Below are 224,524 nucleotides of genomic sequence, written 5' to 3' on the forward strand. Positions count from 1 at the left end.
TGCGGCTGGCCGACTCGTCCATCGACATGCTGTCGCTGTCGGGCCACAAGCTGCACGCGCCCAAGGGCGTGGGGGCCTTGTACGTCAAGCGCGGCACCCGCTTCCGCCCCATGCTGCGCGGCGGGCACCAGGAACGGTCGCGCCGGGCCGGCACGGAAAACGCACCGGGCATCGTCGGGCTGGGCAAGGCCGCCGAACTGGCGCTCCAGCACATGGCGGATGAGAACACCCGCGTGCGGGCGCTGCGCGACAAGCTGGAGCGGGCCATCCTGGCGGCGGTGCCCAACTGCTTCGTCACCGGCAACCCCGACCTGCGGCTGCCCAACACCGCCAACATCGCGTTCGAGTACATCGAGGGCGAGGCCATCCTGCTGCTGCTGAACGAAAACGGCATCGCCGCGTCGTCGGGATCGGCCTGCACGTCGGGCTCGCTGGAGCCCAGCCACGTGATGCGGGCCATGGGCGTGCCCTACACCGCCGCCCACGGTGCCACCCGCTTCTCCCTGTCCCGCGACACCACGGAAGAGGAGATCGACCACGTGATCGCCGTGGTGCCGGGCATCATCGAGCGGCTGCGCGCCCTCTCGCCCTATTGGTCCAAGAGCGGGGCCGACGCCAAGGGCTTCGCACCGGTCTATTCCTGACCGGTGCGGCCCGCCCCCCGTCCGTAACGCCGACCTGTCGATTCCAGGGGAAAAGGTGACGACCATGCTGATCGAACGGCCCTTTGCCACCATCAACGACACCACGTTGCGCGACGGGGAGCAGACGGCGGGCGTGGCCTTCACCCTGGACGAGAAGATCGCCATCGCCCGCGCACTGGACGCCGCCGGGGTGCCCGAACTGGAAATCGGCATCCCGGCCATGGGCGAGGACGAGCGCGAGGGCATCCGCGCCGTGGCCTCGCTGGGCCTGCGGGCCAAGATGATGGTGTGGTGCCGCATGCACGACACCGACCTGCAGGCGGCACAGGCGTGCGGCGTGGGCTTCCTCAACCTGTCCATGCCGGTGTCCGACATCCAGATCGGGCGCAAGCTGCGCCGCACCCGCGACTGGGCGCTGGGCGAGATCGAGCGCAAGATCAAGCAGGCCTGCGATCTGGGGTACGAGGTCAGCCTGGGCGGCGAGGACTCCTCCCGCGCCGACATGGATTTCATCCTGGCCGCGGTGACGGTGGCGCAAGGAGCGGGGGCACGGCGGTTCCGCTTCGCCGACACGCTGGGGGTGCTGGACCCGTTCCAGACCCGTGCCTGCATCGAGCGCATCCGCCGGGAAACCGACATCGAAATCGAAATGCACGCCCACGACGATCTGGGTCTGGCGACCGCCAATTCCCTGGCCGCCATCCAGGGCGGGGCCACCCACGTCAACACCACCGTCAACGGCCTGGGCGAACGCGCCGGCAACGCGCCGATGGAAGAGGTGGTGATGGCGATGAAGGTGCTGTACGGCCGCCCGACCGGCGTGGACACCCGCGCGCTGTCGGCCATCTCCCATCTGGTGGAGGCGGCGTCCAACCGCCCGGTGGCGGTGAACAAATCCATCGTCGGCGATGCGGTCTTCACCCACGAGGCCGGCATCCACGTGGACGGGCTGCTGCGCGACCGCCAGACCTATCAGGGCTTCGACCCGGCGGAGGTGGGGCGCGAACACCGCATCGTGCTGGGCAAGCATTCCGGCACCTCGGCGGTCAAGATGGCCTATGCCCAGATCGGCATGAGCGTGGACGACGCCGCGGCCCAGGCCATCCTGCCGCGGGTCCGCGCGCTCGCCACCCGCGCCAAGCGCCCGCCGACCCCGCAGGAGCTGATGAGCTTCCACGCCGACGCCGTTCTCGCCCCTTCCGAATAAGTCCGGTCCCCACGGGAGAACCGCCATGGCCGCCGCTTCCGACGCCGCCCCCGGTCTGATCCGGCTGATCAAGGAAGACGTGCTGTGCGTCTTCGACCGCGACCCCGCCGCCCGCACGGTGTGGGAGGTGATGACCTGCTACCCCGGCATCCACGCCCTGATCGCCCACCGCCTGTCCCACACGCTGTGGAAACGCGGCTACCGCTGGCCGGCGCGGTTCCTGTCGTACCTGTCCCGCGCGGTGACCAACATCGACATCCACCCCGGTGCCCGCATCGGGCGGCGTTTCTTCATCGACCACGGGGCCGGCGTGGTGATCGGCGAGACGGCGGAGGTGGGCAACGACGTGACGCTGTACCACGGCGTCACCCTGGGCGGCACCTCGTGGAACAAGGGCAAGCGCCACCCCACCCTGCGCGACGGGGTGCTGGTGGGATCGGGGGCCAAGATCCTCGGCCCCATCACCGTGGGCGTCAACGCGCGGGTCGGCGCCAATTCGGTGGTGACCAAGGAGGTGCCGGACGGCATGACCGTGGTCGGCATCCCCGGCCGTCTGGTGCGCCCGGCGGGCCAGGGCCGCGACCGCCAGGACGGCATCGACCTGGATCACCACCTGATGCCCGACCCGGTGGGCAAGGCGATTTCGTGCCTGATCGACCACATCAACCGCATCGAGGCGCGGCTGGAAGCCCACGCCTCGGCGGAAGAGGCGGAACGGCTGGGGCATCTGTCCGGGGTGGTGTGCGATTCCTGCGGCAACGTCTGCGACCAGGACAGTTGCGCCGCCCCCGATCTGGACCCCCGCACGCCCCTGGAACGGGCCGTGGAGGCGGCGGTCAGCACCGCCACCCTGAAGCGGCCCCATTAAGTCTCAACCACGAATCATCGAGCAACCGGGCCGGCGGACCACCGCACCCCCTCCCCGACCACCGGCCCACGAGAGGAGCGCCCATCGCATGAGCTTCAAGGACGATCTGGAAGACCTGGAAACGGCGGAAGATTTCCTGACCTTCCTCGGCGTTCCGTTCGACCGCCGGGTGGTCAACGTGAACCGCCTGCACATCCTCCAGCGCTTCCACAATTATCTGGCCGAGGACACCGCCATCGAGGATCTGGACGACGAGGGGATGGCGACCCGCTACCGGCTGCACCTGCAGCGGGCGTATCAGGATTTCGTCACCTCCTCCGCCATCACGGAAAAGGTGTTCAAGGTCCATCAGGAGCAGGCCCAGCGCATGAGCGACCGTTTCGTGCCGCTCGATTCCCTCATCGCGCCGCTGAAGTAACGGCAGCCGACGCCACGGCCACCCGCACCAGCGCCACCGTCACCAGCCCCATGGCGGCGATCACCGCCGCCATGGGCACCGCCGTGCCGTTGTCCAGCGCGCCGACCGCCGCACCGGTTCCGGCCCCCAGCACGAACTGCAGAACCCCCATCAGGGCCGCCGCCCCGCCGGCGTTGCTGTGCGCCCGCGCCATGGCGGAAGCGGCACCGTTGGCCATGATGCAGCCGATGCTGGCGATGCACACGAACAGCGGGGCCAGCAGCCCGGCCAGCCCGCCGGCCCCGGTCACCGCCGCCGCCAGCAGCACCGCCCCGCCCGCGGCATAGGCCAGCACCGCCACCCGCAGGATGCGCGTCTCGCAGAAGCGGCGCAGCAGCCGCACGTTCACCTGCGACAGGATCACCATGCCCAGCGCGTTGCCGCCGAAGATCAGGCCATAGAGCTGCGGCGACACCCCGTGCTGCTCGATCAGCACCATGGGCGAATTGGTGATGTAGGCGAACAGCCCGGCCATCACGCACCCGCCCGACAGGGTGAAGGCGACGAAGGCCCGGTCGCGCAGCAGCGCCCCCCAGGCCCGCAGCATTCCCCCGACCCCGGCACCGGAGCGCCGCTCCGCCGGCAGGCTTTCCTCCAGCCCCAGCCACACCGCCAGCGCCGCCGTCAGCCCGATCACGGTCAACACCCAGAACATGGCCCGCCAGCCGGCCACCACCAGCAACTGCCCGCCCAGGATCGGCGCCAGGATCGGCGCCAGCCCCACCACCAGCATCAGCGACGAGAACACCCGCGCCGCGTCCCGCCCGTCGAACAGGTCGCGGATCATCGCCCGCCCGATCACCATGCCGGCACTGCCCCCCATCGCCTGCAGCAGCCGCACCGCGATCAACTGCTCCACCGAAGTCACCAGCGCCGCCAGGGCCGAGGCGACGGCGTACAGCAGCACCCCGGCGATCAGCGGCCCCCGCCGGCCATAGCGGTCCGACAGCGGCCCATAGATCAACTGCCCCACCGCCAGCCCGGCCAGGAACACCGCCAGACTGGCCTGCACCGCGCCGGGGGTGGCGTGGAGATCCTCCACGATCCGGGGAAAGGCCGGCAGGTACATGTCGATGGACAGCGGTGCGAAGGCCGACAGGGCCCCCAGCACCAGCGTCAGCCGGCGGAACCGGGCCGGGGACATGCTGTCCACGGAAACGGGGTGGGTCATGGGAAGCGTCCTCAGAAAAAAACAACGGCAGCAGTGGCGTGGGCCGCTGCTGCCGCGGTTGCCGGGCTGCCCCCGGCACCTGGACCGCCGGGGATCAGGCGAAGCGGGTGGCCTCGCCGAAGCTCAGGCGCGGCAGGCGGGGGAACAGGGCGTCGGGCTTGCCATAGCCGATGTTGATCAGCAGGTTGGCCGCCCACGGGCTGTCGGGGAAGAAGGCGGCGGCCGCCTTTTCCTTATCAAAGCCGGACATCGGCCCGCAATCCAGACCCACCGCGCGCAAAGCGATGATCAGGTATGCCGCCTGCAACGAGCTGTTGCGGAACGCCGTTTCCTCCAGCAGGGCGGCGTTGCTGCGGAACATCTCCGGCGCCGCGGCGAAATGGGGGAACAGCACCGGCAGCGTGTCGGGGAACGCGCGGTCGAAGGCGACGATGGCCGTCACCGGGGCCGCCATGGTCTTGTCCACGTTGCCGGGCGACAGCGTGGGCTTCAGCCGTTCCTTGCCCTCCGCACTGGTCACGAAGACCACGCGCATGGGCTGGGTGTTCATGCTGGTGGGGCCCATCTTGGCGATGTCATAGGCCTGCTCCAGCAGCGCCGGATCGACCGGGCGGTCCTGCCACGCGGAAAAGGTACGGGCATCGCGGAACAGAACGTCGAGGGCGGAAGAGGAAACGGACGGATGGGCGTCGGCCATGGTTCGGCACCGTTGCAGGAAAAAATGTGGTGCCACTATCCGCCCGCCCGCGGCATTGATCAAATTGATAGACTGTATGGCATCCATCCATCAGATGAATGAACGCCGGCTTGAAGATTATCCCCAGCCGCCGTACACCAGGACATTCAGCAAACCGACCGAGCCGGTATGAGACCCCGTTTCCCCTTCACGTCCGCCCGCATGGCCTGGGCGGGGCTTGGGCTTCGTACGCGTCTGACCGCGTTCCTGCTGCTGACCCTGCTGCCGCTGGTGGGGCTGGTCGCCGCCATGGTGGTGCAGGAGCGCGGCCAGAAGATCGAACTGGCGCGCCACGACACCTTTCTCTTCGCCGAACGGGGGGCGGTGCAGCAGGGCGAGATCTTGCAGCAGGCGCGCAGCGCGCTCCGGATGCTGGCCCTGATGCCCGAGGTGCGGCGCACGGTCCCCGGCCGGTGCCCGCAGATCCTGGCCCAGGCCGCCGGCCTCTACCCGTGGAGCGCCGGTTTCTCGGTGGCGGCTCCCGACGGGCGCCAGCTCTGCACCAGTTCCGGGATGCCCGCCCCGTCCATCGCCGACCGCGGCTATTTCCGGCGGGCGGTAGAAACGCGCCAGCTTGCCACCAGCGGCTTCATGCTCGGGCGTGTCAGCGGCAAGCCGCGCATGGCCGTGGCCCTGCCCGCCCTGGACGAGACCGGCGCGGTGGAAGCGGTGCTGATCACCGGCGTCGATCTGCAATGGCTGTCCGCCCTGTCCGCCGAGGTGGCGGAGGCGTCGGGCGGGGTGGTCACCGTGTTCGATGCCCACGGCACGGTGCTGGCCCGCGAACCCGATCCCACCGGCCTCACCGGACGGTCCATGACCAGCCACCCCCTGGTGCAGGAAATCATGGGACGGGGTGCCGGCGTGGCCGAAGGGACGGGGCTGGACGGGATACCGCGGATCACCGGCTTCGCCCCCCTGGGCGACAGCGGCGCCCGGATCACCGTGGGCGTGTCCCGCGACCGGACCGTCGCCGCGGTGGACCGCAAGCTGCTGCTGGGGTCGGGGGTGATGGTGGTTCTGGTGTTTCTGACCGTCATCGGCCTGTGGCTGCTGATGGACCGGCTGGTGCTGCGCCAGTTGCGTGGGCTGCTGGCGTCGGCGGAACGGCTGTCGGCGGGTGGATTCGACCCCAGCCATCCCTGTGCCCCCCATCACGCCGGGGAAATCGGCGAGGTCAGCCGCGCTGTCCACGCCATGGGGCGGACGCTGCAATCCATCGCGCTGAAAGACCCGCTGACCGGTCTGGGCAACCGCCGCTTTCTCGACGGCCATCTGGCCCGGCTGGGGGGTGCCGGCCCGCCGCCGGACGGGGCGGGCGTGGCGGTGCTCTATCTGGATCTCGACGGGTTCAAGCCCATCAACGACCGCCACGGCCACCCGGTGGGCGACGCGGTGCTGACGGAGGTGGGGACGCGGCTGCTGCGGTCCATCCGCGACGGCGACGTCGCCGCCCGGCTGGGCGGGGACGAGTTCGTGGTCCTGGCCCGCATCCTCCCGGAACCGGCGAGGGGCGCCGACGCCGGGTCGGGCAGCGCCATGGCGCTGGCCGCCCGGATCATCCATGACCTGTCGGTGCCGCTGACGGCGGGTGGGCTGGACCTGCACATCGGGTGCAGCGCCGGGGTTGCGCTGTGGCCCCGGCACCACCCCGACCCGGCCCAGGTGCTGCACGCCGCCGATCAGGCGCTCTATGCCGCCAAGAAGGCCGGGCGCGGTCAGGCCGTGCTGTGGCGGGAGGGAATGCCCGCATGAACCTCAACGCCATCGACCTCAACCTGCTGAAGGCGTTCGACGCGCTGATGGTGGAGCGGGGCGTGACCCGCGCGGCCCAGCGCATCGGCCTGTCGCAGCCGGCCATGAGCCACGCCCTGTCCCGCCTGCGCGACGTGTTCAAGGACGAGTTGTTCGTGCGCACGCCCGCGGGGCTGGAGCCGACCAACCGCGCCCGCGATCTGGCCGCCCTGCTGGAACCGGCGCTGGAGGGGGTGCGGGCCGCCCTCACCCTCGCCAGCGGCTTCGACCCCGCCACCAGCCACCGCACCTTCACCGCCGCCATGGCGGAATACGCCGAAATCGCGCTGGTGGAGCGGCTGACGGAACGCTTCGAACGGTTGGCACCGGCGGCGGCGCTGCGGCTGGTTCCCGCCACGTCCTCCGATTACGAGGGACAATTGGACCGCGGCTCGGCGGATGTGGCGCTGCTGCACCTGCGCGACTCACCGGTGCGGTTCGAGCGGCGGCCGGCGTTCTGCGACCCCATGGTGGTGATGGCCCGGCCCGGCAACCCATGGCTGGAGCAGCCGCTGACGCCGGCCCTCTACGCCGCCCTGCCCCATGTGCTGGTGTCGCCGCGGGGCACGGTGACCGGCGGCATGGACGAGGCGCTGGCCCAGCATGGCCTGAGCCGCCGCATCAGCCTGTTCGTCGGCACCTACATGGCCTTGCCGCTGGCCCTGGCGCGGTCGGATCTGGTGGCGACGGTCCCGGCCCACACCGCCCGGCGAATCGCCGCCATGGCCGGTTTGGACATCCACCCCCTGCCCTTTGCCCGCCGGTCGGAGGTGTCCATGGTCTGGCACCGCCGCTGCCGCAGCGACCCGGCGCAGGAATGGTTCCGGGAACTGATTCTGGAATTGGCCCCGGAGTCGTAACCCCCGGCATGACCCACAAACACCGACGGCAGGCGCGCGGGGGAGAACCCGCGGCCTGCCGTCGGTGTGCGGACCGCCCGTGACGGGCGTCCGGGATCAGATGCAGTGGTACTTCAGCGGGGCGAAGCCGTTGAAGCACACCGCCGAGTAGGTGGTGGTGTAGGCGCCCGTCGCATGGATGCGCACGCGGTCGCCGGCCTTCAGGTCCATGGGCAGGGCGTATTCGGCGCGCTCGTACAGCACGTCGGCGCTGTCGCAGGTGGGACCGGCCAGCACCACCTGTTCGCACTCCTCGGTGCGGTCGCCCAGCACCTCGATGGGGTACTGGATGGCCTCGTCCATGGTTTCGGCCAGACCGCCGAACTTGCCGATATCCAGATAGACCCAGCGCTTCACATCGCCCGCCGACTTGCGCGACACCAGCACCACTTCGCTTTCGATGACGCCGGCGCTGCCGACCATGCCGCGGCCCGGCTCGACGATGGTTTCCGGCAGGTGGTTGCCGAAGTGGCGGCGCAGGCTGTCGAAGATCGCCTGGCCATAGGCCGCCGATTCCGGCACGTCGCTGCGGTAACGGGTGGGGAAGCCGCCGCCCATGTTGATCATGCCCAGGTCGATGCCCAGGATCTCCAGCTCACGGAAGAGCTGCGCCACCTCGAAAATGGCCTTGTCCCACTGGGTCAGATCCTTCTGCTGCGAGCCGACGTGGAACGACACGCCCCACGGGGTCACGCCCAGCTCGCGCGCCTTGATCAGCAGGTCGCGGGCCATGGGCAGGTCGCAGCCGAACTTGCGCGACAGCGGCCACTCGGCACCCTCGCCGGAGGTCAGGATGCGGCAGAACACACGCGCACCGGGGGCGGCGCGGGCGATCTTCTCCAGCTCTTCGATGCTGTCGTAGGCGAACAGGCGCACACCCTTTTCATAGGCGGTGCGGATGTCCGCTTCCTTCTTGATGGTGTTGCCGTAGGAAATGCGGTCGGGCGTGCAGCCGGCGGCCAGCACCATGTCGATTTCCGGCACGCTGGCGGTGTCGAACGCCGACCCCAGACGGGTCAGCAGCGCCAGGATTTCCGGGGCCGGGTTCGCCTTGACCGCGTAGAAGATGCGGGCGTCGGGCAGCGCCTCGTTCAGCGCGCGGTAATTCTCTTCCACCACGTCCAGGTCGAGGACAAGGCACGGGGTCTGCGGGCGCTGTTCGTCGAAAAAGCGCGCAATCTTCTCGTTCATCTTCGTCTCCCGGACACAAGATGCTGGACGTAATTCGGGTGATGTGCAGACAAAAACGGAGCGGCCGAACGCGCCACGACGATCCGATAGGAACGGATCAGGCGTTCAGGCCGCCCATACTGGACTGCCGGGGACTGTTCAGACAGACGACAAGTCGAAGACGGGTGGGCTTCGGCCCACCGACAACAACATGAACCATCGTAACCTCCAAGTCGCCGCCTTGCTTAAGGGACGGTCGGGGATCACGCGTTACGTCGTTGCATAACCACATCTCGAAAAGACGAGGGGCGGGCCAGCGGCACGTGCGCTTGCGAGTTCGCGTTACATAGATCCAAAGGCCGGCGATGAAAAGAGGAAAATGCTCCACGCCCGAAAAAAATCCGCCCACCCGGCCACCCCTGTCACGAAACCTAAAAAGGACTGTCAAATCATGGACTTGACAAGCGACAGCACCACCGTGGGCACCGGCATCCGGCTTGTGGCCGCCGCGGCGTGCGGCATGGCGCTGGGACTCGACCGGGAGATGCGCCGAAAGGCGGCGGGCCTGCGCACGCTGACCCTGGTGTCGGTCAGTGCCGCGGCGACCACGCTGGTGGCGCTGTCGCTTTACCGCGGGGCACTGGAGGCCGGGCACAGCAGCGACATGGACCCCACCCGCGTGATCCAGGGGCTGGCCCAGGCCATCGGCTTCATCAGCGCCGGCGTGATGGTCCGCGCCGGGCTGTCGGTGCGCGGGGCCACCACCGCGGCGATGATCTGGATGGCCGGCGCGCTGGGAATCGCGTGCGGGGCCGGGCTGTTCGCCATCGCCGGCATCACGCTGGGGCTGACGCTGCTGGTCACGGTGGGGCTGACGCGGGTCGAGCGGCGGTTCTTTCCCCCCGACTCCGAGGGGGAAGAAGGTCAGGAGCGCACGAACAGGCGGTGAGCGGCGAACGCCACCAGCGACGCCAGGGCGATGGCCCCCATCATGGGCACGGCGGTGGCGTTGTTCAGATGCCCGACCACCATCCCCGCCAGCGCCGCCGCCCCCATCTGGATGAAGCCCAGCAGGGACGACACCAGCCCGGCCATGGTGGGATACGGCCCCACCGCCCCGGCCATGGCGTTGGGCAGGGTCAGGCCGGCGCCGATGTTGTAGACCGCCATGGGCAAAACAACGGCCAGCACCGACGGCGGCCAGCCCACGGCCAGCATCACCCCCGCCGCCCCGCCGGCCAGCGAAATCAGCGTGCCCAGCCGGATCATGCGCGCCACCCCCAGCCGCGCCGACACCCGCCCGGCGGCGAAGCTGCCCAGCATGTACCCCAGCGCCACCCCGCCGAAGCTGAGGCCGTAGAGGGCCGGCGACAGCCCCACCCCCCCGATCAGCACGAAGGACGAGGCGGAGAGAAAGGCGAAGATCCCGCCATAGGCCCCGGCCACCACCGCGGCATAGGCCAGGAACCGCCGGTCCCCCAGCACGCGGGCGTAATTGCCCATCAGCCGCCCCGGCCGCAGCGCATCCGCATCGCGGTGCCGGTTGGTTTCAGCCAGCAGCAGGGCCACGGCGACCAGCGCCCCCGCCCCCAGCCCCACCAGCGCCAGGAACGTGCTGCGCCACCCCACGTGCGCGGTCAGGAACCCGCCGATCATCGGCCCCACCGCCGGCCCCAGCGCCATGGCCATGGCAAGATAGGCCAGCACCGTCGCGGCCCGGTCGCGGCCATAGACGTCGCGCACCACCGCCCGTGCCACCACCGGCCCGCAGCTCGCCCCCAGCGCCTGCACGAACCGGGCGGCGACGAGCTGGTCCACCGTCTGGGCCAGCGCACACGCCGCGCTGGCCACCAGATACAGCACCACCCCGCCCATCAGCACCGGGCGCCGCCCGAAACGGTCGGACAGCGGGCCGTAGAGAAGCTGCCCCCCGGCAAAGCCGATCAAAAACACCGAGAGCGTCAATTGCACCGTGGCGATGTCGGTTCCGAACACCGTCACCAGCATGGGCAGGGAGGGCAGATAGAGATCGGTGGACAGCGGCCCGAAACCGACGAGCACCGTCAGCAGAACACGGATGACCAGGGAATCGGAACGGGGCATGGCCGGGCGGGAAAAACCGTACAGGGAGACTGACCATATCAGCCGAAATCATTTTGTCACCCCTGCCGCGGCGCAACCCACATCTGCCCCGCCGCCCGAGAAGGACACTTATAAGGACACACCCCCGAACCGCCGCCGGTAATCCGCCGGGGACGTGCCCAGCCGGGCGCGGAAATGGTGGCGCAGCGTGTCCGCCGACCCGAAGCCGCAGGCGGTGGTGACGTCCTCCACGCTCAGATCCGTGGTTTCCAACAGCTCGCGCGCGCGGGCCAGCCGTTCGGCGGTCAACCAGTCGCCCGGCGCCTGCCCCGTCGTCTCGCGGAAGCGGCGCAGGAAGGTGCGGCGGCTCATGCCGGCGGCCTCGGCCATGGAATCGACGCTCCACACCCGGTCCAGCCCGGCGCGCATCCGGTCCAGCAGCGGCCCCAGCCGCGCCCCTTCCCGTTCGGGAGGAACCGGACGTTCCACATATTGGGCCTGCCCGCCCTCGCGGTGGGCGGGGACCACCAGACGGCGGGCCACGCGGTTGGCGGCGGCGGCACCGTGGTCGGTGCGCACGATGTGCAGGCACAGGTCGATCCCCGCCGCGCTGCCGGCGGAGGTCAGCACGTCCCCCTCGTCCACATACAGAACGTCGGGGGCGAAGCGGATGGCGGGGTGAGCCTCGGCCAGACGCGCGGCGTAGCGCCAGTGGGTGGTGGCCCGCCGCCCGTCCAGCAGGCCGGTGGCCGCCAGCACGAACACCCCCGAACAGATGGACACCAGCCGCGCGCCGGCCCCGTGCGCCCGCCGCAAGGCACCCACCAGACCGGCGGGCACCGGGGTATCCGCCCCGCGCCAGCCGGGCACGATGACGGTGCCGGCCCCGTCCAGCACCTCCAGCCCGCCGTCGGCCACCAGCCGCACGCCGCCGGTGGCGCGCAGGGGGCCGGAGTCGCAGGCGGCCACGGCGAAGGAATACCAGCCCGCCCCCATCTCGGGCCGCGGCAGGCCGAACACCTCCACCGCGATGCCGAATTCGAAGGTGCACAGGCCGTCATAGGCCAGAACGGCCACACGGGGGTTGGGGGGCGGGATTGGCATGATCTTCACGGTAATCGGCACCGGCGCCAATGGTCAAGGCACGCCCCCGTCGCCACACTTCCCGCCGTTCCCCACCCTCCCTGCCGGACACCGACACCATGACCAACGCCGTGACCGAGATCCCCGCCGCCCCGCCTGCCGAAGCGCTGGCCCATTTCGAACGCCGTCTGTCGCTGGAAACCGACTGCGCCGACGTCAAGGCCGCCCTGGACGGTGCCGGGCCGGGCGGCGGCACCGGCTTCGTGCTGGTGGACGTGCGCGGACGGGCGGCCTTTGCCCGGTCCCACGTGCCGGGGGCCATCGGCATTCCCCACCGCGACCTGACCGAACGGCGGCTGGCGGCGTGGCCCATGGACACGCTGTTCGTGGTCTATTGCGCCGGCCCCCATTGCAACGGCGCCGACCGCGCCGCGGTGCGGCTGGCGCGGCTGGGCCGCCCGGTGAAGCTGATGATCGGCGGCATGGCCGGCTGGGCGGACGAGGGGTTCCCCTTCGCCGCCAACAGCTAGGCCACCGCCGACACGTCCTTGCCGTCGGGGCGGGCGCCGCCGGCCAGCGCGGTGTAGAGGCGCAGATACCGCTCCACCATGCCCTCCACCGACCCGCGACGGCGGGCGGCGGTGCGGCAATCCTCGGAATCCAGCGCCTCGCAGGCGGCGATGGCCTCGGCCATGGCGGGCACGCCGTCCACCAGAAAGCCGGTGGTGCCGTGCTGGATCACCTCGTCCAGGCCGCTGCCGGCGAAGGCCACGGCGGGGGTGCCGCAGGCCATGGCTTCCAGCACCGGGCGGGGATCGGCAGCACCGTCCCGTCCGCCGGCCAGCAGGCAGCGCGCCGACCCCAGCAGCCAGCGCAGGCGGGAAAAGCCCACCGGCCCCAGATAGCGGCGCACCCCGTCCAGCCGCGGGCGGATCTCGCCTTCGAAATAGCCGCGGTCCATCTCCGGCCCGGCGATGAGAAGCTGGATATCCGCCGCCGCCGCCGCGTCGAGGGCGCGGTGGAAGCCGCTGGCCGGCTCCACCGCGCCGGTGGCGACGGCAAAGCGTTTCTTGGGAACCCTGATCGCCAGCCGGTCCAGCGCCATGCCGGGCATGATGATCCCCGCCTTCAGCGCCCCGGCGGGCAGGGCGGCCAGCGGCCCCCGCGACGGGGCGGCGAACACGGTGCCGGGCCGCTCCACCCCCAGCGCTCCGGGGGGATAGGCGTCGGCGGGGGCGTACAGGGTCACCAGCGCCGGCACCTCGGGCGGGGGCAGGGTGTCGGCAAAGCCGGTGCCGTGCAGGTGGACCACATCCACCGGCACCCGCCGGACCATCTCGTCCACCAACGCCTTCTGGCGGCCCAGCACATGGCGGCGGGCGGCACCGGACAGGCCGGGGCGGGTGCGCGGCAGCGGCACCAGCGTGCCCGCCACCGCCGACCCGTCGCAGGCCAGCACCAGCGACCGGTGCCCGGCGCGCACCAGGGCGGCATCGAGCGCCAGCACCGTCTGCCCCGCGCCGCCGTCGAGGCCGGCGGCATCGCCGCCGGGCGTCAGGGGGGCGAAGGGATCCGCCACGGTCAGAACGGTCAGTGGCATGGCCGCCGCCCTCCTGTTCCCGTACCAGCGGCGCGCCGTTTGCCGTCGGATCTCATGCGGACGTCCCCTCCTTCCAAACCCGGTCTGCAAAACCTCTGTCTGCAAACGATGGTGCCGCCGCCCGTGTTCCGGGGGTGGGGAAAAGGGAAAATGGGTCATCCAGCGGCGTCACTCTCCCCCGCCCGTTGGTGGGGTCCGGCGCACAAGGTGGTGAGCGCCTGCGCCGTGTTGATCAGCGCGATGTGGGAAAAGGCTTGCGGGAAATTGCCCACCTGGCGCCTGGCGACGGGATCGTATTCCTCGGCCAGCAGGCCCACGTCGTTGCGCAGGGCCAGCAGGCGGCGGAACAGCCGCACCGAATCGCCCTGCCGTCCCTGAAGCAGGTAGTTGTCGGCCAGCCAGAAGGAACAGGCGAGGAACGCCCCCTCCCCCGCCGGCAAGCCGTCGTCGGTGCGTTCGCTGTCGTACCGCAGCACCAGCCCGTCGGCCAGGAGATGCCGTTCCACGGCATCCACCGTGCCGCGCACCCGCGGGTCGCCGGGGGGCAGGAACCCCACCAGCGGCACCAGCAGCAGGGCGGCATCCAGCCGGCGGGAGCCGTAGGACTGCACGAAGCTGCCCAGATCGGGGTTGAAGCCGTGCTCGCACACCTGGGCGTGGATGCGGTGGCGCAGGGCCCGCCAGCGGTCGAGCGGCCCGTCCAGGCCGAAATGCTCGATCCCCTTGACCGCCCGGTCCAGCGCCACCCACGCCATCACCTTGGAATAGGTGAAGTGCTCCGGGCCGCCGCGGGTCTCCCAGATGCCTTCGTCGGGCTCCTCCCAAACGGATTCCAGATGGTCCATCAGCACGCGCTGGAGGTGCCAGCCGGCCTCGCTGTCGTCCAGGCCGCTCTCCCGGGCCTGGTGCAGGGCGTCCATCACCTCGCCGAACACGTCCCATTGGCTCTGGTGGGCGGCGGCGTTGCCGATGCGCACGGGGCGTGATCCCTCGTAGCCGGGCAGCCAGTCCGCCTCCCATTCGATCAGGCGGCGTTCGCCGGCCAGCCCGTACATGATCTGCATCTGCTGCGGATTGCCGGCCACCGCCCGCAGCAGCCAGTTGCGCCACGACCGCGCCTCGTCGGTGTAGCCGGCGTTCATCAGCGCCAGCAGGGTGAAGGTGGCATCGCGCAGCCAGCAGAAGCGGTAATCCCAGTTGCGCACCCCGCCCAGCCGTTCGGGCAGCGACGTGGTGGGGGCGGCGGCGATCCCGCCGGTGGGGCGGTAGGTCAGCGCCTTCAGCGTCACCAGCGATCCCGTCACCGCGTCGGTCCAGGGGCCGCGGTTGGTGCAGCGGCCCGACCAGCCGCGCCAGAAATCCTCGGTGTCGGTCAGGGCCGCTTCGGCGTCGATCGCCTTGGGCGGGCGCTGGTGGGACGGGGCGTAGGTCAGGACGAAGGCCGCCCGCTCCCCCGCCGCGACGGTCAGTTCCCCCACCGCCGCCCCATCGGCGATGCTGTGGCGCACGGGGGCGTGGAGCACCAGCATGTCCGGCCCGGCCACCGCGCAGGCGTCGCCCTCCGCCGTGTGCGACAGCCAGGGATCGACGCGGCCATAGCCGAACCGCGGACGCAGCGTGCTGCGCACCGTCACCCGCCCGTGGCGCCCCACCACCAGCCGCACGATGTCCGACGCCGCCCCGCGCAGCGGCATGAAATCCACCAGCGTGACGCCGCCCCCGGCGGTGTCGAGGTCGGTTTCGAGAATCAGCGTGCCGGGGCGGTAGCGGCGCGATACCCGCACCACCGGATCGGCGGGGGCCACCTGCCAATGCCCGTGCTCCGGCCCGCCCAGCAGGGCGGCGAAGCAGGCATCGGAATCGAACCGCGGCCAGCACAGCCAGTCGATGGAGCCGTTCCGCCCCACCAGGGCCGCGGTTTCGCAATCGCCCAGCAGGGCGTAATCTTCCAGGCGCAGGGGCATCGGCGGGTCCGGGGGCAGTCAACGGGACGGATTCGTTCCATCAACTCCCCCAACCGGACGAAGGTTCCCCCTTTTGCGCCGCAAGCCCCCGGTTATTCCGCCGCGTGGCGGTGGATGTGGGACTCGGCGTGGGGCCGGGCGCCGGCGGCGTTCAGATATTCCATACCCATGCGGTCCAGCAGGGCCAGAACCTGTTCCGACTGACGTTTCAGGTCGCCGGCCAGCCGTTCGGCGGCGGCACGGTCACCGGATTCCAGCGCCAGCAGCACCTCGCGCCCCTTTTCGTGGACCAGACGGTGCGGCTCGGCCATGCGGCGGTAGGAGTCGAGACGCATGGTCTGCGGGTCGTTCACGTGATCGTACCAGCGGCCCAGACGGCACGAATGATGGGTGGACAGGTCGGCGGGCAGCATCTGGCGCTGGCCGCCCAGGGTTTCCATGATCTTGGTGACGAAGGCGACGTGATCGCTCTTCGCCAGATCGACGATGCGGCGCATGTCGTCGGTGCTGATGCGGTCGGCGTCGGCGGTGGTCATCACTTCGGCGTCGAAGCGGATGTGCAGCCCCTCGCCCGTGTTGGCCACGATGGTGCCACAGGCGGGGCGGCGGCCCGGCATGTCGATTTCAACGGGCGAGCCGGAATGGGCGTGCAGTTCGGTTTCCACGAAACAGCCGCATTCGGACAGGTCGCGCATCAGCCCCTTGGCCGTCTGGCCACCGCTGCGCACCTGGGTTTCCGACAGGGTGGGACGGCGGCGGGCCTTGCGGCGGTTGGCCATGTCGGACGAATTGCGGATGGCGCGGGCCAGCAGGGTGGGAAGCTGCACCAGCGCCTCGCGCATGCGGTCGGCGCTGCCGCCCACCGTCATCGCCACGCGGGTGGCGGAGCGGGTGTTGTTCATCACCTGCTCCATCATGCCGTTCACCTGCATGGTGTGGGCGGCGACCTCCTGCACGCTGCGGGCGATTTCCTGGGTGGCGGCGGCCTGTTCCTCGATGGCGGTGGAGATGGAGGCGTTGATCTCCTCCATATGGTGGACGGTGCCGGCCACCTCTTCGATGCCGGTGATGGCGGTTTCGGCCACCTGCTGGATGGCGGCGACCTTGGCGGCGATCTCGTCGGCGGAATTGGCCGACTGGTTGGCCAGATGCTTCACCTCGTTGGCGACGACGGCGAAGCCCTTGCCGGCTTCGCCGGCACGGGCGGCTTCGATGGTGGCGTTCAGCGCCAGCAGGTTGGTCTGGCTGGCGATGCTGCGGATGATGTCCAGAATGCTGCCGATTTCCTGGGCGGCGGTGCTGAGCTGGACCATCACCCCCTTGGCGCTGTCGCTGTTGGATACGGCGGTGCGGGCGGTCTCGGCCGCTTCGCCCACCTGACGGGCGATTTCACGGATGGCGGCGTTCAGCTCCTCCGCCGCCGAGGCGACGGTTTCCGCCGATCCCAGCGAGGTGGTTGCCGATTCGCCGGCCTGGATCACCGCATCCTCCACCGATTTGCACACGGTGTTCAGGTCGCCGACCGAGCGGTTCAGGTCGTCGGTGAAGCCCAGCACCGACCCCACCATGTCCGACGACTGGTGGTCGATGTTGTCCACCATGACGTCCACGCCGTGGACCCGCTCTTCCAGCATCTTGTCCCAATAGACCGACAGGGCCGCTTCCATGTCGAACATGATGGCGGAGCTGAGGGCCCGCTGCTGGCGGGCGATGTCGGCCAGGGCGCGGGCCGAGGTGAACATGCCCCCCTTGCTCTCGGCGATCGCGGTGATGAATTCGCCAAGGACGAAGCTGTAGGCCCCCATGTACCAGTTGGGCGACAGGCCGATGCGGTGGTGGGCCAGCCCGATGCTGCGCACCGAGGCCCAATATTCCTCGTCGAACCGTCCTTCGACCAGACGGCGCCAGTGGGCGGCCTGCGCCCGCTTGGCCGCCTCGATCCGCGAGGGATCGGAGAACAGCGCAGCCAGCGCCGGTTGTTGCAGGGTCCGGGCATAAAAGCGGTCCAGGATGCCGGGCATGATCCGGTCGATCAGGGGACGAAGCGGCTGCAGATCCTGCACCGTCCGGTCATCGAGACCGAAATAAACAGCGCGCGAGGAACGATCTTGCGCAGCCCGTAGATTTTCATTCGTGTGCGTCATCATCTTCATAGTCCCGCCGCTGACCCGGATACCCTTGCCCAACATTTTCCGTCATATGTCGATTTTTATATGCCACGCGATCTCATATGAAAAGCGTGTAAGCCTCGTTACATTCTCTTCATATGCGACCTCTTGTCGCCGGCCCCACACCTCGAAAAGAGTGGGCTGCACGCGGGAACCCGAGCCGCTGCCGTGGGTTATTCTCCGTGCCCCCGTCCGCCAGCCCCACCCGCGGGGGTGCCAGCGGATAAGGAGTGCCGTGGATGATCGGCCGGGACCAGCTTGTCGATGCCTTGAACGGCCTGATCCACATTGTGGAGGACAGCCACGAGGGCTACCGCCAGGCCGCGGAAAACGCCGCGGAGGATGGCATGAAGGGCCTGTTCAACGACGTGGCCGCCCAGCGCGGTGCCATCGTGCGGGAGCTGCAGCGGCTGGTGGCGGAACAGGGCGGCGCCCCCGGCATGGGCGGAACGGTGACCGGCAGCACCCTGCGCTTCTTCCTGGACCTGAAACAGGCGGTTCTGGGCCACGACCGCACGGCACTTCTGGATGGGATCGAGCGGGGGGAGACGGAATGTCTGCGCCTGTACGACCAGACCCTGGATCTGGACATCCCGCCCGAGGTGCACAGCACCCTGGCCCGCCACCGCGACCGGATCGGGCTGGATTTCGGCCGCATGAACGGCCTGCGCCTGACGGTGGAAAAGGCGGAAGAAGCGGATCAATAGGGGGCGAAGTGTCCTTTTCCCTCTGCTGCATTGCGGGAACGTCCGTTGTGCCCGATGCCCCGCGGGATTAGGTGACAGGGAAACGGCCACCATCCAAAGGGTTGATAATCATGACGGAACGCCTGATCAACGACGGCGCCTTCGCCCTGTTCCAGATTGAGAACCGCGTGTGCGTCAGCGAGTTGAAGAAGCGCGGTGACAGTGCCGACGCGGCCATCGCCGCCGCGTTCGAAGCCGACAAGAACCGCTATGTCCACAAATTCGCCGACCTGCTGAACAGCCTGAAGGCGTCGGGGCTGTCGGTGGTGCGCAACGGGTAACGTCCGTCGGGCTTAACGTCCGTCGGTTTTTTCCGTGTGCTTCGCGCTTCAAACAGCAAATCGCTTGAAGCGTGAAGCGCACTCTAGGCTCTGTGGACAAAGGTTGGTATCCAAATACGAATAGCGGCGAGCTTGACGAAGGCGATGAAGGAAGAGCGGGTCTTGTCATAACGGGTTGCGACCCGCCTCATCTGTTTGAGTTTGTTGAACATTCTTTCGATTTTGTTGCGAGCCTTGTAGGCCTCCTTGTCAAAAGCGGGCATTGTCTTGCGGGTTGGGTTCGGCTTGATGATCGGACGGATAGCCCGGATCAGCAAATGCTCACGGTTGGCATCGCTATCATAACCGGCATCGGCGAGCAGGGCCTTGGGAGAGGGGATCTCCAGCGGGATTTCCATCAAAGGGATCAATTGCTTGCTGTCGGATGCCTCGCCCCCGGTCACGATGAAGGCCAGGGGCCGCCCGGTCCGATCGCACCGTGCGTGGATCTTGCTCGTAAAGCCGCCGCGCGAACGACCAAATCCCGCCGCGCAGGTCCCCCTTTTGCGCCCGCGGCTTGGCTGTGACCCCGAACCGTCGTGCTATCGACCATCTGATCCTTCCAGTCGTCGGTAATGCCCAACTCGACCAGCGTTTCGAGGATCTCGTCGAAGACCCCTTGGACACACCAGCGCCGGAACCGCCGAAAGATCGAATTCCAGTTTCCATAGCGCTCCGGCAAGTCCCGCCAGGGAATACCAGTACGCAAAACATAGTTTATCCCGTTGAAAAAACGGCGATTGTCATGGGCTGGCCGGCAGCCTCGCCCGCGCTCCGAAGGCAAAAGCGGGCCAATCACCGCCCATTCGCCATCCGATATCTCCCCGCGCTCCATCAAGACCTCCCATCCAAATGAAGTCTTGAATCAGATTCTCCCTCCGTTGGGAAGCCCCTTTGTCCACAGAGCCTAAAGCAGCGGCTGCGCGCTGCGCCGTTCCTCCAGCACCGCCAGCAGCGCGCGCTGCCCGGCGGGATCCATGGTGCGCCATGCCTTGATTTCCGCCAGCGTGCGCAGACAGCCCATACAGGTCAGGCTGTCCTCGTCCAGTGTGCACTGACGGCGGCAGGGCGAGGGCACCCGGTCTTGGGGCTCGGGAACGGTGGCGGTATCGGCAGGCATGGGCGGCACGCACAGAGTGAGGACGGGGGGCAGCTATAGCATGGCCCCCGCCACACCGTCAGCGGCAAAACCAACCATTCCGGTGGGCCTTACTCCACGGCGTTGGGCGGGTCGGGATCATCGTCCCACCCGCCTTCCGGGGCGGGGAAACGCTCCAGCCATTGGCGCACCAGCACCACGTGGTGGGATTCCTCCGCCGCGAAGTCGCGGGCCAGCCGGGCGACCTCTTCCACCGCGGTCTGTTCGGCCACGGCAGCGTAATAGGCGTGCCCGGCCTCCTCGCACGCCAGCGCCATGCGCAGCGCGTGGTGGGGCGTCATCAGGTAATGGGCACCGTCGAAGGCCGCGGCCTCGGGCGACTCGGACGTACCGGTCCATTGGAATTCCCACGGCGCCACCTTGGGCAGCGGGCCGTGGGCGGCGGCGATCGCCGTCACCTCGTCGCGGTGCAGGCGGGAATAGCGGGCCATGTCGCGGAACAGCGCCGCCACCTGCCAGTTGTTGTGCGCCTCCATGCTGTCGGCCAGTTCGTCGTAGCGCAGGGCGGCCTCGCTCTCCAGCTCCACCGCGTGGGCCAGGAACAGCGGCAGGCTGGACGCCCCGCCGGTCACCGTCGGGGAAGAGGGGGCGGCGGTCATACGGCAAACTCCGCTTCGATGGCGTCCAGGGTGGCCGCGGATGCGGCGGGGGCGGTGTCGGGGGCGAAGGGGCGGCGGTTGCCGGCCAGGAAGACGCCCAGCCCGAAGCCGTCGTCCTCCAGCGCGTTGCGCATGGCGATGGCGGCGTCCTGGGCCGGTTCGCGGCCATAGGGGTGAACCGTGCTCTTCCACCCCCGCTGTTCCGGGCGGAAGGTGACGCAGGGGCTGAGCACCTGGATCACCGAGAAGCCCGGATGGCGGATGCCCTCCACGATCAGCCGCGCCACCCCGTTGGGGTCGCCGGCAAAGCCGCGCGCCACGAAATTCGCCCCGCAGGAAATGGCCAGCGGCACCGGCTGCACCGGCGACACGCCAGGGCCGTGGGGGGTCAGCTTGCTGTTGCACCAGTCGGGTTCGGTGGTGGGCGACGCCTGCCCCTTGGTCATGCCATAGACCTCGTTGTCCATGATGACATAGGTCAGGTTGACGTTGCGGCGGCAGGCGTGGAGGAAATGGTTGCCGCCGATGGAAAACCCGTCGCCGTCACCGCCGAACACCACCACGGTCAGGTCGGGCCGCGCCAGCTTCAGCCCCGAGGCCGCCGCCAGCGCCCGCCCGTGCACCCCGTGGAAACCATACACGCTGGTGTAGGCCGGGATGCGCGACGAACAGCCGATGCCCGACACCACCGCCGTCTGGTGGCGGGGCAGTTCCAGCAGGGCAAAGGCGCGGGTGGTGGCGGCCAGCACCGAATAATCGCCGCAGCCGGGGCACCAGATGGGCTTGACCGCCGATTTGTAATCCTGCGGCGTCGGAGCCGGAGCCGCGTCCAACGCGGGCTGATCCACAGACTGATCCATGCTCACAGGCTCCCCACCGCAATGAGAGACTCGGACAACAGGGGCTTCAGGGCCGCTTCCACCTCGTGCGCACGGATGGGCAGCGGGCCGGGGCGGCTCATCACCGCCACCCCGCGGGGCAGGTCGTAATGGGCGCGCAGGTATTTGTGGAACTGGGCGCCGTGGGTCTGCTCCACCACCAGAACCCGGTCCACCCCGGCGAGGGCCGCGGCCATGGCCGCCGGCTGCACCGGGGACAGCAGCCGCACCGCCACCAGCCGCACCGCATGGCCGGCGGCGCGCAGGCGGGCCGCCGCCTCCCGCGCCGGACCGGCGGACGAACCCCACGTCAGGATGGCCACCGGCCCTTCCCCCTCCACATCGGCCCAGGCCGGGCCGTAGTCATGGAGCGTCAGCTTGCGCTGGCGCTTGTCCAGCTGGCGGTGATGGTCGGCGGCCTGGGACGACGGCAGGCCCCGTTCGCTGTGCTCCAGCCCATCCGCGGTGTGCTCGCCGCCGATCATGCCGGGGATGGCGGCGGGGGAAACGCCGTCGTCGGTGACGGCGTAGCGGCGGTAGTCGCCGGCCTGGGTGTCGGCCAGCCGCCGTTCGGCCCGGTGGGGGGCGTCGGCGGGCCGGGCGATGACGGCGCGCGACTGACCCATGGCCTGGTCCGACAGCACGATGGCCGGGGTTTGCAGCGCCTCGGCCAGATGGACGGCCCATTGGGTGGTGAACAGACAGTCGCCGATGGAATTGGGCGCCAGCACCAGATGGGGCGCATCGCCGTGCAGGCCATAGACGGCGATGTTCAGGTCCGACTGTTCCGATTTGGTGGGGATGCCGGTGGACGGGCCGCCGCGCATCACGTCCACCACCACCACCGGGGTTTCCGACGCCACCGCCAGCCCCAGCGCCTCGGTCATCAGCGACAGGCCCGGCCCGGCGGTGGCGGTGATGGACGGCACCCCGCCGAACGAGGCGCCCAGGCACATGTTGATGGAGGCCAGCTCATCCTCGGCCTGCACCAGCAGCCCGCCGGTGCGCGCCAGATTGGGGGCCAGCCATTCCAGAATTTCCGTGGCCGGCGTGATGGGATAGGCAGCGCAGAACCGCACCCCGGCCTTCAGCGCGCCGAACCCCGCCGCCTCGTTGCCCGAAATGTTCCAGCGCGCGCCGCCGTCCGGTTCCGGCGGCGGCAGGGTCAGGCCGAGGCCCCAGCCCTCCACCGCCGTGGCCCCGGCGTCGATGGCGGCGGCGGATGCGGTGACGGCGGCATCCCCCTTCTTGCCCAGCGCGTCGCGGATCACCGCGTCCAGCCCGGCGCGCGGCAGCCCCACCAGGGCCGCCACCACCCCCAGCCCCACCATGTTGACCCGCCCGCCGGGCACGGTGCCGGCCAGCTCGCGGATCGACACGTCCAGCACCCGCGCGCCCGAGGCGGTCAGGACCGGCGGCACCTCGCCCTGTTCGGGATCGGTGATGATGATGCTGGCGGCGGTCATCGGCAGTTCGGCGGCGAACCGCTCCACATTCTGCCAGTCGAACGCCACCACCAGATCGAAGACGTCCCCCGGCGCCAGCACCGGGTTGGGCGACAGCCGGACGAAGGCCGCAGCCTCCCCCCCGCGGATCTGCGGGCCGGAAGAGCGGGACATCAGCCCGTACCACCCGACCTTGGCGGCGGCGTCCAGCAGCATCTGCCCCGCCGTCATCACCCCGGCGCCGCCGCTGCCCACCAGCGCGACCGTGACCTGATCCCGTTTCATGCCGTGCGCCTGCCTTCCCATGGACCGGACCGGGCGTTTTCCGCCCGGATGTTGGTATCCACCCTTCATGACCGACAAAAGGATACGAAGGAATGATATGGCGCAAGCGGTAACGGCAACGTAGCAAAATGCCGCACAGTTCACTGATTTTTTATAAATCAAACAAACAGAGCCACAAACATATGATGAGACCCGCAATCGGCGGAAGCGTGGGTCGTAACGAAGGGTCAGCCGGTGCGCAGCACGGTGGTCATTTGGCTTTTGCGATCATGTCCGTCATATACTCGTTCAGGTCGCGAAAATCCTTAATTGTCCATGCGAAGGCAGGCAAATTTACACCGTTTTCCCGCAAGGTTCTTGGAATCAGATCGCCATTCGGACGGAGTATTACGGATGACACGATGACACCTGGGTAATCGAACAGACGCTTCTTGAACTCGCGTGTCGTAAGATCCGGTGTCGGAGGATTGCTTTTATCGGCCAAAGGCCCGGTGCCTTTGATATCCTTACCGTGGCACAGAGCGCAGCGGTTCAAGAAAATCCGCTCTCCATTACGGCTGTCCGCCAAAACCGCAGATGGCATGCCCAACATTACCACCAATGCGGTGATGAAATATTTCCTAATCCCCATGGTGCTCCGTCTTTGATAATCCCGATGCATCCGTGCAGGAAAATGCTGACCGCGCGAGTGCCGCAAGACGTGGCCGTCGCGCCATGCGCCCTACTCGCCGTAACGCTCTTCCCGCCACGGGTCGCCGTGGTTGTGATAGCCGCGCTGCTCCCAATAACCCGGACGGTCGTGGGCGAGGAATTCGATTCGCTTCACCCACTTCGCACTTTTCCAGAAATAGAGCTTGGGCACCACCACCCGCACCGGGCCGCCGTGGTCCAGGCTGATGGGGCTGCCCTCCCACCCCGTGGCCAGCAGGGTGTCGTCGTCGTCGAAGGCCGACAGCGGCAGGTTGGTGGTGTAGCCGTCGAAGGAATGGAACAGGACGAAGGCCGCCTCGGGCTTGGGGCGCACCAGATCCAGCAGGTGGCGGGCGCTCACCCCCTCCCATGTGTTGTCGTAGCGCGACCATGTGGTGACGCAATGGATGTCGGTGACGATGCGGAACACCGGCTGCGCCGTCAGGTCGGCCCACGACCAGTGCAGCGGCTGTTCCACCAGCCCATCGACGGTCAGCGACCAGCGGCTGGGGTCCAGGTTGGGCACGATGCCCAGATCCAGCACCGGCCACGCCGCCGTCAGGTGCTGGCCCGGCGGCAGACGGTCGTGCCGGGGATCGGCGGAGGCGCCGGTCAGCCCGCGGCCCTGGCGCGCCCAGGCTTCCTTCGCCGCGATGAGCTTGTCGTTGGGGGTGTCGTCGGTCATGGGCCGGGAATCCCGAGTCGGTGTGGCAAGCCTTTAGACATGCGCCCCTTTTCCCGCCCGTCAAGACGGGGCCGGGCATAAGAAAACCCCCGCCCGATGGGGGCGGGGGTTTGCTCCGGTTGTTACCCTGCGTTCGCAGGATCACATGTGCAGCGGACGCCCATCCACGGCGAGCGCGGCTTCCTTGGTCGCTTCCGACAGGGTCGGGTGGGCGTGGCAGGTGCGGGCGATGTCTTCGGCCGACGCGCCGAATTCCATGGCCAGCGCCAGTTCCGCCACCATTTCCGACACGTTCGGCCCGATCAGGTGGGCGCCCAGCACCTTGTCGCTGTGGGCATCGGCCAGGATCTTGATGAAGCCGTCGGTGCTGTTGATGGCGCGGGCGCGGCCATTGGCGGTGAAGGGGAACTTGCCCGCCTTGTACGCCACGCCGGCGGCCTTCAGCTCCTCTTCGGTCTTGCCGACCGAGGCCACTTCCGGCCAGGTGTAGACCACGCCGGGGATGACGTCGTAGTTCACGTGACCGGCCTGGCCGGCCAGGATCTCGGCCAGCGCCACGCCCTCGTCCTCGGCCTTGTGGGCCAGCATCGGGCCTTCCACCACGTCGCCGATGGCATAGATGCCGGGCACGTTGGTGGCGAAGTGATGGTCGATCTTCACGCGCCCGCGGTTGTCCAGCTCCACGCCCACGGCGTCCAGGCCCAGGCCGTCGGTGTGGGGACGGCGGCCGATGGCCACCAGCACCACGTCGGCTTCCAGCGTCTCCGCCGCACCGCCCGCCGCCGGCTCCAGGGTCAGGGCCACGCCCGACTCGGTGGTGGTGGCGCCGGTGACCTTGGTGGACAGCTTGAAGGTCAGGCCCTGCTTGCCCAGGATGCGCTGGGCCTGCTTGGAGAGTTCACCATCCATGGTCGGCAGCACGCGGTCGAGGAATTCGACCACCGTGACCTGCGCGCCCAGGCGGCCCCACACCGAGCCCAGTTCCAGCCCGATCACGCCGCCGCCGATGACGACCAGACGCTTCGGAACCTCCGGCAACGCCAGGGCGCCGGTGGACGACACGATCTTCTGCTCGTCGATGGTCAGGCCGGGCAGCGGGGTGACTTCCGAGCCGGTGGCGATGACGATGGCCTTGGACGCGGTGACGGTCTGGGTGGTGTCACCCTCGACCACCACGGTGTTGGCGGCGGTGATGCGGCCCGCACCCTTCAGCCACGTGATCTTGTTCTTCTTGAACAGGAACTCCACGCCGCCGACGTTGGACTTCACCACCTCGTCCTTGTGCTTCATGACGCCGGGCAGGTCCAGCTCGACGCCAGCCACCTTCACGCCGAAGCGGGCGAGGCCGTGCTTGGCCTCCTCATACTTTTCCGAGGCGGCCAGCAGCGCCTTGGACGGGATGCAGCCCACGTTGAGGCACGTTCCGCCCAGGGTGCCGCGCTTTTCCACGCACGCCACCTTGAAGCCAAGCTGTGCGGCGCGGATCGCGCAGACATAGCCACCGGGACCGCCGCCGATCACGACGACATCAAACGTGCTCTCAGCCATTTGGGCTTTTTCCTTCCGCCGTTCGTTCGCTCAATATCGGTTGCGTCCGCGCCCTCTTGGTCTTGAGGCTGGGGTTCGGCCGCGGGGCCGATTTATGCCCCCCCTTTCCCCCCGGCGCAACGGCGGAGTTCATCCTTTCGGAATAGACGCCGCCGTATTGGCGAAAATGGCGCAAGTGAAGCCCGTCTTTTGGGCAAAATCACACAGCAAAGACCCAATCGGACACCATGTGGTCAATGGTCAGACCACTCAGCACCATGGTATCGCCGCTGGTGAAATTCACGTGCACGCCGTCGGCGGCCCCGGCAAAGCTCCATCCCATGCCCCCCGACACCTGAATCCGGTCGCCCTGCCAACCGTTGAAATCGGTGATGACATCGTGCCCGTCGCCGCGGCGCATGACGAAGCTGTCGGCCCCGCTGCCGCCCGTCAGGGTGTCGCTGCCGGGGCTGCCCATCAGGTAATCGTTGCCGGCATCGCCGTACAGCCGGTCGTTGCCCGACCCGCCATACAGCCCGTCGTTCCCCGACCCGCCGTAGAGCGTGTCGTTGCCGGCCACCCCCCACAACTGATCGTTGCCGGCCCAGCCCCACAGCACATCGTCGCCGCCCTTCCCTTCCAGATAATCGGCCCCACCCGCCCCGTTGAGGGAATCGGCCTTCGCCGTGCCGTAGAGGGTCAGGCCGGCGGGGTCCACCGGGGCCGGCGGCTGATAGGCCACCACCTCCAGCGAGCGGCCCAGCAGGGATTCGGCGTTGGTGTCCACCGAGAAGAAATAATTGGCGCTGAGGGCGCTGCCCAAATCCGACATGATGGTGCCGTTGGCGGTCTGGCCGTTCCAGGTCGCCCCACCGGCGTATTCGTCGAACATGCCGATCATGTGGCCGAACTCGTGGGCAGCCAGCTCGTCCTGATAGTCCGGCCCCCAGGCGGTGTCGGTGTACCAATTCAGCAGGTCGCAGGCACCGTAGCTGTTGTGAACCGCCACGTCGTAATCGGCGTTCACGTCGGTGAACTGCACATCCACCTTGATGGCATAGGCCGACGCACCGTCGGACAGGCAGAACTTGTTGCTCCACAAGCTCTCGATGCCCTTTTCCCAGGTGGACACCAGCGCCCCGGCGTCGTCGCCGGTCAGATTGATCTTCGATGTGATGGTGAAGGCGCTGCCATCGAACGACAAATCATAATGAACATACCAGGAATAACCGCCATCCGCCCGATTTTCATAATAATCGACCGACTTCGACAGGTTTGTCCCGTACGTGTACGTGATTTCATTCCCCGCGTTCGCAGCCATGACCCCAGCCTCACCTTGGTTTTGTTGGTGAGTGAACTATACATTAACGGGATTTTAACTGCCTGTGACCAAGTTGATCCCTTGCCCATTGCTCAGGGCTTTTCAGCTTTGGTCAGAGAGACTCGGGGGAAGGCATAGATCCTTCCGGCAAACAGCCGCCACGGCCACCCCGAAGGATCGGATGAAACACGGTTTGGCGGGGTACCTCATCGGCGCGGGGCCACGGCACGAAACACTGACGTTGCCGCGGGCGTTATCCCAGCACACACATGATGTCACTGTTTGGGAGAGTTCCGATGCGGATGCTGAAAATCGTCGCCCTGCTGGGTCTGGTCGCCAGCGGCGTTGCCGCCTGCAACACCTTCGAAGGGGCGGGCCAGGACGTACAGGCCGGCGGCCGCGCCATCGAACGCTCGGCGGACAGCGTGCAGAAGAAGATGTAACGGAGCCTCATCCCCCTCTCCCACCTCGGGAGAGGGCCGGGGTGAGGGCCGATTTTCACAGCAGGAGCCCAAAAATCGAGCCGTCAGGCTCGAAACACAAGGTTTGGAACGGATGTCGGGCTGACGCACGGCATCCGGCCCTCACCCAACCCTCTCCCCGGCGGGGAGAGGGTATAAGGGGGCGTGCTGCTTACAGCTTGGGCGGCTGGCCGGCGGGCGGCGCACTGCCGTCCGCGGGTTTGCTCATGTTCTGCAGGCTGAAGATCACCTGCCCCAGAAGCTGCTCGATGCCGGGCGTGCTCTGGGTGTACTGGATGCGCCCGCCCACGGGGAGCATCTGTTCCTCCCCGCCCGGTTCGAGCGCCAGATACTTGCCGCCCAGCAGGCTTTCGCTGGCCACCAGGGCCGCGGTGTCCACCGGCAGCTTGATGCCGTTGCCCACCGACAGGTGCACGATGGCCTGGAACGTCTTCTGGTCCAGGGTCATCTCGGTGACGGTGCCGACCTTGACGCCGCTGATGCGCACGTCGGCACCCGGCTGCAGCCCGCTGATGCTGGAGAAAGCCGCGGTCAGTTCATAGCCCGACACCTTGCGCAGATCGGCGCTGGTGTAGGCGAAGACGAGAAAAAGACCGGCCACGGCGAGGACGACCCCGCCGAGGACGGTTTCAATGGAATTACGGCGCATGCCTATCGTCCTGATCGTGGAGACCGCCGGGCGTTACGCCGGGGTCCACGGCTCATAGTCGCCGGTGGCGGGGGCACGGGTGCCGCCGGCCAGCGTGTGGCCCGACGGACGGTACGCCTGCACCGAACCGGATGCGTTGGGCGCGTGCTCCTTCTGCCACGGACGGTGGAAGGGGCTGTCCTTTTCCGGCAGCGGGTCCAGACGGGTGTGATGCAGCCAGGAATGCCATTCCGGCGGCACCTTCGACGCGTCGGGCTCGCTGGCATAGATCACCCAGCGGCGTTCCTTCACGCCACGGCGGGCGTTCTTGTCCCGATAGTACTTGTTGCCGAAACGGTCGGTTCCGACCAGTTCACCGCGGCGCCACGTCATGAAATTGATGTGGACGTTGGCCATCCGCGCGATCAGGGAGATCTTTTCGCTCATCGTCCGTGCATTGTCGGGGGCCGGTGCGGCGCCGGGGCGGCCGTCGTGCCGTGCGTGAAAGGAAAGGGTTCTGTCGAACGGCGCGCACTATGACACCCCAGCCGCCGTCCGTCCACTGTGACCGAGCGTGCGGCCCGGCAAAGGCTCAGGTGAACTTGCGCTCGGTCAGCAGCAGCCGCACGGCGAAGCCCAGGAACAGCACCCCCGCCACCCCGTCCAGCGCCGTGCGCATGGTGCGGCTGGTCAGGAACGCCCGCGCGGCCCCGGCGCTCAGCGCCGCCACCCCCATCAGGTACACGCAGCCCATGCCGGCCAGGATGCAGCCCAGCAGGAAGGTCTGCAGCGCCACCTGCCCCCGTTCGGGCGCCACGAACTGCGGCACGAAGGCGAGGTAGAACAGGATAACCTTGGGATTCAGCATGTTGGTCAGCAGGGCGTTGAGGAACACCACCCGCGCCGTGGCCGGGGCCACCGCCGCCGGGGCCATGTCGCCCGACCGCTGGGTCTGCACCGCCGCCCACAGTGCCCGCCCGCCGATCCACGCCAGATACCCCGCCCCGGCATAGCGCAGCACGTCGAACAGCGCGGGCGAGGTGGCGATCACCGCCGACACGCCGGCAGCGGCCAGCAGCGCCTGCACCACATTGCCCAGCGTGATCCCGGCGGTGGCGATCCACCCGGCCCGCCGCCCCTCCATCAGCCCGCGGGACAGCACCAGCAGCGAATCGGGGCCGGGGGCCAGCACCAGCACCGTGGCCGCCACCAGATAAAGCTGAAGCAGATGGGGATCGAGGGGCATCATGCACCGCACAAGAAAAGGGAAGGACCAAGAACCGGCGCGGATCATAGATCCGCCGGCCAGGGAATGAGAAGTGCCAGAAAGGCAAAGGTTCAATCGGGCCAGCGCCGGTGAATCCACAGCCATTGTTCCGGGCGTTCGCGGATCCACGATTCCAGCAGCGCGTTCAGGTGGACCATCACCGCCCGCGCGTCGGCGTTGCGGTCGCCGCTGTTGGGCAACGCCAGCGGCGGCAGCACCGTGATGCGGAACCGCGCCCCCCCGATGCGCTCGGCCCGCACCGGCAGCATGGGCAGCCCGAATTTCAGCGCAAGCTGCGCCCCCGCCGGGGCGGTCATGGCGTCGCGCCCGAAGAACGGCACGGGGATGCCGTCGTTCATCTTCTGGTCCACCAGCATGCCGATGTGACCACCGTCCTTCAGGTGACGCAGCATCATGCGCGCGCCCTCCGCCCCCTTGGGGATGTGCAGGGGCGTGGCGGCGTCGCGGTTGCGCAGCAGCAGACGCGCCACATAGGGATTGTTGGGCGCGCGGTAGACCAGCGCCAGCTCCAGCCCATGCTGGCGCACCGCCGCCCCCGGAATCTCCCAATTGGCCAGATGGCCGGAAATCAGGAACCCCGCCTTGCCGTCGTCGCGCGCGGCGGCCACGTGCTCGGCACCGACGAACTCCGTCCGTCCGCCGGGGGCGGGGCGGCTCAGCTCCTCCAGATGGGGGTATTCGGCGATGGTGCGGCCCAGATTGTCCCACATGCCGCGGATGATGGTGTCGATCTCGGCGGCGGATTTCTCGGGGAACGCGCGGGTCAGGTTGCGCCGCGCCCGCCGGGTGCCGCCCAGCCGCGGCCCCACCGTCCGCCCGATCCACCCGCCCAATGCCGAGGCGGCAGCGCACGGCAGCGCCCGCACCACATAATAAAAGGCATAGAGGAGCACCGCCTCCAGACGATAGGCGGCGTCGCGCAGGACCGGGTGGGACGTCCGGCTCATGGGGGTATTCTCCGGTTACGGAACCGCCGGCAGCAGCCGGCGCACAGCATCGCCGTCCTGCCATACCGCGCGGACCGGCAGCACGTCCACCATGGCGCGGGCCTCATGCGGCAGGCGCACGGCATCCTTGGCGGTGGTGGCCGGGCGGGCGTTCAGCCGGGCGGCCCGCTCCACCAGATCCATCACCGTGTCGGGGGTATAGGGGTGGTGGTCGGGGAACGGCACCCGCTCCACCACCACCGCGCCTACGGCGGCCAGGGTGTCGAAGAACTTCGCGGGCCGCCCGATGCCGGCGAAGGCCAGCACCCGCCGCCCGCGCCACCCAGCCCCGTCGGGCACCAGGGCGGCGCGCAGGATGGGCAGACCGGGGGCCTGGGCCGCCACGCCCGCGCGGTCCTCCCCCATCACCACCACGGCCCCGGCCCGCGCCAGCCCGGCGGCCACCGGCTCGCGCAGCGGCCCGGCGGGGATGAGGAAACCGTTGCCGAACCCCACCGCCCCGTCGGCCACCACCAACGCCAGATCGTGGGCCAGATGGGGATTCTGAAAGCCGTCGTCCATCACCACCACCGTGGCGCCCGCCGCCGCCGCCGCCCGCGCACCGGCCACCCGGTCGCGCGACACCCAGGCGGGGGCGGATGCCGCCAGCAGCAGCGCCTCGTCCCCCACGTCCGCGGCGGTGTGGCGGGCGGGATCCACGGCCAGCGGCCCCCGTTCCCGCCCGCCATGGCCGCGGGTGAGGAAATGCACGCGGTGGCCCAGGGCGGCGAGCATCCTGGACAGGGCGAGGCACACCGGGGTCTTGCCGGCACCGCCGGCCACCAGATTGCCGACGCACACCACCGGCACCCCCGCCCGCTGCGGCACCGCCCGGCGGCGGCGCAAGGCCCCGCCCAGCCCGTACAGCGCCCCCAGCGGCGCCAGCACCCATGCCGCCAGCCCCGGCGGGCGGTACCAGAAGGCCGGCGTCCTCATGACGGGCGCAAGGCCGGAGTCCCCAGGGCCGGGGCCAGCAGCGGGGCCAGCGCCTCCGCCACCCGGTCCACGGCGCGGCGGTTGCCCTCGGTCACCCGGGCGGCACCGGCCACCAGCGGAGCGCGGGCGGACGGGTCGGCCAGCAACGCTTCCACCGCGGGGGCCAGCGCGGCGGCATCGGCCAGGGGCCGGGCGCCGCCCGCCGCCTCCAGCGCCGCGGTGATCTCGGCGAAGTTCCACATGTGCGGGCCATAGAGCACGGCACAGCCAAGCTGCGCCGGTTCCACCGGGTTCTGGCCGCCGTGGCGGATGAACGACCCGCCCATGCACACCACCGGGGCCAGCCGGTAGAACAGCCCCAGCTCGCCCATGGTGTCGGCCACGTACACCGCATCCCCCGCCCCCGGCAGCGCGCCGGTGGAGCGGGACGCCGCCGCCAGCCCCCGTTCGGCCATCAGCGCCGCGATGGCAGGGCCACGGTGGGGGTGACGGGGGACGATGACGGTCAGCAGGCCGGGCAGCCGGTCCGCCAGCGCCCGGTGCGTATCGGCGGCCAGTTCGTCCTCGCCCGGATGGGTGCTGGCGAACAGCCACAGGGGCCGGTCACCCACCGCGCCCGTCAGCGCGTCCAGGGCCGCGGCGTCGGCGGGCGGCGGGGCGGCGGAGTATTTCAGGTTGCCGGCGCACACCACCGGCCCGGCGCCCAGCGCGCGCAGCCGCTCCCCATCCCCGTCCGTCTGGGCCAGCACCAGGGAAAAGGTGGAGAGAAGCCCGCGGATGAACCCCGGCGCCCGCCGCCAGCGCCCGAACGACCGCTGCGACAGCCGGGCGTTGACCAGGGCCGCGGGGATGCCGCGGCGGCGGATGCCGTGCAGCAGATTGGGCCAGATCTCCGATTCGATCCACAGCACGGCGTCGGGCCGCCAATGGTCGAGAAAGCGGTCCACCGCCGCCGGCAGATCCACCGGCACGTACTGATGGAAGGCCCCCGCGGGCAGCCGCCGCCCCATCAGCTCCGCCGAGGTGACGGTCCCGGTGGTCATCAGCACCGACAGCCCCGGATACCCGGCCAGCAGCCGGTCAACCAGCACGAGGATGGAGTTGGCCTCGCCCACGCTGGCGGCATGGACCCACACCAGCGGGCCGGGCGGGCGCGGGCGGGCGGCATGGCCCATCCGCTCCCCGCGGCGCTGGGGATCTTCCTTGCCGGCGGCCAGCCGGCGGGCGAGGGAGAGACGGACCACCGGCCCGGCAACACGGGTCAGGCCGCGGTAAAGAGCGTACATCATGCAACAGGCGGAATGGGACCGAAACACCCCGCCCCGGTGGAGCACCGGCGCGGGGGCGGCACCTTAGCATGGGCCGCGCGGCGACGCTAATTCCCGTACCGCATCCTTCACCCGCAAAGCGTCGGGCAGGGCATGCCCGTCGGCGGTGTTGTCGAAGACGCACCAGACCGGCCCCCGCCCCGCCTCCTCCGCCAGCCGGCGCGCCAGGGCATCGAGAACGGCGGGCGGATAGGCAGACCGGTACATCACGGGCGATCCGTGCAAGCGGCGGTAGACCAGCCCGCGCCATCCCCCCGGTTTCGCCGCGTCCGGCACCACCGCCGGGTCGGCGGCCACCCGCGCCACCCGGTGGGCGGCCAGCAGCCCGCCGGCGGCGGGCACGAACCACGAGCGGTGCCGCGGCTCGCACACCACATCCCCGCCGAACCGCTGCCGCAGCCCGGCGAAGAACGCCCCCGCCACACCTCCGTCGAACCGCAGCGACGGGGGAAGCTGCACCAGCAGCGGTCCCAGCCGGTCCCCCAACTCCGTCACCTCCCCCAGGAAACGGGCCAGCGGTTCGCCGGCATCCCGCAGCCGGCGGTCATGGGTGACGGTGCGCGGCAGCTTGACCGCAAAGCGGAACCCCGGCGGCACCGACCGTGCCCAGCGGGCATAGGTGGCCGGGCGGTGCGGGCGGTAGAAGCTGGTGTCGATCTCCACCGCCGGCATGACGCGGGCGTAGCGGTCCAGGTGCGTCCCCCCGCTGGGAAACAGCGGCGCCACCGCCGCCGCGATCCCCCACCCCGCGGTGCCCAGGAAAATCCGGTTTTCCCCCGATGTTTGTCCATCCATTTACACACCTTGAAAATGTTATTTTATCAGATCAACACTTTCCTATTGCGCATATCGGATTTCCGGGGCAGAGTTTCACAGCCGGCCGGGTTTCAATACTGCCAACCCACCGCGCTCTTTCCATACGAACCTGACTCCAGGCCCGGCGGACATACCGCCGGGCCTTTTTTCTCATGCTCTTGACCGGTGGGCCGTGATGGTGTCCTGTTCCATACGGCACCGTTTTCACCCTCTTGAGCATCTCTTGAACACCCAGCGAGACAGGAGCGTTCCCCCATGGCCGGCGGCGTGGCATTGGACCGGGATGGCGTCACCGCCACCCTCACCCTCAACAACCCGGAACGGCTGAACGCCTTCGACAAGCCGCAATGGCTGGGGCTGCAGGACGCTCTGGACCGGGTGTGGGCCGACGGCACCTTGCGGGTGGTGGTGGTGCGCGGGGCGGGAAAGGCGTTCAGCCCCGGCGCCGACATTTCCGAATTCGCCGCCGAGCGCGGCTCGCCGGAGCAGGCGCAGGAGTACGGCGTGCTGATGGACCGGGTGATGGAGCGGCTGCGCGACTGCCCGCTGCCCACCATCGCCGCCATCGACGGGCCGTGCTGCGGCATCGGGCTGGCGGTGGCGCTGGCCTGCGACCTGCGCATCTGCACCGAATCCAGCCGCTTCGGCGTGCCGGTCAGCCGCCTGGGCATCTCCATGGCGCTGCCGGAATTGAAATTGCTGTTCGACGTGGTGGGCCGTCCGGCGGCGCTGGAAATCCTGCTGGAGGGGCGGGTGTTCGACGCCGCCCTGGCACGGCAGATGGGGCTGGTCAACCGGGTGATGCCCGACGGCGGGCTGGAGACGGAAATCGCCGCCACCGCCAAGCGCATTGCCGACGGCGCCCCGCTGGCCGCCCGCTGGCACAAGGCGTTCGTCACCCGCTGCGCCGACCCTGCCCCCCTGACCGAGGCGGAAATCGCCGAATGCTACCGCTGCTTCGGCACCGAGGATTACCGCGAGGGCTACAGCGCGTTCCTGGAAAAGCGGCGCCCGGTGTTCCGCGGGCGTTGACCGCGGGAACGGCGCCCGTACCATGGGCGCCATGACCACCGACGCCGCCCCCCTGTTGCTCTCCGCCGCCGACGCCGCCCTGGCGGCGGCGGAAGCCACCCCCGCCCCCGGCGCGCCCGCCGCCATCGACACCGGGGCTCTGCGGGACCGGCTGGCGATGTCCACCCGCCCCATGCTGCTGCTGGGGGACGGGCCGGGGTGGAGCGATGGGGCGTGCGCGGACATCGCCCTGTTCGCCGGTGCCAACGCCCTGACCACCGCCGTCACCGCCGGCGGCAGCGACCGGCTGGACAACGAAAACCCCTGTTACGCCGGCACGCTGGGGCCGGCGGCCGACCCGCGGCTGACGGCGCGGCTGGAGCTGTCCGACTGTCTGGTGGCGGTGGGGGAGGTGCCGGCGCCGTGGGCGGACCATCCGGCCCTGCTTCCTCTGCCCGGCGATGCCGCGGCGGTGGCCGCCGCCCTGGTTGCGGGCGAGCCGGTGGCCGAGGTGCCATGGACCGGCTGGGCCATCGCCGCCCGCAACGATTATGCCGACTGGTCCGCCGCCGATCCCTGGCCGGGGCCGGTGGATGTGGGCGCCATCCTGGGATGGCTGCGCGAGCGGCTGCCCACCGACGCGCTGGTGGCCGCCGACGGCGGGCCGCTGGCCGGGCTGGTCCAGCGCCACCTGCTGTTCCGCCGTCCGGGCCGGCTGGTGACGGGAACGGAAGGGATGGCGGGGTTCGCGGCGGCGGCGGCGGTGGCCGCCCGCACGGCACGGCCCCGGCGCATGGCGGCGGGGTTCACCGACGGCGCCGGTCTGCTGGCCGCCCTTCCCCTCTTGGCCCAGGCGGCGGCGGCGCGCGCGCCGGCCCTGGTCGTCGCGCTCAACGAGGGGCCGGTTGATCTGGCCGCGGCGGCGAACGCCCAGGGTGCCTTTGCCGTCACCGTCGCAACGTCCCCCGATTTCATCCAGGCCTTTTGGGACGCCCTGTGGAGTCGCACCGCCGCGCTGATCGAATTGCGTGTGGAGAGCGGGCAGATCACCACTCAAACGCTGTGGGACGCCGCCCGGGCCACGGCCATGACCCAAGCGGAGGGCTGATTTTCCCCAGCCGCGCACCCCACGGCCACGGAATTGCATAATTTCTGCAACGCACCAGCGCCTTAGAACGTGCGTTCCCGCCCCGTTGCCGGTATAACCGAGTCTGGCGGGTGTATTACCCGCCGCAACGAGATATTCCGGGCTGATCCGGCCACGGAAACCGAAACAGGACGGGATGATGGACTGGGACAAGCTCCGCGTGTTCCACGCCGTGGCCGAAGCAGGCAGTTTTACCCACGCCGGCGAAACGCTGAACCTCAGCCAGTCGGCGGTCAGCCGCCAGATCAGCGCGCTTGAGGAAAGCCTTGGCGTACCGCTGTTCCACCGCCATGCGCGCGGGCTGATCCTGACGGAACAGGGTGAGCTGCTGCACCGCACGGCACGGGAGGTCTTCGCCAAGCTGTCGATGACCGAGGCGATGCTCACCGAAAGCAAGGAGCATCCCAAGGGGCCGCTGAAGGTCACCACCACCGTCGCGTTCGGCACCACATGGCTGACGCCGCGCATCCGGGAGTTCATGACGATCTACCCGGACATCCAGCTCACGCTGCTGATCGACGACAGCGAGCTGGATCTGGCCATGCGCGAGGCGGACATCGCCATCCGCATGAACACGCCGCGCCAGCCGGACCTGATCCAGCGGCACCTGATGACCATCCGCTTCCACCTCTACGCCCACCAGACCTATGTGAAGCGGCGCGGCACCCCGCGCACGGGCGCGGAACTGGCCGAGCACGACGTCATCGCCTACCCGCCCGACAGCCGCGCGCCCATCGCCAACGTGAATTGGCACCTGGACCTGATGGATTCGCCGGCCAACGGCTTCAAGCCGGTGCTGCAGGTCAACAGCATGTACGCCATCTACCGCGCGGTGCAGAGCGGGCTCGGCATCGGCGCCCTGCCCGACTTCCTGGTGGAGGACGGCAAGGATCTGGTGCGCGTCCTGCCCGAAGCGCCGACGCCCAAGGTCGATGCCTATTTCGTCTATGCCGAGGAACTGCGCCATTCCAAGCGCATCGCGGTCTTCCGCGACTTCCTGGTGAAGAAGGTGGCGGAAAGCCAGTTCTGAGCCCCCGAAAGCCCTCTCCCCCCGGGGAGAGGGTTGGGTGAGGGCCGGTTTTCGCGCGGACACGCCTGAAAACCGTTGCGAAGCACCCTCGAATCTTACGTTTGGAGAGTCTGACGGCTCGCTTTTCGGGCTGACGCGCGAAAAGCGGCCCTCACCCCCCTGCCCCTCTCCCCGGGGGGAGAGGGGGGGATGCCGCGCTTTGCGTGGGTTACTCGGTGTAATATCCGCTGCCCACCAGATACTGGCCTTCGCGCATCACGTAGGAATGCTTGTGCTCCACCTTGTTGCTGGAGCGGTTGAGCCAGACGTATTCCACCACCCCGCTGGGGTTCTTGGCGGTGGCGGCCTGCATTTCCTTGACGATGGACTTGCCCTCGGCGTCGGTCAGGTTGGCGGCGTCGGTGCCGGTCAGCTTGGGATTGCCGCCCGACGCGACATAGTGGCCGGCGTCGTCGAAGACGAAGACGTACAGATCACCGCGCACGAACCCGCCCTTGGGATCGTTGAACGCCTGCGCCGCCTTGTCCGGGCCGTTGGCCTTGAGATAGGCGACGGCATCGGTGACCAGGGTCTTGGCCTGTTCCGGCGTCGAACGGTCGGCCAGCGCCGGCTGGGCCAGGGACGCCGCGGTCAGAAAGGCGGCGGCCAGCAGCGATGTGTGACGAACCATGATGAATCATCCTTGGTGGTTGGCATCGAACAATCCATCGGGTGAGATCATGTTTTCTGCGGGCTGGACCGTTTTCCGGCACCGTGCCCATTGCCCTTCTCATAGGGGGCGGGGACATTATACCCAGGCGGCATGGGAAAACCATCCGCGGCATCAGGGATGCGACCATTCGGCAAGAGTACGAAGAATCTTGCCCGACGGCGGTTCCCTGTTCTTAATTTCCGTCCCTTCCCCCGGTAACGGAACCGCACCCGCATGACCCTGGACCAGATTTTCGTTCTGCTGCTGCTGGTGGCGGTGTTCATCGCCTTTATCCGCGAAAAGATGCCGCCCGATCTGGTGGCGCTGGTCACCACCGCGGTCCTGCTGGGAACGGGAATTCTGTCCACCAACGAGACGCTGGAGGTGTTTTCCAACGCCGGGGTCATCACCGTGGGTGCGATGTTCGTGCTGTCGGCGGCCCTGGAGCGCACCGGCTGCATCGAGGCGGTGGGCGACGCCGCCACCCGCATGGTCGGGCGCACGCCCCTGCTGGCGCTGGGCGGGCTGATCGTGCTGGCGGCGTCGGTGTCGGCCTTCATCAACAACACGCCGGTGGTGGTGATCCTGACCCCGGTGGCCATCCGCCTGTGCCGCCATCTGAAGATGGCGCCGTCGAAGATGCTGATACCTTTGTCCTATGCGGCGATCTTCGGCGGCACCTGCTCGCTGATCGGCACCTCCACCAACCTGCTGGTGGACGGGGTGGCGCAGAAGCTGGGCCAGCCGGCGTTCGGGCTGTTCGAAATCGCGCCCTTCGGCATGGTCATGGCGCTGATCGGCACCGCCTATCTGCTGCTGACCGCCCCGCGCCTGCTGCCCGACCGTGAAAGCGCCACCAGCGTGCTGGACGGCGCCCCCTCCCGCCGGTACCTGACCGAAGTGATCGTGCTGCCCGGCTCCCCCCTGATCGGCAAGACGCTGGAGGAGGCGAAGCTGCGCACCGCGTCCGGCGGACGGGTGGTGGACGTGGTGCGGGCCGACGAATCGCTGCGCCGCCGCATCATGGAGGTGCGGCTGGAGGCCGGCGACCGGGTGGTGCTGAAGGTGGACATGGACGGGCTGATGGCGCTGCGCGCGCGCACCGGCATCGAATTCGACCCCACCAGCGTGACCGGCGCCGTTTCCACCCGCTCGACCACGGTGGTGGAGGGGATCGTCGGGCCGCGCTCGGCCTTCGTCAATCACCGGCTGGGGGAATTCAACCTGCGGCGGCGCTACGGCGTCTACATCATCGCCGTCCACCGCCAGGGTGAAAACCTGCGCACCGCCTTCGACGAGGTGCGCATGGCGGTGGGCGACACGGTGCTGATCGAGGGGCCGGAGGACGGCATCCGCCGGCTGGTGGAATCGGGCGACCTGATGAACCTGACCCGCCCGGAACACCGCCCCATCCGCCGGGACAAGGCGTGGATCGCGGTGGCGACGGTGGTGGCGGTGGTGGGGCTGTCGGCGGGGGACGTGCTGCCCATCGCCGGGCTGGCGCTGATCGGGGCGGTGGTGGTGGTGGTTCTGGGCTGCCTGCCCCACGCCGACCTGTACAAGTCGATCGAGTGGCGCATCCTGTTCATGATCTTCGGCATGCTGCCGCTGGGCATGGCGCTGGAGAACACCGGCACCGTCGCCCTGATCGCCCAGTCGATCACCGGCGCCGCCGGCCATTTCGGCCCGTGGGTGATGCTGTCGCTGGTCTATCTGCTGGCGCTGATCCTGACGGAGGTGGCATCGAACAACGCGGTGGGGGTGCTGCTGACCCCCATCGCCATCGGCATCGCCACCCAGATGGGCGCCGATCCCCGCCCCTTCATCGTGGCGGTGATGTTCGCGGCCTCGGCCGGCTTCGCCACCCCCATCGGCTATCAGACGCACCTGTTCGTCTATGGCGCCGGGGGGTACAAGTATATGGACTTCGTGCGCATCGGCCTGCCGCTCGACATCCTGTTCTGGATCGCGGCAAGCCTGCTCATCCCGGTGTTCTGGCCGTTTTAGCCCCGATAGGGGTGCTTTTCCATCCAATGCCGGGCGATGTCGATGCGCCGCGTCACCCACACCCGCTCGTGCCCGGCCACATAGTCCAGGAAGCGGGCCAAGGCCGCGGCGCGGCCCGGACGGCCCACCAGACGGCAGTGCAGGCCCACCGACAGCATCTTCGGCGCCTCCTCCCCCTCGGCATAGAGGGTGTCGAAGCTGTCCTTGAGATAGGCGAAGAACTGGTCGCCGCTGTTGAACCCCTGCGACGTGGCGAAACGCATGTCGTTGGCGTCCAGCGTGTAGGGCACGATCAGCTGCGGACGGCCATACGTCGTGTCCCAATAGGGCAGATCGTCGGCGTAGGAGTCGGCGTCGTAAAGGAATCCCCCCTCCTCCGCCACCAGACGGCGGGTGTTGGGGCTGCAGCGGCCCAGATACCAGCCCAGCGGGCGTTCGCCGGTGACGCGGGTGTGGACGGCGATGGCGCGTTCCATATGCGCGCGCTCCACCTCCACCGGCAAATGCTGGTAGTCGATCCAGCGCCAGCCATGGGTGGCGATCTCCCACCCCGCGTTCTTCATGGCCGCCACCACGTCGGGGGTGCGTTCCAGCGCCATGGCGACGGCGTAGACGGTCACCGGCATGTTGCGCCGGGTGAAGATCCGGTGCAGCCGCCAGAACCCGGCGCGGGAGCCGTATTCGTAGATCGACTCCATGTTCATGTGCCGGGCGCCGGGAATCGGCTGGGCGCCGACGATTTCCGACAGGAAGGCTTCCGACGCCGGATCGCCGTGGAGGACGCAGTTCTCTCCGCCCTCCTCGTAATTGATGACGAACTGCACCGCGATGCGCGCCCCGCCGGGCCAGGCGGCGTGCGGCGGGGTGGCGCCATAGCCCACCATGTCGCGGGGATAGGGAGCCTCGGTCATCGGACGAATCCTCGAAACGATGTCAGGGAAACGGATCAGGGGGATGCGGTCTCGTCGCCCGGCTCCGGCTCGGGCACCTGATGGCGCAGGATCAGCGGCGTTTGCAGGGCCGAGAACAGCAGGGTCAGCGGCATGATGCCGAACACCTTGAAGTTCACCCAGGCATCGGTGTCCATGGTGCGCCACACCGCCTCGTTCAGCACGGCCAGCACCACGAAGAACACCGCCCAGCGCAGCCCCAGGATGCGCCAGCCGGCATCGGTCAGCGACAGGACGGCCCCCAGGATGCGCTTCAGCAGGTTGCGGCGCAGGGCGTGGGCGATGAACAGGGCGGTGGCGAAGAACAGGTTGACCAGCGTCGGCTTGAGCTTGATGAACAGGTCGTCGTTCAGCCACAGCGTCAGCCCGCCGAACAGCAGGACGAAGCCGGCCCCCACCACCGGCATCAGCGGCACCCGCCGTTCCATCCACCAGGACACGGCCAGGGATGCCGCGGTGGCGGCCATGAACACGGCGGTGCCGGTCATGATCCCGGCCCGCGCGTTGGCGAAGAAGAAGGCCGCCAGCGGCCCGGCTTCGATCAGCATTCGGATGAGCGGTGTCATGCCGACTCACATACTCCCTCTTGCGGCCGGCGGAAAGGCCGCAGAGGGCGCGGTCACTCCATTTCCTCGGCGTAATGGCAGGCCGCGCGGCGCCCGTCCACCTCCCGCAGCGCCGGCACGTCGGTGGCGCAATTGGGGCGGGCGTAGGGACAGCGCTTGTGGAAGGCGCAGCCGGGCGGCGGGTTCAGCGGCGAGGGCAGCTCGCCCTTGGGCACCACCCGCTCCAGCCGCAACCCCGGATCGACCCGCGGCGTCGCCGCCATCAGGATGCGGGTGTAGGGATGGCGGGGGCGGCTGAACACCACGTCCTTGGGCCCATGCTCCACCGGGCGGCCCAGGTACATCACCATCACCGAATCGGCGATGTGCCGCACCACCGACAGGTCGTGGGAGATGAACAGGTAGGCGAGGTTCAGTTCCTCCTGAAGGTCCATCATCAGGTTCAGCACCTGCGCCTGGATCGACACGTCCAGCGCCGACACCGGCTCGTCCGCCACCACCACGCGGGGGTTCAGCATCAGGGCGCGCGCGATGGCGATGCGCTGGCGCTGCCCGCCGGAGAACATGTGCGGGTAGCGGTCGATCTGGTCGGGGCGCAGCCCCACCTTGGCCATCATCGCCAGCGCGCGCTCCCGCCGCTCGGCCTTGGGCGTGCCGGTGTTGATGACGACGGGTTCCTCCAGGATCGACCCGATGGTCTTGCGCGGGTTCAGCGAGCCATAGGGGTTCTGGAACACCATCTGCACCGTGCGGCGCAGTTCCTTCATCTCGTCCTTGGTGCGCCCCAGCACGTCGCGGCAGTCATAGAGCAACTGCCCCTCGGTCGGCGGCTCGATCATGGTGACGGAACGGGCCAGGGTGGACTTGCCGCAGCCGGACTCGCCCACCACCGCCAGCGTCCGCCCGGCTTCCAGGCGGAACGACACGCCGTCCAGCGCCTTCACCGTCGCCGGGGGCTGGAACAGGCCGCGGCGGGCGGTGTAGTGCTTGCGCAGGTGGATGGCTTCCAGCACCACCGGACGGTCGCCGGGGGCCGGCGTGGAAGCCGGGGTATCGATCAGGGCCGCGGTCATCACGCCGCCTCCTTTCCAGCGGTGCCGAGAGGGAAGTAGCAGCGCACCCGCCCGTCCCCGTCGGGGGTCAGCGGCGGACGGCCGGCGCGGCAGGTGTCCTGCGCGAACCGGCAGCGCGGCGCGAACAGACAGCCCGCCGGGCGGTCGGCGATGCCCGGCACCACGCCGGGGATGGTCGGCAGCCGCCGCTTGCCCACGGCCCGCTCGGGCAGCGCATCCAGCAGCGCCCCGGTGTAGGGGTGGCGGGGGTTCTCGAACAACGCCCGCGCGCTGCGGGTTTCCGCCACCTGGCCCGCGTACATCACCATGACCCGGTGCGCGGTTTCCGCCACCACCCCCATGTCGTGGGTGATGAGGATCAGCGCCATGCCGCGGTCCTTTTGCAGCGACACCAGCAGGTCGAGGATCTGTTTCTGAATGGTGACGTCCAGCGCCGTGGTGGGTTCGTCGGCGATCAGCAGGCGCGGGTTGCAGGCAATGGCGATGGCGATCATCACCCGCTGGTTCATACCGCCCGAAAGCTGGTGGGGGAAGGCCGACAGCCGGCTTTCCGGGGCGGGGATGCCCACCTGCTCCAAGAGTTCGATGGCCCGGCGTTTCAGCGCCTTGCCCGACAGCCCCTCGTGCACCTTCAGGGTTTCCATGATCTGGAAACCGACGGTGAAGCAGGGGTTCAGGCTGGTCATGGGTTCCTGGAACACCATGGCCACGTCCTTGCCGGTCAATGTCCGGCGCTGGCGGGCGGGCATGGACAGCAGGTCGTGACCGGCGAACATCATCCGGTCCGCCTCCACCCGTCCGGCATCCCCCAGCAGGCCCATCAGCGCCAGCGAGGTCACCGATTTGCCGGAGCCGGATTCGCCGACGATGCCGACCACCTCCCCCTCGTCCAGCGTCAGGTCGATGCCGTCCACGGCGCGGAAGGTGCCGGCGCGGGTGGTGAAGGCGACGGACAGATTCGTGATGTCGAGCAGCGCCATGGGATCACCGCTTCAGCTTGGGATCGAGGGCGTCGCGCAGACCGTCGCCCAACAGGTTGAAAGCCAGCACCGTCACCAGGATCGCCACCCCCGGCCACGTCACCACCCACGGCGCCCGCTGCAGGTATTGCAGCGACGACGCCAGCATGGTGCCCCATTCCGGGGTCGGCGGCTGGGCGCCCAGCCCCAGGAAGCCCAGCGCCGCGGCGTCGAGAATGGCGGTGGAAAAGCCCAGCGTCGCCTGCACGATCAGCGGGGCCAGACAGTTGGGCAGCACCACGATCACCATCAGCCGCAGTGGCCCCGCCCCGGCCACGCGGGATGCGGTGACGTAATCCTTGGACATCTCGGCCATCACCGACGCACGGGTCAGGCGGGCGTAATGGGGGATGACCACCACCGAGACCGACAGCATGGCGTTGATCAGCCCCGGCCCCAGAATGGCCGCCACCACCACCGCCAGCAGCAGGCTGGGCAGCGCCAGCAGGATGTCCATGAAACGCATGATGATGGTGTCGGTCATGCCGCCGGCGAACCCGGCCACCATGCCCAGCCCCAGCCCCACGGCCAGCGACAGGGTGACGACGATCAGCCCGATCAGCAGCGACAGCCGCGCGCCGTACAGGATGCGCGACAGCACGTCGCGCCCGATGTCGTCGGTGCCGAGGATGTAGGTCCATGACCCACCATCCGCCCACACCGGCGGCACCAGAATGGCATCCCGGTACTGGGCGATGGGGGAATGGGGGGCGATGACGTCGGCGCCGATGGCCAGCACGGCGATGACCGCAATCACCACCAGCCCGGCGACGGCGCCGGTGTTCTGACGGAAATGATACCAGAATTCCGCCACCGGGTGGGGCGGACGGACGGCGGGAACCGTCCCGGCACCGGAGGAAGGATTGGTCTGGGCTTCGATGGTCATGGGTCGGTTCCTTCTCCGCCGCCGCTCAGCCGCGCCCGTGGCGGATGCGGGGGTTCAGCACGCCGTACAGCAGATCCACCAGCAGGTTGACCGCCATCACCGTGGTCGCCACCAGCAGCACCCCGCCCTGAAGCGCCGGGTAGTCGCGGCGGTTGATGGATTCCACCAGCCATTTGCCGATGCCGGGCCAGGAAAAGATGGTTTCGGTCAGGATGGCCCCGCCCAGCATGGTGCCCACCTGCAGCCCGATCACCGTCACCACGGGGATCAGCGCGTTGCGCAGCGCGTGCAGCCCGATCACCCGGCGGGTGCTCAGGCCCTTGGCGCGGGCGGTGCGGATGTAATCCTCGCTCAACACCTCCAGCATGGCCGAGCGGGTCATGCGCGCCACCACCGCCAGCGGAATGGTGCCCAGCACCACCGCCGGCAGAATGAGATGCCGGATGGCCGAGCGGAAGGCGTCCATATCCCCCGCCATCCAGGTGTCGATCAGCATGAAGCCGGTCACCGGCTCCACGTAATACAGCAGGTCCAGCCGCCCCGACACCGGCGTCCAGCCCAGGAACACCGAGAAGAACAGGATCAGCAGCAGCCCCCACCAGAAGATCGGCATGGAATAGCCGGTCAGGCTGGCCGCCATGATGCCGTGGTCGAACGGCGACCCGCGCCGCACCGCCGCGACGATCCCCGCCGGCAGCCCGATCAGCACCGCAAACGCCATGGCGAACAGCGCCAGTTCCAGCGTCGCCGGAAACAGGGCCAGGAATTCGCTGAAGACCGGGTTGTGGGTGACCAGCGATTCGCCGAAGTTGCCCGACAGAACCCCGCCCACGTAATCGGCGAACTGCTGCCACAGGGGCCGGTCCAGCCCCAGCTCGTGGCGCAGCATGGCCAGACGGTCGGGCGCGATGCCGCGCTCGCCCACGCGCACCTCGATGGGATCACCCGGCACCAGCCGGATGAGGATGAAACTGAGAAAGGTCACGCCCAAAAAGGTCGGCACGACCAGCCCCAGCCGCGTCAGTACGAAGCGCAGCATCGGCAACCCCGGTTTTTGCAAATGCGAAAACGACGACAAATAAAGCTAAGACGCCGGCGGGGTGCATCCACCCCCGTTGCCGTACTTCCGGCATTCCCCAAACGGCAATGGCGAGGGGGATGCCCGCCCTCGCCATCGCCTGTCAAGCATAAATCCGCATGAGACCGAATATTACTGCTTCAGGTCCACACCATTGAAACGATGAATAGCGAACGGGTCCATCTTGTAATCAACGACACTCTTCGCAAGCGCCATATGCTGGACGGAGTGCGCGATGGTGTACCACGGCACCTCTTCCTTGAAGATGACCTGCGCCTGTTCGTACAGCTTGGTGCGCTTGGCCTGATCGGTGGTCTGCTTGGCCTGCACGATCAGGTCGTCGAACTCCTTGTTGCACCACTTGGCAAGATTGTTGCCGCCCATGCGCGCGGCTTCGCAGCCCAGCAGCGTGCCCAGGAAATTGTCGGGGTCGCCGTTGTCGCCGGTCCAGCCCATCATGCCCATCAGGTGTTCGCCCGCCTGCATGCGCTTGCGGTATTCACCCCATTCGTACTGCACGATCTTCGCCTTGATGCCGGCCTTGGCCAGATCGGCCTGCATCATCTCGGCCATGCGCTTGGCGTTGGGGTTGTAGGGGCGCTGCACCGGCATGGCCCACAGGTCGGTGTCGAACCCGTTGGGATAGCCGGCGTCGGCCAGCAGCTTCTTGGCCTTTTCGAGATCGACGGGGTAATCCTCGATCTCCTTGTTGTACGACCACATGGTGGGCGGGATGGGGTTGGTGGCGGGCACGCCCGACCCCTGGTACACCGCGTCCACGATCGCCTTCTTGTCCAGCAGCATGCTGACGGCCTTGCGCACGCGCACGTCGTCGAACGGCTTCTTGGTGACGTTGAAGGCGAGGTAGCCGACGTTCAGCCCCTCCTGCTCCATCACGTTGATGCTCTCGTCCTTCTTCATCGCCGCCAGATCGGCGGGATTGGGATAGGGCACCACATGGCATTCGCCGGCCTTCAGCTTGGCGTAGCGGACGGCGGCGTCGGGGGTGATGGCGAACACCAGATTGTCGAGCGGCGTGCGCCCGCCCCAATAGGCGTCGAACGCCTTGTAGCGGATCACCGCGTCCTTCTGGTACGCCACGAACTGGAACGGGCCGGTGCCGACCGGAACCTGGTCCAGCTTTTCCGGGGTCTTCTTGGCCAGCAGCGCCTCGGCGTATTCGGCGGAGAAGATCTTGGCGAACGGCATCGCCATGTTGGCGATGAACGGCGCCTCCACCCGGTTCAGCGTGAAGCGGACGGTCAGGTCATCGACCTTTTCCACCGCCTTCAGCAGGGTGTCCATGCCCATGTCGGCGAAGTAGTCGTACGCCCCGCCCGACACCTTGTGGTACGGGTGATCCTTCTTCCACTGCCGCTCGATGGAGAACAGCACGTCGTCGGCGGTCAGGTCGCGGGTCGGCTTGAAATCGCCCACCGCGTGCCACTTCACGCCCTTGCGAAGCTTGAAGGTATAGACGGTGCCGTCGTCGGAAACCGTCCAGGATTCGGCCAGGGCCGGAATGACCTTGGTGCCGCCGCGTTCGAAATCCACCAGCCCGTCCAGGACCGGCAGAGCCACGTCGAAGCTGGTGCCGGTGGTGTTCAGCGCCGGGTTGAAGTTTTCCGGGCTTCCTTCGGAGCAATAGACCAGCGTCTTGGCCGCCTGGGCCGGAGCCGCGAGCGCGAGGGCGGCGGCCATACCCAGACCGGCACCCAGCAGGATGCGCTTCATTCTCTCTACCTCCCGGTATTTTTCCCTGTTCAGGGCCGTTGCAGCGGCAAAAACAGATGAGCCGGCCCTGTCCCTGTGTCTCATTTGGCGCGTGCCCCCGACGGGTGTCAACATGGGATCGTTTCCATCCCGCCCCCGGTTGACGCTTAGGGCACACAAAGCGGCGCCGGCCACCACCCAGATGGGCGGGGCCGGCGCTTCGGATCTCCGAGAGGTTGAAGCAAGCGCTTGAAAGCGCCGCGCTTTTTCCTTAACGCGCCGCGGTGGGCGTGCCGGTGCCGAACAGGCTCTGCGCCATGGCCAGATGCTCGCGCAGGGCGGGCAGCGTCTTTTCGGCGAACGGCTTGAACGGGGCCATGTCGGGCGCGCTGGACGCCGCCACCATTTCGAACAGGGCGATGGTTTCCTGGTGCGCCTTGATCTGCCCGGCCAGATAGCTGTGATCGAATCGGCTGAGCGGCATGGTGCGCAGGGACTGGAGCTGGTTCTGGTGGCTGGCGTCCGGCATCAGCGCCGTGCCGATGCCCTGGGCCTGGGCCAGAGCCACCAGTTCGCGGTTCACGGCCGTGTGATCCTGCTGCATCCGCTGGCCGAAGGCGCGCACGGCGTCGTTCTGGGCGCGGCTCTCGGCCACCCGGCCGGCCTCGACCTCGAACAGCCCGCCGCCGCCGGCATCGCGCACGAACTCGGCGGCGGTCGATGCCGTGACGGGGCTGGACAGCATGCCGGGGCGCGGAATATCGCCCGCGCTGTTGGGCAGGCCCAGCGCCGGGGCACCCGGCGGCGGTTCCACCGGCGGGATGATGACCGTGGTGCCGGGGGCCGGCATCATCGTATGGCCGGGGGCCGGCATCGGGGTCGAATGGCCCGGCATGGTCTGGGCCGGGGCCGTCTGAGCCAGCGCCGCCGCCGGGATCAGAAGCGCCGCCATGCTCACCGCAAGAAGAGGGGAACGCATCGTCGAAATCCTCCTTCAGATCGGGTATGGGTCCGTTTCGATGCTCCCCACAACACCGGCCCCTATCCGAAGTTCCCACACCCCCACCGATGAACCAAAGCTCCACACCGCCGTTACACCAGGCAGGACGGCAAGCATCAACGGAGACAGGAATGGGCATTCTTCTGACCATCATCATCGGATTTCTCGCGGGCATCGTCGCCAAGATGTTGATGCCGGGGCGCGATCCGGGCGGGTTCATCGTCACCACCCTGTTGGGCATTGCCGGCGCCTTCGTCGCCACCTTCCTGGGCGAGGCGGTCGGATGGTACCGGGCCGGCGAAGGGGCGGGTTTTATCGGCGCCATCGTCGGCGCCATCATCATCCTGGCGCTCTACCGCATGATCGCCGGGCGGCGGTCGGTCTGACGGCCGCAGAAGACAGAGTGGCGGTCCGTCAGCGCGCGGTTTCCCGAAGCTGGCGCGACCGCCATTCCCACGGCTTTTCCACCTGCCCGGCCCACATGCCGAGCTTCTTGCTCTGGGCGTAGGCTTCGCTCTGCTGGTAGACGGGCGTCAGGCTGCGGAAGGCGAAAGCCCAGCCGCGCGCCACCATCGCCGCCCCCAGATCGATGCCGCGGACCCGGCACTCCCCCTTCATCTGGCGGTTCCGGTCACGCTCGGCGATGGTGCATTCCACGTCGGCATCGCCGATCATCGATTTCAGCACCCCCTTGGCGATGGCGAAGCAGTCGTAACGGCTGCCGTACCTGTTCTTGCACATCTGGCCGGGATCGGGGGCGTCGATGCCCATGATCCGCACCTCTTCCCCGCCGACGGACAGCAGATCCCCCTCCAGCGCCGTGGCCCGCCCGAACAGCCGTTCGTTGGGATGTTCGGAATGGCTGGGCGTCCGCCCGCCGCCGGGCCGCTGCTGCGCCAGCGCCGGAGCGGTGGCCAACAGGACGGCCAGCAGAGCGGTTCCCGCCCGTCTCATCTCAAAACAGGCTCGGCTGCCGCGGGGCCGGCGGCGGAGCCGGGGCGGCGGGCTCCAGCAGCGCGGGGTCGTCGTTGGCCACCATCCCCACCCGCTGGGACACCGGGCTCATCGCCAGCGCATCGTCGGGGGCCGGGCGCAGCAGGTCCGTCACCACCGGCGGCGGAGCCGCCGGATCCAGCCACAGGGACCAGTCGCCGGGGGCCAGCACCACCGGCATCCGCCCGTGCAGCGCCGACAGGGTGCGGTTGGCGGCGGTGGTCAAGACGGTGAAGGTCTCCAGGATCCCTTCCGGCCCATGCCACCGCTCCCACAGCCCGGCGAGCGCGAAGGGCGTGTGATCGGGGCGTCGGATGACGAAGGGCTGCTTGCGCCGCCCCTCCCCCGCCGCCTGCCATTCATAGAACCCGTCCACCGGCACCAGACAGCGGCGCTGGGCGAGCGCGCTGCGGAACGACGGCTTGCCGGCGGCGGTCTCGCTGCGGGCGTTGATGAGCTTGGCGGCACCGCTCGCATCCTTGGCCCACGACGGCACCAGCCCCCAGCGCAGCAGGGCGACCTCCCGTCCCCGCCCGGTCTCGCGGATGACGGCGGCGTCCTGGGTGGGAGCCAGATTGTAGCGGGGACGCAGGTTGGGAGCGCCGGTGAAGCCGAAGATCTGCCGCAGCACCTCCAGCGGCGTCATCTGGATCATCCGTCCGCACATGGTCCCGTTCCTTCCTTGCCCGTTCCGGCCTATGTAGGCGCTTGCCCCCGCGGGGCAAGACCGGCCCGGGCAGGGCGACGATACAACCCATAACAGACGCTGGCCATAACAGACGCTGGCCATAACAGACGCTGGCCATAACAGACGCTGGCCATGACAGACGCTGGCGTGCCCGTTGACGTCACGGCCAAGCTTGCAGGCCCCCGGGCCCTTCCCTGAATGATTGCGATGGATCCGTGTGCACGCCATAAGTGATTAAGCTCGAAGGTCTCGCTGGATTTGCACGCCGATGCCATCTTTCCAAAACCGTGCCGCACCCTTTCCCGCATGGGCGCCATTCGCTCTGGCTGTCCTGCACACGTCCATCGTGGCCGCCGCGGTATTGATGATGTCCGCCCGCGGAGCGGGAGTCTCCTCGCTGTTTCTGCTGAGCGACGGGTTCGGCCCCCTGGCGAGAAGCCTGGTGGAAGGACGCGGGTTCATCGATTGCACCGGCACCTTCGTTGACGCCACACTGGCCGATCCCTGCCTGCGCGCTCACCGCCTGCCGCTGGCCGCCTGGGCCGCCGCCGGCTTGGCCATCCTTTTCGCAGACGACCCGCTCGCCGCCGGTCTGGCGAAGGCGGTGGTGTTCGTGCTCCCCTTGACCGCGGCCCATCTCCTCGCCGTGCGCAGCGCCTGGCGGTACGGGTCCGCCGCCGTGACAACGGCAGTGCTGGTGATCCCCCTGGCCGCACTGATGATTCCCGCCGTCCTGATCAACACGGTCAACATGCAGGTCGAAGAGGGGTATGCCTATTCCCTGATTGCCTTTGCCTTTGCCTTTCTTCTTTTCTTTGAGCGGCAGGGCCGGTGCCATACGCTCCTGACCGGCGGATTCGGCCTCTCGCTGGCGGGACTCTATTTGACCAAGAGTTCCTTCCTTCCCTTTTTGGCCTTTCTGCTTCTTTTCCACACCCGGCTGGAACCGTCGGTGCGGCTGCGCGCGCTGGTCGTCGTCCTGACACTGGCGGGGGTGCTCGGATGGATGGTCCACTCCCATGACGCGACCGGGCGATGGAGCCTGGGCACGTCCATAGACGGCCTGAATTTCCTCAAGGGAAACAACGCCGGGCTCATCGACCACTACCCCCCGCTGACCGGGACGCTCGACAGGTACGACGCCGCGCTGCTGTCCGGCAAGGTCTATGCCGACGAATGGAGCCTGAACGACGACGGGCTGCAGCGCGCAATCGCCTTCATGACCGCCGAACCGAGGCTGTGGGCCATCCTCGCGTGGCGCAAATTCTCGGTCCTGTTCCTGTCGGTGGACAAGGCCGGAAGCGCACCGTATCCCGGCTTTCTGGGGGTTTTGGAACGCGGCGGGCTGGTGGCCGCCCGGCTGCTGGAGGCCGCCTGCCTGGTGGCGCTCGCCCTCGCCGTCCAGCGCCGCCGCCCGCTGGCGGGGCGGGCCATGCTGCTGTTCCTGGGAAGCATGGCGACCCTCGGGGTGCCTTACATCGTCGGCTTCGCGTTCACGCGGCACGCCAGCATGATGTTTCTGCCCTGCGCCCTTGCGCTGTGCCATGCGCTGGTGTCGCTGTCACCGGGGCGTGCCGACGGGACACCATCCTGAGCCCGCGTCCCCGAGCCCCGCGTCACGGAACCCCGGCCGCCCGGTCTGAGGAAGAGCAGGCGGGCCCCCTGGGGGACCGTACGCAAAGATCGCACAACCGCGCGCTGCCGCCTCATACTAAAAACCAGAAACACGCCCGCTCCTGTTCGGCTATACGTACGGATCATGCCACTTTGCCGCGGATGAACTGACCAGGATCAAGGCACGACACCCTCGTTCCGGGGCATCTGTCGTCCTATATGGACGGGCGGAAACGCCAACCCGGCTTCCGGCACCACTTTCGATGACGACGGCTCCCATGCACCGCTATGCCAACCCCGCCCGTTTCCTGCGCATCGCCAGCGCCGTCCTGCCGTGGGCCGCGGTGGCGGCGGTGCTGCTGACGGGGGCCGGGCTGTACCTCAGCCTGTTCGCCTCCCCCCCCGACTACCAGCAGGGGGACACCGTGCGGATCATGTACATCCATGTGCCCGCCGCGTGGATGAGCATGTTCGTCTACACCAGCATGGCCGTGGCCGCCGGGGTGGGGCTGGTGTGGAAGCACCCGCTGGCCGACCTGTACGCCAAGGCCGCGGCCCCGGTCGGCGCCGGCTTCACCGCCGTGTGCCTCATCACCGGATCGCTGTGGGGTGCCCCCATGTGGGGCACGTGGTGGGTGTGGGACGCGCGGCTGACCAGCGTGCTGATCCTGTTCTTCCTCTATCTGGGGTACATGGCGCTGGTGAACGCCTTCGACGAGCCGGAACGGGGGGTGCGGGCCGGCAACGTGCTGTTGCTGGTGGGCATCGTCAACGTGCCGATCATCAAGTTCTCGGTGGATTGGTGGAACACGCTGCACCAGCCGGCCAGCGTCGTGCGCATGGGCGGCCCCACCATCGACGGCACCATGCTGGTGCCGCTGCTGACCATGGCGCTGGCGTTCAAGGCCTATTACATCGCCACCGTGCTGGTGCGCATCAAGGCGGAGATCGTGCAGCGCAAGATCCAGACCCTGCGCCTGACCCAGGTTGAAGCCGGCGGTGTTGAGGCCGGAACCGGCGGGGTGGAAGCCGGGGCGTGACGGTTTCGTACATGACAACGCTGTCATGTACGCGGTGGTGCCTTGAACGGGGCGCAGGGTTGCGGTTGATTTGACCGCGCATACGGGATGAACGAGGCGGACAGGCCATGACGGATATGGCGCAATTCCTGGCGATGGGCGGTTATGCGGCGTTCGTCTGGCCGGCCTACGGCGTGGCGGCGGTGGTGCTGGTGGCGCTGCTGATCGCCTCCATCCGCGGGCTGAGGGAGCGCGAGGCGACGCTGAAGGCGCTGGAAGCCATCCGCCCGGCCCGTCGCCGCAAGCACAAGGTGAGCGAAGGATGACCCGGAAGAAACGGCGTCTCTACATGCTGGTCCTGGCCCTGCTGGGGCTGGGCACGGCCACCGCCCTGACGCTGACGGCGTTTCAGGACAATCTCGTCTTCTTCTTCAGCCCCAGCGACCTGCAGACCAAGGGCGCGCAGGTCAAGGACCGCAGCTTCCGCCTGGGCGGGCTGGTGGAGGACGGCAGCGTCAGGAAGCAGCCCGACGGCGTGACGGTGGAATTCCGCGTCACCGACACCATCAACACGGTGGCCGTCAGCTACCGCGGCCAGTTGCCCGACCTGTTCCGCGAGGGTCAGGGCGTGGTGGCCGAGGGCAAGCTGCGCCCCGACGGCGTGTTCGCCGCCCGCGAGGTGCTGGCCAAGCACGATGAAAAATACATGCCGCCGGAAGTCACCGACGCCCTGAAGCGCGCCGGCCAGTACAAGCCCGCCGAAGCCAACGCCGCCGGCAAATAACCCCTCTCTTCTTTCTTCGCGCGAGGAGCAAGCGCCCCGTGATCCCCGAACTCGGTCATTACGCGCTGGTGCTGGCGCTGTTCACCGCCCTGGTGCAATCGGGCCTGCCCCTGGCGGGGGCGGCCACCCGCAACGCCGCGTGGATGGCGGTGGCCCGGCCCGCCGCCTATGCCCAGCTGGCGCTGATCCTGCTGGCCTATGGCGCGCTGACCTGGGCGCACGTGGTGTCGGATTTCAGCGTCGCCAACGTGGTGGAGAACAGCCATTCGCTGAAGCCCATGCTCTACAAGGTGTCGGGCGTGTGGGGCAACCACGAGGGGTCGATGCTGCTGTGGGTGGTGATGCTGGCCGGCTTCGGCGCCGCCGTCGCCCTGTTCGGCCGCAACCTGCCCCCGACGCTGAAGGCCCGCGTGCTGTCGGTGCAGGCCATGGTGGCGGTGGGCTTCCTGCTGTTCATCCTCATCACCTCCAACCCGTTCCTGCGGGTGGTGCCGGCCCCCATCGACGGGCGCGACCTGAACCCGCTGCTGCAGGATCCCGGCCTCGCCTTCCACCCGCCGTTCCTTTATGCCGGGTATGTGGGCTTCTCCATGGCCTTCTCCTTCGCGGTCGCCGCCCTGATCGAGGGGCGCGTCGATCCGGCGTGGGCGCGGTGGGTGCGCCCGTGGACGCTGGCCGCATGGTCCATGCTGACCATCGGCATCGCCATGGGGGCGTGGTGGGCCTATTACGAACTGGGCTGGGGCGGCTGGTGGTACTGGGATCCGGTGGAAAACGCTTCGCTCATGCCGTGGCTGGCGGGGACGGCGCTGCTGCATTCCGCCATCGTGGTGGAAAAGCGCGACGCGCTGAAGACCTGGACCATCCTGCTGGCGATCATCACCTTCTCCCTGTCGCTGATGGGCACCTTCCTGGTGCGCTCGGGCATCCTGACCTCGGTCCACGCCTTCGCGGTCGATCCCAAGCGCGGGGTGTTCATCCTGATCCTGCTGCTGGTGGCGACCGGCGGGTCGCTGCTGCTCTACGGGCTGCGGGCGCCGACGCTGAAGGCCGGCGGGCTGTTCGCCCCGGTCAGCCGCGAAGGGGCGCTGGTGCTGAACAACCTGCTGCTGTCCACCGCCACCGCCACCGTGTTCATCGGCACGCTCTATCCCCTGTTCATGGACATCCTGAACCTGGGCAAGGTGTCGGTGGGGGCGCCGTTCTTCAACGCCACCTTCCTGCCGCTGATGATCCCCATGGTGGCGGTGATGGTGGTGGGGCCGCTGCTGGCGTGGAAGCGCGGCGACGTGGGCTATGCGCTCGGGAAACTGACCGTGGCCGGGCTCATCACCGTGGCGGCGGTGCTGTGGGGGGTGGCGTCCTATGGCGGGCCGGTGCTGGCGCTGATCGGCATCGGGGCGGCGGCCTGGGCCTTCTTCGGTGCGCTGGCGGAATTCGCCGAGCGCATCCGCCTGTTCCGCGGGCCGCTGTCGGACAGCCTGCACCGGGCGCGCCACCTGCCGCGCAGCGCCTGGGGCATGACCATCACCCACGCAGCACTCGGCATCGCCATCGCCGGGATGGTCGGCACCTCGGCGTGGAACAGCGAGGTCATCCGCGCCATGAAGCCGGGCGACACCGCCGAGATCGCCGGCTTCACCCTGACCTTCGATACGATCGAGCAGGTGCAGGGGCCGAACTGGAAGGCGGATCAGGGACGCTTCACCGTCCGCCGGGGCAATGAGCTGGTGACGGTGCTGGAGCCGCAGCGCCGCAGCTATTCCACCCGCATGATGTCCACGACCGAAGCCGCGATCCGCACCACCCTGTTCTCCGACCTGTACGTGGCGCTGGGGGATGTGGACGCGAAGACAGGCCTATGGACCGTGCGGCTCTACCACCATCCGCTGGTGCCGTGGATCTGGGCCGGGGGCGTTCTGATGGCGCTGGGCGGGCTGTTGTCGCTGACCGACCGCCGGTTCCGCGTCGGTGCCCCCGCCCGCCGGGCCAAGGCCGCACCGGCCCACGCCCACCCCGCCGAATAAGGGCCAGACGTTCCCATGACGCGCATCCTGTTCATCCTGCCGCTGCTGCTGTTCGCCGGTGTGGGCATCGCCTTCTACCAGGGCTTCAGCCGCGATCCGCAGGCCATCCCGTCGGTGCTGATCGACAAGCCGGTGCCCACCTTCGCCCTGCCGCCGCTGCCGGGGCAGAGCGGGGGGCTGTCCTCCGACGGCCTGAAGGGCGACGTTCAGTTGGTCAACGTCTTCGCCTCGTGGTGCGTGCCGTGCAAGCTGGAGCACCCGATCATCACCCGCCTGTCGCGGGAACAGGGGCTGACGGTCCGCGGCATCAACTACAAGGACAAGCCCGAGGACGCGCTGACCTGGCTGGCGCGCAACGGCAACCCCTATGCCACCATCGGCGCCGACACCGACGGGCGGGTGTCCATCGACTGGGGCGTCTATGGCGTGCCGGAAAGCTTCCTGATCGACCGGCAGGGCCGCATCCGCTTCAAGCACGCCGGCCCGCTGACGCCCGAGATCGTGGAACAGCAGATTCTGCCCCTGGTGAAGGAGCTGCGGAAGGGATGAAACGCCATCTGTTGACCGCGGCCCTGCTGCTGGGCCTGTCCGCCCCCCTCGCCTATGCCCCCATCGTCCACGCCGTCGAACCGTCGGAGGTGCTGCCGGACCCGGCCATGGAGGCGCGGGCGCGGGAGATCTCCAAGGATCTGCGCTGTCTGGTCTGCCAGAACCAGTCGATCGACGATTCCAACGCCGACCTGGCCCGCGACCTGCGCCGGCTGGTGCGCGAACGGCTGGTGGCCGGCGACGGCAACGATCAGGTGAAAAGCTATCTGGTGGACCGCTACGGCGATTACGTGCTGCTGCGCCCGCCGTTCAAGGCCACCACGCTGCTGCTGTGGGCCGGGCCGTTCGCGCTGCTGGCCGCCGGGGCCGTGGGCGTGGCGGTGTACCTGCGCCGCCGCCAGGGACCGGGCGGGGCCGACACCGCCCCGCTGACCGAGGATGAGCGCCGCCGGCTCGACGCGCTGCTGAAGGACCAAGGGTGATGCTGTTCTGGATCGTCGCCGCGGCCATGACCGCGGCCGTGGTGATGCTGATCGTGTGGCCGCTGGCCCGCCCGGCGGGGGCCGCCGGCTCCCGCGCCGCCTATGATCTGGAGGTCTACCGCGACCAGTTGAAGGAGCTGGAGCGGGAACGGGACAGCGGCCTCATCTCCGCCGCCCAGGCCGACGCCGCGCGGGCCGAGGTGGGCCGGCGCATGCTGGCCCTGGAAAGTGCGGTGGCGAAACAGGCGGACGCGCCCGCCGTCACGGGCCGCACCCGCATCGTGGCGGTGCTGCTGGCGCTGGTGATCCCGGCGGGCGCGCTGGCGGTCTATATGCCGCTGGGCCGCCCCGACCAGCCGGCGCAGCCGCTGGCGTCGCGCACCCTGCCCCGCAACGACGGCGTTCCGGCCGAGGTGCTGGCGGCGGTGGACAAGCTGAAGCAGACCCTGGCCGAACAGCCCGACAACATCGACGGCTGGATTCTGCTGGGCCGCACCTACACCCGCATGAACCGCTATGACGACGCGGCAGAGGCGTTCCGTCAGGCCCGCCGCATCGACCCCAAGGATCCCGACGTGGCGGCGGCCTTCGGCGACGTGGCGGTCAACAGCAACAACGGCATCGTGTCGGAAGAAGCGCGCGGCGCGTTCGAAGCGGCGCTGGCCGCCCGCCCCGACGACCCGCGGGCGCAGTTCTATCTGGCGCTCGCCCGGTTCCAGGCCGGCGACGTCCGGGGTGCGCTGGACCAGTGGCGCGGCCAGATGGCCCACACCCCCGCCGACGCCCCCTGGCTGCCCATGCTGAAGGCGCAGATCACCCGTGCCGCCGAAAGCCTGAACCTGAACGTGGCCGAGGTGATGCCCCAGCCCCTGCCCCCGCGGCAGGCGGCGGCCCCCGCCGCCACCCCCGACGCCAAGCCCGCCGGTCAGGCCGACGACCTCCAGCGCAACGAGATGGTGCGCTCCATGGTGGCGTCCCTGGCGGAAAAGCAAAAGGCCAACCCCGGCGACGTGGACGGCTGGCTGCGGCTGGCCCGGTCCTACAGCGTGCTGAAGGAACCCGCCAAGGCGCTGGACGCCGCGCGTCAGGCGGCGGCCCACGGCCCCGCCCGCGCCGACGCCCAGCTCACGCTGGCCCAGACGCTGATCGACGCCGCCAACCTGCCCGGCGACAAGCCGTCGCCCCTGCCGGCAGAGGCGGTGACGGCGCTGAAGGCGGCGCTGGCGGCGGAACCGGCCAACCCCGACGCCCTGTGGCTGCTGGGCCTGGACGCCGCCGGGGCGGGCCGCAAGGACGAAGCGGTCGGGCTGTGGAACAAGCTGCTGACCCAGCTCGACCCCCAGGGCCAGGATCACGCCTTCGTCGCCGCCCGTATCAAGGCGCTGCAGGCGGGCGGCTGAGCCGGAACCGTCCGGCGGCAATTCAAGAAAAGCTTGTGCCGAATGCGTTGCATTCTGCACAGCCACAACCAGAACGGCGGCGGTCATCGGGCATAGCCCCCCGGTTACCGCCGTATTCGTTGGTCATCGGTGCTTTTCCGTCCTGGCACAGCGGTTGCTGAACCCCAGGGGCCGAAGGGTCGGCCACCAGAGGTTTGACCGCCGCGCACTGGCAGGGAATGAGAAGCATGATGGAGTCCACGGCCCCGGATATTTTTGCCGCCGATGCCGCCAACGCCCAGCGCGTGGCCTTGTGGTGGCGGGGGCTGGTGATGGGGTTCACCGCGGCGGTCCTGTTGACGGGGCTGGCGCTCGGCTTTCTGACCGTGATGCTGGAAAGCCGCCTGACGGCCATTGCCGACACCGCGCGCGAACGCGCCGTCATCGAAGAAACCGCCGATCTGGCCGCCCGGCTGACCGACACGGTTTCAATCGAACGGCGGCGGGCGGTGCGGCAGATCCTTGAAGGCCAGATCGGCGTTCTGGAACGCATACGCGGCCAGAACGCGCTGAGCGACGATGCGGCACCGGCATACCAGACCGCATGGGATGCACCGGATGGTGCCCTTTACCGCTATGTTCAGGCCCTGCGCACCATGGTGGGTGAAAACACCGGCCTGATGCCGGTCCTGACGGCCACCCCCGACGAGATCTTCGCCGTCATCGACCAGAGTCTGGTGCTGCAAAACCAGCGGGTCCGCACGCGGATGCTGATGACGGTGGCGGGCATTGCCGCCATCCTGGGGCTGGCGGTGGCGGCTGGCCTCCTGTCGCTGCCCCTGGGCCTGCGCCCGGCGCTGGCGGGGCTGCGCAGGGCGCGCCGCGCCGTGGGTGCGCCGCAGCCCGCCGCCCTGCCCGCCGCCCCGGCGGTGCCGGCGGACATGGTGGCGCGCGCCTTGGACCAATGCCAGTCCATGGTCGTCATTACCAGCAGCACCGGCATCATCGAATACGTCAACACCCGCTTTCTCGCCCACAACGGCTATGCCACGGGCGATGTGGTGGGGCAGCCGGTGCGTATCCTGTCCGCCGGGGTGTTTCCATGCGGCTACCGCACGGCGTGGGAAACCCTGATGGACGGCAAGGTGTGGAGCGGAAATCTCTGCAACCGCCGCCGCGACGGTTCGTGTTATTGGTCGTACGCCACGGTCACCCCGGTGCGCGACGGCACCGGACGGGTGGTGCGCTTCATCGCCGTCGAACAGGATATGTCCCAATGCTCCGCCGTTCCCTGCGGGCACCCCCACCATGCGGCCGGGGGTGCCCGCGGTGAGACGGAATTACGGAATGGTGCCGCCCTCCAGTGACGCATCCGGCGCCTCGGCCAGGGGAATGCGCCCGCGGATAAAGGCGGTCACCGGTCCCTGGGCGAAGCCGAAGGTGTCACGGGCCGGGTGGTTGGTGTCGAAATAGAGCGGCAGCCCCCCGTCATCTTCCGTCCGGCAACGGCCGCCGCCGCACAGCAGGGTCCACAGCGACAGCCGTCCGCGGATCTCGCCGCCCAGCGCCTCGACCGTCTGGAAGAAGTCGCGGTTCATCGTCTGGTAGTCTTCCAGGGAATAGGCCGGGTCGATGGGCCGGTTCCACGCCACCGCCGCCGCCAGCGCCCGCGGGGCGTTCCACCGCGCGCCCGGCAGCGGGTCGGTCAGATAGACGTCGATGCCACGGGCCGACAGCCGGTCCACCGTGCGCATCAGCCCGCGGTTCAGCACCTGGGCCGTCGTGGCGCGGTCTCCCGGCCCGGTCACCGTGCCGTCCACCTGCAGCGTGTCGCGGTAATAGCCGGTCCAATAGGCGGTCATCACCACCCGGCGCACCCCTTCGCGCTCGATCAGCCGGTCCACGCTGTCGGCGATGGCCCGGCATGGCCCCTGGTAATGGACCCGGCTGACCCCGAACAGCGGCACGCAGCCGTCGTAGCTGGCGACGATGGCGCGCGCCCCGGCCTGCCGGAACGCCTCGTCGAACAGGTGCAGCATGGCCCAGGCGTGGGAATCGCCCCAGATCAGCCACGGCTCGCCCGCCGCGTCCGCCGCCCCCACGGTGCACAGGTCGCCGTTGAGAACATGGGCCGGGTCGCGGTCCTTGCACGCCACGTAATCCAGGTTGCGGCTGTTGGCCATCGCCTCCACCCGGCTGACCTGCGGGTCGAAACGGGCAGCCCAGCCGTTGGACGCCAGCGTCCAGCCGCCGAACCCCAGGAACAGCACCAGCGCCGCCGCCCCATGGGCGAAGGCCCGCCGCCCGCGCAGCCACGGGCCGGTGCGGAACGGCTTTTCCACGAACCGCCACGACAGCACCGACACCACGGCGGTCAGCGCCAGCACGCCGGCCAGCGTTGCCGGTTCCAGCGGACCGAAGGCGGTGTAATGGGCGAACACCAGCAACGGCCAGTGCCAGAGGTAGAGGGAGTACGAAACCAGCCCGACGAACACCGGCCCCCGCAACGCCAGCAGCCGGGACGCCAGCGGCAGCCGGCCCCCCGCGCCGGCCCCAGTCCCGGCATAAATCACCAGCGCCGCCCCAAGGCAGGGAACCAGCGCGTTGGGGCCGGGAAACGCCGTCATGCGGTCGAACATGAAGACGGCCCACCCGATCAGCCCCAGCCCCGCAAGGCCGGCGGCCTCGTGCACCCAGGCCCGGCGGGACGGGGGCACGGCACCCAGCCCCAGCAACGCCCCCAGCAGCAGTTCCCACGCCCGGGTCGGCATCAGGTAGAACACCGCATCGGGGTGCCGCTCCAGCCCCAGAACGCTCAGGGCGAACGACCCCGCCGCCAGCGCCACCACCCCGGCGACGGTCCAGCGTTGCGCCCCCCGTCCCCGGAACAGCCACGCCATGGTCAGCAGGAACAGCGGCAGGACGATGTAGAACTGCTCCTCCACCGACAGCGACCAGGTGTGCAGCAGCGGCTTCAGTTCCGCCGCATCGCTGAAATAGCCGGACTGGCGCCAGAAGAAGACGTTGGAGAACGACAACGCCGCCGCCACTACGCTGCGCCCGAACTCCTCGTAATCCAGCGGCAGCAACAGGGCGGACGCCGCCACCGTGCAGGCCAGCAGCATGACCGCCAGCGCCGGCACGATGCGGCGGATGCGCCGTTCATAGAAACCGGCCAGGGAGAAGCGGCCCTGCCGGATCTCCTCGGCGATCAGCCCGGTGATGAGATAGCCCGAAATGACGAAGAACACGTCCACACCGACGAATCCGCCGCCGAACCCCGGAATCCCGGCATGAAACAGCACCACCGGCAGCACCGCCACGGCCCGCAGCCCATCCACGTCTGGCCTGTATTGCATCCGATCCTCGCTCGATCCCAGGAAGCACGGGACTAAGCGTGGGGACCGGATCTCCTTTTTGCGCCGCCGTGGAAGGGGTGGGCCGCCGCCCCGATGGGGTAAGGGGGAAGAGGGTCGGTTACCGCCCGTCCGACGGGGTGGTCCCACGCCCCCGCTGGGGGGCCAGATCGCGCTGGATGGCGCGGGCGTAGCCGTGCAGCCGCTGGGCCAGCCGCTGCAGATCCTGATCCCCCCGGTCACGGCCCATATCGGCGGCCCGTGCGCCCAGGTCGGCCAGCATGGCCGCCAGCTTGCGGTAATCGGGAACGGACGGGGGAAGGGTCGGGGGGGCTGCCATGGGCTGTCGTCGCCTGCGTTGCCGTGGGCCGATCTTTACGCCATGCTCGCAAATGCACAGGTGCCGGAACAGTGCGCTTCCGTCAGCCGGCGCCTCGGTCTTTGGTTGCAAGAGCGGGCTGACTTTTGGTCTCATCCACGCGGGCGGGGTAGGCCCCCGCTCCTATCCTCCCACCCGATGGGGTCTTTCGTGGCCGAACCCTCCCCCTCCGATGCCCCGACGCCGGTCCTTCCGCCCGTTGGTTTCGCCCTTTTGGGCAGCGTCTCGCTCTTATGGGGCGTCAATTGGCCGGCGATGAAGATGGCGCTGGCCGCCTTCGACCCCTGGACCTTCCGCTTCGCCTGCCTGCTGGTGGGGGGTGCCACCCTGCTGGCGGTGTCGCTGATAGGGCGGAAATCCTTGGCGGTGCCCCATGCGGACAGAGTACCCATGATTGTGTCCACCGCCCTGAACGTGACGGGGTGGCAGGTGTTTTCCAGCCTGGGCCTGACCATGATGCCGGCGGGGCGGGCGGCGATCATCGCCTTCACCATGCCGCTGTGGGCCTCGCTGCTGGCAGCATTGCTGCTGGGGGAACGGCTGACGCGCGCACGGGTGGCCGGGCTGGGCCTGGGGCTGGCGGGGATGGCGTGCCTGCTGGTGCCCGACATCGCCCGCATCGCCGCCGCCCCGTGGGGGGTGCTGTTCATGCTGGCCGCCGCGGTCAGCTGGGCCGCCGGCACGGTGGCGGTGAAGCGCCACCGCTGGAGCATGGATTCCGTGCCCCTGACCGGCTGGCAACTGCTGCTGGGCGGGGTGCCGGTGGGAATCGGGGTGGTGGTGTTCGGCCACCCGGGCGATGGCTTCGCCCACGCCACCGCCACCAGCCTGTGGGCCGCCCTTTACGCCGTGTCGCTGCCGGTCAGCTACAGCTATTGGGCATGGTACCGGGTGGTGACGCTGTTCCCCGCCAACGTGGCATCCATGGGCACGCTGGCGATTCCGGTGATCGGCGTGCTGTCCAGCGCCGTCCTGCTGGGCGAGACCGTAGGATGGCCGGAAATCGCCGCCCTGGTCCTGGTGCTGTCGGCGCTGTCGCTGGTGCTGCTGGTGCCGGGGCGGCGGTAGAGGGGGGGCGGTAGAGGGGGGGGCGCTTACCGCCCCACCGCGCGCCAGCCGATGTCGGAGCGGCAGAAACCGTCCGGCCAGTCCAGCCGTTTCACCGCCTCGTACGCCCGTGCCTGGGCCTCCGCAACCGTGGTGCCGGTGGCGGTCACGCCCAACACGCGGCCGCCGGTGGACAGGATGCGGCCGTCCTCGGCGCGCTTGGTGCCGGCGTGGAACACCGTGACGCCCTCCACCGCTCCGGCGGCGTCGAGCGCGCGGATCTCGGTGTTCTTCACGTAATCGCCGGGGTAGCCGCGGGCCGCCATCACCACGCACAGCGACACCGTGTCGTGCCAGCGCACATCGAAGTTCTTCAGCACCCCGTCCGCCGCCGCCACCAACGCCGCCAGAACGTCGGACTTCATGCGCATCATCAGCGTCTGGCATTCCGGGTCGCCGAAGCGCACGTTGAATTCCAGCGTCTTGGGCACCTTGCCGGCGGCCGTGTCCTGAATCATCAGGCCGGCGAACAGAACGCCGGTGAAGGGGCAGCCCTCCGCCGCCATGCCGCGCACCGTGGGCTCCACGATCTCGCGCATCACCCGCTCCTGCAGCTCCGGCGTCAGGGCCGGGGCGGGGGAATAGGCGCCCATGCCGCCGGTGTTGGGGCCGGTGTCGCCGTCGCCCACCGCCTTGTGGTCCTGGGCCGAGGCCAGCGGCAGCGCCGTCTCACCGTCCACCAGGGCGAAGAAGCTGACCTCCTCCCCGTCCAGAAATTCCTCGATCACCACTTCGGCTCCGGCGTCGCCGAAACGGCCGCCCACCAGCGCCTCGTCAACGGCGGCGATGGCCTCCTCCACCGTGCGGGCGACGGTGACGCCCTTGCCGGCGGCCAGACCGTCGGCCTTCACCACGATGGGGGCGCCGTGCTGGCGGATGAAGGCGTGCGCGGCGTCCACCTCGCGGAAACGGCCATAGGCCGCGGTGGGCACGTTGTACTTGGCCAGCAGATCCTTCATGAAGCCCTTGGAGCCTTCCAGGGCCGCCGCCCTGGCGCTGGGGCCGAAGACCTTCACCCCCTCGGCCTTCAGACGGTCGGCCAACCCCAGCACCAGCGGCGCTTCCGGCCCGACCACCACGAAACCGATGCCGTTGGCCTTCACCCACGCTACGATCCCGTCCACATCCTCCGCCGAAAGGGGGACGCAGGATGCCACGTCGGCGATGCCGGCGTTGCCCGGCGCGCAATACAGCGCATCGCACAGCGGCGACGCGGAAATTGCCCAGCACAGCGCGTGCTCGCGCCCACCCGACCCGACGACAAGGACTTTCATGGGACCAGGCCCTTCCTACACTTGTTGCTTCCCGGCGGCCTTGTATCATGCCCCCGCCGCACACTAGAAGACACCATGACCAAAACGCCGGACACCCCTTCCCTGCTTGCCCAGCCCGCCCGGCCCGGCAGCAACACGCCGGAATATTCCGTCAGCGATCTGGCCCGCGCGCTGAAGCGCACGGTGGAGGATACCTACGGTGCCGTGCGGGTCCGCGGCGAAATCTCCCAGCCCAAGCGCCATTCGTCCGGCCACTGCTACCTGCGGCTGAAGGACGACGCCGCGGTGATCGAGGCGGTGTGCTGGCGCGGCACCGTGTCCAAGCTGGCGGTCCAGCCGGCGGAGGGGCTGGAGGTCATCGTCACCGGGCGGCTGACGACATATCCGGGCCGCTCGCAGTACCAGCTCATCATCGAAACCATGGAGCTGGCCGGCGAAGGTGCCCTGCTGAAGATGCTGGAGGAGCGCAAGCGGCGGCTGGCGGCGGAGGGGCTGTTCGACCCGGCGCGCAAGAAGCCGCTGCCCTTCCTGCCCGGCGTGATCGGGGTGGTGACCTCGCCCACGGGGGCGGTGATCCGCGACATCCTGCACCGGCTGGCCGACCGTTTCCCCCGCCGGGTGCTGCTGTGGCCGGTGGCGGTGCAGGGCGAGGGGGCCGGACCCCAAGTGGCCGCGGCCATCGACGGGTTCAACCGGCTGGACGCGGGCGGGCGGGTGCCGCGGCCCGACGTGCTGATCGTGGCGCGCGGCGGCGGGTCGCTGGAAGACCTGATGGCCTTCAACGAGGAAATCGTGGTGCGCGCCGCGGCGGCCTCGCGCATTCCGCTGATCTCCGCCGTGGGGCACGAGACCGACACCACGCTCATCGACTTCGCGTCCGACCGCCGGGCGCCCACGCCGACGGCGGCGGCGGAAATGGCGGTGCCGGTGCGCGCCGAATTGCTGGCGCAGGTGTTCGACACCGCCCGGCGGCTGGTCGGCGCCTCGTCCCGGCTGGTGGCGGAGCGGCGCACGCGGGTGGAGGGGCTGGCCCGCGGCCTGGCCGATCCCCGCGCGCTGATCGAGGGCTATGAACAGCGCCTGGACGACCGCGCCGAGCGGCTGCACATGGCCATGGGCACGGTGCTGGAGCGCCGGCGCACCCGCGTGGCCCATCTGGGCGGCGCCTTGCCCCACCCGCGCGCGGTGATCGAGGCGGCGCGGGGCCGGCTGCTGTCGGAATCCCGCGCGCTGGACTCGGCCCTGCGGCATGTGGTCACGCAGGGCCAGGGCCGGTTCGAACGGGTGGCCGCCCGCCTGTCGCTCCACACCACCGCCCGGCAGGCGGCGGAGGGGCGGCGGCGGCTGGACGATCTGGCGGCCCGGCTGGACCGGGCGGCGGCAACCCAGATGGCCGCCCGCGGCGACCGGCTGGCCGGGCTGGCCCAACTTCTGCGCAGCTATTCCTACGAAGGGGTGTTGCAGCGCGGATTCGCCGTGGTGCGCGGCCCCAACCACACCCCCGTCACCGCCGCGGCGGGGCTGGCGGCCGGGCAGGCGGTGACGCTGGAATTCTACGACGCCACGGTGGGGGCGGTCATCGGCACCGCCCCGCCCCCCTCCCCGCCGGCACCCAAGCCCGAAAAGAAACCCCAACCTCGGAAAACCGGCGGAAAAGCGGAACAGGGATCGCTGTTCTGACCCCCGCCATGGCAACTTTGTCCTGCCCAAAAGCCCCCTCCCCGCCGGGGAGAGGGGAAGCGCCCCGGTCCGTTGCTCCGGCCTCGCCCCCCGCCGGCACACCGCGCAGGCATAGGCGAACTATGAATTTCGCGTTATTCTGGTCTGACCTGTGCGGCATAGGCTTGCGAAAGCCCGCAAGAACGGTTAGCAGCAGAGGGTGAGCCGGCCTTGTGCCGGCACCGCGACTGTGCGCACGCACCGTTGGGAACGCAGGCCCCGGCACTGTATGCTGGGGCAGAAGCCGCAACACACGACACGTCGGACCGCGGCCGGCTTTCCGGAAGGGATTTCCGGGGGGCAGGAACGGACCGATTTTGGGTTTGTCAGGAGGGACGATGGCACTGCCCTTGATGCCGAAAGCGACGGCCGTCTGGCTGGTCGAGAACACGACCTTGACCTTTGAGCAGATCGCCGCGTTCTGCGGGATGCACGCGCTGGAGGTCCAGGCCATCGCCGACGGCGAGGTCGCCACCGGCATGGTCGGCCTGGATCCCATCGCCAACGGCCAGTTGACCAAGGCCGAGGTGGAGCGGTGTGAAAAGAACCCGGATTCCCGGCTGAAGCTGCTGGTCCCCGACCTGCCGCTGCCGGCCCAGCGGTCCAAGGGTCCGCGCTACACCCCCATCACCAAGCGCGGCGACAAGCCCGACGCCATCGCCTGGCTGCTGAAGCACCACCCGGAGCTGAGCGACGCGCAGGTCAGCCGCCTGATCGGCACCACCAAGCCGACCATCGCGTCGGTGCGCGACAAGTCCCACTGGAACGCCAGCAACATCAAGCCGCGCAGCCCGGTGATGCTGGGCCTGTGCACCCAGCGCGAGCTGGAAGAGGCGCTGTCCCAGGCGGTGCGCCGCGGCACCCCCGCCCCGGAAAACGCCAACACCGCCAATCTCTACGACGACGAGGAAGAGGCGGCGGGCTGACCCGCGCCCCTTCGCGGCCCTCCGCACACATGGAAACGGCGTGCCTTACCGGCACGCCGTTTCGCTTTCCATACGGGTTGGGTGATCCCCCAAGGATCAGGGCCTGAAGGAATCAGGCATTGCACAGCCGTGCAATTTCGTCCTTTACGCGCAGCTTTTCTTTTTTCAGTTTTGCGATGATGGAATCGTCCGGATAGAGGCGGCGAGACTGCTGGCGCAGTTCGCTGTCCAGCGACTTGTGCTTGGTGCGCAGGAATTCAATCCGGTCTTCACGAAGCATAGATCCCTCCATCGGAAGTTTGTCATATGTTGCTTCCATATGACCTTGCCCTGCCATGTTGTTACTGAACCGTCGGAATTGCAAGGGGCAGAGTGCGGCACTGGACCTTCGGGGAGGTGTGCGCTACATCTGAGGTATGACCACGCCACAGCGACTCGTCGTCGGCATCAGCGGCGCCTCCGGGGTGATCCTCGGCATCCGCATGCTGGAAACCCTGCGCCGTATCGGCGTCGAATCCCATTTGATCATGAGCCGGGCCGCCGAGGTCACTCTGGCCCACGAAACCGACTGGAAGGTGGCTCAGGTCCGCGCCCTGGCCGGCGTCGCCCACGGCATCGCCGACATCGCCGCCCCGGTGTCCAGCGGCAGTTTCCGCACGCTGGGCATGATCGTCGCCCCCTGCTCCATCCGCACCATGAGCGAGATCGCCACGGGGGTTACCTCGTCATTGCTGACACGGGCGGCCGACGTGACGTTGAAGGAACGGCGCCCGTTGATTTTGATGGTGCGGGAAACCCCGCTGCATCTGGGTCACCTGCGCACGCTGACCCAACTGGCGGAGATGGGGGCGGTGATCTGCCCGCCGGTTCCCGCCTTCTACACCCGCCCGCGGTCGGTGGAGGATCTGGTGGACCACGCGGTGGGCCGGGCGCTGGATCTGGTGGGGCTGGACAGCGGACGCGTGCGCCGATGGGGGGAACCGCCCGCGGAACCGCCGGAAACCGTCGGCGCGTGACGCCTTTTCCTTCGAAATCGAAAAATTCGCAACATTTGCAAGACCGAGCGCAATTACCCACGAAAATCCCACCTAAATTCATGTTTCTAAAAGAAATTTTGTGATTTGCACGAATCCGCCACACAGCCTCTTGGCATGTGGCTGCGTTTGCATTACACACAATCCGGTGCCGCATCCGCCGCCCGCACCAGCGGCCAAGGGATAAGAGGGCTGAACCCATGTCAGGCGTGGAGCACGAAGCGATCCGCCGGCTGCTGGCCGGTGTGCGGGCCTATCGTGCCCGTTACTACGAGCGCCGCCCCGAAAGCATGCGGCAGTTGGTGGCGAACGGGCAGAAACCCCAGGTTCTGATGATCGGCTGCTCCGACTCGCGGGTCGATCCGGCCATCCTGACCGACGCCGAGCCGGGCGAGATCTTCATGGTCCGCAACGTCGCCAATCTGGTCCCGCCCTACCAGCCCGACCAGAACTATCACGGCACCTCCGCCGCCATCGAGTATGCGGTCAAGATGCTGGACGTGCGCCACGTCATCGTTCTGGGCCACGCCCGGTGCGGCGGCATCCAGGGGTTGATCCGCATCCAGGAAGGCGACCCGCCCCCCGGTGATTTCATCGCCCCCTGGGTGTCCATCGCACAGGCCGCCTGCGACCGCTTCCTGAGCCAGGAGGGCACCGAGGCCAACGGCGAGAAAAAGGCTCCCGGCTGGCTGCAGGGCTGCCCCCATCTGGTGGAGCGCGCCGCGATCCAGGGGTCGCTGGACAACCTGATGAGCTTCCCCTTCGTGCGCGACCGGGTGGAAGACGGGCGGCTGCACCTGCACGGCTGGTGGTTCGACCTGGAAAATGGCGACCTGTGGACCGTGGACTCCACCAACCGTGCCTTTGCGCCGGTGTTCTGACACCCGTGGGAGCGGTCCGGCACATCATTCGGACACGGGACAACCGGCATTTTAGCCAAAGTCATGGCTGATGCGCGCCTCACGATGGATATTTTTGCCGCAGACGCGTTGCCGGCTCCAGCGGGCGCCCCTATCCTTTTCGGGGTGTTATGAAATTGTCATGCTGGAGGGGATTGGCGGGATGACAGGGTTTGCCGGGGGCGCTCATCGGCCCCAACTTTTGCGTGCCGTACACAGTGCCCGCCTGTTCGCCGCCACCGTCCTGACCGCCGCCGGCTTGCTGGCTGCCCCTGCGGCATCCGCGTCCGAAGGGGGTGGGGCCGCCAACACCTGCCCCTGGTCCCAGGACATCAAGGTGAAGATCGGCAAGAAGGAGCTGACCATCAGCCAGGACATGCTGAACCCCAAGGCGGGGCAGCAGGTCATCGACGGCTACGAGCTGCGCCCCAACCTGGACCAGTTGCGCCTGAACATCCTGACCCCCCGCGGCGAAATGTGGGAAGCGTCGCTGACCCTGCTGGTCCGCGGCAAGCGCTGTGCCGCGTATTACGTGGGCAAGGCGTTCCTGGTCGAGGATGCGGAAAGCGTCATCTACGTCCCCAACCGCAGCCATTGACGGCGGGGGGTGCGGGATATTGTCGTAGCAACGACACGAAATCCGCATACCCCGGTCTTATTCCCTGTGGTATGACATCTGGTGTGTACCGCCGGTGTCATAGAACCGGAACAGGGGTTTTGTCATGGCTGTGGAAATCGAGCGCCGGTTTCTCGTGGACCGCGATGTCAGCCGACTGTGCCGCGATGGCGAACGCATCATCCAGGGCTATCTGCCCACCACGGGACAGCAGACGGTGCGGGTCCGGGTGGCGGGGGCCCAGGGATACCTGACCATCAAGGGCAAACGCCAGGGATGCTGCCGCGAGGAGCATGAATGGGAGATCTCTCCCACCCTGGCCACCGAGGTGATCCGTCATTCCTGCGACGGGCGTGTGATCGAGAAGATCCGCTACCGCGTCCGCCACGCCGGGCTCATCTGGGAAATCGACGTGTTCGAAGGGGCCAACGCCGGCCTCGTCATCGCCGAAGTGGAGCTTGAGTCGCCCGACCAGCCGGTTCCCCTGCCCGATTGGGTGGGGCTGGAGGTCACCAGCGACCACCGATTCAGCAATTCCACACTCAGCCGCACCCCCTGCCATCCCCACCATCAGCCCGCCGCCCAGGCTTTCTGCGCCGCCTGACGCCGCAAACCGTTTCAAAAGAACGCACACGCGCGAATTATCGAAGCATCGGACCGTTGCAGCCGCTATTCTGCCGGGATTCCCCTTCTGGGCCACCCCGCGACGGATCCTTACAACCAGGGCGCCAAGGTTGCCGATGCACGTTTCCCCCTCATCCGATGCGACGGCCCGTGACGGCCGGGACTGCCTGGGAGCCGCCCTGCTGGCGCGGCTGGAGACGCTGGCGGGGTTCACCGACGGCGGGACAGCGCTGACACGGCTGTACCTCTCCCCCGCCCACCGCGCCGCCGCCGGCTGGCTGGCCGGATGGATGGAGCAGGCCGGCATGACCGCCCATGTGGACGCCGCCGGCAACGTGGTGGGCCGGTACGAGGGGGCCACGCCCGGCGCCCCGGCGGTGCTGCTGGGATCTCACATCGACAGCGTGCGCAACGCCGGGAAATACGACGGCACCCTGGGCGTCGTGACCGCCGTGGCGGTGGTGGAGGAGCTGAACCGCCGCGGCGAACGCCTGCCCTTCGCGCTGGAGGTGATCGCCTTCGGCGACGAGGAGGGGGTGCGGTTTCCGGTGATCTTCAGCGGCACCCGCGCGGTGGCCGGCACCTTCGACCCCGCGTGCCTGCATGCGGCTGACGCCGACGGGGTGCGGCTGGGCGAGGCGCTGGCCGCGTTCGGCGGGGCGCCCGCCGCCCTGGCCGCCGATCCCGCAACCGCCGCCCGCGTGGCACGCGCCCTGGCCTATCTTGAGGTCCACATCGAACAGGGGCCGGTGCTGGAACAGGCGGGCGTGCCGGTGGGGGTGGTCACGGCCATCAACGGCGCCAGCCGCTACACGCTGGGGATCACGGGCACCGCCGGGCATGCCGGCACCGTGCCCATGGCCGGGCGGCGCGACGCGCTGGCCGCCGCCGCCGACATGGTGCTGGCGGTGGAGCGGCAGGCGCTGCACACCCCCGGCCTGGTGGCCACCGTCGGCCGGCTGGACGTGCTGCCGGGCGCGGTCAACGTCATTGCCGGCGGTGCCCGCCTGACCCTGGACGTGCGGTCGCCCGACGACCGCGTGCGGCGGGACGGGGCGGCGGCGATCCTGGATGCCTGCGCCATCATCGCCCAGCGCCGCCACGTCGCCCTGTCGGTGGACCAGACCAGCGAGACGCCCGCCGCCCCCTGCACGCCGGCGCTGATGGATGCCTTCGCCGCCGCCGCCGCGCGGGCGGGGGTGGAGCCCAAGCGCCTGCCCAGCGGGGCCGGGCACGACGCCATGGTGTTTGCCGGCGTGCTGCCCATGGCCATGCTGTTCGTCCGGTGCCGGGGCGGCATCAGCCACAACCCCGCCGAATCCATCACCGCCGCCGACGCCGGCCTTGCCGCCGCCGTTCTTCTCGACACCCTTCGCCACCTGCCGGTACAAGCGCTTTCGTAACCCCGCCGTTTTCGTACCCCCGGCGTTTTCGCAACAAGGGACCGTTCCGTTTCCATGACCTCCTTCGATCTCCATGCCTTCCTCACCGCCCAGCGGGAACGGCAGACCGCTTTCCTGGCCGAACTGGTCAAGACCCCTTCGGACAATCCGGCGGGCGACTGCGCGCCCCACGCCGAACGGGCCGCCGCCCTGCTGGAAGGGCTGGGGTTCACCGTCGAACGCCACCCGGTGCCGTCCGAGGTGGTGCGGGCCAACGGCATGATCAGCGCCACCAATCTGGTGGTGCGCAAGCGGTTCGGCGACGGGCCGGTGATCGCCCTGAACGCCCACGGCGACGTGGTGCCGCCGGGCGAGGGCTGGACCCGCGACCCCTATGGCGCGGAGATCGTGGACGGCTGGATGATCGGGCGCGGCGTGGCGGTGTCCAAGTCCGACTTCGCCACCTACGCCTTCGCCCTGCTGGCGCTGGAGGCCATGGGCACGGCCCGCGGCACGGTGGAACTGCACCTGACCTATGACGAGGAAGCGGGTGGGGAGATCGGGCCGCGCTGGCTCCTGGAACAGGGCATCAGCACACCCGACATGGCGATTGCCGCCGGCTTCAGCTATGGCGTGGTCACCGCCCACAACGGCTGCCTGCACCTGGAGGTGGAGGTTACCGGCAAATCGGCCCACGCCGCCCTGCCCATGACCGGCATCGACGCGCTGGAAGCGGCCAACTGCGTGCTGACCACACTGTACGCCTACCGCAAGGGGCTGCCGCAGCGGGTGTCGGCGGTGCCCGGCATCGGCTCACCGCAGTTGACGGTGGGGCTGATCAAGGGCGGCATCAACACCAACGTGGTGCCCGACCGCGTGACCCTGCGCCTGGACCGCCGCATGATCCCCGAGGAACACCCGGCGGAGGTGGAGGCCACCCTGCGCGCCGTCATCGCCGACGCCGTGGCCCATGTGCCGGGTTCCCGCGCCGACGTGCGGCGCATCCTGCTGGCCCAGCCCCTGTCCCCCCTGCCCGGCACCGACCGGCTGGCCCAGGTGCTGTGCGCCCACGCCACCCGCATCATGGGCGAGCCGGTGGAGGCCAAGGGCGTGCCGCTCTACACCGACGCCCGCCACTATGCCGCCGCCGGCGTGCCCATCGCGCTGTACGGCGCCGGCCCCCACACCATCGAGGAGGCCAACGCCCACCGCGCCGACGAACGCCTGCCCCTGGCGGACCTCTACAAGGCGACCGAGGTGGTGGCAGCGGCGCTGGCGGACCTGCTGGCGGAATAATCCACATCGTACAGAAAGCGGGGCGCCGCCGGGCTGCCCCGCGTTTCTGCCGCATTGACCGGGGTGTGCTCGGCCGTTACCCTGCCGGCCATGGAAAAGCGCCTCGCGTCCCCGTTCCTGCTGCGGCAGAACCTGCGAATTAGCGGCCCGGTCCTCCTGTGAGGGCCGGGAAGACCGTCATTCAGACCGTTTGTTGACCGCTGTTCGCCAGGACCGAGACACCATGCTCTGCGATTCCACCGTCCGCGCCGTTGTGGCGCCCACCGCTCCCCAAGCGTCCGATGATTCCCGTGAGGTGATCCCCAGCCGGGTGGTCACCTTCAGCCTGCGGGCCAGCGCCGACCCCGGCGTGCTTCCCCGTGCGCTGGAACTGTTCGCCAAGCGCGGGCTGGTGCCCTTGAGCCTGCGCAGCGAACTGGCCGCCACGCTCGACATCCTGGCCGTGGAGATCGAGATCCAGGGGATGGGGCGCCGCGAATCGGACCATGTGGCCAATTGCCTGCGCACCATCCCCATGATCTGTCAGGTGATGACCAGCGACCGTCTGCTGGGCGCCTGATCCCGCCGGCCCTCAGTGTGCGGGCGGCGGGCCGTCGGCTTCCGCCGCCGCACCGGCGATGGCCGGGGGCGACTGCATGTGGGCGGCGGCGCGCTTCAGGGTGTGGAACCGCCGCAGCGACACCGGGATCAGCACCAGATAGGCCACGCCCAGGAAGAACAGCGTCCACCACGGCTGGCTGACCAGGAAGGCGGCGACCAGCCCCACCCCCACCAGCGCCGGCACCACATAGTTCTGCGGCACCCGCATGCCCTTGCCGGAAAAGGTGGGGATGGTGGACACCATCAGCCCGCCGACCATCAGCGTCCACGGCACCACCAGCAGCGGATGGGCGGGCAGGCTGCCCACCTCGAATCCCGCCACCAGGGGCAGCAGCACCAGCCCCGCCCCCGCCGGGGCCGGAACCCCGGTGAAGTAGTTGAAGGCGAAGGGCGGCAGGTCGGTCGCCCCCAGCCCGGCGTTGAACCGGGCCAGGCGGAGCGCGCAGCACACCGCATAGGCCAGCGCCGAAATCCACCCCAGGCTCCCCGCCTCGCTCAGCGCCCACAGATAGACCGTGAGCGCCGGGGCGACGCCGAAGCTGATGGCGTCGGACAAGCTGTCCAGCTCCGCCCCGAACTTGCTCTGCCCGTTCAGCAGCCGGGCGATCCGCCCGTCCAGCGCGTCGAGCACGGCGGCGATCACGATGGCGATCACCGCCTCCTGCCAACGGGCGTGGATGGCGAAACGGATGGCGGTCAGCCCGGCGCACAGCGCCAGAACCGTCAGCACGTTGGGCAGCAGGTGGTTGATCGACAACCCCTTCAGCCGCGGATACGGGCGGCGGGCCTTGCGCTTGCGGAACACGCCGGGCTTGAACACCCCCGACTGGAAGACGGGCGGACGCTTCATCAACGAATCTCACCCTGCCGTTGCGGTTCGGTCGATGTCAGGTCGGCCAGCACCGTTTCGCCGCCGATGGCGAGCTGCCCCACGCACACCAGCGGGTTCACCCCGTCGGGCAGGTAGATGTCGGTGCGGCTGCCGAAGCGGATCAGGCCGTAACGCTCGCCCGTGCGCACCCGCTGCCCCGGCTTGAGATGGCAGATGATGCGCCGCGCCACCAGTCCGGCGATCTGGACATAGGCGATTTCCTGGCCGTTGGGCATGCGCTGGCGCACGGCCATGCGCTCGTTCTCGTCGCTGGCCTTGTCCAAGGCTGCGTTGAGGAACTTGCCCTTGTGGTATTCCACGGCCAGCACCTCGCCCGCGGCCGGGGTGCGGTTGATGTGGACGTTGAACACGTTGAGGAAGATGGAGATGCGGGTGCGCGGCTGCGGCCCCATGCCCAGTTCCACCGGGGGAACGGCGGGGGTGATCATGGTGACCCGCCCATCGGCGGGGCTGACCAGCAGCCCGTCGCGCGCCGGGACCGTGCGGTCGGGGTCGCGGAAGAAATAGACGCACCACAGCGTCACCACCAGCCCCAGCCAGCCCAGCGGCTGGGCCACGAACAGCCCGAGAAGCAGCGAGACAACGGCGAAAGCGGCGATGAACGGCCAGCCGGCGCGGTTGATGGGCACAATGACGGTTTTCAAGGCGGACATCGCCGGACGCTAACCCCTCAGCTCAAAAATCGAAGCGGCGCATTCTAGTCCCCCCACCACGGCCTTTACAGTTTTTTAGCGGGGGTGCAGCATTGTGCATGATCCTTCCCCGGCTATGAATGGGCGAAACCCCGTGTCCGTTCCCACCACCGCCCGATTGGACCGTCTGCACACGCTGGCCCAGGTGGCGGCGTCGGGGCGGCCCGTCGCCATGAACGCCCTCTACATGACGCCCGAGGGGGTGCTGGCCGTCGCCAGCCCGCCGCGGCCGTCCAAGCTGAATTTCGTGGTGGATGGGCTGATGTTCCATGCCTCCATCGCCCCGGCCCCCATCGCCCCGGCCCCCATCGCCCCGGCCCCCATCGCCTTGGCCAACAAGGACGACGGCAGCGGCGACCCCGGATCGGTGGGCCAGATCTGGGCCGAGGTGGGGATGATCCCCTTCACCGCCCAGTCGCCCCACACCCGCCGCACGCTCATCAACCTGCTGCGCTCGATCCAGTCCATGGGCCTGCCGCGCGCCCGGTTCGTGGTGGAGGGGCAGCACAAGATCCTGCTGTTCTGCGAATGCCGCACCGAACAGCCGATGAACGCCGACGACCTGATCTATGAGATCGTGCTGCTGGTGCAGGAGGCGCGGCCCTTCCTGCGCCTGCTGGCGGAGTATCTGTAACCCTTAATTCGACGCCGGAATGGCGAAGATCTGCCCCGGATAGATCATGTCCGGGTCGCGGATCTGTTCGCGGTTGGCCTGATAGATCTGGGTGTAGCGCAGCCCCTCGCCCAGGGTGCGGCGGGCGATGCGCCACAGGCTGTTGCCCGGCTGGACCACCACCGACCGCCCGTCGGCCATGTCGGGCGGCACCTCCGACACCTGCACCGGCATTTCCACCCGCGCGGTCACCTTGCCCGCCGCGCTCACCTGATCGGCGCGCAGGGTGTAGAGGCCGGGGTCGATGGGCCGGTCGGGGCTGAGCCGCCAATGACCATTCGGGTCGGTGTGGGCACGCCCCACCAGGATGTTGTCGAGATAGAGCTGGACCGAGGCGCCGGGCACGCCGCGTCCCCCCAGCGCCACATGCCCGCCCTTGTCGTAATCCAGGGAATCGACGGCCACCCCATCCTTGGGCATGGGCTGCCGGTCGGCGGCGGGCGGCGGCTGGAGCACCACGCTGGGCGCCCCGCCCTCCCGCGGCATCGATACCGCCACCGGCTGGGCCACCGGCTGGATCACCGCCGGTTCGGCGGCGGGCGGCGGGGCGGCGGGCATGGCCGGGGCCGCCGCGGGAACCGGCGCCGGGACGGGAGCCACAGGAACCGGGGCCGCCGGATCGGGCACGGCCACCACCACCACCCGCTCCGACGGGACCGGCGGCGAATCGCCCTTGCGCTCTTCCAGGCTCAATTCACGGCTGCCGGGGGACAGGGGGGCGGTGGGCACGGCAACCCATTCACCGCGCGGGTCCGCCTTGACCTGGGCGATGGGGGCGCCGTTGTCCAGCAGGGTCACGGTGGAATCCGGGGCCGCGCGTCCGGCCACCACGGTTTCGCCCTGGGGGGTGACGCGCACGATGTCGAACCGCGGGCCGGGCGGTTCCGGCGGCGGGGCCGGGGCTGCCGCGGGGGCCGGAGCCGGGGCCGGCGGGGCCGGCGGCAGGGCGATGGCCACCGGCGGAGGCGGCGGGGCGGCGATGCGCGGGCTGGGGGCGCCGCCGCCGATGGGCGGCCAGGGATAGGGGGAGTCCGGTGCGTTGGCCTGGCGTTCGTACAGAAACAGCCCCAGCGCGGCCAACGCGGCCACCCCGCCGATGCCAAGGGCAAAAGATCGTTTCACGGCCTGCACCTTGCGAACACACACACGGCCACCCCGCCGGGGCCGCATCCCGCCGCCCACTGTGTGCTGAACCGGCGGCGGGATCAACCATGAGCATAGTGCGGCTAGTCCAAAGGCGGTAGTGACTTCAGATAGACCGCGATGGCCCGCCGGTCGTCCGCCGTCAGGCGCGCGGTGGAGTTGCGGATCACCTCGGCCATGGCACCGCCCGCAAAATCCCCGTCGGGCATCATGCCCATTTCCAGGAACAGCACGATGTCCGACTCCGACCACCCGCCGATGCCCTTCTTCGACGGGGTGATGTTGGGCACCTTGTCCCCCTCCGGCCCGGCGGGGTTGCCGGCATAGGCCCGCGCCGTGTCCAGCCCGCCCATCCAGCCCCGCGGCGTGTGGCATTCCTGGCAATGGCCCAGCGCCTCGGACAGGTAGCGCCCGCGGTTCCACACGGGCGGGCGGGACGCATCGTCGGCCAGCGGCCCCGGCGTCAGATACAGCGCCTGCCACAGCGGCAGCAGGAACCGCCAGCCGAACGGGGCTGACAGGTCGTGGGGTTTGTTGGGTGCCGCCACCGCCGGCTGCGTCATCAGATAGGCCCGCAGGTCGCGCAGATCCCCATCGCTCATCCGGGTGTAGGAAGGATAGGGGAAGGCGGGGAACAGGCTGGTGCCGTCCGGCCCCTCCCCATGGCGGAAGGCGCGGACGAACGCCTCCTCGCTCCACCGCCCGATGCCGTGGGTGGGGTCGGGGGTGATGTTGGGGGTGTAGAAGGTGCCGAAGGGGGTGGCCAGCGCCCGCCCGCCCGCCAGCGGCGCGCCCCCGCCCTTCTCGTTGGTGTGGCAGCCCAGGCAGCCCGCCGCCTGGAACACGTACTGCCCCCGCGCCGCCGCCCCGTCCGGGGCGGCGGGCGGGGACTGCGTCTGAGCCGGCGCCGCCCCGGCCAGCAGGACGAGGAGCGCCGGAAGACACAGCCGCCGGGGGCTCATGGCCTCACTCCTTCTTCTGGCGGAAATCCTCGTGGCAGCTCTGGCACACCTTGCCGACGGCCTGGGTGGCGGCGGCGACCTTCGCCTTGTCGCCCGTGTCGGCGGCCTGGACCAGGCCGGTGCTGGCGGTCTTCAGGTCACCCCACAGCCCGGCGGCCTTGGACCAGTTGTCCCACAGGGCCGGCTTGGCCGCACTGTCGCCCACCCCCATGGCCGTGCCCTTGGGGAACACCGCCATGGGATCGTGCGCCGCCACCCCGGCGATGTCGGAGGCCGCCTTCTTCACCTCCGCCGGCCCGCCGGCCTCCCCCTTGATGAACTGGGTCAGGGCCTTCATGCCGCCGCCCATGGTCTTCATCAGCTTCTCGCGCGCCTCCACCTGTTCCTGCGGGGTGGCGGCGGCGGACGGGGCGGCACAGACGGTGCAGGCCACCAGGGATGCGAAAACCAGCGTCGGCACGGCACGGCGGGCGCGGACGGAAACGGACATGGCGCAACCTCCCCTGCTGATGACGTTTGGGTATTGGACGATGACGACTGGATGATTCCGCAGCGCCGGCTTTTCCCCCTATGATGACGGACGGGCTGTTTCCCAACAGCGGCGCTGCCGTCTTGGGAAGTAGCGTTTCTCGAAGAAGGTACAAGGGATGAAAACTCCCCAATCCGTGTGCGTGTATTGCGGCTCGTCCAGCCGGGTGTCCGATGTCTACAAGCAGGCGGCCCACACCCTGGGCGCCGGCCTGGCCGAACGCGGCATCCAGCTCGTCTACGGCGGCGGGCGCGTGGGTCTGATGGGCATCGTCGCCGATGCGGCGCTGGCCGGCGGCGGCCAGGTGGTCGGCATCATCCCCGAGCACATCCAGGTGAAGGAGGTGGAGCACACCGGCCTGACCGAACTGCACGTGGTGGACAGCATGCACACCCGCAAGCGGATGATGATGGACCGTTCCGACGCCTTCGTCGTTCTGCCCGGCGGTCTCGGCACGCTGGACGAAGCGTTCGAGATCCTGACCTGGAAACAGCTTGCCCTGCACGACAAGCCGGTGGTTGTGGTGGATGTGGACGGCTATTGGCAGCCGTTCGAGGCGCTGATCGACCACATGATCGCCGCCGGCTTCTGCCAGCCGGGCCACAAGCGCCTCTACACCACGGTGGCGAGCATCGACGCGGTGTTCCCGGCCCTGGCGGCCCAGCCCGAACCGGTGATCGCGCCGGAAACAAAGTGGCTGTAATCCCTTCGTTGCGGTTTTGGCGGGGAGGGGCGTAGGGCTTCTTCCCTCCCCCCATCGTGAATGCTATAACCGCCGAGCCTCGCCCGGGGAGGCGGCCGTCGTCGTCAGCGGCGGTCGCGGTTACGCCCGATGGATGGCGCGCCCGGCGCCCAAGGAAAGAAAACGTACCGCCCTCACCCCACGGGGAGAAAGCCCACCCATGAGCAAGATCAAAGTCGTGAACCCGGTCGTCGAACTCGACGGCGATGAGATGACCCGGATCATTTGGCAGTTCATCAAAGAAAAGCTGATCCTGCCGTATCTGGACATTGACCTTAAGTATTACGACCTGAGCGTCGAGAACCGCGATGCCACCAACGATCAGGTGACCGTGGACTCTGCCAACGCGATCAAGCAGTACGGCGTGGGCGTGAAGTGCGCGACCATCACCCCCGACGAAGCGCGGGTGACGGAATTCAACCTGAAGAAGATGTGGAAGTCGCCCAACGGCACCATCCGCAACATCCTGGGCGGCACCGTCTTCCGCGAACCCATCGTCTGCTCCAACGTGCCGCGCTACGTACCGGGCTGGACCAAGCCGATCATCATCGGCCGTCACGCCTTCGGCGACCAGTACAAGGCCACCGACTTCAAGGTGCCGGGTGCCGGCAAGCTGTCGATCAAGTGGACCCCGGCGGAAGGCGGCGACGCCATCGAGCACGAAGTCTTCGACTTCCCCAGCTCGGGCGTGGCCATGGGCATGTACAACCTGGACGAATCCATCGAAGGCTTCGCCCATTCCAGCCTGATGTACGGTCTGGACCGCGGCTATTCGGTCTATCTGTCCACGAAGAACACGATCCTGAAGGCCTATGACGGGCGCTTCAAGGACATCTTCCAGGCCGTCTTCGACGAACACTACAAGGATCAGTTCAAGGCCAAGGGTCTGGTCTATGAACACCGCCTGATCGACGACATGGTCGCCTCCGCCCTGAAGTGGGAAGGCGGCTTCGTGTGGGCGTGCAAGAACTACGACGGCGACGTGGAATCCGACGTGGTGGCGCAGGGCTTCGGCTCGCTGGGTCTGATGACCTCGGTGCTGGTCACCCCCGACGGCAAGACCGTGGAGGCCGAGGCCGCCCACGGCACCGTCACCCGCCACTACCGCGAGCACCAGAAGGGGAAGGAGACCTCCACCAACCCCATCGCCTCGATCTATGCCTGGACGCAAGGGCTGGCCTACCGCGGCAAGTTCGACGACACCCCCGACGTGGTGAAGTTCGCCCAGACCCTGGAGAAGGTCTGCGTCGAGACGGTGGAATCGGGCTACATGACCAAGGATCTGGCCATCCTGATCGGGCCGGAACAGCCCTGGATGACCACCCGCCAGTTCCTGGACAAGCTGGACGAGAACCTGCGGAAGAAGATGGGCGTGGCCGCCTGATAGCGGCCTCCCCCTCCCTTCACGGGCGATACGGACCCGGAGCCGCAAGGCTCCGGGTTTTTCGTTTCCGGCGCATCACGGCTTTTCCCGCCGCGGCAACGATGCGATGCTGGGGGCATGACCGATTCCATCACCCTGCGTCCCGCCACCCCCGACGATGCTCCGGCCATCGCCCCGTTGCTGGTGATGGCGGGGGGCGGATCTTACGAATTCATGCTCGACGGGCTGGTGCCGGGGATGAGCACGGTGGACCTGCTGATTCCCGGCCTGAGCGGGACCGCCGGCTCCTTCTCGTACCGTCACATCGTGGTGGCGCAGGCCCCGGACGGCACGGTGGCCGGCATCGCCCACGCCTATCCCACCGACTGGATGCGGCAGGCCGACCGCTCGCTGATTCCCCCCGACCGGCTGGAACACCTGGCCAGCTTCGACGCCGTGCAGGCGTGGGACACCCTGTTCCTGTCGGCGCTGGCGGTGCTGCCGGCGTGGCGGCGGCAGGGTGTCGCCGGACGGCTGCTGGAAGAGACGGTGGAGCGGGCGGCGACGGGCGGCTTCCCCGGCCTGTCGCTGCATGTGTGGGCCGACAACGAACCGGCCCGCTGGCTCTATGCCCGCCATGGCTTCACCGAGCGCGGACGGGCGGCCATCCCCTGGCACCCGCGGCTGCCGCACGAGGGGGGCAGCATCCTGATGGTGCGGGAAACCTTGACCCGGCGCGCGGGTTTCCCATTGTGGCGGTAACCAGGGTGATAACGGTAACCGGAAAGAACGGAAGGCGGTTGGCGATGACGGCGAAACATATCCGGCGGGTGCTGGTTCCGGCGGCGGCGGTTCTGGCGCTGGCCGCCTGTTCCGGTACCGACCCGCGCACGCAGTTGGCGGACCGGGCCACCCGGCAGTTGGTGGGCATGAACAAGGCGCAGCTTCTGGCCTGTGCCGGCGTGCCCGACAAGCAGGCCACGGTGAACGGGGACGAGATCTACACCTATCTGCGCGACTCGCCCTTTGCCACCCCGTCCCCCAGCACCGCCATCGGTGTGCAGGGCAGCAGCGCCGGCGGGGCCACCATGGGTGTCGGGGCCAGTTTCCCCCTGTTCGCCCTGTCCAGCCCCGGCGGCTGCCGCGCCGACGTGGTGCTGCGCAACGGAACCGTGGCCCGGCTTGGGTATGGCGACGGGTCCAACCCGGCGGATTGCGCCGATATCGTGGACAACTGCCTGCCCCCGGCGCCCTGACGGAAGGGCAGGGATTACACCCACCCGGCGGCGCGCACCGCCGGGGCGTGGGTGCGGCTGACCGGCACCTTCATGCCGTTGCTTAGAACCAGGGTGAGCTTGCCGTCCGCGCGCCGCTCCACCCCCGTCACCGCATCCCGCGCCACCCAGAACGAGCGGTGGACCCGTTGACCGGGGAAGCCGTCCAGTTCCGCCACCGCATCGCGCAGCCGCATCAGGATCAGATCGCTGCCGGCGGCGGTGTGGATGCGCAGGTAATGATCCTCCATCTCCAGCGCCAGCAGCCGGCGGCCCAGCCGCGGGGGGATGCGGTCCAGGAACCGCGGCTCGCCCGTGGGGACCGCCGGCTCCGGTGACGGGACCGGGGCCGGCGGCGTCAGAGTGCCGCGGCTCAGCAGTTCGGCACGCAGCGGCAGCACCGTCACCACCGCCGTCACGATCAGGCAATAGACGTACAGGGTGGCCAGCCCGCCCACCGCGCCGAATCCGCCACGCCCCAGCCGGGTTTCCACCACGGCCACCGCCGCGGTGATGAGGGCGTTCACCACCAGGGTCACCGGCACCACCACCGCCGGCCACGGCACCGCCCGGCCACGGTGGGCCCCGATGCGCCCGGCGGCCAGGATGCCCAGCGCCATCACCCCCTGATAAGCCAGGAACCCGAACAGCATCATCCCGCCCCAATAGGCCAGCCGCCCCGGCAGCGTCAGATCCTGGAAGGTGCCGTAGGGGCCGAGGGCGGCCAGAACCGCCGCCGTCGCCGCCATCACCGGCAGATGACGGGTCAGCCACAGGCGCGGGCGGAACAGGGGCTGGGCCAAGGGCTGGGCGGCAACCGCCGCTTCACGCATCGTCAACGGCAGGGACCTGCATCCGGCGAAGGAAGGGCGGCTGCGCGCGCAACCGCCGTGGCGGGGCAACCGGCCCTTGCGGCATCAGCGATGGCACATTCATTCCCCACAGCGGAGCCCGTCGCCATGATCCGTCCCCTATCCATCCTGTCCCTGCTGCTGCTGGCCGCCCCCGCGGCTGCGGGAGAGCTTCGCGCAACCATCGCCAACGTCAAGCCCCATGGCGGCACGGTGATGGCCGGCCTGTACGCCTCCCCCGACACGTACACCCGCGACGAGCGGACGGCGGGCGTACAGCTTGCCCCGCTGGCGGGCACGGTGACCGCCGTGTTCGCCGGCTTAGCCCCCGGACGCTACGCACTCGCGGTGTTCCAGGATGCCGACGGCGACGGGCGGCTGTCCACCAATCTGGTGGGCATCCCGACCGAGGCGTACGGCTTCGCCAACAACCCCGCCGCCGCCTTCGGCAAACCCGGATTCGACGCCGTGGCCGTCACCGTCGGCGACGGCGTTGCGGAAACCGCCGTCGCCCTGACGCCGTGAGGAGGACTGGTGATGACCAGGATGACCGTGATGCCGTGCGACCGCCGCACCCTGCTGCGCGCCGCCGCCGGGGCGGCGCTGCTGGCCGGGGTGCCCCTGAAACCGCTGCTGGCCGCCGCCGATCTGGCCGCCACCGATGGCGATGATTGGGCCGCCGCCTTCGACGCCGCCCTTGCCCGCGACCCCAGCCTGATCGGCTGGCAGGGCAACGGGGTGGAACGGGACGTTGCCGATGCCGCCGTTTCCGGCGCGTGGCCGGCGGAGCTGCGCGGGGCCTTCTACCGCAACGGGCCGGGCAGCCAGAGCGTGGGCGGGCGCCGTTACCGCCACTGGTTCGACGGCGACGGGCTGGTCCACCGCTGGGGCATCGGCGGTGGGCGGGTGTCCTACCGCGCCCGCTATGTCGCCACCCGCAAGCGCATGGCCGAGGCCGCCGCCGGGCGGGCACTGACCGGGGCCTTCGGCACCCACTGGGACGGCCTGCCCTTCGGCACCCCGCCCGACGCCATGAACCCGGCCAATATTTCCGTCCTGCCCCTGGCCGGGAAACTGCTGGCGCTGTGGGAGGCGGGATCGGCCTACGACCTCGACCCCGCCACCCTGGCGACGGCGGGGGAGCGGGTGTGGCGGCGTGATCTGGCGGGCATGCCCTTTTCCGCCCACCCCAAGACCGACCCGGACGGCACGGTGTGGAACTTCGGCGTCGATTACCCCAGCGGGCGCCTGTTCGTGTGGCGGGTGGGGGCCGACGGCGCCCTGAAACGCTGCGCCGAGATCCCTGAGCGCCATCCAGGGATGCTGCACGACATGGCGGTGACCGAACGGCACATCCTGTTCCTGCTGGCCCCCTACACCATCGACCCGGCCCGCTGGGGCACGGTGCCGTTCCTCGACGCCCACCGCTGGCAGCCCGACGCGCCGCTGCGGGCGGTGGCGGTGGACAAGGACACGCTGGCGGTGGTGCGGCGGTGGGAACTGCCCGCCGGCTTCGGCTTCCACTTCGGCAACGCGTGGGAGGAGGCGGACGGCACCATCCGCTGCGATTTCTGCCTAGCCCCCGACGCCGGGCTGGTGGACCGGACACTGCGGCTGGTGATGCGGGGGGAACGGGCGGACTCGGCCCCGCCGCGCATCACCCTCATCACCCTTCACCCCGACGGGCGCACGGCGGTGGAACCGCTGAGCGCCGGTCTGGCGGAATTCCCCCGCGTTGACCCGCGGATGGTGGGCCGGCGCAACCGCGCGCTGTTCCATCTGGAACGGCGGGTGGACGGCACCGGCCCGTGGCTGGGGGCCGTGGTGCGGCGGGACATGGAAACCGGGGCGGTGGACCGGTACGACCATCCCCCCGGCATCATCGCCGAAGAGATGGTCTTCGTCCCCCGCCCCGGCAGCCAAGCCGAGGGCGACGGCTGGCTGCTGGGCACCGTGCTGGCGGTGGGGGAGACGGCGGACCGCTCCCGCACCGGCCTTGCGCTGTTCGACGCCGCCCGGCTGTCCGCCGGCCCGGTGGCGCAGGCGTGGCTGGACGCGCCCCTGCCGCTGGGGTTCCACGGCGCCTTCGCCCCGGCTTAGACGGGGGTGTAGATGGCCCCGCCGCCCTCGCGGAAGCGGCGGGACATCTCCTCCATGCCTTCGTCCGCCGCGATGTCGCGCACCTCCTGCGAGATCTTCATGGAGCAGAACTTCGGCCCGCACATGGAGCAGAAATGGGCGGTCTTGGCCCCTTCCGCCGGCAGCGTCTCGTCATGGAACGCCTGGGCGGTGTCGGGGTCCAGCGCCAGCGCGAACTGATCCTTCCACCGGAAGGAGAAGCGCGCCCGCGACATGGCGTCGTCGTGCAGCCGCGCCGCCGGGTGCCCCTTGGCCACGTCGGCGGCGTGGGCGGCGATCTTGTAGGCGATGACCCCGGCCTTCACGTCGTCGCGGTCGGGCAGGCCCAGATGCTCCTTGGGCGTGACGTAACAGAGCATGGCGGTGCCGAACCACCCGATCATCGCCGCGCCGATGGCGCTGGTGATGTGGTCGTAGCCGGGGGCCACGTCGGTCACGATCGGCCCCAGGGTGTAGAACGGCGCGTCGTGGCACAGCCGCTGCTGCAGCTCCACGTTCTCCTTGATCTTGTGCAGCGGCACGTGGCCCGGCCCCTCGATCATCACCTGGACGTCGCGGTCCCAGGCGATTTTCGTCAACTCGCCCAGCGTCTCCAGCTCGGCGAACTGGGCGGCGTCGTTGGCGTCGGCCAGCGATCCGGGACGCAGGCCGTCGCCCAGCGACAGCGCCACGTCGTACGTGCGGCAGATCTCGCAGATCTCGGCGAAGCGGTCGTAGAGGAAATTCTCCCGGTGGTGGGACAGGCACCATTTCGCCAGGATCGAGCCGCCGCGCGACACGATCCCCGTCACCCGCCGGGCGGTCAGCGGGATGTGGGCCAGCCGCAGCCCGGCGTGGATGGTGAAGTAGTCAACGCCCTGCTCCGCCTGTTCGATCAGCACGTCGCGGAACACCTCCCACGTCAGGTCTTCGGCCTTGCCGTTGACCCGCTCCAGCGCCTGATACACGGGGACGGTGCCGATGGGCACGGGGGAATTGCGCAGAATCCACCCGCGGGTCTCGGTGATGTCGCGCCCGGTGGACAGGTCCATCACCGTGTCCGCCCCCCAGCGGATGGACCACACCATCTTTTCCACCTCTTCGTCGATGGACGAGACGACGGCGGAATTGCCGATGTTGGCGTTGATCTTGGTCAGGAAGCTGCGGCCGATGATCATCGGCTCGCTTTCCGGGTGGTTGATGTTGGCGGGGATGATGGCCCGGCCCGCCGCCACCTCCGCCCGCACGAATTCCGGCGTGATGAGGTCGGGCAGCGGCGTGCCGAAGGGTTCGCCGTCGAACCGGGTGGCCGGGGCGGTCAGCCGGCCCAGGTTCTCGCGCACGGCGATGTATTCCATCTCCGGCGTGACGATGCCGGCGCGGGCATAGGCCATCTGGGTCACCGCCCGCCCGGCCAGCCCGCGCAGCGTGCCGGCGGCGGTGACCTCCACATCGTTGCGGTCCCGGATCCACCGCGCCCGCAGATGGGGCAGGCCGCGGGCGGTGTCGATATCCAGGTCCGGGTCGGTGTAGGGGCCGGAGCTGTCGTATTGCATGACGCACGGTTCACCGCCGCCCACGTCGATGGCGCGCAGCGGCACCCGCATGTCCGGGTGGGCGGCGCACGACGCATACACCTTGCGCGATCCGGCGATGGGGCCGGCGGACACGGTGCGGGCGGGGGGGATGACGGGTGTCAGGTCTTGGGGCACGGGATGGTCTCCTCACGCGGTGTGGGTGGGAGATCCGGTGCCATACTGGTGCTGGGATGCGGTCTGTCGGGCCGCACAAAGCCCCGCCATGGGGGTGCGCCCCGTTCCTCCCTTCGCCGGTATGAACCGAATCAGGTTCGAAGGGTCATCACGTCGCCAGCAACCAAAAGCCGTGGCCGGTGATATCTCAGCCCCCTAACGGGACCCCCCTGGAACGGGGCGATGGTTTGCCATTCCCGGCAAACTTGTCAAAAGAAATCGTCCGAAGCCCGATTCGGACCGTTTTTTGCGAATGCGGCATGAGGGCGCATAGGGGGCGAAAATACGCTTGAAAAGCGATTCGATTGAGTGCCTCAATCATCAAGACGGCGGTCAGTCCGTCAAAACAAGAATCATAAAATTTAAATATACGGTCGAAGAACGGTGCTGCCTCATCAGGGCGGCAACGGTTCGGCGTGTGTATTCCGGTGGTTAATACAGGGTTAAAAGGTTGCGGGAAGGGACGAGATGAACGGCTTTGCTGACAAACAATCAGATATACGAAGCGGCTTCTGGACCATTGGACGCAAGGTGACCGTCTGCTTCATGGCGGCGGTGGTGGTGGGCTTCGCCCTGATCGTCGGCCTCTCGGCCAACATGCAGATGGCCGAAGCGGTGCGGGTCGCCACCAACGACGCGAAGGTCAAGACGGAGATGCTGGCCAACGCCGTGCGCGTCGGCGTGGTGGGCCGCGACGGCAACGCGGTGGAGGCGGAATTCATCCCGCTCGCCAAATCCGACGCGGTGGAGCTGGCGTCGCTGCGCGCGGTCCACGCCAAGGACGGGACCATCACCGATTACCGCAACCCCGCCCACCCCGCCTTCGACCTGGGCCGGCAGGAAGACATGATCACCGCGGCGCTGGGCAGCCTGAAGCCGCAGGTCCGCACCGTGGGCGACCACGTGGTGGTGGCGGTACCGGTGCTGAACAACCGCGGCGACAAGGCGTCGGGCGCGCTGGCCGTGGCGTGGGGCATGAACGGGCAGAAGGCGGCCATCACCGATCAGGTGAAACACCAGCTCGCCGTGTCCGCCGCGGTGCTGGTGGGTCTGGTGCTGCTGCTGAACGGGGTGATCGGGGTGATGGTGGCCCGGCCCCTGCGCGCCATGGCCGGCACCATGGACCGCATCGCCGGGGGCGATACCCAGGCCCAGGTGCCGGCCACCGAACGGCGGGACGAGATCGGCACCATGGCGCGGGCGGTGCGCGTGTTCCGCGACAACGCCGAAGCCATCGGGCGGCTGCACGCCGAACAGGCGACCCAGGCCGAACGGGCGGAGGCCGACAAGAAGCGCGCCCTGGTCGATCTGGCCGACCGTTTCCAGGCCAAGGTCAGCACCCTGGTCGGTGCCATCGCCCAGGCGAGCCAGGGCATGGCGGAATCCGCCGGCTCCATGGCCCGCGTGGCCGAGGATGCCTCGGCCCAGTCCCACAGTGCGGCCACCGACACCGACGCCATCCTGGACAATGTGAAGTCGGTGTCCACCGCCGCGGCCCAGCTTGCCGGCTCCATCGAAGAGATCGCGGCCAAGGTTCACCACTCCGCCGCCATCGCCAACGACGCGGTGTCCAGCGCCGAGCGCACCAACGTCACGGTGCAGGGCCTGCAGGCCAGCGCCGAACGCATCGGCGAGGTGGTGCAGCTCATCAACTCCATCGCCAGCCAGACCAACCTTCTGGCGCTGAACGCCACCATCGAGGCGGCGCGGGCGGGGGAGGCCGGCAAGGGCTTCGCCGTCGTGGCGTCGGAGGTGAAGAACCTGGCCAGCCAGACCGCCAAGGCCACCGACGACATCTCCAGCCAGATCGCGGCCATGCAGTCGGTCACGCGCGAAGCGGTGGAGGCCATCCAGACCATCGGCACCACCATCCGCGAGATCAACGGCATCGCCGCCGGGGTGACCGCCGCGGTGGGCGAGCAGAACGCCGCCACCCGCGACATCGCCAGCGCGGTGCAATCCGCCGCCCACGGCACCCAGGCGGTGTCGCGCACGGTCGGCGGCGTGGCCCAGACCGCCCGCACCACCGGCCAGACCGCCGCGGGCGTGCTCAGCGCCGCGCAATCCCTGTCGGGTCAGGTGCGCACCCTGTCCGCCGAGGTGGACAGCTTCCTGCGCGACGTGCGCGGATGAGACGTGCGCCGATGAACCGTCAGGCGTCCCCGTCCCGTTTCGGCGGGGCGGGGCGCCAGCGCGACTCGTCCAGCCGGGGCATGGCGGGATCGGGGGCCGGGTCCACCTCGCGGAAATCACCGTCGATCACGCCGGGATCGGGGCGGTGGGTGGGCCGGCGGGGCTCATCACCGAATCCTGCCCCCTCGTAGGCGCCCGCGCTCCGCCCGCCCGCCATCCACACCCCGCCCGCGGTCTGCATCCGCCCGAACATCCAGCGGCCCAGCGTGCGCCGCACCGGCCCGATGATCAGCAGCAGCGCCAGCACGTCGCTGAAGAACCCCGGAATGATCAGCAGAACCCCGCCGATCACCGTGCAGAATCCATCGAACAGGGCGCCCATGGGCATTTCCCCCCGCTGCGCCGATTCCTGCACCCGGCGCAGGGTGGACAGCCCCTGGACCCGGATCAGCACCGATCCGGCCACCACCCCCAGCGCCAGCAGCCCCAGCGTGGGCCACAGCCCCAGCCAGTCGCCCATCATGACGAAGCCGACGATTTCCACGATCGGCAGGAGAAGAAGCGCCGCGAGGGGATTCATGGGGGAAAGGACTCCTTGCCGTTCTTGCTCTTTCCAGGGGGACGGCCTATCTAGTCGATGAGACGGCCCATGTGGCACACTTAATGCCGGGATCGGGCCGCGTCCAGGGTGAAACAGCCCGAATCCGGCTCGATTGGCCTTTGACTTGAAGGAACGTGTTGATGGGCGATGGGTTTATTTTCATCGAGATCGTGATCTTCGCCATGATCGCGGCCTTTCTGGTGTATCGCCTGCGCAGCGTTCTGGGCCGCCGTGACAACGATGAACCGCGCCGCTCCAATCCCTATGCACCGACCCCCACCGACCGCGCGGCGCCGCATGGCGACAACGTGATCCCCATGCCCGGCCGTGACCGCGGCATCGCCGACGTGCCGCCCCCGCCGGCGCCGGGCGAACCGGAATCCCTGGCGGCCACCCTGGCCCGCATCGCCGCCGCCGACCGGATGTTCGAGGAAAAGAACTTCCTTCAGGGTGCGCGCGCGGCCTTCACCATGATCGTCGGGGCGTTCGCCGCCGGCGACACCGCCACCCTGCGCCCGCTGCTGGCCGATCCGGTCTACGACAGCTTCGCCGCCGCCATCCGTCAGCGCCAGCAGGCTGGCCAGACGCTGGAAACCACCATTCACCGCATCGTCGATGCCGACGTCACCGCCGCCCGGCTCGACGGGCGCACCGTGGCGGTGACCGTGACGTTCATCTCCGAGCAGACCGGGGTGACCCGCGATGCGTCGGGCGCCGTGGTCGATGGCGATCCCAAGGCGGTGGAAACCGTCACCGACATCTGGACCTTCACCCGCGACATCCGTTCCAACGATCCCAACTGGCTGTTGAGCGAGACGGTGTTCGCCGACTGATGCGGTTCTTGGGGGCGCTGCCGCCACCTAAAAGCCCTCTCCCCGCCGGGGAGAGGGTTGGGTGAGGGGGTGACCGGCTTTGTCCGTCTGATACGCATCCCGCCACGTTAAGCGCTCAAAAGGTCCAACGCCGCGGCGGCCATGACCTGGGCGGAGTGAACCATGTCGGCGATGTCCACGAACTCGTCGGGCTGGTGCGCCAGATCCAGGATGCCGGGGCCGTAGGCAATGCAGTCCTTCAGATGGCCCACGCGCACGATGTGCTTCTGGTCATAGGTGCCGGGGGACACCACCTGCTGCGCCGGGCGGCCCAGAACCTGTTCGATGGCCCGCTCCACCGCCCGCACCACCGGGGCGTCCGCGTCGGTCATGGTGGGCAGAAAGGCCAGAATCTCGCGGATGGCGTAGTCGAAACCGGGACGGTCCCGCTTCAGCCCCTCCAGAATCGTGATGATCTCCCCCTTCACCGTCTCCGGGTCTTCCTCGATCAGATAGCGGCGGTCGATCACCATGCGGCAGGAATCGGGAACCATCGGGCTGGGCAGCCCGCCGTGGCCCTCGCACTGGCCGCCGTGGATGGCATTGATGTTGATGGTGGACTGCCGCGCCCCCTCGGGCACCACCGGCATGGCCGTGCGCTTGGCCGCCAGATGGGGGATCAGCTCCTCCTCGATGCGGTGGAGCACCGCCCCCATGTGGCGCACGGCGCAGTTGCCCAGGAACGGCATGGAGCCGTGGGCCACCCGGCCCTTGGTCTCGATCTCCGCCCACCACACGCCGCGGTGGCCGATGCACACCCGGTCCACGTTCAGCGGCTCGGGGATGATGACGTGATCGACCCGCGGGGGCGAGAACCAGCCCCGGCGCGCCAGATAGCCCACGCCGCCGAATCCCCCCGATTCCTCATCCACCGTACCGGAAATCTCCAAGGCACCGGCAAAGGGGATGCCGCTGTCGAGAACCGCCTCCACCGCCAGCACCGCCGCCGCCAGCCCGCCCTTCATGTCGCAGGCGCCGCGGCCATAGACGCGCCCGTCCCGCACCACCCCTTCGAACGGATCGACGGTCCAGCCGTGCCCCGCCGGCACCACGTCGATGTGGCCGTTGAAATGGACGCAGGGGCCGGGCCCCCGCCCCTCGATGCGGGCGACGACGTTGGTGCGGGGGTGACGCTCGCTGTCGCCGGGGGTGCCCTCCGCCCGGACATAGGTCACCTGGAACCCGCGGGCGGCCAGCCGCCGGCCCAGAAGCTCGGCACAGGGGGTATAGGCGTCGCCCGGCGGGTTGACGGTGGGAATGCGGATCAGGTCGCGCGTCAGATCCACCAGCGCGCCGGTCTGATCCTCGATCCGGCGGAACAGCGCGTCGTGGTGGCGGCTGGCCATGAAGCATCCTCCCTCGAGCAGCGAAACCCGCCTGGAAGTGTAACGGAGGGGGGCGCGGCGGCAAGCTGGCCAAACGGCGGCCTTCCCGGCAACCGGATTCCAAACAACGGCATTGACCCCGGCCCGCCGCAGCCCAACCTTGGCAAGAACCCTTCGTGCATGGAGACCTTCCCCTTGGCGCCCCACCGGACCGTCGTCACCGCCCTGACCGCCGCCCTGCTGGGCGCCACGCTGCTGGCCGGCTGCACTGTGGCCACCGCGTCCGATACGGGGGCGGAGACAGCCTGCGCCGCGCCGGGCCGGTGGTACGACGGGGCCGGGCAGCCGGTGGATCAGAACGCCGTGCTGAGCCGGGCGGCATCGGCCCCCGCCGTGCTGCTGGGCGAACGCCACGACAGCGCCGAACAGCACCGCTGGCAGCTCCAGACCCTGGCCGCCCTGCACGCCGTCAACCCCAACCTGGCGGTGGGGCTGGAGATGATGCCCCGCTCCCGCCAGCCGGTGCTGGACCGCTGGGTGGCCGGCGCGATGGACGAGGCCGCGTTCCTCAAGGAAAGCGGCTGGACCGAGGTGTGGGGCTTCGACGCCGCCTTCTACCTGCCCGTCCTGCATTTCGCGCGGATGCACCGGCTGCCGCTGGTGGCGCTGAACGTCAACCGCGCCCTGGTGTCGCGCACCGCCAAGGAGGGATGGGACGCCATTCCCGCCGACGCCCGCGAAGGGGTGGGCGACCCCGCCCCCCTGCCCGCCGCCTACATCGGCGAGCTGGCCGAGGTGATGTCCCATCACGGCGCGGCGGTGGACCGCGGCTCCCCCCGCTTCCAGCGCTTCACCCAGGCTCAGGCCCTGTGGGACCGGGCCATGGCCGAGTCCATCGCCACCGCCCACCGCCGCACCGGACGCACGGTGGTGGCGCTGGCCGGGTCCGGCCATCTGCGCTACGGCCACGGCATCCCGCACCAATTGGCGGCGCTGGGCATTGGTGGAACCCAGGTGCTGCTGCCGTGGGAAACGGGGCAGGATTGCGCCGAACTCACCGGCCAGGGGCCGCGGGTGGCCGACGCCGTGTTCGGTATCGCCCCCGATGCACGCTCCCCCGCCGAAACCCCGCCCCGCCCGCGGCTGGGGGTGAACCTGGAGCCGGCGGACGGCGCCGTCCGCGTGGCCGCCGTGCAGGACGGCAGCATCGCCGCCCGGGCCGGGGTGAAGCCCGGCGACCGCATCACCGCCGCCGCCGGGCGCCCCGTGACCAGCCCCGCCGACCTGACCGCCCTGGTCCAGCGGCAGACACCCGGAACGTGGCTGCCCATCACGGTGCAGCGCGGCGGAAAGACGCAGCAAATCATCGCAAAATTCCCAGCACCCTGAATCCACCATGACTTAACATCCATCAAGGAAATTGCGGATAATTTCAGGATTCAGCGTTATTTCTCGCTCGACGAATCAATATTGAATACGAATTAACCATTTCGCCGACTGCAAGAATTGACGAAAGTTAGGAATTTGTTTCGCAGTTATGAAATTGCGATTTCCTTGTTTGCAAAACGCACTGCAGAATGAAACGGCACGGCGGCTTTCCTTCGTGAAAGCGCGCCTCTGTCTTGCTCCATCCGCATCACACCTGCGGCAAAGCTCCGCGAAAGCCCGCGCGACTCGGGCTTTCCGCCCCCGTTGCAATCCAGAAACGCAAAGGAGCCATGCGGCGTCACACCCGGTACGGGAATTGCTTTTGACTGATCAAAAATGCGCCCCGTCACCCCACGCCCCGTCTCACCCCAGAGCGGCACCGGATGGAAGACTGCGGGCCTCATGATCGAACGGACGGGGTTGACGATGGGAATCATGGACGCATCGATCCGCAGCCTTGTGGATGACGCCTATCACGAAGCGGCGCAGGAATCCCTTGCCCGCGGCCTGTCGCTGCTGACCGCACACAAGGAAGCGGTGGTCGCCGCCGCCATGCTGCTGTCGGCCATGACGGGGCTGGAAGACGACAGCGCCCGCAACATGGTCGTGTCCATGAACCTGCGCCCCACCACCGCGGCGTAATCCCTCATTCCCCATCCTGTTCCGCAAGCCAGGAGACGTGATGCTCGACCCCAAACTGCGCATCCTCATCGTCGATGACTACACGACGATGCGGCGGATCATCCGCAACCTGCTGACCCAGATCGGCTTTTCCGATATCACCGAAGCCGCCGACGGGCGCGAGGCGTTCGAAAAGCTGCGCTCCGGCGGGCGGTTCGATCTGGTGGTCAGCGACTGGAACATGGAACCCATGACCGGGCTGGAACTGCTGAAGGCGATGCGGTCCGACAGCGGGCTTGCGTCCATTCCCTTCATCATGGTCACGGCCGAAAGCAAGACGGAAAACGTGGTTGCCGCCAAGAAGGCCGGCGTGAACAACTACATCGTCAAGCCGTTCAACGCCGAAACCCTGCGGGCCAAGATCTCCACCGTGTTCGGCGTCACCGAACCGGCATAAGGATCCCGTCCGGCGTGACCGTCCCGGACGGGACGGTCACAGCATGGTTTCCCAGCGCGCGGCCACTTCCGGCGGGGGATTGACGGCGGGGATGCAGATATCCTGCCCCAGCCGCGCGTGATGCTCGCGCAGCGACCAGTGGACGGTGGGAAAGGCGATGTCCCGCCACGGGATCTCGTCCCAGCGGAACAGGCCCACCTCTTCGCTTTCCGGCCCCGCCGCGATCTCCGGCGTGACCAGATGGGCACGGAAGATCAACTGCACCTGGCTGATGCGGGGAATGTCGTAGATGGCCAGCAGCCCGCCCACGTCGATGCGCGCCCGCGCCTCCTCCCACGCTTCGCGGGCGGCCCCCTGCCGGGTGGTCTCGTGTTCTTCCATGAAGCCGGCGGGCAGGGTCCAATAGCCCTTGCGCGGCGGGATGGCCCGGCGGCACAGCAGAATGCGGTCCTCCCACACCGCCACCGATCCCACCACGATCAGCGGATTCTGATAGGCGATGTAGCCGCAGTCGGGGCATTGCAGCCGTTCCCGGTCCTCGCCGGGGGGAATGCAGCGCACACGCGGGCCGATGGGGGGCGGATCGTCGTACATGGCCACCCATATGGACCGGGACCGTCACAGGGGCAAGCCGGCCAAAGGTCGGAACCATCTTCGTTCCGGTCTTGTTCCCCGCAACCCTCCTCGTGTAGTCTGCGCCCGGTCTACGGGGGGCAGCAGGTCCATGATGCAATTGGCGTTCGACAGCCTGTCGCTGGGGCTGGGGGCGGCCGCGGGGGGATGTGTGGTGTGGCTGGCGGCCCGCTCCGCCCATCTGCGCGTCCGCGCCCACGACGCCGCCGTCCGCGCCGAACTGGCCGCCCGGCTGGCGATGATGGAACGGCGGGAGGAGGAATGGCGCGGGGCGGAGCGGGAAAACGCCCGCACCATCGCCCGGCTGCAGGCCGATCTGGCCGGAGCGCGGGCCCGCCACGCCGAGCTTGCCACCACCTTGTCCAAGGAGCGTCTGGCCGCCGCGGAAAAGCTGGCGGTGGTGGAACGGGCGCAGAGCGCGCTGGCCGACAGCTTCAAGGCGCTGTCGTCGGAAGCGCTGCGGGCCAACAACGAGAGCTTCCTGCATCTGGCCCGCGAAACCCTGTCCGGCTTCCAGGAGCAGGCGAAGGGGGAGCTGGAGCGGCGCCACGCCGCCTTTGCCGAGATCGTCGCCCCGGTGCGCGACTCGCTGGACCGCATGGACGGCCAGATCCAGGCCATGGAACAGGCCCGCGCCGGGGCGTACGAGGGGCTGCGCCAGCAGGTCATCGCCCTGATGGACAGCCAGGGCCAGTTGCGCGCGGAAACCGGCGCCCTGGTCCGCGCCCTGCGCACCCCCGTGGCCCGCGGCCGCTGGGGGGAGATCCAGTTGCGCCGGGTGGTGGAGATCGCCGGCATGCTGGACCATTGCGACTTCACCGAACAGACCACGGTGGAAAGCCGCGACGGCCAGCGCCTGCGCCCCGACATGGTGGTGCGGCTGCCGGGGGGAAAGACCATCGTGGTGGACGCCAAGACGCCGCTGGACGCCTATCTCGACGGCATCGACGGCGGCGACGATGCCACCCGCGCCCAGGCGCTGGCCCGCCACGCCCGCCATGTGCGCGACCACATGAAGCAGCTGGGTGCGAAAGCCTATTGGGACCAGTTCCCCGACACCCCGGAATTCGTGGTGCTGTTCCTGCCGGGGGAAAACTTCTTCTCCGCCGCGCTGGAGCACGACCCGGCGCTGATCGAGGCCGGCATGGACCACCGGGTGGTGCTGGCCACCCCCACCACCCTGATCGCCCTGCTGCGCGCCGTCGCCTATGGCTGGCGGCAGGAGAAGCTGACCGAGAACGCCCGCGACATCAGCGCGCTGGGCGCCGAGATCTACAAGCGCCTGGGCGACCTGGGCACCCACATGGGGCGGCTGGGGGCGCAGCTGGACAAGGCGGTCGCCAGCTACAACGGTGCGGTGGGCAGCCTGGAATCCCGCGTGCTGGTCACCGCCCGCCGCTTCCGCGACCTGCACGCCGTGCCCGATGGTGCGGCCCTGCCCGCCCTGGAACCGCTGGACCGCACCACCCGCCCGGTGCAGGGGGTGGAGGTGCAGGGGGAGGAAGACCCCGCGTGACCATGCCGCCGCGGCATCTGCATGACACCCCCACCGCCCCCGCCGCGTTAGACAGTGGTGGATGTTCTTGACCGCACACGCATAAGCGGGTATCCACCCCCGTCGGTGCGTGCCGCTCGCGTCAGGGCGCAACTCTGGGACGCGGGCACGATCCTCAACAGTGCGGACGTGGTGGAACCGGTAGACACAGCAGACTTTACCAATTGGAGTGCGCCCGTGGAAACGCGGGACGTAGAACCGCTCAAAGTCGGGGAACGCTGACGGTCGGGCCAACCCTGGTCCCGACCCTGCCAATCCCGAGCCAAGCCCGGACGAGACCTTGGGGATCGCCCGGGAAGGTGTAGAGACTAGACGGGCGGCGCCTAACGGCCGGAACGGTCCATGGCGAAGGGATAGTCCAGACCACGAACCCCGCCGGCCCGGCGGGGGCGGCGAAAGCCGAGGTGGTACGAAAATCTGCTTTCCATTGGAAGTGCGGGTTCGAGTCCCGCCGTCCGCACCAACTCTTCCTTATCCTGCCGATCAGACGTGCACGGCTTGCCTGCCCCGGCATGGCGGGGGTATGACGGGGCCCTCGCGCTGCCGGAAAACAGGTGCCGCCGTCCCATGTGCCGCTGGATCGCCTACCGCGGAACGCCGCTTTTCCTCGAAACCCTGCTGTTCGAGCCGGAAAACTCCCTGGTCCGCCAGAGCCTGCATTGCCGCAAGGCTGCCGTCACCACCAACGGCGACGGATTCGGCGTGGGCTGGTACGGCGACCGGGACACGCCGTGCGTCTACCGCGAAACGCTGCCGGCGTGGAACGACCAGAACCTGCGGCAACTGGCCCACCACATCCGCTCGCCCCTGTTCTTCGGCCATGTGCGCGCGTCCACCGGCACCGGCACCGCGCGGGTCAACTGCCACCCCTTCACCCTGGGGCGCTGGCTGTTCATGCACAACGGCCAGATCGGCGGGTGGGGACAGGTACGCCGCCGGCTGGAATCGCTGCTGACCGACGATCTCTACACCGCCCGCCAGGGGGCGACCGACAGCGAGCTGTTCTTCCTGCTGCTGTTCCTCCATGGGCTGGAGGACGATCCGCTGCGCGCCATCGCCGCCACCGCCGCCACCGTCCGCCGCACCATGGAGGACGCGGGCGTCACCGAGCCCTTGCGCCTGACCGCGGCGCTGACCGACGGACGGCGCATCGTGGCCGTGCGCTACGCCAGCGACCGGCAGCCGCCCAGCCTGTACTGGCGCCGGCGCAACGGACAGGTGGTGATCGTGTCGGAACCGCTGGACCAGGACAACGCCGACTGGGTGGCGGTGGAAGACGGGCACGGGCTGTTGCTGGACGAAGACATGGCCGATACCCCCTTTCTTCTGTGACCACGGCTTTGTTGGTTGAGGTTGACAGGCGGCGGCACGCGCACTATGGTCCGCGCCCTACGAACCCGCCGCCGACCGTTCAGGATTACCTGTCATGAAGATCGTCAATTCTCTGAAGTCGATGAAGACCCGTCACAAGGCCTGCCGCGTCATCCGCCGCAAGGGCCGCGTCTACGTCATCAACAAGCAGAACCCCCGCTTCAAGGCCCGCCAGGGCTGAGATCAGGCGCCCGGCCGGGGATATCCCCGGCCCGCTCGGGTTCCGACGCTTGCAACCGCGCCAGCCTCTGGCGCGGTTTTTGGCGTTTCCAGGGGGTGCGGTTGATGATGGCGCCGCGGGCGGCTATATTTCCTGCCAAGGACGCCCGCACCACAAGCCCCCCAGCACGAGCAAGGACCGGCCCCCATGCGCCCCCATCACGACACCACGGTTTCCGACGACCTGCGCGAGACGATTCGCGCCTTTCTGGAACCGGAACTGAAGCCGTTCGGGCTGAAGGGGCTGCGCATCCAGGCGGTGGTCGATCACGACGACGACACGGTGCTGGACATCGACGCCGATTACGAGATCGAAGGCCCCCCGGTGGAAATCGCCAAGCTGGCGGGATTGACCACCCGGCTGCGCTCGCTGCTGTGGAACAAGGGGGAGGAGCGGTTTCCCCTGATCCATCATCACATCGACGACAACCGCCCGCTGATCGAATCCTGATGAGTCAGGATTGGATACGCACGGCCCGCCGTCTGGCGACGGCCACACCGAATCGTCCCCTGCAATCGGATTTGCGGCGCGCCGTCAGCACGGCCTATTACGCGCTGTTCCACACTCTGGCCCGTGACGCCGCCAACCGGCTGGTGGGGGCTGAATCCAAGGTTCCTCATTCTCCCGCTTGGGTACAGGTGTATCGTGCCCTGGATCACGGAACGGCACGCACGGCCTGTGAGCAGGTACGCCGCCAAAGTTTCTCCCCTTCCCTCAACGCCTGTGCCGACGCTTTCGTGTCCTTGCAGAAAGAGCGCCATAAGGCCGACTACGATCCCGATTACCGCACGTCGCGGCCCGAGGCGCTGGCGCTGGTGACCCAGGCCGAATCGGCCATCACCGCCTTCAACGCCGCCGATGCCACCGAGCGCCGGGCCTTTCTGGTTCATCTGATCTTCAACCGGCGGCGATAGACGTTTCTTCTCCTTTCGGTCTTGTGGAGCGGGGATAAGTGGTGATACCACTCGTGCCCGGCAGCGTGCCGTCAGCCACCGCACGCAACCATCGGACTGAAAAGCTCCCTGGGGAGGAAAAGAACGGCATGAAAATGCCCCCGCCGGACCCGAACATTATCGCCAAACGCCGCGAGCTTGTGGACCGCCTGCGCGCCATCGTGCCGGGCGAAGGCGTGATCGTCGATGAAGCCGAACTGCGCGCCTATGAATGCGACGCGCTGACCGCCTACCGCGCGCTGCCGCTGGTGGTCGTGCTGCCCTCCACCACCCAACAGGTCTCGGAGGTGCTGAAGACCTGCAAGGAAATGGGGGTCAAGGTGGTGCCGCGCGGCGCCGGCACCTCGCTGTCCGGCGGCGCCCTGCCGCTGGAGGACGGCGTGCTGCTGGGCATGGGCAAGTTCAACAGGATCCTGGAGGTTGACTATGACAACCGCTGCGTCGTCACGCAGCCGGGCGTCACCAACCTGGGCATCTCCACCCGCGTGGCCGAGCGCGGCTTCTATTACGCCCCCGACCCGTCCAGCCAGATCGCCTGCACCATCGGCGGCAACATCGCGGAGAATTCCGGCGGCGTTCACTGCCTGAAATACGGGCTGACCACCAACAACGTGCTGGGCGTGGAAATGGTGCTGATGGACGGCACCGTCATCCGCCTGGGCGGCAAGGCGCTGGATCAGGCCGGCTATGACCTGATGGGCATCGTCACCGGGTCCGAGGGGCTGCTGGGCGTGGTGACCGAGGTCACCGTGCGCATCCTGAAAAAGCCGGCCACCGCACGGGCGGTGCTGATCGGCTTCCCGTCCAACGAACAGGCGGGCGACTGCGTGGCCGCCATCATCGCCGCCGGCATCATCCCCGGCGGGATGGAGATGATGGACCGCCCCGCCATCCACGCGGCGGAAGACTTCCTCCACGCCGGCTATCCGCTGGACGTGGAGGCGCTGATGATCGTCGAACTGGACGGTCCGGCGGCGGAGGTGGACCACTTGATCGAACGGGTGGTGGCGATCGCCAACGACCATGGCGCGGTGTCCGCCCGCGCCAGCACGTCGGAGGAGGAGCGGCTGCTGTTCTGGGCGGGCCGCAAGGCGGCGTTCCCGGCGGTGGGCCGCATCAGCCCCGATTACCTGTGCATGGACGGCACCATCCCGCGCAAGGCGCTGCCGCTGGTGCTGAGCCGGATGCAGGAACTGTCGGAGCGCCATGGCCTGCGCGTCGCCAACGTCTTCCACGCCGGCGACGGCAACCTGCACCCGCTGATCCTCTACGATGCCAACAAGCCGGGCGAGCTTGAGGCGGCGGAGCAGTTCGGCGCCGACATCCTGACCCTGTGCGTGGACGTGGGCGGCGTGCTGACCGGCGAACACGGGGTGGGCGTGGAAAAGCGCGACCTGATGACCCATCAGTTCGCCAAGGCCGACCTGGACCAGCAGCAACGGTTGAAGTGCGCCTTCGACCCCGACGGGCTGCTGAATCCCGGCAAGGTGTTCCCCGAACTGCACCGCTGCGCCGAACTGGGCCGTCTGCACGTGTCCGGCGGCAAGCTGCCGTTCCCCGACATTCCCCGCTTCTAAGAAAAAGAACGCTTCCATGGGCATCACCACCTTCAAGCCCGCCACGCCCGAGCAGCTTGCCGACGCGGTGCGCTGGGCGCTGGACGCGGGCGAACCGCTGGAACTGACCGGCACCGGCAGCAAGCGTGCGCTGGGCCGTCCGGTCCAGGCGGGCCACGCGCTGGATCTGTCGGACCTGTCCGGCGTCGTGTCCTATGAACCCGAAGAACTGGTCCTGACCGTCCGGCCCGCCACCCGCATGGCGGAGATCGAGGCCATGCTGCGGGACCGCGGCCAGCATCTGGCCTTCGAACCGCCGGATCTGGGGCCGCTCTACGGCCTCCCCTTGGGCGGCGGCACGCTGGGCGGGGTTCTGGCCGCCGGTCTGGCCGGGCCGCGGCGGCTGTCGGCGGGATCGGCGCGCGATCACTTCCTGGGCGTGGCCGGCGTGTCGGGCCGCGGCGAGGCCTATAAGGGCGGGGCCAAGGTGGTGAAGAACGTCACCGGCTACGACGTTCCGAAGCTGATGGCCGGCTCCTTCGGCACCCTGACCGCCATGACCGAGGTGACGGTGAAGGTGCTGCCGGCGCCGGAGGACACCCGCACCCTGCTGCTCCATGGCCGCAGCGACGCGGACGGCATCCGCGCCCTGACCGCCGCCCTGCACAGCCCGCACGAGGTGTCGGGTGCCGCCCACCTGCCCGAATCGGTGGCGGAGCGGATCGCCCCGGTGGCGTCGGCCCGCGCGGCGGTGACCGCCATCCGGCTGGAAGGTTTCGGCCCGTCGGTGGCCGCCCGCCTGGCCGGGCTGACCGCCGATCTGGGGGGGATCGACGGCGTGCTGGACCGCGGCGAATCGCTGGCCTTCTGGCGGGCGGTGCGCGACGCCGCTCCCTTCCACGCCTCCACCCCCGATACCGACCCGCTGGTGTGGAAGCTGTCGGTTCCGCCGGCCAGCGGCCCGCGGGTGGCGGAGGAACTGGCGCTGGCGCTGGGCGACGTGGAGTTCTTCTTCGACTGGGGCGGCGGGCTGATCTGGCTGGCCACGCCGCGGGACGCGGACGCGGCGGCCCTGCGCGGCGCCCTGGCGCCGTTCGGCGGTCATGCCACCCTGGTGCGCGGCCCCGACTCGCTGCGCGCGGCGGTGGGGGTGTTCCAGCCGCAGCCGGCCCCGCTTCTGGCCCTGACGCAGCGGGTGAAGGCCAGCTTCGACCCGCGCGGCGTGCTCAACCCCGGCCGCCTGTATGCGGGCGTGTGAGGCTGAACGATGCAGACCAATTTCTCCCTCGCCCAGCTTGCCCGCGACGACGTGCAGACGGCGGAAAAGATCCTGCGCAAATGCGTGCACTGCGGTTTCTGCACCGCCACCTGCCCCACCTATGTGGTGCTGGGTGACGAACTGGACAGCCCGCGCGGCCGCATCTACCAGATCAAGGCGATGCTGGAGCAGGACGGGCCGCCGCCGGAAAACACCGTCAAGCACCTGGACCGCTGCCTCACCTGCCTGTCGTGCATGACCACCTGCCCGTCGGGGGTGGATTACATGCATCTGGTGGACAACGCCCGCGCCCGCATCGAGGCGACATACCCCCGCAAACCCTTCGACAAGGCGCTGCGGTCGGTGCTGGCGACGCTGCTGACCAGCCCGCGGCTGTTCCGTCTGGCGCTGCTGGCCGGATCGTTCGTGCGCCCCTTCGCCGAGGCGTTTCCGGGCCGCGTCGGCGCCATGCTGGGCCTGCTGCCCAAGTCGGTGCCCGGCCCCAGCTATTCCGACCTGCCCGGCACCCACCCGGCCCAGGCGCCCAAGGTCAAGCGGGTCGCCCTGCTGATCGGCTGCGCCCAGCGCGTGCTGGCGCCCCAGATCAACGAGGCCACCATCCGCCTGCTGACCCGCCACGGGGTGGAGGTGGTGGTGGCGAAGAAGGCCGAGTGCTGCGGCGCCCTGACCCACCACATGGGCAAGACCCACACCGCCCACGAACAGGCCAAGGCCAGCATCGACGGCTGGATCGCCGAGATGGACGGCGCCGGGCTGGACGCCATCGTGGTCAACGCGTCCGGCTGCGGCACGACGGTGAAGGACTACGGCACCATGTTCGCCAACGATCCCGCCTATCGCGACAAGGCGGCGCGGGTGGCGGCCATCGCCCGCGACATTACGGAAGTGATGGCGGAGATCGGGCTGCAGGCCCCGTCGGTGCCCACCGGCCAGACTCTCGCCTATCACTCCGCCTGTTCCATGCAGCACGGCCAGCGGATCAAGGATCCGCCCCGCGCGCTCTTGGCCGCCGCCGGCTTCACGGTGAAGGAAATCCCCGAGGCGCACCTGTGCTGCGGGTCCGCCGGCACCTACAACATGCTTCAGCCGGAGATTTCCGGTCAGTTGCGCGACCGCAAGGCCCGCAACATCGAAAGCGTGGCCCCCGACGCGGTGGCGGCGGGCAACCTGGGCTGCATCACGCAGATTTCCTCCGGCACCGGCATCCCGGTGGTGCACACGGTGGAACTGCTGGACTGGGCCACCGGCGGGCCGAAGCCCGACGCGGTGAAGGACCACCCGGCGTTCCGGCGCTGAGACGGGTTCCAAGGGCCGCCGGCCCTTGGTGGGGGTGCCGGGGGCAAAGCCCCTGGCGCGCTCCGCTCTGGACTTGATCCCCCCGCCACGTTACCACCGAACAGAACCTGATGGGGGGAACCGTGGTGTCGGGATACGGACTGGGCCGGCGGACGGCGGCGTGGCTGGTGCATGGTCTGACGGCCAGCGGCGTGCTGTGGGGGCTCCTGGCCCTGAACGCCGTGTTTGCCGGCGACGCCAAGGCGTGTTTCCTGTGGCTGGGCGTGGCGCTGGTGGTGGACGGCATCGACGGCACCTTCGCCCGCAAGGCCGCGGTCAAGGAGGTGCTGCCGTGGATCGACGGCAGCGTCCTCGACCTCGTCATCGACTATCTGACCTATGTGATCGTGCCCGCCGCCTTTCTGGCTCAGTTCGGACTGATGCCCCACGGGCTGGGGCTGGCGGGGGCCGGATGGGTGCTGCTGACCTCGCTCTACTGCTTCGCCAACGTGAACATGAAGAGCGGCGACCACTATTTCGTGGGCTTCCCCGCCATCTGGAACGTGGTGGTGCTGTATCTGTGGCTGCTGGAACCCAGCGTGTGGGTCAACGCCGCGGTGGTGCTGGCGCTGGGCCTGCTGACCTTTTCCACCGTCACGTTCCTGCACCCGTTCCGGGTGCGCAAGCTGATGGGGCTGAACATCGCCGTCACCGCCCTGTGGCTGGCCGCGGGGGTGTGGCTGGTGGCGGAGCACCCCAGCCGGCCCCTGCTGCCCTTTGCCCTGTGGCTGGCGACGACCGCCTATTATTGCGGCATGTGCGCGTGGCGCACGCTGAAGGGGCCGGACCGCGCCTGACGGCGGCCCCTCCACCGGTTCCCGCTTAGTCGGGCGCCTTTTCCACGGCGGAAACCGTGTCCACAGGCGCCTCGGCCACCGGCTCCGCCGCGGACTCGGCGGCCTGCACCCGCGGGGGCCGCGGGCGGGGCTGGCGCATCTTCTTCAGCAAAAGCTGGAACGGCCGCATCAGGTGGTGGAACACCTCAGGCTCGTCGTCCATATAGGCCAGCACGAAGGCGCCGGCCTCCAGGGTCGAGACGCTTTCCTTGCGCGGTTCCCGCCGCGCTTCGCCGTAGAGCGAGCGGAAATGGGGGTGGAGAATCAGCCGCTGACACTTCAGGAGCCACGGGTTGCGCCACCACAGCGCCTTGGCCTGGCTCCACGTGCCGTCCAGCAGGATGATGCCTTCCAGGTTGGCAAGGATGGCGTCACCGCCGTGCACCGGCTTGCCGTTGCGGTCCACCACGGCGATCTCGTCGTCGGGGGTCTGTTCCCCCTGCTTGGCGGTGCCCAGATAGAGCACGCCCCATTTCTTGTAATCCACCTCCCGCCCCAGGATGCGCTTGAGGCTGGGCCAGGACAGGCCGATGCGGATCACCGAATTCTTGAGCTGGAGCTTGACGAGCTGGGCGGTGCTCAGCGTTTCGCGCTTTTCCTGCGGGTGCTGCAGGACCACCACGAACACCTTGTTGTCCAGCACCTCCACCGCCTCGCAGATGCACAGGTGGCTGGGTTTATGGCAGGTGGCGCAAAAAGGGGCAGGTGCGGACATGCGGCGGCTCGGTCTTTCGCAACAACGGGGACAACGGACGGCGGATGCCGGACGGTCGGGAGGATAACGGCGGAGAGGGGGATTCCCCCGCCGGAGGGAAAGGAGACTGTCGTTAAGATGAAACAGATCGGACCAACCGTGTAGCGCTTTCCCCCCAACCCACCCGATCTTTCGATGCCCTTGACCTATCGCATGGGCAGGCCCAAGTCTTGCATGGTTTAACGGTATCAGGTCGGAACGGAGCCACGGGCTGCCAAAGGGCCGCCAACGGAGCCTTCCGAAAGCTCAGAAGGAGGCCTGCCATGCTGTCCCCCACCATCGCCGCCTGGGAGCTGGAACGCCGGCGCGCCGAGGAATCGGCAGAATTTGCCCGGCAACTCCCACTCTACAGCGATGACATTCCCTATTGGCGCGATCCGTCCGCGGAACGGGCCGAGGAAGACACGCCGAACCGTCACGATTGGGCGACTTTTTACTGATACCGCGCCCTTGTCGCAACCCCGACAAACGCCTCCTCCCAGCCCCGTTGCCCGTGTGTCGGCAAATCAACGCGAAAAGCCGATTTCCGACAGGCGGGCGACGGTGGCCGGGGCGCCCAGGGTGGCGATGAAGCGCTGCACCGCGGGCCGGTCCAGCCGGGCCGCGGGAATCACGAAGTCATAGTGCTCCTCCTGCAGCGGCAGGAAACCCAGACCATAGAGCCGGGCCACGGGTTCGATGGCGACACCCCAGTCGGCACGGCCCTGGGCCACCGCCGCCGCCACGGCGTTGTGGGTCTTGGCCTGGGTCCAGTACCCCTCGGGCCGCGCCGCCCCCAACAGGCGGTCGGTCAGGATGCGCGTGCCGCTGCCGGCGTTGCGGTTGATCATGATGCACGCGGGATCGCCCGCCGCCGCCGCCGCGGCCACGTCGCCCGGGCGCCCGTCGAAGCGCGAATCGCCGGGGCGGAACACCACCCCCTGCATCCGCCGGTACCCCGGCACCAGCGTCATCCCCGGCGCCAGGAAGGGCCGGTTGTATTCCCCCGTCACGTAATCCATCAGATGCACGGGGGCGATGTCGCATTCGCCGCGGCGGGCGGCGGCCATGCCGCCCATGCTGCCGACGTTCAGCGCCTTGACCGTCACCCCCTCGGCCACCAGCAGGCCGACAATGGCGTCCAGCCCGGTGCAATGGCTGCCGATGACGATCAGGTCGGCGGGGTGGATGCCGCGCCCGATCAGCCGCACGGGATGGGTGGTGTTGGCCTCCGCCGCTTCGGCCTGGGCGTCGATGGTCAGGAAGCCGTCGGCGTGGCCGAAGGCGGTCACCGCCCCCGACCCCTTGGCGATGGGATAGGCGGCCAGCCCCCTGGTCCCCTCCACCAGCGAGACCATCACATACTCGGTCCGCCCCCGCTCCGACGTCAGGCGCAGGGGCAACGTGGCGTCCACCGTGGTCACCGCAGCCGGGGGCATCCCGGCCAACAGCCGGATGACCGGTGCCACGAATTCGTGAAAGGTGAACATGGCCGAGGTGGGGAACCCCGGCAGCACCACCACCGGCTTGCCGTGATGGCTGGCCAGGCACAACGGCTTGCCCGGCTTCAGCGCCACCCCGTGGACCAGCACGCCGGGATCGGCCAGCCGGCTGACCACCCGGTGGGTCAGATCCCCCGCCCCCTTGGACGTGCCGCCCGACAGCAGCAGCGCGTCGCACGCCAGCCCGGCGGCGACGGCGGCGGACAGCGCGTCCTCGTCGTCGGCGGCGAAGCCCAGCGCCACCGGCTCGGCCCCCAGTTCGGCGACGGCGGCGGCCAGGATGGCGCCGTTGGAATCATAGACCGCCCCCGCCCGCGGCGGCGTGCCCGGCGCCTGGATCTCGTCGCCGGTGGACAGAACCGCCACCCGCGGGCGGCGGGCCACCGCCACCTCGGCCCGGCCGATGGCGGCCAGGATGCCGATGTCGCGGGCGGTCAGCACCTGTCCCCGCCGCAGCACGGTTTCGCCGCGCCCGATGTCGGAGCCGGCGGCGGCGATGAACTGGCCCGGCACCGCCGGCTTGCGGATCTCCACCGCCAGGGGTTCGCCGTCGGCCACCTCGGTCTGTTCCACCATCACCACGGCGTCGGCGCCGCGGGGCACCATGCCGCCGGTGGCGATCACCGTCGCCGTGCCCGGCACCACGGCCAGGGCCGGCACCGCACCGGCGGCCAGCACCTCGGCGTTGAGGGTCAGGCGGACGGGCGCGTCCTCGCGGGCCCCCACGGTGTCGGCGGCCCGCACGGCAAAGCCATCGACGCCGGAGCGGTCGAATCCCGGCACGTCCACACCGGCCACCACATCGGCGGCCAGCACCCGGCCCACGGCGCGGTCCAGGGGCACCGTCTCTTCCCCGCGGGGGGTGAGGTCCAGGTGGGCATGGAAACGGCGGATGGCCTCCTCGCGGCTCGCCACGTCGAGAAACTGCTGCTGCCGGGCGGCCTGCTCCACAAACCGCCGAACGTCCTGACCGCTCACGGGCCGTCTCCCTCCCCCAGATCCGGGGCAACCATAGCGTCCGCGGCGCCGTAACACCACCACCGCACCTCGGCACCCGCGGGGATGCCCTCGCTGTCGGCGGGGATCAACACCGCCCCGTCCGCCGCCGCCTGAGCCGCCAGCCCGCCCACCGCGGCGGAGGCCACCGGCACCAGCCGCCCGTCCCCATCCCGCCGCACGCGGTAGAGGTCGGCAAAACCGATCTCCGACACCAGCTTGCGGGCGGTGACGGCGCGGCCCACCCCATAGGGAGCATCCCACGGCAGACCCGCCAGCCGCCGCACCAGCCGGCTGGCCAGGACGTCATAGGTGGCAAGGCACGCCCCCGGTTCCCCCGGCAGCAGGATCACCGGCACGCCGCCGGCATCCCCCAGCCCCGCCGATCCGCCGGGACGCAGCGCAATGCCGTGGCACTCCACCCGCCCCGCCACGGCCAGCGCCGCGGGGGCCGCGTCGTCCGGCCCCACGCCGCTGCGCCCGGCCACCAGCACCACGTCGGCGCCGGGGGCGGTCAAGGCATCGCCAAACTCCGGCCCGTCCAGCGGCAGCGGGCCGCACACCGCCGCACACCCGCCGTCGCGGGCCACCAGGGGCGGCAGCAGGGTGCCCAGCACCTCCGCCCCGCCGCCGCGGGGACCGCCGGCCAGCACCACCCGCACCCGCGGGCGTCGGACCACCGCCACCTCCCGCCGGCCCAGCGCGGCCAGAAGCCCGAGATCCGCCGGGCGCAGCACCCGGCCCGCCGGCAGCACCACGGCCCCGGCGGCGGCGGCGGCGCCCACATGATCCACCCCCGCACCAGGGGGAACCGGCATCAGGGCCGAGACCAGCGGCCCCAGCCCCTCCACCCCCTCATGGGGCAGCACGGCGTCGGCCCACGGCGGCAGCGGGTCGCCCGCCGACACCGGCAGCGCCTGGATCAGCGGCACGGGGGTATAGCTGCCGGCCCCCAGGGTTTCGCCCGCCGCCACCGCGATGCCGTCGGTTGCCGCCAGGGGCCGGGACGGCACGTCGGCACCGGCCATGGCATCCGCCGCCAGCACCCGCCCGGCCAGCACCGGCCCCACCGCCATCGTCTCGGCGGCCAGAGGCCGGGAGGAAGCCTGGGCGTCGATCCACGCCCAGGCATCGCAGAGGGATGTGCGGGTGAGAAAGCCGCGGCCGCGCACATCATCGAAACCGCCGCCGGGCGGAAGGGGGGATACGTCCGTCATGATGGGCGTCAGATAGGCTCACTCGCGCCCGGTTGCCAGCCGGGCGCCGCCCGGCACCAGCCGGGTGCGCTGAATGGCGGCGGCTTCCAGCAGCTTTTGCGCCAGCGCCCGGCAACGCTCCAGCGCGGCGGCGGCGGAGGCCGTATCGCCCCCGGTGCTGGCCACGGCAAGAGCCTGGGCCGCCGCTTCGAACTCCGCCTGCCCCGGCAGAGCCTCGGGGCAGCAGCCGGCCAGCGAGGCCAGCGCGCGGGCGTCACGGGCGATGCGGGGCCAGTCGGGGGGCACCTCGTTCAACGAACGCAGGCGGGGCGGCAGGTCGGCCAGCAGGATGTCGAGCTGTTTCACCATCCCCGCCCCCCCCGCCGATCCCGACAGGGTGTGAAGCGATGCGGAATGGCGGGCCGCCGCCTCCTCGCGGCTGACCGGTGCGGCGGCATCGGCCCGTCCGGCCCGCAGCCAGCGCTGCACCGCCATCAGCAGCGCGTCGCGGTCAACGGGCTTGGGCAGGTGGCCGTTCATGCCGGCTTCCTGGCAATCGGCCACGTCCTCGGGCCGCACGGTGGCGGTCAACGCCAGGATGGGCAGGGTGTGGCCGGCGGCGCGGATGCGGCGGGTGGCCTCCAGCCCGTCCATCACCGGCATCAGCACGTCCATCAGCACCAGATCGGCGCCGCCCTTGGCCACCGCCTCCACCGCCTGGGCGCCGTCGGTGGCGGTTTCCACCGTGTGGCCGGCCCCCTGAAGCATGCGGGTGACCAGTTCGCGGTTCATGGGCACATCCTCCACCAGCAGGATGCGCCCGCGATAGAGGCCGCTGACCGTGCCCGCCGCCCCGCCGCCGCCGCCCGGCAGGTCGGCGGGGGTGCCGGCCGCCGGCAGGGTCACGGTGACGGTGATGCTGGTTCCCTCCCCCACCGCGCTGCGGATGAAGAGGGCGCCGCCCATGGCCTCGCACAGGCGGCGGGTGATGGCCAGCCCCAGCCCGGTGCCGCCATAGGCCAGGGACGAGCGGCGGTCCACCTGCGGAATCCCGCTCAGCAACTGCTCGCAGCGTTCGGGGGGTATGCCGACGCCGCTGTCGCTGACGGTGAAGGCCAGCGTCACCCCCGCCGGCCCGCGCCCCTGTTCGCGCACGCTCAGGTCCACATGGCCGCGGGGGGTGAATTTGACGGCGTTGCTCAGCAGGTTCAGCAGGATCTGGCGCAGCCGCGCCGCATCGCCGACGACGAAGCCCGGAACCCCGTCCGGCCCGCCTGCCGCTCCCCCCATGTCGAGCCGCAGGCTCAGCCGCTTTTCCCGCGCCGCCGGCCCCACCAGCGACAGCACATGGTCCATCGCCTCGTGCAGGTTGAAAGGGTCGCTGCGCAGGTCGATGCGCCCGGCCTCGATCCGCGTCAGGTCCAGGATATCGTCGATGACGGTCAGCAGCGACCGGCAGCTTTGCCGCAATTGCCGGGCGTAGTGGCGCTGGTCGTCCCCCGCCGCCAGATCCTCCAGAAAGGTGGCGTAGCCCACGATGCCGTTCATGGGCGCGCGGATCTCCTGCCCCAGGGACGCCAGGAAATCGGCCTTGGCACGGGCGGCCAGTTCGGCCTGGACCTTGGCCTGGGTGGCCTCCGTCAGGCGGCGGTGCTGGCGCGTCAGGTCGCGGGACGCCCGCAGCACCCGCGGCGGACGCCCCTTGACCGCCGGCAGCGGCACCAGAAGCGTATCCCACACCCGCACGGTGCCGCCGGCCTCATCCGTTTCTTCGCACGGCAGGGGGACGCCCATGGACAGGCAGCGGGCGGCGTTTTCCTCCACCGTGCGGGCCAGGGCGGGGGGCAGCACGTCCGCCGGGCGGCGGTGGACCAGACGGGTGGCGGGCACCCCCGCCTCCGCCGCCATGGCGGCATTGACCGCATCGAAGAAGAAGGCCCCGGCCTGCGCCTCGTCCCGGCTCAGCACCGCCAGGCAGTCGCCCGCCCGGTCGAACAGCAGCCGCGCCTCCGCCTCGCGCACGCGAAGGGAATCGCATTCGGCCTCCAGCGCCCGTACGCGCAGCCGGAACCGCCGGACCGGCAGCGCCAGGACCGCCGCCAGGCCAAGGGCCGCCGCCGCCAGCCCCAGAAGGATATCCGCCGCCTCTACCATCTCGCCGCCCATGGCCCGCCTCTGCCCGCTCCCCCTGCGTGGGGAATAAGACTGTTGGGGGAATATGGCTCTGATTTTCGGACTATGCAGTCCCTATCTTGGGTGTGATAAGCGACCCGCTGCCGCAGCCGTATGAAGGGGGCGGCACAACAGCCGAGGATGAGATTCGCCATGGACCGCGTGCAATGTGTGGTGGCCGGTGCAGGGGTGGTCGGGCTGGCCATCGCCCGCACCCTGGCCCGTGCCGGGTACGAGGTGGTGGTGCTGGAGGCCGAGGGCGCCATCGGCACCGGCACCAGCTCCCGCAATTCCGAAGTGATCCACGCCGGGATCTATTACCCCACCGGCTCGGTGCGCGCCCGGCTGTGCGTGGCGGGACGGGACAGGCTGTACCGCTATTGCGCCGGCCGGGGGATCGAGCACCGCCGCACCGGCAAGCTGATCGTCGCCACCGATCCCACCCAGAACGCCAAGCTGGACGCCATCGCCGCCCAGGCCGCCGCCAACGGGGTGGACGACCTGCGCCGCCTGACCGCCGCCGAGGCCCGCGCGCTGGAACCGGAACTGGCCTGCACCGCCGCCCTGCTGTCGCCGTCCACCGGCATCATCGACAGCCACGGCCTGATGCTGGCCTTGCAGGGAGAGGCGGAGGACAAGGGCGCCATGATCGCCTTTCACAGCCCGCTGACCGCGGCCCGCGTCACCGGGAACGGCATCGAGCTGGCGGTGGGGGGCGAAGAACCGTCCACGCTGGCGGCGGACATCCTGGTCAACGCCGCCGGGCACGGAGCATGGGCGGTGGCGCGGGCCGTCCACGGGCTGCCGGTGCGCCATGTGCCGCCGCGCCATCTGGCCAAGGGCAATTACTTCGCGCTGGCCCAGGGGCGATCACCCTTTTCCCGGCTGGTCTATCCCGTGCCGGAGGACGGGGGACTGGGCGTGCACCTGACGCTCGATCTGGGCGGGCAGGCGCGGTTCGGCCCCGACGTGGAATGGTGCGAGTCGCTCGATTATGCGGTGGACCCGGCCCGTGGGGAGCGCTTCTACGATTCGATCCGCCGCTACTGGCCGGCGCTGCCCGACGGGGCGCTGGTCCCGGCCTATTGCGGCATCCGGCCCAAGCTGACCGGGCCCGGCCAGCCGGCGGCGGACTTCGTGATCCAGGGGCCGGCGGACCACGGCGTGCCCGGCCTGGTCAACCTGTTCGGCATCGAATCGCCGGGCCTGACCGCCTGCCTCGCCATCGCCGACACGGTGGCGGGCATGCTGGCCGGCGGGCGGGCTTCTTGATCCGATAACCGCCTTTCCCATCTAATGGGGCACCGGACGGGGCCGCAACGGCTGCGGACCGTCATTCCCGGACGCCGGAAACGGGTCCGCCCCAGCAACTCGCTCGCGCTTTGAGGAGGTTTGCGCCATGACCACCCGCCTTTCCCTGTTCAGCAGCCCGCTGCTGCTGGGGTTCGACGAATTCGAACGCACGCTCGACCGCATCGCCAAGAATTCCGCCGAGGGATACCCCCCCTACAACATCGAGCGGATCGGCGAGGACGGCTACCGCATCACCCTGGCGCTGGCCGGTTTCACCGCCGCCGACCTGTCGGTGCAGGTGGAGGACAACCAGCTCGTCATCCGCGGGCGCCAGCAGGACGACCGCACCCGCGTCTATCTGCACCGCGGCATCGCCGCCCGCCAGTTCCAGCGCAGCTTCGTGCTGGCCGAAGGGATGGAGGTGGTCGGCGCCTCCCTCGACAACGGTTTGTTGAACATCGACCTGAAGCGCCCCCTGCCCGAGCCCAAGATCCGCACCATCAAGATCGAACAGCCCGCATCCGGCACCGGCGCCGCCGGCCCCCACACCATCGACCTGGATGGCGACGGTCGCGGAACCTAATTATTCAAAGACTAAATATGGCCGCCGATGACAAAACTGTTCGCAAAAGCACCTGAAGACGTTAGGGTTACCCCGTAAATCAAGCAGAAAGGGGCACATCCGTGGGAGTGGCCAGCGCAGAAACGCAAGGATCGGCGGACGTGCCTGCGGCACGCCGCCGTGCGTGGGATGACGAAGCGCGCGACGCCCTCCACATCATGCCCCTGTCGGCCATCCCGTTGGAAACGCCGGGTTTGCAGCACGCGCGCCTGATCAAGAACGTGCGTCTGCAAACCGTGGTCGAGATGTTCAACGACGCCAGCGCCGGCAGCGGGCAGGTCTATCCCCGCGATATCTCGGTCTATTTCGAATCCTACAAGGACGAGGTGGAGCGCGACCTGAAGAAGATCGACAAGATCGCCCAGGCCGCGTCGTTCGACGTCTACACCTCGCGCATCGAACTGCGCCGCCTGAAAATCAACGTCAATGACCATGAGGCGTTGACGCTGTCGGACAAGAAAAAGGCCGAACTGACGCAATACATGACAGTCTTCACGCGCCCGTTGATCGAATATGTTTATGGCACTGAACAGTTGCAGATCAACAGCGTGGACGACCTGATCGGCATGTTCGCCAACCCCAACCGGGACGAGGCGCTGCGCAACCTGCGCATGATGGCCGACCGGCTGGACATCGAGCTGATGGGCATCCCCACCTTCCTGGAAGAGTACGGCGACATCTTCCTGTCCCTGGCCTATTTCAAGAAGTGCCTGGACGAAATCGTGCCGGAGGTCGAACGCTTCATCACCTGGATGGAAGAGGTCAAATCGTCCAGCGAGGTCAAGCGCGATCCGCGTCAGGTGAAGATGCTGGCGGAAATCACCCGCGACCTGACCGACATCACCACCTCCATCACCGGCCGATTCGAAAGCTTCGATAACAGGTCGAAGGATTTCTGGCGCGACATCAACGCCGAAACCTTCCACTCCATCCGCGACCTGATCCAGTCGCACCACACCACCATCGGCGGCGTGCTGTGCGGTCTGGCGGTGAAGATGGCGCTGTGGAAGACCCGCTTCGCCCGCGGCGGTGGCGGTCCCAACCGCCGGATGGAATTCATCAAGTCGGAAATCCTGCCCGGCCTGTCCCACATTCGCTCGCTGGAACAGTCGGCGGCCCGCTCGAACGTGTGACCCGCGCCCGCGGCGCGCCTGTTCGGGTGTGATCGGTTCAAACGGAATCGTTTGAAGCGTGACCCACACGGAAAACCAAAATCCTGGAGTCCTCCAGGCACGTCCGGCAACGGTGTCGCCTGCTACCCCACATGGGTCAGGGACACCGCCCACCGCCCGTCGGCGGCGCGGACCATCTCGCCGCGCGCCACGGGGGTGCCGCCGGCCAGCACCGTCACCGGCTCCCCCACCCGCCGGTTCAGCGTGACCACCGTGCCGTGGGCCAGCGCCATCAGGGCGGCCATGGCCATTTCCGCCTCGCCGATCAGCACGCTGACCGTCACCGGCACCTGTTCCAGCGGGTCGGGATCCGGCGGCACGGCGGCGGCGGCATGGGCCGGGTCCTCCTCCCACCGCGGCAGGGTCAGGACGTGGTGCGGAGCCTCATCCCCCGGCGGGTGCCCCTCCGCGCTCCTGTCCACCGACAGCGCCCAAAAACCGTTGCGGATGCCCAGCCGCCCTTCGGCCAGCGGTTTGCCGCCGGTTTCCAGCACGACCCGCCCCGGCTCGGATTCCAGCACCAGCAGCATGCCGGGAGCCCAGCGCAGCATCGCCCCCAGATCCACCGGCGCCGTGCCCGCGACCGCCTGCACCGGCACGCGGGTGCCGGCGAGCGCGCCGCGCAGATGGGCGGCCCACAGGGGATCGTGGCCGAAGCGTTCGCCCATGAACGGCTGGCGCAGCAGGTCGCGCACCGGCTCCAGCAGCGCCCATGGCAGGATCAGGCCGATGGTGCCGGCCACCCCCTCCACCGACACCAGCAGGTCGATGACGAAGACGCCGTTGCAGGGCCGCTCGATGGCGGCGAACCGCGGGTCGTCCTCGATCCGGTCGGGGGTGAAGGTCACCGGGGCGATGGGGTCGAAGGCGGCGGCCAGATCCCCCAGCGCCAGGGACGCCACCAGGGCGGCCAGCGCCCGGTCGATGGCGGTGAAGGGCCGCCCCGCCACCCGCAACCCGGCCGTCGCGGCCACCCCCCCCATCAGGGCATGGCCCAGGGTTTCCTGCGCCGGCCGGTCCAGCACCAGCAGCCCGTAATGGTCCCACGGCTGGGCGCGGAACGGGACCAGAAGCCGGCCCCCCGGCTCCAGCCCGTTCAGCCAGTCGCCGAAACGCTGGGAGCCGATGCGGGTCAGCCCCACCTGCACCGGGCAGCCCAGGGCGTTGCGGATGGAGGTGGACAGCATGCGCACGAACCGGTCGAGCGCCACCTCCATCATCGGCAGCCGTTCGGTGCTGACGCGGGTGCTGTTGATCATGGTCAGCAGCCCCGGCGCCATGGCCGGCACGGTCCAGCCGGGCGGCTCGCCCGCCGGGGGGGACGGGCGGGGCGGCAAGGGAGCCTCAAGGGCCGCCGCCGCCTCGTCCCGCAGGGCGTCCGGCAGGGATTCGACGATGGACATCACCTCGGCCCGGCGGTCGGCGGCGACGGCGGCCCCCGGCGCCAGAAGCGTGTCGCGCAGGACGGCGGCCACCGCGTCCCACACCGGGGCCGGAAGGGGGCGGGTGGCGGCCATGGCCTGGACCACCGGGGGCCGGCGCTCCGCCGGCAGGGCCGCCAGCACCGCCGCCGCGCACGGACGCGGCAGCACCAGCAGCAGGGCCGCGATGGTCTGCGGCGATTCGGGCGCCAGACAGGCGGCCACCCGCGCGGGCGGCAGCGCCGCGATGTCCGTCACCACCGTCCCGTTCGCACCCCCGTCCATCGCCGCCTCCATGCCCGCAACCTGACGGAGTGTTCGCCGGATGCGACTGGAAATCAACGGGAAAGGGCTGTTGTGCGGCGCCCCGTCACGCCCCTTGGGCGGCGAGATCGGCCAGCGCCGCGCCGGTCAGACGGTAGGGCAGCCACTCTTCCATGTGGGTCAGGCCGATGCGGCTGTAGAAATCGCGCGCCGGATTCCAGTTCAGGACGTTCAGGTCCACCCGGCGGCAGCCCGCGGCCACGGCGCGGCGGGCGATTTCGGTCAGCAGCGCCCGGCCCACGCCATAGCGCCGCGCCTCCGGCTTGACATAGAGATCCTCGACGAAGATTCCGTGGCGCCCTTCCCAGGTGGAATAGGTGCGGAAGGTCAGGGCGAAGCCCGCCGGCTCCCCATCGACCTCGGCGATCAGGGCCTGGAACACCGGGTCCGGCCCCCAGCCGTCGCGGCGGAAATCCTCCGCGGTCGCCTTGACCGAGTGCAGTTCCTTTTCGAATTCCGCCAGATCGCGGACGAAGCCCAGAATCACATCGGCGTCCTGCTCCACGGCGGAACGGACGGTGACGGCGGGTGCGGAGGGGGGAGCGGCGGAGGTCGGCATGGGGGCACCGGATCGGCAAAACGGTTAGGATCGAGGGCATGGACGATAACGGCGCCCTCCCACTCCGGCAACGGTCTTGCGTCCGCCCCGCCCGTGCGGCGGAGGTGGCGGCCCTGCGCGCCCTGGTGGCGGCGGTGGACGCCTCCACCCCCTATCTGCCGCGGGAACCGGGGGAATGGCCGGCGTGGTGCGATGGCCCCGATCCGGCGGCGTCGCTGGCCCGCTTCCAGGCCCGGCCCAACGGGTGCGTGCTGGTGGCGGTGGAGGGCGGCACGCTCATCGGCTGGCTGGGCGCCACCGGGGGGCAACAGCCGGTCACCCGCGGCAGCGTCACCGTCGCCCTGGGCGTGGCGGCGGACCGGCGGGGCCGCGGCATCGGCACGGCGCTGCTGACCACCGCCCGCCGCTGGGCGGAAGGGGCCGGGGTGCGGCGGCTGGACCTGACCGTGGTGGCGGACAACCGGGCCGCCGCCGCCCTTTACCGCCGTCTGGGCTATGAGGACGAGGGCACGCTGCGCCGCTCGGCGCGGGTGAACGGCGCCTGGCAGGACGAGCATGTGCTGGCGCTGCTGCTGGACACCGCCGGCCCCCGCTGCCCGCCCCTATCCCCGCCGCCCCGGCCCGGCCCGCTGGCAGCGGCCCGGCAGGCCATCATCCGCCCCGCCGGGGACGGGATCTTTCACGCCGAGGCCGGGGGCATGGTTCTGGGCACGGCCATCCTCACCCGCAACACGCTGGCCCGCGAACGGCACGACGCCGGGCTGCGGCTGAATGTGCGGCGGGACGCAGGGGGCCATGGGCTGGGCCGCCGGCTGCTGGCCGCGGCAGAGGATTGGGCGCGGGACAACGGCCTGGAGCGCCTGACCGCCCGCATCCTGGCCCACGACCCGCACGCCCGCCGGTTCGCCGCCACCGCGGGCTTTGCGGAAGAGGTGCTGTGCCGGTCGGCGGTGATGCTGGACGGGTGCGTTGCGGACGCGGTGGTGCTGGGCCGGCTGCTGTGAACGCCCGCTATTCCGCCGCGGCCCTGCGCAGCAGAGACACACCCAGCGAAAGCTGGTCGAGCCGTCCATCCAGACGGCTGAGTTCCTTCACACAAGCAACGCCGAGCATCTCCTTGGCCTGACGCATGTCCTCCTCAAGACGGCTTTGTCCGTCCTTGAGAGCGGCGACATCGTTCAAAAGCGTATCGGTCTTGGACAGAAGCTCAAGGAGAAGCGGCTTGAGGTCGGCGGACATGGCGTGAACCCCGGCGGTTTCCGGCCCGGTCTACACGACGCCCAGGAACGCATCCATATGAATGCAATGATTTGCCAGCCAGGACAAAAGCAAAAAGCTCCAGAGGCAGACCCTCTCTCGGAGGACATGCCGGACTGGAGCTCAGCGCTTGATTCTGTGATCGCCCGAAGGCAATGGCGGATGGGGGGAGATTCGAACTCCCGATACCCTTGCGGGTATGCCGCATTTCGAGTGCGGTGCATTCAACCGCTCTGCCACCCATCCTTAAGATGCCGTGCGGTTCGAAGTGGCGCGGAACCTAATCAAAAGCCCCACCCCCTGCAAGCAGAAAAGTGAGGCTCCCGATAAATTTTTCACCGGCCCCGTTTCCGCTCAGCCGATCTCGTAGGCGCGCTCGCCGTGGCTGGGCAGGTCCAGTCCCTCGAACTCCACGTCGGGGCTGACGCGGCGGTCCAGAACGGCGCCCAGGCCGCGGACCAGGCCCCAGGTGGCCACGCCCGACCACAGGGCGGTGACCGCCACCGCCATCACCTGCACGCCCAGTTGGTCCCACAGGCCCATGCCCGGCGCCAGCCCGCGCCCGCCCATCTCGGTCAGGGCAAAGACCGACAGCAGCACCGAGCCCACCATGCCGCCCACGCCGTGGACCGCGAACACGTCCAGCGAATCGTCGATGCGCCAGCGGAACTTCACCAGCAGGACGGCGTAGAAGCACACCGCCGCCCCGGCCACGCCCAGCGCCATGCCGCCGCCCGGCCCCACATAGCCCGCCGCCGGGGTGACCGTCGCCAGACCGGCGATGCACCCGGTGACCAGCCCGATGGAGGTCGGCTTGCCCACCTTCAGCCATTCGATGGCGGTCCAGGTCAGCGCCCCGGCACTGGCCGCCGCGTGGGTGGCCAGGATGGCCGAGGCGGCACCGGCGTCCGCCGCCAGCGCGCTGCCGCCGTTGAAGCCGAACCAGCCCACCCACAAAATGCCGGCCCCGGCCATGGTCATCGCCGGGCTGTGCGGCGGAATCAGCTCGTGCGGGAAGCCGCGGCGCCGGCCCACCATCACCGCCGCCACCAGCGCCGACACGCCCGCGGTGGTGTGGACCACGATGCCGCCGGCAAAATCCAGCGCCCCCATGCCGGCCATCCAGCCCCCGCCCCACAGCCAATGGGCCGCCGGCAGATAGACGATCACCGTCCACAGCGCGCTGAACACCACGACGAAGGCGAAGGGAACCCGTTCGGGGAAGGCCCCGATCATCAGCGCCGGCGTGATGATGGCGAAGGTCATCTGGAACAGGGCGAAGACCATTTCCGGCAGCCCGTTCGATTCCATCACCGGGTCCATGCCGGCCAGGAACGCCTTGTGCAGCGTGCCCAGCCACGGCCCCCCGGCGTCGAACGCCACGCTGTAGCCGAACGACACCCAGATCAGCGACACCACGCAGCAGATGGCGAAGCAGTTCATCAGCACCGACAGCACATTGCGCGCCCGCACCAGCCCTGCATAAAAAAGCGCCAGCCCCGGCAGCGTCATGAACAGCACCAGCGCCGAGGCGATGAGAATCCAGGCGGTGTTGCCCGCCGTCACCCCCGCATCCGCCGCCCACGCCGGGGCCGACGCCCCGAAAACCCCCGCGACACCCGCCGCCAGCCCCCCGGCACGGCGGCCCAACACTCCGAAATCCATAATGCCGTTTCCTTGATCCTGGACGGTTTTGCCCTTGGCGCCGCCCATATGCCCATTTCTTGTGCGTCATGCCGGTTCCGCAGGCGCCTGCTGAGTCGCCCCACGGCCCCGCCGCCTGTCTTTTCCACCCTGGCGGCATGGTGTGCCGGCACATGAACGGAAGATCTTTGCAAAAATTATGCCTTATTTTTGTGCATGATTGTTGAGATTGCCCACAATCAGGGCGACCAGTGACACGAACGCCACCGTAAGGCGGCCGGCAGAGGCTTTCTTGACCGTTCCTTGACTCCCCTGTTGACTCGAACAGGGTGATGCGTATAAATCCCCGCTCTCACAAGCGGGCCGGCACCTTTGAAACGGTGGGCGGGCTACCCGCCGTTTGGTATGAAACAGGCAGTGACGACGATGTTTGCAGTGATCCGCACCGGCGGCAAGCAGTACAAGGTCGCCAACGGCGACGTTATTCGGGTTGAGAAGCTGGAAGCCGAAGCCGGCGCGTCGATCACCCTCGACGATGTCCTGCTCGTCAGCGACGAAGGCACCACCACCATCGGCACCCCCACGGTGGCCGGTGCGTCGGTCGTGGCCGAGGTGATCGCCCAGGACCGCAACCCCAAGGTCATCATCTTCAAGAAGCGGCGCCGTCAGAACTACCGCCGCAAGAACGGCCACCGCCAGCACGTGACGGTGCTGCGGATTACCGGGATCAACGGCGCGGCCTGACCGGCCCGCCGCCTTGCAGTTGGAGTAGCGAAGAATGGCACATAAAAAGGCAGGCGGTTCCTCGCGGAACGGCCGCGACAGCGCCGGCCGCCGTCTGGGCGTGAAGCGTTTCGGTGGTGAGAACGTCATCGCCGGCAACATCATCGTGCGCCAGCGCGGCACCAAGTTCCATCCCGGCGCCAACGTCGGGATCGGCCGCGACCACACCCTGTTCGCGCTGATCGATGGTCAGGTGACCTTCAAGCACAGCAGCGCCGGCAAGACCTTCGTCACCATCACCGCTCCGGCCGTCGCCGCCGAGTAACGGCAGCGGCCTCCGGGCGTTTGGTGACGTGACCGGGCACGGTTCGCCGTGCCTGGAACAGTCAGGTTCGAATCGGGGGGATCGGGTGACCGATCCCCCGATTTGCGTTTCCAGAGCCCCTCTCTCTTCTCTCTCTTTCGGTTTGGTGCGGCCATGAAGTTCCTCGATCAGGCCAAGGTCTTCGTCAAGAGCGGTGACGGCGGTCCCGGTGCGTGCAGTTTCCGCCGGGAAAAGTTCATCGAATTCGGCGGCCCCGACGGCGGCAACGGCGGCCGTGGCGGCGATGTGGTGATCGTGGCGGAAAGCGGCCTCAACACCCTCATCGATTACCGCTACCAGCACCATTTCAAGGCGCAGCGCGGCCATCACGGCATGGGGCGCGACCGCAACGGTGCCCGCGGCGAGGATATGATCCTGCGCGTGCCGGTGGGCACCCAGGTGCTGGACGAGGATCAGGAAACCATCCTGGCCGACATGACCGAACCGGGCCAGCGCGTCGTTCTGATGAAGGGCGGCGACGGCGGGTTCGGCAACGCCCATTACAAGACCCCCACCAACCGCGCCCCGCGCAAGTTCCACCCCGGCTGGCCGGGCGAGGAACGCTGGGTGTGGCTGCGGCTGAAGCTGATCGCCGACGCCGGTCTGGTGGGGCTGCCCAACGCCGGCAAGTCCACCTTCCTGGCCGCCACCACCGCGGCCAAGCCCAAGATCGCCGATTACCCCTTCACCACGCTGGCGCCCAACCTGGGCGTGGTGCGCGCGGGCGACGAGGAGTTCGTGCTGGCCGACATCCCCGGCCTGATCGAAGGCGCGCACGAGGGCCACGGGCTGGGCGACCGCTTCCTGGGCCATGTGGAGCGCACCCGCGTGCTGCTGCACCTGATCGACGGCACGCAGGAGGATGTGGTGGATGCCTACCGCATCATCCGCAACGAGCTGGCCGCCTATGGCGGGCATCTGGCCGCCAAGCTGGAGGTGGTCGGGCTGAACAAGTGCGACGCCCTGCTGGACGAGGAAATCGCCGAGAAGAAGGCGGCGCTGGAAGAAGCCTCGGGTGCGGAGGTGATGGTTCTGTCCGGTGCCGCCGGCATGGGCGTGCAGGCGGTGCTGTACCGTCTGCTGACCGTGATCCGCGAGGCCAAGAACGAAGGCCCCGGCGTGCTGGCGGTGCCGGCCACCAAGACGCTCGCCCCCGAGCGCCCGGCGTTCAAGTCCAAGCTGGCCTATATGGACCCCGACGAACGGGCCGTCTTCACCGGCGAGGATCTGGACGAGGAGTGGGACGAGGACGAGGATCTCGACGAGGACGATCTGGACCGGGATGATTCCGCCCCCGCCGACCTCGCCCATGTGAACGGCCATGGGGAGGACGAAGACTCCGACGACGGCAGCCTCGACGGCGAGGCGCTGGAGGAGGAGGATCCGGACGACGAAGACCTTGATGACGAAGACCTTGACGACGAGGACTTCGAAGAGGAGGACTTCGACGGCGAATCCGAGGACGACGGCTCGGACGATGACGAAGGTGATGATGACGATGAGCAGCGGCGCCCCCACTGAGGCCGCCTCCACCCCGGTTTCCCCCGAAACCGTCCTGCCGGCCCCGGCCCTTCCGACTCTGAAGGACGCCCGGCGGCTGGTGGTCAAGATCGGCTCGGCCCTGCTGGTGGACAGCACCAGCGGCCAGATCCGCCGGGCCTGGCTGGATGCGCTGGCCGACGACGTGGCCGCCGCGCGGGCGCGGGGGACGGAGGTGGTGATCGTCACCTCCGGCGCCGTCGCCGCCGGGCGCGAGCATCTGGGGCTGGTGGGCCGCCCCCTGCGGCTGGAAGAAAAGCAGGCCGCCGCCGCCACCGGCCAGATCCGGCTGGCGCACGCCTATCAGGAAACCCTGGCCCGCCACGGCATCACCGTGGCCCAGGTGCTGCTGACCCTGGAAGACACCGAGGAGCGGCGCCGCCACCTGAACGGCCGCGCCACCATCGACACCCTGCTGAAGCTGGGCGCCATCCCGGTCATCAATGAGAACGACACGGTGGCGACGGCGGAAATCCGCTTCGGCGACAACGACCGGCTGGCGGCGCGGGTGGCGCAGATGATTTCCGCCGACACGCTGGTGCTGCTGTCGGACATCGACGGCCTTTATACCGCCGACCCGCGCAAAGACCCCGGCGCCGCCCACATCCCCGTGGTGCGCGAGCTGACACCCGAAATCGAGGGCATGGCCGGCGAACCGCCGCCCGGTTACAGTTCCGGCGGCATGGTGACCAAGATCGCCGCCGCCCGCATCGCCATGTCCGGCGGCTGCCGCATGGTGATCGCCCGCGGCAACCGGCTGAACCCGCTGGGGGCGCTGGAAACCGCAACCGCCGACGGCGGGGCGCTGTGCACGTGGTTCCTGCCCGCCTCCGAACCCAGCAGCGCGCGCAAGGCGTGGATCGCCGGGCACCTGAAGGCCGAAGGGGTGCTGACCGTGGACAACGGGGCGGCGGTGGCGCTGAAGCAGGGCGCCAGCCTGCTGCCCGCCGGCGTGGTGGCGGTGGACGGCAGCTTCGACCGCGGCGACACCGTGATCGTGCGCGACGAGGAGGGCCGCGAGCTGGCCCGCGGCATCAGCGCCTATGGCGCCGGGGAGGCCCGCCGGATCCTGCGCCGCAAGAGCCACGAGATCGAAGCGATCCTGGGCTACCGTGGCCGGAACGAGATGATCCACCGCGACGATCTGGTGGTGCGGTGATGGCCGCTCCCCTTCCCCGCCCCCCGCTGCAGGCCGTGCTGTGGGACATCGACGGCACGCTGCTGGACAGCGAGGTCTGGCACCAGCGCGCCACCATCGCCGTGTGCCACGACTGCGGCTATCCGCTGACGGAGGCGGAATACGCCGCCAGCCTGGGCATCGCCTTCCCGGAATTCTACGCCCGGATTGCGGCGCGCCAGACGCTGCCCATGGATTACCACACCTGGGCCAACGCCATCACCGACCGTTACGAAGCGCGTCTGGACGAGGTGATGCCGCGGGCCGGCGCCTTTGCCCTGGTGGAGGAATTCGCCACCCGCGGGCTGCGTCAGGCGTGCGTGTCCAACGGCGGGCGCCGGGTGGTCACCGTCAACCTGACCGCCATGGGCATCCGCCATTTCGAATTCGCCGTCTGCCGCGACGACGTGCTCAACGGCAAGCCCGACCCAGAGCCGTACCTGCTGGCCGCCCGCCGCATGGGCATCGACCCGGCGGCCTGCGCGGTGATCGAGGACAGCCCCACCGGGGTGCGCGCGGCCCGTGCCGCCGGCATGCTGGCCGTGGCCTGGCCCCAGCACGAGGGCCTGAGCTTCGACGCCGACCACGTGGTGTCCCACCCCAACGAGGTGGATTGGGACAGCCTGTGCGCGGTGTACGAGGAACTGGACCGGCTGGCGGCGGACTGAGGGTGTGAATGCCGAGGGGGGCTCCCCCTCGGCGCTCCCCGGCAGGGGCGGGAGCCCCTGCACCCCCGATCAAAAAGGTTGAGGGGTTCACAGGGCACTCGCCTTCCGCTACGCTGTTGCGGTGCGGCAAGGAGTATTCCGATGAACATCCTCAATCCCTTCATCCCCGATCCGGCGGACACCCTGATGGTCACCATCGCCTCCGAGTTCGAAAAGATCTTGGAGAAAGGGGCGGTGGGCACACCGATCACCGTCGGCCAATACACCATCGTGCCGCTGCTGATCACCACCTTCGGCATCGGTGTCGGCGGCGGCTCGATTCTGGGCGAACCGGCGGGCGGCGGCGGGGGCGGCGGGGTGATCCCTTGCGGGGTTCTGGTGATCGGCCCCAATGGCGTCGAGCTTAAGCCGCTGTCGCCCGAATTGACGGCTCACGCCTCCGATGCCGTCGTCCGCGTGGTCCGCGAGGCGACGTCCGGCTATTCCAAAACCCGCGTATCCACCCCCAAAACCACCCCCGTACCAGCCTGACACCCTCCTCAGACGGGTTCCAAGGGCCGCCGGCTCTTGAGTGGAGGTGCCGGGGGCAAAGCCCCTGGCGCTACGGTATCACCGTCTCCACCGCATCCGCGGTGACCGACACCGCCGTGCCGGCAGCCGAGGTGGCCAGACCGGCCACGGAACTGACCGTGCCGCACCCGGCCAGAACCAGGGCCGCAAGGGCCATCGAAAAAAGCTTCGCCATTCCCACCCCCACCATTGACCTGCCCCCAGCATCGCCGGCCATGGTTAAGGTTGTCTTGATCCGGCGAAACGATAGGTGCTCCGCCCCACGGTCTTGGCGTCATAGAGCGCCCGGTCCGCCGCCGACAGCAGCGCGCCGGGGTCCAGCCCGCCCACGGGCGCGCAGACGATGCCGATGCTGAGTCCGATGGACACCGGCGCGTCCCCCACCCGGAACGGCTGGGCCACCGCCTGGATCAGCCGTTCGGCCACGGCGGCGGCCTCCGCCGGGCTGGCCTTGATGGGGTGGATCACGGCGAATTCGTCGCCGCCCAGGCGGGCCACGGTGTCGCTGGGCCGGGTGACGGCGCGCAGGCGGGCGGCCACCTCCCGCAGCACGGCATCGCCCGCCTGATGGCCGTGGGTGTCGTTCACCGGCTTGAAGCGGTCCAGGTCCATGCACAGCAGCGCAAAGGGCTGCCGCCCGTCCCGAGCACCGGCAATGGCTTCTTCCAGGCGCCGGGCCAGCAGGGCGCGGTTGGGCAGCCCGGTCAGGGGATCGTGGGAGGCCAGATGCTCCAGCCGCGCTTCGGTCCGCTTGCGCTCCGCCACCCCGCGGACGGAGGCGACATAGCCGTTTGCCTCGCCCGACAAGGGATCGTGGGTCAGGCGCACCGACGCCTCCATCCACACCCACGAACCGTCCTTGTGCCGCTGGCGCATCTCGGTGACGCCGATGTCCAGGTCGCCGGCCCGCACCCGCCGCATCATGGCGCTGAAGGGCGGGGCGTCGTCGGGGTGGACCAGCTCCGCCGCCCGGCGCCCGATCAGCTCCTCCGGCTCATAACCCAGCAGCGTGCGCACCGAAGGGGAGATGTAGAGCCGCACGCCGTCCAGATCGCCTCGGACGATGGTGTCGGTGGAGGTCTCGGCCAGCAGGCGGAAATCCGCCTCCCGCCCCGCAGCGGCGCAGGCGTCACGGAACAGGTCCAGGGACTGCCCCGCCAGGGCTGCCAGATCGTCCAGGGCGGCCCGGCCGTGGGCATCGAGGCGGCGGGGCCGGATATCGTACAGGCACAGCCGCCCGGTGCCGCAGCGCCCGAAGGGAACGCAGGCGAAGAAGCGGACCGGCGGGTGCCCCACCCCATCCTCGGTCACCACGGGATCGTCGGGCCAGACGCCGGGGGCCGTGACCGCCGCCCACGCGCCATCGTCCAGGCTGGCCCACCGCCCGCCCCCATCGGTCCGGTGGACGGTGACGGCGGGAACGGCGAACAGGACGCGCGCGGTGCGGCACAGGGCATCGAACCGAAGCTCCGGGACCGCCGCCATCGACCTCTCCGCCACCATCCGATCCTGCCCTATCCGTTCGCCCCTGAACGACTATGGAAGAACGCAGCCAAACACGGAACCGCGGGCATTGAAACCCCAAAAGCAAAAGCGCCCCGCCTGGAAGGAGGAGCGCTTGAACCAAAGACCACGTCACTTGAGAGAAGAGATGGTGGGCGCAGTAGGGATTGAACCTACGACCCCACCCGTGTGAAGGGTGTGCTCTCCCGCTGAGCTATGCGCCCATCTCTTCTTACCGTTTTGGCTTTCGATCCGGTCCGCTTCGTTTCGCTACCGTTTCGACCGCCGCCGTGGTGGAGCGGTTTCTAAAGATCCGGCGCCTGTCTGTCAACGCCTTTTTTTCAGAAAAAATCAGACCCGTTCGGCGACCCAGATCACGGCCTTGGTTCCCGCGCGGATCGCCGCCGACAGCAGGGGATAGGCCACCGCCTGCTCCGCCCCGTTGGCCAGCCCGATGTCGCGGTGCTGCACCTCTTCCGCCTGGAATTTGGTGATGCTGTCCTTGAGATCCTGCTCGTCCGGCCCGAGCTGGGCGAGCTGGCCGGCGTAGTGGCCGTCGATCACCTCCTCCACCGCCACGGTGCAGGCCATGGCCGCGCGCTCGCCCATCAGCGCCGTGCCGGCGCCCAGCGCAAAGCCCGCCACGTGCCAGAGGGGCTGGAGCAGCGTCGGACGGACCTGCCGCTCCACAAGCTGCTTTTCGAAATACTGCAGGTGCTCCAGCTCCTGATCCGCCATGTGGCGCAGGGTCTGGGCGTGGCGGCCGCGGCCCATGACCGCGATCTGCCCCTCATAGATGCGCTTGGCGCCGTATTCGCCGGCATGGTCCACGCGGCAGATGCGGGCCAGACGGTCGTCGGGCAGCGGGTCGCCGGGTAGCCGGCCACGCTTGCGGGGGGCGGATTGGGTCATGACGCGCTCCGGGTATAGACGGCGCGGGCCGAAGCCAGGGCATAGGCCGCCAGCGCCAGGGAGATGACGACGTTGTACCCCGCCATGGACACACCGAACAGCGACCATTGCACCTCGTCGCAGCGGGTGATGGGGGTGGCCATCAGGCGGGCGCGCAACTCCTCCACCGACAAGGTGCCGATGGGGGCGGTGCTGCCGCAACTGGCCGTGCCGGCCCACAGGTGCTGCTCCACACCCACGTGGTAGACGGCGATGCCGGCCCCGGCCAGCAGGGCAAGGCCGCTGGCCACCAGCAGCGCATCGCCCACCCCTTGCCAGCGGCGGAACAGCACGGTGACGATGGCGAAGATCAGCACGGCCACATAGGGCCAGCGCTGCCAGATGCACAGGATGCAGGGCTGATAGCCGAAGCCGAACTGAAAGATCAGTGCTGCGGCAAGAACCCCGGCGCTGGCCGCCCCCAGCAACAGGGCGGGCAGGCGGGGATCGGTGAAAAGCTGACGAGGGATCATGCGGACGAGGCTTTCCGGTCAGCGGCGGCGTATCCGCCGGATACCCCACCTATACCGCACCGCCAGCACCACCGGAAGCCGGCACGAAAGGGGACGCGGACGCCGCCGGCCCCCTCCCCTCCCCACACCGGCCGGGAGGGCCGAACCCTTACGCCACGCCGACGCTGCGGTCGTCGTCGCGCTTCTTGGAATTGCTCGGCTGGTACGCAATGGCCGCGTGCTCCGCGCAATAGGGCAGGCCGGCCAGGGCCTGCTTGCCGCAGAAATGGAAATCCTGGTGCTTGGGATCGCCGACCGGCCATTTGCACATGCGCTCGGTCAGGCTGAGGATGGTCGCCCCCTTGGTGGGCTTTTTCTTGATGGGCGAAGGGCGGCCCGACAGGCCAAGGCGGTGCGCCTTGCCGATCACCGCGTTGCGGCTGATGTCACCCAAGGCATCCGCGATTTCGCTGGCGCTCAGACCTTGTGCCCAGAGGTCTTTCAGACGCTGAATCCGTTCATCCGTCCAACTCATGCCCGTCTCCGCTGCCCCTGTCTCGTCTGGCACCGCATGTTCCGGCGCTTGTGCGCGCGCCTGATCCCGGCCTTGTCCCACGCCACGGAATGCCGCCGCAGGAGAGAGGGCTGGTTTTCCATAAATCGCAACATTTAGTGCCGCAATACGGTAAAACTACCAGATGCACGGCACCACGAACAGGGGGCAGTCGCAACATTCCTGTGCATAAGTGGAACACCCGGCGCATTTGGAACCGGGTGTGACCATAGGGACAACAGCCGCCGGAGTCACGGATTCTTCGACTCCCGCCTTTCTTTCGGATAAGCCCTTGCCATGTCTGGATTGTTCGCCGCACGGCTTGAGGTATGCGGATACCGGCGTATGCCGCAGCCCATGTTATGGTTTTGAAATCTGCGCAGGCTCGTGCGGCGTAGCGCCGCAGCCCGCCCGGGCGGCGGCGCCGGAAGCGCAAGAAAACATCGCCTACGCCGCCGAGAAGCCGGATTTTCCGTCAAAATTGCACAAATTTTCGGTCTGAATGAAATCCAGTCCGGCGGCGGCGATGCGGCCCAGCAGGGCCACGATCTCCCCATGGGTGGTGTGCCCGCCGCGCGCCAGGAAACGGCAGCGCCAGTGGTCGGTGCAGAACACCCCGGCGTGCCCCTCGGGCCAGACCTTCTGGCTGCGGTTGGAAATGCTGGACAGCACCAGCCCGTCCCCGGTCAGGGGCAGGACGGCGGCCGCCAGATCCGCCGGGCTGCCGCCCGACCAGTGAAAGAACACGTCCACCCCCACCAGATCCTTGCGCACCGGCCCGCGCGGGGACAGGTGGATGGCACGGTCGAAGGCCGGGCGCATGCCGGTGGCATAACCGACGCTGGGCAGGGTGACCGGCAGTTCCCCCAACCGCTCGATCACGGAGTCGGCGAACGCCTGGGTGCCCACGCGGTAGCGGCTGAGCCCGCGGGAGAAGATGTCCACCGTGTGGACCCCATCCTCGATGGTGCGCAGCCACGCGTTGTGGACGCGGGCGGCCACGTCGCCCTGTCCGATGTGGACCAGCATCATCACCGCCGCCATCATCAGGCCCGAGGGGTTGGCGATCCCCTGCCCCGCGATCATGGGGGCGGAGCCATGGATGGCCTCGAACATGGCGCAGTCGGGGCCGATGTTGGCCGACCCGGCCAGCCCGACCGACCCGGTGATCTGGGCGGCGATGTCCGACACGATGTCGCCGTAGAGGTTGAGCGTGACGATGACGTCGAATCGTTCCGGCTGGTCGGCCAGCCGGGCGGCACCGATATCCACGATCAGGTGATCGGCCTTGATCTCCGGGTATTCCGCCGCGACCTCCTGGAAGATGCGCAGGAACAGCCCGTCCGTCAGCTTCATGATGTTGTCTTTGACGAACGCCGTCACCTTGCGCCGGTGGTTGGCGCGGGCGTATTCGAAGGCATAGCGGATGATGCGTTCGGAACCGGGCTGGGAGATCAGCTTGACCGACTGGATCACGTCGTCGGTCTGGCGGTGCTCGATGCCGGCGTACAGATCCTCTTCGTTCTCGCGGATGATGACCACATCCATGCGCGGGTGGCGGGTGCGCACATAGGGGTGGTACGACACGCACGGGCGCACGTTGGCGTACAGCCCCAGCGTGGTGCGCGCCACGACGTTGAGGGATTTGAAGCCCTGGCCCTGGGGCGTGGTCACCGGCCCCTTCAGGAACACGCGGGTGCGGCGGATGGATTCCCACGCCGCCGAATCCAGCCCGCCCACATGGCCCTGACGGTAGGACGCCTCGCCCACGGTGATGCGGTCCACGTCCAGCCGGGCGCCGGCCGTGGCCAGCACACGCAGGACGGCCTCCATGACCTCGGGTCCAATGCCGTCGCCGTCGGCGACGGTGATGGGGGTGGGGGCAAGCGAATCGGCGTCCGTCATGTGGATAACTCCCAGCAGCGGCTGGACCCTAGACGGAGCGCAAGAGAATTTCAATGACATGGCTCAGAGCCGGGGCCACCGTTGCGCCATCACGGTTGTTTCCCGGCGTCCGTGCGCTATCCTGATGCCTCAACAACCGGGGGCCGGCATGGAGTTCCGCATCCAGAACGGGGTGACCGCGACCGAGGTGTTTCTCAGCGGCAAGCTGACCATGCGCGATCACGACGCCTTTTTGCAGATGGCCGACAGCGCCGCGGGCAGCGGCGCGGGCCGCGTGGTCATCGACCTGTCGGGCATCGATTTCATCGACAGCGCCGGATTGGGGCTGCTGCTGGTGGCCCATGAAAAGGCCAGGGCACAGCACCGGCAGGGCGTGATTTTGCGCCGCCCGCAGCCCCATATCCTGCGGCTTCTCGACCTGGGCGATTTCCGCCGGGTGATGACGGTCGAAGCCTGAGGTCAGAAATAGCGTTCGGGGATCTGCACCACGTCGTCGGGCATCACCGGGGTGGTGATGGGAGCCTTGTAGACGTTCTTGCCGGGGTCGCTGCCGCGGGTCACCAGCACATAGTCGTTCTTGGCGCGGTAGGTGAAGCCACCGGCCATGGCCACCGCCGACAGGGCGGTCATGCCGTTGACGTACGCGTACTGGCCGGGGTTGCGCACCTCGCCCAGGATGAAGAAGGGACGGTGGTTCAGCACCTCCACATTCACGCGGGCCTCACGGACATAGCCCTTTTCCAGCCGGCGGGCGATGTCGGCCTCCACCTCGCGGGGGGTGCGGTTGCGGGCCTGCACCTCGCCGATCAGCGGCATGGCGATGGAGCCGGTCCCATCCACGCGGAACTCGCCCGACAGTTGCTCTTCTCCGAACACGATGACGCGCAGGGCATCGCCGGACCCCAGACGGTAATCGGACATCTGGGACAGGCCGGTGGGTTCGGGCGGTGCATCCTGGCTGGCGCACCCGGACAGAGCCAGACCGGCCCCCAAAACGGACAGCCCGGCCAATCGGAACATCATGCGACGGTTCATTGCTGCAGACCCTTTTTCTTGATCGGCACGGCCGGACACCCCGGCCCCGGTGAAGAAGACAGGGCAAGCCTAGCAAGTCCGGGCCGGCTGTAAAAAAGTGGAGTCGCATTACCTCCCCCGGTTGAGGGGATCGGTGACGAAGGGCCGATAGGGCAATAGAACCGGCAACAGGCATAACAGAAACGCCCGCCAAAAGGCGGGCGTCTATGCTTAAAGAAAAGTGCTGGTGATTAGAGCTGTGCGCCCAGGCGCAGATAGACCAGATTGTCTTTGTAGTCGTTGATGGCGTCCGACGACCGTTTTTCATAGGTATAGCCGCCGGTCACCGACAGATAGCGGTTCACCTGATAGGTGGCCCCGGCACCCAGCGTATACACATCGTCGGTGCGGCTGATGCCGTTGTAGTCGTCGGTGCGGTACTGCGCCCGCCCGTTCAGCAGCAGCGAGCGCAGCAGCTCGTGGTCCACGCCCAGCGCCACCAGCGTGCGGGTGTAGCTGGAGGCCACGCGCCCGTTCTGATAGACGAGCGTGTCGCGCACCTGCCGGCTGGCCTGCCCGGTGACGGTGGTGAGCTGGGTCACCGACCAGTTCAGCCGGCCCCCGACCGTGAAGCCCGAGAAATCCTTGTAGATGGCGGTGTCGTAGGACCGTTCCATGTAGCCGGCGAACACCTCGCCCGTCAGCAGGCCGGTCAGGTCGAAGGCCGCCCCCCCAACCACCTCGTACCCGTCCGAATCGCGGCTGGGCGATCCGGCGGGGGTGTGGTTGTAATGGGATTTGACCAGCGCGCCCTGGATGAACGCCTCGTACCCTTCGGCCACCTGATAGCCCAGGCGCAGGGCGCCGCGCGTGTCCCAGCGGTCGCGGTAGTCCTGCGACACCGAACGGCCCGTGGCGTCGGTGCCGTTCTCATAGTTGTAGTAGGTGCCGTTGCCGGTCAGCCGCGTGCTGAACCGGCCGAAACGGTGGGCGTAATAGGCTTCGCCGCCCGTCACGTAATAGACCACGGGCCGGGTGAAGGTGCCGATCAGGTCGGCGTCGCCCGCCCCCTCGTGCTCGCGGCGGAAAAACGCCTCCGCCCCCACCTGCACATCGCGCAGCACATCGACCCGCCCGTTCAGGTTGGTGGCGAAGTCGTTGAAATCCTGGGTCTTGTACTGGGAATAGCGGGCCAGATCCCCCGACGCCCGGAAATTCAGGGCGTGGTTGTTCCAATCCGACCGCACATCCAGTTCCGGGCGGATGACGGTGATGAAGTCGTCCTTGGTGGCGCTGTCGGTGGCGAAGACGTTGCTGTCGTAGGTGCCGCCCACCTCCATCCGCGGCAGGATGCGGAAGCCGCCGGCACGGACGCCGAGCTGTTCGACCTCCGGCCGGGGGCGGGTCAGAACGGTTTCACCCCGTTCCAGATCCTGCGCCGAAGCGGCGGCGGTGACACAGGCAGCGGCCAGGGCCGAGACGGCAAGGAGTTTGGTCTTCATGGATCACCGCGAAGGGAACAGGACGGAACATCGGTCAAACCCCCGGCGGCGGCCCACGCGTGGCCATCCCCCCGGAAGGCTGTGGCCGCCTGCGCGCCAAGCGCGCGGCGCCACAGGGCTGATGTCACCCGATCAGGGGAAGCAGTTCAACCTGTCCCCCCATGGGCTGAAAGGATTTTGCCACTCCTGTGCCCTGCGGGCAACAAAACCAACCCGCTACTTTCGGTGAAACCCTCTGGCGAAAGATATAATACCAGAATATGCAACGTCCGAGTCTCCCGTCAGGCGCCGCCTCATGATGCACACACGTGCGAACGGGTTCATTTGTATCCACCGGCCAGCCCGCCGCCGATCTCCAGACAGCTTTCGGCAATTGCGAGTGTTATGGATGGAAAGAGGCACGACAAGAAAGAAACTTGTCTTTCCATCATCATTACGTCCCAATGTTATTGTCAGGGAAACTTTTCAAAGAAACTCAATAAATTCTTGTTTTTGACTGAAACTGCGACATTACGCCGCATTTTGAGCGGTTGCGAAGACGAAAATGCCCTCATACCCTTTCAGCATATTTCCTTTTGTATATCCCGTTGGTCATCGTGCCTACGGTGTGTTCCCGCTGGGGGTGGATGCGGTGGATGACCTGAGCCAAAACGACAAAGGACACAGCGGTGCCGCCGGAACGAGTCCCGTTCCCCTCTTGCCGTCCGACCACATCAATCACCGCTTGCGCCGGGCGCACCAGCGGGCCAACGCCGTCTTTCAGGACGCCATCGGCGATTCCGCACTGACGGCCACCCAATGGTCGGTGCTGGTCACGCTGTCGCAACAGGGATCGCTGTCGCAAAATCAGCTTGGCCGCTTCACCTCCATGGATCCGGCGACGACGCAGGGCGTGATCGTACGGCTGGCCGAACGGACTTTGGTGGAACGCCGCCCCGATCTGCGCGACCGGCGGCGGACCTGTGTCACCCTGACCGCCCAGGGGCAGGCGCTGGTGCAGCGGCTGCTGCCCAACGCGGTGGAGGCGCACGCGCGCATCCTCTCCCCCCTCACCCCCGACGAGCAGGCACAGTTCCTGGGCCTGCTGGCCCGTCTGGCGTAACGGGGGGAACGCTCAGGCGAGCATATCCAGCAGGCGCTTGGACATGTCGTCGGTGCTTTTCAGCACGGCGGCGTTGGCGGCAAATCCGGTCTGGGCCGTGCTGATGTCGAGGATCACCGCGGGGTCGAGGTTGCCGGCGGCCAGTTGCTCCGTCCCGTCGGCCACGCGGGCCTCGGCCCGCTGCAGGCCGGACACGGCCGCACTTCCCACCGACGACAGCGTACCCGGCGACGGGGTGGACGAACCGATTTCCATGGCAAGACCCTCCGTCCGCGGGGCACAGAACATGCGCGGCGGGTCAACGCTACGCCCGCCGGTCCGGGGCGGTCAAGGGTGCCGGGCGGTCTCCAGCCATGCGGCCAGACGCTCCAGAAACACCCCCACCGCAGCGGGATCGGGCAGCACCCACCGGGCGGCGGTGGCAGCACCGGCGTCCCCCACGCGGATCCCGGCCCCGGCCAGGGCGGCCACCGCGCGGAACCCGTCCTCGTCGGTGTCGTCATCCCCCACGAACAGCGGAACCGCCCCGTCCAGCCCCCCCACCTCCAGAAGATGGCGCACCGCCCGGCCCTTGTCCCACGGAACCGGGGGGCGGATCTCGGCGATTTCCTTGCCGCCGGTCACGCGCAGGGCGGCGTCCGCCGCCGCCCGCCGCACCGCCGCCGCCACCGCCGGCTTGTCCGCCGGGGCCACCTGGCGGGTGTGCACGGCGATGGCAAAGCCCTTGCTCTCCACCAGCACCCCGCCCACCCCGGCCAGGGCCGGTTCCAGCGCCGCCGCCGCCGCCGCCAGGGCGGGGCGCCATTCCTCCCCCACCCGGTGGCGCAGGCCCGGCCCGGCGATGTCGAACCCGTGGGATCCGGCATAGACCAGCCCCGGCAGCCCGACCCTGGCCCGCACGTCGTCCAGATCCCGCCCCGACACCACCGCCACCGGGCACAGGGCCGCCAGCCGTTGCACCGCCGCCCGCATGGCCGGGGCCAGGACCGCCAGTTCCGGGCGGGACACGATCGGCGTCAGCGTGCCGTCATAGTCGAGAAACACCGCCGGCCGCGGGCCCAGCGCCGCCGCAACATCGGCGAACGCCGCAAGGGCCGCGGGCCTGGCCGCACCGGGGTCAGCGATCATCGCAAAGACACCTTTCTCCTGTCCGGCCCCACACATGGGCAGCCGGGGGGCGTCTGTCCGGGAAAAAGCAACGCAAAGACAGGTCAAGCCCCCTGCCCTGCGCCAAAAGAGCGCAGCTTTCACCCCAAACTGTTGCCAAAAGGCAACAAAAAATCGGGAACATGGCGCTTCTGCGGGGGCCAGCGATATTGGGTGTTGCTGCAGGCCGGTTGTTCGGCCATTTTGTGCAACGCAGCAAGCGATTGCTGCTTCGCCCTTCTTGGGCGTTTCCTCCCTAAACTCAAGGCCGCTGTACGCAGCGGCCTTTTTTCTGCCAGAAACCCGCCCCAGCGACAACCCTCTTATCGTTTTCCCCTGGTAAAATGGTTGGGGAATCGGCGGGCCGTCCGGCCCCTGCCGCCCATCGCCCGTGGGAGGATCTTGTTATCGTGCAGCTTCTGGTCAATGCCGCGATTCACACCGGGGACGACGGCCGGGACGCTCCGGCGGTGCTGCCGGACGGGGTGGTCCTGATCGGGGACGACGGCCGCATCCTGGCGGTGCAGCCGGCGGACCGGCCCCTGCCCCCGGCGGCGGAATCGTGCAAACGGGTGGATCTGAACGGCGGCATCCTCAGCGCCGGCTTCATCGACCTTCAGGTCAACGGCGGCGGCGGGGTGCTGTTCAACGGCACGCCGACGGTGGAGGGCCTGCGCATCATCGCGGCGGCGCACCGGCGGTTCGGCACCACCGCCCTGCTGCCCACGGTCATCACCGACAGCCCCGCCGTGCGGCGGGCCGCCGCCGGGGCCGTGGCCGCGGCGCGGGCCGCCGGGGTGCCGGGCATCCTGGGCATCCATTTCGAAGGGCCGTGCATTGCCCCCGCCCGCCGCGGGGTGCACGACGCCCGCTTCATTCCCTCGTCCCCGCCCGCCGCCGACGGGGACGAGGCGGATCTCTTCACCTCCCTGCGGCCGCTGCCGGTGCTGGTGACCCTGGCGCCGGAACGGGTGACGCCGGGCTTCATCCGCCGGCTGGCCGATGCCGGGGTGCGGGTGGCCGCCGGTCACAGCGCCGCCACCTGGGATCAGGCCATGGCCGGGCTGGCGGCGGGGATCACCGGCTTCACCCACCTGTTCAACGCCATGTCCCCCCTGGACCACCGGGAACCGGGGATGGTGGGCGCCGCCCTGGACAGCCGCGGGAGCTGGTGCGGCATCATCCTGGACGGCCACCACGTCCACGACGCCGCCGCCCGGCTGGCGTGGCGGGCCAAGCCGGCGGGGCGGCTGTTCCTGGTCACCGACGCCATGCCCCCGGTGGGGCTGGACGGCGGGGATTTCTCCCTGTACGGCACGGCTGTGCGGGTGGAGGACGGGCGGTGCGTGTCGGCGGACGGGCGGCTTGCCGGGTCGGCGCTGGACATGGCCACCGCCGTGCGCAACGCCGTGCGGCGCATCGGCGTGCCGCTGGACGAAGCCTTGCGCATGGCCGCGGCCTATCCCGCCGATTTCATGGGACTGAGTGGCGAGCGCGGGCGTATCCGCCCCGGCCTGGCCGCCGATCTGGTGCATCTGGACCACGATCTAAAGGTGCAAAGCACCTGGATCGCCGGGCTGCGGCAGAGCGCGCAGGCCCCGGAAAAAGGCGGTCCGTGTTAAACTGCCGCTCCCCCGGGGGCGGGAAGTGTCGTATAGATGCCCCTCATTCGGCCCACCCCCTTATGACGGAGGTTTCCATGGACATCGCCCTTCTCGTCCTGTTCCTGGTGTTCTTCTTCTGGCAGACCGTCACCGACTGATCCGCCGGACGGCAACCGCACCCGGCAGCCCCGCCCCGAACGGACGGCGGGGGGCCGGACGGTTTCTTCGGCCTTGTTTTGAAAGCCAGAGCCTTAAAAGCCAGAGTCTTAAAAGCCGGATCTTGAAAACCGGGTCTTGACAGCCGGCGCTGCGGGAATCAGCGCAGATTGGCCGCGGATTGCGGCATGGTCCCGGAGTCGTCCCCGTCCGGCATGACCAGACCCGAGGCAGCCACGCGCTCCAATGCCTCGAAAATCAGCCCCACAGCCTCGTTCAGATCGGCGGCCATGGCCGGGGCCAGACGGTCCTGATCCTGCTGCGTCAGGGCGTCCAGCGCCTCCAGGGCGCTTTGCAGATGAGCCGACGCACGGGTCAAGGTGCGGGACGGCTGCAAATTGCGCTGCCGCTTCATACCCTGATATGCATTCTGATTTGCATTTTGCGAAACCCGCGCCACGGGGAAGGGATGAATCTCAGCGTTTGTGCGCTTCATGCCCAAAACCTTTCCTTGTTCCGGGCTGTGAGTCGCAAGCGGTGTGCCAGAATGGCGCGCATGTCCCTAAGGATATTCCCGTATGGGCATATCCGGCTCGGCCTCAATCCATCTCCGCCGCCATGGAGCGCATGTTACGGACCAGGATGCGCAGCAACGCACGGATGAAGGGATCGGCGGTGCGCAGCTTTTCCTCCAGCATGGCGCGGGGGATCAGCAGACAGACGGTGCGGGCGCCGGCAATGGCGTCGGCCATGCGGGGCTCGCCGTCGATCACCGCCATTTCCCCGAACACGCCGCCGGGACCGATGGAGTTCAGCTTGCGCCGGTGCGCCCCCTTGCCCCGGTAGATATCGACCCGGCCCGACTGCACCAGATAGATGAAGGCCGCGCGGTCCCCCTCCAGGAACAGGGGCTGGCCGGTTTCGAAGGTCTGCGACGGACATTGCTTGGGGTCGAAGGGCAGAGCCATCAGCGGGTATGATCCGGCATCTCGTTGCGGAATCCGGGCAGCCCCCCCGGGGGCGGGGCGGGGGCGGTGAACAGGCGGTCGATCAGCCCGCCGATGCCCGATGAGGAATCGGCGCGCGCAGCGCCACGCGGTGCCGCCGGGGCGGGCGCCGCTCCGGCAGCGGCCGGCACCACCGGCAGCGACGCCGTATAGGCCGGCAGCGGCTGCCCATCCAGCCCCGGCAGCGGACGGGGGGGCATGCCCTTGTGCGCATCGGTCATGAACCCCTGCCACAGCTTGGCCGGCAGGGTGCCGCCGGTGATCTTCTTCATTTCGCGGTTGTTGTCGTTGCCCATCCACACGCCGGCCACCAGATCGGCGGTGAAGCCCACGAACCACGCATCGTGATAATCCTGGGTGGTGCCGGTCTTGGCGGCGGCGGGGCGGTCCAGCTTGGCCGACCGGCCGGTGCCGGATTCGATCACCCCCCCCATCATCCGCGTCAGTTGCGCCACCAGCGCCGGGTCCGCCGCCGGTTCGCCGCCGCTGCCCTGGCGGCGGTAGAGCATCCGCCCGTTGCGGTCGGTGATCTCGGTGATGGCGTAGGACCACACCGGGATGCCGCGGTTGGCGATGCCGGCATAGGCGCCTGTCAGCTCCAGCAGCGACACCTCGCTGGTGCCGAGCGCCAGCGACAGATCCTTGGTCATGGGCGACACGATGCCCAGCCGCCCGGCCACCCGGCGGATGTGGTCGGTGCCCACCCGGTCGGCCAGCCGCACGGTGGCGGTGTTGGACGAATGGGCCAAAGCCTGGGCCATGGTGATGGTGCCGCGGTATTTGCCGTCGTAGTTGCCGGGGCTCCACGTGCCGATGCGCACGGGGGAATCGTCCACCGGGCTGTCGGGGGACAGGCCCGATTCCAGGGCGGCCAGATAAACGAAGGGCTTGAACGACGATCCAGGCTGGCGCCGCGCCTGGGTGGCGCGGTTGAATTCGCTGGCGTCGTAATCGCGCCCGCCCACCAACGCGCGGATGGCGCCGTCGGGGGTCATGGCGACCAGGGCCGCCTGCCCCACGTTGGCGGCGGGGCCGGGACCGGTCAGGATCTCCGCCACCCGCTGTTCGGCGGCGCGCTGCATGGCCAGATTGATCGTGGTCTTCACCACCACGTCGCCGTGGCCGGAACCGATGAATTCCGGCACCAGATCGGTCACCCAATCGGCGAAATAGCGCCCGTCGCCCATGCCCTTGCGCGGGGTGACCAGGGGGGCGCCCAGCGCCGCCTGCCGCTGATCGGGGGTGATGACGCCGGCATCCTCCATGGCGGCCAGCACCACCCGCGCCCGCTCCGCCGCCTCGTTGGGGTTGGAGGTGGGGGAATAGCGCGACGGCGCCTTCAGCAGCCCGGCCAGGATCGCCGCCTCGCGCAGGTCCACCTGGGTGGCCGGCTTGCCGAAATAGGTGCGCGCCGCCGCGTCCATGCCGAAGGTGCCGGCACCCAGATAGACGCGGTTGAGATAGGCGGCGAGGATCTCGTCCTTGGTGAAGCGGTGTTCCAGCCACAGGGCCAGCAGCGCTTCCTGGATCTTGCGCTTGAGCGTGCGCTCGGGCGACAGGAACAGGTTCTTGGCCAACTGCTGGGTGATGGTGGACCCGCCCTGCACCGACCGCCCGGAGCGCCAGTTGACATAGACGGCACGGGCCAGCCCGATGGGATCGACGCCGAAATGGTAATAGAACCGCCGGTCCTCGGTCGCCAGCACGGCGTTGATGAGGTGGGGCGGCAGGTCGGACACGCTGTGCACCGTGCCGTGCAGGTCGCCGAAACGGGCGAATTCGGTCCCATCGGCGGCCAGCACCACCACCGCCGGGCGCCGCTCGTACTGGGCCACCTGGCCGATGTCGGGCAGATCGTAGGCGAAATAGGTCAGAACCGCCCCCAGACCGATGCCGGCCCAGATGCCGGCCACCAGCGTGCCGCGCACCAGCATGCCCAGCAGGCCACGCTTGCGCCGCGGCGCCGGACGGGGCTTGGCGGGTTTGGGGGCCTTCGGTGCCCGCTCCTTGCGCGGCGCCGGGCGGGGCGGCGGTTCGGGCGGCGGGGGCGAATCGCCGCCGTCATCCCACGCCGCAGGCGGGGGTGCCGCGCGCTTGCGTTCGGGCTTGGGCTTGGGCGCCCCCTTGGCCGCCGTTTTTTCCCCGCCCAGGAAGGGCAGCGCGAATCCCTTGCCCGCGGGACGCTTGCGCCGCTCGGGCCGGTGGGGGCGCGGCCCCGGAAACAGGTCGGACGGGCGGTCGGACGTCACGGGCAGCCTCTCTCACGCACAAGCCCACGCTGGGGCACCAGCGTTACGCCGGGAAGGTGGCGTTACCATGGCAAGCTTTTGGTTACCAGCCCGTTACCGGCCCCCGCCCGGCAACAGGCCGTGCTTGCGCATCTGGTTGCGCAGCGCGTGGTAGCCGAGCCCCAGGGCGGCGGCGGTGCGGCGCTGGTTGTTACCGTTGGCGGCCAGGGCATCGCGCAGCAGCCCCGCCTCGAACGCCGCCACCCGTTCGCTGTACCCGCCCGCCGGTTCCGCTGCGGCTTCCGCCGGCGGAGAGGGCGGCGGAGAGGGCGGCGGAAGCGGGGGCGGCGGTGGGACCGGCCCGCCGGGGCGGAAGGGCGACTCGAAGGGGTCGATGCGGATGCCCTCCACCGGCACCGGATCGCCGGCCTCATCCACCACGGGGGCGGCGGCCACCGAGCGTTCGACCGCGTTGCGCAATTCGCGCACGTTGCCCGGCCATGGGTGTTCCAGCAACGCCGCCTGCGCCCGCGCGGAGAAACCGGGGAACAGCGGACGGCCCATGTCCCGCACCATGCCCAGGGCGAAATGCTCGGCCAGCAGCAGGATATCCTCCCGCCGGGCGCGCAAGGGCGGCAGCGTCACCACGTCGAAGGCCAGCCGGTCCAGCAGATCGGCGCGGAATTGCCCCGCCGCCGCCAGGGCCGGCAGATCGGCGTTGGTGGCGGCGATGATACGCACGTCCACGCTCTGGGTGCGCCCGCCGATGCGCTCGATCTCGCCGTATTCCACGGCACGCAGCAGCTTTTCCTGAACCATCGGGCTGGCGGTGGCCAGTTCGTCCAGGAACAGGGTGCCGCCGTCGGCCTGCTCGAACCGCCCCAACTGCCGCCGCACCGCCCCGGTGAAGGCGCCGGCCTCGTGCCCGAACAGCGCCGAATCCAGCAGCGTGTCGGGCAGTGCGGCGCAGTTGACCGACACGAAGGGCCGGTCCCACCGCCGCGACAGGAAGTGCAGGCGCGCCGCCACCAGTTCCTTGCCGGTCCCGCGCTCCCCGATCACCAGGGCCGGGCGCTCCAGCGGGGCCAGCCGCGACACATGGTCGAGCATGGCGAGAAAGGCCGGGGCGTGGCCCAGCAGCGGCGGCGGGGTGGACGATGACATTGGTGGTTTTTACGAATTCGTGTGGCTGATATGGCGAAGCGCATTTCGCCAAAAACGCTAACATTGGTGACGTGCTCTTTCAACCCCTCTTCACGATCAAGGAAAATCAATGGGTTGAGGAAAATCTGCGCTCTGGCACGGTCCATGCAATTCCACCGGCAAAACGGAGGAGACCATGAACACCCACACCTACCGCGCTCACCACACCGCCCCCGGCTGGTCCGCCACCGGCGCCCGAATCCGGGTGTATCTGGCGACACGGCCCAAGGAAAGCTGGCTGTTCTTCCTGGCCGGCGCCCTGGTGGGCGCCATCCTGAGCTGACGCTCCCCCCTTTTTGCCACATCATCCCAACGGACACGCCATGAGCATCTTTTCCCGTCTGACCGACATCATCCAGTCCAACATCAACGCGCTGCTGGACCGGGCGGAGGAGCCCGAGAAGATGATCCGCCTGATCATCCAGGAGATGGAGGACACGCTGGTGGAGGTGCGCTCCTCCACCGTCAAGATCATCGCCGAAAAGAAGGAGATCGAACGCCGCGCCGCCGATTTCCGCCGCGAGGCCGAGGAATGGGAGAACAAGGCCGAAATCGCCCTGCTGCGCGGCCGCGAGGATCTGGCCAAGGGCGCGCTGCTGGCCAAGGCCCGCGCCGCCGAACAGGCCGACGCCTTGGCCGCCCAGTTGGCGCAGGTGGAGGAATCGCTGGCCAAGGCCAACGACGACATCGCCCGCCTGCAGGCCAAGCTGGCCGACGCCAAGACCCGCGAGCAGGCCTACGCCGCGCGGCAGCAGACCGCGGTCAACCGCGTGAAGGTGCGCGAGAAGCTGCACGATCAGCGCATCAACGACGCACTGTCCCGCTTCGAGCAGGTGGAGCGCAGCCTGGACGAGGCCGAAGGCCGGGCCGAGGTCTATGATGTGGGCCGCAAGAAGACCCTGGCCGAGGAAATCGCCGAGCTGGAAACCGCCCACAAACTCGACGAGGATCTGGCCGCCCTCAAGGCCCGCGTCGCCGCCCGCAAGGGTGGCTGAGGCCACTTCCGCCCCCGCCCCTTCCCCCCGCCGGGGGGAGGGGACGCACGAACCGTCCCCAGCCAAGAGCTTGAAACGCCATGGGCTTCTTCATCTTCCTCCTGTCGGCTCTGGTGGTGACCATCGTCCTGCCGGTGTGGATCATCGCCCACTACGTCACCAAGTGGCGGTCCCAGCGCGGCCTGTCGGCCCAGGACGAACGGCTGCTGGCCGAGTTGTGGGACACCACCACCCGGCTTGAAACCCGCATCCACACCCTGGAGCGCATTCTGGACGCCGAGGCGCCCAGCTGGCGCACCAAGGTCTGAACCACCGGGGTCCGAACCGGCCCGTCTTTGCAAGAGGAACACGTCATGAGCGACCCGTCCGCGGGCGGCCCGACGCCGTACGATTCCCCCAACCCCCACCGGCTGTACCGCAACCCGCACACCGGGATGGTGGCCGGCGTGTGCGCCGGGCTGGCGGATTTTCTGGGGGTGGCGCCCATTCTGGTGCGCGCAGGCCTGGTGATGGGGCTGATATTCGCCTTCTTCCCCGTGATCATCGCCTATGTGGTGGCGGCCTTCGGCCTGCCGGTGCGCCCCGCCAACCTCTACCGCAGCCGGGAGGAGGAAGCGTTCTGGCGCTCGGTCGCCACGAAGCCCGACCGCTCGCTCGCCGGGCTGTCCCAGCGCATCCGCGGCTTCGAAACGCGGGTGGGCGGGCTGGAAGCCTATGTGGCGTCCAAGGATTTCGAACTCAACCGCGCCTTCCGCGATCTCGACCGCGGCTGACGGGGATTACTTGCGGCGGCGGCGGGCACGCACGGGAATGGGAGCGGGTTTGGCGGCGGCGGCCACAACGGCCCCCGCCATCGCCCCGCCCAGGATCACCGCCACCACCGCGTCGAGCAAAGCCTGTTCCATCGTCGGGCACTCCCTTTTCCCATCCCATGCTGAGCCGCAAAGGGTTAACAGAGGATGGATGCGACCGGCGGCCCCGCCGCCCTTTCAAACATAACCCTTTTCCACCGATTCGATCACGAATCCTTTGTGATCGGGGTAACGGGCCGTCACCTTGTCCCGGGCCTTGTGCTCGTCCAGCGCCCACACCAGGAAACGGCGCCCCTGCCGCCAGCTTTCCAGCGCGAAGCGTTCCAGGTTGGGGTTGACCCGCGCGGCGTAATCGCCGTTCGCCACCCGCACCACCCACCCGGAGTCGGCGGGCGTGCGGCGGTCGTCCAGGATGTACATGCGGTTGTTGCGGGCCAGCGCCGTGTGCAGCCGGTTTTCCGTTTCCTCCAGCGCCCCCTGCATGACGTCGCGGCGGTGGCGGGCATCGCGGATCTCGCGCGCCAGCCGCAGGTTGAGCATGCCCAGCCGGCGGATGCGGTCCACCTGATGTTCCTTGCGCGCCTGGAGTTTGGCGATGGTGCGCTCGGCACGCTTCAGATGTCCGATGGCGTTGGCGAAGGCCACCGCCATCACCGCGAATCCAAGGAAGGCAAAAAACGCAACCAGCATGGGACTTCTGCACTTCCTCACGCGCCGGCGGGACCATGGGATTCCCTGTGGCTCCACGCCCGGCGGGGTGCCGCGGCTATATTATCCCACCGGACCATCCCCCGCAAACACATCCCCCATGGGCTGGATGCGGGTAACCACATAGCCGAAGGTCGGCGGGTAGCGGCGTTCGATGGCGCGGCGGGCCTCGGGAACATTCGGCGCCCACACCTCCACCGCCTGCGGCTTGGCCCAGGAGGAATCGATCATGGCGTGCGGTCCCTTGTCCGCGCCGACGTACTTGTTGGCCACATGGGCGATGTAGCAGGGGCAGCCCTTCACCTCCTCCCCGATCTGACGGACGATGCTCTTGCCGTAGCGGGCCACCTCGCCGGTGCGGCGGTCGAGCTTTTCCTTGCGGCGGACGAGGCTGTGGATCTCGCCGTCCAGGCTGCTCAATTCCTCCTCGCGCCCGGCGCGGCGCATCTCCATCCGCTGTTCCAGGGTGGCGCGTTCGGCGATCAGCATCCGCACCCCGGTGACGCCGTAGCGCCGTTCGATGCTGCGTTCGCCCAGGAACACCACCAGCCGGGCCAGCCCGAACCCCGCCCCCGACAGGAACAGGAACAGCAGCAGCCCCTTCACCATTTCCGACATGAGCACACCCCGACAGCCGCGTCAGGCCGCCACCGCCGTGCGGTTGCGGCCTGCGTTCTTGGCGTCATAAAGGGCGGCGTCGGCCCGGCGCAAGGCCTGTTCGACGGAACTCTCCCCCTCCTGCCATGCCGCGACGCCGATGCTGGCGCTGAGGGCGAAGCTGTGGCCGTCGAAATCCATCGGCCCGGCGGCAATCGCCGTCCGCACCCGTTCCGCCACCATCCGCGCCTCTTCCGGCGCCGTTTCCGGCAGCAGGATCAGGAATTCCTCCCCGCCGCAACGGCCCAGGCAATCGGTGGTGCGCAGCGCACCGCGGGCCCGCGCCACCACCGCCCGCAGCGTGCGGTCCCCCGCGGCATGGCCATAGGTGTCGTTGACCCGCTTGAAATGGTCCAGATCCAGCAGCAGCACCGACAGGGGTCGGCCATAGCGCCGGGCCCGCGCCACCTCCGCCACCGCCAGATCCATGATGTGGCGGCGGTTCCACACCCCGGTCAGGGCGTCGGTGGTGGCCAGCCGCTCCAGACTGGCGTTGGCTTCCGCCAACTCGCGGGTGCGTTCGGCCACACGCGCCTCCAGCCGCTCGTTCGCCTCCTTCAGCCGCTCGTACAGACAGACGTTGCTGAAGCCCACGGCGATCTTGGACACGAACACCTCCACCAGCGCCTGGTCCAGGCCGCTCAAGGGGCGTTCGGTCTGCACCCACGCCGCCACCTCCTGCCCGTCGGGGACGGGGATGTAGAGGGTGGTGCTGTCGGCGGCGAACACGGTGCGCCGCCGGCTCAGCGCCGCGCCGATGGCGGCGGCGACGGTGTGGTCGGCGACCATGCGTTCCAGCGGCCCGTCGCCCACCCCGGCGAAACGCCCCGCCCCCGCCAGCACATGGATGCAGTCGTCGGAGCACGCCCCCGCGGACGCGCACGCCCCGGCGCACAGATCGCCCCGCTGGGCGCACAGGATGCCGTTGTCCGGCACGCCCAGGAACGCGGTGAGCTGGGTCAGCACCCCGGCGGCGAACTGGCGCATGCACCGCAGCTCCAGCAGGCCGTCGGTGGATTCGATGATCTGCTGCAGCCCGCGCCGGCTGGTTTCCAGCGCGGTGATGTCGGCATAGGACCGCAGCGCCGCCACCACGGTGGTGAACAGCTTCTGCGTGGTCAGTTCGGTCTTGGATTTGTAGTCGTTGATGTCGTAGCCGACGATCACGTCCTCTTCCGGCGCCTGCCCCGGCTGGCCGGTGCGCAGGATGATGCGCACCGCCCGGTTGCCGATGCCGTCGCGGATGGTGCGCACCAGCCGCAGCCCGGCGTCGTCGCTTTCCATCACCACGTCCAGCAGCACGATGGCGAACGGCACCGGCCCGCGCAGCATGGCTTCCGCCTCGGCGGCGCTGTAGGCGCTGTGAAGCTGGAGCCGCCGGTCCTTGAACCGCACCTTGCCCAGCGCCAGCCGGGTGACGGCGTGGACCTCCGGCTCGTCATCGACGATCAGCAGGTGCCAGGGATCGGCCCCGGCGTGAACGGGCGCCGGAACCGGTGCTTCCGCCGGGGCCGGAAAACTGTCGAATAAGAAACCGTCGCTCATCGTGTGGGGCTGCTCCCTTGGTTCCGCCGATCCGTCGTGGCCATGGTCGGCGGGCCTCATGCCGGGGCAAGCGGTGCGGGGGCCAGGGCCGCATCGGCGGCATGTGCCCCTTGGGTTGGGGGTTGGGACGGGGATTCGCGGGCCGAATCCGGGTGGATGCGGGGAAAGCGCAGGATGAAGGCCGTGCCTTGGCCGGGGGTGCTCGACAGCTCCAGCGCCCCGGCCAGCGCCGCCGTCACCACCGTCTGGACGATGTGCAGGCCCAGCCCGCTTCCCCCCGCCCCGCGCTTGGTGGTGAAGAAGGGATCGAAGACCCGCGGCAGCAGGCCGGGCGGAATGCCCTTGCCGTCGTCGGCGAAGACCAGCTCCACCGTCCCGTCGTCCGCCCCGTCCAGCCGGCGGGCGGTGATGCGGATGGTGCCGGCCCGCCCGTCGTCGAAGGCGTGCAGCAGCGCGTTCATCACCAGATTGGTCAGCACATGCGACAGCGCCCCGGCATCGGTGTCCAGCTCCAGCGTCTCGGGGCAGGCCACCGTGACCGTGTGGGGGGTGCGCTTCAGCCGCGGGCGCAGGCTGAGCAGCACCTCGTCGATGTAGTCCTTGAGATGGAAGCGGCGCCGCTCCCCACCGGTCTGGTCCACCGCCACCTGCTTGAAGCTCTGGATCAGATGGCCGGCGCGCTCGCAGTTGCCCATGGTCAGCCGCGCCGCCTCTTCCGCCATGCCCAGGAATTCCTCCAGGTCGGCGGCCTTCAGCGTGCGGGCCTCGTACAGGCGGCGCAGGTCCGCCACTTCCTTGGCCAGATGGGACGCGCTGGTCAGCGCGATGCCCACGGGCGTGTTGACCTCGTGGGCGATGCCGGCCACCAGCCCGCCCAGCGCCGCCGCCTTTTCCTGGCGCAGCAGGGTGTCGCGGGTGCGGTGCTGTTCGGTGATGTCGCGCCCCTCCATCAGCAGCATCAGGATCTCGGTCTCGTCCCCTGCCCCGCTGCCGGGCCGCAGCACCGGCTTGACCGTCAGGTCCACCACCATCTCGTCCCCGTCGGGGCCGGTCATGCGGATGTCGTGGCGGCTGGTCCGCCCTTCGGCGGCGGCGGCCAGGGCCGCCTGCACCACCGCGCGCCCGTCGCCGCGGGCCGCCGTCCAGAAGGGCGTGTCGTGCAGCGTGTGGCCGACGACCGCCGCCCCGTCCCTGGGCCCCAGGCCGATCAGCAGCAGGGCCGCGTCGTTCACCCGCCGCACCCGCCCGTCCAGGTCCAGGAGCGCGATGAACTGGAAGGTCTGGTCGAAGATGGCGTTGGTCTGGGCCTCGCTCTCCGCCAGCCGGCGCAGCGCCCGTTCCCGCCCCGCCGCCTGCAGCCCCAGCAGTGCTGTCAGCCCGGCGACGGTGACGGTGGCGGCGATGCCCAGCAGGATGGCGCCGCGCCGGTGGTCCAGCCACGGCCTCAGCGCCACCTCCAGCGGTTCGGTCACCGAAATGGTCACGGGCAGGCCGGTGACCCGCTGTTCGCTGACCAGTTGGCGGGAGCCGTCGGGCAGGCCGCGGATGAAGCTGCGGGCGGTCAGCACCTCCCCGCCCACGATGGCGGAGTCGGGCAGTTCCGGCGGGCCGGGGGGAATGCTCACCAGGGCGGGGCCGTCGTCCAGCGCCACCGTCATGCGCCCGTGGCGGATGTCGATCAGCTCGCCATAGCTGGCGGTGAGCCGTTCCAGATCCAGCGCCAGCGCCACCACGCCCAGAAACCGGCCACGCCCGTCGTCCACCCGGCGGGACAGGGGAACGATCGGCCGGTCGCCCTCCCCGCCCTGGCTCAGCACCGGCCCGCCGATCAGCAGCCCCTGCCCCTCGTCGTCGCGGTGGACGGCGAAGGGCGACGACGCCCCGTCGGTCAGCGGCACGTCCAGGGTGGCGACGGTTACCGCCCCGGCGGCGTCGGTCACCACCAGCCCCACCACCTGCGGCATGTGGCGGGTCAGATCCAGCATCAGCGTGATGAGCCCGGACGGCGATGCGCCCATCCGCACCCGGTCGCGCAGGGCCAACAGCAATTCATCATAGGCGGCCAGCGACCGGCGGGTGTGGATTTCGAACGCCCGCGCCTCCGCCTCCAGCCGTTCGACGGCGCTGTCGAGCTGGTACGAACGGTCCCGCAGCAGGCCGAAAGCCAGCAGCCCGTCGATCATCAGAATCACCGCAGCCCCCAGGGCGGCGATGCCACCACGGCTGATCCAGGATTCCCGCGGTCTGTGGTGCCGTCCGGGCATGCACGAATCCGTTGAACAGAGTGCGCGGTGTTTAGCGTTAAACGAAGAGTTCACCCTGTGCAATCGGAATCCCATACCATCGGTCTATGACTTTGCGAAAAAGGCATTTTACCCCTCGAAGGAAACAACCTTTGGCTTAAGCGCTCTGTCTTTGGGAACCCGGCGGCGAGGATCACGGTTGTTGAGGCATGACGGCGCGGCCGTCTTCCACAACGTTACCGAAGGGGGAGTGATCCGATGAAACGCACCCTGCTGATGGCGGCCGCCGCCGCCACCCTGCTGGCCGCCGGGACCGCCGGCGCCCAGACGCAGCCCCAGTCACCGGCCGCCGATCCGCCGGCCGTGCAGAACCGGGCCCTGGAGGGCGCCGCCGCCGGCCAGCCGCATTGGACGACCGCCAGCCTGGAAGACCTGATCGGGCGCGACGTCTACGCCCCCAACGGCGACAAGCTGGGCGAGGTGGCGGACGTGATCCTCGACTCCAGCACCCGCGAGGCGACGGTGGCCATCATCGACCACGGCGGCTTCCTGGGCCTGGGCACCAAGCAGGCGCCCATCGACGTCGCCCTGATGCGCACCGAAGGCGACCGCATCATCATCGACGGCATGACCAAGGAACAGCTCCAGGCCATGCAGGATTTCGATTACGACGACACGACCGTGTCTTTGGGCCGTGAATCCAAGAGCGGCGCCCCGGCCACCAACTCCGCCACCCCCGCGGCCCCGGCCACGCCGGCACCGCAGTGAGGGGAGCCCGGTTCGGGCGAACCATGAAAAAAGGCCGCATCCGTCGGGATGCGGCCTTTTCTTCAGGCGCTGCCGCCGTCCGGCGGCCTTCAGGGGCAGACCTTGCGGACGGTTTCCACCAGCTTGTCGGGGTTGAAGGGCTTCACCAGCCAGCCGGTGGCTCCGGCCTCGCGGCCCGCCTGCTTCTTGGACGGGTCGCTTTCGGTGGTCAGCAGCAGGATCGGCGTCGCGCGGTTGGTCACGCTGCCGCGCACCGCGCGGGTGAAGGCCAGACCGTCCATGCCCGGCATGTTCAGGTCGGTGATGATGCAGTCGAATTTCTGCCGGTTGATGAGCGCCATGCCGGCATTGCCGTCCCCCGCCTCGGCCACATCGTAACCGGCTTTCTTGAGCGTGAAGCTCACCATGTCGCGGATGGTCTTGGAATCATCGACGGTCAGGATGGTCTTCGGCACGGGTACGGTTCCTGTCAAAGCCGCCGGAAGGGTGTCGGGCCAAGCCGGCGATGTTGCATTGCATTAAAAAGGAACGGCATCACACACCGGTTGCCGGCGGCACACAAGCAGAATACCGGCAATGCGGCCATTCCCGCCCGCCCGGAACCGCCCCGCGGCAATTCGCCACGGGGCGGCCGGACGGCACACGGCCCCTGCGGCCTCAGGCCTTGGTGTCGATGTGCTGGGCCGCGTCGGGGCCGGCCTTGGCGACGCCGACCATGGCTTCGCGCAGCAGGCGCCCGTTCAGGGTGTAGCCGGCCTGGAGCACCTGCACCACCGTGCCGGCGGGCTTGCCGGTGTTTTCGATCTCGAACATCACCTGATGGAAGTTCGGGTCGAACACCTCGTTCAGCGGCTCCAGCTTCTTGATGCCGCCGCGGTCGAAGGCGGCGAGGAGCTGGCGCTCGGTCGCCTCCACGCCCACGGCCAGGCTTTTCAGGATCTCGTCCTTCTCGCGCCCGTCCGCCGGCACGGCCTCCAGCGCGCGGCGCAGGTTGTCGGCCACCGGCAGCAGTTCCTTGGCGAAACCGGCGACGGCGTACTTGATGGCGTCCTCGCGGTCGCGCTGGGCGCGGCGGCGGGTGTTTTCCATGTCCGCCGCCGACCGCAGAAGCTGGTCCTTCAGCCGGGCGATTTCCGCTTCCAGCTTGGCCACCTGTTCGGAATCGGCCGGGGCGGCGGCGTCGGGCGCAGCCTCGGCTGCCGGTTCGGCGGCGGTGTCCGCCGGGGCGGCGCCCGCCGCGGTGTCGGCGTCGAAGTCGGGCCGGGTGTTGGGATCGCTCATGTCCGCGTCTCGTCTCTTATCCGTGCGTTGCGTGATGTCGCTTATTGAAAAGGTTGCGCCGCCTGTCAACCGGTGAGGTGGAGGGCCGGCGCGGGCCGGGGTCACCCGATCAGCCGCCCGATCACCTTGGCCGTGTAATCGACCAGCGGGATGATGCGGGCATAGTTGATCCGCGTCGGCCCCAGAACGCCAATGGCGCCGATCACCTGATCGCGGCTGTTCTGGAAGGGGGAGATCACCAGGGAACAGCCGGAATGGTTGAACAGCACGTTCTCCGCCCCGATGAAGATCTGCACGCCGTCGCCGTTGCCGGTGGCGTCCAGTAGGCGCAGCATCGCCTCTTTCGTTTCCAGGGTTTCGAACAGGGACCGGACCCGTTCCAGGTCCGACAGGGCCGTGACGTCCTCCAGCAGGCGGGCCTGACCGCGCACGATCAGCTGGCCGTCCTGGCGGTTGCCGGCCCAGGTGGCCAGCCCCGCTTCCACCACCCGCCGGGACACCTCGTCCAGTTCGGTGCGCTGGTCGTCGATCTCCCGCAGCACCTCCTGCCGCGCCTCGTCCAGCGTGCGCCCGACGAGGCGGGAGGTGAGGTAGTTGCTGGCCATCTGCAGCGTCGATCCGGGAAGGCCGATGGGCACCTCCACCACCCGGTTCTCCACCAGCCCGTCCTCGTTCACCAGCACCACCAGCGCCCGCCCCGGCCCCAGCGACACGAATTCGATGTGCTTGAGCGGGCGGTCGGTCTTGGGCGCCAGCACCAGGCCGGCACAGTGGGACAGGCCCGACAGCATGGTCGTGGCCTCGTTCAGCACGTCGGTCAGCGAGCGGCCCGAGGCGGCGCATTTCGCCTCGATGGTGCCGCGCTCGTCCTCGCCCAGCGCACCCACCTCCAGCAGGCCGTTGACGAACAGGCGCAGGCCCGCCTCGGTCGGGATGCGGCCGGCGGAGGTGTGGGGGGCATAGAGCAGCCCCTGCTCCTCCAGGTCGGCCATGACGTTGCGGATGGTCGCCGCCGACAGGCTCATGCCCAGCCGGCGGGAGATGGTGCGCGACCCCACCGGCTCCCCCGATGCCATATAGGCATCGACAATCTGCCGGAAGACCTCGCGCGACCGCTGGTTCAGCTCGGTAATCATCGGCGTGAGGATCGGTCCTGATGCAGTCGTGGTTGCGGCGCTTCTGAATTTAAGCAGGCGGGGGGAATGAATCAATGATACCGGCGTGCCGGTGGCAGCCCGCCCCGGACATGGTGCCGGCGGCGGGGAGCGGCACAGCGCGAAACAACGGAATGTCAGCTTTGACGACCGTCAAAAATGCTCCATGCATTGAAAAATTCAATGAATGAGCCGCAATATATCAATTTTACCAAAATCACCGCCGGTCCTATGGTCGCGTCCGATCTCCGCCCGAGGATGCACGCCATGAATGCTCTGTTTTCCGCCCCGATTCTGTTCTTCGCCCTGGGGGGCGCCATCGCGCTCGCCGGGGCGCGCATTCCCGTTCCCGACGGGTTCGGCAAGACGCTGGCCGCCTATCTGCTGGTGGCCATCGGGCTGAAGGGGGGTGCGGCCCTGTCCGGTTCCGATGCCGGGATGGCGGCACCGCTGCTGGCGACGGCGGCAGCCCTCAGCTTCACCATGCCGCTTCTGGGCTTCGCCCTGCTCCGGCGGCTGGCCGGGGTGGACCGGGTCAACGCCGCGGCCATCGCCGCCCATTACGGATCGGTCAGTCTGGTCACCTTCGTCACCGCCACCCGGATGCTGGAAAGCCAGGGGATCGGCTTCGGCGGGTACATGGCCGCGGCGCTGGCGGTGATGGAAGGCCCGGCCATCGTCAGCGGGCTTCTGCTGGCCGGTCTAGCCGGCACGGTGCGGGCGGGCGGGAACGGCAGCGCCACCCTGTCGCTGGGCGGCGGCGGGGACGGCACGGTGCGCACGGCCCTGCGCGAAGCGGCGCTGAACGGGTCGGTGCTGCTGCTGGCCGGGTCGCTGCTGGTGGGGCTGGTCATCGGCAAGCCGGGGATGGCCGGCCTGCACGGGCTGTTCGTCGCACCATGGGACGGGGTGCTGTGCCTGTTCCTGCTGGAAATGGGCTATGTGACCGCCGCCCGGATGCGGGAGGCGGCCCGGCTCGGCCCGCGGCTGATCGCCTTCGGTCTGGCGATGCCGCTGATCGGCGCGGTGATCGGACTGGGGGCGGCCATGGCGCTGGGGCTGCGCACGGGCGATGCCGCCCTGCTGGTGACGCTGTGCGCCAGCGCCTCGTACATCGCGGTGCCGGCGGCCTTGCAGCACGCGCTGCCCGCCGCCGATCCGGGGGTGTCGCTGCCGCTGGCGCTGGGCATCACCTTCCCCGTCAACATCCTGGCCGGCATCCCGCTTTATATCGCCATGGCCGCTGCCGCCGTGGGATAAGAACCGGACACCCCCAGACGGCTTTGCCATGCCCACGCCCCTGCCGCCCTTCGACCTGGATCTTCTGCGCACCTTCGTCACCATTGCCGAGTGCGGCGGCTTCACCCGCGCGGCCCAGCGGCTGAACCGCACCCAATCCACCATCAGCCTGCAGATCAAGCGGCTGGAAGACGGGCTGGGCAAGCGGGTGTTCCAGCGCGACGGCCGCAGCTTCACCCTGACCAGCGACGGCGAGGTGCTGCTGGGCTACGCCCGCCGCCTGCTGGGCATGGCGAACGAGGCGTGCGCCGTGCTGATGGAACCGGATGTGGAGGGTGTGGTCCGTCTGGGCACGCCGGAGGATTTCGCCACCACCCGCCTGCCCGGCATCCTGCGGCGCTTTTCCCGCGCCCATCCCCAGGTGGCGCTGGAGGTGCGGTGCGATTTCACCGTCACCCTGCTGGACGGCTTCGCCCGCGGCGAACACGATCTGGTGCTGTGCAAGCGCGAACCGGGAAAGCCCGTGGACGGCGTGGCCGACAGCCTGGCGGACGGGGGCGTCCGCGTGTGGCGCGAGCCGCTGGTGTGGGCGGCGTCGCCGCACCTGATCCCACCGGAGCCGGCGGCCCCCGTGCCGCTGGTGCTGGCCCCCCACCCCGATCTGTACCGCAGGCGGGCCCTGGAAACCCTGAACGCCCGGGGCCGTCCCTGGCGCATCGTCTACACCAGCGCCAGTCTGGCCGGGATTCAGGCCGCCGTCAGCGCCGGCCTGGGCATCACCGTGCTGCCCCGCGACATGCTGGCCGCCGGGTTTCAGGTGCTGGACGCGGCCCACGGCCTGCCCGACCCCGCCGATATGGAAATCGTGCTGCTGCGCCGCCCCGGCGCCCGGCCCAAGGCCGTGGACCTGCTGGCCGGGCACATCGTCCGGTCGCTGGAACCGGCGGGCGGCGAGCGGGCGGGCGGATAGCCCCCGCCCGCTCGCCGCCCTCAGCCGGTCTTCCTCAATGCACGGTGGCCGGTGCCGGGGCGGCGGGCGCCCGGCGGGTCAGCGTGTCGGCGGGCACGCCGTTGATGGTCAGCGACCCGGCCTCCGCCGACACCCGGACCGTCTGGCCGTCGGTCACCGTGCCTTCCAGGATCATCAGCGCCAGCGGGTTCTGCAGCTCGCGCTGGATCACCCGTTTCAGCGGACGGGCGCCATAGACCGGATCGTACCCGGTTTCCGCCAGCCACGTGGTGGCCGCCTCGTCCAGTTCCAGCGTGATGTCGCGGTCGGCCAGCATCTTGACCAGCCGGCCCAGCTGGATGCGGACGATGCCGCCCATGTGGGGCCGCGACAGCCGGTGGAACAGCAGGATCTCGTCCAGCCGGTTGAGGAATTCGGGACGGAAATTGCCGCGCACCACCTCCATCACGTCGGCGCGCACCACGTCCACGTCCTGGCCGTCGGGCACGCCGGCGATGATCTCCGAGCCGAGGTTGGAGGTCATGATGATCAGCGTGTTGCGGAAATCCACCGTCCGCCCCTGCCCGTCGGTCAGACGCCCGTCGTCCAGCACCTGGAGCAGCACGTTGAACACGTCGGGGTGGGCCTTTTCCACCTCGTCGAACAGCACGACCTGATAGGGCCGGCGGCGCACCGCCTCGGTCAGCGCCCCGCCCTCGTCATAGCCGACATAGCCCGGAGGGGCGCCGATCATGCGCGAGACGGAATGCTTTTCCATGTACTCCGACATGTCGAGCCGCACCATGGCCGTCTCGTCGTCGAACAGGAACTCGGCCAGAGCCTTGGTCAGTTCGGTCTTGCCCACGCCGGTGGGGCCGAGGAAGAGGAAGGAGCCGATGGGCCGGTTGGGATCCTGCAGCCCCGCCCGCGCCCGGCGGATGGCGTTGGACACGGCCACGATGGCCTCGTCCTGGCCCACCACGCGGGAGCGCAGCTTCTCTTCCATCCGCAGCAGCTTTTCCCGTTCGCCGGCCAGCATCTTATCGACCGGGATGCCGGTCCAGCGGCTGATGACGGCGGCGATGTCGGCGTCGCGCACCTCTTCGTTCAGCATCCGCGACTGGGATTCCTGCTCCGCTTCGTGCAGCGCCTGTTCCAGACCGGGGATGACGCCATAGGTCAGTTCGCCCGCCCGCGCCCAGTTGCCGGTGCGCTGGGCCTGATCCAGTTCGGTGCGGGCGGCCTCCAGATCCTCCTTGAGCTTCTGGGAGCTGTTGAGCTTGTCCTTCTCCGCCTGCCAGCGGGCGGTCAGGGTGGCGGATTCCTGTTCCAGATCGGCCAGTTCGCCTTCCAGCGCGGCCAGACGGTCGCGGGACGCGGCATCCGATTCGCGCTTCAGCGCCTCCCGCTCGATCTTGAGCTGGATGATGCGGCGGTCCAGCTCGTCGATGTTCTCGGGCTTGCTGTCCACCGCCATGCGCAGACGGCTTGCCGCCTCGTCGATCAGGTCGATGGCCTTGTCGGGCAGGAAACGGTCGGTGATGTAGCGGTTGGACAGGGTGGCCGCCGACACGATGGCGCCGTCGGTGATGCGCACGCCGTGGTGCACCTCGTACCGTTCCTTCAGGCCGCGCAGGATGGAGATGGTGTCCTCCACCGTCGGTTCCGACACGAACACCGGCTGGAAGCGGCGGGCCAGCGCGGGGTCCTTCTCCACATGCTTGCGGTACTCGTCCAGCGTGGTGGCGCCGACGCAGTGCAGTTCACCGCGGGCGAGCGCGGGTTTGAGCATGTTGGAGGCATCCATGGCGCCGTCGGCCTTGCCGGCCCCGACCAGGGTGTGCATCTCGTCGATGAAGACGATGATGTCGCCCGCCGCCGCCTGGATTTCGGCCAGCACGGCCTTCAGCCGCTCCTCGAACTCGCCGCGGAACTTGGCGCCGGCCACCATGGCGCCGAGGTCGAGCGCCATCAGGGTCTTGTTGCGCAGGCCCTCGGGCACGTCGCCCTTGACGATGCGCTGGGCCAGCCCCTCGACGATGGCGGTCTTGCCCACACCGGGTTCGCCGATCAGCACGGGGTTGTTCTTGGTGCGGCGGGCCAGCACCTGGATGGTGCGGCGGATCTCCTCGTCGCGGCCGATGACGGGATCGAGCTTGCCCTCCTGCGCCGCGGCGGTCAGGTCGCGGGCGTATTTCTTGAGCGCGTCATAGCCCTGTTCGGCGCTGGCGCTGTCGGCGGTGCGGCCCTTGCGCAGGTCGTTGACGGCGGTGTTGAGCGCCTGGGCGGTGGCCCCGGCGTCCTTCAGCGCCTTGGCCGACGGCGTGCCCTCGGCGAGCGCCAGGGCCATCAGCACGCGCTCGGCGGTGACGAAGCTGTCGCCGGCCTTTTCCGCCAGCTTTTCCGCCTGTTCGAACACGCGGGCCAGTTCGGGGGAGAGATAGACTTGTCCCGCGCCCGATCCTTCGACGCGGGGCTGGCGGTCGAGATCGGCCTCGACGGCGGCCAGCGCCCGGGCGGGATCGCCGCCGGCCTTGCGGATGAGATTGGCGGCCAGCCCTTCCTTGTCGTCCAGAAGGGTCTTGAGCAGATGCTCAGGCGTCAGCCGCTGATGGCCGCGGCGCAAGGCCAGTGTCTGCGCGGCCTGGACGAAACCCCGGCTGCGTTCGGTGTATTTTTCGAAGTCCATACCCATGCTCCCCGCTGATGCCGTCGCCCGCCAGGCAGCGCGACCGGCTCTGACCCACGTCAGTGCGATCCGGAAAGGATGCTCGCACGGTCATATGGGAAGACGCGGTTCCGGCACAAGGGGTTGGTGGGTGCGGCGGATGTGCCCCCGGCGGGGGCGCGGCAGGAGGCAGGAAAGGGGCCCTGACCAAAAAAAATCACGAGGGTGCATTTTTCCTCTTGCCAGAGCGGCCGGAAATGGTGTTTATCGCCTCCACCGACGCAGCGGCGAACGCCGCAGCGACCCAGAGACAAGGGGCCATAGCTCAGCTGGGAGAGCGCTACAATGGCATTGTAGAGGTCATGAGTTCGATCCTCATTGGCTCCACCAACTTCCTCAAGGGGTTACGTTAGCGCGTAACCCCTTGTGGCTTACCCGGTAGCACGCAGCTCGCACGCACCGCGGTTGATGATAGGATTGGGCGGGAAAGTTTCGAGACGGCCTGCCAAATCCGCGAAGTACGTTTCGGTAGCCCGGAGAGCCGCCCGCCAGCGCCTCCGGGTTTCCTTTTGCGTACCGTTCGGTTGTTCTATACCCGCTGCTGTGTCCAAGCCAACCGGCAACTTCCCAAACCGGCACTCCCCGGATGCGAAGCTCCGTCGCCATGGTGTGGCGGATCGTGTAGGGCGACACCTCGGCACCCAGCCCGGCCCGGTCGCGCGCCCGGCTGAACGCCCGCCCGATATCCCGCACATGCCGGCCGAAATAGCTCACCACCGGGCCGGGCGGCAGCCCATACAGCACGGCCCGCAGCGGCTGGGGAATGGGCAGCGTCGGATTCCGCTTCTTGGTCCGGGCAACGCCCACCGGCTGCAACTGGATGATGCCCCGACGGATGTCGATCTGGGCGTCGGTCAGCGACAGGATGGCGTTTGGCCGCGCCGCCGTGCCGACGGCCAGCATCAGGAACATGATGAGGTGTTCGTGTTCGGCCTGGGCAAACAGCCGCCCCATCTCGGCCAGGGTTAGCACGCGGTCGCGCGGCTCGCCTTCGGGAGCCAGGCGAAGATCAATGCGGGGCACCCATGTGATTTCCCCCTGCTGGGCCGCCCGGTTCAAGGCACGGGCGCCGGAGGCCAGCACCCGCCGGATATACCCGGAACTGAGTCCCTTTTCCTGCAGCGCCTGCACGAACTGACGCACGCGCGGATTCGTCACTTCGGAAACCGTAGCGCCGGGAAAGAAGTCCGACCATTTCTTGAGGGCGATGCGGGCCTGATCGGCGCTCCGCAGATGCCTTCCCTCATGCTCCCAGAAGCGGACGAGGCAGTCTTCGAGAAACACCGTGGAGGGCGGCTCCTGGCGCACCGTCCGGTTCAGCGTGACCCATTGCGCGAGGGCGAGTTGGGCTTCCCGAAAATCATCTGTGCCGAGTGATGCACGGCGTGTCTGGTGGGTTGCGGAACGTACCATGTCCGGCACCAGACAGGGCTGTTGCCGCGCTGGGAGAGCCAGTAATCGCCGATCTGTCCGGGGTGGTCGGTGCGCTTGCGGGGCACGGGGAAACACTCCCTTTCACGATGTAGGCTGAAAGCTGTTCCTGGGTGTAGCGCACACGGCCACCGATCACGGTATAGCCGATGCGCTGACGCTTGCGCTCCCGCCTCAGCGTGTCAATCGAAACGCCTAGGCTCTGTGGACAAAGGTTGGTATCCAAATACGAATAGCGGCGAGCTTGACGAAGGCGATGAAGGAAGAGCGGGTCTTGTCATAACGGGTTGCGACCCGCCTCATCTGTTTGAGTTTGTTGAACATTCTTTCGATTTTGTTGCGAGCCTTGTAGGCCTCCTTGTCAAAAGCGGGCATTGTCTTGCGGGTTGGGTTCGGCTTGATGATCGGACGGATAGCCCGGATCAGCAAATGCTCACGGTTGGCATCGCTATCATAACCGGCATCGGCGAGCAGGGCCTTGGGAGAGGGGATCTCCAGCGGGATTTCCATCAAAGGGATCAATTGCTTGCTGTCGGATGCCTCGCCCCCGGTCACGATGAAGGCCAGGGGCCGCCCGGTCCGATCGCACCGTGCGTGGATCTTGCTCGTAAAGCCGCCGCGCGAACGACCAAATCCCGCCGCGCAGGTCCCCCTTTTGCGCCCGCGGCTTGGCTGTGACCCCGAACCGTCGTGCTATCGACCATCTGATCCTTCCAGTCGTCGGTAATGCCCAACTCGACCAGCGTTTCGAGGATCTCGTCGAAGACCCCTTGGACACACCAGCGCCGGAACCGTCGAAAGATCGAATTCCAGTTTCCATAGCGCTCCGGCAAGTCCCGCCAGGGAATACCAGTACGCAAAACATAGTTTATCCCGTTGAAAAAACGGCGATTGTCATGGGCTGGCCGGCAGCCTCGCCCGCGCTCCGAAGGCAAAAGCGGGCCAATCACCGCCCATTCGCCATCCGATATCTCCGTACGCATCCGGTAAGCGCCGCCTTGGCAAAGTAGGGTCCGACGTCTGAGTTTTGCGTGGCGCGTCATCGCGCGGACGCAAACGAGTGGCAAACGTCATGGCTTACCAGCGGGTCGAGGTTCTGACGGGGACGGAGCGGCGGCGGAACTACACGCCGGCGGAGAAGGTCCGGATGGTCGAGGAGGCGTTCCGCCCCGGCGTGGTGGTGACGGAGGTGGCCCGCCGGCTGGGCGTGCACGAAAGCCTGCTGTATCGCTGGCGGGGGCTGATGAAGGCCACGGGGATCGCCGTGGGCGAACCGCCCAGCTTCACTGCGGTGACCATCACGCCGGAGCCGACCGTCACGGAACTGCCGGTCGTGGAGCCCCGTGCGCCATTGCCGCCTCCGGCGACGTCGGCCACGAGCCCGGCGATCCTCGAGGTCATCCTGCCCAGCGGGGCACGCCTGCGTCTGGAAGGGCCGGTCGACCCGGCCCTGGCGGCGGCCGTCATCGGTGCCCTGGCATGATCCCGGTGCCGAGCGGGGTGCGGGTGTGGCTGGCCAGCGGGCACACCGACATGCGCAAGGGCTGGGCGAGCCTGGCGTTGCTGGTGCAGGAACGCTTCGCCCAAGACCCGCACAGCGGCCATCTCTTCATCTTCCGCGGGCGCCGCGGCGATCTGGTGAAGATCATCTGGTATGACGGCCAGGGCAGTTGCCTGTTCATGAAGAGGCTGGAGCGGGGCCGTTTCATCTGGCCCACGCCGGCGGACGGCGCGGTGTCGATCTCGGTTGGGCAGATGGGCTATCTGCTCGAAGGCATCGACTGGCGCAACCCGCAGAAGACTTGGCGTCCCGAGACCGCAGGGTGACTGCGACACGGTGAATCGACGGGCCGGTTCAGGGGAGATTGCGACGGCTCGAAGGCGTGATCCCAGGTAAACTGGCGCCATGACCGCCGCCCCGCCCCCTGCCGCCGTGGCCGACGACATCGCCAGCTTGCGCGCCGCCTTGGCGCAGGCCGAGGCGCGGGCGGACGCGGCGGAAGCCGAAGCGGCGCGGGCCAGGGCGATGGCTTCGAACACCGAGGCGCTGATCGCCAGCCTGAAGCTGGAAATCGAGAAGCTCCGGCGCGAGCTCTACGGCACGCGCTCCGAGCGCAAGGCACGCCTGCTGGACCAGTTGGAGTTCCAGCTTGAAGAGCTGGAAGCGACGGCCAGTGAGGACGAGTTGGCAGCCGAGCAGGCCGCTGCCCGAACCACCGGGGTGACGGCCTTCACCCGCAAGCGGCCCTCGCGCCAGCCCTTTCCCGGCCACCTGCCGCGCGAGCGCGTCGTTGTGCCGGCCCCCGCGACCTGCCCGTGCTGCGGCTCGGACAAGCTGTGCAAGCTGGGCGAAACGATTACCGAGACGCTGGAGGTGATCCCGCGCCAGTGGAAGGTGATCCAGACGGTGCGCGAGCGGTTCTCCTGCCGGGCCTGCGAGACGATCAGCCAGCCGCCGGCACCGTTCCACACCACCCCGCGGGGCTGGGCCGGCCCCAACCTGCTGGCCACCATCCTGTTCGAGAAGTTCGGCCAGCATCAGCCGCTGAACCGGCAGGCCGAACGCTTCGCGCGGGAGGGCGTGCCGCTCAGCCTGTCCACCCTGGCCGACCAGGTGGGCACCGCCGCCGCGGTGCTGAAGCCGCTGCACGACCTGATCGCGGCGCATGTGATGGCGGCTGAGCGGTTGCATGGGGACGACACCCCGGTGCCCGTGCTGGCCAAGGGCAAGACCGATACCGGGCGCCTGTGGGTGTATGTGCGCGATGACCGGCCGTTCGCCGGCCAAGCCCCACCGGTGGCGCTGTTCCACTATTCCCGCGACCGCAAAGGCGAACATCCCGAACGGCACCTGGCCGGCTTCAAAGGCTGGCTGCAGGCCGATGCGTTCGCCGGCTACAACCGGCTGTACGAACCCGAGCGACAGCCGGGGCCGATCAGCGACGTGCTGTGCTGGGCGCATGCCCGGCGCGGCTTCTTCAAGCTGGCCGACATCGCTACGAACACCAGGCGCGGCAAGGATGCCCCGCCGATCTCGCCGCTGGCGCTGGAGGCCGTGACGCGCATCGACGCCCTCTTCGATCTCGAGCGTGCCTTGAACGGCAAGCCGGCGGCCGAGCGGCTGGCGGCACGCCAGGAGCATGGCGTCACCCTGGTAGCCGCGCTGGAGGGCTGGATGCGGACGGAGCGGGCCCGGCTCTCCCGCCATGCCCCCGTGGCCAAGGCGATGGACTACATGCTGACGCGCTGGGACGGCTTCACCCGCTTCCTCGGCGATGGCCGGCTGTGCCTGACGAGCAACGCCGCCGAACGCGGCCTGCGCGGGATCGCCCTCGGGAGGAAGGCGTGGCTGTTCTGCGGCTCCGATCGCGGCGGCCAGCGGGCGGCGATCATGTATGGCCTGATCACCACCGCCAAGCTGAACAACGTTGACCCGCAGGCCTGGCTCGCCGACGTGCTGGCGCGCATCAACGACATGCCACAAAACCGCCTGCACGAACTCCTGCCCTGGGAGTGGAAGGCGATGCGCGAGCAGGCAAAAGCTGCCTGACCGCGGTACTCAGCGGATGCTTACATATCTCCCCGCGCTCCATCAAGACCTCCCATCCAAATGAAGTCTTGAATCAGATTCTCCCTCCGTTGGGAAGCCCCTTTGTCCACAGAGCCTAAGCTTCTTACGCCAGAGAGCCGGTGAAGGCTATCAATAGGAGTCGATATGAACACCGCGGTTGAGGTGCTTGAACCGATAACGCATGGCCTTCCCAGCCCGGATAATGAAAAGATTTTAAGAAATGTTAAGATAATGGAAAAAATATCAGCAATTGTCCCTCTCTCAATAATTATTATCATCTTTGCATTACCTACGTTCTCATCCTTATTTCAAGGTAACTTATTATTGGTATTAATTGGTGGATTCATTATGTTCATTATTGCTGGGTTGGCAATAAAAATTGTCGATAAGATAATTCTTCGCCCTATACGCTACGTACGTTACAAGAGCGCAGCACAGATATTGCAAACACAAATGCAATCTCTTCCTGAACCCATTTCACTGTGGCGGTCGTGGTTTCTGATAGCGCCCGGAGTCTTGGCAATCACGCGAGCGGGGCATGTGGTGATCGTTGATCGTTCCACGAACTATAATCACCTCTGGCTCGCCAAGGAGCAGATCGTCAGCGTCAGTGTCGAGCGCGAGGCAACCCACATTTCCAAGACCTCGCATAGCGGTTCCTTCACTTTTGGCAACGTCTCCAGCGGAGGCTTTCTCAGCGCCTTCACGACGGGCGGACGTTCCTCCACCACGACACGGACTGTCGAAACGGCGTTTCTGGAGATTCGCTACCAGTTTGAGCGGAACGGGGCTGTTTACACCTCCGTGGTGCCATTCGGCGAGGATCGTCGCGGTGCAGACGAACTGCGTGCCGCGATCATGCATCTTCAGCCGGCAGCCTGATGGAGGACCGTCAAGGAGCGCGAAATTGAAGTGATCAGATATCTTGAACACTTCCGCCGCGCTCTGATGCTGCCTGCGTAGACCGAAGCAAGGCAGCAAGCTGGCAAATATATGGAGAAATAATCATAGTCCAATATGAGGATTTAAATTTATATTGCAGCACACGCTCAATATCAGAGATAAGAATTTTAACGGTAAAGAAATCATTTCCAGCCACCCAATCCGGCAAATTGTGAGTAAGATCGGCAAGACATGACACAATATTATTTGCGTCTGGACCGCACTTGCCTATCGAAACAATTTTGATCCATACTAATATTTGGTGAAGTGCAGACAATATTATAAAATATTCTTTTTTATTGATTTGATTATTGCTCACTTTAGTCCCTCCCACGCCCGAGTGTAGTCGGTAGACAGGAAATCTTCCGCGATGAACGGCACCCAGTCTTCAGCAGCGAACATGGGCACCGTGGCACCAGCGCGGCAGGCGCGCTGGTGCCATTGCCTGCGGACCGATGCAGACTCCTGTTCCATCATGCGCAACGCGAAGGCTACCTTCGGGCTGGTCGCCTTCACCGTGACGGGCGGCGTGACGGACGCATCGGCAGGAGGGGGGGGGCGGTCAGCGCCTCCAGCCGCTGGCGCACCTGCCACGCTGCCAGACCGGCCCCTCTCAGCCGCTCGGCCTCGGCATGGACGGCATCGATTCCGGCGCGGCGGATGGCCTCCAGCGTGTCCCGGCGGGCATTGTCGAGACGCCAGGGGGTGGAACTGGCCTGCTGTATCCGCCGGGCCAGCCGTTCGGCCTCCAGGTCCGCGGGTTCCGTTGACACCCCCACCCGTCCGGTCGGTAGAGGTTCTTTCCCTTGTTTGGCGGCACTCGGTGCCGGTACAGCCAGCACCGGGTGCCATTCATCGTCCGCCGACAGGGCTTCCGGTGCAATACCCCTGTTGTCGGAACCGGCACCCGGTGCCGCTTTCAGGCGCAGGCTATAAAGGGATGTCTGCGCCCGGCGCCGCGTCACGATCAGCAGACCGGCCCGGATCAGCGCGGCAATCGCCTTGCGCACCGACCGTTCGCAGAAGCCGGCGAGACGGGTGATGCTGTCCAGGCTGGGACACGTCAGGCCGGTCTGGGAATTGTGGAACCGCGCCAGCACCGCCGCCACGGCAACAGCCATGCCGCCCAACCCAGCGTCCTGCACCTGCTCCAGCCACCGCAGCCTATTGACAGGGGAAAGTCCTGCTGTAGGGTGGTTGCCGGCCAAACAAAGCTCGGTCTGGGGATTTCGCTCTGAAACGCAAGTAACACACATGTCGTGCCAAGCCCTTGAAAGGCGTGCGTTCTTTCGCTTGTGTCTACTGGGTTAAGCCCTTGATTGAGTTGGAAGTTGTATGCAATGGCATTGTAGAGGTCATGAGTTCGATCCTCATTGGCTCCACCAAATAAAAAGGCCGGCAATCCTAACGGATTGCCGGCCTTTTTCTTCTTCGCGCCTCTCCCCCACCCTGCTTGTTTCCCTTACCCACGCCCTATAATCCGAAGGCCATTTTCATCCCACCAACAACCGATGGAAGACGGCAGGGATTGACAGGAAGTCGCCGGCCTTGATCTTATCATTGATAAGATTGACCGCCGCAGAGATACCATGCCAAACCGCTCCCCCGCCAACCCCACGCTTTTGCTTGCCGCCTTGGCGGGTTTGGGCGAATTCGCCGCGACGGCCTATCTGCCGGCCATCCCCAGCATGGCCGCCACGTTCGAAACCGGGCCGGGGGCGGTGCAGGCGACGGTCTCCGCCGGGCTGTTGACCTTCGCCGCCGCCAACCTCGTGCTCGGGCCGTTGTCCGACAGGGTTGGGCGGCGGGCCGTTCTGCTGCCCGCCTTGGCCGTCTACCTCATCGGCTGTGCGCTTGCCGTGGCGGCACCGGCGGTTGCCTGGCTTTATCCGGCACGGGTGCTCACCGCGGCGGGGGCCTGCGCCGGGCTGGCCGTAGGGCGTGCAGTGGCACGTGATCTTTATGACGGCGCGGATCTGACGCGGCGGCTGACCGCCGTCACGCTTGCCTTTTCGGTTGCCCCGGTGCTCGCTCCCCTGATCGGCGGCGCGCTGACCGAGGTTCTGGGATGGCGCAGCGTCTTCCTCGCCGCCTTCCTGTACGCCGCGGTTCTGGTCCCCTGTGTCTGGCGCTTTCCCGAAACACTGAAAGTCCGGCAGACGCAGCAGTCCCTTCTCGCCTCGGTTTCGGACTATCCGGCCATGGCGCTTCGGCGCGAGAGTGCGCCCGCCCTGTTCGCCAGCGCCCTGCTGGTCGCCGCCCTCTTCTGCTTCCTGGTCGGCGCCCCGGTCATTTTCCTGACCAGCCTCGGACTATCGCCGGCGGTCTATGGATGCTTTCCGCTCATCGCCATGAGCGGTTTCGTGCTCGGCGCCCTGCTGTCCGCACGTCTCGCCGGGCGGTTGCCGGGGTGGAGGGCGGTTCGGGCCGGAACAGCCATTGCCTTTTCCGGCACGCTCGTCATGCTGGCCGTGCCGGTTTCCCCCGTCGGGATGCTCGGTGCCATGGCCCTGTTCAACACGGGGCTGGGTTTGGCCCTGCCCGCTGCCGGGGCTGATGTCCTGCGGGCCTTTCCAGGACGCGCCGGCCAAGCCTCGGCCCTGCTCGGGTTCATCCAGATCGCCGGAGGAGCGCTGGGGGCCGGCATGGCGTCCTCCGGGGCCGGTGCCCCCGAACGCATGGTGCCCGTGACCATGGCCGTTCTGGCGGGGCTTGCGTGCGTCACCGCCACCGTTCCTGGCCCCGTGAAAGCCAGGGAGACCGCCCCCTGACCTCCACCTGCCAAAGGGCCGAGGGCGCACGCGTTGAGGGGCGTTTACGCGGTGCCGCCACCCCCCTATATACTCCCGCGGCGGACGGGGGGAGCGCGCGTGGCGAAGGGAAAGACCAAATACCACCACGGCGACCTGCGCCGGATGCTGGTCGAGGCCGGCGTGGCCTTTCTGAAGGACAATGACGCCGCCGGGCTGAGCGTGCGCACGCTCGCCAAATCCCTGGGCGTATCCGAAGCCGCCCCCTATCACCACTTCGCCGACCGGCAGGCGTTCGAGCACGCGGTCATCGGCGAAGGGTACGCGGTGCTTCGCGCCCGCTGCGAGGCGGCCGCCCGCTCCGGCGGTGGTCTTGCCGGCCTTTTCGCCGCCTATGTCGGCTTTGCCGCCGACCACCCCAACCTGTTCCGTTTCATGCACCGCTCGGGTGCCGCGCGCGACCCGGCCCATACCGATCTCTATGCCCAATCGACGGCCGCGTTCGATCCCCTGCTGGCCGAGGTCCGCCGCCGGGCCGCGGATGCCGGCATCACCCAGGGCGACCGCATAGGTTTTCTCGCCCTCATGGTCTGGACGCAGGTCCACGGGCTGGCCGACATCGTTCTCACCGACTTCCTGCGGCTGGGGGACGAGCGGGATGCCTTCTGCCGGCGCGCCTATGCCTACATCGAAACCAGCCTCGGCGCGGCTTTGCACGACGCCGGCGCCCCGGCACCGCGTCCGGGACGGGAGTGAGCGCCGGGAGTCCGTCCCGCAAAACCGGCGCCTGCCATGGATAGCCGGCGCGCCGGCTGGCCGCCCTGCTTCCCCGTCATTTCGCATCTGCGGAAAAATGCCGCACCCGCCGGTTGCCATGGGCGGGTTCCGGCAAATATCCTCCCCCGTCGCGTGGCACGAAGAGGGACAGGACATGATACCGGATCGGCACGGCAATGACCCTGTGGCGGTGGCGCGCTCCGCCCATCCGGGGCTGGTGCTGCTGGCCCTGGCCATGGGCGGATTCGCCATCGGCACCACCGAATTCGCCACCATGAGCCTGCTGCCCTATTTCGCCGCCGGTCTGGGCATCGACGAACCCACGGCGGGCCACGTCATCAGCGCCTATGCCCTGGGCGTGGTGGTGGGGGCGCCGGTCATCGCGGTGCTGGGGGCGGCGGTGGCGCGGCGCACGCTGCTGATCGGGCTGATGGCGGTGTTCGCCGCCGCCAACGTGCTGAGCGCGCTGGCCCCCACCTATGGCTGGATGCTGGTCTTCCGGTTCCTGAGCGGGCTGCCCCACGGGGCTTATTTCGGGGTGGCGGCGCTGATGGCCGCGTCGCTGGTGCCGCCGCACCGGCGGGCGCAGGCGGTGGCGCGCACCATGCTGGGGCTGACCGTCGCCACCATCCTGGGCGTGCCGCTGGCCAACGGCATCGGCCAGATGCTGGGGTGGCGCTGGGGATTCGGGGTGGTGGGGCTGCTGGCGCTGCTGACGGTGGCGCTGGTGTGGGCCTATGCCCCCACGCAGGCACCCCAGGCGGGGGCCAGCCCCTTGCGCGAGCTGGGGGCGCTGAAACGGCGGCAGGTGTGGCTGACGCTGGGCATCGGCGCCATCGGGTTCGGCGGGATCTTCGCGGTCTATACCTATGTCGCCTCGACCCTGATGGCGGTGACGCAGGTGCCGCCCCATGCGGTGCCCATCGTGCTGAGCGTGTTCGGCTGCGGCATGACCGCCGGCACGCTGGCCGTGGCGTGGGCCGCCGACCGGGCGCTGATGCCGACGGTGGGCGGCGTCCTGCTGTGGAGTGCCGCATCGCTGGCGCTGTACCCCTTTGCCGCCGGCAACATCTGGGCGGTGTCGCTGGTGGTGTTTTTGATCGGCGGCGGCGGCGGGCTGGGGGCAGCACTCCAGACCCGCCTGATGGATGTGGCCGACGACGCCCAGACCCTGGCCGCGGCGCTGAACCACAGCGCGTTCAACGCCGCCAACGCGCTGGGGCCGTGGCTGGGCGGCATGGCGATTGCCGCGGGCTGGGGCTGGACCTCCACCGGGTGGGTGGGCTGCGCGCTGGCGCTGGGCGGCTTTGCCGTGTGGGCGGTGGCGGTGATCGACGAGCGCCTGACCGCCGCACGGGACGCCGCACGGGACGCTGTGGTCACCGAGGCCGCCTGAGACTCCCCGTCAGCACACACCGCCACCGGGGGTGAGGAGGACGTCCCGCTCCTCCCGCATCGGGGCCAGCCGGCGGCGGGTGGCTGCCAGCACGTCGGGCGAGGCGGTGCCGGGGGTGCCGGCGTCGAACGGCGGGGCCGGGGCGTATTCCATCATCAGCTGAATGCCCTCGGCCACCGGCTGTCCCCACAGCTCCGCCACCACGCTCAGGCCGAAGTCGATGCCCGAGGTGACACCCCCGGCGGTGATGAGCGCCCCGTCGCGCACCACCCGCGCCCGAACCGGCTCCGCCCCGAACCGCGGCAGGAAATCCAGGGCGTTCCAGTGGCTGGCCGCCCGCTTGCCGCGCAGCAGCCCCGCCGCCCCCAGCACCAGCGACCCGGTGCACACCGAGGTGATGAAGCGCGCCCCCGCCGCCTGCCGCCGGATGAAATCCAGCGTCTCACCATCGGTCAGCAGCGCGTTGACCCCGGCCCCGCCCGGCACGCACAGCACGTCGAAGGACGGGGCCTCGGCAAAGTTGGTGTCGGGGGCGAGCCACAGCCCGGTGGCCGAGCGCACCGGCGCCCGGTCCTTCCACACCAGATGGACCCGCGCATCGGGGGCGCTGGCGAACACCTCGTACGGGCCGGTCAGGTCCAGTTGCTGGACGCCGGGGAAACACAGGATTCCGAAAGTCACCGTCATGGCCGCCTCCTCGTGTCTTGACCCCATGGGCGTAGCATGGGGACACTGGCGGTTGCGGCCATTCACCCCTCGGATCATGCCAAACAGCCCCGCCCCGCGCCGGATCGACATCCTGGCCTATGCCAATGCCCAGTTGCTGGACGTGACCGGGCCGGCGCAGGTGTTCGCCACCGCCAACGACCTGCGCCCCCGCGGCAGCCCGCCCCCGTACGAGATCGCCATCGTCGCAGACGAAGGGGCGGGGACAGGGGCGGGGGCGGTGGTCACCTCGTCCCGCGTGACGCTGCACGCCGCCCCGCTGCCCGACGCCGATGCGCCGCTGCACACGCTGGTGGTGGCGGGGGGATGGGGCATCCGCGACGCCTGCACCCGCCCGGCCCTGGTGGAGTGGGTGCGGCGCCGCGCGGGCGTGGCGGCGCGCACGGCGTCGGTGTGCAGCGGTGCATTCCTGCTGGCCGAAGCGGGGTTGCTGGACGGGCGGCGGGCGGTCACCCATTGGCAGCGCACCGCCGAATTCACCGCCCGTTACCCGGCGGTGCGGCTGGACCCCGACCCGATCTTCATCCGCGACGGCACGGTGTGGACGTCGGCGGGGATCACCGCGGGCATCGATCTGGCCCTGGCGCTGGTGGAGGAGGATCTGGGCCGCGCCCACGCGCTGGCGGTGGCGCGGCACCTGGTGGTATTCCTCAAGCGCCCCGGCGGTCAGGCACAGTTCAGCACCGCGCTGGCGCTTCAAACCGCCGACGAACGGTTCGAGCGGCTGCACGCCTGGATCACCGAGAACATCGGCCGCGATCTGTCGCTGGCGGTTCTGGCGGAACAGGCGGGGATGAGCCTGCGCAGCTTCTCCCGCCGTTACCGGGCTGCCACCGGCCACACCCCGGCCCGCGCGGTGGAGACCCTCCGGGTGGAAGCCGCCCGCCGCCTGATCGAAGATGGCGTACCGATCACCCGCGCGTGGCACCGCTGCGGCTTCGGGTCGGAGGAAACCATGCGCCGCACCTTTGTGCGCACCCTGGGCGTCAGCCCACAGGCCTACCGGGAGAGGTTCTCGCGGTAGGCCTGTGGGTTATGAGCCTTACAGCCGCGTCTCGATGGCATCCCACAGCGTGGATTCGAGCGCGCTGCCGTTCAGGCGGTTGATTTCCTGGATGCCGGTGGGGGACGTGACGTTGATCTCGGTCATATAGTCGCCGATCACGTCGATGCCGACGAACACCAGACCCTGTTCGCGCAGCACCGGGCCGATGGCGGCGCAGATGTCCTGTTCCCGCGGCGTCAGATCGGTTTTCTTGGCGCTGCCGCCGGCGTGGAAGTTGGCGCGGGCCTCGCCGTCCTGGGGCATGCGGCTGACGGCTCCGGCGGGTTCGCCGTCGATCAGGATGATGCGCTTGTCGCCCTGGCGGATCTCCGGCAGGTAACGCTGCACGATCACCGGCTCGCGGTAGAGCTGGGTGAAGGTCTCCAAGAGCGAGCCGAGGTTCTCGTCGTCGGGCTTCAGGTGGAAGACGCCGGCACCGCCGTTGCCGAACAGCGGCTTGACGATGATGTCCTTATGCTCCGCCCGGAACTCCAGAACCGCCTGCTTGTCGCTGGTGATGAGGGTCGGCGGCATCAGGTCGGGGAAGTGGGTGACGAACAGCTTTTCCGGTGCGTTGCGCACGTTCTTGGGGTCGTTCAGCACCAGCACCTTGGGCTGCACATGCTCCAGCATGTGGGTGGCGGTGATGTAGGCCATGTCGAACGGCGGGTCTTGCCGCATCAGGATCACGTCCACCGTGGACAGGTCGATCACTGCCGGCTCGCCCATGCGGTAATGAGCGCCCTTCTTGCGCTCCACCGCCATCTCGCGCACGCGGGCGTAGAGAACGTTGCCCTTCAACGACAGGTCGCGGGGGTGGTAGTGCAGCAGGCGGTAGCCGCGGCGCTGCGCCTCCAGCGCCATCATGAAGCTGGAATCGGTGTCGATGTTGATGGACTCGATGGGGTCCATCTGGAACGCGACGGTCAGGGTCATGGGGCGGAACTCTCCATGCAGGCGGAAAAGGGAATGACCGGCAAAGATCATATCAATGAGGGCGGGGGCGAAGCTGCTGAATCATCAGCGCCGCCTGGTGCTTCTGCGGGGCGTTGTCGGACAGGGCGATGAAACGCTCCAGCGCCACGATGGCCTCGGCATTGTGGCCGGCGTGGGCTTCCAGCAGGCCGGTTTCGCGCCACAGCCCCGGCTCGGTGGGGGCGAACAGCACCATGCCGGCCAGAATCTCCAGCGCCCGCGGCACGTCGCCCGACGACAGATGGCGCAGTTTCAGATTGTTCTGCAGCCGCAGCAGCACGTCGCGCGGGCTGACCGCGGCGTAATGGCTGGGGCGCAGTTCCGCCCCCGCCCCGCCCGACGCCTTCAGCAACTCGCGCAGGTCGGCAGCGGTGCGGGGCGCGCCGCCGTTGAACGGGTCGATGATCGCCCGCTCGCCCCCATGGTCCAGCCGCACCAGGAAATGGCCGGGGAAGTTCAGCCCAGCCGCGTCCCACCCCATGGCCCGGGCGGCGTGCAGGTACAGGATGCCCAGCGCCACCGGCAGCCCCCGCCGTCGGTCGATCACCCGCAGCAGGTTGGCGTTTTGCAGGTCGTCGTAGGTGTCGTGGTCGCCGGCATAGCCGTGGCGCCCGGTCAGCACCGCCCGCAAGGTCGCGATGCGGGCGGTCAGCCCGTCGGTGCCGGTGTCGATGGCGGCGGCGTGGCGGTCGGCCATGTCGCGCGCCAGCATGGCCAGATGCGCACGGTACGCCGGCAGGTCGGCCCCCGGCTGGTCCAGCAGCCCCAGCGCCAGCGCCGTGCCGGCCATGTCCAGCGCCTCGTCGGGCTGGGTGCCGGCGCGGGTCAGGATCTCCAGGGCTTCGGCGCGGGTGCTCACGGACGGGTGCCCCCTTTAAGGTGTCAGACCGGCGGGACGGGTCGAAAACCCGTACCGCCGGAGGGCCGCGACGGCGGCCCCGCGGACACGTGCCCGCGATAGCCAAGTGGGCGGATGCCCACGCCGGCGATTGAGGCAAAGGTATTTGATGGTTCACCATCAAATACCATAAGACTAGCTCTGCGCCCGCCACGCATCCAGGATGTGGCGCGGCACTGCCCAAGGGGTAACCAGCATCACGTCGAAGCGCAAGGTCAAGCCGGCGTACTGCGGGTGCGCGGCGATGTAGGCGTGGGCGGCGCGGGCCAGCCGCCCGCGCTGGCGCGCCGTCACCGCCTCGCTGGCCGCGGCCCAGTCGGCGCGGGCCTTCACCTCCACCACCGCCAGGGTGCGGCCGCGCCGCGCCACGATGTCGATCTCCCCCAAGGGCGTGCGCAGGCGGGACGCCAGGATGCGATACCCCTTCACCCGCAACAGCGCGCGGCACAGCGCCTCGGCCAGCCGCCCGAACTGTTCGCTTTTCTGCCGGCGCGGGTCGGCGGGGGCGGGATCGGGCGGCAGGGGGCCGGGGGCGATGGGGCCAGGGGGGAGAGGGAAGGTCATGCCCCCTCCCCCCCTTCGCGCGACAGTTCCAGGGCGCGGGCATAGACCTCGCGCTTGGGCATCCCGGTCAGGGCGGTGACGGCGGCGGTGGCGTCGCGCACCGACAGCCGGGACAGCGCGTCACGCAGTGCCGTGTCCAGATCCACCCCCTCGGCCCCGTCGTCCGACGGCCCGCCCACCACGATGACGATCTCGCCGCGGGGCGGCCCCGCCTGTTCGTAATGGGCGGCCAGCGCGTCCAGGGGGCCGCGGCGCACCTCTTCGTACAGCTTGGTCAGCTCGCGGGCCACCGCCGCCGGGCGCGGCCCCAGCACCGCCGCCAGATCGGCCAGCGACGCCGCCAGCCGCTGGGCCGAATCGAAGAAGATCAGGGTGGCGGGCACCGCCTTCACCTCGGCAATCGCCGTGCGGCGGGCGGCACTCTTGTTCGGCAGGAACCCGGCGAACAGGAAACGGTCGCTGGGCAGCCCGGACAGCAGCAGTGCCGACAGCGGCGCCGACGGCCCCGGCAGGGTGGTCACCGCGACTCCGGCCTCCACACACTCCCGCACCAGTTTGTAGCCGGGATCGGAGACCAGCGGCGTGCCGGCGTCGGACACCAGGGCGATGGCCTCCCCCCCCTGCATGCGGCGGATCAACTGGGGGCGCATGCGGGCGGCGTTGTGCTCGTGGTACGGCACCAGGGGCGTGGGAACGCCGTGGATGGTCATCAGCCGCCCGGTGACGCGGGTGTCCTCGCACGCCACCGCGGCGGCGCGTTTCAAGGTGTCCAACGCCCGCAATGTGATGTCGGCGGCGTTCCCGATGGGGGTCGCCACCAGATAGAGGCCGGGGGCCAGCGGCTTGCCCGGCGCGGGACTGGGAAGCTCAAGCGCGTCCGCGTCATCAGCCATGGCATCGGGGACGGCGTCGTCCGGTTTACTTGCGTCGATGGGATCGCTACCTTCTGCAAAGCCTTGGGCGGCACCCTGTGCCGGGCCGGGATGGGACACGGCGCCGGGCGCCGGGCTTTGTGGGGAGACTTTCGGTGGCACGACGGGCGACACCTTTCTCTCGTGCGCGGGGGCGGCGGTCCGCCGGCGCCTGGGCGCTGGCGGCGACGCTGCTTCTGGGTGCTTGTGGGTCGAATGTAACGGCGCGGGCGCCTGTGGTACAAGGGGCGCAACCCATACCTGCGCCGATGCAGACCGCGGTTCCGGCACAGCAGACGGTCAAGGCGGCGCTGCTGCTGCCCCTGTCCGGGTCCAGCGCCGCCATCGGACAACCCATGGTCGATGCGGCGCAGATCGCGCTGTTCGACATGGCCGCCGAGCATTTCGAGCTGATGCCCCGCGATACCAAGGGCACGCCCCAGGGCGCCGCCGACGCGGCGCGCAAGGCGATCGCCGACGGGGCCAGCATCATCCTCGGCCCGCTCTATTCCGGCGACGTGGCGGCGGTGCGCCCGGTGGCGCAGCAGGCGGGGGTTCCCGTCGTGTCCTTCACCAACGACTGGACCCAGGCGACGAGCGGCGTGTGGGTGATGGGCTTCATCCCCGCCGATCAGGTGGTGCGGGTGGCCGATTACGCCCGGTCCCGCGGCGTCACCCGCTATGGCGCGCTGGCCCCCCGCGGGCTGTACGGCGACGCGGTGGTCAACGCGCTGCAGGCCGCGGCCCAGCGCCAGGGCGCCCAGGTGGTGCAGGTGGAACGGTACGAGCCGGCGGTGGCCGACTTCACCGCGCCCGTGCAGAAGATCGCCGGCGCCAACGCCCAGGCGGTGCTGATGGCCGAGGGCGGGCAGCGCATCCGCTCCCTGGCCGCCACCGCCGCCGGCAACGGTCTCAACCCCACGCAGGTGAAGTTCCTGGGCACCGGCCTGTGGGACGATCCGGCGGTGGCGCAGGAACCGGCCCTGGCCGGCGCGTGGTTCGCCGCCCCCGATCCCAACCAGCGCGCCGATTTCGAAGCGCGGTTCCAGTCGCTGTACGGCAAGAAGCCGACGCGGCTGGCCACGCTCGCCTATGACGCCACGGCGCTGGCCGCGGTGCTGGCGCGTCCGGGCGGCGAGCGTCCCTATGACCCGGCGGTCCTGACCAACCCCACCGGCTTTGCCGGCATCGACGGGCTGTTCCGCCTGCGCACCGACGGTATCGCCGAACGGCGTCTGGCGGTGCTGGAAATCACGCCCCAGGGCGCGCGGGTGATCGACCCGGCCCCTACCAACTTCGACACGCTGGGGCAGTAAAAGCAGCGGGGCCGGTGGTGGAACACCCCGGCCCCAGCATGCCCATGGGGACTGCGACACTCTGCCGCGCCATCGGAACATAGCCCAATATGCAACCGGAAGGTGACGTGAAGCATCGGAAATTGACCGCACGGCGCAACGCCGCTATCAAACCGATGCTTGCACAGGCGGAAGACGAAACCGCTCCGCTCATCATCCCCAATGCAGCGCCGTGGCCCAAACGCATGTACGCCATCGCCTTCGATCTGGATACCGAGGTTCTTAAGACCACGCATCACAATCCATCATGGCAGAACGCGTATGACGATATTAAGCGTGTCCTGGCCTGCCATGATTTCGAACGCCAGCAAGGCAGCGTTTACTTCGGCGATGCGGATAAGGTCGATCCGGTGCGCTGTGTCCTGGCGGTTCAGGAATTGACCCGGACCTACCCCTGGTTTGCCGGTGCCGTCAGCGATATCCGCATGCTGCGCATCGAAGAAAACAACGACCTGATGCCCGCCATCGACGAAATCCGGCGGGTTCAGGTACAGCCCCCCAACGGCGGCTGAGGCGTCCGCCTCAGCGCACCTTGTCCAGCGGCGGGGCGTAGCCGCCGGTCTTGCTGGTGCGCAGACCCAGCGCCACCAGACCTTCCATCAGCTTCACCGCGGCGGTGACGCCATCGACCACCGGCACGCCGGTGTCGGCGGCCAGGGTGCGGGCCAGATCGGCCATGCCGGCGCAGCCCAGAACGATGCATTCCGCCCCGTCCTGCTCCACCGCCCGGCGGATGCCGTCGCGCACGCGGTCCACCGCGCCCGACGCCGGGTTTTCCAGCGCCAGCACCGGCACGCCCGCCGCCCGGATGGTGCAGCGCCCGGCCATGCCGTAGCGCTGGGCCAGCCGTTCCAGCGCCGGGACCGAGCGGGCCAGGGTGGTGACCACGGCGAACCGCCCGGCCAGCAGGCCGGCGGTCTGCATCGCCGCCTCGCAGATGCCGACCACCGGGCCGGTGGCCAGGCTGCGGGCGGCGTCCAGCCCCACATCGTCGAAACAGGCGATCACCGTGCCGTCGATGCCGCCGTCCCGCTCATGCCGGGCGATCTCGGCCAGCATGCCGGGCACCGCCAGCGCCTCGTCGTAATAGCCCTCGATGCTTGCGGGGCCGGTGGGCGGGTTGGCGGCGATGATGGTGGTGGCCGGGGCGGCCACCGCGCGGGCGGCGGCCCCGATCCGCGCGGTCATGGAGGACGTGCTGTTGGGATTGACGACCAGAAGACGCATGGTGTGGGAAATCCTCAGACTGTGCCGCGGCGCCGACGCAAGATCAGCAGCCCCAGCAGGAACAGGCCGATCACGGCGAACGAAAACAGCGTGGTCAGCGACCCCAGCGCGTACAGCACCGGCGTCGTGACGTTGGTGGTCATGCCGTAGATCTCCAGCGGCAGCGTGTTGAAGGAGCCGGCGGTCATCAGCGTCCGCGCGAACTCGTCATAGGACAGGGTGAAGCCGAACAGCCCCACCCCGATCAGGCTGGGCAGCAGGATCGGCAGCACCACATGGCGCACCGTCTGCCACGGCGTGGCGCCGAGGTCGCGGGCAGCCTCCTCATAGGCCGGGTTGAAGCGGTTGAAGATGGCGAACACGATCAAGAGGCCGAACGGCAACGTCCAGGTCAGGTGCGCGCCCAGCGCCGAGCTGTACCACGCCGGCTCCCACCCCAGGATGTTGAACAGCAGGCCGATGCCCAGGCTGACCAGGATCGACGGGACGATCAGGCTGGCGACCGCCAGATAGAACAGCGCCCCGCTGCCGCGGAACCGGCGGCGGAAGGCAAAGCCCGCCGACAGCGACACCACCACCGTCAGCACCATCACCATCAGCCCCAACGCGATGGACCGGCGGAACGCCCCGCCGAAATCGCCCACCGCCTGCTGTTCGAACAGGTTGCGGAACCAGTGCAGCGACACCCCGTTCATGGGGAAGGTCAAGCCCCCCTCCGGCCCCTGGAACGACAGGATCAGGATGGTGGCGGTCGGGCCGTAGAGAAACAGCACGAACAGGGCGAAGAACGCGGCCAGCAGATAGAACGACAGGGGGCGGCCCGGGGAACGCGATGCGGCCATGGCTCACAGCTCCTTGCGGATATCGACGATGCGCAGCATGGCCGCGACCATCAGCAGCACGACGGCCAGCAGCACCACCGCGTTGGCCGCCGCCGCCGGGTATTGCAGCAGCGAGATTTCGTTGGCGATCATCAGCCCGATGGACGCACTCTGCCCGCCGCTCATCAGCCGCACGGTGATGAAGTCGCCCATCACCAGCGTGACCACGAAGATGGAGCCGATGGCGATGCCCGGCTTGGTCAGCGGCAGGATGACGTTCCACAGGATCTGTGCGCCCCCGGCCCCGCCGTCGCGCGCCGCCTCGATCAGCGCGCGGTCGATGCGCATCATGGAATTGAAGACCGGCACCACCATGAACAGCGTGTAGAGGTGGACGAAGGCCAGAACCACCGAGAAGTCGGAAAACAGCAGGAATTCCAGCGGCTGGTCGATGATGCCCGCCGAGATCAGCCCGGAATTCAGCAGCCCGTTGCGCCCCAGGAACGGAATCCACGAGATCATGCGGATGATGTTGGAGGTCCAGAACGGGATGGTGCACAGCAGGAACAGCACCATCTGCCACGTGGTGGACCGCACGTGGAAGGCCAGGAAATAGGCCACGGTGAACCCGATCACGCCGGTGATGGCCCAGGTCAGGGCGGCGTACTTCAGCGTGCTGAGATACGTCTTCCACGTCACCGGCGAGGTCAGAAGCTCGGTGTAGTTGGTCAGCACGAAATCGGGGTAGATCCGCACGCTGTCATAGTCCCAGAAGCTGACCGCGGCGATGGTCAGGATCGGCACCAGCAGGAACAGCAGCAGCACCGCCGTCAGCGGTGCCGCCTGAAGGTACGGGGCCAGCCGCGGCAGCAGGGCCGGGCCGCGCCGGGCCGCCGGTCCGGCGGCGGCGGACGGCCGGGGGGAGGCGGTGGTGTCGGTCATGGATGCTCCGGGGCTGGGATACGGTCCCCCTCTCCCCGGCGGGGAGAGGGCTAAAACAGGGCCGGCGCCGGCCGTCAGGCCGCGATGAACTCGTTCCACTTGCGGACCATGTAGCGGTCCTCGTCCATCACCGCGTTCCAGCAGGCCACCCGGCCCATGCGGTCGGCGAAGGAGCCACCGTCGCGCACCGCACCGGCCTTTTCCATCAGCTTGCCTTCGGGGCTGAGGATGTCGGTCTTGGCCGGCTGCCCTTCCATCCAGAAGGCCCATTCGTCCGCCGACATGTGCTGCTTGGCGGTGTCGAGCACGGCGGAATAATAACCCTGACGGTTCAGATAGGCGCCGACCCACCCCGACAGATACCAGTTGATGTATTCGTACGCGGCCTCAAGCTCCAGCCCGCTCAGGTGCTTGGCGATGCCCAAGCCCCCGCCCCAGGCGCGGTAGCCTTCCTTCAGCGGCTGGTAGACGCAGGGAATGCCCTTGGCCCGCACCGCGGCGACGGCGGGGGACCACATGGACTGGATGATGACCTCGCCCGACGACATCAGGTTGACGCTCTCGTCGAAGGTCTTCCAGAAGGCGCGGAACTGCCCGGCCTTCTTGGCCTCGGTCATGATCGAGAGGGTCTTGTCGATCTCCTCCTTGGTCATGTTGCCCTTGTCGCCGTATGTGATCGCGCCCATGGCTTCGCAGACCATGGCGGCGTCCATGATGCCGATGGACGGGATGTTCAGCAGCGACGCCTTGCCCTTGAACGCCGGGTCCAGCAGGTCGGTCCAGCTCGTGATGGCGCGGCCCACCAGATCGGGGCGGATGCCCAGCGTGTCGGCGTTGTAGATGGTGGGGATCAGGGTCATCCACTGGGTGGGCGCCTTGGCGAACTTGACGCTGTCCTTGCCCTCGACGAAGCCCACGGTGTGGGGGGCGGTGCCCTGGGCGATGGCGCTTTCCGGGGTCAGCTTGCCGGTGACGAAGATGGGGACGATCTTGTCGAAATTCTTGATCTTGCCCACGTCCATCGGCTGCAGCGCGCCGGCGGGGAACACCTTCTTGCAGATCCAGTATTCGATGTCGGCGATGTCGTAGGATTTGGGCTGGGTCACCGCCCGCTGGGTCACCGCGTCGGAATCGAGCGCGGTCATCTGCAAGGTGAAGCCCAGATCCTCCTTCACCTTGTCGGCGACGGCGTTCAGGTTCGACACGCCGGTGCCGAACTGGCGCAGCGTGATGTTCTTGATGTTCTGCGCCCAGATGGTGGGAAAGCCGGTGATGGCGCCGGAACCGACGGCGGCGCCCGCCACCGCGGCGGTGCCCTTCAGCAGCGAGCGGCGGCTGAGGCCGGTGGCGGGTGCGGTGGTGGTGGTACGGGAATCGCTCATCTCTCAACCCTTCTGTCGGTTCGTCGGATGTTTTCTTGAGGCGTGCGCTGTGAAGAACGGGATCACGCGGCCAGGGGGTGGACGTCGCTGCGGCTCCACCCGGCACGAACGGTGTCGCCCACGGTGACCGGGGCGGCGAAATAGCCGGCTTCGTCCAGAACCACGGCGAAGTCGGGGGCGCCGGCCACGTCCAGCCCCAGATGCACGGTGGACCCGTGGTACTCCAGCGACCGCACGGTGCCTTCGACCTGGATGTCGCCGCCGCCGGCCCCCAGGCGGATGCGGTCGGCGCGCACGGCGCACGGACCCGCATCGGGAATGACACCGGCCTCGATCACGTTGTGGCCGCCGATGAAGCGGGCGACGAAGGCGGTGCGCGGGCGGTTGAACAGCTCGCGCGGCGGCCCCGCCTGTTCGATGCGCCCGCCGTTCATCACCACCGCGATGTCGGACAGGGCCATCGCCTCGGTCTGGCTGTGGGTGACGTGGATGAAGGTGATGCCGATGTCGCGGTGCAGCCGCTTCAGCTCCTCGCGCATGCGGATGCGCAGGAAGGGGTCGAGGGCCGACAGCGGCTCGTCCAGCAGCAGCACGCCCGGATGGGTAATCAGCGCGCGGGCCAGCGCCACGCGCTGCTGCTGCCCGCCCGACAGTTGCGCCGGCAACCGCCCGGCATAGGCCCCCATGTCCACCAGATCCAGCATCTCCCGCGCGCGGCGGCGGCGCTCGTCCTTGGCCACACCCTTCATCTTCAGGCTGAAGGCCACGTTGTCGGTGCAGTCCAGGTGGGGGAACAGGGCGTAGCTCTGGAACATCATCGCCGTGCCGCGCCGGGCCGGCGGTTCGCCGTTGACCACCGTGCCGCCGATCAGCAGGTCGCCGTCGGTGATGTCCTCGTGACCGGCGATCATGCGCAAGGTGGAGGTCTTGCCGCACCCGCTGGGGCCCAAGAGGCAGCAATAGGAGCCGGCGGGAACCCGCAGGTCGATCCCATCGACCGCCACCGTGGCGCCATAGGCCTTGCGCAGCTTGATCAGTTCGACGGCCGCTCCCGTGGTCATCGCCTCACTCCTGGATTATGCACAATCTGTCGGTCGCTTTGTGACCGATGCGGTGAGCGTTTGCACACGCTGTGCCAGCGGAATCCGGGGGTTTTGCCGCCCTTTTGCTGCGCGCATAATCAGACACGAGGATGTAATTTGGGCGATTTGGCGTCTTTTTGAGCACAAAACATCACTGCTCGATAAATATGCAGATCCGACCGCCCCTCCGGCGATTTTGGTTTCCCGCCGACGGGGAATTGTGCACAATTATCACCGCCATATTCCCCACCGTCCGCCCACCGCCATGACCGCCAGCCTTCCGCCCAAAGCCCCCCGCCGCTCTTCCGGCGGGCGCAGCAGCGCCGAAACCCGCATCGTCCGCAGCATCGGCGAGGCCATCGCCGACCGCCGCCTGCCCCCCGGCACCAAGCTGACGGAAGAGAGCCTGGCCGCCGCCTTCGGCGTCAGCCGCGAACGGGTGCGCAAGGTGCTGCTGCTGCTGTCGCAGCGGCGGGTGGTGACGCTGATTCCCAACCGCGGCGCCTTCGTCACCAAACCCACCGCACGCGAGGCGCGCGAGGTGTTCGAGGCCCGCCGGGTGATCGAGCGCGCCGTCATGGACCGGCTGGCCGCCCTGCCCCGCCCCCTGCCCGCGGACATGCTGAAGCGCCTGCACGACCACGGCGCGCTGGAGGACGCGGCGGAGCGGGCGGGCGACCGCAAGGCGATGATCCGCCTGTCGGGTCAATTCCATCTGCTGCTGGCGGAATTTGCGGGCAACGGCACCCTGACCGGCATCCTGGCCGATCTGATCGACCGCTCCAGCCTGGCCATCGCCGCGTTCGAGCGGCACACCGCCCACACCTGTTCGGGCGAAGATCACCGCCGGCTGATCGCCGCCCTGGCCGGCACCGCACCGGGGGCCGCCACGGCGCTGATGATCGGACATCTGGACGCGGTGGAGGCGCAACTGGACCTGGACCCGCAACCGGAAGCCCCGGTGGATCTGAAGGCGATCTTTGCGGACGAGGGCGCGGCGGAATAGGCCACCGCCGGCTCCGGCTTTCCCAGGAAAAAAGGCCGCGGCAAAAGCCGCGGCCCGAGTCTGGTGGAAAAGCGTATTTTGGCCTGTTTGATTATGCTGGCAGTTCGTGTTCCCGGCTGCTGATCCTGGCGGCGCCATCATCTGGTTGATGATTTTCGAAAACCAGAACAGATGACAATCGTTCTTTATTTTGTCAGGAAACAATAGAAATTGGGGTCAGAGAGCCTTACGCACTCTCCATTGCCGTCTTCGCCCGCACGACGACATGGGCATTTGAAATATCAAAGCCCTCTCCGACGGCAAGATTGCGCGACTTCTCGGTGGTCAGGTCACGAAACACGATGCGGCCCCCATCTATCGAAACATTCGCAAAATGCGCCTTGGCACCAGGCACTTCCGCAAGCCGGACGTCCGCGTCTCCGGCGCACCCAAACAGCACCGGCCGGTCGCCCAGCGAAACGGTGACCGTGCGCTCCTTCTCAAGGGACAAACCTTTGGGCCGTATGGTCACTTCGAGCCACGCCTCGCGGAAAGCCGCCTCGGCCAGAGCGATCACGACGCCAATGGCAGCGCCCGTGGTCGCCGTTCCCGCCGACAAGCTGGAGACCAGATACATGAGGCTGCATCCCGCCAGCCCTCCGACGCCGCCGGCGATTGAAGCGGTCCTGGCCTTCAGGTTAGGAACCGCTTTCGACACGGCGAACCCGACGGCAATGCCGCCAAGCGTCCATCCAAGAAAGCGCCCGGCATCCGTTGCCCCGCCCAACGCCTCTGCGAGCGGAAAGCCCAGGTTGAGGGCGATGAAGCCGCCGGTCATACCGCCCACCCCGCCAATGAGCAGGGCTTTGAGAAAGCTCTTCGGATCGAACCTCTTGCCGAGATAGCGGGCCTGCCCGAAAGCGAGCAGGGCTCCGATGGACAGCCCGTCCAGGGCCGTGCCGAAGACCCATGATTTGAAAGCGTTGTGCAAGCCGAATAAGTCGTACAGAAAGGCGCTTATCAAGCCCCCGATTGCACCAAAAACAGCAAAATACACCCTTTTGTCCGATAAAAGCCGCTTCATGGCCTCCTCCCCTTTCCATCGTTCCCCGCCACGTCACCAACGCCATCGCGTTGGCGGCTCATCCCTCGACCAGCTGAACCTGAATGAGGCGCCCACCTTCGTCGCGCGACAGCAGGTATTGGCTTCCATCCGAGAGTCGGATGTTCCCCCCGATTGGCACGTCCTTCTTGGCGGCGATATCGTGCATCTGTGGCATCCCTTCATTCACCAGGTACCAATCCCCCTGATGAAGCTGGAAATAACCGACCCGTTTCTTCAGATCCGATGTCAGATGCTCGTTCGGAAAGATTTTCCGGTTCACATGCCAGGGGAACAAGGATTGCCCGTTCCACACCATGACCCTGTGGTTGTCGGGCTGGTACGTCCCGCTGTGCCGGCTTGAATATAAATTCAAGACGGGCAGCTTGCCTTGGTAAGGGGTTCCACAGAATGGGCATTTGGGCTTGCGGGAGTTGTCGAAGACATACCAACCCATCTCGCACTTGTTCGAACAGGGCTGGATCATATCGATGGTCCGCACCAGCGCGTTCTCCCACTCCGATGGGGTTGGGCGCTTCTGAGGGTCGTGCAGCCCCTCGATGAAAGCCTTCTCGAACAGCGCGGCAAGCAGGGGGCCGGCAATGGTATACGGCATCCTGGCAGGGTCGGCCCAAGGCAACTCGGTTGCCTTCAAATGGTCGGCGCGGACGCGGTTGCTCTTGTCGGTGGGATGCTCCACGAACAGAGCCTTCATCCCCATCGACAGTTCCTCGTCCTTCGATGCGTCCGTGTCATGCACCTTCGCCCCCCGCAGCGGGTGGCGATAGAACAGGTACATGTAGATCAGCACCGCCAGAGCATGCCTGTCGGTCAGGGTGGACGGCAGCTTGCGGGCCTGGTCCTTCTTGTCCAGGTGCTGGGTTGCGATGACCTCCGGCGCGATGAAGTCTGGGGTGCCCACCACATCCGGCGGAAACTTGTTCGGCACCACGAGCCCATCGATGTCGATGACACAAGCCTTGCCGCCGGATGGATCGACGAGGACGTTCTTGTACGACAAGTCGGAATGGGCCAAACCGGCCGCATGAAGCCGCCGGACGGCCCTGCTGATCATCAGGCAGATCTGGAGGTGTTTCAGCCAGTCGCCCTTCTCCTTGGGATCAAGGAACTTCGCGCGGTTGGAGGCGCTGGCGAACCACTTGCCCTCCTTCTCCTTTCCCTTGATACCCAGGACGTCATTGTTGACCGAGCCGTGCTCGAAAAGGAAATGTTTCCTGTAAGCAGGGACGACGATGCCCAATCGCCCACTCTGGTCTACGATCCCCGTCGGCCAGCAGAAGAGTTCCTTCCAGTAATCCCCGCCCTCACGTTCGAATATGCCTTGCCGATAGGGACCGACAATCGCTTTGATCCGCTCCTGGCCAGCGTAGTCGAGCTTGTCCCTGAAGAAAGCAACGACGTAGGAGCGGTCAGGGCTCATGAAGACATCCTTCATTCCGCCCTGGCCGATCATCTCGTCTTCGTATTCGACGGGCTGTCCATCCATACTCGTCAGCTTGATAACGGCCACACCATCCTCCCTCAGGGCACCAGAACCGCGATCGTCCGGTCGTCGTGGTTGCCTGGCGACCAAAAATCCAGCCAGTCGATGAATTGTTTTTCCAAATCGGGGTTGTCTTTGGAGAAACGGACAGCCGCGCCAAGATCCCCAGTCCAGAAGTCACGCCACTTGCCCGGATCACCAAATGAAACCTCGGTCGGAAACTTCGGGTCCGTGATGCCGTCGGTCATCAACACCAGGGCGGTGAACCGCGTCCTGACGTCGAAGAAGATGCGGCGCGACACATCCTCCCAGGTGCCGAATTCGGATCGATGCAGGAAGCGCGTCTGCCCTGCAAATTCCCCGCTGTCCGGCGCGGTCAGCGTCGTAACGGAACAGTCGTCCACATCGAACACGGCGGCCCCGCCGTCACCGACGGAGAAGCCGGCGAAAAACCACCCGGCGGGCAGCCTCTTGGCTATGCACAGGACAAGGGTGGTGGAAAAGGCTCCGGCTTTTTCACCATGGGCTCCGGCCTCGTCCTCCACCGCCTTGGCAGCCTGGAGGGACGCCGCGGCAACGGACTTGTAGAGCCGGATCCTGATCTCCTGCTCTGCCTCAGCCCGCCCTGCCAGGTGCGCAGCCACCAGCTTGTCCAAGTCGGGGTCGAGATGCTCCTCCAAAAGCGGCGGCACATCCTTGAGAACCGCGTCGATTGCCACCTTCGAGCCGCGTCTGGAGAATTTCGCGCTGCCGGCCCCATCAGCAACAGCGGCCACATGCCAGCCGCCGGGTATGGGTTCGAGGATGCCGAAATCATCGTCGCGGAAACCGCCATCCTTCGCGTGCGAGCGCCCACGCTTGCTCGCGGCCACGCACAGCAGATCGCCCGACATCAGGACAAAGTCCTGATCGGGTTTCCAAAAAGGATCGGTCCGGTCGCTGTCCTTGCTGACCCAAAGGGATCGCGGATCCGGGATCACGGCCAGGTTGGCAATGATTTCGGCGGGCCTTCCGTGCAAAAAGCCTGTCAGGCGGAATTGGAAGTCGCCGCTTGCAACGGGGATACCCCGGAAACGCCCGGTGGCTTCGTCGAAGACGATCCCCGTCCCCTTCGCATCCTCCATCCGAACGCTTCTCAGGCCGTCCATGTCTAACGGACACTCGTAAGCCTCGCCAGCCTTGGCATTCTTCAGGAAGAGAGATTTCTTGATCGGTTCGATCGGCATTACGGCTGCGCCTCCCTTGTTGTCCGAAGCCGGCACGGCCGCAGATGGGGGCAGTGCCCCGGCCGCTTGAAGGGGCATCACGGAAGGTGGCTGGGGGGGCGATGCCGGGATGCCGGCCGGTTGAGGCGAGCGAAACCCCGGCGGCGGTTCATTCGGCACGACGGTCCCCTTGGCCGGAGGCGCTGGGGACTGGGCAACGGCTTGAGGAGATCCCACGCCCGTTCGTTGAGGTGAGGCTTCCATCGGAAATTCTTTGGGGATGAACCGGTGGGACCCCATTCCCAGTCTGGGCGATCCCGCATCGTCTTTCTGCGGCGGTGGAGAGACGGCCGCTTCGCGTGCACTTCCCCAATCTTCTTTATGAGTATTGGAATAAACCTTTGAATCCACCCCTTGCCTTGAAGCCCTGACGTCCGTCATTTCTTTTCTATAAACATCAAAAACAAATAAAATCCTTCTTTCAATTTCCGATATATTTCCGCTGCGGTCACTCCTGCCAGGATCGGGAACACTCTCCTCCTTGATGAGAGTGAGCAGCTCCTGTAAGGCCCGCTGCATCTTCCAGGTAAGCCTGAATTCTTTTGTCATCCCCGTCCCCGCCCGATGTCAAAACCCTTCCCTTTGCCTGCACTCCCGTAATGCCCCTGGCCCCCGCACCATGGGCAGGTGTGAACACCGTCTCCACTCACGCAATGGATGTGGCCACATTCACAGACGGCCATGCCGAAGCGGGCGCCGCAGTGTGGGCATGCCGGTTGACCGACGAGATCCTCCGAGTTCACGGCCTGACCACTATCGGCTCCGTCGGACAGGTCGAAATACGTGGTCTTGACCGGGACGGCACCAGCCAGGGCGTAACGCCGCGTCTTCAGCATCTCCGCCAGCACCGGATCGGTGGTCTCGATCCGGCCCATGTGCCGTTCGTATTTCACGACATAGGGCAGACGGCTCTTTTCGCATTTGCCGACGAACACGGCATAGCGGTCGTCAACACCGCCGAATGGTGTCAAGCCGGCGGCCTTCTCAACCGGCGCCAACAGCCCGGGCTCCGTCTTAGCCAAACTTATGCCACCGTCCTTGCCGGCGCTCACGCTGCGGCTCTGGCTCTGGATCGACATGCTGATCCATTTGACGAATCTGGCGAAAGCGTCCGGGGCCGCATCGTTGAAGACAACCACGTCGTCCGTCAGGCGCCTCAACACGACATGATCGGCGTTCCCGCCGATCGAGACGGCGACAAGATGGGACCGGCTCCGATAGGAACGGTTCCAGCGCTCCACCGCTTTGTGCGTGCTGTCTGTCGGATGCCCGTCCGTGAGCAGGAAAACGATCGGCCGCCAGTCACCCTTGCGATCGGGAGTGGTTGAGATGACGGTTCTGTCGATCTCGTCCATCACATGGCCCAGGGCTGAACCCAGAGCCGTGCCGCCACCGACCGGCAATTCCGGTGGCTGGAACGAGGCCAGTTCGGTGAGCGGGGTGACCGTTCTGGCCTTGCCCGCGAAGATGATCACGCAGAGGTGCGCGGTTTCCAGCGCGTAGGGATCCTTCCGCAGGGTCGAGACGATAGCCGTGATCCCCTTCTCCAGCTTGGAGAGGCTCTCGCCAACCATGGACTCCGAGACATCGACGAGGAAAAAGATCGGCAGCCGGCGCATCGGTCCCCCCTCAAAAAACGACTTGGATTTCGGGAGGCGGAGGCGGCAGCGCCACCGTGGCGGTCGCCCCCATCGAACGGTTTCCGCCGGAAATCGTCGAGGTCACCCACTTGAAAAAGCTGACGAACGAGGCGCTGTCCATGGTGTCGAGGGAGACCACCACGTCGCACAGCGGTTGGATGTCCTCCTTCTTTGCCTTCGGGCCCGCGACGCAGCCGACGATGTAGGCAAAGCCGATCCCGCGAATGCGTGGGCACTGCTCCTCGAAGAGCATGATGTCGGACGGCTTCCCGTCGGTCATCACGAACAGGAACGGTGCCCAGTCCCCCTTCTGCTCCGGTGTCGAGTTCCGGAGCTCTCGGGGGATCCGGCTTGCAAGCGTCTCCAGCGCCAACCCCAGATGCGTCGGCCCCGATTGCGGGGTCGTGATCTCCGGCACCTGGAGTTCGTCCAGAGCCGTCAGAGGGACGACGACCTTGGCATCCACGTCGAACGTGATGATGCTGACATGCACCGTCTCAAGCGCGTGCGGATCCTGCCGCAGGGCACTGAGCATGACGCGGATGCCCGTGTTGACGGCCTCGATAGGCTCGCCTCGCATGGAACCCGATGTGTCGAGCAGCAGATAGACCGGAAGCCGTCTCACGCTTCCCCCCTTTCGTTCAGGTCACTTGAGGCGCCGGGATCGGGACGCCGAACGCCGTGTCACACAAGGGTGATCTGAGGAGGCGGAGGCGGAAGCTCGTTCAGCTCATTGGTGTCGGCCTTCGTCAGGTCCACCTTCTTGGACGAGGTGGAGATGCTGGCCGAGACCCACTTGAAGAACGCGCCGATCGTGCTGGAATCCGCGGTGTCCAGCGAAACGACGCATTCCGTGATCTTCTTGAGCAGGGCACTGTCCGCGTGCGGGCCTGCCGCGCAGGCGATGACCATCCCGGTCTTGACCTTCCGGAATTCGTCAAGCCCCTTCTCCCAATCGTCCGTCGGCTGGCCGTCCGTCATCAGGAAGACCAACGGTTTCCAGTCGCCCTTGGCATCCGCGGTCGTCTTCTGCACCTCGCGCTCGATGCATTCCTTGGTCACCTTCAGGGCAGCCCCGAGGGAGGTCGTCGATCCGGCTTCGATATTCGGTGGCTGGAAGGCCATGAGTTCGGTCAGCGGCACCAGCTGGCGGGCCTTATCGTCGAAGACGATAACGCTGAGATAGGCGGTCTCGAGCGCATAGGGGTCGGTCCGAAGGGTACTCGCCAGCATCTGCATGCCATTTCGGACGGCTTCAATGGGTTCCCCATTCATGGAGCCGGAGACGTCGAGGACGAGGTATACGGGAAGACGGCGCAAGAAACTCTCCTATGGTCTGTCTGTGTTCCGCCCCCTGGAAGGGGGCTGATGTCTGAAGATCAGGCGACGTCGATGCCGAACTGGGCGCACATGACGGCAAGACCACCGGAATATCCCTGGCCGACCGCCCTGAACTTCCATTCGCTATCCCGGCGGTAGACCTCCGCGAAGATCATTGCTGTCTCGGTTGAGTAATCCTCGGAGAGGTCGTAGCGGGCAATTTCCTTGCCGGTTTCATCGTTGACGATGCGAATGAAGGCGTTCTTGACCTGACCGAAATTCTGACGGCGAACCTCCGCGTCATGGATCGTCACCGTGATCGCAATGGTCTGGATTTCCCCGGGAACCTTGGCGAGGTCCACCGTGATGGCTTCGTCGTCGCCATCACCGCTGCCGGTCCTGTTGTCGCCGGTGTGTTCCACGGAGCCGTCCGCGGAACGGAGGTTGTTGTAAAAGATGAACGCCTTTTCGTTAGGAACCTTGTGGTTCGCGCCCAGCATGAAGGCCGAAGCGTCGAGGTCGAAGTCGGCACCGTCCGTGGCTCGGGCGTCCCAACCGAGGCCGATCAGGATCTTCTTCAGATCGGGTTCGCTTTTCGAGAGAGAGACGTTACCGCCTTTGGAGAGGCTGACTGACATGTTTCCTCTGCTCCTTCGTTGACCCGTTGATTTCCCGCCACCACTCCCTCACCGTTCCCCTTATCGCCGGGCGGCCGCGGCGTCCGGGGCGGTCCGTCATTCGACCGCAGCCGGCATCTCATCCGCCTGGACCAGCGCCGCGGCGCGGCGGTTGTGTGTCACCGAGGACCAGAGCGAGAGGCCGATGAGGGTGGCGCCGATCAGCCCGGTGACGACCTCGGGGATGTGCATGACCGTCTGGAGGAACATGATCAGCGCCAAGGCGAGGATCGCCCAGAAGGCCCCGTTCTCCAGATAGCGGTACTCGGCCAAGGTTCCCTTCTCGACCAGCATGATCGTCATCGATCGAACGAACACGGCACCGATGCCAAGGCCCAAGGCGATGACAAAGAGATTGTTCGACAGCGCGAAGGCGCCGATCACCCCATCGAAGCTGAAGGAGGCATCGAGCACCTCGAGATAGATGAATGTCGCAGCGCCCGAACGGACGGCGGTGTTCACCCGCTCCCCACCTTCCCCGTCACCATGCTCGGTCGCGGATTCCATGAAGGAGCCGAGGGCCTCGACGCCGATGAACGTGATCAGGCCGAAAATGCCGCTGACAAGGAACGACATCGCCTCCTCGCCCGGGATGGCCCGGCTGAAGCCATACAATGTCAGGAGGGCGATGACGATCTCGACGGCCTCGATATCAGAGAACTTGGTCAGCGCACGCTCGACGCCCCCAATCCAATGGACCTCCTTCTCGGCGTCGAAGAAGTATTTCAGGCCCACCATCAAGAGAAAAGCGCCACCGAAACCGGCGATGCCGATATGGGCATCCGTGAGGATCTTCGCATACCGTTCGGGCTCGAACAGGGCCAGCTTGATGGCGGCTGCCGGGTTGATCCAGGCGGCGATGGACACGATCAGCAGCGGAAAGACGATGCGCATGCCGAAGACCGCGATCCAGATGCCCCAGGTCAGGAAGCGGTGCTGCCAGACGGGATCCATGTCCTTCAGCACGGTCGCGTTGACGACCGCGTTGTCAAGGGAAAGTGAAACTTCCATGACGCCGAGGATCGCGCAGATCAGGACATAGGAGAGCATGCCGGACAGGCCGCCCGCCGCCCAACCGATGGCACCGCCGGCCACAAGCGCACCGCCAGTGAACAAAAACGAGTTGGTAAAGTACTTGAGGTTCGGCACTCGCCTGACTCCGCTGAATTCCATAGCCGACGCGGCCGCCCGGTTGCCATCGCACCGCGACAGATCGGGGCGGCCCTTTCCGGTCACGGGCCGTGCTTGTTTCAGAGACTGAAATCGGCTGGGTTAAGTCCCAATTCGGACGCCATATTCCGCACCGCCGCACGCTCCTGGGCGTCGAAGTCGCCGTCGGAAGCGCCGATGGCACAGCAGACGCGGACGATAAGCTGCGCCTGCGGCTTCCCCCGGAACTTCCCGATCGCCTGCATGACTTCACCGGTGCCGATCATCGAGTCGAACTCGAACTTCTCGACATACTTCTGGAACAGCTTGATCACGTCGCTCTGATCGTACACTTTGAGCTGCTCGGAAGATCGAAGGTACCCCATCATCTTTTGCTTTTCTTGCGAAGAGATGTTTCCGTCGGCGTAAGCAACAAGTGCACAACCGGCAACGACCGCCTCCAGAAAATCTCTGGACTTGAACTTCGTGATCTCGGTGCTAAGAGCATCCCGAGCATCATTGACATTCTTCTTGATCCAGTCGGTGAATGACATCACTTTTCCCCGTCAATCTTTAGAACCCGCCACCCACCGCAACCCCCAGCGGTAAGCTTTGTCCATGTCCTTGTGACTGCCGAAGTAACGTTCTTCCTTCGTCACCTTCAGCTTGCCACCGTCATTCTCAATGAGCGCTATGGCGCACATCCCCTGTCCGGACGCGGGATTGTCGAGACGCACCTCAATGTTGGCATGGCCCGAAATCTTCACCGTCGCAACGCCGTCGGCAGCCGCCCAGTTCGGTACGCCCTCATAGATGAAGGCGAAGACCAGAATCCGCTTGATCTCGGATATATGATCGCCATTGATCCGGATGTTCTCACCCTCGGCGGCGGCACCCGTCCGGTCATCCCCGGCGTGCTGGATGAATGGCTTGCGCCGGAAATCCCCCCAAGCCTCGCCAAGAGCCTGGACCACACCGATCGTCCCGTTCTCAAGCTCCCAAAGGCAGCCGAGATCCAGGTCGATGCCCTTGTTGGCTCCGAGCAATCCCCCGAAAAGTCCCCCCTTGGACTGCCGCTTGTTCCAATTGAGGTTGAAGAGGATTTCTCCGAAGCCCGCGGCGCCCTTCTTCTCAAGGGACACCGACTGGCCACGCTTCTCCAGGGTGATCTTGGAGAGGTTCACAGGCTTGGCGGCGGGCTCCGGTTGAGGCGGCAGGGAAGGCGCCGGCGACTCCTGGACAGGAACGGGCACCGGAGCGGGAGCGGCCTCCTCGGCGATATCGACACCATACTGCCTCGCCAAAGGCGCCAGCCCGCCGACAAAGCCCTGCCCCACCGCGCGGAATTTCCACTGACCATTTCGCCGATAGATTCGGCCGAGCGTGATCGCCGTCTCCTTCATGCCGGCGACAGGAAGATCGAAACGCGCAATTTCGGCGTTTGCGGCAGGTTCCAGAAGACGGGCGGCCACCGTGCGGAGATTGCCGAAGCTCTGCCCTCTGGCCTGGCCTTCATGGATCGTGAGACAGATGTCGATGACCTCGACGCCTCCAGGCAGCTTGGAAAGGCTAATTTCGAAGGACTGAAGATCGGCCCCCCCCGCCGAGGATGCGGACGGATTGAACCTCACCGCCCCGTCAGGAGACGTGCGGGATCCATAGAAGACGAAATGCTCATCAGATGGGACCTTCCCGTCACTCCCGGCCATGAACGCCGACGCATCGACCTCCATGCCAGGCTGAGAGGCTGGATCCCACCCGACGGCCACAACGATCCGATCCGATTCGGGAATGGCGATATTCGCCCCCGGTGTGAGTGCGGAAACGGCCATGATCCCCCCATCGGCCAGCGTGGTGACGGTGATTAAAGCGTGCCGCGAATGGCCGGCATCATATCGTGGAAGGTCCGCCCCGCCGTCTTCTCGCCGATGGCATGAAGCTTCCATTCGCCATTGTGCCGGTAGAGCTTCGCCATGATGAGGCCGGTGTGGGATCCCGCCTCGCTCAGAGCGAAGATGGCCAGTTCCTTCTGGTTGGTATCATCGACAAGGCGGCAGGACGCGTTGGCAACCGTGTCGAAGGTCTGGCCCCGGAACGAGTTGACCGTGAACACCAGCGATTTCACGCTCGCCGGCAACATCGACAGGTCAACCTTGATAACCTCGTCGTCCCCGTCTCCGTCGCCCGTCAGATTGTCGCCGGTGTGGATGATGGCGCCATTCATGCCCTTGAGCTGGTGAAACCAGATTTCATCAACCATTTCACCGCGCTCGTCGAACACGAGGCAGGAGGCGTCGAGGTCGATGCTCCCTCCACCGCCCCCAAACAGCCCCCCAAGAAAGCCACCCTTCTTTACGACATCCCAACCAAGCCCCATGAACACCCGGGTCAGAGGTGCGCCGTCCTTGGAGAGGCTGATCTTCTGGCCCTTCGTCAGCGAAACGCCCATAGGCTTTTCCTCAGCCGATGTTGACGCCAAAATTCTTCGCAAGCGGACCAAGCCCGCCGCCGAATCCCTGCCCGATAGCCTTGAACTTCCACTCGCTGCCATGCCGGTAGAGTTCACCGAAGATCATCGCCGTTTCTGTCGAATAATCCTCCGACAGGTCATAGCGGGCGATCTCCTTGCCGTCTGCCTTGTTCACGACGCGGATATAGGCGTTGTTGACCTGACCGAAGCTCTGCCGGCGCGCCTCCGCTTCATGAATGGTTACGGAGAACGCAACCTTCTGCACGTCGCCCGGAACCTTGGCGAGATCAATGGCAACAACTTCGTCGTCACCATCGCCGGAACCGGAGCGGTTGTCGCCCTGGTGGACAACCGAGCCGTCCGACGAGACCTTGTTGTTGTAAAAGATGAAGTCGGCATCCGTGCGGATTTTGCCCGACCCGTTCAGAAGGAACGCCGAGGCGTCCAGATCGAATTCGGCGCCGTCGGTGACGCGGGCATCCCAGCCCAAGCCGACATCGATAGCGGTCAGCCCCGGAGCCTCCTTACTGAGAGAGATATTGCCGCCCTTGGACAAAGAAACAGCCATACGGGAGTCCTCCGATTTCAAGCCAGTTATGTAAGGTGAGCGATATTTGGAATACGTATATTTTAAGAACAATATTCGCTGAAAAAATTGTTCCGGTTGAATTTCAGAGATTGTTTTTCGGAAATTTTCTCCGTGCAATCATCCTCTGTCAAGAATCATTCAGCCGGCAGTAGAATTCATATCAATGTATGATCTCATGCGATGCACTCTTTGGAAGATGCTTTTTGAGAATAATTATTTTCAAATATTACTGATGTTTTACCGCCAACGGCATGCAGCCCTTTGCAAGCGCATTGCGCAACAAATTGATAATGTTATCGCTTCTCAAACCACGCTTGCCGCACATGCCTTTACCGGCATGACCGGCCCGCGCGAGTGGCAGGCGCGTCGTTGACGCCACCGATCACCCCCCAGCAGCCAGCGGACGACTGAAAAGCTTTTTAAGGTTTTTATGGATACGCCGGATGAAGCCGGACTCAATGAAAAGTTGCTGAACGGATCCGGCATCTTGGCGAGGGCCCACGCCGCTGACTTCAGAAAGCGCATGCCCCTGTCGGCCAGCCGCACCGCCATTTGGTGCGAGTCGCAATGGGGCGCTTCCAGGAACCACCGCGAAGAGCGCCTGGATGGCCAGCCCCCATCGGGTGGCGTTGACCGGGAATGCCGCTGACCGGGAATGCCGCTGACCGGGAACACCAGTCGCCGCCTCTCTATGAATGTGGCGGGCGCCCTGGCTCATCTGGATCAGACCGTCCGCGTCTGCGGCGTCAAAACCGGAACCGGCGGCCCTGTCCAGGATTTAGGGATCGGCCGCCCCACCAGAGCCCTGACCGAAAAAGAAAAAAGGCCGCGGCAAAAGCCGCGGCCCGAGTCTAGGGAGGAAACGCCCAAGAAGTGCGTTACGAGATCAACCGCGTCAGAGCGATCGATGTCGCACTGCACAATGTAAGGAAACTCGCTTCGGAGTTCAAGAGAAAAAAGAATGCCCCGACAAAACAAGGGCTTACTGATACTCGAACGAAATAGGCCCCTCGACCAACGCTAAATCATGTTGCATTGCAACACATTAACGGCAGTCAGTGGTCCTACCAACCGCGCATAGATCGGTCCCTTTCGGCCACGGTACCAGGGGCATAGACGCAGTGCCGCCATGCCTCTGCCGCATTGCACCAACGGTGCGCCATCCAAAGCACCAACGGCGAGCCATCCGAAAAAAGAGGAACCACCACATCACGGCCACGTTTCCTCCTTACCGTTGCCCGGCGCGGGCGCCCCGGCGGGCACCCACACGACGAGGGAGTCGCGGCGTCGAGAGCGGCAACGACGAGGGAGGTTCACGGCTTGAGCAGACTGGTGGTGGTTTCCAACCGCGTTGCCCCGGTGGAAGAGGGCAAGCAGGCCGCGGGCGGCCTGGCGGTGGCGGTGCTGGCGGCGCTGAAGCGCACGGGCGGCATCTGGTTCGGGTGGAGCGGGACGGTGGTGGATGGCGACACGCCACAGACCCCGGCGTCAGCGGTCCACGGGCGGCTGACCTATACCATGCTCGATCTCGGGCGGCGGGATTTCGAGGAATACTACAACGGCTTCGCCAACCAGACCCTGTGGCCGCTGTTCCACTTCCGCCCCGGCCTGACCAGCATCAGCCGCCGCAACCGCGCGGGGTACGAGCGGGTCAACGGCTTCTTCGCCGCGGTGCTGGCCCCGATGCTGAAGCCCGACGACATGGTGTGGGTCCACGACTATCACCTGATCCCCTGCGGGCGGAAACTGCGGGCGCTGGGGTGCCGGCAGCGCATGGGCTTCTTCCTCCACACCCCCTTCCCGGCGCCGGAGGTGCTGAAGATCCTGCCCAACCACCGCGATCTTGTGGAGGATCTGTGCGCCTATGACGTGGTGGGCTTCCACACGGCGGCGGACCTGCGCTGCTTCGTCAATTACGTGCTGCTGGACGCGGGCGGAATGGTGGACCCGCACCCCGACGGCGGGGTGGTGGTGCGGGCCTTCGGGCGCACGCTGCTGGCGCGGGCCTTCCCCATCTCCATCGACACCGCGGCACTGGAGCGGACGGCGGAGACCAACGCCCGGTCCCGCCACGCCGAGCGGCTGCGGGAAAGCCTGGTGGGGCGGCGGCTGATCATCGGGGTGGACCGGCTGGATTATTCCAAGGGCCTGCCCCAGCGGTTCGAGGCGTTCGAAGCGTTCCTGGAAAGCTACCCCGAGCACCGCAACCGCGTTTCCTTCCTGCAGATCGCCCCCCCGACGCGGGAGGAGGTGCCCGAATACATCACGCTGCGGCGGGAGCTGTCGGAAAAGGCCGGGCGGGTCAATGGGCGTTTCGCCGAATTCGACTGGGTGCCCATCCGCTATCTGAACAAGAGCTTCGGCCAGCGGGTGCTGGCGGGATTCCACCGGCAGGCGGCGGTGGGGCTGGTCACCCCCATGCGCGACGGCATGAATCTGGTGGCAAAGGAATATGTGGCCTGCCAGAATCCCCAGGATCCCGGGGTGCTGGTGCTGTCGGAATTCGCCGGCGCCGCCCAGGAACTGACCGAGGCGCTGATCGTCAACCCGTATGAGGTGGAAGGCGTGGCCGACGCCCTGCAGCGGGCGCTGACCATGCCGGTGGAGGAACGGCGGGAACGTCACGCCGCCCTGATAGCCACCCTGCGGCGCAACGACATCGGCGCGTGGCGGGAAACCTATGTCAGAGCGCTGACCAAGGCGCCCTATCAGTGAGCGGAGGACCATGAGCGGCCTGACGACCCATACCCCCGGCCCCCCCCCTTACGCCCTGGTGGCCGACATCGGCGGCACCAATGCCCGCTTCGGGCTGATGGACGGGGCCGGGCTGCACCATTCGCGGATCTATCCCACCGCCGCCTTTCCCTCGCTGGAGGCGGCGGCGGCGGCCTATCTGGACGATTGCGGCAGCACCTGCCCCGTGCGGCCGCGCCAGGGGGCGTTCTGCGTTGCCGGGCCGGTGACGGGGGACGAGGTGTCGCTGACCAACGTGACGCCGCCCTGGCGCTTTTCCATCGACGGGGTGCGGCGCACGCTGGGGCTCGACCGGCTGGTGGTGCTGAACGACTTCACGGCCGCCGCCCTGTCGGTGCCGCGCCTGGGACCGGACGATGTGTTCCAGGTGGGCGGCGGCGATCCGGTGCGGGGGGCCGCGGTGGCGGTGCTGGGACCCGGCAGCGGGCTGGGGGTGTCGGGGCTGGTGCCCGGCCCGGCGGGCTGGATCCCGCTGGCCAGCGAGGGCGGCCACGCCACCCTGCCGGCGGCGGACGAACGGGAAAGTGCCGTGCTGGCCCGCATCCGCGCCGAAAAGGGCAGCGAGAGCGGGCACGTGTCGGCGGAACGCGCCCTGTCGGGTCCGGGGCTGGTCAACCTCTACACGGCGCTGTGCCAGTGTGCCGGGCGGGCGCCGGACAAGGACACGCCCGCGGCGGTGACCGCCGCGGCGGCGGACGCCAGCGACCCGCTGTGCGCAGAAGCGGTGGACATGTTCTGTTCGCTGCTGGGCACGGTGGCCGGCAATCTGGCGCTGATCCTGGGGGCGCGCGGCGGCGTCTATATCGCCGGGGGCATCGTGCCCCGCCTGGGGCGGGAGGCGCTGGCCCGCTCCCCCTTCCGCACCCGATTCGAAGCGAAAGGGCGCATGAGCGCCTATCTTGCCCCCGTTCCGGTGTACGTCATCACCCATCCCCTGCCCGCCTTTCTGGGTCTGGCGGAGGCGCTGGGGCTGGAACGGGTTGCGGCAACGGTGGGCGTCCCAGACAAAACTTGACATTCGGGGGTAGCGGGGTATCTTCGCCGCTCACGTCGCCGCCCCGCAGGGCCGGCGGGATACGGGATGTTTGTCGGTACCTAGACCGGGATCAGGATCATGGCCAAGCAGAACACCGTCCTCATTAAGCTGGTGAGCACGGCTGACACGGGTTTCTTTTATGTGAAGAAGAAGAACCCCAAGAAGACCACCGAAAAGCTGTCGTTCCGCAAGTACGACCCGGTGGCGCGCAAGCACGTCGAGTTCAAGGAAGCCAAGATTAAGTAAGGCTCCCGGACCTGCCGAACGGCTGCGAAGCCGAAAACGAGAAGGCCGCCCCACCGGGCGGCCTTTCGTGTGTCTGCTTTCGTGTGCCTGGGGTCTTTGTTCTGGGGTCTGCGTGGGAGGATCCGTGCTGCGGCTCCAGGGTGGCAGGCCCTATTCCGCCGCCACCGACGCCCGTCCGCGCAGGAAACGCGCCACCTCGTCGGGCGGCAGGGGACGGCTGTAGACATAGCCCTGGGCCGCGTGGCAGCCCTCGGTGCGCAGCAGGCCCAATTGCTGGTCCGTCTCCACCCCTTCGGCGATGATGGTCAGGTTCAGGCTCTTGCCCAGGCTGATGATGGCGCGGACGATGGCGGCGTTGTGCGGGTCGCTGCCCAGCTCGCCGACGAAGGAGCGGTCGATCTTCAGCGTGTCCACGGGGAAGCGCTGAAGGTAGCTGAGGCTGGAATAGCCGGTGCCGAAATCGTCGATCGACACCTTGACGCCGATGGTCTTCAGCGCGCGCAGGATGCGGGTGGCGGTTTCCAGATTGTGGATCAGCGCCCCCTCGGTCACCTCGATCTCCAGGCAGCCGGCGGGCAGGCCGTGGCGGGCCAGCACCGCTTCCACCTGATCGGGAAGGTCGGGGGTGCGGAACTGCAGGGCCGAGATGTTGACGGCCACCCTCTGGACCGTGATGCCGCTGTTCTGCCACTGCTTCATCTGGCGGCAGGCTTCGTCCATCACCCATTGGCTGATGGCGGTGATCTGGCCGCTTTCCTCGGCGATGGGGATGAAGCGGTTGGGCGGCACCATGCCCAGGTCGGGGTGCGCCCAGCGGATCAGCCCTTCCAGCCCGATCACCCCACCGGTGGCGATGTCGATCTGCGGCTGGTAGTGCAGGCGGAATTCGCCCAGGTCGAGCGCCCGGCGGATGCTGGCCTCCACCGTCAGCCGCTCGTTCAGCTGCACGTCCAGCGCGTTGGTGAAGAAGCGGAAGGCGCGGCGGCCCGCCGATTTCGCCTGATAGAGGGCGGCATCGGCGTTCTTGATCAGCCGCTCGCCGTCGTCCCCGTCCTCGGGGAACATGCTGATGCCGATGGAGGGAGAGATGCTGAACTCCCGCCCCTTGATGCGCATGGGGGCGTTCAGCCGCTCGATGATCTGGCCGGCGACGGTGGCGACGTCCTTCGCCTCGCCCGCGTCGGTCAGGACCACGACGAACTCGTCGCCGCCGTGGCGGGCCACGGTGTCGGATTCGCGCACGGATTCGCGCAGCCGCTCCGCCACCTCCTTCAGCACGTCGTCGCCCACCGTGTGGCCCAGGCTGTCGTTGATGACCTTGAAATGGTCGAGGTCGAGGAACAGCACGGCGATGGTGGTTTCCGTCCGCCGCGCCAGGGCGATGGCGTGGGTCAGGCGGTCGGCCAGCAGGGTGCGGTTGGGCAGCGCCGTCAGCGCGTCGAAATGGGCCAGGTAATGGACCTGATCCTCCGCCGCCTTGCGCTCGCTCACATCGTCGATGAAGCCCAGGACGAAGAGGAAGTCCGGCCCGTTGAAGATGGGCTGGAAGTGGGCGTGATAGAACCCCTGCCGCCCGCCCAGCGTGGAGACGTACGGGGTCTCGATCTCCGACGGCTCGCCGCCCAGCGCGCGTTCCACCGCGAAGGTGAAGGAGCGGTCCTTGGCGTCGGTCAGCATGTTGAAGCCGATGATGGCGTCGGCGGGCACCCCCATGTACTGCCCCATCACGGGGTTGCAGTCGATGACCCGGCCCTCGGCGTCCAGGATGCAGATGCCGACGGGGGCCTGGGTGAAGAACTGGTGCAGTTCGGATTCCCGCCGCCGCAGGGATTCCGTCATCTCGGCCGCCAGCTTGGCCGCGCGGGCGCGGTTGCTGGACAGGCTCCACGCCATGGCGAACACCAGCAGGCTGATGATGGCGCCGGCCCCCAGGATCAGGCCGGGCTTGTCGTTGTGCAGGGCGGCCTCGAACCCCGGCGTGGAATAATAGGCGATGGTCCAGATGCGGTCCTGGAACGGCACCTGCCGCAGCACGCGGTGCAGCGGCTCGCGCGGGGTGTCGGCGTTGCTGCGGTACATCTCGTGATCGTCACCGGTCTCGGTGCCGTCGTAGATGGTCAGGCCGATGTCGCCGAAATCGTTGCCGAGGATGCCCTCCACCAGCGGGTACACCCGGAAGGGCGCCAGAACGGTGCCGGTCAGGGCGGCCCGCCGCTCTTCCACCGTGGTCTGGGGCCGCGACGCGTCATAGGTGGGGAAATACATGATGAACGCCGGCTGGGGATCGCGGTGCTCATCGATCTTGAGGATCAGGCGCGGGGTGATGGCCGGCTGCCCGGTTTCGACGGCGTGCCGGATGGTGGCCCGCCGCACCGGCTCGCTCAGCATGTCATAGCCCAGCGCCGCGCGGTTCAGCGCGTTGAACGGGGCGGCATAGATGTTGATCAGGTATTCCGGCCGCACCCCCGGCGGGCGCACGGCGAATTCGGGCACGCCGTCGGCGCGCATCTCGTCCACCAGATCGTCCAGCGTGGGCTGGGGAACGGCGCGGGCATAGGCCACCGCCGGAATGCCGGGATAGAAACGGTCCAGTTCCAGCCCGCGGATGAAGTTTTCCCATTCGCTCCGCGTCACGGTGCCCGACGCCTTGAACAGCGCGGACGCGGCGCGCAGCACTTGCGCGTAGGAGCGCATGCGGTCTTGAATGCTGGCGTGCACCTCGCTGACGCGGCTGGCGAACCGTTCCGACGATTCCCGCTGGACCACGCCGGAGGTCATCCACCAGATGGTCAGGGTCGCGGCAAACGACAGCACCAGCACGGCCCATGCCATGCGGCGGCCACCGTGTTCACCCCGTTCCGCCGCACCGGCCCCCTGGGCGCGGAAGGCCAGATCGGAAAAGATTCGCCGTTCCCTGGATGGCATGTCGGCTTTTCGGACCATATGGGTTGATCGACTTTTCCTATCGGGCAACCATCCGACGATGGCGCCACAAAGGTCAATGAATCATTTCACAGCCGATCGGTTCTTAACCACGTCATCATAACGATCATAACACTGCCCCATGCGTTTTCCGGCGCGGCCGGGCATGCCCGCGGTGCTCCGCCCCGGAAGGAGACTGACCAGAACGGGAAAAGCACGCCCCGTATCCTACTACCGAATAGCCAAGCTTAACACAGGATGTATGAGAGATGGTGGAGACGTTAAGCCGCACACTGCGCATTCCCGTCGGCATCGTGATGGAGCGGCGGCCCGGCTCCACCCCCTGGCAGGACACGGTGTGGCGCCCGGTGGATGTCATTCCCGGCGCCGGCCCGGCGGACCGGGACTGGCATTTCCTGTACGGCGGCGACGGCTGGTCGCGCCATCACGCCGCCACGCTGGACCTGGAGCTGTTCCACACCGATACCGACGGCTATCACGTCAACCTGTCCCAGACGCCGCCGCGGGTGTGGGTGGCGCTGCGCCCGTCGGAGGAGGACGGACGGCCCCAGCCGTTCTTCATCACCGCCAGCGCGTTCGAGGCCGAAGCCTATCAGGTCGGCGGCTCCGACACGGTGGAGCCGGTGCCCATGCCCCCCGCCCTGGTGGCGCTGGTCGCCGATTTCGTGGGCCAGCACCATGTGGACCGCCCCTTCGTCAAACGCGAACGCCAGCCCCACACCGACGGCCGCCGCGGCGGACGGCGGCGGGACCATGGGGAATAGACCGGAAGGAACAGCATCATGAGTGAGACGCGCGGCACGCCCGAACCCTTCCTGTCCCGCTGGTCGCGTCTGAAGCGCACCGGGGAGACCACCGCCACCGCACCGGAGCCGGCCCCGGAGCCCCCCGCCCCCCTGCCGGAGCCGGACGCCGCCGCGCAAGCGCCAACCGCACCGCAGGAAACCGCCCCGCCGCCCGAACTGCCCCCCGTGGACAGCCTGACCGCGGAGTCGGACTTCACCCCCTTCCTGCGGGCCGAGGTGCCGGAGGATCTGCACCGGCAGGCGCTGCGGCGGCTGTGGACCTCCGATCCCGTCTACGCCAACGACGACGGGCTGAAGGACTACGCCGACGACTACAGCGGCCTGTTTTCCGGCAGCGGCGCCGTGCGCACCCTCTACCGCGCGGGGCAAGGCTTTCTCGACGCCGTGGACGAAGCAGCGGAGCAGGCGGAAAAAGACGCTCAAAAGTTGCAGGAGGCCGCGGAAAACACAGAGGAACCACCGCCGACCGATATGCGCGATAACGCATAACGCTTTCAGATTATTGGCTTTTTTCCTCTCCAAAAGGGGTGGCGGCGTTGACAACCACCCCGCACCCGGCCTTTAATGATTCGACGCTGCGGCGGTAAGACCCTGTAATTCAATCAGGTTTTCGCACCCGCAACAAAGCGCCGCCCCATCACCGGCCCGGCAACAGGAGAGACACCCGTGGCACCGCACGGTGGCCTGGACATCACCGCACCGCCCCCTCCCGCCCCGGATCTGGCGGAGGAGGAGCGTTTGCGCGCCGAGGCTTATGGGTTGCTGGCCGGGCTGCTGGCCCGCCCTCCGGGGGCGGAGGTGCTGGCGGGACTGGCGGCCATCGGCGATGCCGGGGCCGGCAACGCGGAGGCGGCCAGCGCAACGCCGCTGGCCGCCGCCTTCGCCGCCCTGGGCCGGCGCGCGGCTCGGGCCGATGCGGCGGCGGTGCGGACCGAATTCGACGCGCTGTTCATCGGGCTGAGTGGGGGCGAGCTGTCGCCCTATGCCTCGTACTACCGCACGGGCTTCCTGAACGAAAAGCCGCTGGCCGAGGTGCGCGCCGCCATGGCGCGGCTGGGCATCGCGCGGGCCGAAGACGTGCATGAGCCGGAGGACCACATCGCCGCCCTGTGCGAGATGATGGCCGGGCTGATCGCCGGGGCCTTCGGCGCACCGGCCCCGCTGGACCAGCAGCGGCGGTTCTTCGACGACCACATCGCCCCCTGGGCCGGACGCTTCTTCGCGGATCTGGAACGGGCCGGGGCGGCGGATTTCTATGCCGGCGTCGGCACCGTGGGCCGATGCTTCCTCGACATCGAAACCCAGGCGTTCGCGCTGCTGGACTGACCGCAAGGGACGGCTCCGGGCAACGACCCCGCGGGCTTGTGCGAAGGGAAACGACCATGACGACGACCAAGGACCAATCCAAGCCTGCGGAAAAACCGGCGATGGCGCGCCGCGACCTGTTCCGGCTGGGCGGGCTGGGGGCCGGCGCCCTGGGGGCCGCCGCCGTCGGCCTGACCGCCGCCGCCCCGGAGGCCGAAGCGGCCAAGCCCGCCGCCGCCACCGGCTACCGGGAAACCCCGCACATCCTCAAGGTCTATGAGCTGAGCCGGTTCTAAACGAAGGAGCCTCCCCCGATGCTGATGAAGAAGACGGGCGGCCCCCGCCGGCCCCATTCCCTGTCCACCCGCATCCTGTCCGCGCCCGCGGCCTCGGCACTGACCGGGCACACGGTGGACCGCCGCGCGTTCCTGCGCACCTCGGGCCTGGCCGCCGGCGCGCTGGCCGCGTCGTCGGCCCTGACCGGCGCCATGGTGCGCAAGGCCGAGGCGGCGGCCCCCGCCGCCCCGGCGGGCGCCCCCGTCAAGCAGGTGAAGTCGGTCTGCACCCACTGTTCGGTGGGCTGCACCGTGGTGGCGGAGGTGCAGAACGGCGCCTGGATCGGCCAGGAACCCGGCTTCGACAGCCCCATCAACCTGGGCGCCCACTGCGCCAAGGGTGCCTCGGTGCGCGAGCACGCCCACGGCAACCGCCGCCTGCGCTACCCCATGAAGCTGGTCAACGGCCAGTGGGTGCGCATGAGCTGGGACGAGGCCATCACCGAGGTCGGTGACCGGCTGCTCAAGATCCGCGAGACGTCCGGCCCCGATTCGGTGTTCTGGCTGGGATCGGCCAAGCATTCCAACGAACAGGCGTACCTGTTCCGCAAGTTCGCCGCGCTCTGGGGCACGAACAACGTGGACCATCAGGCGCGCATCTGTCACTCGACCACGGTTGCCGGTGTGGCCAACGTCTGGGGCTACGGCGCCATGACCAACAGCTACAACGACATCCAGAAGTCCAAGGCGATCTTCTTCATCGGCTCCAACGCCGCCGAAGCGCACCCCGTCTCCATGCTCCACGTGCTGAAGGGCAAGGAGGTCAACAACGCGCCGCTGATCGTCGCCGACCCGCGCTTCACCCGCACCGCCGCCCACGCCGACGAATACATCCGCTTCCGCCCCGGCACCGACGTGCCGCTGGTGTGGGGCATCCTGTGGCACATCTTCCAGAACGGCTGGGAGGACAAGGACTACATCGCCCGGCGCGTCTACGGCATGGACGAGGTGCGCGCCGAGGTCGCCAAGTGGACGCCCGAAGAGGTGGAGCGCGTCACCGGCGTGCCCGGCACCCAGTTGGCCCGCGTGGCCCGCACCCTGGCGTCGCACAAGCCCGGCACGCTGGTGTGGTGCATGGGCGGCACCCAGCACCACATCGGCAACAACAACACCCGCGCCTACTGCATCCTCCAGCTCGCACTCGGCAACGTCGGCATGGCGGGCGGCGGGACCAACATCTTCCGCGGCCACGACAACGTGCAGGGCGCGACCGACTTCGGCGTCACATCGGACAGCCTGCCCGGCTATTACGGGCTGGCCGAGGGGGCATGGAAGCACTGGGCGCGGGTGTGGGATCTTCCCTACGACTATATCCTGAGCCGCTTCGGGTCCAAGGAGCTGATGGAGCGCACGGGCATCCCGGTGTCGCGCTGGTACGACGGCGTGCTGGAAGCCCAGGGCAACATGGACCAGCCCAATCCCGTCAAGGGCATGGTGTTCTGGGGCCACGCGCCCAACAGCCAGGTGCGCCTGCCGGACATGAAGAAGGCCATGGAGGCGCTGGACACGCTGGTGGTGGTGGACCCCTACCCCACCGTCACCGCCATCCTGCACGACCGCAAGGACGGGGTGTACCTGCTGCCCGCCGCCACCCAGTTCGAGACCTACGGCTCGGCCACCGCGTCGAACCGTTCGGTGCAGTGGCGCGACAAGATCATGGAGCCGCTGTTCGAGTCCAAGCCCGACCACACCATCATGTACCTCTTCGCCAAGAAGTTCGGCTTCGCCGCCGAGATGGTGAAGAATATGAAGGTCAACGGCGACGAGCCGCTGATCGAGGACATCACGCGGGAATGGAACCGCGGCATGTGGTCGGTGGGCTACACCGGCCAGTCGCCGGAACGCATGAAGCTGCACATGCAGCACCAGGACACCTTCGACAAGACCACGCTGCGCGCCAACGGCGGCCCGTGCGACGGCGACTTCTACGGTCTGCCGTGGCCGTGCTGGGGCACGCCGGAGATGAAGCACCCCGGCACCGCCAACCTCTATGACCCCTCTCTGCCGGTGGCCCAGGGCGGCGGCGCCTTCCGCGCCCGCTTCGGGGTGGAGCGCAACGGCGTGACCCTGCTGGCCGAGAACTCCTACCCCGTGGGATCGGAGATCAAGGACGGCTATCCCGAGGTCACCATGGCCATGCTGCAGAAGCTGGGCTGGGACAAGGATCTGACCGAGGCGGAAATGGCGGTCATTTCCAAGATCGGCGGCGACAAGATCGGGGCGGTATCGTGGACCACCGACCTGTCGGGCGGCATCCAGCGGGTGGCCATCGCCCACGGGCTGAACCCGCCGGGCAACGCCAAGGCCCGCTGCGTGGCGTGGAATTTCCCCGACCCGGTGCCGGTGCACCGCGAACCGCTCTACACCCCGCGCCGGGATCTGGTGGCCGACTATCCCACCTACAAGGACACCAAGGCGTGGCGCCTGCCCACGCTCTACAAGTCGATCCAGGACCGCGACGTGTCCAAGGAGTACCCAATCATCCTGACCTCGGGCCGTCTGGTGGAATACGAGGGCGGCGGCGACGAGACCCGCTCCAACCCCTGGCTGGCCGAGCTGCAGCAGGACATGTTCGTCGAGATCAACCCCTTCGACGCCCACAACCTGGGCATCCGGGACGGCGGCATGGTGTGGGTCGAGGGCGCCGAAAAGGGCCGGGTGAAGGTCAAGGCCATGCTGACCGAGCGCGTGGGCCGCGGCGTGGCCTTCATGCCCTTCCACTTCGGCGGCTTCTACCAGGGCGAGGACCGGCGGTCGAAGTACCCCAAGGACGGCGACCCCATCGTGCTGGGCGAATCCGCCAACACGGCCACGACCTATGGCTATGACAGCGTGACCCAGATGCAGGAAACCAAGACCACGCTCTGCCGGATCTCGGTGGCGTAATACCGGGACCGGAAAGCTCCGGCTTTCCGGTCCCGGTACGGCCGCGACGGCGGCCGCGCGGGCACATGCCCGCGAAGCCAAGGTCCACGGATGTGGACCGCCCGGCGTTTGAGGGGCCGGAAAAGGGCCGGCCAAAGGCCGGACCTTTTCGGTCATAGAATAGGAAGCGACAGACATGGCCCGTATGAAGTTCCTGTGCGACGCCGAACGCTGCATCGAGTGCAACGCCTGCGTCACCGCCTGCAAGAACGAGCACGAGATCCCGTGGGGCATCAACCGCCGCCGGGTGGTGACCATCAACGACGGCAAGCCGGGCGAACGGTCGCTGTCGGTGGCGTGCATGCACTGTTCCGACGCCCCGTGCATGGCGGTGTGCCCGGTGGACTGCTTCTACCAGACCGACCAGGGCGTGGTGCTGCACAACAAGGATCTGTGCATCGGCTGCGGATACTGTTTCTACGCCTGCCCGTTCGGGGCGCCGCAGTACCCGCAGGCCGGCAATTTCGGCAGCCGCGGCAAGATGGACAAGTGCACCTTCTGCTCCGGCGGTCCCGAGCCCGACAATTCGGAGGCCGAATACACCAAGTACGGCCGCAACCGTCTGGCCGAAGGCAAGCTGCCGCTGTGCGCCGAGATGTGTTCCACCAAGGCGCTGCTGGCCGGCGACGGCGACACGGTGTCGGCCATCTACCGCGAGCGCGTGGTGGCCCGCGGCTTCGGGTCCGGCGCCTGGGGCTGGGGCACGGCCTACCAGACCAAGGTGCCGCAGCCGTGATGACGGCGGCCCTCATGTCCAGTGCCCGAGCCAACTCCCGTCCCCCTCTCCCCGGCGGGGCGAGGGGGACAGGCGATAAGGTGGTTGTTTCATGCCCCGAACCTTGATCCTGCCCACCCTCCTGCTGGCCCTGACCGCGCTGGGCGCGTGCCAGGACCACAAGGACGCCCGCCCGCTCCACACGGAAAAGGGCGCCTACCAGGGCGCCCCCGACACCCGCTTGAGCGGGGAGCAGGTGGAAGCGCTGCGCCAGCGCAGCTTCATCCAGCGTTTCTGAAGGGAAGGACACCGCGTCATGACCAACCGGCTTCCGGCTTTCCTGGGTGCGCTGCTGCTGGCCGCCGTTGCCGTGACGGCGGGCGGGCCGGCGTCGGCGCAATCGTCGGTGCGGCTCGATCCCGGCATGGCTCCGCCGGCCCCGGCGGCGTCCACCCTGGACCACCCGCCCCCCGCCAGCCAGAGTGCGGGCAGCGACATCGCCGACCTGTGGCGCGGCGTGCGCCAGGGGGTGGAAGGGTACACCACCAACATCAATCCCCGCGCCCGCACCCTGATCCAGTCGGAAGGGGAGTTGTGGCGGGCGGTGCGCAACGGGCCGCTGTCCACCTATGGCCTGTGGGCGCTGGGGGGCATCGTGGCGCTGCTGGCGCTGTTCTTCGCGGTGCGCGGGCGCATCCGCATCGACGGCGCCCCCACGGGCCGCACGGTGGAGCGGTTCAACCTGATCGAACGGGCGGCCCACTGGCTGACCGCCGGCAGCTTCGTGGTGCTGGGCCTGACGGGGCTGAACGTGCTGTACGGGCGTCACGCCCTGCTGCCGCTGCTGGGGCCGGAGGCGTTCGCCGCCCTGACCCATTACGGCAAGCTGGCCCACAATTTCCTGGGCTTTTCCTTCATCGCCGGGCTGACGCTGATCTTTTTGATGTGGGTGCGCCACAACATCCCCGACCGCCACGACCTGACCTGGATCGCCAAGGCCGGGGGGCTGTTTTCCAAGGGCGTCCATCCGCCGGCCAGGAAGTTCAACGCCGGGCAGAAGGTGATCTTCTGGTCCACCATCCTGGGCGGGGCGGCGCTGTCGTTCACCGGCATCCAGCTTCTCTTCCCCTTCTATTTCGCCGGCCTGCACGACATGCAGCTGTTCCAGATCGCCCACGCGGCGGCGGCGGTGGTGATGGTGGTCATCATCCTGGCCCACATCTACATCGGCTCCATCGGCATGGAGGGCGCCTTCGACGCCATGGGGTCGGGACAGGTGGAGGAGCAGTGGGCGCGCGAGCACCATTCCCTGTGGCTGGCCGAGGTGACGGGCGAAGACCCCACCCATCACCACGGCCCTGGCCGCGGGCCGCACCCGGCGGAGTGACCGTTTCCCCCTTGTGTCTGCATGAAAAGGCCCGGCATCGACCGGGCCTTTGTCGTTTTCCCTCCCCCCGCAGGGGCGTCCCGTTACACTCCGTTACAAACAAACCGGCCGAAGGACATAAAGCAGCAACGTTTGGGCTTGATACTCCTATCCTGAAAGTGATTATCAAATGCATGGCTTTTGACGGGACAACGGTGTCATGGCGGGTTGGATCAAGGCGGGGGCGGCAGCGGCGGTGATCGTGGCCGGGGCCGGGGGGACGTGGTGGTACATGCAGGCGAGCGCCTCCACCCCCACCGCCGTCCGCACCCACACGGTAGCACTCGGCACCATCGAGGAAACGGTGTCGGCGGTGGGCACGCTCCAGCCGCGGACCTATGTGGACGTGGGCACCCAGGTGTCGGGCCAGTTGAAGCGCATCTTCGTGGAGGCCGGCGACCGGGTGGAACAGGGCCAGTTGCTGGCCCAGATCGACCCCACCGTGTACGAGGCGCGCGTGGCCGCCGATCAGGCGCAATTGATGTCGTTGCGCGCCCAGCTCAAGGAAAAGCACGTGCAGCTCGAACTGGCGGAAAAGCAGTTCGAGCGGCAGCGCCGGCTGATGGATGGCCGCGCCACCAGCCAGGAGGCGTACGACAGCGCCGACGCCCAGCGCAAATCCGCCTCCGCCCAGATCGGCGTGCTGGAAGCCCAGATCCAGCAGGTGGAATCGACGCTGAAGGGCGATCAGGCCAACCTGAGCTACACCAAGATCTACGCGCCGATGACCGGCACGGTGGTGGACGTGTCGGCCCGCCAGGGCCAGACGCTGAACGCCAACCAGCAGGCCCCCATCATCCTGCGCATCGCCGAGCTTTCGACCATGACGGTCAAGACCCAGGTGTCGGAGGCCGACATCCCCAAGCTGAAGGTGGGGATGCACGCCTATTTCACCACGCTGGGCCAGCCGGACCGCCGGCGCTCGGGCACGCTGAATCAGGTGCTGCCCACGCCGGAAGTCACCAACAACGTGGTGCTCTATTCCTCGCTGTTCGACGTGCCGAACCCCGACAACGACCTGATGACGCAGATGAGCGCCCACGTCTTCTTCGTGGTGGCGGAGGCCAAGGGCGTGCCCACCGTGCCGGCGGCGGCGCTGCTGCCGCGGCCCGGCGGCAAATTCGCGGTCAAGCTGATGGCCGGCGGCGAGGTGGTGGAGCGCCGGGTCGAGGTGGGGGTGACCAACCGGGTGACGGCGGAAATCCGGTCGGGCCTGTCGGTGGGCGATCAGGTGGTGATCGAAGCCCAGCGCAATGTGGCCGGCGGCCCGCGTCCCAACATGATGCCCCCCGACGGCGGCCCGCCCCCCGGTGGCCCGCCCCCCGGCGCCGGCATGGGCATGACCGGCGGCGGGCGGAGGTAAGCCCCATGAACGCCGCCGCCCCGCCCCCCGCGCCCGATCGGACCGCCCCGGAAACCGGCACCCATTCCCATGCCGGCGCCGGCGGGGAGGCCCGGCCCATCATCTCCTTGACGGACATCACCCGCGTGTTTCACCGCGGGCCGATGGCGGTGCCGGTGCTGCACGGCATCAGCCTGGACATCATGCCCGGCGAATTCGTCGCCATCATGGGGGCGTCGGGCTCGGGCAAATCGACGCTGATGAACCTGATCGGCCTGCTGGACCGCCCCACCGGCGGCAGCTACCGGCTGAACGGGGAGGAGGTGTCGGGGCTCGACGGCGACCGCCGCGCCATTTTGCGGCGGGAGGCGTTCGGCTTCATCTTCCAGCAATACAACCTGCTGGCCGCCTCCACCGCGGTGGAGAATGTGGCGATGCCCGCCGTCTACGCCGGCCTGACCCGCGAGGAGCGGGAGGCGCGGGCGGCGGAGTTGCTGAAGACGCTGGGGCTGGAGGACCGGCTGGACCACCGCCCCAACCAGTTGTCGGGCGGGCAGCAGCAGCGCGTGTCCATCGCGCGTGCGCTGATGAACGGCGGCGCCATCATCCTGGCCGACGAACCCACCGGCGCGCTGGACAGCCGCAGCGGGGTGGAGGTGATGAAGCTGCTGCGGTCCCTGAACGAACAGGGGCACACGGTGCTGGTCATCACCCACGACCCCGGCGTGGCCCGCCAGACCCGCCGCATCATCGAACTGCGCGACGGCAACATCGTGTCCGACGGCCCGGCGCCGGGACAGGAGGACGCGCCCCCGCCCACCGTGGAGCCGGTGGCGATCCAGCACGCCTCCGCCGCCACCTCCGCCCGTGACGTGATGGAAGCGGCGCGGATGGCGCTGCACGCGCTGGGGCACAACCTGCTGCGCACGCTGCTGACGCTGTTGGGCATCATCATCGGTGTGGCGTCGGTGGTGGCGATGCTGGCCATCGGCGACGGGGCGCGGCAGGAGGTGCTGAACCGTTTCACCGCCATGGGCACCAACCTGCTGCTGATCCGCCCCGGCGCCCCCAACGTGCGCCCGTCGGGCGGGGTCACCGCCACCCTGGTGCGGGAGGACGCCGACGCCATCGCCGAATTGCCCAACGTGCGGGTGGCGGTGCCGGAATACCCCGGATCGGCCACCTTCCGCCGCGGCAACCGCGACTACCAGACCTCGGTCAACGCCACCACCGCCGGGTTCACCCAGGCACGCGACTGGACCATCGGCTCGGGTACCTTCTTCCACGACGAGGATGTGAAGGGGTACGCCCCCGTGGCGGTGCTGGGCCAGACCACGGCCAAGGCGCTGTTCCCCGACGGCAGCGACCCGATCGGCCAGTACGTGCTGATCAACAGCATCCCGTTCCAGGTCATCGGCCTCCTGGCGCCCAAGGGTGCCTCGCCCATGGGCACCGACCAGGACGACGCGGCGTACGTGCCCATCACCACCGGCATGCTGCGGCTGTTCGGCCAGCGCTATGTGCGCACGGTGACGGTGCAGGTCGAGGACGTGACCAAGATCGACGCCACGCAGGAGGAGATCCGGCAACTGCTGATCGGGCGCCACAAGGCGGAGGATTTCCAGATCCGCAACATGGCGTCCATCCTGCAAAGCGCCACCGAGACGCAGAACACCATGACGCTGCTGCTGGGGTCCATCGCCGCCATCTCGCTGCTGGTGGGGGGCATCGGGGTGATGAACATCATGCTGGTCAGCGTGACCGAGCGCACCCGCGAGATCGGCGTGCGCATGGCCACCGGCGCGCGGCGCATCAACATCATGCTGCAGTTCAACGGCGAGGCGCTGGCCATCTGCACGCTGGGCGGAGCGCTGGGCGTGCTGATCGGGCTGGGCACCACCTGGGCCTTCGCCCAGTTCGGGCAGCCGGTGCTGGTGCGCCCCGGCCCGGTGATCCTGGCCTTCGGCTGCGCTTTCGCTACCGGGCTGGTGTTCGGCTATCTGCCGGCGCGCAAGGCCGCCAGCCTCGACCCGGTGGTGGCCCTGGCCTCGGAGTGATCGTCCATCCGGCCCTCACCCAACCCTCTCCCCGGGGGGAGAGGGCATGGAATGTGCTTTTTCGGGAAAGTTCTGACCTCATGACGCACCGTCTTCTGTTGCTGACCCTGCCGCTTCTGGGTGGCTGCGCCCTGTTGGCCGAACCGCACCCGGCCCCGCCGCCCGTGCCGGCGGCGTGGGACACCGCCGCCCCTGACAAGGCCGCCCCCGTCTGGCCCGACGCCCGGTGGTGGCAGGGCTTCGGCTCCGCCGAACTCGACCGGCTGGAAGCGCAGGCGGAAAGCGCCAACACCGACCTCGCCGCCGCCTTTGCCCGCATCCGCCAGGCGGAGGCGCAGGCCAAGGTGGCCGGTGCCGCCCTCCTTCCCAGCCTCGGCGCCGGGGGCAGCGGCGACCGCTCCATCAGCCGCAACACGTCGAGCGGCACCAGCGGCAGCGGCCTGTCGTCGGCGGGGAGCCGGGGCACGCGGACCAGCACGTCCTTTTCCGGCAATCTTCAGGCGTCGTACGAGATCGACCTGTTCGGCGGCAACGCCGCGGCGGCGGAATCGGCGGGCCTGTCGCTGATGGGCACCCGCTACGAGCGGGAGGCGACGGCCCTGACCGTGCGGGCCAACGTGGCGGCGGCCTATCTGCAGATCCTGTCCCTGCGCGACCGGGTGCGGCTGGCCCAGGAGACCCTGAAGATCGCCGAGGAGGTGCTGGAGGTGCTGACCCTTCAGGTCCAGGCCGGGGCGGCGTCCGATCTGGAACTGGCGCAGCAGCGCGCCGCGGTGGCGCAGCAGCGGGCGTCCCTGACGGTGCAGCAGCAGAACGAGCGCCAGGCCCGCGATGCCCTGGCCGTGCTGCTGGGCCGCGCGCCGCAGGGGTTCGTGGTGGACGGCAAATCCCTGTCGGCCCTGACGCTGCCGGCCATCACGCCGGGTCTGCCGGCCACGCTGCTGGAACGCCGTCCCGACCTGCGCCGGGCCGACGCCACCCTGCGGGCCGCCGGGCTGGACATCGTGACCGCGCGGGCCAACCGCCTGCCCTCGCTCAGCCTGACCGCCCGCGGCTCGGTGCAGGCTGCCACTATGGCGGCGCTGTTCGACGGGCCGGGCACGGTGACGGCGCTGGCCGGGTCGCTGACCGCCCCGCTGTTCGAGGGCAACCGGCTGGAAGGCCAGCAGGAACAGGCCACCGCCCGCCGGGACGAAGCCATCGAGACCTACCGCGCCGCCGTGCTGGCGGCGCTGCGCGACGTGGAGGACGCGCTGAGTGCTGCCGTCAGCGCCGAACAGCAATACGCCTTCGCCCGCGAAGCCTATGAACAGGCCCAGACCGCGCTGCGCATCGTGGAGGCGCGGTTCCGTGCCGGCACCGTCGGGTTCCTGACCGTTCTCGACACCCAGCGCACGGTGTTCCAGACCAACGACTCGCTGGTTCAGGCGGATCTGGCCCGCTTCAACGCGCGGGTTTCGCTGTACAAGGCGCTGGGCGGCGGCTGGGACGGCACCACCAAAAGCGGGCCGTGACTGACCTTCGGCCAGGAAAAGTATCAAACGGCAATGCGACTCATTTGCATACTCATTCGCACCTGCATATAATCTCCGGCCAGGGGGCGGATGCCCCATTGGACCTTCCCTAGCCGGAGTGCGGTTTCATGATCCGCCCGCTCATCGAGACCCTGCCGTTCCGCGCCGCCCTGCGCCGCACGGCCTTGATTCCCGCCGCCCTCGTCACCGGGGCCGCCACGGCCCACGCCCAGACCGCCCCGGCCGCCCCCATCCCGGCGGCCCCCGCCCCCGCGGTGGCCGCGCCGGTTGCGGATGCGGCCGCAGCCGCGGTTCAGGCGGCGGCCCCCGCCGCAACGGCCCCGGCGGCTGACGCCACCGCGTCCGCGGCCCACGCGGTGCAGGCCGCGGCGACGGGCATCATGAGCCACGATCTCAGCCCGTGGGGCATGTTCATGGCCGCCAGCCCGGTGGTGCAGGCGGTGATGATCGGGCTGGCCCTGGCCTCGGTCGCCACCTGGACCGTGTGGGTGGCGAAATCCATTGAGCTGGCCTCGGCCCGCCGCAAGGCCCGCCGGGCGCTGGAGGCGCTGGAATCCGCCCGCTCGCTGACCCAGGCGGCGGAAAAGGTCGGGTTCGACAAGGGCACCGTGCCGGCCCTGGTCCGCGCGGCGGTGGCCGAGGCGCACCTGTCCGCCGACGTCCCCGGCGACGGGCTGAAGGAGCGCGTGGCATCGCGGCTGTCGCGGATCGAGGCGGCGGCGGGCCGGCGCATGATGCGCGGCACCGGCATCCTGGCCACCATCGGCTCCACCTCGCCCTTCATCGGCCTGTTCGGCACGGTGTGGGGGATCATGACAAGCTTCATCGGCATCGCCAAATCCCAGACCACCAATCTGGCCGTGGTGGCGCCGGGCATCGCCGAGGCGCTGCTGGCCACCGCCATCGGTCTGGTCGCCGCCATCCCGGCGGTGGTGATCTACAACATCTTCTCCCGCTCCATCGCCGGATACCGGGCGCTGCTGGCCGATGCGTCGGCCAGCGTGGAACGCCACGTCAGCCGCGACCTGGACCGCCGCGCGCTGCCGCGGACGTCCCAGCCCACCGCCATCAGTGCGGCGGAGTAAGCCCCATGGCCGCCCGTCTGGACGATGGCGACGATCTCAGCGAGAACCACGAGATCAACGTCACCCCCTTTATCGACGTGATGCTGGTGCTGCTCATCATCTTCATGGTGGCAGCCCCCCTGGCGACGGTGGACGTGCCGGTGGACCTCCCGGCCTCCGCCGCCCCGGCCCAGCCGCGCCCCGACAAGCCGGTCTATCTGACGCTGAAGTCCGATCTGTCGCTGGTGCTGGGCGAACAGCCGGTTGAGCGGGAAAAGCTGCGCGAGGCACTGGACAACGCCACCCATGCCACGCGCGACACCCGCATCTTCCTGCGCGCCGACAGCGCCGTCGATTACGGCGACCTGATGAAGCTGATGAACGGGCTGCAGACCGCCGGGTATCTCAAGGTGGCGCTGGTCGGGCTGGAAACCGTGTCCCCCGCTCCGGCGCCGTGAGGGGGGCCGCCATGACCGCTTCCCCCGCCGCCCGGACCATGCCCATGAGCGTTCCCCCCGCCCCCGGCCTGACCCTGCCGCCCGAGATGCCCGAAGGGGCCGGGCTGGGGCGGTGGACCGCCAGCCTGCTGACCGTGCTGGCCGTTCACGCCGGGGCCGCGGCCCTGGTGCTGGCCCTGCCCGCCCCCGCCCCGCTGGAACCGCCGCCGGGTGCGGTCATGCTGGAACTGGCCGCCTTGCCCGAGGCGCCGGCGGAATCCCAGCCCAGCGAAACCCCGCCCGGCCCGCAGCAGGAAGCCGCCGAACCGCCGCCGGAACTGGTGCTGCCCGAACCGGAGCCGCCGCCCGAGCCGGTGTTCGAGCCCCCGCCCCCGCCGCCGGAGGTCAAGCCCGAGGTGGTGGTGCCCAAGCCCCCGCCCAAGGTCAAGCCACCCAAGCCGGAACAGCCCAAGCCCCGCCCGGTGGAGCGCAAGCGGGAAACCCCGCCCACCCCCCATCCCCCGGCGGAACAGACCACCGCGCCGCCAGCCACCAACGCCCCGCCGTCGCAGACCGCCGCCGCCCCGTCCGCCGGTGCCGCCGGCAACCCCGCCGCCCGCCGCTCGTGGCAGGGCACGCTGCTGGCCCATCTGGAACGGCACAAGCGCTATCCCCGCGCGTCCCAGGCCCGGCGCGAACAGGGTGTCACCCACCTGCGCTTCGTCATGGACCGCCAGGGCAAGGTGCTGTCGTGCCGCATCGAACGCCCGTCGGGGTACGAGGCGCTGGACGAGGAAACGCTGGAGATGATCCGCCGCGCCGAACCCCTGCCCCCACCGCCGCCCGATGTGGGCGACGAGCGCATCGAACTGGTGGTGCCGGTCCAGTATTTCCTGCGTTGAGCGGGTTTGGGAAACCCGAACATTCCGAACAGTCCCCCTCTCCCCGGCGGGGAGAGGGCTTTTCAGCCGCCCCCACTCCCCGACAGATTGTGGCATTTTTACGTCACATGCATATGATACTAAGAATCACTTTCAAATTGGTTTGCGCCCAAAGCGAATGCGGATAATTATCACTCACATAAAATAATCGCCAATCAGGAGAGATTGACGTGACGTCCCACAGCCGCTTCGTTTCCTCGGCCCACACCCAGCGCCCGGCGCTGACCGCCTCCACCCTGGGGCTGGCCACGCTGGGCCTTGCCTTGGGGTGCGTGACGGGGGCCGCTCCGGCCCTGGCCCAGACCGCCGCCGCCACCGGCAGCGCCACCCAGCTTCCCGCCATTTCGGTGGAAGGCGCCAAGACCAACGATTCCTACAAGGTCGAAAAGTCGGCGTCGGTGAAGCGCACCGAAACCATCCTCGACACGCCGCAGTCGATCACCGTGGTCCCGGAAAAGGTGATCCAGGAACAGGCCGCCACCACCCTGCGCGACGTGCTGCGCAACGTGCCCGGCATCACCTTCGGTGCCGGCGAAGGCGGCGGCGGCCAGGGCGAACAGCTTCGCATCCGCGGCTTTGCGGCCAACACCGACCTGTACGTGGACGGCATCCGCGACCCCAACCCGGCCAACAACCGCGACCCCTTCAACCTGGAACAGGTGGAAGTGGTGAAGGGCGCGTCGTCGGCCTATTCGGGGGCCGGTGCGACCGGCGGCACCGTCAACATGGTGTCCAAGGCCCCGAAGATGCAGGCGTTCACCGCCGGCAGCCTGTCCATCGGCACCGACAGCCTGAAGCGCGTCACCGCCGACGTGAACCGCCCGCTGGACAACGTGGGCATCGACGGCACCGCGGTGCGGCTGAACGTGATGGCGCACACCGCCGGGGTCTCGGGCCGCGACGAGGTGGAGAACGAGCGCTGGGGTGTCGCCCCGTCCATCGCCTTCGGTCTCGGCACGCCGACGCGGGTGACGCTGAGCGCGCTCTACACCAAGGACAACAACGTCCCCGACTATGGCCTGCCGGTGCTGAACGGGGTGATCCCGCCGGTCAGCCGTTCCAACTGGTACGGCATCAAGGGGCTGAACCAGGAAAAGCAGGAATACAGCGCCGTCACCTTCCAGATCGAGCATGACGCCGCCGACTGGGTCACGGTGCGCAACCAGACCCGCTACAGCGAATCGACCCGCTTCAACATCGTCACCATCCCCCGCTTCCCCACCGGCACCGTCGCCTTCACGCCGTCCACCACCGTGACCCGTGGGCAGAGCGGCCGCGACACCAAGGACACCAACGTCGTCACCCAGACCGACGCCACGCTGAAGTTCAAGACCGGCGCGCTCGACCATTCGCTGGTCACCGGCTTCGACCTCAGCCATGAAAAATACACCCAGCGCGGCCTGACCTTCAGCGGCACCGCCGCGGCGGCCAACCTGTTCAGCCCCAACCTCAACGTGGCCGGGCCGGGCTGGACCTACAACGCCGCCGCCACCGAGAACACCGGGCGCAACTTCGGCCTCTACGCCATCGACACGATCAAGATCGGTCCGCAGTGGGAAGTGGTCGGCGGCCTGCGCTACGACAACTTCAAGGCCGATACCAACACCGGCACCGCGACATACAGCCTGTCCGACTCCATGCTGAGCTGGCAGGGGGCGGTGGTCTACAAGCCGGTCAAGACGGTCAGCGTCTACGCCTCGGCCTCCACCTCCTTCAACCCGTCGGTGGAAGCGGCGCAAAGCTCGCTCAGCGCCACCAACGTCAGCCTGAAGCCGCAGGAGAACCTGTCCTACGAGGTGGGCGCCAAGTGGGACGTGATCCCGGAAAAGCTCCAGCTCACCGCCGCCGTGTTCCGCACGGAAAAGACCAACGTGCGTGAAACCGACGCCGCCGGCACCACCGTCATCCTGGACGGCGAACGCCGGGTGCAGGGCATCGAGCTGGGCGTCACCGGCAACATCACCGACAAGTGGCAGGTCATCGGCGGCTATTCCTATCAGGAAAGCGAGATCACCAAGGCCGTGCGCTACGTCGGCAACGAAATGGCCAACACGCCCAAGCACAGCGCCAGCCTGTGGAGCACCTACAAGCTGCCCCACGACGTCACCGTCGGCGCCGGCGTGCAGTATGTGGGCGAGCGCCAGTTGAACGACGCCAACGCCGGCAAGCTCGACGCCTACACCGTGGTTGACGCCATGGTGTCGTATCAGGTGACCGACGCCATCGGCGTTCAGCTCAACGCCCAGAACCTGTTCGACGAAGAATACTTCGACCGCGCCCATGGCGGCGGGGCCCACGTCATTCCCGGACTGGGCCGCACCGTCATCCTGAGCACCAACTTCCGCTTCTAAGCCTCAGCACCTTTGGTCCCGTCCCCCGGATGCCGCTTTGCCGAGCCGCCGCCGGGGGGCGGTTCCCTCTCTCTCACATCCCTTGCACGGAACAGCCTGCCATGCTCCTGCACATTCCCAACGTCCTGACGCCGGAACAGGTGGCCGAGGCCCGGCGCCTGCTGGATCAGGCCGACTGGATCGACGGGCGCGCCACCGCCGGGTTCCAGTCGGTCCGGACCAAGAGCAACGAACAGATCCCCCAGGACCACCCCATCGCCCGCACGCTGGGGGACATGATCCTGGGTGCTTTGGAGAAGAACCCCACCTTCATCGCCGCGGCCCTGCCGCTGAAGGTGTTCCCGCCCATGTTCAACCGCTACCGTGACGGCGGGTTCTTCGGCAACCACGTGGACAACGCCATCCGCCCGGTGCCCGGCACCCTGGAACGGGTGCGCACCGACCTGTCGGCCACGCTGTTCTTCACCGGCCCCGACGAATACGACGGCGGCGAGCTGCTGATCGACGACACCTATGGGGTGCATTCCGCCCGCCTGCCCGCCGGTGACATGGTGCTGTACCCGTCCACCAGCCTGCACCGGGTCGAACCGGTGACCCGCGGGGCGCGCGTCTGCTCCTTCTTCTGGATGCAGAGCATGATCCGCGACGACTGGCAGCGGACCATGATGTTCGACCTGGACACCGCGATCCAGCGCCTGAACCAGGATTTCGCCACCGGGGCCGGACCGGGGGACGCAGGGGCCGACCACCCCTCGCTCGTGCAACTGACCAGCCTTTACCACAACCTGCTGCGCCACTGGGCCGACACCTGATCCGGGTGCGGCCCCCGCCGAAGAGACGAGACACCTGTCATGTCCACAGTCCCCCGTTCGCAACGCCTTTGGTACAAGGCCCTGCACCAGGCCCATCTGTGGGCCGGGATCATCCTGTGCCTGCCGCTGATGGCGCTGGGCATCTCGGGCAGCGTCCTGGTCGCCAACGACCTGATCCAGGACTGGACGGCCCCCGCCGCCCCGCCGCCGACGCCGGGCGCGGTCAAGCCGCTGTCCGAGATCATCGAGGCCGCCCGTGCCACCGTTCCCGCCGGCCAGACCCCGTCGGCCATCATGTTGCCTGAGGAAGCCGGGCAGCCCATCACCATCCGCTTCACCGCCGCCCGCCCCGCACCGGGCGGTGACCGTCCGCAAGGTGGGGAGCGTCCCGCCGGGGCACCGCCTGCCGGAGGACCGCAGATGGGCGGCGGCCCCATGGGTCCGGGCGGCGGCACCAGCGTGCGCATCAACCCGGTCACCCTCGACATCCATTCCACCCCGGCCATGGGCGGCAACAGCGTCATCCGCACCATGCGCAGCCTGCACGGCAACCTGCTGATCACGGGCCGCGAGGGCCGGGAGCTGGTGGGCTGGCTGGGCGTGGTCATGCTGGTGCTGGGCGTCAGCGGCCTCGTCATGTGGTGGCCGCGTCCGGGCCGGTGGAAGGCCGCGTTCCTGGTCAAGGCGGATGCCAAGGGCCTGCGCCTGCACCGCGACCTGCACGGGGCGGCGGGCATCTGGACGCTGCTGGTGTTCCTGGTGGTCAGCTTTTCCGGCGTCTATCTGGTGTTCCCCCAGACGCTGACGGACGCGGTGTCGGTGGTGTCCCCCGCCCGCGAACCGCGCAGCGTGATGAACGCCCACACGGTGGAGCCGGTGCGCGGCACCCCGCCCGCCGGGGTGGAGGAGATGGTCGCCATCGCCACCGCCGCCGTGCCCGACGCCAGCCTGCGCGGCCTGTTCCTGCCCACCCGTCCCAACCAGCCGGCCCGCGCCACCCTGGCGCGTCCCGGTGCGGCCCATGGGGCGCCGGGCATCACCGCCTTCATCGACCCGTGGAAGCGGTCGGTGATCGAGGTGCGCGACCCCCGCACCTATTCCCTGGGGGATACCATCGTCGCCTGGCAACGGCCGCTGCACGCGGGCGAAGGGCTGGGCATCGTCTGGGCCGTCCTGGTGTTCGCGTCCGGCATTCTGCCGCCGCTGTTCTGCATCACCGGGATCGCCATGTGGTGGATCAAGCGGCGCAACCGTCTGGCGCGCCGCGTGGATGCCGCCGCGGCAAGGGCTTCGTAGCGGGACGTCCCTTGCCGCACGGCAGGGCCGGGGGTGGCCGGCAGGGGCCGCCCCCGGCCTCTTTCTTTTTACAGGTTACGCATTCGGCTGGCCGGGTGCCGCCGCATCGCCCGCCACCGCGGTCACCGTGACCGCCGCCCCCGTGGCCGCCACCGCCGTCACCGGCGGCGTCGCCTGGGGCACGTAGCGGCTCATGAAGCCTTCGATGAAATCCGCACCGGCATAGCCCGCGGCCATGAAGGTCAGCACCTGCTGTGCAGTGATCTGGCCCACCGACACGTCCAGCGCCATGGCCGCCAGCACGCCGGCCACCGCCCCGATCACCAGGCTGATGGCCATCTGCTTCAGGTCGATGTTGTCGGTGACCGCCCCGCCCGCCGTGGACGATACGTCGTGGGCCTTCTTGATCTCCACGATGGCCCGCATGCACTGCCCCGCCCCGCCGGCCAGCCCGGCCAAGGTCAAAAGCTGAATCCAATCCCCCGCCGGCAACGCCGTCATGACCGCCCCCTGAATGCTTCATGGAAAATGAAAAGAAAAAGGCACAGGAAACCGGCATCACGCAATGCCGCCACCTGTGCCACCAAGAAAAACAGAGTTTTTGAATTCTTTTGTATGCTTTTTTACATATCGAGCCCCAAGTCCAGGCACGGGGCCGAGTGGGTGATCCACCCGACCGAGATCATGTCCACCCCCGCCTCGGCGATGGCGCGCACGCTGTCCAGCGTCACGCTGCCCGACGCCTCGGTCAGCATCCGCCCGTCCACCAGCGCGACCGCACGGGCCAGCGTGGCCGGGTCCATATTATCCAGCAGCACCACATCCACCGGCAGGGTCAGCAGTTCCTCGAGCTGGGCCAGGGTGTCCACCTCCACCTCGATCTTGACCATGTGGCCGACCGCGGCGCGGACCTTTTCCACCGCCGGGCGGATGCCGCCGGCCACCGCGATGTGGTTGTCCTTGACCAGAATGGCGTCGTCCAGGCCGAAGCGGTGGTTGGACCCGCCGCCCAGCCGCACCGCCTCCTTCTCCAGCGCGCGCAGGCCGGGGGTGGTCTTGCGGGTGCAGACGATGCGGGCACGGGTGTGCGCCACCGCCCGCACCAGCGCGCGGGTGGATGTCGCCACGCCGGAAAGCTGGCCCAGGAAGTTCAGCGCCGTGCGCTCGGCGGTCAGCAGCGCGCGGGCCTTGGCGGTCACCGTGGCGATGGTACCGCCCGCCGGCACGTCGGCACCGTCGCCATGCTCCACCACCACCGAACAGTCCGGGTCCACCAGCCGGAACGCGGTCAGCGCCGCCCCCAGCCCGGCCACCCGCCCGTCCCGCCGGGCCACGATGCGCGCCGCAGCATCCGCGTCGGCGGGGACGATGGCGTCGGTGGTGATGTCGCCGGCCCGGCCCAGATCCTCCAGCAGTGCCGCGCGCACCACGGGTTCGACGATCAGGGGGTGAAGCATGGACGGGTCTCCGCTGTGAAAGAGGATGGGGCGGGGGTGAAGGAGCATCCTGCCCCTTCATACTTCCCCGGCCAAGGGCCGGCGGCCCTTGGAACCCCCGGTGTCAGGGTCCGGCGCACCGCCGCCGGGTCGGTGGCGGGGTAGTCGCTGCGTTCGTGGGCGCCGCGGCTCTCCTGGCGCAGGGAGGCGGCGTGGACCACCAGACCGCCGACGAGCAGGCGGTTGCGCGCCTCGGCCCACCGGCGTACGGCGGTGAAGGGCACCGGGCCATGGGCGGGGGGCAACGCTTCCAGCGCCGCCGACAGCCGTTCCAGCCGCACTGCGGCGTCGGTCAGGCCGGCGGCATCGCGCACCAGACCGGCACCGGCATAGACCGCCTCCCGGCTCGCCTGGACGATGGCGCCGATGCCGGTGCGGTGGCTGGGGCCGGGCACCGGCGGCGGGGCCGGCACCGCAACCGGCGGCACCGGGACCGCGCCCTGCTCCGCCACGTCGGCGGCCACGCGGGCGCCGAACACCAGCGCTTCCAGCAGCGAATTGCTGGCCAGCCGGTTGGCGCCGTGGACACCCGTGCACGCCACCTCGCCGCAGGCCCACAGGCCCGGCACGCTGGTGCGCCCGTCGATGTCGGTGGCGACCCCGCCCATATGGTAATGCGCCGCCGGGGCCACCGGCACCGGGATGGCCCACGGATCGAGTCCCGCCTCGGCCAACAGGCCCAGCACGGTGGGGAAGCCCTCGGGCCGGGCCTTCAGGGCCGGGCGCAGGTCGAGATAGACCGGCTGCCCCGCCGCCACCCGCCGCCCGATGGCCCGCGCCACCACGTCGCGCGGCGCCAGTTCGGCCAGCGGGTGCTCGTCCGTCATGAAACGGCGCCCGTCCTCATCCAGCAGCACCGCCCCGGCCCCCCGCAGCGCCTCGGTCAGCAGCGGGGCGGGATCGGCGGCGACGGCCAATGCTGTGGGGTGGAACTGCACGAACTCCACATCGGTGAGGGCGGCCCCGGCGCGAGCGGCCAGCGCCAGCCCGTCGCCCGTGGCCTCCGCCGGGTTGGTGGTGCGGGCGAACACAGCACCGATGCCGCCCGTGGCCAGGATCACCCGGCCCGTGCGGTGCAGCACCCACCCGCCGTCCGCGTGGTGGGCCAGCAGCCCGCAGACCCGGCCCCCGTGCAGGCGCAGGTCCACCGCGAACGCCTCCGTCTCCACCCGGATGCCGGGCGTGTCCCGCAGCCGGCGGGCCAGCGCCGTCACCAGCGTGCGGCCCGTGGCATCGCCCCCGGCGTGGACGATGCGGGCGGCCCCGTGCGCCGCCTCCCGCCCCAGCACGGGTTCGCCGTCGGCGGTGCGGTCGAAGGGCATGGCCGGATCGGCCAGCAGCGCCCGCACCCGCGCCGCGCCGTCCGCCGCCAGCAGCGCGGCGACGGCGGCGTCCACGAACCCGGCCCCCGCCGCCACCGTGTCGGCGGCGTGGGCCGCCGGGGTGTCGCCGGGGCCGACCGCGGCGGCGATGCCGCCCTGGGCATACAGGCTGGACCCGCCGGGCAGGTCCGCGGTCTTGGTCAGCAGGGTCACCGCATGGCCCCGCGCGGCCAGCGCCAGCGCCGCCGTCATCCCGGCCAGCCCCGACCCGACGATCACCACACCCGAATCGCGAACCGTCACCATCTTTTCATTCCCTCAAGGCAGTGACCACCAGAGTCCCCCTCTCCCCGGGGGGAAAGGGTCTTTCACCCTCAGCGCGGCTTCACCGCCAGCATCCGTTCCACCGAGCGGCGGGCGGCGGCGGCGAGGTCCGGGTCGATCTCCACCCGCGGCTCCAGGGTTTCCAGCGCGGTCAGGATGTTCGCCAGCGTGATCTTCTTCATGTGCGGGCACAGGTTGCAGGGGCGCACGAACTCCACGTCCGGCACCGCCGCGGCCACGTTGTCGCTCATGGAACACTCGGTCACCATCAGCACCCGGCGCGGGCGCTCGGCGGTGACGTAATCCACCATGCGGGCGGTGGAGCCGACGAAATCCGCCGCGTCCAGCACGTCGGGCGGGCATTCCGGGTGGGCGATGACGGTCAACTCGTCGAAACGCCCACGGAACTCGCGGATCTCGTCGCCGGTAAAGCGCTCGTGCACCTCGCACCGGCCCGACCACGGGATGATCTCCGTCTTCGTCTGGGTGGCGACATAGGCGGCCAGGAAACGGTCGGGCAGGAACAGCACCCGCGGCACGTTCAGCGATTCCACCACCTCCACCGCGTTGCCGGAGGTGCAGCAGATGTCCACCTCCGCCTTCACCGCGGCGGACGTGTTGACATAGGCCACCACCGGCACGCCGGGATAGCGCAGCCGCAGATCCCGCACGTCCTGGGGCGTGATGGACTCGGCCAGCGAACAGCCGGCCCCGGTGTCGGGAATCAGCACCGTGCGCGACGGGTTCATCAGCTTGGCCGTCTCGGCCATGAAATGGACGCCGGCCACCACGATCACCCCGGCGTCCGTCTCGGCGGCGCGGCGGGCCAGCGCCAGGCTGTCGCCCACGATGTCGGCCACGCCGTGGAAGATCTCGGGCGCCATGTAGTTGTGGGCGAGGATCACCGCGTTGCGCTGTTCCTTCAGCCGGTTGATGGCATGGACCAGCGGCGCGTGGAACGGCCATTCCACCGCGGGCATCACCCGCTTCAGCCGTTCGTAGACGGGGGCCGTCGCCTCGGCGATGGCGGGGGTATAGGCGTGACCACCGGCGTCGGGCATGGCGCGCTCCTTTTATGCTCGTAACGAGACTATGACTCTATGCTCGATGTGAGCATATATGCGGCACGCCCCGGTGCAAGGAAAAAATCGGGGGTGTGACGTTCTGTGGGGCGCCCGTCTCGTTCGATAACAAAGCATCTGGGCTTTGCACCGGGCGGGCTTTCGTGGTTGTCTTCTCCCCGGATAATCAGCCGGTGTGCGGGGGGAGGCGGCGGTGACGGCAGGGGTGATGAAGCCGGCGGGACGGGCGGCGGCACTGCTGGCCTCGGCCGCCCTTCTGTGGGGCCAGCCCGCCGCGGCCCAGATCGTCACCGACGGCACCGTGGGGGCGGTCACCACCCTGGCCGGTCCCAACACCACCATCGGTGCGGCCCTGGGCACGCAAAAGGGCGGCAACCTGTTCCATTCCTTTTCCGCCTTTTCCGTGCCCGCGGGGGGCAGCGCCCTGTTCGCCGGGCCGGCCAGCGTGCGCAACGTGGTGGCCCGCGTCACCGGCGGGCAGGCCAGCGCCATCGACGGCACGCTGGGCACCACCATCGCCGGGGCCAACCTGTTCCTGCTGAACCCGGCGGGCATCCGGTTCGGCAGCGGCGCCAGCCTGTCGCTCAGCGGCAGCTTCCACGCCTCCACCGCCGACGGGCTGATCTTCGCCGACGGGGCGCGGTATCAGGCGCGCACCCCGTCCGGCTCCACCCTGACGGTGGCGGCGCCGGCGGCCTTCGGCTTTGCGGGGGCGAACCCCGGCGCCATCACCGTCACCGGCGGCACGCTGGCCGTGGGCACGGGCAAGGCGCTGTCGCTGGTGGGCGGCGGCGTGACACTGGACACTGCCGCCCGGGTCTCCGCCCCCGCCGGCACCCTGACCATCGCCGCCATGGGCGGCAGCGGCACCCTGTCCCTGTCGGACCCGCTGGCGTCCACCGCCGCGCGCAGCGGCGCCGTCGTGGTCAGGAACGGCGCCACCGCCTCCACCAACGGCAACGGCGGCGGGGCGGTGCGCATCACCGGCGGGCGGCTGACCGTCACCGGCAGCGGCGTGATCAGCGCCAACAACACCGGGGCCAGGGACGCCGCCGCCGGGGTGGCGGTGGGGGTGACCGACGTGGTGGTGTCCGACGCCGGCCAGATCACCGCGCACGCCGCCGGCAGCGGGCGGGCCGGCACCATCGCCATCGACACCGGCGGCACCGATCCCGCGACGGGCGGCACGGTGCAGGTGCTGGGCGACGGACGCACCGTCAACACGCTGGTCGCCGCCCGCGCGCTGCGCGGATCAACGGCGCGGGCCGGCACGATCACCGTGCGGGCCGGCGCCGTCACCATCACCTATGGCGGGCAGATGACCACGTCGAGCCTGTCCACCGGCGATGCGGGCGAAATCGCCATCACCGCCGGACGCACCGTGCTGTCGCACCAGGAATCGGGCTATGCCACCGGCACCGGCCTGTTCAGCCTGGCCCCCAGCATGACCGGCGGGGCGGCGGGGTCGATCACCGTCAACGGCGGCACGCTGGAGCTGTACGGCGGGGCGCAGGTCAGCACCCGCTCGGGCGGGCCGGGCCGGGCCGGCATCATCGAGGTGACGGTGGACCGGCTGCTGGTGCACGGCCACATCGGCGTGGACAGCTCCATGATCACCAGCCAGGGCACCGGATCGGGCGACGGCGGCACCATCACCATCAAGGCCGACAGCATCGCGCTGATCGACGGCGGGCGCATCACCAGCAACGCGCGCGGCACCGGCAACGGCGGCACCATCACCGTCACCGCCCGCACCATCGAGATGGCCCAGGGCAGCGAGGACGTGCAGACCGGCATCGGCAGCCGCGCCAACCCCGGTTCCAGCGGCGACGGCGGCACCATCGCGGTCACCGCCGGCAGCCTGAGCATCGCATCGGGCGCGCGCATCACCACCAGCACGGCGGGGGCGGGCAGCGCCGGCACCATCCGCGTCACCGCCGACACCATCCGCCTGGACGGCACCGGCCAGCCGGCGGGCAGCATCACCGGCATCGCCTCGTCCGCCGAATCGTCCGACACCGCCGGGGCCGGCGGCGCCATCACCGTCACCGCCCGCGACATGACCATCGCCAACGGCGCCACCGTGCAGGCGTCGAGCTTCGGCAGCGGGGCGGCGGGCGACATCACCGTCACCGCCAGCCACCGCCTGACCATCGCCGGCGGCACCATCGCCACCGCCACCACCCGGTCGGACGGGGGCAACATCACCATCGACGGCGGCGGCCTGACCCACATGTCGGGCGGCCAGATCACCACTAGCGTGGCCGGCGGGGCCGGCAACGGCGGCAACATCACCGCCACGGCCAAGACCGTGGTGCTCAATCACGCCACCATCTCGGCCAATGCCTGGGGCGGCCGCGGCGGCAACATCACCGTCACCGCCGACACCATTATGGCGTCCCCCGACACGCGGGCGGAAGCGTCGTCGCGTCTGGGCGTGTCGGGCGTGGTGGTGGTGCAGGGGGCGGAGGGTACCGCCGGCCTGTCGGTGGTGCCGCTGGAAACCAACTATGTGGACGCCGCCGGGCTGCTGCGGTCCACCTGCGCCACCCGCGCCGGCGACAGCCGGTCCAGCACCTTCACCGGCACCGGGCGCGGCGGCCTTGCCCCCTCCCCCGACGGGCCGCAGTTGGCGGGGGCGGAAACCCGTGGCGCCGCGCGCGTGGCGTGCGCGCCATGAGGACGGCGCTGATCCTGGCCGCCGCCCTGCTGGCCGCCGCCCCCACCCGCGCCGCCACGCTCCAGCAGGCCGAGGCCCAGGCCCGCCAGGGTTTCCTGACCCGCGCGGCGGAGGAATACCGCGCGGTCCTGGCCGATCCCTCGGTGTCGGACCGGGAACGGGCCGCGGCGCATCTGGGGCTGGGCAACACCCTGCTGCGCACCGGCGCGCGGGCGGAGGCGCGGCAGACCCTGGATGCCGCCGCCCGCTTCGCCGACACCCGCGCCGCCGCCCTCATCGGCCTGGGCGTGCTGGAGGGGGCGGAGGGGCGCACGGGCGACGCGCGCATCCGCTTCACCACCGCCATGGACACCGCCGCCGCCGCGGGCCAGCCGCTGACCGCGGCCCAGGCCGCCATCAACGCCGCCCGCACCCTGTCCGACGGCGCCCGCCCATGGCTGGAACGGGCGTCATCCCATCTGGACAAGGCCCCCGACGGCCCCGGCGCCGTGCTGGCACGGGTGGCGCTGGGACGCGGCTGGGCACGGCTGCCCGACAGCCTGCCCGCCGCCCGCGCGGCCTACGCCCACGCCGCCGCCCTGGCCGAGCGGCTGGGCGACCGCCGGGGCGAGTCCTTTGCCTGGGGCTACATGGGCCAGCTTTACGAGCACACCGGCCAGCGGGCCGAGGCGCAGGAGCTGACCCGCCGGGCCATCGCCGCCGCCGTGGCCGCCGACGCGCCCGACAGCCTGTATCTCTGGCACTGGCAGGCGGGGCGGCTGGCCACCGGCGAGGCCGAGGCCGCCGCCGCCTTCGAACGCGCGGTGACGGTGCTGGACGGGGTGCGCGCCGACCTGACCGCCGACGCCCCCGGTGGCGAGGACGTGTTCCGCGACCGGGTGGAGCCGGTCTACCGCGGCTACGCCGACCGGCTGCTGCGCACCGCCCGCCCCGGCGACCCCGCCCCCCTCATCCGCGCCCGCGCGGTGATGGAGCAGATGAAGGCCGCCGAACTTGAGGATTATTTCAAGGACGACTGCGTGGCGGCCCTGGATTCCCGCAGCCGCCCCATCGACCGGGTGGCGGAACGGACGGCGGCGCTCTACCCCATCCTTTTGCCCGACCGGCTGGAAATGCTGGTGTCCATCGGCGACGGCATCCGGCGGGTGACGGTGCCGGTGAACCGCCGCACCCTGACCAATGCGGTGGACGATTTCCGCCGCCTGCTGGAGAAACGCTCCACCCATCAGTACATGGACCGCGCCCGCGAACTGTACGGCTGGCTGATCCGCCCGCTGGAAGCGGATCTGGCCGCCGCCGGCATCGACACGCTGGTGATCGTGCCCGACGGGCCGCTGCGCACCATCCCGCTGGCAGCCCTCCACGACGGCACCGGCTTCCTGGCCGCGCGCTACGCGGTGACCGTGGCCCCCGGCC

224 protein-coding genes, 3 tRNA genes, 1 pseudogene and 1 riboswitch (2 of these 229 cut by a window edge) are annotated in these 224,524 nt (G+C 68.5%); of the genes and pseudogenes, 112 read left to right on the forward strand and 116 right to left on the reverse strand.

The features are described 5' to 3' along the window. The 4 genes from nifS to nifW form a co-directional block, all read left to right on the forward strand. Positions 1-644: the 3' portion of a cysteine desulfurase NifS gene (gene nifS, locus M2352_RS00275; protein WP_264662519.1), read on the forward strand. 559 nt of this gene lie to the left of the window's left edge; 644 of the gene's 1,203 nt are visible here — the last part of the coding sequence; the start codon falls outside the window, past its left edge; its stop codon occupies positions 642-644. A 64-nt stretch (positions 645-708) separates the two neighbouring features. Further along, positions 709-1,851 carry a homocitrate synthase gene (gene nifV, locus M2352_RS00280; protein ID WP_264665277.1) on the forward strand — a complete coding sequence of 381 codons (1,143 nt, stop codon included), beginning with the start codon at positions 709-711 and terminating at the stop codon, positions 1,849-1,851. A gap of 25 nt (positions 1,852-1,876) precedes the next feature. Further along, on the forward strand, positions 1,877-2,719 hold the full coding sequence (cysE, locus tag M2352_RS00285; protein ID WP_264662520.1) for a serine O-acetyltransferase: 843 nt from the start codon (positions 1,877-1,879) through the stop codon (positions 2,717-2,719). An 88-nt stretch (positions 2,720-2,807) separates the two neighbouring features. Beyond that, positions 2,808-3,137, forward strand: coding sequence for a nitrogenase stabilizing/protective protein NifW (gene nifW, locus M2352_RS00290; protein WP_264662521.1), 330 nt, complete (start codon positions 2,808-2,810; stop codon positions 3,135-3,137). Here the strand turns inward: nifW and M2352_RS00295 are convergent. Together M2352_RS00295 and M2352_RS00300 are read right to left on the reverse strand one after the other, a co-directional pair. Next, positions 3,118-4,347 (reverse strand): multidrug effflux MFS transporter, encoded by a 1,230-nt coding sequence (locus M2352_RS00295; protein ID WP_264662522.1) that lies wholly within the window; start codon positions 4,345-4,347, stop codon positions 3,118-3,120. The two genes, nifW and M2352_RS00295, sit on opposite strands and share 20 nt — an antisense overlap. A gap of 94 nt (positions 4,348-4,441) precedes the next feature. Beyond that, on the reverse strand, positions 4,442-5,044 hold the full coding sequence (locus M2352_RS00300; RefSeq protein WP_264662523.1) for a malonic semialdehyde reductase: 603 nt from the start codon (positions 5,042-5,044) through the stop codon (positions 4,442-4,444). Between the two features lie 168 nt (positions 5,045-5,212). Here M2352_RS00300 and M2352_RS00305 point away from each other — a divergent pair, with 168 nt between their 5' ends. Both M2352_RS00305 and M2352_RS00310 read left to right on the forward strand, forming a co-directional pair. Then, positions 5,213-6,838: a GGDEF domain-containing protein gene (locus M2352_RS00305; RefSeq protein ID WP_264662524.1), complete on the forward strand. Its 1,626-nt coding sequence runs from the start codon at positions 5,213-5,215 to the stop codon at positions 6,836-6,838. Then, positions 6,835-7,737 (forward strand): LysR family transcriptional regulator, encoded by a 903-nt coding sequence (locus tag M2352_RS00310; protein WP_264662525.1) that lies wholly within the window; start codon positions 6,835-6,837, stop codon positions 7,735-7,737. Before M2352_RS00305 ends, M2352_RS00310 begins: the two co-directional genes overlap by 4 nt. Positions 7,738-7,833: 96 nt before the next feature. On the opposite strand, the gene M2352_RS00315 is transcribed toward M2352_RS00310, so the two are convergent. Next, positions 7,834-8,967 (reverse strand): type III PLP-dependent enzyme, encoded by a 1,134-nt coding sequence (locus M2352_RS00315; protein ID WP_264662526.1) that lies wholly within the window; start codon positions 8,965-8,967, stop codon positions 7,834-7,836. Between the two features lie 430 nt (positions 8,968-9,397). Here M2352_RS00315 and M2352_RS00320 point away from each other — a divergent pair, with 430 nt between their 5' ends. Beyond that, the gene (locus M2352_RS00320) at positions 9,398-9,895 is read left to right on the forward strand and encodes an MgtC/SapB family protein (protein WP_264662527.1); all 498 of its coding nucleotides are present in this window, start codon (positions 9,398-9,400) and stop codon (positions 9,893-9,895) included. Here the strand turns inward: M2352_RS00320 and M2352_RS00325 are convergent. Beyond that, complete coding sequence (locus tag M2352_RS00325) at positions 9,871-11,049, reverse strand: multidrug effflux MFS transporter (protein ID WP_264662528.1); 1,179 nt, start codon at positions 11,047-11,049, stop codon at positions 9,871-9,873. The two genes, M2352_RS00320 and M2352_RS00325, sit on opposite strands and share 25 nt — an antisense overlap. 108 nt (positions 11,050-11,157) lie before the next feature. After that, a complete protein-coding gene (ftrA, locus tag M2352_RS00330; protein WP_264662529.1) occupies positions 11,158-12,132 on the reverse strand; it encodes a transcriptional regulator FtrA in 975 nt (324 codons plus the stop codon). Positions 12,133-12,230: 98 nt separating this feature from the next. Here ftrA and M2352_RS00335 point away from each other — a divergent pair, with 98 nt between their 5' ends. Then, positions 12,231-12,641, forward strand: coding sequence for a rhodanese-like domain-containing protein (locus tag M2352_RS00335; RefSeq protein WP_264662530.1), 411 nt, complete (start codon positions 12,231-12,233; stop codon positions 12,639-12,641). On the opposite strand, the gene M2352_RS00340 is transcribed toward M2352_RS00335, so the two are convergent. The 3 genes from M2352_RS00340 to M2352_RS00350 form a co-directional block, all read right to left on the reverse strand. After that, complete coding sequence (locus M2352_RS00340; RefSeq protein ID WP_264662531.1) at positions 12,638-13,711, reverse strand: glycosyltransferase; 1,074 nt, start codon at positions 13,709-13,711, stop codon at positions 12,638-12,640. The genes M2352_RS00335 and M2352_RS00340 overlap by 4 nt on opposite strands. 155 nt (positions 13,712-13,866) lie before the next feature. Next, a complete protein-coding gene (locus M2352_RS00345) occupies positions 13,867-15,675 on the reverse strand; it encodes a glycoside hydrolase family 15 protein (protein ID WP_264662532.1) in 1,809 nt (602 codons plus the stop codon). Between the two features lie 92 nt (positions 15,676-15,767). Then, complete coding sequence (locus tag M2352_RS00350; protein WP_319802006.1) at positions 15,768-17,828, reverse strand: protoglobin domain-containing protein; 2,061 nt, start codon at positions 17,826-17,828, stop codon at positions 15,768-15,770. Positions 17,829-18,082: 254 nt separating this feature from the next. Between M2352_RS00350 and M2352_RS00355 the strand changes: the two genes are divergently transcribed. Continuing rightward, positions 18,083-18,550 carry a PA2169 family four-helix-bundle protein gene (locus M2352_RS00355; protein ID WP_264662533.1) on the forward strand — a complete coding sequence of 156 codons (468 nt, stop codon included), beginning with the start codon at positions 18,083-18,085 and terminating at the stop codon, positions 18,548-18,550. A gap of 110 nt (positions 18,551-18,660) precedes the next feature. Next, positions 18,661-18,870: a hypothetical protein gene (locus tag M2352_RS00360; protein ID WP_264662534.1), complete on the forward strand. Its 210-nt coding sequence runs from the start codon at positions 18,661-18,663 to the stop codon at positions 18,868-18,870. Between the two features lie 83 nt (positions 18,871-18,953). Here M2352_RS00360 and M2352_RS00365 read toward each other — a convergent pair whose 3' ends face one another. The 10 genes from M2352_RS00365 to M2352_RS00410 all read right to left on the reverse strand — a co-directional run bounded on the left by M2352_RS00365 (position 18,954) and on the right by M2352_RS00410 (position 27,498). Beyond that, positions 18,954-19,358: an IS5 family transposase gene (locus tag M2352_RS00365; protein WP_406567259.1), complete on the reverse strand. Its 405-nt coding sequence runs from the start codon at positions 19,356-19,358 to the stop codon at positions 18,954-18,956. After that, positions 19,310-19,744 carry an IS5 family transposase gene (locus tag M2352_RS00370; RefSeq protein ID WP_264663615.1) on the reverse strand — a complete coding sequence of 145 codons (435 nt, stop codon included), beginning with the start codon at positions 19,742-19,744 and terminating at the stop codon, positions 19,310-19,312. Before M2352_RS00370 ends, M2352_RS00365 begins: the two co-directional genes overlap by 49 nt. 72 nt (positions 19,745-19,816) lie before the next feature. Continuing rightward, positions 19,817-20,029, reverse strand: a complete 213-nt coding sequence (locus M2352_RS00375; RefSeq protein ID WP_264662535.1) for a DUF1289 domain-containing protein — start codon at positions 20,027-20,029, stop codon at positions 19,817-19,819. Positions 20,030-20,118: 89 nt separating this feature from the next. Continuing rightward, a complete protein-coding gene (locus tag M2352_RS00380; protein ID WP_264662536.1) occupies positions 20,119-20,667 on the reverse strand; it encodes a ferritin-like domain-containing protein in 549 nt (182 codons plus the stop codon). Continuing rightward, positions 20,664-21,527: a 2-oxoacid:ferredoxin oxidoreductase subunit beta gene (locus tag M2352_RS00385; protein WP_264662537.1), complete on the reverse strand. Its 864-nt coding sequence runs from the start codon at positions 21,525-21,527 to the stop codon at positions 20,664-20,666. Before M2352_RS00385 ends, M2352_RS00380 begins: the two co-directional genes overlap by 4 nt. Before the next feature lie 2 nt (positions 21,528-21,529). Next, positions 21,530-23,275: a 2-oxoacid:acceptor oxidoreductase subunit alpha gene (locus M2352_RS00390; RefSeq protein WP_264662538.1), complete on the reverse strand. Its 1,746-nt coding sequence runs from the start codon at positions 23,273-23,275 to the stop codon at positions 21,530-21,532. Positions 23,276-23,525: 250 nt separating this feature from the next. Beyond that, positions 23,526-23,906 (reverse strand): cytochrome c, encoded by a 381-nt coding sequence (locus M2352_RS00395; RefSeq protein WP_264662539.1) that lies wholly within the window; start codon positions 23,904-23,906, stop codon positions 23,526-23,528. A 90-nt stretch (positions 23,907-23,996) separates the two neighbouring features. Then, positions 23,997-24,650 (reverse strand): sulfite oxidase-like oxidoreductase, encoded by a 654-nt coding sequence (locus M2352_RS00400; protein WP_264662540.1) that lies wholly within the window; start codon positions 24,648-24,650, stop codon positions 23,997-23,999. A gap of 141 nt (positions 24,651-24,791) precedes the next feature. Continuing rightward, entirely contained in the window at positions 24,792-26,198 is a 1,407-nt protein-coding gene (gene lpdA, locus M2352_RS00405) for a dihydrolipoyl dehydrogenase (protein WP_264662541.1), read from the reverse strand. Between the two features lie 199 nt (positions 26,199-26,397). After that, a complete protein-coding gene (locus M2352_RS00410; protein ID WP_264662542.1) occupies positions 26,398-27,498 on the reverse strand; it encodes a calcium-binding protein in 1,101 nt (366 codons plus the stop codon). Positions 27,499-27,794: 296 nt separating this feature from the next. Between M2352_RS00410 and M2352_RS00415 the strand changes: the two genes are divergently transcribed. Continuing rightward, on the forward strand, positions 27,795-27,941 hold the full coding sequence (locus M2352_RS00415; protein WP_264662543.1) for an entericidin A/B family lipoprotein: 147 nt from the start codon (positions 27,795-27,797) through the stop codon (positions 27,939-27,941). A 190-nt stretch (positions 27,942-28,131) separates the two neighbouring features. Here the strand turns inward: M2352_RS00415 and mlaD are convergent, their stop codons facing one another. The 7 genes from mlaD to M2352_RS00450 form a co-directional block, all read right to left on the reverse strand. Next, complete coding sequence (gene mlaD, locus M2352_RS00420) at positions 28,132-28,629, reverse strand: outer membrane lipid asymmetry maintenance protein MlaD (protein WP_264662544.1); 498 nt, start codon at positions 28,627-28,629, stop codon at positions 28,132-28,134. Positions 28,630-28,662: 33 nt separating this feature from the next. After that, positions 28,663-29,055 (reverse strand): NADH:ubiquinone oxidoreductase subunit NDUFA12, encoded by a 393-nt coding sequence (locus M2352_RS00425; RefSeq protein ID WP_264662545.1) that lies wholly within the window; start codon positions 29,053-29,055, stop codon positions 28,663-28,665. Positions 29,056-29,200: 145 nt separating this feature from the next. Beyond that, on the reverse strand, positions 29,201-29,857 hold the full coding sequence (locus M2352_RS00430; RefSeq protein ID WP_264662546.1) for a LysE family translocator: 657 nt from the start codon (positions 29,855-29,857) through the stop codon (positions 29,201-29,203). An 89-nt stretch (positions 29,858-29,946) separates the two neighbouring features. Further along, the gene (locus M2352_RS00435) at positions 29,947-30,843 is read right to left on the reverse strand and encodes an LpxL/LpxP family acyltransferase (protein WP_264662547.1); all 897 of its coding nucleotides are present in this window, start codon (positions 30,841-30,843) and stop codon (positions 29,947-29,949) included. A 15-nt stretch (positions 30,844-30,858) separates the two neighbouring features. Then, positions 30,859-31,818 (reverse strand): tetraacyldisaccharide 4'-kinase, encoded by a 960-nt coding sequence (gene lpxK / locus M2352_RS00440; RefSeq protein ID WP_264662548.1) that lies wholly within the window; start codon positions 31,816-31,818, stop codon positions 30,859-30,861. Continuing rightward, entirely contained in the window at positions 31,815-33,107 is a 1,293-nt protein-coding gene (locus M2352_RS00445) for a 3-deoxy-D-manno-octulosonic acid transferase (RefSeq protein ID WP_264662549.1), read from the reverse strand. The genes lpxK and M2352_RS00445 overlap by 4 nt, the downstream gene beginning before the upstream one ends. Positions 33,108-33,170: 63 nt before the next feature. After that, on the reverse strand, positions 33,171-33,941 hold the full coding sequence (locus tag M2352_RS00450; protein WP_264662550.1) for a DUF72 domain-containing protein: 771 nt from the start codon (positions 33,939-33,941) through the stop codon (positions 33,171-33,173). 276 nt (positions 33,942-34,217) lie between these two features. On the opposite strand from M2352_RS00450, the gene M2352_RS00455 reads away from it, so the two are divergent. The 3 genes from M2352_RS00455 (at position 34,218) to M2352_RS00465 (ending at position 37,150) form a co-directional block, all read left to right on the forward strand. Beyond that, positions 34,218-34,994 (forward strand): enoyl-CoA hydratase/isomerase family protein, encoded by a 777-nt coding sequence (locus M2352_RS00455; protein ID WP_264662551.1) that lies wholly within the window; start codon positions 34,218-34,220, stop codon positions 34,992-34,994. A 22-nt stretch (positions 34,995-35,016) separates the two neighbouring features. Beyond that, the gene (locus tag M2352_RS00460) at positions 35,017-36,081 is read left to right on the forward strand and encodes an acetolactate synthase large subunit family protein (RefSeq protein WP_264662552.1); all 1,065 of its coding nucleotides are present in this window, start codon (positions 35,017-35,019) and stop codon (positions 36,079-36,081) included. Positions 36,082-36,259: 178 nt separating this feature from the next. Next, on the forward strand, positions 36,260-37,150 hold the full coding sequence (locus tag M2352_RS00465; protein WP_264665279.1) for a LysR family transcriptional regulator: 891 nt from the start codon (positions 36,260-36,262) through the stop codon (positions 37,148-37,150). A 208-nt stretch (positions 37,151-37,358) separates the two neighbouring features. Here the strand turns inward: M2352_RS00465 and M2352_RS00470 are convergent, their stop codons facing one another. Further along, positions 37,359-37,820 carry a cache domain-containing protein gene (locus M2352_RS00470; RefSeq protein ID WP_264662553.1) on the reverse strand — a complete coding sequence of 154 codons (462 nt, stop codon included), beginning with the start codon at positions 37,818-37,820 and terminating at the stop codon, positions 37,359-37,361. Between the two features lie 255 nt (positions 37,821-38,075). On the opposite strand from M2352_RS00470, the gene M2352_RS00475 reads away from it, so the two are divergent. After that, entirely contained in the window at positions 38,076-39,848 is a 1,773-nt protein-coding gene (locus tag M2352_RS00475; protein ID WP_264662554.1) for an SLC13 family permease, read from the forward strand. Here M2352_RS00475 and puuE read toward each other — a convergent pair. The 8 genes from puuE to M2352_RS00515 form a co-directional block, all read right to left on the reverse strand. After that, on the reverse strand, positions 39,845-40,759 hold the full coding sequence (gene puuE, locus M2352_RS00480) for an allantoinase PuuE (RefSeq protein ID WP_264662555.1): 915 nt from the start codon (positions 40,757-40,759) through the stop codon (positions 39,845-39,847). The two genes, M2352_RS00475 and puuE, sit on opposite strands and share 4 nt — an antisense overlap. A 35-nt stretch (positions 40,760-40,794) precedes the next feature. Next, the gene (locus M2352_RS00485; protein ID WP_264662556.1) at positions 40,795-41,364 is read right to left on the reverse strand and encodes a septation protein A; all 570 of its coding nucleotides are present in this window, start codon (positions 41,362-41,364) and stop codon (positions 40,795-40,797) included. Between the two features lie 53 nt (positions 41,365-41,417). Next, positions 41,418-42,437, reverse strand: coding sequence for a peptide ABC transporter ATP-binding protein (locus tag M2352_RS00490; RefSeq protein ID WP_264662557.1), 1,020 nt, complete (start codon positions 42,435-42,437; stop codon positions 41,418-41,420). Next, entirely contained in the window at positions 42,437-43,417 is a 981-nt protein-coding gene (locus M2352_RS00495) for an ABC transporter ATP-binding protein (protein ID WP_264662558.1), read from the reverse strand. Before M2352_RS00495 ends, M2352_RS00490 begins: the two co-directional genes overlap by 1 nt. A gap of 4 nt (positions 43,418-43,421) precedes the next feature. Next, positions 43,422-44,342: an ABC transporter permease subunit gene (locus M2352_RS00500; protein ID WP_264662559.1), complete on the reverse strand. Its 921-nt coding sequence runs from the start codon at positions 44,340-44,342 to the stop codon at positions 43,422-43,424. Between the two features lie 25 nt (positions 44,343-44,367). Then, a complete protein-coding gene (locus M2352_RS00505) occupies positions 44,368-45,381 on the reverse strand; it encodes an ABC transporter permease subunit (RefSeq protein ID WP_264662560.1) in 1,014 nt (337 codons plus the stop codon). A gap of 171 nt (positions 45,382-45,552) precedes the next feature. Continuing rightward, entirely contained in the window at positions 45,553-47,154 is a 1,602-nt protein-coding gene (locus tag M2352_RS00510) for an ABC transporter substrate-binding protein (RefSeq protein WP_264662561.1), read from the reverse strand. Positions 47,155-47,404: 250 nt separating this feature from the next. Continuing rightward, positions 47,405-48,112 (reverse strand): DUF4142 domain-containing protein, encoded by a 708-nt coding sequence (locus M2352_RS00515; protein WP_264662562.1) that lies wholly within the window; start codon positions 48,110-48,112, stop codon positions 47,405-47,407. 152 nt (positions 48,113-48,264) lie between these two features. Here M2352_RS00515 and M2352_RS00520 point away from each other — a divergent pair, with 152 nt between their 5' ends. Continuing rightward, positions 48,265-48,519, forward strand: a complete 255-nt coding sequence (locus M2352_RS00520; RefSeq protein ID WP_264662563.1) for a GlsB/YeaQ/YmgE family stress response membrane protein — start codon at positions 48,265-48,267, stop codon at positions 48,517-48,519. 28 nt (positions 48,520-48,547) lie between these two features. On the opposite strand, the gene M2352_RS00525 is transcribed toward M2352_RS00520, so the two are convergent. After that, on the reverse strand, positions 48,548-49,087 hold the full coding sequence (locus M2352_RS00525; protein WP_264662564.1) for a thermonuclease family protein: 540 nt from the start codon (positions 49,085-49,087) through the stop codon (positions 48,548-48,550). A gap of 1 nt (position 49,088) precedes the next feature. Continuing rightward, entirely contained in the window at positions 49,089-49,793 is a 705-nt protein-coding gene (locus tag M2352_RS00530; protein ID WP_264662565.1) for an SOS response-associated peptidase, read from the reverse strand. A 385-nt stretch (positions 49,794-50,178) separates the two neighbouring features. Here M2352_RS00530 and M2352_RS00535 point away from each other — a divergent pair, with 385 nt between their 5' ends. From M2352_RS00535 to M2352_RS00575, 9 genes are all read left to right on the forward strand, one after another. Next, on the forward strand, positions 50,179-51,408 hold the full coding sequence (locus tag M2352_RS00535) for a hypothetical protein (RefSeq protein WP_264662566.1): 1,230 nt from the start codon (positions 50,179-50,181) through the stop codon (positions 51,406-51,408). A gap of 298 nt (positions 51,409-51,706) precedes the next feature. Continuing rightward, positions 51,707-52,468, forward strand: a complete 762-nt coding sequence (locus tag M2352_RS00540) for a heme ABC transporter permease (protein ID WP_264665280.1) — start codon at positions 51,707-51,709, stop codon at positions 52,466-52,468. 107 nt (positions 52,469-52,575) lie between these two features. Further along, positions 52,576-52,773 carry a heme exporter protein CcmD gene (gene ccmD / locus M2352_RS00545; RefSeq protein ID WP_264662567.1) on the forward strand — a complete coding sequence of 66 codons (198 nt, stop codon included), beginning with the start codon at positions 52,576-52,578 and terminating at the stop codon, positions 52,771-52,773. After that, positions 52,770-53,231: a cytochrome c maturation protein CcmE gene (ccmE, locus tag M2352_RS00550; RefSeq protein WP_264662568.1), complete on the forward strand. Its 462-nt coding sequence runs from the start codon at positions 52,770-52,772 to the stop codon at positions 53,229-53,231. The genes ccmD and ccmE overlap by 4 nt, the downstream gene beginning before the upstream one ends. A 38-nt stretch (positions 53,232-53,269) precedes the next feature. Further along, a complete protein-coding gene (locus tag M2352_RS00555) occupies positions 53,270-55,258 on the forward strand; it encodes a heme lyase CcmF/NrfE family subunit (RefSeq protein WP_264662569.1) in 1,989 nt (662 codons plus the stop codon). Positions 55,259-55,273: 15 nt separating this feature from the next. Beyond that, positions 55,274-55,807, forward strand: a complete 534-nt coding sequence (locus M2352_RS00560) for a DsbE family thiol:disulfide interchange protein (protein ID WP_264662570.1) — start codon at positions 55,274-55,276, stop codon at positions 55,805-55,807. Beyond that, complete coding sequence (locus M2352_RS00565; protein ID WP_264662571.1) at positions 55,804-56,289, forward strand: cytochrome c-type biogenesis protein; 486 nt, start codon at positions 55,804-55,806, stop codon at positions 56,287-56,289. The genes M2352_RS00560 and M2352_RS00565 overlap by 4 nt, the downstream gene beginning before the upstream one ends. Beyond that, positions 56,289-57,689, forward strand: coding sequence for a c-type cytochrome biogenesis protein CcmI (gene ccmI / locus M2352_RS00570; RefSeq protein ID WP_264662572.1), 1,401 nt, complete (start codon positions 56,289-56,291; stop codon positions 57,687-57,689). Before M2352_RS00565 ends, ccmI begins: the two co-directional genes overlap by 1 nt. A 227-nt stretch (positions 57,690-57,916) precedes the next feature. Beyond that, on the forward strand, positions 57,917-59,035 hold the full coding sequence (locus tag M2352_RS00575) for a PAS domain-containing protein (RefSeq protein WP_264662573.1): 1,119 nt from the start codon (positions 57,917-57,919) through the stop codon (positions 59,033-59,035). Here M2352_RS00575 and M2352_RS00580 read toward each other — a convergent pair. Together M2352_RS00580 and M2352_RS00585 are read right to left on the reverse strand one after the other, a co-directional pair. Continuing rightward, positions 59,009-61,027 (reverse strand): acyltransferase family protein, encoded by a 2,019-nt coding sequence (locus M2352_RS00580; RefSeq protein ID WP_264662574.1) that lies wholly within the window; start codon positions 61,025-61,027, stop codon positions 59,009-59,011. The two genes, M2352_RS00575 and M2352_RS00580, sit on opposite strands and share 27 nt — an antisense overlap. 118 nt (positions 61,028-61,145) lie before the next feature. After that, complete coding sequence (locus tag M2352_RS00585) at positions 61,146-61,364, reverse strand: hypothetical protein (protein WP_264662575.1); 219 nt, start codon at positions 61,362-61,364, stop codon at positions 61,146-61,148. A gap of 189 nt (positions 61,365-61,553) precedes the next feature. On the opposite strand from M2352_RS00585, the gene M2352_RS00590 reads away from it, so the two are divergent. After that, entirely contained in the window at positions 61,554-62,471 is a 918-nt protein-coding gene (locus tag M2352_RS00590) for a DMT family transporter (RefSeq protein ID WP_264662576.1), read from the forward strand. A gap of 26 nt (positions 62,472-62,497) precedes the next feature. Here M2352_RS00590 and purD read toward each other — a convergent pair whose 3' ends face one another. Then, on the reverse strand, positions 62,498-63,784 hold the full coding sequence (purD, locus tag M2352_RS00595) for a phosphoribosylamine--glycine ligase (protein ID WP_264662577.1): 1,287 nt from the start codon (positions 63,782-63,784) through the stop codon (positions 62,498-62,500). A 75-nt stretch (positions 63,785-63,859) separates the two neighbouring features. Here purD and xseA point away from each other — a divergent pair, with 75 nt between their 5' ends. Then, positions 63,860-65,464 (forward strand): exodeoxyribonuclease VII large subunit, encoded by a 1,605-nt coding sequence (gene xseA, locus M2352_RS00600; RefSeq protein WP_264662578.1) that lies wholly within the window; start codon positions 63,860-63,862, stop codon positions 65,462-65,464. 377 nt (positions 65,465-65,841) lie between these two features. Beyond that, positions 65,842-66,429, forward strand: a complete 588-nt coding sequence (locus M2352_RS00605) for a DUF1013 domain-containing protein (RefSeq protein ID WP_264662579.1) — start codon at positions 65,842-65,844, stop codon at positions 66,427-66,429. A 112-nt stretch (positions 66,430-66,541) separates the two neighbouring features. Here the strand turns inward: M2352_RS00605 and M2352_RS00610 are convergent, their stop codons facing one another. Continuing rightward, positions 66,542-66,709: a YdcH family protein gene (locus M2352_RS00610; RefSeq protein WP_264662580.1), complete on the reverse strand. Its 168-nt coding sequence runs from the start codon at positions 66,707-66,709 to the stop codon at positions 66,542-66,544. A gap of 136 nt (positions 66,710-66,845) precedes the next feature. On the opposite strand from M2352_RS00610, the gene M2352_RS00615 reads away from it, so the two are divergent. From M2352_RS00615 to M2352_RS00645, 7 genes are all read left to right on the forward strand, one after another. Further along, positions 66,846-67,445, forward strand: coding sequence for a UbiX family flavin prenyltransferase (locus M2352_RS00615; RefSeq protein ID WP_264662581.1), 600 nt, complete (start codon positions 66,846-66,848; stop codon positions 67,443-67,445). Between the two features lie 218 nt (positions 67,446-67,663). After that, positions 67,664-68,344, forward strand: a complete 681-nt coding sequence (locus tag M2352_RS00620) for a carbonic anhydrase (RefSeq protein ID WP_264662582.1) — start codon at positions 67,664-67,666, stop codon at positions 68,342-68,344. A gap of 220 nt (positions 68,345-68,564) precedes the next feature. Then, positions 68,565-68,960, forward strand: coding sequence for a hypothetical protein (locus M2352_RS00625; RefSeq protein WP_264662583.1), 396 nt, complete (start codon positions 68,565-68,567; stop codon positions 68,958-68,960). Positions 68,961-69,084: 124 nt separating this feature from the next. Next, entirely contained in the window at positions 69,085-69,582 is a 498-nt protein-coding gene (locus tag M2352_RS00630; RefSeq protein ID WP_264662584.1) for a CYTH domain-containing protein, read from the forward strand. A 136-nt stretch (positions 69,583-69,718) separates the two neighbouring features. After that, positions 69,719-71,005: an allantoate amidohydrolase gene (locus tag M2352_RS00635; protein WP_264662585.1), complete on the forward strand. Its 1,287-nt coding sequence runs from the start codon at positions 69,719-69,721 to the stop codon at positions 71,003-71,005. Between the two features lie 54 nt (positions 71,006-71,059). Beyond that, positions 71,060-72,280 (forward strand): M20/M25/M40 family metallo-hydrolase, encoded by a 1,221-nt coding sequence (locus M2352_RS00640; RefSeq protein ID WP_264662586.1) that lies wholly within the window; start codon positions 71,060-71,062, stop codon positions 72,278-72,280. 223 nt (positions 72,281-72,503) lie between these two features. Continuing rightward, positions 72,504-72,839 (forward strand): hypothetical protein, encoded by a 336-nt coding sequence (locus tag M2352_RS00645; RefSeq protein ID WP_264662587.1) that lies wholly within the window; start codon positions 72,504-72,506, stop codon positions 72,837-72,839. Between the two features lie 12 nt (positions 72,840-72,851). Here M2352_RS00645 and pssA read toward each other — a convergent pair whose 3' ends face one another. Beyond that, a complete protein-coding gene (gene pssA, locus M2352_RS00650; RefSeq protein WP_264662588.1) occupies positions 72,852-73,730 on the reverse strand; it encodes a CDP-diacylglycerol--serine O-phosphatidyltransferase in 879 nt (292 codons plus the stop codon). Then, the gene (locus M2352_RS00655; RefSeq protein ID WP_264662589.1) at positions 73,730-74,425 is read right to left on the reverse strand and encodes a phosphatidylserine decarboxylase; all 696 of its coding nucleotides are present in this window, start codon (positions 74,423-74,425) and stop codon (positions 73,730-73,732) included. The genes pssA and M2352_RS00655 overlap by 1 nt, the downstream gene beginning before the upstream one ends. Before the next feature lie 133 nt (positions 74,426-74,558). On the opposite strand from M2352_RS00655, the gene M2352_RS00660 reads away from it, so the two are divergent. After that, entirely contained in the window at positions 74,559-75,098 is a 540-nt protein-coding gene (locus M2352_RS00660; RefSeq protein ID WP_264662590.1) for a hypothetical protein, read from the forward strand. A 3-nt stretch (positions 75,099-75,101) separates the two neighbouring features. Here the strand turns inward: M2352_RS00660 and M2352_RS00665 are convergent, their stop codons facing one another. The 3 genes from M2352_RS00665 to M2352_RS00675 form a co-directional block, all read right to left on the reverse strand. Continuing rightward, positions 75,102-76,259: a LysM peptidoglycan-binding domain-containing protein gene (locus M2352_RS00665; RefSeq protein WP_264662591.1), complete on the reverse strand. Its 1,158-nt coding sequence runs from the start codon at positions 76,257-76,259 to the stop codon at positions 75,102-75,104. A 104-nt stretch (positions 76,260-76,363) separates the two neighbouring features. Continuing rightward, on the reverse strand, positions 76,364-77,242 hold the full coding sequence (locus tag M2352_RS00670) for a c-type cytochrome (protein ID WP_264662592.1): 879 nt from the start codon (positions 77,240-77,242) through the stop codon (positions 76,364-76,366). A gap of 4 nt (positions 77,243-77,246) precedes the next feature. Beyond that, complete coding sequence (locus tag M2352_RS00675) at positions 77,247-77,732, reverse strand: c-type cytochrome (protein WP_264662593.1); 486 nt, start codon at positions 77,730-77,732, stop codon at positions 77,247-77,249. 157 nt (positions 77,733-77,889) lie between these two features. Between M2352_RS00675 and M2352_RS00680 the strand changes: the two genes are divergently transcribed. The 4 genes from M2352_RS00680 (at position 77,890) to M2352_RS00695 (ending at position 81,132) form a co-directional block, all read left to right on the forward strand. Further along, positions 77,890-78,474 (forward strand): LOG family protein, encoded by a 585-nt coding sequence (locus M2352_RS00680; protein ID WP_264662594.1) that lies wholly within the window; start codon positions 77,890-77,892, stop codon positions 78,472-78,474. Between the two features lie 199 nt (positions 78,475-78,673). Beyond that, a complete protein-coding gene (locus M2352_RS00685; RefSeq protein WP_264662595.1) occupies positions 78,674-79,897 on the forward strand; it encodes an NADP-dependent isocitrate dehydrogenase in 1,224 nt (407 codons plus the stop codon). Between the two features lie 117 nt (positions 79,898-80,014). Next, entirely contained in the window at positions 80,015-80,638 is a 624-nt protein-coding gene (locus M2352_RS00690; protein WP_264662596.1) for a GNAT family N-acetyltransferase, read from the forward strand. Between the two features lie 44 nt (positions 80,639-80,682). After that, positions 80,683-81,132: a hypothetical protein gene (locus M2352_RS00695; RefSeq protein ID WP_264662597.1), complete on the forward strand. Its 450-nt coding sequence runs from the start codon at positions 80,683-80,685 to the stop codon at positions 81,130-81,132. Between the two features lie 14 nt (positions 81,133-81,146). Here M2352_RS00695 and M2352_RS00700 read toward each other — a convergent pair whose 3' ends face one another. After that, complete coding sequence (locus M2352_RS00700; RefSeq protein WP_264665281.1) at positions 81,147-81,983, reverse strand: LytTR family DNA-binding domain-containing protein; 837 nt, start codon at positions 81,981-81,983, stop codon at positions 81,147-81,149. Positions 81,984-82,109: 126 nt separating this feature from the next. On the opposite strand from M2352_RS00700, the gene M2352_RS00705 reads away from it, so the two are divergent. Further along, positions 82,110-82,526, forward strand: a complete 417-nt coding sequence (locus M2352_RS00705; RefSeq protein ID WP_264662598.1) for a DUF2141 domain-containing protein — start codon at positions 82,110-82,112, stop codon at positions 82,524-82,526. Between the two features lie 12 nt (positions 82,527-82,538). Further along, positions 82,539-84,101 carry a carotenoid oxygenase family protein gene (locus M2352_RS00710; protein ID WP_264662599.1) on the forward strand — a complete coding sequence of 521 codons (1,563 nt, stop codon included), beginning with the start codon at positions 82,539-82,541 and terminating at the stop codon, positions 84,099-84,101. Here M2352_RS00710 and thiC read toward each other — a convergent pair. Next, on the reverse strand, positions 84,098-85,831 hold the full coding sequence (gene thiC / locus M2352_RS00715; RefSeq protein WP_319802007.1) for a phosphomethylpyrimidine synthase ThiC: 1,734 nt from the start codon (positions 85,829-85,831) through the stop codon (positions 84,098-84,100). The genes M2352_RS00710 and thiC overlap by 4 nt on opposite strands. 91 nt (positions 85,832-85,922) lie before the next feature. Next, a riboswitch (TPP riboswitch) is annotated at positions 85,923-86,052 on the reverse strand. A gap of 349 nt (positions 86,053-86,401) precedes the next feature. On the opposite strand from thiC, the gene M2352_RS00720 reads away from it, so the two are divergent. Beyond that, positions 86,402-88,003 (forward strand): methyl-accepting chemotaxis protein, encoded by a 1,602-nt coding sequence (locus M2352_RS00720; protein ID WP_264662600.1) that lies wholly within the window; start codon positions 86,402-86,404, stop codon positions 88,001-88,003. Positions 88,004-88,022: 19 nt separating this feature from the next. On the opposite strand, the gene M2352_RS00725 is transcribed toward M2352_RS00720, so the two are convergent. After that, positions 88,023-88,583 (reverse strand): FxsA family protein, encoded by a 561-nt coding sequence (locus tag M2352_RS00725; RefSeq protein WP_264662601.1) that lies wholly within the window; start codon positions 88,581-88,583, stop codon positions 88,023-88,025. Positions 88,584-88,744: 161 nt separating this feature from the next. Between M2352_RS00725 and M2352_RS00730 the strand changes: the two genes are divergently transcribed. Further along, complete coding sequence (locus tag M2352_RS00730) at positions 88,745-89,437, forward strand: Tim44/TimA family putative adaptor protein (protein WP_264662602.1); 693 nt, start codon at positions 88,745-88,747, stop codon at positions 89,435-89,437. A 107-nt stretch (positions 89,438-89,544) separates the two neighbouring features. On the opposite strand, the gene M2352_RS00735 is transcribed toward M2352_RS00730, so the two are convergent. Then, positions 89,545-90,822, reverse strand: a complete 1,278-nt coding sequence (locus tag M2352_RS00735) for an acetylornithine deacetylase/succinyl-diaminopimelate desuccinylase family protein (RefSeq protein WP_264662603.1) — start codon at positions 90,820-90,822, stop codon at positions 89,545-89,547. Positions 90,823-90,981: 159 nt separating this feature from the next. On the opposite strand from M2352_RS00735, the gene M2352_RS00740 reads away from it, so the two are divergent. Continuing rightward, entirely contained in the window at positions 90,982-92,190 is a 1,209-nt protein-coding gene (locus tag M2352_RS00740; protein ID WP_264662604.1) for a ChaN family lipoprotein, read from the forward strand. Positions 92,191-92,336: 146 nt separating this feature from the next. Here M2352_RS00740 and M2352_RS00745 read toward each other — a convergent pair whose 3' ends face one another. Next, entirely contained in the window at positions 92,337-92,666 is a 330-nt protein-coding gene (locus M2352_RS00745) for a hypothetical protein (RefSeq protein ID WP_264662605.1), read from the reverse strand. Here M2352_RS00745 and M2352_RS00750 point away from each other — a divergent pair. Together M2352_RS00750 and M2352_RS00755 are read left to right on the forward strand one after the other, a co-directional pair. Then, positions 92,665-92,871 (forward strand): hypothetical protein, encoded by a 207-nt coding sequence (locus M2352_RS00750; RefSeq protein WP_264662606.1) that lies wholly within the window; start codon positions 92,665-92,667, stop codon positions 92,869-92,871. The two genes, M2352_RS00745 and M2352_RS00750, sit on opposite strands and share 2 nt — an antisense overlap. Before the next feature lie 40 nt (positions 92,872-92,911). Further along, positions 92,912-93,307 (forward strand): chemotaxis response regulator CheY, encoded by a 396-nt coding sequence (locus M2352_RS00755; protein ID WP_264662607.1) that lies wholly within the window; start codon positions 92,912-92,914, stop codon positions 93,305-93,307. A 36-nt stretch (positions 93,308-93,343) separates the two neighbouring features. Here M2352_RS00755 and M2352_RS00760 read toward each other — a convergent pair whose 3' ends face one another. After that, positions 93,344-93,901 carry an NUDIX hydrolase gene (locus tag M2352_RS00760; protein ID WP_264662608.1) on the reverse strand — a complete coding sequence of 186 codons (558 nt, stop codon included), beginning with the start codon at positions 93,899-93,901 and terminating at the stop codon, positions 93,344-93,346. A gap of 130 nt (positions 93,902-94,031) precedes the next feature. Between M2352_RS00760 and rmuC the strand changes: the two genes are divergently transcribed. From rmuC to M2352_RS00805, 9 genes are all read left to right on the forward strand, one after another. Next, the gene (rmuC, locus tag M2352_RS00765) at positions 94,032-95,456 is read left to right on the forward strand and encodes a DNA recombination protein RmuC (protein ID WP_264662609.1); all 1,425 of its coding nucleotides are present in this window, start codon (positions 94,032-94,034) and stop codon (positions 95,454-95,456) included. 606 nt (positions 95,457-96,062) lie between these two features. Further along, positions 96,063-96,827: a class II glutamine amidotransferase gene (locus M2352_RS00770; protein ID WP_264662610.1), complete on the forward strand. Its 765-nt coding sequence runs from the start codon at positions 96,063-96,065 to the stop codon at positions 96,825-96,827. Between the two features lie 94 nt (positions 96,828-96,921). Then, positions 96,922-97,047: a type B 50S ribosomal protein L36 gene (gene ykgO, locus M2352_RS00775; protein WP_012973122.1), complete on the forward strand. Its 126-nt coding sequence runs from the start codon at positions 96,922-96,924 to the stop codon at positions 97,045-97,047. A 186-nt stretch (positions 97,048-97,233) separates the two neighbouring features. Beyond that, positions 97,234-97,536 (forward strand): hypothetical protein, encoded by a 303-nt coding sequence (locus tag M2352_RS00780; protein ID WP_264662611.1) that lies wholly within the window; start codon positions 97,234-97,236, stop codon positions 97,534-97,536. After that, entirely contained in the window at positions 97,536-98,000 is a 465-nt protein-coding gene (locus M2352_RS00785) for a hypothetical protein (RefSeq protein WP_264662612.1), read from the forward strand. Before M2352_RS00780 ends, M2352_RS00785 begins: the two co-directional genes overlap by 1 nt. A 128-nt stretch (positions 98,001-98,128) precedes the next feature. Then, positions 98,129-99,616, forward strand: a complete 1,488-nt coding sequence (locus tag M2352_RS00790; RefSeq protein ID WP_264662613.1) for an FAD-linked oxidase C-terminal domain-containing protein — start codon at positions 98,129-98,131, stop codon at positions 99,614-99,616. Between the two features lie 16 nt (positions 99,617-99,632). After that, complete coding sequence (glcE, locus tag M2352_RS00795; RefSeq protein WP_264662614.1) at positions 99,633-100,853, forward strand: glycolate oxidase subunit GlcE; 1,221 nt, start codon at positions 99,633-99,635, stop codon at positions 100,851-100,853. Positions 100,854-100,862: 9 nt separating this feature from the next. Beyond that, positions 100,863-102,170, forward strand: coding sequence for a glycolate oxidase subunit GlcF (glcF, locus tag M2352_RS00800; RefSeq protein ID WP_264662615.1), 1,308 nt, complete (start codon positions 100,863-100,865; stop codon positions 102,168-102,170). 110 nt (positions 102,171-102,280) lie between these two features. Beyond that, on the forward strand, positions 102,281-103,006 hold the full coding sequence (locus M2352_RS00805) for a CDP-alcohol phosphatidyltransferase family protein (RefSeq protein ID WP_264662616.1): 726 nt from the start codon (positions 102,281-102,283) through the stop codon (positions 103,004-103,006). Between the two features lie 25 nt (positions 103,007-103,031). Here the strand turns inward: M2352_RS00805 and M2352_RS00810 are convergent, their stop codons facing one another. Continuing rightward, positions 103,032-103,760 carry a tRNA-uridine aminocarboxypropyltransferase gene (locus M2352_RS00810; protein ID WP_264662617.1) on the reverse strand — a complete coding sequence of 243 codons (729 nt, stop codon included), beginning with the start codon at positions 103,758-103,760 and terminating at the stop codon, positions 103,032-103,034. A gap of 302 nt (positions 103,761-104,062) precedes the next feature. Here M2352_RS00810 and M2352_RS00815 point away from each other — a divergent pair, with 302 nt between their 5' ends. After that, positions 104,063-104,239, forward strand: a complete 177-nt coding sequence (locus M2352_RS00815; RefSeq protein ID WP_264662618.1) for a hypothetical protein — start codon at positions 104,063-104,065, stop codon at positions 104,237-104,239. A gap of 66 nt (positions 104,240-104,305) precedes the next feature. Here the strand turns inward: M2352_RS00815 and M2352_RS00820 are convergent, their stop codons facing one another. The 3 genes from M2352_RS00820 to M2352_RS00830 are packed head-to-tail and all read right to left on the reverse strand — an operon-like array spanning position 104,306 to position 109,638. Continuing rightward, a complete protein-coding gene (locus M2352_RS00820; RefSeq protein WP_264662619.1) occupies positions 104,306-106,258 on the reverse strand; it encodes a molybdopterin biosynthesis protein in 1,953 nt (650 codons plus the stop codon). Beyond that, positions 106,255-107,493, reverse strand: a complete 1,239-nt coding sequence (locus M2352_RS00825) for a molybdopterin-binding protein (protein ID WP_264662620.1) — start codon at positions 107,491-107,493, stop codon at positions 106,255-106,257. Before M2352_RS00825 ends, M2352_RS00820 begins: the two co-directional genes overlap by 4 nt. Before the next feature lie 18 nt (positions 107,494-107,511). Continuing rightward, positions 107,512-109,638 (reverse strand): response regulator, encoded by a 2,127-nt coding sequence (locus tag M2352_RS00830; RefSeq protein WP_264662621.1) that lies wholly within the window; start codon positions 109,636-109,638, stop codon positions 107,512-107,514. A gap of 159 nt (positions 109,639-109,797) precedes the next feature. Here M2352_RS00830 and M2352_RS00835 point away from each other — a divergent pair, with 159 nt between their 5' ends. The 3 genes from M2352_RS00835 to M2352_RS00845 all read left to right on the forward strand — a co-directional run bounded on the left by M2352_RS00835 (position 109,798) and on the right by M2352_RS00845 (position 112,692). Next, positions 109,798-110,916, forward strand: coding sequence for an NAD(P)/FAD-dependent oxidoreductase (locus M2352_RS00835; protein ID WP_264662622.1), 1,119 nt, complete (start codon positions 109,798-109,800; stop codon positions 110,914-110,916). Positions 110,917-111,043: 127 nt separating this feature from the next. Then, a complete protein-coding gene (locus M2352_RS00840) occupies positions 111,044-111,520 on the forward strand; it encodes an Hsp20 family protein (protein WP_264662623.1) in 477 nt (158 codons plus the stop codon). A 140-nt stretch (positions 111,521-111,660) separates the two neighbouring features. Beyond that, positions 111,661-112,692, forward strand: a complete 1,032-nt coding sequence (locus M2352_RS00845) for a hypothetical protein (protein ID WP_319802008.1) — start codon at positions 111,661-111,663, stop codon at positions 112,690-112,692. 122 nt (positions 112,693-112,814) lie between these two features. Here the strand turns inward: M2352_RS00845 and M2352_RS00850 are convergent, their stop codons facing one another. Both M2352_RS00850 and M2352_RS00855 read right to left on the reverse strand, forming a co-directional pair. Further along, a complete protein-coding gene (locus M2352_RS00850; RefSeq protein WP_264662624.1) occupies positions 112,815-114,437 on the reverse strand; it encodes a FliM/FliN family flagellar motor switch protein in 1,623 nt (540 codons plus the stop codon). Between the two features lie 85 nt (positions 114,438-114,522). Then, entirely contained in the window at positions 114,523-115,035 is a 513-nt protein-coding gene (locus tag M2352_RS00855) for a GNAT family N-acetyltransferase (protein ID WP_264662625.1), read from the reverse strand. A gap of 38 nt (positions 115,036-115,073) precedes the next feature. On the opposite strand from M2352_RS00855, the gene M2352_RS00860 reads away from it, so the two are divergent. After that, positions 115,074-116,039, forward strand: coding sequence for a GNAT family N-acetyltransferase (locus M2352_RS00860; protein WP_264662626.1), 966 nt, complete (start codon positions 115,074-115,076; stop codon positions 116,037-116,039). A gap of 7 nt (positions 116,040-116,046) precedes the next feature. On the opposite strand, the gene M2352_RS00865 is transcribed toward M2352_RS00860, so the two are convergent. The 3 genes from M2352_RS00865 to M2352_RS00875 all read right to left on the reverse strand — a co-directional run bounded on the left by M2352_RS00865 (position 116,047) and on the right by M2352_RS00875 (position 117,957). Next, positions 116,047-116,274 carry a hypothetical protein gene (locus M2352_RS00865; RefSeq protein ID WP_264662627.1) on the reverse strand — a complete coding sequence of 76 codons (228 nt, stop codon included), beginning with the start codon at positions 116,272-116,274 and terminating at the stop codon, positions 116,047-116,049. A gap of 174 nt (positions 116,275-116,448) precedes the next feature. Beyond that, a tRNA-Ser gene (locus tag M2352_RS00870) sits at positions 116,449-116,538 on the reverse strand. 108 nt (positions 116,539-116,646) lie between these two features. Continuing rightward, positions 116,647-117,957: an ammonium transporter gene (locus M2352_RS00875; RefSeq protein WP_264662628.1), complete on the reverse strand. Its 1,311-nt coding sequence runs from the start codon at positions 117,955-117,957 to the stop codon at positions 116,647-116,649. Between the two features lie 405 nt (positions 117,958-118,362). Here M2352_RS00875 and rplU point away from each other — a divergent pair, with 405 nt between their 5' ends. From rplU to M2352_RS00905, 6 genes and pseudogenes are all read left to right on the forward strand, one after another. Next, a complete protein-coding gene (rplU, locus tag M2352_RS00880; protein ID WP_264662629.1) occupies positions 118,363-118,680 on the forward strand; it encodes a 50S ribosomal protein L21 in 318 nt (105 codons plus the stop codon). Positions 118,681-118,714: 34 nt separating this feature from the next. Next, positions 118,715-118,984, forward strand: coding sequence for a 50S ribosomal protein L27 (rpmA, locus tag M2352_RS00885; protein WP_264662630.1), 270 nt, complete (start codon positions 118,715-118,717; stop codon positions 118,982-118,984). Positions 118,985-119,137: 153 nt separating this feature from the next. Then, a pseudogene (gene obgE / locus M2352_RS00890) lies at positions 119,138-120,304 on the forward strand (GTPase ObgE); the annotation flags it as partial. Positions 120,305-120,521: 217 nt separating this feature from the next. Further along, entirely contained in the window at positions 120,522-121,721 is a 1,200-nt protein-coding gene (proB, locus tag M2352_RS00895) for a glutamate 5-kinase (RefSeq protein ID WP_264662632.1), read from the forward strand. Beyond that, complete coding sequence (locus M2352_RS00900) at positions 121,721-122,407, forward strand: HAD family hydrolase (RefSeq protein ID WP_264662633.1); 687 nt, start codon at positions 121,721-121,723, stop codon at positions 122,405-122,407. The genes proB and M2352_RS00900 overlap by 1 nt, the downstream gene beginning before the upstream one ends. Before the next feature lie 141 nt (positions 122,408-122,548). After that, the gene (locus M2352_RS00905; RefSeq protein WP_264662634.1) at positions 122,549-122,938 is read left to right on the forward strand and encodes a GerW family sporulation protein; all 390 of its coding nucleotides are present in this window, start codon (positions 122,549-122,551) and stop codon (positions 122,936-122,938) included. A gap of 70 nt (positions 122,939-123,008) precedes the next feature. On the opposite strand, the gene M2352_RS00910 is transcribed toward M2352_RS00905, so the two are convergent. From M2352_RS00910 to M2352_RS00940, 7 genes are all read right to left on the reverse strand, one after another. Continuing rightward, complete coding sequence (locus M2352_RS00910; RefSeq protein ID WP_264662635.1) at positions 123,009-123,152, reverse strand: putative periplasmic lipoprotein; 144 nt, start codon at positions 123,150-123,152, stop codon at positions 123,009-123,011. A gap of 44 nt (positions 123,153-123,196) precedes the next feature. Next, the gene (locus tag M2352_RS00915) at positions 123,197-124,462 is read right to left on the reverse strand and encodes a diguanylate cyclase domain-containing protein (RefSeq protein ID WP_264662636.1); all 1,266 of its coding nucleotides are present in this window, start codon (positions 124,460-124,462) and stop codon (positions 123,197-123,199) included. Between the two features lie 167 nt (positions 124,463-124,629). Further along, a tRNA-Val gene (locus M2352_RS00920) sits at positions 124,630-124,704 on the reverse strand. A gap of 127 nt (positions 124,705-124,831) precedes the next feature. After that, complete coding sequence (locus M2352_RS00925) at positions 124,832-125,392, reverse strand: demethoxyubiquinone hydroxylase family protein (RefSeq protein ID WP_264662637.1); 561 nt, start codon at positions 125,390-125,392, stop codon at positions 124,832-124,834. Then, the gene (locus M2352_RS00930) at positions 125,389-125,904 is read right to left on the reverse strand and encodes a disulfide bond formation protein B (RefSeq protein ID WP_264662638.1); all 516 of its coding nucleotides are present in this window, start codon (positions 125,902-125,904) and stop codon (positions 125,389-125,391) included. The genes M2352_RS00925 and M2352_RS00930 overlap by 4 nt, the downstream gene beginning before the upstream one ends. A gap of 148 nt (positions 125,905-126,052) precedes the next feature. Further along, a complete protein-coding gene (locus M2352_RS00935) occupies positions 126,053-126,418 on the reverse strand; it encodes a GcrA family cell cycle regulator (protein WP_264662639.1) in 366 nt (121 codons plus the stop codon). Between the two features lie 465 nt (positions 126,419-126,883). After that, positions 126,884-128,341 carry an NADP-dependent isocitrate dehydrogenase gene (locus M2352_RS00940; RefSeq protein ID WP_264662640.1) on the reverse strand — a complete coding sequence of 486 codons (1,458 nt, stop codon included), beginning with the start codon at positions 128,339-128,341 and terminating at the stop codon, positions 126,884-126,886. Positions 128,342-128,489: 148 nt separating this feature from the next. On the opposite strand from M2352_RS00940, the gene M2352_RS00945 reads away from it, so the two are divergent. Next, on the forward strand, positions 128,490-128,798 hold the full coding sequence (locus tag M2352_RS00945) for an STAS domain-containing protein (protein ID WP_264662641.1): 309 nt from the start codon (positions 128,490-128,492) through the stop codon (positions 128,796-128,798). A 2-nt stretch (positions 128,799-128,800) separates the two neighbouring features. Here M2352_RS00945 and M2352_RS00950 read toward each other — a convergent pair whose 3' ends face one another. Together M2352_RS00950 and M2352_RS00955 are read right to left on the reverse strand one after the other, a co-directional pair. Then, on the reverse strand, positions 128,801-129,364 hold the full coding sequence (locus M2352_RS00950; RefSeq protein WP_264662642.1) for a polysaccharide biosynthesis/export family protein: 564 nt from the start codon (positions 129,362-129,364) through the stop codon (positions 128,801-128,803). 242 nt (positions 129,365-129,606) lie between these two features. Next, a complete protein-coding gene (locus M2352_RS00955) occupies positions 129,607-130,857 on the reverse strand; it encodes an outer membrane beta-barrel protein (protein ID WP_264662643.1) in 1,251 nt (416 codons plus the stop codon). A 697-nt stretch (positions 130,858-131,554) separates the two neighbouring features. On the opposite strand from M2352_RS00955, the gene M2352_RS00960 reads away from it, so the two are divergent. Continuing rightward, positions 131,555-131,959, forward strand: coding sequence for a MarR family winged helix-turn-helix transcriptional regulator (locus M2352_RS00960; protein WP_264662644.1), 405 nt, complete (start codon positions 131,555-131,557; stop codon positions 131,957-131,959). Positions 131,960-131,971: 12 nt separating this feature from the next. Here the strand turns inward: M2352_RS00960 and M2352_RS00965 are convergent, their stop codons facing one another. Together M2352_RS00965 and otsB are read right to left on the reverse strand one after the other, a co-directional pair. Then, a complete protein-coding gene (locus tag M2352_RS00965) occupies positions 131,972-132,214 on the reverse strand; it encodes a hypothetical protein (protein WP_264662645.1) in 243 nt (80 codons plus the stop codon). Between the two features lie 72 nt (positions 132,215-132,286). Next, entirely contained in the window at positions 132,287-133,087 is an 801-nt protein-coding gene (gene otsB, locus M2352_RS00970) for a trehalose-phosphatase (RefSeq protein WP_264662646.1), read from the reverse strand. A gap of 428 nt (positions 133,088-133,515) precedes the next feature. Between otsB and nagA the strand changes: the two genes are divergently transcribed. After that, positions 133,516-134,727, forward strand: a complete 1,212-nt coding sequence (gene nagA, locus M2352_RS00975; RefSeq protein WP_264662647.1) for an N-acetylglucosamine-6-phosphate deacetylase — start codon at positions 133,516-133,518, stop codon at positions 134,725-134,727. A 298-nt stretch (positions 134,728-135,025) separates the two neighbouring features. On the opposite strand, the gene M2352_RS00980 is transcribed toward nagA, so the two are convergent. From M2352_RS00980 to pspF, 4 genes are all read right to left on the reverse strand, one after another. Further along, positions 135,026-135,280, reverse strand: coding sequence for a hypothetical protein (locus M2352_RS00980; protein ID WP_264662648.1), 255 nt, complete (start codon positions 135,278-135,280; stop codon positions 135,026-135,028). Positions 135,281-135,464: 184 nt separating this feature from the next. Beyond that, entirely contained in the window at positions 135,465-135,833 is a 369-nt protein-coding gene (locus tag M2352_RS00985; protein ID WP_264662649.1) for a Crp/Fnr family transcriptional regulator, read from the reverse strand. Next, positions 135,833-138,121, reverse strand: coding sequence for a transglycosylase domain-containing protein (locus M2352_RS00990; protein WP_264662650.1), 2,289 nt, complete (start codon positions 138,119-138,121; stop codon positions 135,833-135,835). The genes M2352_RS00985 and M2352_RS00990 overlap by 1 nt, the downstream gene beginning before the upstream one ends. Positions 138,122-138,214: 93 nt before the next feature. Continuing rightward, a complete protein-coding gene (gene pspF / locus M2352_RS00995) occupies positions 138,215-139,264 on the reverse strand; it encodes a phage shock protein operon transcriptional activator (protein WP_264662651.1) in 1,050 nt (349 codons plus the stop codon). A 175-nt stretch (positions 139,265-139,439) separates the two neighbouring features. Here pspF and M2352_RS01000 point away from each other — a divergent pair, with 175 nt between their 5' ends. The 4 genes from M2352_RS01000 (at position 139,440) to pspC (ending at position 141,071) form a co-directional block, all read left to right on the forward strand. After that, positions 139,440-139,586, forward strand: a complete 147-nt coding sequence (locus M2352_RS01000) for a hypothetical protein (protein ID WP_264662652.1) — start codon at positions 139,440-139,442, stop codon at positions 139,584-139,586. 40 nt (positions 139,587-139,626) lie between these two features. Further along, positions 139,627-140,298 (forward strand): phage shock protein PspA, encoded by a 672-nt coding sequence (gene pspA / locus M2352_RS01005; protein WP_264662653.1) that lies wholly within the window; start codon positions 139,627-139,629, stop codon positions 140,296-140,298. Positions 140,299-140,378: 80 nt separating this feature from the next. Beyond that, positions 140,379-140,606, forward strand: a complete 228-nt coding sequence (pspB, locus tag M2352_RS01010; RefSeq protein WP_264662654.1) for an envelope stress response membrane protein PspB — start codon at positions 140,379-140,381, stop codon at positions 140,604-140,606. 45 nt (positions 140,607-140,651) lie between these two features. Beyond that, the gene (gene pspC, locus M2352_RS01015; protein WP_264662655.1) at positions 140,652-141,071 is read left to right on the forward strand and encodes an envelope stress response membrane protein PspC; all 420 of its coding nucleotides are present in this window, start codon (positions 140,652-140,654) and stop codon (positions 141,069-141,071) included. A 6-nt stretch (positions 141,072-141,077) separates the two neighbouring features. Here the strand turns inward: pspC and M2352_RS01020 are convergent, their stop codons facing one another. The 5 genes from M2352_RS01020 to M2352_RS01040 all read right to left on the reverse strand — a co-directional run bounded on the left by M2352_RS01020 (position 141,078) and on the right by M2352_RS01040 (position 146,284). Beyond that, complete coding sequence (locus M2352_RS01020; protein WP_264662656.1) at positions 141,078-141,203, reverse strand: hypothetical protein; 126 nt, start codon at positions 141,201-141,203, stop codon at positions 141,078-141,080. Between the two features lie 84 nt (positions 141,204-141,287). Then, entirely contained in the window at positions 141,288-141,800 is a 513-nt protein-coding gene (locus tag M2352_RS01025) for a hypothetical protein (RefSeq protein ID WP_264662657.1), read from the reverse strand. A gap of 81 nt (positions 141,801-141,881) precedes the next feature. Then, entirely contained in the window at positions 141,882-142,436 is a 555-nt protein-coding gene (locus M2352_RS01030) for a hypothetical protein (protein ID WP_264662658.1), read from the reverse strand. Between the two features lie 21 nt (positions 142,437-142,457). Then, complete coding sequence (locus tag M2352_RS01035; protein ID WP_264662659.1) at positions 142,458-144,020, reverse strand: diguanylate cyclase; 1,563 nt, start codon at positions 144,018-144,020, stop codon at positions 142,458-142,460. Positions 144,021-144,076: 56 nt separating this feature from the next. Continuing rightward, positions 144,077-146,284: an ATP-binding protein gene (locus tag M2352_RS01040; protein WP_264662660.1), complete on the reverse strand. Its 2,208-nt coding sequence runs from the start codon at positions 146,282-146,284 to the stop codon at positions 144,077-144,079. Positions 146,285-146,521: 237 nt separating this feature from the next. Between M2352_RS01040 and M2352_RS01045 the strand changes: the two genes are divergently transcribed. Next, complete coding sequence (locus tag M2352_RS01045) at positions 146,522-147,031, forward strand: PRC-barrel domain-containing protein (protein ID WP_264662661.1); 510 nt, start codon at positions 146,522-146,524, stop codon at positions 147,029-147,031. Between the two features lie 89 nt (positions 147,032-147,120). Here M2352_RS01045 and M2352_RS01050 read toward each other — a convergent pair whose 3' ends face one another. From M2352_RS01050 to hrcA, 3 genes are all read right to left on the reverse strand, one after another. Continuing rightward, positions 147,121-147,486, reverse strand: a complete 366-nt coding sequence (locus M2352_RS01050; RefSeq protein ID WP_264662662.1) for a response regulator — start codon at positions 147,484-147,486, stop codon at positions 147,121-147,123. A 202-nt stretch (positions 147,487-147,688) separates the two neighbouring features. Then, on the reverse strand, positions 147,689-148,312 hold the full coding sequence (grpE, locus tag M2352_RS01055) for a nucleotide exchange factor GrpE (protein WP_264662663.1): 624 nt from the start codon (positions 148,310-148,312) through the stop codon (positions 147,689-147,691). Positions 148,313-148,413: 101 nt separating this feature from the next. Then, positions 148,414-149,448, reverse strand: coding sequence for a heat-inducible transcriptional repressor HrcA (gene hrcA / locus M2352_RS01060; RefSeq protein ID WP_264662664.1), 1,035 nt, complete (start codon positions 149,446-149,448; stop codon positions 148,414-148,416). A 285-nt stretch (positions 149,449-149,733) separates the two neighbouring features. On the opposite strand from hrcA, the gene M2352_RS01065 reads away from it, so the two are divergent. Then, on the forward strand, positions 149,734-150,726 hold the full coding sequence (locus tag M2352_RS01065; RefSeq protein ID WP_264662665.1) for a sodium-dependent bicarbonate transport family permease: 993 nt from the start codon (positions 149,734-149,736) through the stop codon (positions 150,724-150,726). Positions 150,727-150,754: 28 nt separating this feature from the next. Then, a complete protein-coding gene (locus M2352_RS01070) occupies positions 150,755-151,675 on the forward strand; it encodes a LysR substrate-binding domain-containing protein (protein ID WP_264662666.1) in 921 nt (306 codons plus the stop codon). A 34-nt stretch (positions 151,676-151,709) separates the two neighbouring features. Here the strand turns inward: M2352_RS01070 and clpB are convergent, their stop codons facing one another. Further along, positions 151,710-154,343, reverse strand: coding sequence for an ATP-dependent chaperone ClpB (gene clpB, locus M2352_RS01075; protein WP_264662667.1), 2,634 nt, complete (start codon positions 154,341-154,343; stop codon positions 151,710-151,712). Positions 154,344-154,636: 293 nt separating this feature from the next. On the opposite strand from clpB, the gene M2352_RS01080 reads away from it, so the two are divergent. Beyond that, positions 154,637-154,712: transfer RNA gene (locus M2352_RS01080), tRNA-Ala, on the forward strand. Between the two features lie 6 nt (positions 154,713-154,718). On the opposite strand, the gene M2352_RS01085 is transcribed toward M2352_RS01080, so the two are convergent. From M2352_RS01085 to M2352_RS01095, 3 genes are all read right to left on the reverse strand, one after another. After that, entirely contained in the window at positions 154,719-155,795 is a 1,077-nt protein-coding gene (locus tag M2352_RS01085) for a tyrosine-type recombinase/integrase (protein WP_264662668.1), read from the reverse strand. 213 nt (positions 155,796-156,008) lie between these two features. Next, complete coding sequence (locus tag M2352_RS01090) at positions 156,009-156,413, reverse strand: IS5 family transposase (RefSeq protein WP_406567259.1); 405 nt, start codon at positions 156,411-156,413, stop codon at positions 156,009-156,011. Then, a complete protein-coding gene (locus tag M2352_RS01095; protein ID WP_264662669.1) occupies positions 156,365-156,796 on the reverse strand; it encodes an IS5 family transposase in 432 nt (143 codons plus the stop codon). Before M2352_RS01095 ends, M2352_RS01090 begins: the two co-directional genes overlap by 49 nt. Positions 156,797-156,885: 89 nt before the next feature. Here M2352_RS01095 and tnpA point away from each other — a divergent pair, with 89 nt between their 5' ends. From tnpA to M2352_RS01115, 4 genes are all read left to right on the forward strand, one after another. Next, a complete protein-coding gene (gene tnpA / locus M2352_RS01100) occupies positions 156,886-157,296 on the forward strand; it encodes an IS66-like element accessory protein TnpA (protein ID WP_264662670.1) in 411 nt (136 codons plus the stop codon). Further along, the gene (tnpB, locus tag M2352_RS01105) at positions 157,293-157,640 is read left to right on the forward strand and encodes an IS66 family insertion sequence element accessory protein TnpB (RefSeq protein WP_174471014.1); all 348 of its coding nucleotides are present in this window, start codon (positions 157,293-157,295) and stop codon (positions 157,638-157,640) included. The genes tnpA and tnpB overlap by 4 nt, the downstream gene beginning before the upstream one ends. Before the next feature lie 79 nt (positions 157,641-157,719). Then, positions 157,720-159,363 carry an IS66 family transposase gene (tnpC, locus tag M2352_RS01110; protein ID WP_264662671.1) on the forward strand — a complete coding sequence of 548 codons (1,644 nt, stop codon included), beginning with the start codon at positions 157,720-157,722 and terminating at the stop codon, positions 159,361-159,363. Positions 159,364-159,528: 165 nt separating this feature from the next. After that, on the forward strand, positions 159,529-160,266 hold the full coding sequence (locus M2352_RS01115; RefSeq protein ID WP_264662672.1) for a hypothetical protein: 738 nt from the start codon (positions 159,529-159,531) through the stop codon (positions 160,264-160,266). 34 nt (positions 160,267-160,300) lie between these two features. Here M2352_RS01115 and M2352_RS01120 read toward each other — a convergent pair whose 3' ends face one another. Continuing rightward, the gene (locus M2352_RS01120; protein WP_264662673.1) at positions 160,301-160,645 is read right to left on the reverse strand and encodes a hypothetical protein; all 345 of its coding nucleotides are present in this window, start codon (positions 160,643-160,645) and stop codon (positions 160,301-160,303) included. A gap of 193 nt (positions 160,646-160,838) precedes the next feature. Then, a complete protein-coding gene (locus tag M2352_RS01125) occupies positions 160,839-161,447 on the reverse strand; it encodes a helix-turn-helix domain-containing protein (protein ID WP_264662674.1) in 609 nt (202 codons plus the stop codon). 468 nt (positions 161,448-161,915) lie between these two features. Here M2352_RS01125 and M2352_RS01130 point away from each other — a divergent pair, with 468 nt between their 5' ends. From M2352_RS01130 to M2352_RS01140, 3 genes are all read left to right on the forward strand, one after another. Next, positions 161,916-163,097, forward strand: a complete 1,182-nt coding sequence (locus M2352_RS01130) for an MFS transporter (RefSeq protein ID WP_264662675.1) — start codon at positions 161,916-161,918, stop codon at positions 163,095-163,097. A gap of 99 nt (positions 163,098-163,196) precedes the next feature. Continuing rightward, a complete protein-coding gene (locus M2352_RS01135) occupies positions 163,197-163,832 on the forward strand; it encodes a TetR/AcrR family transcriptional regulator (protein ID WP_264662676.1) in 636 nt (211 codons plus the stop codon). 175 nt (positions 163,833-164,007) lie between these two features. Continuing rightward, positions 164,008-165,249, forward strand: coding sequence for an MFS transporter (locus tag M2352_RS01140; RefSeq protein WP_264662677.1), 1,242 nt, complete (start codon positions 164,008-164,010; stop codon positions 165,247-165,249). A 9-nt stretch (positions 165,250-165,258) separates the two neighbouring features. On the opposite strand, the gene M2352_RS01145 is transcribed toward M2352_RS01140, so the two are convergent. After that, a complete protein-coding gene (locus M2352_RS01145) occupies positions 165,259-165,936 on the reverse strand; it encodes a DJ-1/PfpI family protein (RefSeq protein ID WP_264662678.1) in 678 nt (225 codons plus the stop codon). A gap of 76 nt (positions 165,937-166,012) precedes the next feature. On the opposite strand from M2352_RS01145, the gene M2352_RS01150 reads away from it, so the two are divergent. Then, positions 166,013-166,999 carry a GlxA family transcriptional regulator gene (locus tag M2352_RS01150; RefSeq protein WP_264662679.1) on the forward strand — a complete coding sequence of 329 codons (987 nt, stop codon included), beginning with the start codon at positions 166,013-166,015 and terminating at the stop codon, positions 166,997-166,999. 18 nt (positions 167,000-167,017) lie between these two features. On the opposite strand, the gene gshB is transcribed toward M2352_RS01150, so the two are convergent. From gshB to rsmI, 4 genes are all read right to left on the reverse strand, one after another. Then, positions 167,018-167,956 (reverse strand): glutathione synthase, encoded by a 939-nt coding sequence (gene gshB / locus M2352_RS01155; RefSeq protein WP_264662680.1) that lies wholly within the window; start codon positions 167,954-167,956, stop codon positions 167,018-167,020. Between the two features lie 52 nt (positions 167,957-168,008). Beyond that, entirely contained in the window at positions 168,009-168,854 is an 846-nt protein-coding gene (locus tag M2352_RS01160; protein WP_264662681.1) for a SirB1 family protein, read from the reverse strand. A 174-nt stretch (positions 168,855-169,028) separates the two neighbouring features. Beyond that, the gene (locus M2352_RS01165) at positions 169,029-169,457 is read right to left on the reverse strand and encodes a YraN family protein (protein ID WP_264662682.1); all 429 of its coding nucleotides are present in this window, start codon (positions 169,455-169,457) and stop codon (positions 169,029-169,031) included. After that, the gene (rsmI, locus tag M2352_RS01170; protein WP_264662683.1) at positions 169,454-170,350 is read right to left on the reverse strand and encodes a 16S rRNA (cytidine(1402)-2'-O)-methyltransferase; all 897 of its coding nucleotides are present in this window, start codon (positions 170,348-170,350) and stop codon (positions 169,454-169,456) included. Before rsmI ends, M2352_RS01165 begins: the two co-directional genes overlap by 4 nt. 134 nt (positions 170,351-170,484) lie before the next feature. Here rsmI and M2352_RS01175 point away from each other — a divergent pair, with 134 nt between their 5' ends. Together M2352_RS01175 and M2352_RS01180 are read left to right on the forward strand one after the other, a co-directional pair. Beyond that, positions 170,485-171,684: a penicillin-binding protein activator gene (locus M2352_RS01175; RefSeq protein WP_406567220.1), complete on the forward strand. Its 1,200-nt coding sequence runs from the start codon at positions 170,485-170,487 to the stop codon at positions 171,682-171,684. An 89-nt stretch (positions 171,685-171,773) separates the two neighbouring features. Then, a complete protein-coding gene (locus M2352_RS01180) occupies positions 171,774-172,235 on the forward strand; it encodes a hypothetical protein (protein WP_264662685.1) in 462 nt (153 codons plus the stop codon). Positions 172,236-172,245: 10 nt separating this feature from the next. Here the strand turns inward: M2352_RS01180 and M2352_RS01185 are convergent, their stop codons facing one another. The 5 genes from M2352_RS01185 to M2352_RS01205 form a co-directional block, all read right to left on the reverse strand. Then, a complete protein-coding gene (locus tag M2352_RS01185) occupies positions 172,246-172,950 on the reverse strand; it encodes an aspartate/glutamate racemase family protein (protein WP_264662686.1) in 705 nt (234 codons plus the stop codon). A gap of 14 nt (positions 172,951-172,964) precedes the next feature. Beyond that, positions 172,965-173,792, reverse strand: a complete 828-nt coding sequence (locus M2352_RS01190; protein WP_264662687.1) for an ABC transporter permease — start codon at positions 173,790-173,792, stop codon at positions 172,965-172,967. Between the two features lie 3 nt (positions 173,793-173,795). Further along, positions 173,796-174,713 carry an ABC transporter permease gene (locus M2352_RS01195; protein WP_264662688.1) on the reverse strand — a complete coding sequence of 306 codons (918 nt, stop codon included), beginning with the start codon at positions 174,711-174,713 and terminating at the stop codon, positions 173,796-173,798. A 74-nt stretch (positions 174,714-174,787) separates the two neighbouring features. Next, on the reverse strand, positions 174,788-176,095 hold the full coding sequence (locus M2352_RS01200; RefSeq protein ID WP_264662689.1) for an ABC transporter substrate-binding protein: 1,308 nt from the start codon (positions 176,093-176,095) through the stop codon (positions 174,788-174,790). A 62-nt stretch (positions 176,096-176,157) separates the two neighbouring features. Next, positions 176,158-177,156: an ABC transporter ATP-binding protein gene (locus tag M2352_RS01205; RefSeq protein WP_264662690.1), complete on the reverse strand. Its 999-nt coding sequence runs from the start codon at positions 177,154-177,156 to the stop codon at positions 176,158-176,160. Between the two features lie 286 nt (positions 177,157-177,442). On the opposite strand from M2352_RS01205, the gene M2352_RS01210 reads away from it, so the two are divergent. Continuing rightward, positions 177,443-178,183, forward strand: a complete 741-nt coding sequence (locus M2352_RS01210) for a GntR family transcriptional regulator (protein WP_264662691.1) — start codon at positions 177,443-177,445, stop codon at positions 178,181-178,183. Positions 178,184-178,409: 226 nt separating this feature from the next. Here M2352_RS01210 and M2352_RS01215 read toward each other — a convergent pair whose 3' ends face one another. The 12 genes from M2352_RS01215 to M2352_RS01270 all read right to left on the reverse strand — a co-directional run bounded on the left by M2352_RS01215 (position 178,410) and on the right by M2352_RS01270 (position 189,857). Then, positions 178,410-179,246 carry a hypothetical protein gene (locus M2352_RS01215; RefSeq protein WP_264662692.1) on the reverse strand — a complete coding sequence of 279 codons (837 nt, stop codon included), beginning with the start codon at positions 179,244-179,246 and terminating at the stop codon, positions 178,410-178,412. A gap of 58 nt (positions 179,247-179,304) precedes the next feature. Continuing rightward, positions 179,305-180,795, reverse strand: a complete 1,491-nt coding sequence (locus M2352_RS01220) for a helix-hairpin-helix domain-containing protein (RefSeq protein WP_264662693.1) — start codon at positions 180,793-180,795, stop codon at positions 179,305-179,307. Between the two features lie 11 nt (positions 180,796-180,806). Beyond that, positions 180,807-182,582: a PP2C family serine/threonine-protein phosphatase gene (locus tag M2352_RS01225; protein WP_264662694.1), complete on the reverse strand. Its 1,776-nt coding sequence runs from the start codon at positions 182,580-182,582 to the stop codon at positions 180,807-180,809. Continuing rightward, a complete protein-coding gene (locus M2352_RS01230; protein ID WP_264662695.1) occupies positions 182,579-183,652 on the reverse strand; it encodes a TerY-C metal binding domain-containing protein in 1,074 nt (357 codons plus the stop codon). Before M2352_RS01230 ends, M2352_RS01225 begins: the two co-directional genes overlap by 4 nt. A 10-nt stretch (positions 183,653-183,662) precedes the next feature. Beyond that, positions 183,663-184,298: a vWA domain-containing protein gene (locus tag M2352_RS01235; protein WP_264662696.1), complete on the reverse strand. Its 636-nt coding sequence runs from the start codon at positions 184,296-184,298 to the stop codon at positions 183,663-183,665. Between the two features lie 59 nt (positions 184,299-184,357). Next, positions 184,358-184,993 carry a vWA domain-containing protein gene (locus M2352_RS01240; protein ID WP_264662697.1) on the reverse strand — a complete coding sequence of 212 codons (636 nt, stop codon included), beginning with the start codon at positions 184,991-184,993 and terminating at the stop codon, positions 184,358-184,360. Between the two features lie 59 nt (positions 184,994-185,052). Next, positions 185,053-185,631, reverse strand: coding sequence for a TerD family protein (locus tag M2352_RS01245; protein ID WP_264662698.1), 579 nt, complete (start codon positions 185,629-185,631; stop codon positions 185,053-185,055). A gap of 96 nt (positions 185,632-185,727) precedes the next feature. After that, a complete protein-coding gene (locus tag M2352_RS01250; protein WP_264662699.1) occupies positions 185,728-186,819 on the reverse strand; it encodes a DUF475 domain-containing protein in 1,092 nt (363 codons plus the stop codon). 101 nt (positions 186,820-186,920) lie between these two features. Then, positions 186,921-187,373: a tellurite resistance TerB family protein gene (locus M2352_RS01255; RefSeq protein ID WP_264662700.1), complete on the reverse strand. Its 453-nt coding sequence runs from the start codon at positions 187,371-187,373 to the stop codon at positions 186,921-186,923. A gap of 12 nt (positions 187,374-187,385) precedes the next feature. Beyond that, positions 187,386-188,651 (reverse strand): TerD family protein, encoded by a 1,266-nt coding sequence (locus tag M2352_RS01260; RefSeq protein WP_264662701.1) that lies wholly within the window; start codon positions 188,649-188,651, stop codon positions 187,386-187,388. A gap of 32 nt (positions 188,652-188,683) precedes the next feature. Further along, on the reverse strand, positions 188,684-189,268 hold the full coding sequence (locus tag M2352_RS01265) for a TerD family protein (RefSeq protein WP_264662702.1): 585 nt from the start codon (positions 189,266-189,268) through the stop codon (positions 188,684-188,686). 10 nt (positions 189,269-189,278) lie between these two features. Further along, complete coding sequence (locus tag M2352_RS01270; protein WP_264662703.1) at positions 189,279-189,857, reverse strand: TerD family protein; 579 nt, start codon at positions 189,855-189,857, stop codon at positions 189,279-189,281. Between the two features lie 184 nt (positions 189,858-190,041). Between M2352_RS01270 and M2352_RS01275 the strand changes: the two genes are divergently transcribed. The 4 genes from M2352_RS01275 (at position 190,042) to rpmG (ending at position 193,914) form a co-directional block, all read left to right on the forward strand. Continuing rightward, complete coding sequence (locus M2352_RS01275; RefSeq protein ID WP_264662704.1) at positions 190,042-190,251, forward strand: hypothetical protein; 210 nt, start codon at positions 190,042-190,044, stop codon at positions 190,249-190,251. A gap of 947 nt (positions 190,252-191,198) precedes the next feature. Next, positions 191,199-192,593, forward strand: coding sequence for an alpha,alpha-trehalose-phosphate synthase (UDP-forming) (gene otsA, locus M2352_RS01280; protein WP_264662705.1), 1,395 nt, complete (start codon positions 191,199-191,201; stop codon positions 192,591-192,593). A gap of 10 nt (positions 192,594-192,603) precedes the next feature. Next, positions 192,604-193,647, forward strand: coding sequence for a glucokinase (gene glk / locus M2352_RS01285; RefSeq protein ID WP_264662706.1), 1,044 nt, complete (start codon positions 192,604-192,606; stop codon positions 193,645-193,647). A 99-nt stretch (positions 193,648-193,746) separates the two neighbouring features. Continuing rightward, a complete protein-coding gene (gene rpmG / locus M2352_RS01290) occupies positions 193,747-193,914 on the forward strand; it encodes a 50S ribosomal protein L33 (RefSeq protein ID WP_012974790.1) in 168 nt (55 codons plus the stop codon). Between the two features lie 150 nt (positions 193,915-194,064). On the opposite strand, the gene M2352_RS01295 is transcribed toward rpmG, so the two are convergent. After that, on the reverse strand, positions 194,065-196,839 hold the full coding sequence (locus M2352_RS01295) for a bifunctional diguanylate cyclase/phosphodiesterase (protein WP_264662707.1): 2,775 nt from the start codon (positions 196,837-196,839) through the stop codon (positions 194,065-194,067). Positions 196,840-197,105: 266 nt separating this feature from the next. Here M2352_RS01295 and M2352_RS01300 point away from each other — a divergent pair, with 266 nt between their 5' ends. The 17 genes from M2352_RS01300 to M2352_RS01380 all read left to right on the forward strand — a co-directional run bounded on the left by M2352_RS01300 (position 197,106) and on the right by M2352_RS01380 (position 216,204). After that, positions 197,106-197,621, forward strand: coding sequence for a DUF3305 domain-containing protein (locus M2352_RS01300; protein WP_264662708.1), 516 nt, complete (start codon positions 197,106-197,108; stop codon positions 197,619-197,621). An 18-nt stretch (positions 197,622-197,639) separates the two neighbouring features. After that, positions 197,640-198,152 carry a DUF3306 domain-containing protein gene (locus M2352_RS01305; protein WP_264662709.1) on the forward strand — a complete coding sequence of 171 codons (513 nt, stop codon included), beginning with the start codon at positions 197,640-197,642 and terminating at the stop codon, positions 198,150-198,152. A 177-nt stretch (positions 198,153-198,329) separates the two neighbouring features. Beyond that, on the forward strand, positions 198,330-198,989 hold the full coding sequence (locus M2352_RS01310) for a TorD/DmsD family molecular chaperone (protein WP_264662710.1): 660 nt from the start codon (positions 198,330-198,332) through the stop codon (positions 198,987-198,989). A 56-nt stretch (positions 198,990-199,045) separates the two neighbouring features. Beyond that, positions 199,046-199,264 (forward strand): formate dehydrogenase, encoded by a 219-nt coding sequence (locus M2352_RS01315; protein WP_264662711.1) that lies wholly within the window; start codon positions 199,046-199,048, stop codon positions 199,262-199,264. A gap of 18 nt (positions 199,265-199,282) precedes the next feature. After that, positions 199,283-202,189, forward strand: coding sequence for a formate dehydrogenase subunit alpha (locus M2352_RS01320; protein ID WP_264662712.1), 2,907 nt, complete (start codon positions 199,283-199,285; stop codon positions 202,187-202,189). A gap of 175 nt (positions 202,190-202,364) precedes the next feature. After that, a complete protein-coding gene (gene fdh3B / locus M2352_RS01325) occupies positions 202,365-202,964 on the forward strand; it encodes a formate dehydrogenase FDH3 subunit beta (protein ID WP_264662713.1) in 600 nt (199 codons plus the stop codon). A 91-nt stretch (positions 202,965-203,055) separates the two neighbouring features. Further along, positions 203,056-203,241 (forward strand): hypothetical protein, encoded by a 186-nt coding sequence (locus tag M2352_RS01330; RefSeq protein WP_264662714.1) that lies wholly within the window; start codon positions 203,056-203,058, stop codon positions 203,239-203,241. Positions 203,242-203,259: 18 nt separating this feature from the next. Then, positions 203,260-204,330: a formate dehydrogenase subunit gamma gene (locus M2352_RS01335; RefSeq protein WP_264662715.1), complete on the forward strand. Its 1,071-nt coding sequence runs from the start codon at positions 203,260-203,262 to the stop codon at positions 204,328-204,330. 199 nt (positions 204,331-204,529) lie between these two features. Continuing rightward, positions 204,530-205,732, forward strand: a complete 1,203-nt coding sequence (locus M2352_RS01340) for an efflux RND transporter periplasmic adaptor subunit (RefSeq protein ID WP_264662716.1) — start codon at positions 204,530-204,532, stop codon at positions 205,730-205,732. Between the two features lie 143 nt (positions 205,733-205,875). Next, entirely contained in the window at positions 205,876-207,768 is a 1,893-nt protein-coding gene (locus M2352_RS01345) for a MacB family efflux pump subunit (RefSeq protein WP_319802042.1), read from the forward strand. An 80-nt stretch (positions 207,769-207,848) separates the two neighbouring features. Further along, positions 207,849-209,282, forward strand: a complete 1,434-nt coding sequence (locus M2352_RS01350; protein WP_264662718.1) for an efflux transporter outer membrane subunit — start codon at positions 207,849-207,851, stop codon at positions 209,280-209,282. Between the two features lie 128 nt (positions 209,283-209,410). Beyond that, positions 209,411-210,388: a tonB-system energizer ExbB gene (exbB, locus tag M2352_RS01355; RefSeq protein WP_264662719.1), complete on the forward strand. Its 978-nt coding sequence runs from the start codon at positions 209,411-209,413 to the stop codon at positions 210,386-210,388. Between the two features lie 5 nt (positions 210,389-210,393). Next, positions 210,394-210,825, forward strand: a complete 432-nt coding sequence (gene exbD, locus M2352_RS01360; protein ID WP_264662720.1) for a TonB system transport protein ExbD — start codon at positions 210,394-210,396, stop codon at positions 210,823-210,825. A gap of 11 nt (positions 210,826-210,836) precedes the next feature. Further along, positions 210,837-211,706, forward strand: coding sequence for an energy transducer TonB (locus M2352_RS01365; protein ID WP_264662721.1), 870 nt, complete (start codon positions 210,837-210,839; stop codon positions 211,704-211,706). Between the two features lie 209 nt (positions 211,707-211,915). Continuing rightward, a complete protein-coding gene (locus M2352_RS01370; RefSeq protein WP_264662722.1) occupies positions 211,916-214,096 on the forward strand; it encodes a TonB-dependent receptor in 2,181 nt (726 codons plus the stop codon). Between the two features lie 101 nt (positions 214,097-214,197). After that, on the forward strand, positions 214,198-214,908 hold the full coding sequence (locus M2352_RS01375) for a Fe2+-dependent dioxygenase (RefSeq protein WP_264662723.1): 711 nt from the start codon (positions 214,198-214,200) through the stop codon (positions 214,906-214,908). 39 nt (positions 214,909-214,947) lie between these two features. Continuing rightward, entirely contained in the window at positions 214,948-216,204 is a 1,257-nt protein-coding gene (locus M2352_RS01380) for a PepSY-associated TM helix domain-containing protein (protein WP_264662724.1), read from the forward strand. 75 nt (positions 216,205-216,279) lie between these two features. Here the strand turns inward: M2352_RS01380 and M2352_RS01385 are convergent, their stop codons facing one another. The 4 genes from M2352_RS01385 to nadA form a co-directional block, all read right to left on the reverse strand. Then, on the reverse strand, positions 216,280-216,705 hold the full coding sequence (locus M2352_RS01385; RefSeq protein ID WP_264662725.1) for a hypothetical protein: 426 nt from the start codon (positions 216,703-216,705) through the stop codon (positions 216,280-216,282). A 122-nt stretch (positions 216,706-216,827) separates the two neighbouring features. Then, positions 216,828-217,661 carry a carboxylating nicotinate-nucleotide diphosphorylase gene (gene nadC / locus M2352_RS01390; protein WP_264662726.1) on the reverse strand — a complete coding sequence of 278 codons (834 nt, stop codon included), beginning with the start codon at positions 217,659-217,661 and terminating at the stop codon, positions 216,828-216,830. Then, positions 217,646-219,328 (reverse strand): L-aspartate oxidase, encoded by a 1,683-nt coding sequence (locus M2352_RS01395; RefSeq protein ID WP_264662727.1) that lies wholly within the window; start codon positions 219,326-219,328, stop codon positions 217,646-217,648. The genes nadC and M2352_RS01395 overlap by 16 nt, the downstream gene beginning before the upstream one ends. A 68-nt stretch (positions 219,329-219,396) precedes the next feature. Continuing rightward, on the reverse strand, positions 219,397-220,407 hold the full coding sequence (nadA, locus tag M2352_RS01400; RefSeq protein WP_264662728.1) for a quinolinate synthase NadA: 1,011 nt from the start codon (positions 220,405-220,407) through the stop codon (positions 219,397-219,399). A gap of 214 nt (positions 220,408-220,621) precedes the next feature. Here nadA and M2352_RS01405 point away from each other — a divergent pair, with 214 nt between their 5' ends. Together M2352_RS01405 and M2352_RS01410 are read left to right on the forward strand one after the other, a co-directional pair. Beyond that, complete coding sequence (locus tag M2352_RS01405) at positions 220,622-223,108, forward strand: two-partner secretion domain-containing protein (protein WP_264662729.1); 2,487 nt, start codon at positions 220,622-220,624, stop codon at positions 223,106-223,108. Next, positions 223,105-224,524, forward strand: the 5' portion of a protein-coding gene (locus M2352_RS01410; RefSeq protein ID WP_264662730.1) for a CHAT domain-containing protein. The gene runs 635 nt beyond the window's last position; the window shows 1,420 of its 2,055 coding nt (coding positions 1-1,420); its start codon is at positions 223,105-223,107; its stop codon lies beyond the right edge, outside the window. The genes M2352_RS01405 and M2352_RS01410 overlap by 4 nt, the downstream gene beginning before the upstream one ends.

Origin of the sequence: Azospirillum fermentarium, from assembly GCF_025961205.1 — a bacterium.
Lineage (GTDB): Bacteria > Pseudomonadota > Alphaproteobacteria > Azospirillales > Azospirillaceae > Azospirillum > Azospirillum fermentarium.

Excerpts from the sequence above, each read along its gene's own strand:
- M2352_RS00370 (WP_264663615.1), bottom strand. The coding sequence starts at position 19,744 with ATGGAGCGCGGGGAGATATCGGATGGCGAATGGGCGGTGATTGGCCCG.
- pspF (WP_264662651.1), bottom strand. The coding sequence starts at position 139,264 with ATGTCATCGTCCACCCCGCCGCCGCTGCTGGGCCACGCCCCGGCCTTT.
- M2352_RS00905 (WP_264662634.1), top strand. The coding sequence starts at position 122,549 with ATGAACATCCTCAATCCCTTCATCCCCGATCCGGCGGACACCCTGATG.
- M2352_RS00855 (WP_264662625.1), bottom strand. The coding sequence starts at position 115,035 with ATGCCGACCTCCGCCGCTCCCCCCTCCGCACCCGCCGTCACCGTCCGT.
- rplU (WP_264662629.1), top strand. The coding sequence starts at position 118,363 with ATGTTTGCAGTGATCCGCACCGGCGGCAAGCAGTACAAGGTCGCCAAC.
- ykgO (WP_012973122.1), top strand. The coding sequence starts at position 96,922 with ATGAAGATCGTCAATTCTCTGAAGTCGATGAAGACCCGTCACAAGGCC.
- M2352_RS00565 (WP_264662571.1), top strand. The coding sequence starts at position 55,804 with ATGAAACGCCATCTGTTGACCGCGGCCCTGCTGCTGGGCCTGTCCGCC.
- rpmA (WP_264662630.1), top strand. The coding sequence starts at position 118,715 with ATGGCACATAAAAAGGCAGGCGGTTCCTCGCGGAACGGCCGCGACAGC.
- exbB (WP_264662719.1), top strand. The coding sequence starts at position 209,411 with ATGATCCGCCCGCTCATCGAGACCCTGCCGTTCCGCGCCGCCCTGCGC.
- M2352_RS00530 (WP_264662565.1), bottom strand. The coding sequence starts at position 49,793 with ATGTGCGGACGGATGATCCAGATGACGCCGCTGGAGGTGCTGCGGCAG.
- M2352_RS01095 (WP_264662669.1), bottom strand. The coding sequence starts at position 156,796 with ATGCGTACGGAGATATCGGATGGCGAATGGGCGGTGATTGGCCCGCTT.
- M2352_RS00605 (WP_264662579.1), top strand. The coding sequence starts at position 65,842 with ATGGCACTGCCCTTGATGCCGAAAGCGACGGCCGTCTGGCTGGTCGAG.
- M2352_RS01395 (WP_264662727.1), bottom strand. The coding sequence starts at position 219,328 with ATGGTGACGGTTCGCGATTCGGGTGTGGTGATCGTCGGGTCGGGGCTG.
- M2352_RS01145 (WP_264662678.1), bottom strand. The coding sequence starts at position 165,936 with ATGACGGTGACTTTCGGAATCCTGTGTTTCCCCGGCGTCCAGCAACTG.
- M2352_RS00670 (WP_264662592.1), bottom strand. The coding sequence starts at position 77,242 with ATGAGCCCCCGGCGGCTGTGTCTTCCGGCGCTCCTCGTCCTGCTGGCC.
- nifV (WP_264665277.1), top strand. The coding sequence starts at position 709 with ATGCTGATCGAACGGCCCTTTGCCACCATCAACGACACCACGTTGCGC.
- M2352_RS00380 (WP_264662536.1), bottom strand. The coding sequence starts at position 20,667 with ATGACCGCCGCCCCCTCTTCCCCGACGGTGACCGGCGGGGCGTCCAGC.
- M2352_RS00385 (WP_264662537.1), bottom strand. The coding sequence starts at position 21,527 with ATGGATCAGTCTGTGGATCAGCCCGCGTTGGACGCGGCTCCGGCTCCG.
- M2352_RS01025 (WP_264662657.1), bottom strand. The coding sequence starts at position 141,800 with ATGCTGGTTGCGTTTTTTGCCTTCCTTGGATTCGCGGTGATGGCGGTG.
- M2352_RS00810 (WP_264662617.1), bottom strand. The coding sequence starts at position 103,760 with ATGTCCGCACCTGCCCCTTTTTGCGCCACCTGCCATAAACCCAGCCAC.
- nadA (WP_264662728.1), bottom strand. The coding sequence starts at position 220,407 with ATGCCCGACGCCGGTGGTCACGCCTATACCCCCGCCATCGCCGAGGCG.
- M2352_RS01375 (WP_264662723.1), top strand. The coding sequence starts at position 214,198 with ATGCTCCTGCACATTCCCAACGTCCTGACGCCGGAACAGGTGGCCGAG.
- M2352_RS00485 (WP_264662556.1), bottom strand. The coding sequence starts at position 41,364 with ATGACACCGCTCATCCGAATGCTGATCGAAGCCGGGCCGCTGGCGGCC.
- M2352_RS01295 (WP_264662707.1), bottom strand. The coding sequence starts at position 196,839 with ATGCCATCCAGGGAACGGCGAATCTTTTCCGATCTGGCCTTCCGCGCC.
- M2352_RS00860 (WP_264662626.1), top strand. The coding sequence starts at position 115,074 with ATGGACGATAACGGCGCCCTCCCACTCCGGCAACGGTCTTGCGTCCGC.
- M2352_RS00940 (WP_264662640.1), bottom strand. The coding sequence starts at position 128,341 with ATGACGGACGCCGATTCGCTTGCCCCCACCCCCATCACCGTCGCCGAC.
- purD (WP_264662577.1), bottom strand. The coding sequence starts at position 63,784 with ATGAAAGTCCTTGTCGTCGGGTCGGGTGGGCGCGAGCACGCGCTGTGC.
- M2352_RS00390 (WP_264662538.1), bottom strand. The coding sequence starts at position 23,275 with ATGAAACGGGATCAGGTCACGGTCGCGCTGGTGGGCAGCGGCGGCGCC.
- M2352_RS01385 (WP_264662725.1), bottom strand. The coding sequence starts at position 216,705 with ATGACGGCGTTGCCGGCGGGGGATTGGATTCAGCTTTTGACCTTGGCC.
- tnpB (WP_174471014.1), top strand. The coding sequence starts at position 157,293 with ATGATCCCGGTGCCGAGCGGGGTGCGGGTGTGGCTGGCCAGCGGGCAC.
- M2352_RS01035 (WP_264662659.1), bottom strand. The coding sequence starts at position 144,020 with ATGAGCGACGGTTTCTTATTCGACAGTTTTCCGGCCCCGGCGGAAGCA.
- clpB (WP_264662667.1), bottom strand. The coding sequence starts at position 154,343 with ATGGACTTCGAAAAATACACCGAACGCAGCCGGGGTTTCGTCCAGGCC.
- M2352_RS00410 (WP_264662542.1), bottom strand. The coding sequence starts at position 27,498 with ATGGCTGCGAACGCGGGGAATGAAATCACGTACACGTACGGGACAAAC.
- M2352_RS01245 (WP_264662698.1), bottom strand. The coding sequence starts at position 185,631 with ATGTCAGTCAGCCTCTCCAAAGGCGGTAACGTCTCTCTCTCGAAAAGC.
- M2352_RS00350 (WP_319802006.1), bottom strand. The coding sequence starts at position 17,828 with ATGAAGATGATGACGCACACGAATGAAAATCTACGGGCTGCGCAAGAT.
- M2352_RS00560 (WP_264662570.1), top strand. The coding sequence starts at position 55,274 with ATGACGCGCATCCTGTTCATCCTGCCGCTGCTGCTGTTCGCCGGTGTG.
- puuE (WP_264662555.1), bottom strand. The coding sequence starts at position 40,759 with ATGACCGAGGCTCCCTATCCCCGCGACATGGTGGGCTATGGCGCCACC.
- grpE (WP_264662663.1), bottom strand. The coding sequence starts at position 148,312 with ATGAGCGATCCCAACACCCGGCCCGACTTCGACGCCGACACCGCGGCG.
- M2352_RS00785 (WP_264662612.1), top strand. The coding sequence starts at position 97,536 with ATGAGTCAGGATTGGATACGCACGGCCCGCCGTCTGGCGACGGCCACA.
- M2352_RS00685 (WP_264662595.1), top strand. The coding sequence starts at position 78,674 with ATGAGCAAGATCAAAGTCGTGAACCCGGTCGTCGAACTCGACGGCGAT.
- M2352_RS00575 (WP_264662573.1), top strand. The coding sequence starts at position 57,917 with ATGATGGAGTCCACGGCCCCGGATATTTTTGCCGCCGATGCCGCCAAC.
- M2352_RS00850 (WP_264662624.1), bottom strand. The coding sequence starts at position 114,437 with ATGGACGGGGGTGCGAACGGGACGGTGGTGACGGACATCGCGGCGCTG.
- M2352_RS01230 (WP_264662695.1), bottom strand. The coding sequence starts at position 183,652 with ATGCGCCGGCTGCCGATCTTTTTCCTCGTCGATGTCTCGGAGTCCATG.
- nadC (WP_264662726.1), bottom strand. The coding sequence starts at position 217,661 with ATGCTTCACCCCCTGATCGTCGAACCCGTGGTGCGCGCGGCACTGCTG.
- M2352_RS00835 (WP_264662622.1), top strand. The coding sequence starts at position 109,798 with ATGGACCGCGTGCAATGTGTGGTGGCCGGTGCAGGGGTGGTCGGGCTG.
- M2352_RS00395 (WP_264662539.1), bottom strand. The coding sequence starts at position 23,906 with ATGGGGATTAGGAAATATTTCATCACCGCATTGGTGGTAATGTTGGGC.
- pssA (WP_264662588.1), bottom strand. The coding sequence starts at position 73,730 with ATGAAGCGTCCGCCCGTCTTCCAGTCGGGGGTGTTCAAGCCCGGCGTG.
- M2352_RS01275 (WP_264662704.1), top strand. The coding sequence starts at position 190,042 with ATGTATGATCTCATGCGATGCACTCTTTGGAAGATGCTTTTTGAGAAT.
- mlaD (WP_264662544.1), bottom strand. The coding sequence starts at position 28,629 with ATGCGCCGTAATTCCATTGAAACCGTCCTCGGCGGGGTCGTCCTCGCC.
- M2352_RS01215 (WP_264662692.1), bottom strand. The coding sequence starts at position 179,246 with ATGAAGCGGCTTTTATCGGACAAAAGGGTGTATTTTGCTGTTTTTGGT.
- M2352_RS00435 (WP_264662547.1), bottom strand. The coding sequence starts at position 30,843 with ATGAGCCGGACGTCCCACCCGGTCCTGCGCGACGCCGCCTATCGTCTG.
- M2352_RS00505 (WP_264662560.1), bottom strand. The coding sequence starts at position 45,381 with ATGCTGCGCTTCGTACTGACGCGGCTGGGGCTGGTCGTGCCGACCTTT.
- M2352_RS01030 (WP_264662658.1), bottom strand. The coding sequence starts at position 142,436 with ATGTCGGAAATGGTGAAGGGGCTGCTGCTGTTCCTGTTCCTGTCGGGG.
- M2352_RS00325 (WP_264662528.1), bottom strand. The coding sequence starts at position 11,049 with ATGCCCCGTTCCGATTCCCTGGTCATCCGTGTTCTGCTGACGGTGCTC.
- M2352_RS00735 (WP_264662603.1), bottom strand. The coding sequence starts at position 90,822 with ATGGCCAGCCGCCACCACGACGCGCTGTTCCGCCGGATCGAGGATCAG.
- tnpC (WP_264662671.1), top strand. The coding sequence starts at position 157,720 with ATGACCGCCGCCCCGCCCCCTGCCGCCGTGGCCGACGACATCGCCAGC.
- M2352_RS01365 (WP_264662721.1), top strand. The coding sequence starts at position 210,837 with ATGACCGCTTCCCCCGCCGCCCGGACCATGCCCATGAGCGTTCCCCCC.
- M2352_RS00965 (WP_264662645.1), bottom strand. The coding sequence starts at position 132,214 with ATGGAAATCGGTTCGTCCACCCCGTCGCCGGGTACGCTGTCGTCGGTG.
- M2352_RS00310 (WP_264662525.1), top strand. The coding sequence starts at position 6,835 with ATGAACCTCAACGCCATCGACCTCAACCTGCTGAAGGCGTTCGACGCG.
- rsmI (WP_264662683.1), bottom strand. The coding sequence starts at position 170,350 with ATGGCTGATGACGCGGACGCGCTTGAGCTTCCCAGTCCCGCGCCGGGC.
- M2352_RS00700 (WP_264665281.1), bottom strand. The coding sequence starts at position 81,983 with ATGCGTGAAGCGGCGGTTGCCGCCCAGCCCTTGGCCCAGCCCCTGTTC.
- M2352_RS00825 (WP_264662620.1), bottom strand. The coding sequence starts at position 107,493 with ATGACGGACGTATCCCCCCTTCCGCCCGGCGGCGGTTTCGATGATGTG.
- M2352_RS00315 (WP_264662526.1), bottom strand. The coding sequence starts at position 8,967 with ATGAACGAGAAGATTGCGCGCTTTTTCGACGAACAGCGCCCGCAGACC.
- M2352_RS00535 (WP_264662566.1), top strand. The coding sequence starts at position 50,179 with ATGATGTCCGCCCGCGGAGCGGGAGTCTCCTCGCTGTTTCTGCTGAGC.
- M2352_RS00345 (WP_264662532.1), bottom strand. The coding sequence starts at position 15,675 with ATGCCCCTGCGCCTGGAAGATTACGCCCTGCTGGGCGATTGCGAAACC.
- M2352_RS01330 (WP_264662714.1), top strand. The coding sequence starts at position 203,056 with ATGCCCCGAACCTTGATCCTGCCCACCCTCCTGCTGGCCCTGACCGCG.
- ftrA (WP_264662529.1), bottom strand. The coding sequence starts at position 12,132 with ATGCCAATCCCGCCCCCCAACCCCCGTGTGGCCGTTCTGGCCTATGAC.
- M2352_RS01340 (WP_264662716.1), top strand. The coding sequence starts at position 204,530 with ATGGCGGGTTGGATCAAGGCGGGGGCGGCAGCGGCGGTGATCGTGGCC.
- M2352_RS00640 (WP_264662586.1), top strand. The coding sequence starts at position 71,060 with ATGACCTCCTTCGATCTCCATGCCTTCCTCACCGCCCAGCGGGAACGG.
- M2352_RS00430 (WP_264662546.1), bottom strand. The coding sequence starts at position 29,857 with ATGATGCCCCTCGATCCCCATCTGCTTCAGCTTTATCTGGTGGCGGCC.
- rpmG (WP_012974790.1), top strand. The coding sequence starts at position 193,747 with ATGGCCAAGCAGAACACCGTCCTCATTAAGCTGGTGAGCACGGCTGAC.
- glcE (WP_264662614.1), top strand. The coding sequence starts at position 99,633 with ATGGGCATCACCACCTTCAAGCCCGCCACGCCCGAGCAGCTTGCCGAC.
- M2352_RS01190 (WP_264662687.1), bottom strand. The coding sequence starts at position 173,792 with ATGGCCGCATCGCGTTCCCCGGGCCGCCCCCTGTCGTTCTATCTGCTG.
- M2352_RS00355 (WP_264662533.1), top strand. The coding sequence starts at position 18,083 with ATGATCGGCCGGGACCAGCTTGTCGATGCCTTGAACGGCCTGATCCAC.
- M2352_RS01335 (WP_264662715.1), top strand. The coding sequence starts at position 203,260 with ATGACCAACCGGCTTCCGGCTTTCCTGGGTGCGCTGCTGCTGGCCGCC.
- M2352_RS00510 (WP_264662561.1), bottom strand. The coding sequence starts at position 47,154 with ATGAAGCGCATCCTGCTGGGTGCCGGTCTGGGTATGGCCGCCGCCCTC.
- M2352_RS00730 (WP_264662602.1), top strand. The coding sequence starts at position 88,745 with ATGGGCGATGGGTTTATTTTCATCGAGATCGTGATCTTCGCCATGATC.
- M2352_RS00690 (WP_264662596.1), top strand. The coding sequence starts at position 80,015 with ATGACCGATTCCATCACCCTGCGTCCCGCCACCCCCGACGATGCTCCG.
- M2352_RS01200 (WP_264662689.1), bottom strand. The coding sequence starts at position 176,095 with ATGAGCGATTCCCGTACCACCACCACCGCACCCGCCACCGGCCTCAGC.
- gshB (WP_264662680.1), bottom strand. The coding sequence starts at position 167,956 with ATGACCCTGACCGTCGCGTTCCAGATGGACCCCATCGAGTCCATCAAC.
- ccmD (WP_264662567.1), top strand. The coding sequence starts at position 52,576 with ATGACGGATATGGCGCAATTCCTGGCGATGGGCGGTTATGCGGCGTTC.
- M2352_RS00295 (WP_264662522.1), bottom strand. The coding sequence starts at position 4,347 with ATGACCCACCCCGTTTCCGTGGACAGCATGTCCCCGGCCCGGTTCCGC.
- M2352_RS00710 (WP_264662599.1), top strand. The coding sequence starts at position 82,539 with ATGACCAGGATGACCGTGATGCCGTGCGACCGCCGCACCCTGCTGCGC.
- glk (WP_264662706.1), top strand. The coding sequence starts at position 192,604 with ATGAGCGGCCTGACGACCCATACCCCCGGCCCCCCCCCTTACGCCCTG.
- M2352_RS00815 (WP_264662618.1), top strand. The coding sequence starts at position 104,063 with ATGCTGTCCCCCACCATCGCCGCCTGGGAGCTGGAACGCCGGCGCGCC.
- M2352_RS00415 (WP_264662543.1), top strand. The coding sequence starts at position 27,795 with ATGCGGATGCTGAAAATCGTCGCCCTGCTGGGTCTGGTCGCCAGCGGC.
- M2352_RS00740 (WP_264662604.1), top strand. The coding sequence starts at position 90,982 with ATGGAGACCTTCCCCTTGGCGCCCCACCGGACCGTCGTCACCGCCCTG.
- M2352_RS01020 (WP_264662656.1), bottom strand. The coding sequence starts at position 141,203 with ATGGAACAGGCTTTGCTCGACGCGGTGGTGGCGGTGATCCTGGGCGGG.
- M2352_RS00925 (WP_264662637.1), bottom strand. The coding sequence starts at position 125,392 with ATGACCCAATCCGCCCCCCGCAAGCGTGGCCGGCTACCCGGCGACCCG.
- M2352_RS01085 (WP_264662668.1), bottom strand. The coding sequence starts at position 155,795 with ATGGTACGTTCCGCAACCCACCAGACACGCCGTGCATCACTCGGCACA.
- M2352_RS01195 (WP_264662688.1), bottom strand. The coding sequence starts at position 174,713 with ATGACCGACACCACCGCCTCCCCCCGGCCGTCCGCCGCCGCCGGACCG.
- M2352_RS00910 (WP_264662635.1), bottom strand. The coding sequence starts at position 123,152 with ATGGCGAAGCTTTTTTCGATGGCCCTTGCGGCCCTGGTTCTGGCCGGG.
- M2352_RS00455 (WP_264662551.1), top strand. The coding sequence starts at position 34,218 with ATGGCCGGCGGCGTGGCATTGGACCGGGATGGCGTCACCGCCACCCTC.
- M2352_RS00515 (WP_264662562.1), bottom strand. The coding sequence starts at position 48,112 with ATGCGTTCCCCTCTTCTTGCGGTGAGCATGGCGGCGCTTCTGATCCCG.
- M2352_RS00675 (WP_264662593.1), bottom strand. The coding sequence starts at position 77,732 with ATGTCCGTTTCCGTCCGCGCCCGCCGTGCCGTGCCGACGCTGGTTTTC.
- M2352_RS01345 (WP_319802042.1), top strand. The coding sequence starts at position 205,876 with ATGGCGGTGCCGGTGCTGCACGGCATCAGCCTGGACATCATGCCCGGC.
- M2352_RS00875 (WP_264662628.1), bottom strand. The coding sequence starts at position 117,957 with ATGGATTTCGGAGTGTTGGGCCGCCGTGCCGGGGGGCTGGCGGCGGGT.
- M2352_RS01255 (WP_264662700.1), bottom strand. The coding sequence starts at position 187,373 with ATGTCATTCACCGACTGGATCAAGAAGAATGTCAATGATGCTCGGGAT.
- M2352_RS01000 (WP_264662652.1), top strand. The coding sequence starts at position 139,440 with ATGAACACCCACACCTACCGCGCTCACCACACCGCCCCCGGCTGGTCC.
- lpdA (WP_264662541.1), bottom strand. The coding sequence starts at position 26,198 with ATGGCTGAGAGCACGTTTGATGTCGTCGTGATCGGCGGCGGTCCCGGT.
- M2352_RS00490 (WP_264662557.1), bottom strand. The coding sequence starts at position 42,437 with ATGACCGCGGCCCTGATCGATACCCCGGCTTCCACGCCGGCCCCCGGC.
- M2352_RS00615 (WP_264662581.1), top strand. The coding sequence starts at position 66,846 with ATGACCACGCCACAGCGACTCGTCGTCGGCATCAGCGGCGCCTCCGGG.
- M2352_RS01185 (WP_264662686.1), bottom strand. The coding sequence starts at position 172,950 with ATGCGTCTTCTGGTCGTCAATCCCAACAGCACGTCCTCCATGACCGCG.
- ccmI (WP_264662572.1), top strand. The coding sequence starts at position 56,289 with ATGCTGTTCTGGATCGTCGCCGCGGCCATGACCGCGGCCGTGGTGATG.
- rmuC (WP_264662609.1), top strand. The coding sequence starts at position 94,032 with ATGATGCAATTGGCGTTCGACAGCCTGTCGCTGGGGCTGGGGGCGGCC.
- M2352_RS00305 (WP_264662524.1), top strand. The coding sequence starts at position 5,213 with ATGAGACCCCGTTTCCCCTTCACGTCCGCCCGCATGGCCTGGGCGGGG.
- M2352_RS01040 (WP_264662660.1), bottom strand. The coding sequence starts at position 146,284 with ATGCCCGGACGGCACCACAGACCGCGGGAATCCTGGATCAGCCGTGGT.
- M2352_RS00705 (WP_264662598.1), top strand. The coding sequence starts at position 82,110 with ATGATCCGTCCCCTATCCATCCTGTCCCTGCTGCTGCTGGCCGCCCCC.
- M2352_RS00930 (WP_264662638.1), bottom strand. The coding sequence starts at position 125,904 with ATGATCCCTCGTCAGCTTTTCACCGATCCCCGCCTGCCCGCCCTGTTG.
- nifW (WP_264662521.1), top strand. The coding sequence starts at position 2,808 with ATGAGCTTCAAGGACGATCTGGAAGACCTGGAAACGGCGGAAGATTTC.
- M2352_RS00935 (WP_264662639.1), bottom strand. The coding sequence starts at position 126,418 with ATGAGTTGGACGGATGAACGGATTCAGCGTCTGAAAGACCTCTGGGCA.
- M2352_RS00620 (WP_264662582.1), top strand. The coding sequence starts at position 67,664 with ATGTCAGGCGTGGAGCACGAAGCGATCCGCCGGCTGCTGGCCGGTGTG.
- M2352_RS00805 (WP_264662616.1), top strand. The coding sequence starts at position 102,281 with ATGGGGGGAACCGTGGTGTCGGGATACGGACTGGGCCGGCGGACGGCG.
- otsB (WP_264662646.1), bottom strand. The coding sequence starts at position 133,087 with ATGATCGCTGACCCCGGTGCGGCCAGGCCCGCGGCCCTTGCGGCGTTC.
- M2352_RS01180 (WP_264662685.1), top strand. The coding sequence starts at position 171,774 with ATGCAACCGGAAGGTGACGTGAAGCATCGGAAATTGACCGCACGGCGC.
- M2352_RS01225 (WP_264662694.1), bottom strand. The coding sequence starts at position 182,582 with ATGACAAAAGAATTCAGGCTTACCTGGAAGATGCAGCGGGCCTTACAG.
- M2352_RS00780 (WP_264662611.1), top strand. The coding sequence starts at position 97,234 with ATGCGCCCCCATCACGACACCACGGTTTCCGACGACCTGCGCGAGACG.
- M2352_RS01260 (WP_264662701.1), bottom strand. The coding sequence starts at position 188,651 with ATGGCCGTTTCCGCACTCACACCGGGGGCGAATATCGCCATTCCCGAA.
- M2352_RS00580 (WP_264662574.1), bottom strand. The coding sequence starts at position 61,027 with ATGCAATACAGGCCAGACGTGGATGGGCTGCGGGCCGTGGCGGTGCTG.
- M2352_RS01130 (WP_264662675.1), top strand. The coding sequence starts at position 161,916 with ATGCCAAACCGCTCCCCCGCCAACCCCACGCTTTTGCTTGCCGCCTTG.
- M2352_RS01265 (WP_264662702.1), bottom strand. The coding sequence starts at position 189,268 with ATGGGCGTTTCGCTGACGAAGGGCCAGAAGATCAGCCTCTCCAAGGAC.
- M2352_RS01315 (WP_264662711.1), top strand. The coding sequence starts at position 199,046 with ATGACGACGACCAAGGACCAATCCAAGCCTGCGGAAAAACCGGCGATG.
- M2352_RS00645 (WP_264662587.1), top strand. The coding sequence starts at position 72,504 with ATGCTCTGCGATTCCACCGTCCGCGCCGTTGTGGCGCCCACCGCTCCC.
- M2352_RS00985 (WP_264662649.1), bottom strand. The coding sequence starts at position 135,833 with ATGGCTCTGCCCTTCGACCCCAAGCAATGTCCGTCGCAGACCTTCGAA.
- M2352_RS01165 (WP_264662682.1), bottom strand. The coding sequence starts at position 169,457 with ATGACCTTCCCTCTCCCCCCTGGCCCCATCGCCCCCGGCCCCCTGCCG.
- M2352_RS00980 (WP_264662648.1), bottom strand. The coding sequence starts at position 135,280 with ATGAAGCGGCAGCGCAATTTGCAGCCGTCCCGCACCTTGACCCGTGCG.
- M2352_RS00950 (WP_264662642.1), bottom strand. The coding sequence starts at position 129,364 with ATGATGTTCCGATTGGCCGGGCTGTCCGTTTTGGGGGCCGGTCTGGCT.
- M2352_RS01270 (WP_264662703.1), bottom strand. The coding sequence starts at position 189,857 with ATGGCTGTTTCTTTGTCCAAGGGCGGCAATATCTCTCTCAGTAAGGAG.
- exbD (WP_264662720.1), top strand. The coding sequence starts at position 210,394 with ATGGCCGCCCGTCTGGACGATGGCGACGATCTCAGCGAGAACCACGAG.
- M2352_RS01065 (WP_264662665.1), top strand. The coding sequence starts at position 149,734 with ATGAATGCTCTGTTTTCCGCCCCGATTCTGTTCTTCGCCCTGGGGGGC.
- M2352_RS00585 (WP_264662575.1), bottom strand. The coding sequence starts at position 61,364 with ATGGCAGCCCCCCCGACCCTTCCCCCGTCCGTTCCCGATTACCGCAAG.
- M2352_RS00695 (WP_264662597.1), top strand. The coding sequence starts at position 80,683 with ATGACGGCGAAACATATCCGGCGGGTGCTGGTTCCGGCGGCGGCGGTT.
- M2352_RS00790 (WP_264662613.1), top strand. The coding sequence starts at position 98,129 with ATGAAAATGCCCCCGCCGGACCCGAACATTATCGCCAAACGCCGCGAG.
- M2352_RS00335 (WP_264662530.1), top strand. The coding sequence starts at position 12,231 with ATGACCAACGCCGTGACCGAGATCCCCGCCGCCCCGCCTGCCGAAGCG.
- M2352_RS00635 (WP_264662585.1), top strand. The coding sequence starts at position 69,719 with ATGCACGTTTCCCCCTCATCCGATGCGACGGCCCGTGACGGCCGGGAC.
- M2352_RS00500 (WP_264662559.1), bottom strand. The coding sequence starts at position 44,342 with ATGACCATCGAAGCCCAGACCAATCCTTCCTCCGGTGCCGGGACGGTT.
- M2352_RS00865 (WP_264662627.1), bottom strand. The coding sequence starts at position 116,274 with ATGTCCGCCGACCTCAAGCCGCTTCTCCTTGAGCTTCTGTCCAAGACC.
- M2352_RS01305 (WP_264662709.1), top strand. The coding sequence starts at position 197,640 with ATGAGTGAGACGCGCGGCACGCCCGAACCCTTCCTGTCCCGCTGGTCG.
- M2352_RS01320 (WP_264662712.1), top strand. The coding sequence starts at position 199,283 with ATGCTGATGAAGAAGACGGGCGGCCCCCGCCGGCCCCATTCCCTGTCC.
- M2352_RS00400 (WP_264662540.1), bottom strand. The coding sequence starts at position 24,650 with ATGACCGACGACACCCCCAACGACAAGCTCATCGCGGCGAAGGAAGCC.
- xseA (WP_264662578.1), top strand. The coding sequence starts at position 63,860 with ATGACCAAAACGCCGGACACCCCTTCCCTGCTTGCCCAGCCCGCCCGG.
- cysE (WP_264662520.1), top strand. The coding sequence starts at position 1,877 with ATGGCCGCCGCTTCCGACGCCGCCCCCGGTCTGATCCGGCTGATCAAG.
- M2352_RS00360 (WP_264662534.1), top strand. The coding sequence starts at position 18,661 with ATGACGGAACGCCTGATCAACGACGGCGCCTTCGCCCTGTTCCAGATT.
- M2352_RS00680 (WP_264662594.1), top strand. The coding sequence starts at position 77,890 with ATGAAAACTCCCCAATCCGTGTGCGTGTATTGCGGCTCGTCCAGCCGG.
- M2352_RS01380 (WP_264662724.1), top strand. The coding sequence starts at position 214,948 with ATGTCCACAGTCCCCCGTTCGCAACGCCTTTGGTACAAGGCCCTGCAC.
- M2352_RS01070 (WP_264662666.1), top strand. The coding sequence starts at position 150,755 with ATGCCCACGCCCCTGCCGCCCTTCGACCTGGATCTTCTGCGCACCTTC.
- M2352_RS00915 (WP_264662636.1), bottom strand. The coding sequence starts at position 124,462 with ATGGCGGCGGTCCCGGAGCTTCGGTTCGATGCCCTGTGCCGCACCGCG.
- M2352_RS00465 (WP_264665279.1), top strand. The coding sequence starts at position 36,260 with ATGGACTGGGACAAGCTCCGCGTGTTCCACGCCGTGGCCGAAGCAGGC.
- M2352_RS00475 (WP_264662554.1), top strand. The coding sequence starts at position 38,076 with ATGACCCTGGACCAGATTTTCGTTCTGCTGCTGCTGGTGGCGGTGTTC.
- M2352_RS00725 (WP_264662601.1), bottom strand. The coding sequence starts at position 88,583 with ATGAATCCCCTCGCGGCGCTTCTTCTCCTGCCGATCGTGGAAATCGTC.
- ccmE (WP_264662568.1), top strand. The coding sequence starts at position 52,770 with ATGACCCGGAAGAAACGGCGTCTCTACATGCTGGTCCTGGCCCTGCTG.
- M2352_RS00755 (WP_264662607.1), top strand. The coding sequence starts at position 92,912 with ATGCTCGACCCCAAACTGCGCATCCTCATCGTCGATGACTACACGACG.
- M2352_RS00320 (WP_264662527.1), top strand. The coding sequence starts at position 9,398 with ATGGACTTGACAAGCGACAGCACCACCGTGGGCACCGGCATCCGGCTT.
- M2352_RS00760 (WP_264662608.1), bottom strand. The coding sequence starts at position 93,901 with ATGTACGACGATCCGCCCCCCATCGGCCCGCGTGTGCGCTGCATTCCC.
- fdh3B (WP_264662713.1), top strand. The coding sequence starts at position 202,365 with ATGGCCCGTATGAAGTTCCTGTGCGACGCCGAACGCTGCATCGAGTGC.
- M2352_RS00300 (WP_264662523.1), bottom strand. The coding sequence starts at position 5,044 with ATGGCCGACGCCCATCCGTCCGTTTCCTCTTCCGCCCTCGACGTTCTG.
- M2352_RS01125 (WP_264662674.1), bottom strand. The coding sequence starts at position 161,447 with ATGGCTGTTGCCGTGGCGGCGGTGCTGGCGCGGTTCCACAATTCCCAG.
- M2352_RS00655 (WP_264662589.1), bottom strand. The coding sequence starts at position 74,425 with ATGTCCGCCTTGAAAACCGTCATTGTGCCCATCAACCGCGCCGGCTGG.
- M2352_RS01045 (WP_264662661.1), top strand. The coding sequence starts at position 146,522 with ATGAAACGCACCCTGCTGATGGCGGCCGCCGCCGCCACCCTGCTGGCC.
- M2352_RS00745 (WP_264662605.1), bottom strand. The coding sequence starts at position 92,666 with ATGATTCCCATCGTCAACCCCGTCCGTTCGATCATGAGGCCCGCAGTC.
- M2352_RS00840 (WP_264662623.1), top strand. The coding sequence starts at position 111,044 with ATGACCACCCGCCTTTCCCTGTTCAGCAGCCCGCTGCTGCTGGGGTTC.
- proB (WP_264662632.1), top strand. The coding sequence starts at position 120,522 with ATGAGCAGCGGCGCCCCCACTGAGGCCGCCTCCACCCCGGTTTCCCCC.
- M2352_RS01300 (WP_264662708.1), top strand. The coding sequence starts at position 197,106 with ATGGTGGAGACGTTAAGCCGCACACTGCGCATTCCCGTCGGCATCGTG.
- M2352_RS00470 (WP_264662553.1), bottom strand. The coding sequence starts at position 37,820 with ATGGTTCGTCACACATCGCTGCTGGCCGCCGCCTTTCTGACCGCGGCG.
- pspB (WP_264662654.1), top strand. The coding sequence starts at position 140,379 with ATGGGCTTCTTCATCTTCCTCCTGTCGGCTCTGGTGGTGACCATCGTC.
- M2352_RS00340 (WP_264662531.1), bottom strand. The coding sequence starts at position 13,711 with ATGCCACTGACCGTTCTGACCGTGGCGGATCCCTTCGCCCCCCTGACG.
- M2352_RS00945 (WP_264662641.1), top strand. The coding sequence starts at position 128,490 with ATGGAGTTCCGCATCCAGAACGGGGTGACCGCGACCGAGGTGTTTCTC.
- M2352_RS00425 (WP_264662545.1), bottom strand. The coding sequence starts at position 29,055 with ATGAGCGAAAAGATCTCCCTGATCGCGCGGATGGCCAACGTCCACATC.
- tnpA (WP_264662670.1), top strand. The coding sequence starts at position 156,886 with ATGGCTTACCAGCGGGTCGAGGTTCTGACGGGGACGGAGCGGCGGCGG.
- M2352_RS00460 (WP_264662552.1), top strand. The coding sequence starts at position 35,017 with ATGGGCGCCATGACCACCGACGCCGCCCCCCTGTTGCTCTCCGCCGCC.
- M2352_RS01205 (WP_264662690.1), bottom strand. The coding sequence starts at position 177,156 with ATGACCACGGGAGCGGCCGTCGAACTGATCAAGCTGCGCAAGGCCTAT.
- M2352_RS00900 (WP_264662633.1), top strand. The coding sequence starts at position 121,721 with ATGGCCGCTCCCCTTCCCCGCCCCCCGCTGCAGGCCGTGCTGTGGGAC.
- pspC (WP_264662655.1), top strand. The coding sequence starts at position 140,652 with ATGAGCGACCCGTCCGCGGGCGGCCCGACGCCGTACGATTCCCCCAAC.
- lpxK (WP_264662548.1), bottom strand. The coding sequence starts at position 31,818 with ATGAGGACGCCGGCCTTCTGGTACCGCCCGCCGGGGCTGGCGGCATGG.
- M2352_RS00445 (WP_264662549.1), bottom strand. The coding sequence starts at position 33,107 with ATGATGTACGCTCTTTACCGCGGCCTGACCCGTGTTGCCGGGCCGGTG.
- M2352_RS01350 (WP_264662718.1), top strand. The coding sequence starts at position 207,849 with ATGACGCACCGTCTTCTGTTGCTGACCCTGCCGCTTCTGGGTGGCTGC.
- M2352_RS01115 (WP_264662672.1), top strand. The coding sequence starts at position 159,529 with ATGAACACCGCGGTTGAGGTGCTTGAACCGATAACGCATGGCCTTCCC.
- M2352_RS00830 (WP_264662621.1), bottom strand. The coding sequence starts at position 109,638 with ATGGGCGGCGAGATGGTAGAGGCGGCGGATATCCTTCTGGGGCTGGCG.
- M2352_RS01140 (WP_264662677.1), top strand. The coding sequence starts at position 164,008 with ATGATACCGGATCGGCACGGCAATGACCCTGTGGCGGTGGCGCGCTCC.
- M2352_RS00770 (WP_264662610.1), top strand. The coding sequence starts at position 96,063 with ATGTGCCGCTGGATCGCCTACCGCGGAACGCCGCTTTTCCTCGAAACC.
- M2352_RS00540 (WP_264665280.1), top strand. The coding sequence starts at position 51,707 with ATGCACCGCTATGCCAACCCCGCCCGTTTCCTGCGCATCGCCAGCGCC.
- M2352_RS00495 (WP_264662558.1), bottom strand. The coding sequence starts at position 43,417 with ATGGCGCTGCTCGACATCACGAATCTGTCCGTCGCCTTCACCACCCGC.
- M2352_RS00610 (WP_264662580.1), bottom strand. The coding sequence starts at position 66,709 with ATGCTTCGTGAAGACCGGATTGAATTCCTGCGCACCAAGCACAAGTCG.
- glcF (WP_264662615.1), top strand. The coding sequence starts at position 100,863 with ATGCAGACCAATTTCTCCCTCGCCCAGCTTGCCCGCGACGACGTGCAG.
- hrcA (WP_264662664.1), bottom strand. The coding sequence starts at position 149,448 with ATGATTACCGAGCTGAACCAGCGGTCGCGCGAGGTCTTCCGGCAGATT.
- M2352_RS00450 (WP_264662550.1), bottom strand. The coding sequence starts at position 33,941 with ATGGATGGACAAACATCGGGGGAAAACCGGATTTTCCTGGGCACCGCG.
- M2352_RS01150 (WP_264662679.1), top strand. The coding sequence starts at position 166,013 with ATGCCAAACAGCCCCGCCCCGCGCCGGATCGACATCCTGGCCTATGCC.
- M2352_RS01210 (WP_264662691.1), top strand. The coding sequence starts at position 177,443 with ATGACCGCCAGCCTTCCGCCCAAAGCCCCCCGCCGCTCTTCCGGCGGG.
- M2352_RS00750 (WP_264662606.1), top strand. The coding sequence starts at position 92,665 with ATGGACGCATCGATCCGCAGCCTTGTGGATGACGCCTATCACGAAGCG.
- M2352_RS00955 (WP_264662643.1), bottom strand. The coding sequence starts at position 130,857 with ATGAAGACCAAACTCCTTGCCGTCTCGGCCCTGGCCGCTGCCTGTGTC.
- M2352_RS00520 (WP_264662563.1), top strand. The coding sequence starts at position 48,265 with ATGGGCATTCTTCTGACCATCATCATCGGATTTCTCGCGGGCATCGTC.
- M2352_RS00375 (WP_264662535.1), bottom strand. The coding sequence starts at position 20,029 with ATGCCTGCCGATACCGCCACCGTTCCCGAGCCCCAAGACCGGGTGCCC.
- M2352_RS00525 (WP_264662564.1), bottom strand. The coding sequence starts at position 49,087 with ATGAGACGGGCGGGAACCGCTCTGCTGGCCGTCCTGTTGGCCACCGCT.
- M2352_RS00630 (WP_264662584.1), top strand. The coding sequence starts at position 69,085 with ATGGCTGTGGAAATCGAGCGCCGGTTTCTCGTGGACCGCGATGTCAGC.
- pspA (WP_264662653.1), top strand. The coding sequence starts at position 139,627 with ATGAGCATCTTTTCCCGTCTGACCGACATCATCCAGTCCAACATCAAC.